Annotated in this window: 196 protein-coding genes and 2 tRNA genes (1 of these 198 only partly in view); 84 read left to right on the forward strand and 114 right to left on the reverse strand. The window is 46.2% G+C overall.

All coding sequences use genetic code 11. The features are described 5' to 3' along the window. The 3 genes from RGU72_RS00465 to RGU72_RS00475 form a co-directional block, all read right to left on the reverse strand. Positions 1-2,222 carry the 5' portion of a TonB-dependent receptor gene (locus RGU72_RS00465; protein WP_322117866.1) on the reverse strand. Its footprint begins 85 nt before the window's first position, so only the first 2,222 of its 2,307 coding nucleotides appear in the window; the start codon lies at positions 2,220-2,222; its stop codon lies beyond the left edge, outside the window. A 273-nt stretch (positions 2,223-2,495) separates the two neighbouring features. After that, positions 2,496-4,889, reverse strand: coding sequence for a TonB-dependent receptor (locus tag RGU72_RS00470; RefSeq protein ID WP_322117867.1), 2,394 nt, complete (start codon positions 4,887-4,889; stop codon positions 2,496-2,498). A gap of 223 nt (positions 4,890-5,112) precedes the next feature. Beyond that, a complete protein-coding gene (locus RGU72_RS00475; protein WP_322117868.1) occupies positions 5,113-5,511 on the reverse strand; it encodes a DUF2946 family protein in 399 nt (132 codons plus the stop codon). 362 nt (positions 5,512-5,873) lie between these two features. On the opposite strand from RGU72_RS00475, the gene RGU72_RS00480 reads away from it, so the two are divergent. From RGU72_RS00480 to RGU72_RS00495, 4 genes are all read left to right on the forward strand, one after another. Continuing rightward, positions 5,874-7,274, forward strand: coding sequence for a metal-dependent hydrolase family protein (locus RGU72_RS00480; protein WP_322117869.1), 1,401 nt, complete (start codon positions 5,874-5,876; stop codon positions 7,272-7,274). Positions 7,275-7,656: 382 nt separating this feature from the next. Beyond that, complete coding sequence (locus RGU72_RS00485; RefSeq protein WP_322117870.1) at positions 7,657-9,135, forward strand: APC family permease; 1,479 nt, start codon at positions 7,657-7,659, stop codon at positions 9,133-9,135. 204 nt (positions 9,136-9,339) lie between these two features. Next, positions 9,340-9,777 carry a CreA family protein gene (locus tag RGU72_RS00490; protein ID WP_322121517.1) on the forward strand — a complete coding sequence of 146 codons (438 nt, stop codon included), beginning with the start codon at positions 9,340-9,342 and terminating at the stop codon, positions 9,775-9,777. A gap of 119 nt (positions 9,778-9,896) precedes the next feature. Then, positions 9,897-10,760 carry an HDOD domain-containing protein gene (locus tag RGU72_RS00495; RefSeq protein WP_322117871.1) on the forward strand — a complete coding sequence of 288 codons (864 nt, stop codon included), beginning with the start codon at positions 9,897-9,899 and terminating at the stop codon, positions 10,758-10,760. Between the two features lie 48 nt (positions 10,761-10,808). Here RGU72_RS00495 and RGU72_RS00500 read toward each other — a convergent pair whose 3' ends face one another. From RGU72_RS00500 to RGU72_RS00515, 4 genes are all read right to left on the reverse strand, one after another. Beyond that, positions 10,809-11,003, reverse strand: a complete 195-nt coding sequence (locus RGU72_RS00500) for a hypothetical protein (RefSeq protein WP_322117872.1) — start codon at positions 11,001-11,003, stop codon at positions 10,809-10,811. Between the two features lie 429 nt (positions 11,004-11,432). Further along, complete coding sequence (locus tag RGU72_RS00505) at positions 11,433-11,714, reverse strand: DUF6968 family protein (RefSeq protein WP_322117873.1); 282 nt, start codon at positions 11,712-11,714, stop codon at positions 11,433-11,435. Positions 11,715-11,783: 69 nt separating this feature from the next. After that, entirely contained in the window at positions 11,784-12,152 is a 369-nt protein-coding gene (locus RGU72_RS00510; RefSeq protein WP_322117874.1) for a glyoxalase superfamily protein, read from the reverse strand. A gap of 288 nt (positions 12,153-12,440) precedes the next feature. Beyond that, a complete protein-coding gene (locus tag RGU72_RS00515; RefSeq protein WP_322117875.1) occupies positions 12,441-13,370 on the reverse strand; it encodes a LysR substrate-binding domain-containing protein in 930 nt (309 codons plus the stop codon). 107 nt (positions 13,371-13,477) lie between these two features. On the opposite strand from RGU72_RS00515, the gene RGU72_RS00520 reads away from it, so the two are divergent. Both RGU72_RS00520 and RGU72_RS00525 read left to right on the forward strand, forming a co-directional pair. Beyond that, positions 13,478-14,497 (forward strand): DUF1338 domain-containing protein, encoded by a 1,020-nt coding sequence (locus RGU72_RS00520; protein WP_322117876.1) that lies wholly within the window; start codon positions 13,478-13,480, stop codon positions 14,495-14,497. Then, on the forward strand, positions 14,490-15,944 hold the full coding sequence (locus RGU72_RS00525) for an FAD-binding oxidoreductase (RefSeq protein ID WP_322117877.1): 1,455 nt from the start codon (positions 14,490-14,492) through the stop codon (positions 15,942-15,944). The genes RGU72_RS00520 and RGU72_RS00525 overlap by 8 nt, the downstream gene beginning before the upstream one ends. Before the next feature lie 422 nt (positions 15,945-16,366). On the opposite strand, the gene RGU72_RS00530 is transcribed toward RGU72_RS00525, so the two are convergent. Next, positions 16,367-18,337 (reverse strand): protease pro-enzyme activation domain-containing protein, encoded by a 1,971-nt coding sequence (locus tag RGU72_RS00530; RefSeq protein ID WP_322117878.1) that lies wholly within the window; start codon positions 18,335-18,337, stop codon positions 16,367-16,369. A 303-nt stretch (positions 18,338-18,640) separates the two neighbouring features. Further along, positions 18,641-18,979: a hypothetical protein gene (locus RGU72_RS00535; RefSeq protein WP_322117879.1), complete on the reverse strand. Its 339-nt coding sequence runs from the start codon at positions 18,977-18,979 to the stop codon at positions 18,641-18,643. Between the two features lie 819 nt (positions 18,980-19,798). Here RGU72_RS00535 and RGU72_RS00540 point away from each other — a divergent pair. The 7 genes from RGU72_RS00540 (at position 19,799) to RGU72_RS00570 (ending at position 29,797) form a co-directional block, all read left to right on the forward strand. Next, positions 19,799-20,197: a hypothetical protein gene (locus RGU72_RS00540; protein ID WP_322117880.1), complete on the forward strand. Its 399-nt coding sequence runs from the start codon at positions 19,799-19,801 to the stop codon at positions 20,195-20,197. 149 nt (positions 20,198-20,346) lie between these two features. After that, positions 20,347-22,515, forward strand: a complete 2,169-nt coding sequence (locus RGU72_RS00545; RefSeq protein WP_322117881.1) for a TonB-dependent receptor — start codon at positions 20,347-20,349, stop codon at positions 22,513-22,515. Positions 22,516-22,800: 285 nt separating this feature from the next. Beyond that, positions 22,801-23,718, forward strand: coding sequence for a DMT family transporter (locus RGU72_RS00550; RefSeq protein ID WP_322117882.1), 918 nt, complete (start codon positions 22,801-22,803; stop codon positions 23,716-23,718). Between the two features lie 112 nt (positions 23,719-23,830). Then, positions 23,831-24,811: a quinone oxidoreductase gene (locus RGU72_RS00555; protein ID WP_322117883.1), complete on the forward strand. Its 981-nt coding sequence runs from the start codon at positions 23,831-23,833 to the stop codon at positions 24,809-24,811. A gap of 415 nt (positions 24,812-25,226) precedes the next feature. Beyond that, complete coding sequence (locus tag RGU72_RS00560; protein WP_322117884.1) at positions 25,227-27,062, forward strand: S41 family peptidase; 1,836 nt, start codon at positions 25,227-25,229, stop codon at positions 27,060-27,062. Between the two features lie 143 nt (positions 27,063-27,205). Next, the gene (locus tag RGU72_RS00565; protein WP_322117885.1) at positions 27,206-27,349 is read left to right on the forward strand and encodes a hypothetical protein; all 144 of its coding nucleotides are present in this window, start codon (positions 27,206-27,208) and stop codon (positions 27,347-27,349) included. A 183-nt stretch (positions 27,350-27,532) separates the two neighbouring features. Continuing rightward, entirely contained in the window at positions 27,533-29,797 is a 2,265-nt protein-coding gene (locus RGU72_RS00570) for a DUF1631 family protein (protein ID WP_322117886.1), read from the forward strand. Positions 29,798-29,943: 146 nt separating this feature from the next. Here RGU72_RS00570 and RGU72_RS00575 read toward each other — a convergent pair whose 3' ends face one another. After that, the gene (locus tag RGU72_RS00575; protein WP_322117887.1) at positions 29,944-30,618 is read right to left on the reverse strand and encodes a DUF4136 domain-containing protein; all 675 of its coding nucleotides are present in this window, start codon (positions 30,616-30,618) and stop codon (positions 29,944-29,946) included. 356 nt (positions 30,619-30,974) lie between these two features. On the opposite strand from RGU72_RS00575, the gene pepN reads away from it, so the two are divergent. From pepN to ribA, 3 genes are all read left to right on the forward strand, one after another. Further along, the gene (gene pepN, locus RGU72_RS00580) at positions 30,975-33,659 is read left to right on the forward strand and encodes an aminopeptidase N (protein WP_322117888.1); all 2,685 of its coding nucleotides are present in this window, start codon (positions 30,975-30,977) and stop codon (positions 33,657-33,659) included. A gap of 158 nt (positions 33,660-33,817) precedes the next feature. Next, complete coding sequence (locus RGU72_RS00585) at positions 33,818-34,819, forward strand: class 1 fructose-bisphosphatase (protein ID WP_322117889.1); 1,002 nt, start codon at positions 33,818-33,820, stop codon at positions 34,817-34,819. Between the two features lie 535 nt (positions 34,820-35,354). Further along, positions 35,355-36,041, forward strand: a complete 687-nt coding sequence (gene ribA, locus RGU72_RS00590) for a GTP cyclohydrolase II (protein ID WP_322117890.1) — start codon at positions 35,355-35,357, stop codon at positions 36,039-36,041. A gap of 142 nt (positions 36,042-36,183) precedes the next feature. On the opposite strand, the gene RGU72_RS00595 is transcribed toward ribA, so the two are convergent. The 3 genes from RGU72_RS00595 to RGU72_RS00605 all read right to left on the reverse strand — a co-directional run bounded on the left by RGU72_RS00595 (position 36,184) and on the right by RGU72_RS00605 (position 39,783). Continuing rightward, positions 36,184-37,287, reverse strand: a complete 1,104-nt coding sequence (locus RGU72_RS00595; RefSeq protein ID WP_323491783.1) for a branched-chain amino acid aminotransferase — start codon at positions 37,285-37,287, stop codon at positions 36,184-36,186. A gap of 437 nt (positions 37,288-37,724) precedes the next feature. Then, positions 37,725-39,125: a sensor histidine kinase gene (locus tag RGU72_RS00600; protein WP_322117892.1), complete on the reverse strand. Its 1,401-nt coding sequence runs from the start codon at positions 39,123-39,125 to the stop codon at positions 37,725-37,727. Continuing rightward, entirely contained in the window at positions 39,109-39,783 is a 675-nt protein-coding gene (locus RGU72_RS00605; RefSeq protein WP_322117893.1) for a response regulator, read from the reverse strand. The genes RGU72_RS00600 and RGU72_RS00605 overlap by 17 nt, the downstream gene beginning before the upstream one ends. 299 nt (positions 39,784-40,082) lie before the next feature. Between RGU72_RS00605 and RGU72_RS00610 the strand changes: the two genes are divergently transcribed. Genes RGU72_RS00610 through RGU72_RS00620 form a run of 3 tightly spaced genes read left to right on the forward strand, consistent with a single transcriptional unit; the run spans position 40,083 to position 42,820 of the window. After that, the gene (locus RGU72_RS00610) at positions 40,083-41,090 is read left to right on the forward strand and encodes an ABC transporter substrate-binding protein (protein ID WP_322117894.1); all 1,008 of its coding nucleotides are present in this window, start codon (positions 40,083-40,085) and stop codon (positions 41,088-41,090) included. A gap of 41 nt (positions 41,091-41,131) precedes the next feature. Continuing rightward, positions 41,132-41,935 (forward strand): ABC transporter ATP-binding protein, encoded by an 804-nt coding sequence (locus RGU72_RS00615; RefSeq protein ID WP_322117895.1) that lies wholly within the window; start codon positions 41,132-41,134, stop codon positions 41,933-41,935. Between the two features lie 15 nt (positions 41,936-41,950). Further along, on the forward strand, positions 41,951-42,820 hold the full coding sequence (locus RGU72_RS00620) for an ABC transporter permease (protein WP_322117896.1): 870 nt from the start codon (positions 41,951-41,953) through the stop codon (positions 42,818-42,820). Between the two features lie 464 nt (positions 42,821-43,284). On the opposite strand, the gene RGU72_RS00625 is transcribed toward RGU72_RS00620, so the two are convergent. The 6 genes from RGU72_RS00625 to RGU72_RS00650 all read right to left on the reverse strand — a co-directional run bounded on the left by RGU72_RS00625 (position 43,285) and on the right by RGU72_RS00650 (position 48,281). Beyond that, positions 43,285-43,956 (reverse strand): SAM-dependent methyltransferase, encoded by a 672-nt coding sequence (locus tag RGU72_RS00625; protein ID WP_322117897.1) that lies wholly within the window; start codon positions 43,954-43,956, stop codon positions 43,285-43,287. Between the two features lie 82 nt (positions 43,957-44,038). Next, positions 44,039-44,890 (reverse strand): PA4780 family RIO1-like protein kinase, encoded by an 852-nt coding sequence (locus tag RGU72_RS00630; protein WP_322117898.1) that lies wholly within the window; start codon positions 44,888-44,890, stop codon positions 44,039-44,041. An 885-nt stretch (positions 44,891-45,775) separates the two neighbouring features. Continuing rightward, positions 45,776-46,234, reverse strand: coding sequence for a DoxX family protein (locus tag RGU72_RS00635; RefSeq protein ID WP_322117899.1), 459 nt, complete (start codon positions 46,232-46,234; stop codon positions 45,776-45,778). 50 nt (positions 46,235-46,284) lie between these two features. After that, complete coding sequence (locus RGU72_RS00640) at positions 46,285-47,091, reverse strand: DNA-binding domain-containing protein (protein ID WP_322117900.1); 807 nt, start codon at positions 47,089-47,091, stop codon at positions 46,285-46,287. Then, a complete protein-coding gene (locus tag RGU72_RS00645) occupies positions 47,084-48,007 on the reverse strand; it encodes a DUF692 domain-containing protein (protein ID WP_322117901.1) in 924 nt (307 codons plus the stop codon). The genes RGU72_RS00640 and RGU72_RS00645 overlap by 8 nt, the downstream gene beginning before the upstream one ends. A gap of 22 nt (positions 48,008-48,029) precedes the next feature. Next, positions 48,030-48,281, reverse strand: coding sequence for a DUF2282 domain-containing protein (locus RGU72_RS00650; protein ID WP_322117902.1), 252 nt, complete (start codon positions 48,279-48,281; stop codon positions 48,030-48,032). Positions 48,282-48,812: 531 nt separating this feature from the next. On the opposite strand from RGU72_RS00650, the gene RGU72_RS00655 reads away from it, so the two are divergent. Further along, positions 48,813-49,031 (forward strand): RNA-binding S4 domain-containing protein, encoded by a 219-nt coding sequence (locus RGU72_RS00655; protein ID WP_322117903.1) that lies wholly within the window; start codon positions 48,813-48,815, stop codon positions 49,029-49,031. A 35-nt stretch (positions 49,032-49,066) separates the two neighbouring features. Here RGU72_RS00655 and RGU72_RS00660 read toward each other — a convergent pair whose 3' ends face one another. From RGU72_RS00660 to edd, 7 genes are all read right to left on the reverse strand, one after another. Continuing rightward, positions 49,067-49,522 (reverse strand): hemerythrin domain-containing protein, encoded by a 456-nt coding sequence (locus tag RGU72_RS00660; protein ID WP_322117904.1) that lies wholly within the window; start codon positions 49,520-49,522, stop codon positions 49,067-49,069. A 313-nt stretch (positions 49,523-49,835) separates the two neighbouring features. Then, the gene (locus tag RGU72_RS00665; protein ID WP_322117905.1) at positions 49,836-50,036 is read right to left on the reverse strand and encodes a YjfB family protein; all 201 of its coding nucleotides are present in this window, start codon (positions 50,034-50,036) and stop codon (positions 49,836-49,838) included. 53 nt (positions 50,037-50,089) lie between these two features. Further along, a complete protein-coding gene (gene mobB, locus RGU72_RS00670; RefSeq protein ID WP_322117906.1) occupies positions 50,090-50,620 on the reverse strand; it encodes a molybdopterin-guanine dinucleotide biosynthesis protein B in 531 nt (176 codons plus the stop codon). An 81-nt stretch (positions 50,621-50,701) separates the two neighbouring features. After that, a complete protein-coding gene (gene ppc / locus RGU72_RS00675; RefSeq protein WP_322117907.1) occupies positions 50,702-53,452 on the reverse strand; it encodes a phosphoenolpyruvate carboxylase in 2,751 nt (916 codons plus the stop codon). Positions 53,453-53,785: 333 nt separating this feature from the next. Then, positions 53,786-55,405, reverse strand: a complete 1,620-nt coding sequence (gene pgi, locus RGU72_RS00680) for a glucose-6-phosphate isomerase (RefSeq protein ID WP_322117908.1) — start codon at positions 55,403-55,405, stop codon at positions 53,786-53,788. 197 nt (positions 55,406-55,602) lie between these two features. After that, positions 55,603-56,253 carry a bifunctional 4-hydroxy-2-oxoglutarate aldolase/2-dehydro-3-deoxy-phosphogluconate aldolase gene (gene eda / locus RGU72_RS00685; RefSeq protein WP_322117909.1) on the reverse strand — a complete coding sequence of 217 codons (651 nt, stop codon included), beginning with the start codon at positions 56,251-56,253 and terminating at the stop codon, positions 55,603-55,605. Between the two features lie 73 nt (positions 56,254-56,326). Beyond that, positions 56,327-58,195 (reverse strand): phosphogluconate dehydratase, encoded by a 1,869-nt coding sequence (gene edd, locus RGU72_RS00690; RefSeq protein ID WP_322117910.1) that lies wholly within the window; start codon positions 58,193-58,195, stop codon positions 56,327-56,329. 388 nt (positions 58,196-58,583) lie between these two features. Between edd and zwf the strand changes: the two genes are divergently transcribed. The 5 genes from zwf to RGU72_RS00715 all read left to right on the forward strand — a co-directional run bounded on the left by zwf (position 58,584) and on the right by RGU72_RS00715 (position 63,889). Then, positions 58,584-60,053: a glucose-6-phosphate dehydrogenase gene (zwf, locus tag RGU72_RS00695; RefSeq protein ID WP_322117911.1), complete on the forward strand. Its 1,470-nt coding sequence runs from the start codon at positions 58,584-58,586 to the stop codon at positions 60,051-60,053. Next, complete coding sequence (gene pgl, locus RGU72_RS00700) at positions 60,040-60,741, forward strand: 6-phosphogluconolactonase (protein WP_322117912.1); 702 nt, start codon at positions 60,040-60,042, stop codon at positions 60,739-60,741. Before zwf ends, pgl begins: the two co-directional genes overlap by 14 nt. 33 nt (positions 60,742-60,774) lie before the next feature. Then, positions 60,775-61,674 (forward strand): SIS domain-containing protein, encoded by a 900-nt coding sequence (locus RGU72_RS00705; protein WP_322117913.1) that lies wholly within the window; start codon positions 60,775-60,777, stop codon positions 61,672-61,674. Positions 61,675-61,831: 157 nt separating this feature from the next. Then, complete coding sequence (locus tag RGU72_RS00710; RefSeq protein WP_322117914.1) at positions 61,832-62,674, forward strand: HDOD domain-containing protein; 843 nt, start codon at positions 61,832-61,834, stop codon at positions 62,672-62,674. 273 nt (positions 62,675-62,947) lie between these two features. Continuing rightward, positions 62,948-63,889 (forward strand): DedA family protein/thiosulfate sulfurtransferase GlpE, encoded by a 942-nt coding sequence (locus tag RGU72_RS00715; RefSeq protein ID WP_322117915.1) that lies wholly within the window; start codon positions 62,948-62,950, stop codon positions 63,887-63,889. Between the two features lie 76 nt (positions 63,890-63,965). Here the strand turns inward: RGU72_RS00715 and RGU72_RS00720 are convergent, their stop codons facing one another. The 6 genes from RGU72_RS00720 to RGU72_RS00745 form a co-directional block, all read right to left on the reverse strand. Continuing rightward, complete coding sequence (locus RGU72_RS00720; protein ID WP_322117916.1) at positions 63,966-64,871, reverse strand: neutral zinc metallopeptidase; 906 nt, start codon at positions 64,869-64,871, stop codon at positions 63,966-63,968. Positions 64,872-64,940: 69 nt separating this feature from the next. Next, complete coding sequence (locus tag RGU72_RS00725) at positions 64,941-65,294, reverse strand: single-stranded DNA-binding protein (RefSeq protein ID WP_322117917.1); 354 nt, start codon at positions 65,292-65,294, stop codon at positions 64,941-64,943. 95 nt (positions 65,295-65,389) lie between these two features. After that, a complete protein-coding gene (locus RGU72_RS00730; protein WP_322117918.1) occupies positions 65,390-65,761 on the reverse strand; it encodes a hypothetical protein in 372 nt (123 codons plus the stop codon). 96 nt (positions 65,762-65,857) lie between these two features. Continuing rightward, positions 65,858-66,589, reverse strand: a complete 732-nt coding sequence (locus tag RGU72_RS00735) for a flagellar brake protein (protein WP_322117919.1) — start codon at positions 66,587-66,589, stop codon at positions 65,858-65,860. Positions 66,590-66,709: 120 nt separating this feature from the next. Then, positions 66,710-68,026 (reverse strand): sensor histidine kinase, encoded by a 1,317-nt coding sequence (locus RGU72_RS00740; protein ID WP_322117920.1) that lies wholly within the window; start codon positions 68,024-68,026, stop codon positions 66,710-66,712. A 1-nt stretch (position 68,027) separates the two neighbouring features. Next, the gene (locus RGU72_RS00745) at positions 68,028-69,446 is read right to left on the reverse strand and encodes a sigma-54 dependent transcriptional regulator (RefSeq protein ID WP_322117921.1); all 1,419 of its coding nucleotides are present in this window, start codon (positions 69,444-69,446) and stop codon (positions 68,028-68,030) included. A 349-nt stretch (positions 69,447-69,795) separates the two neighbouring features. Between RGU72_RS00745 and RGU72_RS00750 the strand changes: the two genes are divergently transcribed. From RGU72_RS00750 to RGU72_RS00770, 5 genes are all read left to right on the forward strand, one after another. Further along, complete coding sequence (locus RGU72_RS00750; RefSeq protein ID WP_322117922.1) at positions 69,796-71,082, forward strand: efflux RND transporter periplasmic adaptor subunit; 1,287 nt, start codon at positions 69,796-69,798, stop codon at positions 71,080-71,082. A 360-nt stretch (positions 71,083-71,442) separates the two neighbouring features. Further along, complete coding sequence (locus RGU72_RS00755) at positions 71,443-73,959, forward strand: ABC transporter permease (protein WP_322117923.1); 2,517 nt, start codon at positions 71,443-71,445, stop codon at positions 73,957-73,959. Between the two features lie 86 nt (positions 73,960-74,045). Beyond that, positions 74,046-74,726, forward strand: coding sequence for an ABC transporter ATP-binding protein (locus RGU72_RS00760; RefSeq protein ID WP_322117924.1), 681 nt, complete (start codon positions 74,046-74,048; stop codon positions 74,724-74,726). Positions 74,727-74,840: 114 nt separating this feature from the next. Then, positions 74,841-77,249, forward strand: coding sequence for an ABC transporter permease (locus tag RGU72_RS00765; RefSeq protein ID WP_322117925.1), 2,409 nt, complete (start codon positions 74,841-74,843; stop codon positions 77,247-77,249). A 117-nt stretch (positions 77,250-77,366) separates the two neighbouring features. Further along, positions 77,367-77,894, forward strand: coding sequence for a GNAT family protein (locus tag RGU72_RS00770; RefSeq protein WP_322117926.1), 528 nt, complete (start codon positions 77,367-77,369; stop codon positions 77,892-77,894). Positions 77,895-78,039: 145 nt separating this feature from the next. Here the strand turns inward: RGU72_RS00770 and RGU72_RS00775 are convergent, their stop codons facing one another. After that, entirely contained in the window at positions 78,040-78,474 is a 435-nt protein-coding gene (locus RGU72_RS00775) for a hypothetical protein (protein ID WP_322117927.1), read from the reverse strand. 114 nt (positions 78,475-78,588) lie between these two features. Continuing rightward, positions 78,589-78,975: a glutathione S-transferase N-terminal domain-containing protein gene (locus RGU72_RS00780; RefSeq protein ID WP_322117928.1), complete on the reverse strand. Its 387-nt coding sequence runs from the start codon at positions 78,973-78,975 to the stop codon at positions 78,589-78,591. Between RGU72_RS00780 and RGU72_RS00785 the strand changes: the two genes are divergently transcribed. Then, positions 78,974-79,099 (forward strand): hypothetical protein, encoded by a 126-nt coding sequence (locus RGU72_RS00785; protein WP_322117929.1) that lies wholly within the window; start codon positions 78,974-78,976, stop codon positions 79,097-79,099. The genes RGU72_RS00780 and RGU72_RS00785 overlap by 2 nt on opposite strands. Positions 79,100-79,153: 54 nt before the next feature. Here the strand turns inward: RGU72_RS00785 and RGU72_RS00790 are convergent, their stop codons facing one another. From RGU72_RS00790 to RGU72_RS00805, 4 genes are all read right to left on the reverse strand, one after another. Next, complete coding sequence (locus RGU72_RS00790) at positions 79,154-80,557, reverse strand: tetratricopeptide repeat-containing glycosyltransferase family protein (RefSeq protein ID WP_322117930.1); 1,404 nt, start codon at positions 80,555-80,557, stop codon at positions 79,154-79,156. 219 nt (positions 80,558-80,776) lie between these two features. Continuing rightward, positions 80,777-81,610, reverse strand: coding sequence for an alpha/beta hydrolase (locus RGU72_RS00795; RefSeq protein ID WP_322117931.1), 834 nt, complete (start codon positions 81,608-81,610; stop codon positions 80,777-80,779). A 190-nt stretch (positions 81,611-81,800) separates the two neighbouring features. Next, positions 81,801-82,469 carry a maleylacetoacetate isomerase gene (gene maiA, locus RGU72_RS00800; protein ID WP_322117932.1) on the reverse strand — a complete coding sequence of 223 codons (669 nt, stop codon included), beginning with the start codon at positions 82,467-82,469 and terminating at the stop codon, positions 81,801-81,803. A gap of 535 nt (positions 82,470-83,004) precedes the next feature. Continuing rightward, entirely contained in the window at positions 83,005-83,469 is a 465-nt protein-coding gene (locus RGU72_RS00805) for a hypothetical protein (RefSeq protein ID WP_322117933.1), read from the reverse strand. A gap of 200 nt (positions 83,470-83,669) precedes the next feature. Here RGU72_RS00805 and RGU72_RS00810 point away from each other — a divergent pair, with 200 nt between their 5' ends. Beyond that, entirely contained in the window at positions 83,670-83,939 is a 270-nt protein-coding gene (locus tag RGU72_RS00810; protein WP_322117934.1) for an N-6 DNA methylase, read from the forward strand. 67 nt (positions 83,940-84,006) lie between these two features. On the opposite strand, the gene RGU72_RS00815 is transcribed toward RGU72_RS00810, so the two are convergent. The 4 genes from RGU72_RS00815 to RGU72_RS00830 all read right to left on the reverse strand — a co-directional run bounded on the left by RGU72_RS00815 (position 84,007) and on the right by RGU72_RS00830 (position 86,900). Then, positions 84,007-84,441, reverse strand: a complete 435-nt coding sequence (locus RGU72_RS00815) for an Imm50 family immunity protein (protein WP_322117935.1) — start codon at positions 84,439-84,441, stop codon at positions 84,007-84,009. 335 nt (positions 84,442-84,776) lie between these two features. Next, positions 84,777-85,268 (reverse strand): DUF6538 domain-containing protein, encoded by a 492-nt coding sequence (locus RGU72_RS00820; protein ID WP_322117936.1) that lies wholly within the window; start codon positions 85,266-85,268, stop codon positions 84,777-84,779. A gap of 94 nt (positions 85,269-85,362) precedes the next feature. Beyond that, positions 85,363-85,447: transfer RNA gene (locus tag RGU72_RS00825), tRNA-Leu, on the reverse strand. 133 nt (positions 85,448-85,580) lie between these two features. Beyond that, a complete protein-coding gene (locus RGU72_RS00830; protein ID WP_322117937.1) occupies positions 85,581-86,900 on the reverse strand; it encodes an aspartate aminotransferase family protein in 1,320 nt (439 codons plus the stop codon). A 284-nt stretch (positions 86,901-87,184) separates the two neighbouring features. Between RGU72_RS00830 and RGU72_RS00835 the strand changes: the two genes are divergently transcribed. Next, positions 87,185-87,583 carry a hypothetical protein gene (locus RGU72_RS00835; RefSeq protein ID WP_322117938.1) on the forward strand — a complete coding sequence of 133 codons (399 nt, stop codon included), beginning with the start codon at positions 87,185-87,187 and terminating at the stop codon, positions 87,581-87,583. Between the two features lie 271 nt (positions 87,584-87,854). Here RGU72_RS00835 and RGU72_RS00840 read toward each other — a convergent pair whose 3' ends face one another. The 10 genes from RGU72_RS00840 to RGU72_RS00885 form a co-directional block, all read right to left on the reverse strand. After that, positions 87,855-89,087 carry an AI-2E family transporter gene (locus tag RGU72_RS00840; RefSeq protein WP_322117939.1) on the reverse strand — a complete coding sequence of 411 codons (1,233 nt, stop codon included), beginning with the start codon at positions 89,085-89,087 and terminating at the stop codon, positions 87,855-87,857. A 243-nt stretch (positions 89,088-89,330) separates the two neighbouring features. Beyond that, entirely contained in the window at positions 89,331-89,642 is a 312-nt protein-coding gene (locus tag RGU72_RS00845; RefSeq protein ID WP_322117940.1) for a BON domain-containing protein, read from the reverse strand. A gap of 150 nt (positions 89,643-89,792) precedes the next feature. Beyond that, positions 89,793-90,341 carry a hypothetical protein gene (locus tag RGU72_RS00850; protein ID WP_322117941.1) on the reverse strand — a complete coding sequence of 183 codons (549 nt, stop codon included), beginning with the start codon at positions 90,339-90,341 and terminating at the stop codon, positions 89,793-89,795. A 78-nt stretch (positions 90,342-90,419) separates the two neighbouring features. Continuing rightward, positions 90,420-90,635, reverse strand: a complete 216-nt coding sequence (locus RGU72_RS00855; RefSeq protein ID WP_322117942.1) for a CsbD family protein — start codon at positions 90,633-90,635, stop codon at positions 90,420-90,422. A gap of 118 nt (positions 90,636-90,753) precedes the next feature. Further along, a complete protein-coding gene (locus RGU72_RS00860; RefSeq protein ID WP_154668220.1) occupies positions 90,754-90,900 on the reverse strand; it encodes a lmo0937 family membrane protein in 147 nt (48 codons plus the stop codon). 215 nt (positions 90,901-91,115) lie between these two features. Continuing rightward, a complete protein-coding gene (locus tag RGU72_RS00865; protein WP_322117943.1) occupies positions 91,116-91,769 on the reverse strand; it encodes a glycine zipper 2TM domain-containing protein in 654 nt (217 codons plus the stop codon). 93 nt (positions 91,770-91,862) lie between these two features. Further along, positions 91,863-92,081 (reverse strand): glycine zipper 2TM domain-containing protein, encoded by a 219-nt coding sequence (locus RGU72_RS00870; RefSeq protein WP_322117944.1) that lies wholly within the window; start codon positions 92,079-92,081, stop codon positions 91,863-91,865. Positions 92,082-92,174: 93 nt separating this feature from the next. Beyond that, positions 92,175-92,486 (reverse strand): BON domain-containing protein, encoded by a 312-nt coding sequence (locus tag RGU72_RS00875; protein ID WP_322117945.1) that lies wholly within the window; start codon positions 92,484-92,486, stop codon positions 92,175-92,177. A gap of 559 nt (positions 92,487-93,045) precedes the next feature. Further along, positions 93,046-95,814, reverse strand: a complete 2,769-nt coding sequence (locus RGU72_RS00880) for an EAL domain-containing protein (protein WP_322117946.1) — start codon at positions 95,812-95,814, stop codon at positions 93,046-93,048. 9 nt (positions 95,815-95,823) lie between these two features. Continuing rightward, positions 95,824-96,045, reverse strand: a complete 222-nt coding sequence (locus tag RGU72_RS00885; RefSeq protein ID WP_322117947.1) for a hypothetical protein — start codon at positions 96,043-96,045, stop codon at positions 95,824-95,826. Positions 96,046-96,738: 693 nt separating this feature from the next. Between RGU72_RS00885 and RGU72_RS00890 the strand changes: the two genes are divergently transcribed. From RGU72_RS00890 to RGU72_RS00905, 3 genes are all read left to right on the forward strand, one after another. Beyond that, on the forward strand, positions 96,739-97,458 hold the full coding sequence (locus tag RGU72_RS00890) for a Crp/Fnr family transcriptional regulator (RefSeq protein WP_322117948.1): 720 nt from the start codon (positions 96,739-96,741) through the stop codon (positions 97,456-97,458). Positions 97,459-97,616: 158 nt separating this feature from the next. After that, positions 97,617-100,331: a PAS domain S-box protein gene (locus tag RGU72_RS00900; protein WP_416200090.1), complete on the forward strand. Its 2,715-nt coding sequence runs from the start codon at positions 97,617-97,619 to the stop codon at positions 100,329-100,331. Between the two features lie 115 nt (positions 100,332-100,446). After that, on the forward strand, positions 100,447-101,280 hold the full coding sequence (locus RGU72_RS00905) for a response regulator (protein ID WP_322117949.1): 834 nt from the start codon (positions 100,447-100,449) through the stop codon (positions 101,278-101,280). Between the two features lie 298 nt (positions 101,281-101,578). Here the strand turns inward: RGU72_RS00905 and RGU72_RS00910 are convergent, their stop codons facing one another. The 5 genes from RGU72_RS00910 to RGU72_RS00930 form a co-directional block, all read right to left on the reverse strand. Next, positions 101,579-103,735 carry an AsmA family protein gene (locus tag RGU72_RS00910; protein WP_322117950.1) on the reverse strand — a complete coding sequence of 719 codons (2,157 nt, stop codon included), beginning with the start codon at positions 103,733-103,735 and terminating at the stop codon, positions 101,579-101,581. Between the two features lie 9 nt (positions 103,736-103,744). Continuing rightward, complete coding sequence (locus RGU72_RS00915; RefSeq protein ID WP_322117951.1) at positions 103,745-103,894, reverse strand: DUF3096 domain-containing protein; 150 nt, start codon at positions 103,892-103,894, stop codon at positions 103,745-103,747. Between the two features lie 460 nt (positions 103,895-104,354). Then, the gene (locus tag RGU72_RS00920; RefSeq protein WP_322117952.1) at positions 104,355-104,609 is read right to left on the reverse strand and encodes a heavy-metal-associated domain-containing protein; all 255 of its coding nucleotides are present in this window, start codon (positions 104,607-104,609) and stop codon (positions 104,355-104,357) included. 92 nt (positions 104,610-104,701) lie between these two features. Beyond that, a complete protein-coding gene (locus RGU72_RS00925; protein ID WP_322117953.1) occupies positions 104,702-104,980 on the reverse strand; it encodes a hypothetical protein in 279 nt (92 codons plus the stop codon). A gap of 203 nt (positions 104,981-105,183) precedes the next feature. Then, the gene (locus RGU72_RS00930; RefSeq protein ID WP_322117954.1) at positions 105,184-106,035 is read right to left on the reverse strand and encodes a hypothetical protein; all 852 of its coding nucleotides are present in this window, start codon (positions 106,033-106,035) and stop codon (positions 105,184-105,186) included. Positions 106,036-106,399: 364 nt separating this feature from the next. Between RGU72_RS00930 and RGU72_RS00935 the strand changes: the two genes are divergently transcribed. Continuing rightward, entirely contained in the window at positions 106,400-106,816 is a 417-nt protein-coding gene (locus tag RGU72_RS00935; RefSeq protein ID WP_322117955.1) for a PRC-barrel domain-containing protein, read from the forward strand. After that, positions 106,813-107,253: a CHRD domain-containing protein gene (locus RGU72_RS00940; RefSeq protein ID WP_322117956.1), complete on the forward strand. Its 441-nt coding sequence runs from the start codon at positions 106,813-106,815 to the stop codon at positions 107,251-107,253. The genes RGU72_RS00935 and RGU72_RS00940 overlap by 4 nt, the downstream gene beginning before the upstream one ends. Before the next feature lie 390 nt (positions 107,254-107,643). Here the strand turns inward: RGU72_RS00940 and RGU72_RS00945 are convergent, their stop codons facing one another. Next, a complete protein-coding gene (locus RGU72_RS00945; protein WP_322117957.1) occupies positions 107,644-108,333 on the reverse strand; it encodes a type 1 glutamine amidotransferase domain-containing protein in 690 nt (229 codons plus the stop codon). Positions 108,334-108,434: 101 nt separating this feature from the next. Further along, positions 108,435-110,540, reverse strand: a complete 2,106-nt coding sequence (locus RGU72_RS00950; protein WP_322117958.1) for a catalase — start codon at positions 110,538-110,540, stop codon at positions 108,435-108,437. A 219-nt stretch (positions 110,541-110,759) separates the two neighbouring features. Between RGU72_RS00950 and RGU72_RS00955 the strand changes: the two genes are divergently transcribed. From RGU72_RS00955 to RGU72_RS00985, 7 genes are all read left to right on the forward strand, one after another. Next, positions 110,760-111,047: a hypothetical protein gene (locus RGU72_RS00955; RefSeq protein WP_322117959.1), complete on the forward strand. Its 288-nt coding sequence runs from the start codon at positions 110,760-110,762 to the stop codon at positions 111,045-111,047. Between the two features lie 271 nt (positions 111,048-111,318). Next, positions 111,319-111,738 (forward strand): DUF4398 domain-containing protein, encoded by a 420-nt coding sequence (locus RGU72_RS00960; protein ID WP_322117960.1) that lies wholly within the window; start codon positions 111,319-111,321, stop codon positions 111,736-111,738. Between the two features lie 85 nt (positions 111,739-111,823). Continuing rightward, positions 111,824-112,738, forward strand: a complete 915-nt coding sequence (locus RGU72_RS00965; RefSeq protein ID WP_322117961.1) for an OmpA family protein — start codon at positions 111,824-111,826, stop codon at positions 112,736-112,738. 80 nt (positions 112,739-112,818) lie between these two features. After that, positions 112,819-113,358, forward strand: a complete 540-nt coding sequence (locus RGU72_RS00970; protein WP_322117962.1) for a ferritin-like domain-containing protein — start codon at positions 112,819-112,821, stop codon at positions 113,356-113,358. A gap of 128 nt (positions 113,359-113,486) precedes the next feature. After that, positions 113,487-113,789: a DUF883 family protein gene (locus RGU72_RS00975; RefSeq protein WP_322117963.1), complete on the forward strand. Its 303-nt coding sequence runs from the start codon at positions 113,487-113,489 to the stop codon at positions 113,787-113,789. A 204-nt stretch (positions 113,790-113,993) separates the two neighbouring features. Further along, positions 113,994-114,380: a phage holin family protein gene (locus RGU72_RS00980; RefSeq protein WP_322117964.1), complete on the forward strand. Its 387-nt coding sequence runs from the start codon at positions 113,994-113,996 to the stop codon at positions 114,378-114,380. An 86-nt stretch (positions 114,381-114,466) separates the two neighbouring features. Continuing rightward, positions 114,467-114,859, forward strand: coding sequence for a hypothetical protein (locus tag RGU72_RS00985; RefSeq protein WP_322117965.1), 393 nt, complete (start codon positions 114,467-114,469; stop codon positions 114,857-114,859). Positions 114,860-115,031: 172 nt separating this feature from the next. Here RGU72_RS00985 and RGU72_RS00990 read toward each other — a convergent pair whose 3' ends face one another. The 7 genes from RGU72_RS00990 to RGU72_RS01020 all read right to left on the reverse strand — a co-directional run bounded on the left by RGU72_RS00990 (position 115,032) and on the right by RGU72_RS01020 (position 120,683). After that, on the reverse strand, positions 115,032-115,979 hold the full coding sequence (locus RGU72_RS00990) for a hypothetical protein (RefSeq protein ID WP_322117966.1): 948 nt from the start codon (positions 115,977-115,979) through the stop codon (positions 115,032-115,034). A 319-nt stretch (positions 115,980-116,298) separates the two neighbouring features. After that, positions 116,299-117,696 carry a cardiolipin synthase gene (cls, locus tag RGU72_RS00995; protein WP_322117967.1) on the reverse strand — a complete coding sequence of 466 codons (1,398 nt, stop codon included), beginning with the start codon at positions 117,694-117,696 and terminating at the stop codon, positions 116,299-116,301. Positions 117,697-117,812: 116 nt separating this feature from the next. Continuing rightward, a complete protein-coding gene (locus RGU72_RS01000) occupies positions 117,813-118,916 on the reverse strand; it encodes a glycine zipper 2TM domain-containing protein (RefSeq protein ID WP_322117968.1) in 1,104 nt (367 codons plus the stop codon). 125 nt (positions 118,917-119,041) lie between these two features. Then, positions 119,042-119,398, reverse strand: a complete 357-nt coding sequence (locus tag RGU72_RS01005) for a hypothetical protein (RefSeq protein WP_322117969.1) — start codon at positions 119,396-119,398, stop codon at positions 119,042-119,044. 63 nt (positions 119,399-119,461) lie between these two features. Further along, positions 119,462-119,614 carry a DUF3309 domain-containing protein gene (locus RGU72_RS01010; protein WP_322117970.1) on the reverse strand — a complete coding sequence of 51 codons (153 nt, stop codon included), beginning with the start codon at positions 119,612-119,614 and terminating at the stop codon, positions 119,462-119,464. A 202-nt stretch (positions 119,615-119,816) separates the two neighbouring features. Then, entirely contained in the window at positions 119,817-120,110 is a 294-nt protein-coding gene (locus RGU72_RS01015) for a hypothetical protein (protein ID WP_322117971.1), read from the reverse strand. An 84-nt stretch (positions 120,111-120,194) separates the two neighbouring features. Beyond that, positions 120,195-120,683 carry a glycine zipper 2TM domain-containing protein gene (locus tag RGU72_RS01020; RefSeq protein ID WP_322117972.1) on the reverse strand — a complete coding sequence of 163 codons (489 nt, stop codon included), beginning with the start codon at positions 120,681-120,683 and terminating at the stop codon, positions 120,195-120,197. 191 nt (positions 120,684-120,874) lie between these two features. Here RGU72_RS01020 and dusA point away from each other — a divergent pair, with 191 nt between their 5' ends. From dusA to RGU72_RS01035, 3 genes are all read left to right on the forward strand, one after another. After that, entirely contained in the window at positions 120,875-121,906 is a 1,032-nt protein-coding gene (gene dusA / locus RGU72_RS01025; RefSeq protein ID WP_322117973.1) for a tRNA dihydrouridine(20/20a) synthase DusA, read from the forward strand. Positions 121,907-121,959: 53 nt separating this feature from the next. After that, on the forward strand, positions 121,960-122,415 hold the full coding sequence (locus tag RGU72_RS01030; protein ID WP_322117974.1) for a copper chaperone PCu(A)C: 456 nt from the start codon (positions 121,960-121,962) through the stop codon (positions 122,413-122,415). A gap of 307 nt (positions 122,416-122,722) precedes the next feature. Beyond that, positions 122,723-122,798: transfer RNA gene (locus tag RGU72_RS01035), tRNA-His, on the forward strand. A gap of 113 nt (positions 122,799-122,911) precedes the next feature. On the opposite strand, the gene RGU72_RS01040 is transcribed toward RGU72_RS01035, so the two are convergent. Continuing rightward, on the reverse strand, positions 122,912-124,117 hold the full coding sequence (locus RGU72_RS01040) for an IS256 family transposase (protein WP_322121519.1): 1,206 nt from the start codon (positions 124,115-124,117) through the stop codon (positions 122,912-122,914). A 406-nt stretch (positions 124,118-124,523) separates the two neighbouring features. On the opposite strand from RGU72_RS01040, the gene RGU72_RS01045 reads away from it, so the two are divergent. Continuing rightward, positions 124,524-125,381: a hypothetical protein gene (locus RGU72_RS01045; protein ID WP_322117975.1), complete on the forward strand. Its 858-nt coding sequence runs from the start codon at positions 124,524-124,526 to the stop codon at positions 125,379-125,381. A gap of 319 nt (positions 125,382-125,700) precedes the next feature. Here RGU72_RS01045 and RGU72_RS01050 read toward each other — a convergent pair whose 3' ends face one another. After that, positions 125,701-126,825, reverse strand: a complete 1,125-nt coding sequence (locus tag RGU72_RS01050) for a VirK/YbjX family protein (RefSeq protein WP_322117976.1) — start codon at positions 126,823-126,825, stop codon at positions 125,701-125,703. A gap of 174 nt (positions 126,826-126,999) precedes the next feature. On the opposite strand from RGU72_RS01050, the gene RGU72_RS01055 reads away from it, so the two are divergent. Together RGU72_RS01055 and RGU72_RS01060 are read left to right on the forward strand one after the other, a co-directional pair. Further along, on the forward strand, positions 127,000-128,274 hold the full coding sequence (locus RGU72_RS01055) for a divalent metal cation transporter (RefSeq protein ID WP_322117977.1): 1,275 nt from the start codon (positions 127,000-127,002) through the stop codon (positions 128,272-128,274). Between the two features lie 215 nt (positions 128,275-128,489). Then, on the forward strand, positions 128,490-129,905 hold the full coding sequence (locus RGU72_RS01060; protein WP_322117978.1) for a mannose-1-phosphate guanylyltransferase/mannose-6-phosphate isomerase: 1,416 nt from the start codon (positions 128,490-128,492) through the stop codon (positions 129,903-129,905). A 165-nt stretch (positions 129,906-130,070) separates the two neighbouring features. Here the strand turns inward: RGU72_RS01060 and RGU72_RS01065 are convergent, their stop codons facing one another. Beyond that, positions 130,071-130,685, reverse strand: a complete 615-nt coding sequence (locus RGU72_RS01065; RefSeq protein ID WP_322117979.1) for a DUF2726 domain-containing protein — start codon at positions 130,683-130,685, stop codon at positions 130,071-130,073. 107 nt (positions 130,686-130,792) lie between these two features. Between RGU72_RS01065 and RGU72_RS01070 the strand changes: the two genes are divergently transcribed. Next, positions 130,793-131,074 carry a hypothetical protein gene (locus RGU72_RS01070; RefSeq protein WP_322117980.1) on the forward strand — a complete coding sequence of 94 codons (282 nt, stop codon included), beginning with the start codon at positions 130,793-130,795 and terminating at the stop codon, positions 131,072-131,074. A gap of 134 nt (positions 131,075-131,208) precedes the next feature. Here RGU72_RS01070 and RGU72_RS01075 read toward each other — a convergent pair whose 3' ends face one another. Together RGU72_RS01075 and RGU72_RS01080 are read right to left on the reverse strand one after the other, a co-directional pair. Beyond that, positions 131,209-132,342 (reverse strand): ABC transporter substrate-binding protein, encoded by a 1,134-nt coding sequence (locus RGU72_RS01075; RefSeq protein WP_322117981.1) that lies wholly within the window; start codon positions 132,340-132,342, stop codon positions 131,209-131,211. A gap of 380 nt (positions 132,343-132,722) precedes the next feature. Next, a complete protein-coding gene (locus tag RGU72_RS01080) occupies positions 132,723-133,955 on the reverse strand; it encodes an MFS transporter (protein WP_322117982.1) in 1,233 nt (410 codons plus the stop codon). 134 nt (positions 133,956-134,089) lie between these two features. Between RGU72_RS01080 and RGU72_RS01085 the strand changes: the two genes are divergently transcribed. Then, entirely contained in the window at positions 134,090-134,521 is a 432-nt protein-coding gene (locus RGU72_RS01085) for a hypothetical protein (protein WP_322117983.1), read from the forward strand. 5 nt (positions 134,522-134,526) lie between these two features. On the opposite strand, the gene RGU72_RS01090 is transcribed toward RGU72_RS01085, so the two are convergent. The 5 genes from RGU72_RS01090 to RGU72_RS01110 all read right to left on the reverse strand — a co-directional run bounded on the left by RGU72_RS01090 (position 134,527) and on the right by RGU72_RS01110 (position 139,963). Next, entirely contained in the window at positions 134,527-135,318 is a 792-nt protein-coding gene (locus tag RGU72_RS01090; protein WP_322117984.1) for a LytTR family DNA-binding domain-containing protein, read from the reverse strand. A gap of 6 nt (positions 135,319-135,324) precedes the next feature. Then, on the reverse strand, positions 135,325-136,380 hold the full coding sequence (locus tag RGU72_RS01095) for a sensor histidine kinase (protein ID WP_322117985.1): 1,056 nt from the start codon (positions 136,378-136,380) through the stop codon (positions 135,325-135,327). Positions 136,381-136,382: 2 nt separating this feature from the next. Further along, the gene (locus RGU72_RS01100; protein ID WP_322117986.1) at positions 136,383-137,033 is read right to left on the reverse strand and encodes a hypothetical protein; all 651 of its coding nucleotides are present in this window, start codon (positions 137,031-137,033) and stop codon (positions 136,383-136,385) included. Positions 137,034-137,120: 87 nt separating this feature from the next. Further along, the gene (locus tag RGU72_RS01105) at positions 137,121-138,302 is read right to left on the reverse strand and encodes an acyltransferase (protein WP_322117987.1); all 1,182 of its coding nucleotides are present in this window, start codon (positions 138,300-138,302) and stop codon (positions 137,121-137,123) included. Between the two features lie 560 nt (positions 138,303-138,862). Beyond that, complete coding sequence (locus RGU72_RS01110) at positions 138,863-139,963, reverse strand: threonine aldolase family protein (protein WP_322117988.1); 1,101 nt, start codon at positions 139,961-139,963, stop codon at positions 138,863-138,865. A gap of 205 nt (positions 139,964-140,168) precedes the next feature. On the opposite strand from RGU72_RS01110, the gene RGU72_RS01115 reads away from it, so the two are divergent. From RGU72_RS01115 to RGU72_RS01125, 3 genes are all read left to right on the forward strand, one after another. After that, positions 140,169-141,860 carry a M14 family zinc carboxypeptidase gene (locus RGU72_RS01115; protein ID WP_322117989.1) on the forward strand — a complete coding sequence of 564 codons (1,692 nt, stop codon included), beginning with the start codon at positions 140,169-140,171 and terminating at the stop codon, positions 141,858-141,860. 442 nt (positions 141,861-142,302) lie between these two features. Next, positions 142,303-143,442 carry a hypothetical protein gene (locus tag RGU72_RS01120; RefSeq protein WP_322117990.1) on the forward strand — a complete coding sequence of 380 codons (1,140 nt, stop codon included), beginning with the start codon at positions 142,303-142,305 and terminating at the stop codon, positions 143,440-143,442. A 191-nt stretch (positions 143,443-143,633) separates the two neighbouring features. Next, positions 143,634-144,035: a hypothetical protein gene (locus RGU72_RS01125; RefSeq protein WP_322117991.1), complete on the forward strand. Its 402-nt coding sequence runs from the start codon at positions 143,634-143,636 to the stop codon at positions 144,033-144,035. A 99-nt stretch (positions 144,036-144,134) separates the two neighbouring features. Here the strand turns inward: RGU72_RS01125 and RGU72_RS01130 are convergent, their stop codons facing one another. After that, positions 144,135-144,827, reverse strand: coding sequence for a DUF2242 domain-containing protein (locus tag RGU72_RS01130; RefSeq protein ID WP_322117992.1), 693 nt, complete (start codon positions 144,825-144,827; stop codon positions 144,135-144,137). A 52-nt stretch (positions 144,828-144,879) separates the two neighbouring features. Continuing rightward, complete coding sequence (hutC, locus tag RGU72_RS01135) at positions 144,880-145,590, reverse strand: histidine utilization repressor (protein ID WP_322117993.1); 711 nt, start codon at positions 145,588-145,590, stop codon at positions 144,880-144,882. Positions 145,591-145,837: 247 nt separating this feature from the next. On the opposite strand from hutC, the gene hutU reads away from it, so the two are divergent. From hutU to RGU72_RS01175, 8 genes are all read left to right on the forward strand, one after another. Continuing rightward, positions 145,838-147,538, forward strand: a complete 1,701-nt coding sequence (gene hutU / locus RGU72_RS01140; protein ID WP_322117994.1) for a urocanate hydratase — start codon at positions 145,838-145,840, stop codon at positions 147,536-147,538. Between the two features lie 344 nt (positions 147,539-147,882). Further along, positions 147,883-149,424 (forward strand): histidine ammonia-lyase, encoded by a 1,542-nt coding sequence (gene hutH / locus RGU72_RS01145; RefSeq protein WP_322117995.1) that lies wholly within the window; start codon positions 147,883-147,885, stop codon positions 149,422-149,424. A 52-nt stretch (positions 149,425-149,476) separates the two neighbouring features. Further along, positions 149,477-150,088, forward strand: coding sequence for a HutD family protein (locus RGU72_RS01150; RefSeq protein ID WP_322117996.1), 612 nt, complete (start codon positions 149,477-149,479; stop codon positions 150,086-150,088). A 3-nt stretch (positions 150,089-150,091) separates the two neighbouring features. Continuing rightward, positions 150,092-151,321 carry an imidazolonepropionase gene (gene hutI / locus RGU72_RS01155; RefSeq protein WP_322117997.1) on the forward strand — a complete coding sequence of 410 codons (1,230 nt, stop codon included), beginning with the start codon at positions 150,092-150,094 and terminating at the stop codon, positions 151,319-151,321. A 34-nt stretch (positions 151,322-151,355) separates the two neighbouring features. After that, complete coding sequence (locus tag RGU72_RS01160) at positions 151,356-155,315, forward strand: DUF748 domain-containing protein (RefSeq protein ID WP_322117998.1); 3,960 nt, start codon at positions 151,356-151,358, stop codon at positions 155,313-155,315. 298 nt (positions 155,316-155,613) lie between these two features. After that, a complete protein-coding gene (locus tag RGU72_RS01165) occupies positions 155,614-158,175 on the forward strand; it encodes a PAS domain-containing protein (RefSeq protein WP_322117999.1) in 2,562 nt (853 codons plus the stop codon). Between the two features lie 248 nt (positions 158,176-158,423). Further along, positions 158,424-158,834 (forward strand): response regulator, encoded by a 411-nt coding sequence (locus RGU72_RS01170; RefSeq protein WP_322118000.1) that lies wholly within the window; start codon positions 158,424-158,426, stop codon positions 158,832-158,834. Continuing rightward, positions 158,835-160,487 carry a diguanylate cyclase gene (locus tag RGU72_RS01175; RefSeq protein WP_322118001.1) on the forward strand — a complete coding sequence of 551 codons (1,653 nt, stop codon included), beginning with the start codon at positions 158,835-158,837 and terminating at the stop codon, positions 160,485-160,487. 205 nt (positions 160,488-160,692) lie between these two features. On the opposite strand, the gene RGU72_RS01180 is transcribed toward RGU72_RS01175, so the two are convergent. The 3 genes from RGU72_RS01180 to RGU72_RS01190 form a co-directional block, all read right to left on the reverse strand. Further along, positions 160,693-160,986, reverse strand: coding sequence for a hypothetical protein (locus tag RGU72_RS01180; RefSeq protein ID WP_322118002.1), 294 nt, complete (start codon positions 160,984-160,986; stop codon positions 160,693-160,695). Between the two features lie 206 nt (positions 160,987-161,192). Further along, entirely contained in the window at positions 161,193-163,535 is a 2,343-nt protein-coding gene (gene parC / locus RGU72_RS01185; protein WP_322118003.1) for a DNA topoisomerase IV subunit A, read from the reverse strand. A 131-nt stretch (positions 163,536-163,666) separates the two neighbouring features. After that, positions 163,667-165,658: a DNA topoisomerase IV subunit B gene (locus tag RGU72_RS01190; protein ID WP_322118004.1), complete on the reverse strand. Its 1,992-nt coding sequence runs from the start codon at positions 165,656-165,658 to the stop codon at positions 163,667-163,669. A gap of 348 nt (positions 165,659-166,006) precedes the next feature. Here RGU72_RS01190 and RGU72_RS01195 point away from each other — a divergent pair, with 348 nt between their 5' ends. Further along, positions 166,007-166,834 carry a response regulator gene (locus RGU72_RS01195; protein WP_322118005.1) on the forward strand — a complete coding sequence of 276 codons (828 nt, stop codon included), beginning with the start codon at positions 166,007-166,009 and terminating at the stop codon, positions 166,832-166,834. 112 nt (positions 166,835-166,946) lie between these two features. On the opposite strand, the gene RGU72_RS01200 is transcribed toward RGU72_RS01195, so the two are convergent. Next, positions 166,947-168,116: a VWA domain-containing protein gene (locus RGU72_RS01200; protein ID WP_322118006.1), complete on the reverse strand. Its 1,170-nt coding sequence runs from the start codon at positions 168,114-168,116 to the stop codon at positions 166,947-166,949. A 59-nt stretch (positions 168,117-168,175) separates the two neighbouring features. Then, positions 168,176-168,775: a GNAT family protein gene (locus RGU72_RS01205; protein WP_322118007.1), complete on the reverse strand. Its 600-nt coding sequence runs from the start codon at positions 168,773-168,775 to the stop codon at positions 168,176-168,178. Between the two features lie 290 nt (positions 168,776-169,065). On the opposite strand from RGU72_RS01205, the gene rpsT reads away from it, so the two are divergent. Beyond that, complete coding sequence (gene rpsT, locus RGU72_RS01210; protein ID WP_322118008.1) at positions 169,066-169,332, forward strand: 30S ribosomal protein S20; 267 nt, start codon at positions 169,066-169,068, stop codon at positions 169,330-169,332. 128 nt (positions 169,333-169,460) lie between these two features. Here the strand turns inward: rpsT and RGU72_RS01215 are convergent, their stop codons facing one another. Then, entirely contained in the window at positions 169,461-170,051 is a 591-nt protein-coding gene (locus RGU72_RS01215; protein ID WP_322118009.1) for a pseudouridine synthase, read from the reverse strand. A gap of 249 nt (positions 170,052-170,300) precedes the next feature. Between RGU72_RS01215 and icd the strand changes: the two genes are divergently transcribed. Then, the gene (gene icd / locus RGU72_RS01220; protein WP_322118010.1) at positions 170,301-171,554 is read left to right on the forward strand and encodes an NADP-dependent isocitrate dehydrogenase; all 1,254 of its coding nucleotides are present in this window, start codon (positions 170,301-170,303) and stop codon (positions 171,552-171,554) included. 559 nt (positions 171,555-172,113) lie between these two features. Here the strand turns inward: icd and RGU72_RS01225 are convergent. Both RGU72_RS01225 and RGU72_RS01230 read right to left on the reverse strand, forming a co-directional pair. Then, on the reverse strand, positions 172,114-174,333 hold the full coding sequence (locus tag RGU72_RS01225; RefSeq protein WP_322118011.1) for a TonB-dependent receptor: 2,220 nt from the start codon (positions 174,331-174,333) through the stop codon (positions 172,114-172,116). Between the two features lie 467 nt (positions 174,334-174,800). Then, a complete protein-coding gene (locus RGU72_RS01230) occupies positions 174,801-175,526 on the reverse strand; it encodes a GntR family transcriptional regulator (protein WP_322118012.1) in 726 nt (241 codons plus the stop codon). Positions 175,527-175,742: 216 nt separating this feature from the next. On the opposite strand from RGU72_RS01230, the gene RGU72_RS01235 reads away from it, so the two are divergent. Beyond that, positions 175,743-176,345 (forward strand): hypothetical protein, encoded by a 603-nt coding sequence (locus RGU72_RS01235; protein WP_322118013.1) that lies wholly within the window; start codon positions 175,743-175,745, stop codon positions 176,343-176,345. 163 nt (positions 176,346-176,508) lie between these two features. On the opposite strand, the gene RGU72_RS01240 is transcribed toward RGU72_RS01235, so the two are convergent. The 4 genes from RGU72_RS01240 to RGU72_RS01255 all read right to left on the reverse strand — a co-directional run bounded on the left by RGU72_RS01240 (position 176,509) and on the right by RGU72_RS01255 (position 183,345). Beyond that, a complete protein-coding gene (locus RGU72_RS01240) occupies positions 176,509-177,246 on the reverse strand; it encodes a ribonuclease T2 family protein (protein WP_322118014.1) in 738 nt (245 codons plus the stop codon). Positions 177,247-177,588: 342 nt separating this feature from the next. Next, complete coding sequence (locus RGU72_RS01245) at positions 177,589-180,339, reverse strand: CHASE domain-containing protein (RefSeq protein ID WP_322118015.1); 2,751 nt, start codon at positions 180,337-180,339, stop codon at positions 177,589-177,591. A gap of 376 nt (positions 180,340-180,715) precedes the next feature. Next, a complete protein-coding gene (locus RGU72_RS01250; protein WP_322118016.1) occupies positions 180,716-182,497 on the reverse strand; it encodes a GspE/PulE family protein in 1,782 nt (593 codons plus the stop codon). Positions 182,498-182,520: 23 nt separating this feature from the next. After that, positions 182,521-183,345 (reverse strand): methyltransferase domain-containing protein, encoded by an 825-nt coding sequence (locus RGU72_RS01255; protein ID WP_322118017.1) that lies wholly within the window; start codon positions 183,343-183,345, stop codon positions 182,521-182,523. 262 nt (positions 183,346-183,607) lie between these two features. Between RGU72_RS01255 and RGU72_RS01260 the strand changes: the two genes are divergently transcribed. After that, positions 183,608-185,680: a M13 family metallopeptidase gene (locus tag RGU72_RS01260; protein ID WP_322118018.1), complete on the forward strand. Its 2,073-nt coding sequence runs from the start codon at positions 183,608-183,610 to the stop codon at positions 185,678-185,680. Positions 185,681-185,990: 310 nt separating this feature from the next. Here RGU72_RS01260 and RGU72_RS01265 read toward each other — a convergent pair whose 3' ends face one another. Continuing rightward, positions 185,991-186,482 (reverse strand): DNA-deoxyinosine glycosylase, encoded by a 492-nt coding sequence (locus RGU72_RS01265; protein WP_322118019.1) that lies wholly within the window; start codon positions 186,480-186,482, stop codon positions 185,991-185,993. 108 nt (positions 186,483-186,590) lie between these two features. Between RGU72_RS01265 and RGU72_RS01270 the strand changes: the two genes are divergently transcribed. After that, positions 186,591-187,064, forward strand: coding sequence for a DUF962 domain-containing protein (locus RGU72_RS01270; RefSeq protein ID WP_322118020.1), 474 nt, complete (start codon positions 186,591-186,593; stop codon positions 187,062-187,064). A gap of 150 nt (positions 187,065-187,214) precedes the next feature. Beyond that, positions 187,215-187,664: a hypothetical protein gene (locus tag RGU72_RS01275; protein WP_322118021.1), complete on the forward strand. Its 450-nt coding sequence runs from the start codon at positions 187,215-187,217 to the stop codon at positions 187,662-187,664. 138 nt (positions 187,665-187,802) lie between these two features. Here the strand turns inward: RGU72_RS01275 and RGU72_RS01280 are convergent, their stop codons facing one another. Both RGU72_RS01280 and RGU72_RS01285 read right to left on the reverse strand, forming a co-directional pair. After that, positions 187,803-188,639, reverse strand: coding sequence for a class II glutamine amidotransferase (locus tag RGU72_RS01280; protein ID WP_322118022.1), 837 nt, complete (start codon positions 188,637-188,639; stop codon positions 187,803-187,805). Between the two features lie 129 nt (positions 188,640-188,768). Next, a complete protein-coding gene (locus RGU72_RS01285; RefSeq protein WP_322118023.1) occupies positions 188,769-190,397 on the reverse strand; it encodes an ABC transporter substrate-binding protein in 1,629 nt (542 codons plus the stop codon). 527 nt (positions 190,398-190,924) lie between these two features. Here RGU72_RS01285 and RGU72_RS01290 point away from each other — a divergent pair. Beyond that, positions 190,925-191,473 (forward strand): hypothetical protein, encoded by a 549-nt coding sequence (locus tag RGU72_RS01290; RefSeq protein WP_322118024.1) that lies wholly within the window; start codon positions 190,925-190,927, stop codon positions 191,471-191,473. 342 nt (positions 191,474-191,815) lie between these two features. Here the strand turns inward: RGU72_RS01290 and RGU72_RS01295 are convergent, their stop codons facing one another. The 3 genes from RGU72_RS01295 to gloB all read right to left on the reverse strand — a co-directional run bounded on the left by RGU72_RS01295 (position 191,816) and on the right by gloB (position 194,719). Then, positions 191,816-192,391 carry an elongation factor P gene (locus tag RGU72_RS01295; RefSeq protein ID WP_322118025.1) on the reverse strand — a complete coding sequence of 192 codons (576 nt, stop codon included), beginning with the start codon at positions 192,389-192,391 and terminating at the stop codon, positions 191,816-191,818. Positions 192,392-192,575: 184 nt separating this feature from the next. Beyond that, the gene (gene earP, locus RGU72_RS01300) at positions 192,576-193,817 is read right to left on the reverse strand and encodes an elongation factor P maturation arginine rhamnosyltransferase EarP (RefSeq protein WP_322118026.1); all 1,242 of its coding nucleotides are present in this window, start codon (positions 193,815-193,817) and stop codon (positions 192,576-192,578) included. Between the two features lie 95 nt (positions 193,818-193,912). Continuing rightward, entirely contained in the window at positions 193,913-194,719 is an 807-nt protein-coding gene (gloB, locus tag RGU72_RS01305; protein ID WP_322118027.1) for a hydroxyacylglutathione hydrolase, read from the reverse strand. A gap of 43 nt (positions 194,720-194,762) precedes the next feature. Between gloB and RGU72_RS01310 the strand changes: the two genes are divergently transcribed. The 3 genes from RGU72_RS01310 to RGU72_RS01320 all read left to right on the forward strand — a co-directional run bounded on the left by RGU72_RS01310 (position 194,763) and on the right by RGU72_RS01320 (position 196,747). Beyond that, a complete protein-coding gene (locus tag RGU72_RS01310) occupies positions 194,763-195,572 on the forward strand; it encodes a class I SAM-dependent methyltransferase (protein ID WP_322118028.1) in 810 nt (269 codons plus the stop codon). Then, a complete protein-coding gene (gene rnhA, locus RGU72_RS01315; protein ID WP_322118029.1) occupies positions 195,565-195,999 on the forward strand; it encodes a ribonuclease HI in 435 nt (144 codons plus the stop codon). The genes RGU72_RS01310 and rnhA overlap by 8 nt, the downstream gene beginning before the upstream one ends. A 151-nt stretch (positions 196,000-196,150) precedes the next feature. Beyond that, a complete protein-coding gene (locus RGU72_RS01320) occupies positions 196,151-196,747 on the forward strand; it encodes a HupE/UreJ family protein (protein WP_322118030.1) in 597 nt (198 codons plus the stop codon). 306 nt (positions 196,748-197,053) lie between these two features. Here RGU72_RS01320 and RGU72_RS01325 read toward each other — a convergent pair whose 3' ends face one another. The 13 genes from RGU72_RS01325 to RGU72_RS01385 all read right to left on the reverse strand — a co-directional run bounded on the left by RGU72_RS01325 (position 197,054) and on the right by RGU72_RS01385 (position 214,875). Continuing rightward, positions 197,054-197,689, reverse strand: coding sequence for a chloramphenicol acetyltransferase (locus RGU72_RS01325; protein WP_322118031.1), 636 nt, complete (start codon positions 197,687-197,689; stop codon positions 197,054-197,056). 117 nt (positions 197,690-197,806) lie between these two features. Further along, the gene (gene tal / locus RGU72_RS01330; RefSeq protein ID WP_322121520.1) at positions 197,807-198,742 is read right to left on the reverse strand and encodes a transaldolase; all 936 of its coding nucleotides are present in this window, start codon (positions 198,740-198,742) and stop codon (positions 197,807-197,809) included. A 164-nt stretch (positions 198,743-198,906) separates the two neighbouring features. Further along, positions 198,907-199,989 carry a selenide, water dikinase SelD gene (selD, locus tag RGU72_RS01335; RefSeq protein WP_322118032.1) on the reverse strand — a complete coding sequence of 361 codons (1,083 nt, stop codon included), beginning with the start codon at positions 199,987-199,989 and terminating at the stop codon, positions 198,907-198,909. Between the two features lie 583 nt (positions 199,990-200,572). After that, positions 200,573-202,081, reverse strand: coding sequence for a DEAD/DEAH box helicase (locus RGU72_RS01340; RefSeq protein WP_322118033.1), 1,509 nt, complete (start codon positions 202,079-202,081; stop codon positions 200,573-200,575). Between the two features lie 356 nt (positions 202,082-202,437). Continuing rightward, the gene (bcsZ, locus tag RGU72_RS01345) at positions 202,438-203,700 is read right to left on the reverse strand and encodes a cellulose synthase complex periplasmic endoglucanase BcsZ (protein ID WP_322118034.1); all 1,263 of its coding nucleotides are present in this window, start codon (positions 203,698-203,700) and stop codon (positions 202,438-202,440) included. A gap of 384 nt (positions 203,701-204,084) precedes the next feature. Then, positions 204,085-204,267, reverse strand: a complete 183-nt coding sequence (locus tag RGU72_RS01350) for a hypothetical protein (RefSeq protein ID WP_322118035.1) — start codon at positions 204,265-204,267, stop codon at positions 204,085-204,087. A gap of 128 nt (positions 204,268-204,395) precedes the next feature. Beyond that, complete coding sequence (fabI, locus tag RGU72_RS01355; protein ID WP_322118036.1) at positions 204,396-205,178, reverse strand: enoyl-ACP reductase FabI; 783 nt, start codon at positions 205,176-205,178, stop codon at positions 204,396-204,398. 585 nt (positions 205,179-205,763) lie between these two features. Next, complete coding sequence (locus tag RGU72_RS01360; RefSeq protein WP_322118037.1) at positions 205,764-207,464, reverse strand: ABC transporter ATP-binding protein; 1,701 nt, start codon at positions 207,462-207,464, stop codon at positions 205,764-205,766. A 9-nt stretch (positions 207,465-207,473) separates the two neighbouring features. Then, the gene (locus tag RGU72_RS01365) at positions 207,474-208,583 is read right to left on the reverse strand and encodes an ABC transporter permease (protein ID WP_322118038.1); all 1,110 of its coding nucleotides are present in this window, start codon (positions 208,581-208,583) and stop codon (positions 207,474-207,476) included. A 39-nt stretch (positions 208,584-208,622) separates the two neighbouring features. Next, positions 208,623-209,561: an ABC transporter permease gene (locus tag RGU72_RS01370; protein ID WP_322118039.1), complete on the reverse strand. Its 939-nt coding sequence runs from the start codon at positions 209,559-209,561 to the stop codon at positions 208,623-208,625. Between the two features lie 32 nt (positions 209,562-209,593). Then, entirely contained in the window at positions 209,594-211,435 is a 1,842-nt protein-coding gene (locus tag RGU72_RS01375) for an ABC transporter substrate-binding protein (protein ID WP_322118040.1), read from the reverse strand. A 165-nt stretch (positions 211,436-211,600) separates the two neighbouring features. Further along, the gene (locus RGU72_RS01380; RefSeq protein WP_322118041.1) at positions 211,601-213,343 is read right to left on the reverse strand and encodes an ABC transporter substrate-binding protein; all 1,743 of its coding nucleotides are present in this window, start codon (positions 213,341-213,343) and stop codon (positions 211,601-211,603) included. Positions 213,344-214,476: 1,133 nt separating this feature from the next. Further along, positions 214,477-214,875 (reverse strand): hypothetical protein, encoded by a 399-nt coding sequence (locus RGU72_RS01385; RefSeq protein WP_322118042.1) that lies wholly within the window; start codon positions 214,873-214,875, stop codon positions 214,477-214,479. A gap of 4 nt (positions 214,876-214,879) precedes the next feature. Here RGU72_RS01385 and RGU72_RS01390 point away from each other — a divergent pair, with 4 nt between their 5' ends. Beyond that, entirely contained in the window at positions 214,880-215,074 is a 195-nt protein-coding gene (locus tag RGU72_RS01390) for a TonB family protein (protein ID WP_322118043.1), read from the forward strand. A 70-nt stretch (positions 215,075-215,144) separates the two neighbouring features. Here RGU72_RS01390 and RGU72_RS01395 read toward each other — a convergent pair whose 3' ends face one another. Further along, positions 215,145-215,321 (reverse strand): hypothetical protein, encoded by a 177-nt coding sequence (locus RGU72_RS01395; RefSeq protein ID WP_322118044.1) that lies wholly within the window; start codon positions 215,319-215,321, stop codon positions 215,145-215,147. Between the two features lie 25 nt (positions 215,322-215,346). Here RGU72_RS01395 and RGU72_RS01400 point away from each other — a divergent pair, with 25 nt between their 5' ends. The 4 genes from RGU72_RS01400 to RGU72_RS01415 all read left to right on the forward strand — a co-directional run bounded on the left by RGU72_RS01400 (position 215,347) and on the right by RGU72_RS01415 (position 218,736). Then, positions 215,347-216,219: a MotA/TolQ/ExbB proton channel family protein gene (locus RGU72_RS01400; RefSeq protein ID WP_322118045.1), complete on the forward strand. Its 873-nt coding sequence runs from the start codon at positions 215,347-215,349 to the stop codon at positions 216,217-216,219. 163 nt (positions 216,220-216,382) lie between these two features. Beyond that, positions 216,383-216,811, forward strand: coding sequence for a biopolymer transporter ExbD (locus RGU72_RS01405; protein ID WP_322118046.1), 429 nt, complete (start codon positions 216,383-216,385; stop codon positions 216,809-216,811). A gap of 83 nt (positions 216,812-216,894) precedes the next feature. Continuing rightward, on the forward strand, positions 216,895-217,323 hold the full coding sequence (locus RGU72_RS01410) for an ExbD/TolR family protein (RefSeq protein ID WP_322118047.1): 429 nt from the start codon (positions 216,895-216,897) through the stop codon (positions 217,321-217,323). Between the two features lie 159 nt (positions 217,324-217,482). Next, entirely contained in the window at positions 217,483-218,736 is a 1,254-nt protein-coding gene (locus RGU72_RS01415; protein ID WP_322118048.1) for a hypothetical protein, read from the forward strand. Positions 218,737-218,887: 151 nt separating this feature from the next. On the opposite strand, the gene RGU72_RS01420 is transcribed toward RGU72_RS01415, so the two are convergent. From RGU72_RS01420 to RGU72_RS01430, 3 genes are all read right to left on the reverse strand, one after another. Beyond that, entirely contained in the window at positions 218,888-220,468 is a 1,581-nt protein-coding gene (locus RGU72_RS01420) for a transglycosylase SLT domain-containing protein (protein WP_322118049.1), read from the reverse strand. A gap of 246 nt (positions 220,469-220,714) precedes the next feature. Then, entirely contained in the window at positions 220,715-222,508 is a 1,794-nt protein-coding gene (locus RGU72_RS01425; RefSeq protein ID WP_322118050.1) for an ABC transporter transmembrane domain-containing protein, read from the reverse strand. Positions 222,509-222,702: 194 nt separating this feature from the next. Next, positions 222,703-222,969, reverse strand: a complete 267-nt coding sequence (locus RGU72_RS01430; protein WP_262835590.1) for a type B 50S ribosomal protein L31 — start codon at positions 222,967-222,969, stop codon at positions 222,703-222,705. Positions 222,970-223,180: 211 nt separating this feature from the next. On the opposite strand from RGU72_RS01430, the gene RGU72_RS01435 reads away from it, so the two are divergent. Further along, positions 223,181-223,789, forward strand: coding sequence for a trimeric intracellular cation channel family protein (locus RGU72_RS01435; protein ID WP_322121521.1), 609 nt, complete (start codon positions 223,181-223,183; stop codon positions 223,787-223,789). A gap of 45 nt (positions 223,790-223,834) precedes the next feature. Here the strand turns inward: RGU72_RS01435 and RGU72_RS01440 are convergent, their stop codons facing one another. Further along, the gene (locus RGU72_RS01440) at positions 223,835-224,464 is read right to left on the reverse strand and encodes a TetR family transcriptional regulator (RefSeq protein WP_322118051.1); all 630 of its coding nucleotides are present in this window, start codon (positions 224,462-224,464) and stop codon (positions 223,835-223,837) included. A 149-nt stretch (positions 224,465-224,613) separates the two neighbouring features. Here RGU72_RS01440 and RGU72_RS01445 point away from each other — a divergent pair, with 149 nt between their 5' ends. Genes RGU72_RS01445 through RGU72_RS01455 form a run of 3 tightly spaced genes read left to right on the forward strand, consistent with a single transcriptional unit; the run spans position 224,614 to position 230,673 of the window. Further along, positions 224,614-225,966, forward strand: coding sequence for an efflux RND transporter periplasmic adaptor subunit (locus RGU72_RS01445; RefSeq protein WP_322118052.1), 1,353 nt, complete (start codon positions 224,614-224,616; stop codon positions 225,964-225,966). A 33-nt stretch (positions 225,967-225,999) separates the two neighbouring features. Then, complete coding sequence (locus RGU72_RS01450) at positions 226,000-229,155, forward strand: multidrug efflux RND transporter permease subunit (protein ID WP_322118053.1); 3,156 nt, start codon at positions 226,000-226,002, stop codon at positions 229,153-229,155. Positions 229,156-229,167: 12 nt separating this feature from the next. Further along, positions 229,168-230,673, forward strand: coding sequence for an efflux transporter outer membrane subunit (locus RGU72_RS01455; protein WP_322118054.1), 1,506 nt, complete (start codon positions 229,168-229,170; stop codon positions 230,671-230,673). Positions 230,674-230,686: the final 13 nt, after the last annotated feature.

Below are 230,686 nucleotides of genomic sequence, written 5' to 3' on the forward strand. Positions count from 1 at the left end.
ATACCTGCTGCTAGTTCCAGACCTTTTGCTGGCTTAAATAACACCCGCAAATCTAGTTGTTTAACCCGTGATAAACCGCCATAGGTATCTGGATTGATATCGATATTCGTCATCTCGTTGTATTGACGACCGGAGTAGCGATAAGTCCCGGCGACACTCCATTTGTTGCTCGTCGCATAGCTTAGTGTGACGGCACTGCGCACACGTGGAATACGTACCCAGGTTTTTCCGACGGAGGCGATAAAATTATCATTCTCGATAATTTTACTGTCGTTAAAAGCCAGATTGCCATCCAGATTAAGGCCATTGATAAAGAGGTTGTCCATCTCTGCTGCCAACTCTATCCCTCGGGTGCGGACTCGTCCCACATTTTGTACATTGGTGATGTTAGGAAAAACAGCCGTATTGGTCTGGCTCCAGATAGTGTTGCGTATGTCATCCTGGAAAAGCGAAACCCGCAGGCTGGCATTGCGGTAGCGCTTTTCTAACATCAGCTCTACTGCATCGGATTGTTCTGGTTTAAGATTAGGATCATTCACGACGATGGCGCTACCTGATTGCGATCCCTGGAATAGTTCTGCCACGGTAGCAAAGCGGGTACCGCGACCTGCAGATAAACGCAGAGTCATATCGTCGGTGGCTTCCCATGCAAGTGATACTTTAGGTGAGGCGGCTGAGATAGATCGCTCGGTATAATTCTGGGTTGCGCCAGGGATAAACCGTTGCACGCCATTAAAGGCTTTCCAAGATTCTAGCCGCAAACCAAATGTGGCTCTCCAGTCGCTTGCAAAGCGCCATGCATCCTGCGCGTATAGCGCAAACAAACGAGTGTCGCCGCCAACAAATTGATTCTCTGCGCCTGCGCCAGTACGCCAGTCGTTGTTCAGGGTTTGAGTGCTTTGTTGTAAATGGTAATCGTTGGCGTGAATGCCAAAAGTCAATGCGTGTTTGCCATCGCCAAAATCACCCGCCACTGGTGTGTAGGCAGACTGGACTTCAAACGTACGAAAGCCTGTGCCATCTCGCAATACTGCGTTACCGGCACCGCCATTGGCCGCGATTGGGTCAGCAAAGTTAGCATTGCGTTGCAGGTCTTTAAGTATTCGATATTGACTGGCGACGACTGACATATTCCAGCCCGTCTGATAATGGGATTTGACGGTCAGACCCGCTTGCAAATGGGTTTCTGCACGGTTGTAAGGGGCAAAACTATTCGCCGGAATATCGAAGACGTTGCCGTTGTTGCTGACGCGCCCCGACCATATCCGATTGCCGTTTGCGTCGCGTAAAAAGCTGTTGTTGCGAGTGACGGTGTCATTCGTCCACCAGGCAAGCATTGCCTCGGCACTGATCGCTGACGTGATGTCGTAGCCGGCGACCGCTTTTGCAGTGGTTTGTACGGTGTGGTCAATTGCGCCAGCGTTGGCACCAAACACAGCGCGGGTTTGTCCGGTTGGTGCAGCATCGTATTGCACGCCAGTGACTGGCGTCGTTGGCTTGCTACCAGTAGGCGGGACAAAAATGCCAGCAGCATTGGCGTTGACTGTGTAGTACTGCATAGGGTGGCCGGTAGAATCCTGACGATTCAGCATCAATCGATAGGACCAGCCGGACGCCAGTTTGTCGCCCAATAAAACGGAGGCTTGGGTGTTCGTAAAAGTTTCGCTCTGACCATACGCATCGAAGCTTTCTGACTGTACCGCAAAGCGGGCTGAGCCTTCAAACGTCTTCGGTTTTTTCGTCGTCATTACCACTGTTGTGCCGATAGAGTTACCAGGATAAATAGCAGAGAAGGGGCCGTATAAAACATCGACGCGTTCGATTTCCTCAGGTGCGATCATGTTCCAGCGTGGCGCGTCAAAGCGTCCGAGGAAATTAGAAATCAAATAGCCATCCATAAATACCAGACCACGCGGTGCTTGTGTGGTACCAAAGCTACGACCACCTATGAGTGCGTTGCGGTCGCCGCTATAACGTTTGCGGATTGTGGTGTTGGGGAGATTGCGCAGGACATCCTCTGGATTAAAAACATTTTGCTGCTCGCGTAACTCTTGGGCAGTCATGCTGGCAGTGGTCATCGGCAGATTGGGTGCGAGCGGCAAGCGGTTGCCATCAATTGCCACCGACTGCAATTGCTGATCGCTGGCGACGCCTTGCGCGAGACTGCCCCCTGAGAAGGTGGTAGCGATGAGTAAAACTAAAGGTTTAAGGGATGATTTCATAGAGTTGAGTTAAATTTTTAAATGAGCTGTAAATGAGCTGTAAATGAGCTGTAAATCAGCTGTAAATAAGTTGTATGTGCGTTTGAAATAAGCTTGAACTGAGTGCTCAATAAGTCGGACATAACTTGGAAATAAGTTTGTTTTGCAAAAGTGGCCAACTGAAAAAGTCAAAATTGATCGTCCAATCATTCCGCGGCTTCTGGCACAAAAATGGCCTGGATGCCGCAGAATCATTGGACAATGCTTTTTAACTTTTAATAATCAGATTAAATTTTAAAAATCAAACTTCAGCTCACCCACCACAGTGCGCTGTGTGTAAGGATGAAAAGCCCAGTATTTGGCGTTGTTAAGATTGTCGATGCCGACTGATGCAGTCCATTGCTTGGCGACTTGGTATTGCACGCGCAAGTCCACCACAAAAAAGCGAGAAAATCCTGTGTACGTTTTGCCATTAGGATCGCTGTTGTCTAAGGTGCCGTATTGCTTGCCGCTATAACGTGCGCCGAAGGTGGTGGCGAGTTTGTCGTTGACTTTGTAGCTGCTGACAAAGTTGGCGCGCCAGTTAGGTACACGTGGTTGCCACATGCCGACGCTGGTGGGGAATTTATCGTTTTTTACGATTTTTGAATCGGTATATGTCAGGCTGGCAGTCAGGTCTAAGCCGCGGGTAATGACGTCATTTGCCATGTACGCCAATTCCAATCCGGTAGTGTGGATGTCATCAATGTTTTGGATATTGGTGATGTTAGGTGTAACGCTGACATTGGTTTGCGAATACAGCGCATCCTGCGTACGCTCATGGAATAGCGTAGCGCGCACCATGCCAGTTTCTAAGCTTCTCTCTACGCTCCATTCTGAGGTCCAGGATTTTTCTGGCTTTAAGTTCGGATCGTTATTGACGATGGTATTGACGCTGACCGACCCCTGATATAACTCGGACACAGTCGGCATACGTATAGCCCGACCGACGGATGCTTTGATCGTCCAGTCGTTATCGGCTTTGTAGGCCAGGGCGGCTTTGGGCGAGAAGGCGGTTTCTTTCCGTGGAATAAATGGCAAGCTGCTGGTGGCGGTACAGATGACACCATTATTGGCAGCCCACTGTTCTATGCGGCCGCCGAGTATGGTTTTCCATTGCGGATTGATGCGCCACGCGTCTTGCGTATATATGCTTTGTAATTCGGTATTGCCCTGGAAGCCGGAGAATACCGTGCTGGCTGCACCGTTAATCCAATCGCTGGTATTGGAAACTAGGGTGCGTAGTTTGTAAGCTTCGCGCTGGTAGCCGAATTCAACCGTATGATCTTTGGCCGCTTCTGGACGCCAGATGCCTTTGAGTGCCAGCGTGTTCCAGCCGGTACCGCTCATATCGGTGATGCGACCTGCGCCGCCGCTGTTGGCTTGCGGGATTGCAACGGTAGGTGCGCGTGCGATATCTTTGCTGTAATCGTAAAGGCTGGCGGCGATTTCCCAGTCCCATACGCCTTTGGTATTGCTCTTCAGGTTGAGCCCGTGGGTGACATGCTCCAGGCTATTGGTGCTGTTGGAAAAATCGGTCGGAACCAGGGTATATTTTTTGCCGTTGACATTGATGTCGCCGTTAAGCACCGGATTGCCAGCAGCATCGCGCAGATAGCTTTCTACGGTGCTGGTCATATTATTGCGCCAGTAGCCCAAGGTATAGCTGGCACGTAGCGTGGGTGTGATGTCGTAAGCGACTTTGAATTTGGCGTGGTCTTGCACCGTATTGTATTGACCCGTTGCACCAAGGATGAGCCAATCTTGATTTTTCGGATTTTTATCCAAGATCGCGCCGCTCACTGGCGTACCCAAATTGCTGCTCACGCCTGCGGATAATAATTTATTCACGAAGACAATAGGGTGGCCATCACTATCGAGCCGGTTGACATTCGCCCACCATGACCAGTCACCTTGTTTGTCACCTAACGAGGCGCTGAGCTGATGGCCGCTATAACTTTTATCGGTACCATATTGCTGAAAATTCTCACTAAAGGCCATGACTTTTGCATGGGCTTCAAATTGGCTGGGCATCCTTGTGATGTAGTCCACCACCGCACCGACCGAGTTGCCAGAATATGCTGCTGAAAACGGACCGTAGAGGACGTCGACACGTTCGATCTCTTCGGGCGTCACCAGTCCCCAGCGTGGCGTATAACTTGCGCCATTACCTAGTAAGTTCGACAGTAATATGCCGTCGGCATACACCAGCGAGCGGGCGCTATTGCCTGTGCCAGATGCGCGCGTTGCGAGCACGGCATGGTTGTAGTCACCAATGTAGCGCTTGCGCACTAGCAAGCTGGGCAGATATTTGAGCGCGTCTTCTGCATCCGTCGCATTGATGGTTTGTGCCAGCGTTTTAGCATTGATACCTTCGATCGTAGTTGGGATTTCGGTCGGCAATGAAGACGGACGACCAGCAGTAATCAAGACACGATCGGCCACATCATTGCTGCCAACGACGATATCGCTAGCGGCGTCATTATTACCATTAGCCGCCAGTACGCTGGCAGACAATAAAGGCAATGCGGCGGCGATGCCGACGCTGAGTGTGTGCCGGATAAAACGGTCGCTGCGCTGAGACGACGGATTTTGGGACGAGTTTTTTGGCGGATTTTTGTATAGCGTGAGGGTGATAAAAGGATTCATGATGTGAGCAAACTTTAAAAAAACAGGACTTACGCAAAATTGTCCCAGCAAGGCGCAGCGACGACGACAATACCTCTGTACGGCTAGTCGCTGTAACGCAGCTGGGGCGGTTTTGCGCAAGTTCTGAAAAAAACAAACGCACGCAGCACCGCATTCGCAGGTGAGCGCAGGACAAAATCTGATCAAATGAGTAGATGATCAGACGTTGAGCAAACAGATTGTTTTAATTTAAAGCAGGTGGCCCACGCGCCGGTAAAGGCGCAGAAACCATAGAGGCCAGCCGTGCCGCTGGAATAGCGCGCAGGGCATAAGACAAAGTATGTGGTGGTTCTACGATGTCTTGTTGAGGAAACGCATTAGTGATGCCGGTTGCCAGGCAGAACGAGCAATCCAGCAAATGCGACATAGATTGGCCAGTTTTGCTAGTTTTTCCATCAGCGGATAAGTCATTGCCAGCGAAATCGCCGCTAGTCTGGCTGATCAGCTTGATACCCGTGCTGGTACAAATCACATTCATTGCCTGCGGATTGAACACCGGAGATGCAATTGCCACGCCCAATGCCGTAACGTACAAAAAAAGTACGAGGGCAACCAGTTGGCGGGAGAGGCGGGGCATGTTCATGGAAGCGGATTATAACAGCGCTGTAACAACTGGATACAAATTGGCTTCTGTCGTGGCGAATATCTGATCAGGTTTGTTTGGCGTAGTGATATCCAGCGACATGCCCAGCGACATGTCCAATGATATCGGCCGCGATAGCCGTAAAGCTGCATCTGGCAATAGCTAAAAAAGCGGCATGACGCGCCGGATAGGAGTAAAAATCATCTAAATTGTTCTACAAAATACAACGGACTTCTTTTTGCAACACAGATAGAATGTTCGACACTGTAGGCGAGCCATCAGAACCTTGATTGTCTTGCTCTGCTATTGGCCTTTCCGTTATTTTTTTGGTTCTTTTATTGATCTTGCTCTCAGAGGATTACATGCAAAAGCGTCGCCCTGTTTTGTCACTCGCTATGTCCCGCGTTTTACCTCGTATTTTGTCCCCGCTGGCTGCCAGCTTGTTAATGGTCAATTGCATTGCGGTTGCTAATCTTGCGCATGCTGCGGATGCTGCTACCTCGGTTGCTACTCCAGTGACCCAGTCTACAAATAAACCAGCGCCTGTGCTTGCAATCAAGGCAGGTAAATTGATTGATGTAGAGGCCGGTAAGGTATTGCTGGATCAAATTATTTTGGTACAAAACCAGCATATTCTCTCCGTCGGTTCTAGCAAAACCATGGCGATCCCGGCAGGTGCGCAAATTCTCGATTTGTCCAAATCCACGGTATTGCCCGGCTTGATTGACTCTCACACGCATCTGACTGGGAATGCACATCAGCATGGCTATTCCAGTATTGGTACTTCTAATATCCGTGCTGCTTTGTATGGTGTTCGCGCTGCCCGCGACACTTTGCAGGCCGGTTTTACGACAGTGCGTAATGTCGGTGCAGATGGTTTTGGCGATGTCGCCTTGCGGGACGCGATCAATGACGGCGATGTACCTGGCCCGCGCATGCTGGTTTCTGGCTATGCGCTGGGGATTACCGGCGGTCATTGCGATAATAATTTATTGCCGGCTGAATATAACGATATCGGTAAAGGTGTGGCCGACGGACCTTGGGCGGCCCGCGCTAAGGTGCGCGAGATGGCGAAGTATGGCGCCGACTTGATTAAAATTTGTGCGACCGGCGGTGTGTTATCCAAAGGCGATGCTGCTGGTGCGCAGCAATATACGCTGGAAGAAATGCAAGCTATTGTGTCTGAAGCCCACAAACTCGGTCGCAAAGTCGCAGCGCATGCGCACGGCACCAGCGGTATCAATGATGCTATCCGCGCCGGTGTCGATTCGGTAGAGCATGCCAGTTTGATTGATGCAGAAGGCATGCGCATGGCGAAAGAAAAAGGTACTTATCTGGTCATGGATATTTATGATGATGACTACATTTTGAGTGAAGGCGAGAAGGCAGGATTTTTACCAGAGTCCCTCGCCAAGGAAAAAGAGATCGGTCAGCTGCAACGCGATAACTTCCGCAAAGCATTTGAGTTCGGCGACAAAATGGCATTCGGTACTGATGCCGGCGTCTATCCGCATGGCGACAACGCTAAGCAATTTTTCTACATGGTCAAATACGGCATGACGCCGATGCAGGCAATCCAGGCAGCGACCATTAGCGCGGCTGATTTACTCGGCTGGAAAAATAAAGTAGGTAGCATTAAGGCTGGAAAATTCGCCGACATTATCGCCGTAACAGGTGACCCTATGAATGATGTGACGGTACTGACCAAGGTTGATTTTGTGATGAAAGATGGCGAAGTTGTGAAGTCGTCTGTAGCGCAATAAGGATTGTTTGCTCGATATTTCCCCTTGGTAAATTTTATAAAAGAGGGGGAGTATGTTGGTAAATATGCCTTAATGTCCAGTTATTGTATGGACGTTAAAATATACATAGGTGGAGTATATTTTGCGGGGTACGAGGTGTAGCGTGCTTAAAGAACGAATAAGCCGGAGTGCTTCAACCTCGGGATTCTAGTCTTTTGGTATGGCGAGCTTTTGGAAACTTGAACTTCCCCCTCATCCTGCCTTCTCCCGCTAGCGGGAGAAGGAGCTACAGCAGATGCTAAAGTCGCTGCTACAGCCGAAGCCAAAGCCAACGTAGACAATAATTATTTAATACAGCATTACAATTAAATCCTGATTCAAAAATTTAAAAAAAGGAATTCTTTTGGGACAGCAAACATTTGGGCAGCAACTGATACGTACCAAGCCAGTTGATGCCAGCGGTAGTGAGGTTGAGGCAGGTAGCAGCAATGGTTTACATCGCTCGCTAGGCTTGTTTTCTTTAACCATGATTGGCGTTGGTGCCACGATTGGGACCGGTATCTTTTTTACCATGGTGGAGGCCGTGCCCAAGGCAGGGCCTTCGGTGATTTTGTCCTTTATTCTGGCGGCAGTGACGGCGGGTCTGACGGCACTATGCTATGCCGAATTGTCATCCCGCATCCCAGCGTCAGGCTCTTCATATTCATATGCTTACGCTACCGTCGGCGAGTTTCCTGCGTATATCGTCGCTGCTTGTTTACTATTGGAATATGGGTTGGCTGCCAGCGCTACGGCGGTGGGTTGGTCAGCTTATTTAAATAATTTTCTTGCGAATGCCATTGGATGGCAAATCCCAGAAATGCTGCGCTCATCCATGATAGTGGCAGGGGCAAATGGGGTTGAATTCCACCCCGGGCAAATTAATTTACCGCCAATTATTCTGGTGATCGTTTGTGGTTTTTTATTGTTACGCGGAACCAAAGAATCTGCCACCGTCAACGCGGTGATGGTACTGACTAAATTAGTTATCTTGACTTTTTTTGCAGTAGTGGCGTTCTCTGGTTTTAATGCAGAACACTTCACACCATTTTTCAACCCAGACAACAGCAAAGGTCTGGGCGGCATGGCTGGCGTGACCGCTGCTGCCGGTACCGTGTTTTTTTCTTTTATCGGTCTGGATACCGTCGCTACCGCAGGTGAAGAAGTTAAAAATCCAAAACGCAATGTGCCACTGGCGATCTTGGCCGCATTGGTAATTGTGACGGTATTTTATTTATTGGTTGCTGTTGCGGCCGTCGGCGCTCAGCCTGCCAGCATGTTTGCAGGGCAAGAAGCTGGTTTGTCCGTGATTTTGCAAAACGTAACTGGCAAAGCCTGGCCTGCTTTGATCTTATCTGCCGGTGCAGTGATCTCGGTATTTAGCGTGACGCTGGTGACGATCTACGGTCAGACCCGGATTTTGTTTGCGATCAGCAAAGATGGCTTGATCTCACCCTCTTTCCAGCGCTTGCATGCACGTACTCAGACCCCGACTAGCAATACAATTATCGTTTGTGTCGTGGTCAGTATTGTTGCCGGTTTAGTCGATGCGACCTTCTTGTGGGACATGGTTAGTATGGGCACGCTGGTGGCATTTATCGTAGTCTCAACGGCTGTGCCAGTGATGCGTGCTAAAGGTATTGGTGCTGGCAGTGGTGGTTTCCGGGTTCCGTTTGGGCCATATTTTTTACCCGGACTAAGTATCTTGGCTTGTTTATATATCGTTAAAGATTTACCACCGACGACTTACAAGGTATTTTTTATCTGGATGGCAGTAGCGATCGGTGTATATTTTTTATATGGAATGAGACATTCACGTTTGCGCCAAAATGACGAAAAATAAATATTGGTATAAGCGCAATGGCATTGCAAAGCCATTGCGCCATAGACCAGATTTTTTCATGATAGCTTTATGATGTGTCAGATGGACATACGGTTAACGATTGATCGTGCTAATTATTTTTCAAATTGGTGATATATGAAATTGAAACTGAAAAAAATCTGCAATGGCGTAGTCGCTGCAAGTAGCCTGGCTGTCCTCGCTTTGATGACGCCGGTATGCAGCGCAAACGCTGAAGTCATTGGCAGCGTAGATACCGCTTTCATTTTGATTGGACCCGACCATAAAATTATCGTTGAGGCCTATGACGATCCTAAAGTGGATGGCATAACTTGTTACATTTCTCGTGCAAAAACGGGTGGTATCAAAGGTGCGATCGGCTTGGCAGAGGACAAGGCAGAAGCTTCTATCGCATGCCGCCAGGTTGGCCCTATTAGTTTTAAAAAACCTTTGGTGCAGCAAGAAGAAGTATTTAATGAGCGCTTATCTATTTTGTTTAAAAAACTCAGAATAGTCCGTGTCGTTGATACCAAACGCAATGCGCTGGTATATCTGACGTATTCTGATCGCCTGATTAATGGTTCACCGCAAAATAGTGTGACCGCAGTGCCGGTAGATAAAGCTATGCCGATTCCGCTAAAGTAAATTATCTGAAAGATTTAGTGATAAATACGAGAAATAAATGCAGCAAAGCAACGATTGCGCTTTAAAATCTGGGATTACACGAAAAAATGTGCTGGCAATATTTGTCCTAAATCAAATCAATGAAAACCTCTGCTGCCCCAGCCAGAACCACTGAGCAATCAGTTGATGCTCTGCTTAAAACGATCAGAATTCCGCCGCGCCCTAGTTTGTTAGCAGAGGTTCAGCAAGAACTGTCGTCTAAAGAGCCCGATCCGCGTCGCCTCGCAAAAATTATCGCTAATGATGTCGGCCTGGCAGGTTCTTTGATGAAGTTGACCAACTCCTCTTTTTTTGGATTACGTTTAAAGGCGAGTTCTGTCGATCATGCGGTTGATCTATTAGGCATGGCGCAGTGCGGCACATTAATGACGGGCATCATTGCCCGTCAGTCGGTTGTAGTGCAAGGGCAATCACTGGTGAAGTTTTGGGATTTTTCTACCAAGCGGGCGCAGGCGATGATTTATCTGGCGCGTAATATGCATATTTATCCCTCAGATATTGCGCATACGTTTGGCTTGTTTTGCGATATCGGCATTCCAATTATGCTGGAGCGTTTTCCTCACTATGCAGCAACGCTGACTAAAGCTAATCAGGAATTTACTAAAAAATTTACCGAGATCGAAGATGAGGCGCATCAGTGCAATCACGCCGCAGTCGGGTCTTTGATGGCGCGTACCTGGGGTTTGCCCGAAGATGTTTTTACCGCGATTTTATTGCACCATGACTACGCGGTTTTAGAAGATAGCGCTACGCCAGAAATGGTTCGTGCACTAGTAGCAATGGCCTTGATGTCGGAATACGCCATACAAAAATATCATGGGCAAGATGTTTCCGCCGAATGGGAAAAAGGCGGAGTGCAGGCTTGCCATTTTCTGGGTTTATCCACAGATGAAGCTGCCGATAAATTTGATGAATTACATGAAATGTTTAATAGTATGGAGTGATCACGGTATTTTTCTTGCAACGACTCCTACCGTGAACATCACCAAACTTCAAGCTTTCCCCCGCAGTAAACGTGCTGGCAACAAAACGATTGCACGCAATAATTCAAACACGCCTTCTACGGCAATCCCCATCAGTCTGAATGGCAAGCAGATCAGCCATACCAGCGGATAAAGCACCAGTGCGAACAAGGCCAGCGGCCAGCACATTACTAACAGCACAATCCACAAAATAAACGTCAGCATTGAGTTTCCTAGACTTGAGGTTTCAGACAAAAAGTTGGTGTATCACACTGCTGATAATCAGGATGGCGATGCTCAGGATAACAACGCCATCCATGTCTGCTTTGAGGTCCATACAATATCCTTTCAAATTCTTGGGTTGGTTTTTGTTAGCTTATAAAAATCCGTATCCCTGGTGCGGCTAGCTTGCCAGACTAGCATGCTGGATCAAGCAGAATATGCGCTTAAGTATTGATCCAAATACGCATCACAGTCTTAGTTTTTTTAGAAGCTAACTCCAATATAGTCAGTGTCGCTCAATCCCGCTAGGACGGTCTGACGAACTGTAATTTGGCAGGCTTGATCGATCTGAATTGGAGGATCAATGGTGTAGGGGAGATTTAAAAAACTCCACATTTGAGCACATAGCGTTATGGTTGTTGTTCAGTTTGATCAGGTGGATTTACTTAATCCTGAAGTAATCAGATCGTGTAGCGTTGCCGGATTGCCGTCTTTGTCCCAATAAAATAACCAGCCAGTTTCAGAAAAATGCCTAACTCTCAGTGCAATGAATGACATTGCCATTTGTACAGCATGCCAGCTATCGCACCCATAAATCCTTGATGGGTGCGAGTCGAGTATCCCCAGCGATACGGCGCAACCCCAGTCAATATGATCCTTGATCGGGGCAGCAATACTTAAGTTCAGGTCTGCGCCGACACCGTCTGGTGACACGGCATATCAGCGTCGTTCTATCAAAAAATCGTTCATGACCGAGCCTCTTTCTTTGAAATGGATTTCTGTTTAGCTTGTGGTTTTTACTTCATTGAACAGAATCTTGTTGGAAAAAGGGTCTGTCAGGCTCAAGATTCTGTCGCCCCATACGGCGATTTCAATGCCAGGTTTATTGTATTTGTAGGTCTTCTGAGATAACTCTTGGTACAACGCATCGATGTCTGATGTGTTTACAAATACCTTGCTTCCCGGTGTGCAGTCACCGGAATGTTCGCTCAGGTGAAAAACTAGATTGTCTTTCGATACTTGCATATAGATAGGAAAATCGTCCTTAAACCGATGTTCCCAATCGATACTCATGCCGAGAAACTCAACATAAAACTGTTTCGCTTTTTCTTCATCAAAGATGCGTAAGACGGGAATGCTCTGGAAGTCCATCATTGCTCCTTATTCCTATGCCAGTTGCGACAGTGTGTTGAGTGAATGGTAATCAAGATAATAATTTATATTTAGGACTGACGTAAAAATGCCCCAGCCACGTTGTAGCTCCTAGCCGTACTAAAGTACTGTCATCGTCGCTACGCCTTGCTGGGACAGTTTTGCGTCAGTCCTAATATTCTCAACTTAAATATACTGCCTATTAGTATATTTAAGTTGTCCAGGTAATATTTGGAGGATAAGCGGTATTTTATAAAAATAATGGGGAGTATATAAAAATTTCTAGGTTTAACCCGCCTGTTTGGCACTATCTAACAACCAGTTCTTAAACGCCAGCAAAGGTCCCAGACTCGCGTTTTGTTCCGGATACACCAGATAATAGGCGGCCGAGCGGGGTAGGCTTAATTGCAGTGGAATGCTTAGCGTGCCAGCATCCAATTCTGCCTGCACCATAAAACGCGGAATCAGCGCCACACCTAAACCGGCGGCGGCGGCACTGATCAGCATGGTGAACAATTCATAGCGAGCACCTTTGACAGCGGATACATCATTGCGGCAATCATGTAAATCAAACCAGCGTCGCCAATCGTCTAAACGGCTGGTCAGGTGCAGCAAAGGCATTTTGCTGATATCTGTGATGCCTATGATGTTCTCGTTGGCTTTGGTCGCATCCGTAGTTTGATATTTTGCCAATAAGGCAGGGCTGCAAACTGGTGTCGTGTCATCTTCACCGATTAAAAAATCCCCAATGGTGCCGGGCCAAGGCGCTTGTCCTGAATGAATCGCCGCATGGAAATGCGATTCAGAAAAAATAAACGCATCGGTTCTGGTACTGAGATTAATCGTAATGTCGGGGCGCAGTGCGTGGAATTGTGCCAGACGCGGGATCAGCCATTGGGTCGCAAAAGTCGGTACGACTGCCAATTCCAGCACGCCGGAACCCTCCTGGCTCGCCATTAACTCCAGGGTGTCGCGCTCTATTCGGCCCAGATGCAGACGTATACGTCCGGCATACTCTTGCCCGGCAGGCGTTAATACGACGCGTTGTTTGATGCGGGCAAATAGCGGTACACCCAACCAGCTCTCTAACCCCGCAATTTGTTTGCAGACCGCGCCTTGGGTCAGCGCCAGTTCATCCGCGGTACGGGTAAAACTTTGCAGGCGTGCTGCAGCCTCAAAGATCATGAGCGCATTTAAGCTAGGGATTTTTTTTCTCATTGATATAGATTATTCTTTTTATTCACTAACTTGTGATTTTATATCGTTTGTCCCGATTGTCCAGTTAAGTGAGAATGCTGCACTAGCTAACAATTAAACCATCTACTATGAATCCACATATTCAAACCCTGCTTGTTGCCAGTATAGGCGAGCAGCAAACAAGCAACTTAGTGAATTTATTGCATGTATCTCCTAAATTTGACCACGTACAACCGGGGCAGGTAACACGTGCCGAGATCGCGCAGGCCTTGAATATGTTGCTGTTTTACGGAATTTTGCAGCGGGTTCCCAGCGGGAAGACTTACACCGATGAGCTCGTTGCCCGTGGCGGCAAAGTCATGCTGGATCATGGTGCTTTGCGCACGGTACGCTGGTTTGGCATCGGTGCTTTGCCACCGGGCGAAGCCGCTGTGACGCGGATTCTCAAGCCACTAGGGTATCGCCTGAATGGCAAATATCCGCTGGATCGTTTAAACATGACCGGGCGTTCTTATGCACAGATCGATGATCCTGAAAATATCTCGCAGTTTTTTGTCAGCGAACTACATCCAGAACGTTTTAGTCCGGCTTTTCAGCAAGCGGTGAGCCGGGTTTTGGGCGACTCCAAAGATCCTTTGACGCCAGCGGCGTTTAGTCTGCTCAATGAACTGGAGCGCGACGGCAGTCTGAGCGTGCAGCAGTCGCTGGAATTATTGCCCGTGCTGGTTGCCTGTTTTGATCGTCAACATGGCACTCCGCAATTAAGCGACTATGAGTTGCTAATCAAAGAATCCGCCGAAATGGCATGGATCGCCACTGAGGGAAATGTGTTTAACCACGCAACGGACCGCGTAGCGGATGTGTTCCAGACTGCGGAGGAGCAAAAAGCCTTGGGGCGCCCCATCAAAGCGCAGGTCGAAGTCTCTGGCTCTGGCCGCGTAAGGCAGACCGCGTTTAAGGCCGACAATGTTGTGCGGGAATTTTATGATGCAGAGGCGGCGCTGGTGATGCGCGAAGTGCCGGGATCATTTTATGAATTTATCTCACGCGACACGATGCTTGATCCCGTCACCGGATTGTCAAAACTCGATCTGCAGTTTGACACAGGCAATGCGCAAGGTATTTTTAAGATGACTGCCAATGCTTGAGCCTGTCAACCGCTTAGCTGTGCTGGAGTCACTGCAAGATTTATTGGGTAATGCCGGCTTGCTGACCACGCCAGAGGACTGCGCTCGTTACGTAACCGGAGCGCGTTATGGCGTCGGGCAGGCAATGGCGGTCGCGCGTCCCAATAGCACCGCGCAATTGTCGCAACTGGTCAGTCTGTGTGCAGCGCATCACTTGAAGCTGGTGGTGCAGGGTGCCAATACGGGCTTGGTCGCAGCCAGCACACCAGATCAGAGCGGACAGTATTTGGTGTTAAGCACGGAACGTCTTAGTCGTTGCATAGAGATTGATACGGTCAACCGCTCAGTCACCGTCGATTCTGGTGTGACCTTGCACGATCTGAATGAGGCGCTGAAAGAACACGATTTATGCTTCCCGATTGACCTCGGTGCCAACCCGACCATCGGCGGTATGATCGCCGCCAATACTGGGGGTGCACGATTGATTAAATATGGCGACGTGCGGCAAAATTTGTTGGGGCTGGAAGTCGTATTGCTGAATCCGGCAGGCAGGGTGCTGGATCTGCAATCGGCGCTTCGCAAAAATAATACCGGCCCCGATCTAAAGCAATTGTTTATCGGCACCAGCGGCGCCTACGGGATTATCAGCAAAGCCGTTTTACAAGTGCATCGCCTGCCAAAACAAAGCGCTACTGCATTAGTTGTGCCGCGTGATCAGGCGGCGGTTTTAGAATTGTTGCAAAGGCTGGAGCGTGATTGCGGCGAATTTTTGAGTGCCTTTGAGGGGATTTCTGGACAAGCATTGACGTCGGTATTGCGACATGTCCCCGCGATCAGCAATCCCTTTGGCGGTCTGGCTGATATCCCCGATTATTGCGTCCTGATTGAGCTGGATACCAGCATCACTCAGCAGCATTCAGGCTTGTGTCTGGAGGATTTATTAAGCAATTCGCTGGCTGCCTTGTTGACTGGAAGCGATGACGACATCATCACCAATGCAGTGATTGGTCGCGGTAAAGATTTATGGCGTATCCGGCATGCAATCAGTGAGTCTTTGCGTAGCGAAGGTAAGATCATTGCGTTTGACATTTCTATGCCGCGTTCATCTTTGGTTGATTTTCGGCAGCAGGCGATTGGCTTGATCGAAACCGATTATCCATTTTTACAGATCATGGATTTTGGTCATTGGGCGGATGGCGGTTGCCACTTCAATCTGGTGTGGCCGCATGTGGCGACGATCGCTTACGATGCGGCAACGGTCAGCGCAGTGCGTGATGCGATCTACGATATGGTGGTGAATGAGTATCAAGGCAGCTTTAGTGCCGAACACGGAGTCGGCCCCTATAATCAAACCTACTACCATCGGTTTACGTCGCAAGCAGCGCAGCAACTGGCGGGAAAAATGCAAACACTGCTCGACCCTGATCGCTTATTTGGCCTGACCTGGTTCGGTGAGCTGGCTGAATAAAGCAATGCGCTCATTGCTACGTTTGAGAGTGACTTTTGAGCGACCGCTGAATGACGAGGCAGGGAAAATAAGTGGGCGAAACCTCATTGAGAATGTCTAAATCGATTCGTCGTTAAATATATACTCATAGTAGGTATATTTTAGTAGTCCATATATTTAATGGTCAATAAGCCAGTTTTTATAAAAATAAACGGGAGTATGTTGATTGTTGTGGAATCCAATTGCCTCCACGCTACCTTGTTAAGCTAATCAAGCAGTGTCTTTTACCAATGCTTAGTCGCACCAGATCAACATCAGCGCTGAAACGATTTCGCCCTCATTCTCGTCAGAATGAGGGCGAAATTCTTTATAGCTTATTTGACTGACCGCAAACTTGTGGCAGCCAGCCAAACTCACTAGCGACTAATCGCTAACAATACCTATTAGTCAGAAGCCACCAAGCTCACGCCGCTGAAGCTAGCGTAAGAGTTGAGCAACAGGTAGTAAGTACCTGCGGCTGGTGAGCTAATAGTGATCGTTTCAGTCGTGGTAGAACCATCAGATTTTTTCAAATAAGATGATGTTGTCGGTGCAGAACCTAGTTTGACGTAGATATCTGCATCGCCAGTTCCGCCCGATGTTTTAAAGGTCAATGTAGTGCGACCTGATGGAACCACAAAAGTGTATACCGTGGAGTTGCCAGTCGTCAGAGCGAGGCCAGTTTTTGCTACGCCATTGCTCAATACATTGGATGGTGGAGGTGTTGTACCGCCGCCTGATCCCATGACAGTCGCAAAATTAGCAACGTTCAAACTGCCGTAGCCACTCGCATAATCCCAACCAGTTTTTGCAGTATAACCACCGTTGCTGCCAGAAGTTACGTCATGGAACATTGTTGGATTAGCCGCTGCTTTTTGATAAATGGCAGAAGCTGGGAAGGCCAGTGTATTGTTGTTCATGGACTGAACGCGAGCCCAGAAACCAGTGAACAACGGTGCTGCCAGACTAGTACCACCGATTTGCGAGCTAGTACCGTTGACGATTACCAATGCGCCGCTATTAGGTGATGCATCAAATGCGACGTCAGGTGCGCCACGTTTGGTTGAGCTGCCTAATACGCCGGCGGCAGTTTGCCAGCTTGGTGCTGCTTCTGTCAGGCTTGGTCCGCCGCCTGCGCCACCACTGGAACTTTGCTGGCAATTAGCAGAGCTGGTGCAAGCCCATACTGTTTCAGATGTCCATGTGGTACCTGACGTGTTCAGCAAAGTGCCGCCAACAGAGATGACATAAGGGGATACTGATGGATAGCTTTGAGCAGTGCTGGTGCCGCCGCATTCATATGCGCCTGAATCGCCGGAAGAGACCGAGAAAGTCTGCCCTTGTGCTACCGCAGTCTGGAAGATCTGATCATTACTTGCGATGATGCCGGAGCTTTGCGCATCAGTTTCGCATTCGCCTAAAGACACGTTGATGGTTTTGGCCAAGTTATCACTGACAGCTTTGTTATAGGTATTTGTCAGGTCAGCATCGCTCAAGGTATTGGCTGTATACAAAATCATCTGTTTGATCGTACCACCTGCTGCTGCCAGTGCATCTTGTGTATCCATATTCCATTCATCTACACCAGACGTATCTGTGCTGGCAGAGCCGACAGTAACAGTAGTGACATTGGTTTTTGGATAACCAGCGTTGGTGGTGAATGTGTTCAGATCTTTGATCGTTTGCGTCATGCTACCTTGGGTAATAATACCGATAGTGGCATTGGTCGCACTTGGCAAGCTCGATGCATTATAGATCAGAGGAAAATCAGTTGGATTGTGACCAGCTGTCGTCAGTGTTTTTGCATCAGGACGTATTGCCATTGTGTGATGCAGATGAACAGTTTGCAGACCATGGACTGCCAATACGATATCACCCAGCGATTGGGGTACAGAGACATCACTTACGTTGGCATGCGCAGTGCGGCCATTGATGTTGTATGTTTGCAGGTCGGTGTTGAAGGCAGTTTTGATGGAGGATGCAGTACCGTCAGCACTCACCAGCATACGATTGTCAGCAACGACGATGTTGACGAAACCGCTTTTTGTCAAATGATCGACTACGGATTTTACTTGTTCTGCGGTTGGTGCGTAGTGACTCAAGAACTCTGCGCTAGTGATGGGCTTTGCGCCGCCGCCAGTGATGAGGTTGGCCGTCAATGCATCAAGATCTGCTTTATTGCGTACTTTTAAAGAGATCACAACATGGGTAGGTGTACCCGCTTGCATCAATGCAATGGGTGTCGCTGCGCTAAGTAAACGAGGTGCTTTAGTCGCGGTAGATGCACGTAGTTCTGCTGCATGTGCTGCGCCACCAATTGTGGCTAAAACCATTGCTGCCACTGGCAGCATTTTAAATTTACAACTGAGTTTCATTACTTATCTCCAAATGGTAATACGAAGAAAGTGACCAGTCCAAAGGATTTTGAAGCGATCGGTTCAGTCACAGCAACCTGAGAGAAAATCTTGTTTTCTACAGGCTTGGCAAATTCAATTTCCCGTTTTTAAGAGGCGGTCTAGAAAAAATGCCTATTACAGGGCCGACTTACGTTGGATAGTAAGTTGGTCGACCTTGAAATATTCTTGGTAAAGCAGTGATGCGTAAATCTAAAAACGAGGCTTTGAAGCTAGATTTTTAAAATCAGACTTTTGAAATAATATTTTTACAGCTCGGAATTGTTAACTGAGGCAAAAATAATTAGGTTTGAAACGCTTAGTCTCAAAGTCATACTGGCTAATTTGACTGTTGACGCTGTTGTTTGATGTTGGAGCTAATGTTGTAACTGATGCTGGAACGAGAGGATTGAAGTGATGCAGCTGAGGTGTATCAAGCTCAGAAGCAATTACCGTAAAGAGGGACATTTTTTCTTCTGTTATCGATAATCTCAGATCAATAGAACCGGGAGACGTTGGGTGGCGCATGGCGATCAGGTCGCCATCATTAAAGAGACTTTTTTTGTCTATACAATCTGCATTCCAATTAACTCTTTCAGCAATCTGTTGATAATGCTGGATCATCTTTAATGCACTCCAATGAATGGGTGACACAAACAATTACAACCAATTTTAAGCAACTTTATACTGATGCATCGCCAGTTTTTCGCAGCGCCAATCAGCTTCTTTTTTTGGATCTTGCTAGTTTATTAATTTAGTTCCCGGCTCGCAGTTTTACGCTCAAATCTGAATTTAATTTAGCGTTTAAATCTGTTGAATCTGAGATAAATAATTGACTGAAAGAAAACTTATGCTAGCAGAAGAAATATTCTGGAAAGTTAAGGAACACCGATTAATGTGTAACTATCAGTAACAATCTGCTGAAATGGATATTGAAAAATAAGTCATTTTTATGTTTTTTTTACATTCCTAAAAATCACCAAATTTATCTGCAAAGATGCAGCTTTTTTTCTCATCGATTTTGGAGATTTAATTTGTGTAAAGAAATCAGCTTAGAATTTTTATACTAATACTGTTGTATTTTCTGCCGTTGTTTTCAAGCGTCAAAATTCATAATCAAAAAACTTTCTTCAAGAAAAAATATTCAACGGCTTTTTTGCTGGATAAAAAATTTTGATGAAAATCTCGTCAGCTTGGGAAGTGCAATGATCAGATATTCGACAGATATTCTCCAAGCGACATCCTCGCCGCTGCGCCTTGCTGCGACAAATTGGCGTAAATCTTGTTGACGACTTAGTGAAGACTTAGTGATGATTGAGTGGCTGGCTAATGCTGGGTCAAATGCTGAGCCAAATGTTAAGGATGCAATCCGATGATGTCAGAATGTTTTTTTCTTGTTATGATCTCGCATCCTTAATGCAACTCAAGTGCAAAAACAAAAGAATGGTTCAGCGTAAGTCTACCGATCAACATCCGCTTGCTAAGCAAGGCACTGCCGCCATGTCGGAGATGCCTGCAAAGTTGGCTACAGCTACATTCGCTCGTGCATTTGCAGCGCGTGATGTATGGCGCTTGCTGATTATTTTGTTTGGTGCTTTTGCCTTGGTCTTAGCTTTGACAACGGCTGCGACACATCAACACAAGACCGCGCTGGACACCAAAGAATGCGCCATCTGCAGCGATGTAATCGATAAGGTAGTCGGTCTGCCGTTGTTACCTGCGATTGTTCAGCACGTTTATGTTATGCCTTACCGGGTTCTCGCTGTCTCGGTCAAGATCGCCAACTATTGCTCGCCTGAGCTTTTTCCACCAAGCTGCGGTCCCCCGCACGCCTCTGCGTAATTCATCAAAAACAGTTCAATTTAAAAATTGAGCTGAACTCCGGTTTTAATTTAAATTTTCGAACTTCAGTTTGAAAATTATATTTTTAAGCGAGCTTGCCTTCATTCGACAAGGCTGGGTTTCGCGTATTTTATTCAGAGGTTATTAACATGCAACGTACTCTTAAACTGAGTAAGCTTTCACTCGCCCTGGCTGGTCTGTTTGCCATTTCATCCACTCATGCTGCAGGTGATTCTGTGGCGGACACGCCGGACGCATCAGGCAAATCTGACACGCCAGTACAAAGCGTAGAAGTGACCGCGGCGCATCTTAAAAGTGCGCGGATTGAATTGTCACCCAAGATCGGTACCACCGTTTATAGCATTGATACCCACATGATAGACATGCTGGGACAAGGCGATAACACACCGTTTAATGAGGTTTTGCTGCGTTTGCCTGGCGTCGCTCAAGACTCTAAGGCGTCTGGCGGTTTGCACGTACGTGATGATCACGCTAACGTGCAATATCGGATTAACGGTGTCCAGCTGCCAGAAAGTATTACTGGTTTTGGGCAGTCGATTGACACGCGTTTGGTCGATCAGACTGATTTTATGACAGGGGCATTGCCAGCACAGTTTGGTTTGCGTACTGCGGGTATTGTTGATATCCAAACCAAGGAAGGCGGCGTAACGCCAGGTGGCCGGATTGGTATCCAGATGGGTAGCCATAGCTATGTTGAACCTAGCGCGGAATTTTTTGGTAGCAAAGGCGCGTTCAATTATTATTTGTCCGGTAGCTTCTTATCCAACTCTCTGGGGATTGAGAATCCGGTACCAAGTTCTAGCGCATTGCATGACAAAACCCGGCAATCTAAAACCTTTGGTAATTTGTCTTATTTTTTAGATGACAACACGCGTCTGGGTTTGATGTTTGGTACCTATAACGGTCGTTTCCAGATTCCAAACAATCCTAACCAGGCGCCCGGTTTTGCGCTCACAGGTTTTAGTGACGGTACCACTAGCAGTTTGCCCTCATCCAACCTGAATGAGAACCAACGTGAGGTGAACCGCTTCGCCGTGGTTTCGCTGCAAAAAAGTTTAGGGAACGTCAATTTTCAGCTATCCGCTTTCAATCAATATTCTGAATTGCATTTTACGCCGGATGCGAATGGCGATTTAATTTATAACGGCGTCGCTTCAGATTCGCTGCGTTCTAACCGTGCCAACGGCGTGCAATTTGATATCAGTTATAAACTGCATCAAGATCACACTTTGCGGGCGGGCGGTGCTTATACCCGTCAAGTCACGGCCAGCAATAATGCTGTGTCCTTATTTACGACGGATGATTCCGGCGCACAAAATTCTTCAGACGCCATCACGATTCAAGACAATGGTGGCAAAACCGGTACGCTATCTAGTTTGTATTTGCAGGATGAATGGCATATCGCCCAACCACTGACATTGAACTACGGCGTGCGCTTTGACAAAGTGTCGGCCTACACCTCTGAACAGCAATGGAGTCCCCGTTTAAACCTGGCGTATAAATTGAGTGATACCACCGCTTTACACGCAGGTTATTCACGCTACTTCACGCCGCCACCGCAAGAATTGGCCGCGCAATCGAGTATTAATTTGTATGCCGGTACCACCAACGCACCACAAATTCCGACCTCCGACAACGTCAAGGCGGAGCGCACGCATTACTACGATCTGGGGATTAGCCATCACGTCAATCAAGACCTGGTATTGACCGCTGATGCTTACTATAAAAAAATTACCAATATGCTGGACGAAGGCCAATTTGGCCAGGCCTTGATACTCACGCCATTTAACTATGCGCAGGGTTACGCCAAAGGCTTGGAGTTGTCTGCAATTTACAGCCAAAAAAATTGGGGAGCGTATCTGAATCTGGCTTTTCAAAAAGCTCAAGGTAAAAATATTAATTCCGGCCAGGCTTTGTTTGGCGTAGATGAAGTTGCTTATATCGCCAATCATTACATCTATGTGGATCATGATCAGACCATGACGTTGTCGGGCGGTACTCACTACCATTTCGGCGATTCTCAACTCAGTGCCGACTTCTTATACGGTAGTGGTTTACGTGATACGCCAGATGGTGCAGCACCAAATTCAGGTACTTTGCCAAGCTATACAACGATCAATACGGCGTTCACCCATACCTGGAAAAATACCCCCGCCGGTAAGATAGAAGGACGAATTGCCTTGATCAATTTGTTTGATAAATCCTACTTACTACGTGACGGTTCTGGCGTCGGCGTCGGGGCTCCACAATATGGCCCGCGTCGTACTTTGTATGTGGGATTGTCCACCAGTTTTTAAGAGAATGTTTATTTAAATTTGTTAATGTGAAATGAATAGCCGATACTATAAAAAGATCGGCTATTTTTATATACTCCCCATAAATTTTATTATAAATGCCTTATTGTCCAATTAAGATATGGACGATCAATTTATACTTAAGGTGAGTATATGTTTTACAAGCGAGATTTATATCGGTATCTTGACAATAAAAAATGAATGTTAATACGTACAAATAAGTATCTGCAATTGAAACATCAGCATCCAAAATAACCTCAAACTGAATATGCTCGTACAATATTCCAAATGAGCACACCCACCTCGAACCCTCAATCCGCTTACGAGCGCCGTCAATATTTAATTGGTCTGGTGATCGCCATTACTGGGGCGATTTTATTTTCGACCAAGGCAATTGTCGCCAAACTGATTTACCGTTATCACGTTGATGCGGTCACTCTGATTATGTTTCGCATGCTATTTTCTTTGCCAATTTTTGCTGCAATTGCTATTTGGCAAGCACATAAAGGTGGCGCCTTGTCAGTAGCTGATCGTTGGCGTTTAGTGGTCTTGGGTTTGATCGGTTATTACCTCTCCAGTTTTTTAGATTTTTTGGGTTTGCAATACATCACCGCAGCACTGGAACGCCTGATTTTATTTTTGACACCTTCATTTGTGCTGCTGATTTCAGCAACATTTTTAAAACGTAAAATCAGCAAAATAGAATGCGCCGCTTTAGCAGTTTCTTACCTTGGAATAGTGCTGGTATTTGTGCATGATTTACAGTTTGGTGGCGCAGATGTTTTGCTAGGCGGGTTGCTGGTTTTAGGTGCCGCCACATCGTATGCTCTGTACTTAATACAGTCTGGTCAATTGGTGATGCGCCTTGGTAGCCTGCGCCTAGTTTCTTATGCGATGTGTGTATCTAGTGTGGCATGTATCGGGCAATTTTTTGCGCTGCGCCCTGTCAGCATGATGATCCAGCCCGCACCTGTATACTGGTTGTCTTTAATTAACGCAATATTGTGTACTGTGTTGCCGGTATTCCTGACCATGATTGCGGTGCAACGTATTGGCGCGCCCATCGCCTCGCAAGCAGGCATGATAGGGCCGGTTTCTACTTTATTTTTAGGGGCGTTTTTTTTAAGTGAACCGATCACCGCCTGGCAGCTTGCAGGCACTGTTTTAGTCGTTGGCGGCATGTATTTATTGTCGATGAAAAAATGATTATTTTTTTAATCTGAGTTCACATTTCAATTCAGCTCAATTCACATTAAGAGCTAAATTAAAACTTTAATTCAAATTTGAATTACAGCTAATTAACCAAGAGAGCGAGACCATGACAACCACAAAAGCCATCATAATCCAGCAAACCGGCGGTCCAGAAGTGATGGAATACGTCGATGTCACACTGGGCCAGCCAGGCCCCGGCGAAGCGCTGGTCCGCCATGCCGCCTGCGGGCTGAATTATATCGATGTGTACTTTCGTACCGGCCTATATCCGCAAGTCTTGCCAGCGGGTTTAGGGATGGAAGCCGCAGGCGTAGTGGAGGCTGTTGGTGCTGATGTGACTTATGTCAAGGTAGGTGATCGTGTTGCTTATGCCGGTCGCCCCAACGGTGCGTATGCCGAGGCTAGGATTATGCCAGCCGATAATCTGGTGCGTCTGCCAGACAATATCTCGTTTGAAACCGCCGCAGCAATGATGTTGCAAGGCTTGACTGTGGAATATTTGTTTAACCGCACCTTTCCGCTCAAAGGTGGAGAAACTATTTTGTTCCATGCCGCAGCAGGTGGCGTCGGTTTGATTGCTTGTCAGTGGGCGCGGGCGATTGGCGTGACGATGATAGGTACCGTCGGTTCGGACGAAAAAGCCGAGCTCGCCAAAGCGCACGGTTGTACTCATGTGATCAATTACAACAAAGAGAATTTTGTTGAACGGGTGAAAGAAATTACCGGCGGCAAAGGCGTGCCAGTCGTGTATGACTCCATCGGTAAAGATACCTTCATCGGTTCGCTCAATTGTTTGTCGCCATTGGGCATGATGGTTAGCTTTGGCAGCGCTTCCGGTCCCGTACCAGAATTTGGTTTGAACGAACTCGCATCGCGCGGATCTTTGTTTATCACCCGTCCTAGCCTGATGAGTTATGCCGCTAAGCGCGAGGATCTGGAACAGATGGCAGCGCATTTATTTGCCATGGTGGAGGGCGGCAAAATCAAAATCGACGTGCATCAGCGCTATGCTTTAAGTGAAGTAGCCCAAGCACATCACGATCTGGAAGCCCGAAAAACAACGGGTTCTACCATTTTGATTCCTTAGTATTGATTCCCTAAGATCGGCGCTGTCAGACACTCGGGACTTACGGAAAAACTAAAACCCCTCATTGCAGGGTCGTGGAGGCGCGGAGTCGCAACAAGAGCAGAGAAAAGCATTGATTTGCTGTTTCCCAGATTTCTCTGCGTTTGTTCATCTTCTCTTCCTCTGCGGTGTGCGGGGTTTTTTGTAGATTTGAATCCAAGCATACAGTTAGAAACGACAATAAAGCAACAGCACAATTAACAGCAGTGCATGTGGTAATCCTCATCAAATTTTTGTGCATGCAAATTTATTTGGTATTTTCAAAATAGATCATCCGCAGGCTTAACTTTTTATCTGTTTTTTTGGTTGTTTTTTATTTGCGTCGTTTTATACTTCAGTCAAGTATGTTGGGTGTATTTATTCTTTTTATCTCGATATGAATCCAAAAATAATCTATTCAACCGTGATAGCAGCAATGTTTTTTTACTTTGATTTGACTTCGATTGCCTGTGCAGAGACTCCATTGAATCATTTGGTTCAAGCAGACATCGAGTTGGGTAAAGCTAAGACAGCGTTTGAACTTCTGCGCAAGCAAGCTGACAGTTTGATCTCAATAAATGATGCCACCAAGATTCAACAACTTGCCCAAGAGCTGGCAGAAGCAGAGGTGGTGTTAAGTGGCAAGAGCCTTAGTAAGATTGACGGAGACTACTCTCGCTTAGGTGGGCTGTTGTACGATATACGCTCTGACCTTGCCAGAGCGTATATGAGGTTAGGCAATACAGAGCGCGCACTATTGGTATTGGAATCAATGAGTGGCCAAGTAATTGGACCATTTCTTCGTCCCCTAATTGAAAAGGATGAGATATATAAACCAGTTATAACAGATTCTCGATTTCAAAAGTTTCTTGCTACTCAAGATATACCCAAGTCAATTGGCAGCAACTCGCCGATTGGAAGTGGTTTTCAGACCACACTTTCAGTCGAACAACGTATCGCTGGTTTATCACTCTTTTGGGCTAATGCGAGACGTGATTTTGTCTACATAAATCGACTGCCTGAACTGAGCTGGGACAAGATTTATATGGAATTTCTTCCTCAGGTCATCGCTGCAGAATCAACCAAGGATTATTATCAGGTCATGATGCGTCTGGCTCCGCTGTTGAACGATAGTCACACCAATATTTATCCACCAGACGAATTATCAGAAGTTTTCTTCTCGCGCCCTCCAATGATGACTAGCAAGATTGGCGATCAGGTCATCATCCTTGAAATAAGAAGCAATACATTACGCCACCATTTATCCGTCGGCGAGGAAATACTGAAAGTTAATGGGCAAGAGGTGCATCAATATGTAGCCTCGCGTGTGGCGCCTTATGTGAGTAGTTCAACGCCACAGGATCGTGCTGTTCGTGAGTACTATTACCAATTTTTGGCAGGAGATGCTGATACTCCAGTCAAATTTACCATTCGTGGGATTGACGGAAAAATACGTGAGGAAATTGTTGCCCGAACTGGTTATACGGATATTGAGGAGAGGAAGATTTTTAGTTTTGCAGTATTGTCGGACAATATCGCGTACTTAGCCCTTGAGCAATTTGAAAATAATGACGGTGTCCAGGCGTTCATAAAAGCCCTTCCCATTATTTTAAAATCGAATGGATTGATCTTGGATGTCCGGAGAAATGGTGGGGGCTCTACTAATGAGGGGCTAAAAATTTTAAGCTACCTCACCAAAGAATCAATCCCATATCCTACAAGTATAAAGAGATCGGAAACTGGGCTTGATCGCGCACGTGGTGACATCATATCCTGGACTCCAATACCTTTAAGTGGAAATTTTGTACTTCGACATACGCAGATTTATTCTGGACCTGTTGTCGTTCTCGCTGGGCCACAAACGTTTTCTGCTGCAGAGGATTTTTTAGTGGCTTTTGACGTCATGAAGCGCGGAAAAATTATTGGAGAAACGTCTGCCGGTAGTACTGGTCAGCCATATTTTTTTAAGCTGCCAGGTGGCGGTAATGCGCGAATTTGCGTAAAACGCGACACATACCCAGATAGCAAACAGTTTGTCGGTGTAGGAATAAAACCAAATATTGAGATCATTCCAACTGTGAATGACATTCGCTCAGGCCGCGATATTGTTTTGGATACGGCAGTGTTACAGTTAAAATCGTACTCAGAACAGACTGCTAACAAGGTAGAAGCTAGTGATAGCGCAGGTTTTCATTTTTTCTCTAAAAAATCAACATCCAGTGCGATAAACTAATTTTCAATATGTTTGATTAATAAGCAAAATAATTCATTTCCTGAGTCTGCGCTAGGGAGTGGTATTGGTCTCTGTTACCATTCATGACTTGAGACAATTTCAAAATTAAGACAAAATCAAGACAAAACCGAGACGAAATTAATATGAGCAAGCAAGAGCAAAAAGAACCAGTCGCCTCAAATAATGTAGATGGCGTACCAAAGTTTGGGCGGTTATTGATCGTACTATTTTTGGCTGTTGCCTTAATTGTATTTATTACGTTTGCGACAGAAGCTTATTACTCATAAAGCATAACGCTGGCGCAAATCATTTTTTGATTAAGTTAGGACTTACGCAAAACCGCGCCTAACTACGTTGTATCTCCTAGCTGTGTAAAGTAGTATCTTCGTCGCTACGTGTTACCGGACAATTTTTCGTAAGTCCTATAAGCTTAATTGATGGTGTGATTCATAAAATAAGTTAAATAAACAATGGACACTATCCCACTCGGACTTGGCAACACCACCAAAAAGAGCGAATTTTCTAGCTCGAGCAGACTATTGATTTTACAAAGTCTGGTACCGGTTGCGACTAATCGAGTCTCTTCTCAATTAGAGGCATTTTGTGCCCGGTTAACGGAGGCTTTGTTTAAGATTTCTGATCAAACGGTCAGGCCGGAAGAGGCGACTACTAGTTTTCATGCCTATCAGCTTTTAAAAAGAAACAGCACAACCTTTTATCGTTTGGTCGGTGGGCAAATTAATGCAGCGCTTGCCAAAGAAGTTAGCACTGTTAATACCCGCAAAAAGTCCAAAAAAGAAGATGAAAAACAAGACTTCTCGCTGGTCACCTTTGAGGAGATGGAAAGTAAAGTCTTGATCCGAAACTTGTGCCAATCTTTAGAAGTCAGCAATGCAGAGCAGTTAGTGGCATTGAATATCCGTATTGGACATGTCTTAAGGCGGACACCAATCAACGTGTCGCAGAATCCATTCCGGCCGGAGCTGTTTGTACGTGCGGTATATCAAGCCTGGATGGAATTCGACACCACACCAGAATCACACCATCTGGTATTACGGCTGTTGCAGCCTAATTTGTTTTTGCAGCTCGCACCGATATTGCAAGAGGTGAACGAGGCCTTAATCGCGCGTGGAATTTTGCCTGATATCAGCGAATCATTTAGGAAGAATCAGCGTAAAAGTGAGTTTAGCCGCTCTGATGATATTGCCGACCGTGATCCTTATTTAGAAAATAAACTCAGGAATATTTTTTCTGCACAATCAAATAATCAAGCTGTGTTCAGTTCATCCGGGCAGAGTGGTCAAACTCATCAAGCTGGCCAAACTCCTCAAACCGGCCAAGCTGGTCAATCTAATCAAACTGGTCAATCTGAGCATGCAGGAAAAGAACATTCTCTCGAGTGGACTGGTAGAGAAACACATACCGCAGGCAATGTTAATCATGCCGAGAAAATCACCATAGACCGTAACTTTTTTGACTACCTGACCAGCATACAAAGAAATAATAATTTGGCGTCTGCTACCGGCAATCCAGATGCGTCGGCTTTGCGCCAATTGTCGCAGCAAGCGACAAGCGATAGTAAGCTGACGCACATTGATCAAAATACGATAGAACTATTGGCACGTATTTTTGATTTTGTTTTTAATGATCCGAATATTCCAGGTGACATTAAAGGATTGATTGGGCAGTTGCAGATACCGACGCTCAAGGTTGCGTTGATGGATAAAGATTTTTTTTTCAAAGAAACGCATCCAGCGCGAGTTTTGATCGACACTCTCGCCAAGTCCAGTATTTTGTTGAATGCAGAGAGTAATAGCGAGGATCCCTTATATCAAATGATAGAAGGCATCGTCGAACGCGTGCAGCAAGAGTTTGATCAGCAAATCGATTTGTTTTCTGATGTGGTTTCTGATCTGGAAACCTTCCTCAAAGATGAAGAACAGAAGATAGAAGATGCGATAGTGCAGCCCGTTGCTAACGCGCTCAAGCAAGAAAAAATGCGCCTGGCGCGCGAATTTGCAGAGCATGACGTGTCTTTGCGGGTAGAGACAGGTGAAGTTGCCGGCTTCTTAGAAACCTTTTTACTAGAGCAATGGATACGTATTCTGACCATTGCGCACAGCGTAAAAGAGCAAAAGCCGCACGCTCTGGAAAACGCCTTAAAAACGATGGACGACCTGATCTGGAGCTTAAAGCCTAAGAACAGTGCCGAAGAACGTAAGAGCCTGGTCAGCAAATTACCATCGATGCTGACCTTGCTCAATGCCTGGTTAAATGCGATTAAATGGGATGAGCCAGATCGGGTGATTTTCTTTTCTAAGTTGGCCGAGCGGCACGCTGCCATTGCCCGCGCCCCGCTGGAGTTTTCACCGCGTCGTCAATTAGAAATCGCGGTGAACATTGCTCAGCGTGCGAGTGAGCGCCGCCTCAATCGTCATGTGCAAGACCAGATTGATCAAACGGATGATGAATGGGTATTATTGCTGGAGAGTTTGGAGAGAGGCATCTGGATCGACTTTACCCGCAGCAATGGCTCTATTGCGAGATTCAAACTAGCATGGGTTAGCCCAAAACGTACCCGCTATATTTTTACTAATCGTCAAGGGCATGACGCTTTTTCTATCGCCAGTGAAGAGCTGGCAAATAAATTCCGCAATGGAGAAGCGCTATTAATTTCAGCAGATTCTGTGGTTGACAGAGCGCTGGTCGAAGCGTTGCGCGATCCTCCAAATTAAACTTGAGCTGTTTAGTTGGTGCCAACAGGATTGCAATTCTGCTAGTCAGCAATAATATACTCCCCATTATTTTTATTGAAAATGCCTTATTGTCCAGTAAGCGCCTGGACAATCTAAAAATACGGGAGGGGAGTATATTTTCTGATTTACTTCATAATTGGTAATTCTATCTCCATCGTACTGCCAGTTTTGGCGGGGAAATCAATAAAAGCGCTATCAATCAAATACGGCATTTGCAGATTAATTTCTGGGCTCAATTGCTCGGTACTGGCTTTGATTTCATACAGCTTTTTGCCGCTGACTTTGTCGGCAATGCCAATTTCTAATTGATGCAAATAGTAACGTCGCACGCTCAGATCTGACATCAGCATGCTATCGGTGCGCCCAAAATAGTATGGCGAATAAGAATAAGGGTAGCGATAGTAATAGGCTCTCGGGATAAGGCCTCTTCTGAAATGGCTACCCCAGAATGGGTCATACAAAGCTAAATCCCAAGGTGCGGAGAATTGGATTTCACTTAAGCCAGTGCCGTATTGCATGCTGATTTTAAGCGCCGCATTCGCCTCGCTGCCAGCTTCTGCAAAGCCTAATGTCTGTAATTTGTTACGCAATAATTGCTCATAGCTGTTGTACTCAGGACTATTTTGTTGCGGCTCTGTGCGCTCGATGACATAGCTTTTATCTTTAATATCGGCTGGCCATTCCTGAAAAACACTGACTCTGCTCGTTACGCTGGTTGCGCAGCCCGCTAACAACAAGCTAGTCGTCGCCAGTAATAACAAAAGAGATTTTCTGATGGGGGAGGTTCTTCCTGTTTTCATGATCGTGCTCCTGTTTTGCTTTTACATTGTTGCTGTGTTGCTTCGATTTGTATCTCTGTTGGTGTCTGTACATATTAGTCGATAGAATTTTAAGTTGGTTCTGTTTGCGATCTATTATCTGTTTCTCTTTGTAACTACGTTACCTCTTAACGATGATTTACTCGACTTAAACGACGATTCGCTTAACCATATCCCTAAAAATCCACACACTTACCCAAATTTTCTGCGGTAATCATCAAAGCTTGCATGCCTTCCGGCGCAGCTTGGTAAAATGGTAGCCTTTGCTGTGTCTTTAAACTAGTTGCAAAATAGATTAAAGACACAGCACCTATTCTTTTTAGAAGGCTCACCATCACATGCGCACAGACAACAACGATACCGCAGTTACCCCAGTGACGATTTATCGCAAAGATTACATCGCTCCAGGATATTGGGTAGATACGGTCGAAATGGGTTTCGACCTCGACCCTGACGCTACCCATGTTGCCACCAGAATGGTGATGCGACGTAATCACGATAGCAGCGAAAAAGATATCGTGCTGTTTGGTGAGTCACTCAAATTGCTGCAACTGCGCATGAACGGTGTCAACCTCAAAAAGTCGGCGTACAAAATCGAAGGCGAAACACTACGTATCGCCAATGCGCCGGACGAAGTCACGCTAGAAATTGAAACGCTGATCAAGCCAGTCAAAAATACCTCCTTGTCCGGCTTGTACACCTCCAATCAAAACTTCATCACGCAATGTGAGGCAGAAGGTTTCCGCAAAATTACCTGGTTTCCGGATCGTCCTGATGTGATGGCGAAATACACCGTCATGCTGCGCGCCGATAAAAAGAAATTTCCGGTCTTGCTCTCCAACGGCAATCTGATTGAAGAAGGTGATCTGGGTGACGGCCGTCATTACGCCAAGTGGGAAGATCCGTTTAAAAAACCTTCTTATTTATTCGCGCTGGTTGCAGGTAAATTAGTGTGTCAGGAAGAAAAATACAAACTTAAATCTGGCCGTAAAGTCTTGTTGCAAGTGTGGGTAGAAAACGGCAATCTCGACAAAACCCAACATGCTATGGATTCGCTGAAAAACAGTATCCGTTGGGATGAGGAACGTTTCGGCCTGGAGTTGGATTTAGATCGTTTTATGATCGTTGCCACTGGTGACTTTAATATGGGTGCGATGGAAAACAAGGGTCTAAATATTTTCAACACCAAGTATGTACTAGCGAATCCACGTGTTGCAACGGACGTGGATTATGCCGGTATTGAATCGGTCGTCGGACACGAATATTTTCATAACTGGACCGGTAATCGCGTTACTTGCCGCGACTGGTTTCAGTTGTCGCTAAAAGAAGGCCTGACAGTATTCCGTGACCAGGAATTCTCTGCTGATCTGGTCGGTACTGCCACTGGCCGCGCCGTAAAACGGATAGAAGATGTGCGCTTGTTACGCCAAGTCCAGTTCTCTGAGGATGCAGGTCCGATGGCGCATCCTGTGCGTCCAGATTCTTTTGTTGAGATTAATAATTTTTATACTGTCACGATTTACGAAAAAGGGTCGGAAGTCGTACGTATGTATTACACCTTGCTCGGTCATGAAGGATTCCGTAAGGGCATGGATTTATACTTCCAGCGCCATGATGGGCAAGCAGTCGAGTGTGATGATTTCCGTGCGGCGATGGCGGATTCTTCCGGTCGCAATCTGAAGCAATTTGAACGCTGGTACAGCCAGTCTGGCACGCCTCGCGTCAAGGTCGTGACGAGCTTTGACGCCGATACAAAAACTTATGAAATTAAGCTGAGCCAGTCTTGCCCGGCGACGCCAGGTCAGCCAAAAAAACAGGCTTTCCATATTCCTGTTGCAGTCGGTTTGCTGGACGCGGCTGGTAAAGATTTACCATTAAACGTAGAGGGGCAGCCAGCCACGGATAAAACTACTTTAGTGCTGGAACTGACGCAAGCCAGCCAGAGCTTTAAGTTCACTGGCATTGCGCAAGAACCTACGCCATCAATTTTGCGTAATTTCTCTGCACCGGTCATGTTAGAGATTGATTACACCGATGAGCAACTCGGTCATTTGCTGGCACATGACAGTGATCCGTTTAATCGTTGGGAAGCCGGCCAACGTCTGGCAATACGTCGCTTAGTGAAGCTGACAAACGCAGTACAAAATGCGGAAGTCTTAGAACTGGACAGCATGTTTATCGAAGCGCTGCGGTCCACTTTAAATGACAAAACATTAGATCCGGCTTTCCGTGAACTGGTCTTGACCTTGCCATCCGAGGCAATGATCGCAGAAGAGTTTAAGGTGGTCGATCCGCAAGCGATCCATATCGCCAGAAAATTCGTCCGTAGCACTCTGACACAACATCTCAAAGCCGATCTATTGACGACCTATGAAGAGAATTTGACGCCAGGAAAATACAGTCCAGATGCAGTGTCTGCCGCTAAACGGGCGCTAAAAAATCTGGCATTGTCCTATCTGCTGGAGTGGGCGGATGACAGTACATTTGATCTGGCAAAAACCCAGTTTGATGAAGCCGAAAATATGACAGACAGAATTGCAGCGTTGACTGCCTTGACGAATTTTTCTGGCTCTGCCAAAAATACTAAAGCTGCTGCCCAGGCATTGAATAAGTTCTTCAGAGACTTCAAAAAAGAAGCTTTGGTCATCGATAAGTGGTTTATGTTGCAAGGCACGGCACGCACCACGGATGTGGCAAAGGTGCGCGAGTTAATGAAGTATCCAGCCTTTACTCTGAGTAACCCAAATCGTGCACGTAGTTTGGTGTTTAGTTTTTGTAATGCTAATCCGTCCCGCTTCCATGCGGCAGATGGCAGCGGTTATGCTTTATGGGCAGAATTAGTCATCACTTTAAACAAGATGAACCCACAAGTTGCTGCACGTTTAGCGCGCAGTATGGATCGTTGGAAAAAATATCCTAAGAATTTGCAAGTGCATATGAAGGCCGCTTTGCAAAGTGTTGCCGATACTAAAAAATTATCTAGCGATGTGTTGGAAGTGGTGACAAAAGCACTTGCTTCTTAAGTTTCTGTTGAATTGCTGCTGAGCTGTAGTTGAGTTGCAGCTCAGTTGCAGCTCAGTTACAGTTAGCCGCTCTAATTTTGAATTGTTATGTTGAATCACTGCCTGTGCGTTGTAATACGTTTTAATAGTAAGCAACGCAGAGCATAAAAAGGAAGCTCATGAAACGTGTCAGTCTGACCCAATATCTGGTCGAAGAACAACGCCTGAATAATTCGATTCCAGCAGAATTGCGCTTGTTGATCGAAGTCGTCGCACGCGCTTGCAAAACCATTAGTCATGCCGTCGGCAAAGGTGCCTTGGGCGAAGTCTTAGGTACCGCAGGTAGCGAAAATATTCAGGGCGAAGTGCAAAAGAAATTAGATATTTTGTCTAATGAAATTCTGCTGGAAGCCAATGAATGGGGCGGCCATCTGGCAGCGATGGCATCCGAGGAAATGGAAAGTATCCACCCAATTCCCAACCGGTATCCTAAAGGCGAATACATGTTGCTATTCGACCCGCTCGACGGCTCCAGCAATATTGATGTCAATGTTTCCATCGGTACGATTTTCTCCGTGCTCAAGGCACCAGAAGGTATGGCAGAGCCGACTGAGCAAGATTTTATGCAGGCCGGTAATAAGCAAGTTGCAGCGGGCTATGCGGTATATGGTCCGCAAACTGTGCTGGTGCTCACCACTGGCAATGGTGTAAATTGCTTTACCTTGGATAGGGAAATGGGTTCTTGGGTACTGACTCAACAAAACATGCAAATTCCCGTCGATACCAAAGAATATGCGATAAATGCCTCTAATGCGCGCCATTGGTTGCCGCCAGTGACTCGCTATGTTAATGAGTTACAGGCTGGCGTCACTGGTCCACGCGGTAAAGATTTTAATATGCGCTGGATTGCTTCTATGGTGGCTGACGTGCATCGTATTCTTAACCGTGGTGGTGTCTTCATGTACCCGGCTGATGCGCGTGAACCAGACAAGCCAGGCAAGCTACGTTTGATGTATGAAGCGAATCCTATGTCCTTCATCGTAGAACAAGCGGGTGGCGCATCCACCGATGGCAAGCAGCGTATGCTGGATATTCAGCCAGAGAAATTGCATCAACGCGTACCCGTTTTTCTGGGGTCGAAAAACGAAGTTGAGTTAGTGACTCGGTATCATCAGGAATAGTTTGATAACAGGTAGTTACTGCGAGCCAACGCTGCTGAGGACGTAGCTGATCTGTTGATAGAAAAAGCCCACTTCATTGTGGGCTTTTGCTTTTATCGCCGAATCCGGCTCTGTGACTTGGAATTACACTTTTTGGCCTTATATCGGTATAGGACGTCATCAAAAGTATCACCAATAGCATCACCTAGCAAAGCAGTTGCAAAGCTAGATAAGCAGAATTTTTTACGAAGAACTATTGTTTTTATGTAAATTAATTGCGATTTAAATAAATACAACCAAGCACAACCAAGCACAATCAAGCGTAACCAAGCCAGAAATAGCCTGTAAATCCCGCCAAGATGCTTGGTTCGCCTCTAAATTGGTACCGTCGTTTATACTCTGCTCTTCACGTTGTCACTGTAAGTTGTTGTGGTGATAACAGCTAGATAAGCTTTATACATGTTTATATTTGTTTAAACCCGTTTTAGACATGGTTTACAGATAAGAAGTAACGAGTCATCAAGACTCCTAAAAAGAATCAATCGCGAGAACCTTTATGTCCAGCCACCCATCGCCTGCAAGTACGCTCGCAGGTAATCCAAAATCTAACGACAGCAATACCAGCAACCCGAGCAGTAGCTCAGGTCAGGATTTGGATTATGTTACCTCCTGCATTTTGCCAACGACTTGGGCAACTTTTCAGATGCATGCTTTTTTTGAGCCAGCCACCGGCAAAGAGCATATTGCGCTGACCTTGGGTGATGTCGCCAACGGTGAACCTGTATTAGCCCGCATTCACTCAGAATGTCTGACCGGCGACGCCTTATTTAGCCAGCGCTGCGATTGCGGTCCGCAGCTGGAACTAGCATTACAAAAAATCGCCCAGGAAGGCCGCGGGGCTTTGCTGTATCTGCGCCAGGAAGGACGCGGTATTGGCTTGCTAAACAAAGTACGTGCGTATCATTTGCAAGACTTGGGTGCCGACACGGTAGAAGCCAATCAACAACTTGGGTTTGCTGCAGATTTACGTAACTACAGCCTGTGCGATCCTATGCTCAAGCATCTGGGCATTAGCTCGCTAAAACTGATGACCAATAATCCACGCAAAATCGCCGCGATGGAAGGATTAAACGTCAAGGTCACAGAGCATATCCCGCTAGTGATCAAACGCAATCCCCACAATGATCGCTATTTGAGTACCAAGGTTACCAAGCTGGGACATTTGATACAGCCGGAGTTGTAATTATTTCGCTATGTAGTTAAAAATAAATCGTTCAAAAACGAACCTCCAATACTATTGCGGCTTCTGGCATGAAAACATGCCAGAAGCCGCAATAGTATTGGACATCTAAAAGTAAGTTTTAGATGTCTGCAATAAATTCACATTAGCAAACGCTATGCATCCAGCCATGCGTATCTTCCGCGGTACCGTGCTGTAGCGCCAGCAGAGCTTCACGCAATGCCATAGTGACTTTGCCGTTTTCACCTTGGTTGATTTGCATCTCAAAATTCTTTGCTTTGACATGGCCGACTGGTGTGATGACGGCGGCTGTACCGCAGGCGAATACTTCTGTCATCCGCCCTGATGCGATGTCGTCGCGCCATTGTTGTACTGTGAGCTTGCGTTCTTCTGTTTCGTAACCCAAGTCTTTGGCCATTTCCAGCAAACTACGACGGGTGATGCCGGATAGCAGCGTGCCGGTGAGTTCTGGCGTAATGATGCGAGTTTTCCCTGCTTCTTCGTAGACAAAGAATAGGTTCATCCCACCCATTTCTTCTATGTATTCGCGCTTTACTGCATCCAGCCACACCACCTGGTCGCAGCCTTTTTCCAGCGCTTGCGCTTGCGCTACCAAGCTGGCGGCATAATTGCCTGCGCACTTCGCCTCTCCAGTGCCGCCGGGTGCTGCACGGACAAAATCTTCGCTGATCCACACCGTCACCGGTTTAACGCCTTGAGGAAAGTAGGCGCCGGCGGGGGAGGCAAATAAGACGAACAGATATTCGCTGGCAGGGCGCACACCCAAAAACGGATCAGTGGCAAACATCAGTGGTCGCAGGTACAGACTTTCTCCCACATTTTTGGGTACCCAGGCCTTATCCATGGTGATTAAAGCGTCTGCTGCTTGCATGAATATATCACCGGGCAAATCCGGCATTGCCAGCCGCTGTGCGCTGCGGTTGAAGCGCGCGCTGTTAGCATCTGGTCGGAAGGTTTTGACACTACCATCCGGCTGGCTGAAGGCTTTAAAGCCTTCAAAAATAGCCTGGCCGTAATGTAGTGCAGATGCCGCAGGGTCCAGGCTTAAAGGGCCGTAGGCTTTTAATTCGCCTTGTTGCCAAGCGCCGTTACGATAAGGAATGACCACCATATGATCCGTAAAAATTCGGCCAAAACTCGGGTTCGTCATGCGTTCGGCACGTTGTGCATCGCTCAGCGGGTGATCAGAGGGTGTTACTAACAGAGTCGGTGTGGAGGTGATCATCATTATCTTAGAAGTCAATGTAGGGAAAACAATCAAAATATTGCGTAAGTCCTGATGAATTAATTTTAGCCTTATTTTGCGATCAAGATAAGTTTTGCGCTAAAGATGTTGATCGCGGACTTGTCAGGGGCGACTAAGCGCAAGTACGCGGAGACTTGGTGGAGACCGTCACAGATGGCAATCGTAATCCCAAAATGATAATTTGGGACTGATGCGAACCGTCCTAGCTGTGTTGCCTTCGTCGTTAGGTCTTGCCGGAACAATTTTCAGGAAGCTCCCCAAGTATGAATATTCATATACTCCCCTGTTAATTTACCAAATATGCTACTTTATCCAATGATTATATGGACACCTAATATATACAGGGTGAGAGTATTTAAATTAACCTGGCTAAGCTGATTGACGGTGGATTGGTATAACCTCGCTTTGTTCCAACAACATCAAACTGAAGATACGCTTTTAGGAAACCGCACATCCACTTGCAAACCAATCCCATTGTCCGGCGTCTTTAAATCAATAGTCGCGTTTAAAGAATCACCAATCTCTTTCACAATCGCCAGCCCTAGACCAGAGCTATTGGGTTTACTGTCATCCAGACGGTAAAAGCGGTCAAAGACTTTTTGCTGTTCTGTTAGCGGGATACCGACACCGTTATCGATCACACTAAGTAAAACTTCGTTTGCTACCTGGCTGAGTGATACCGTAATCGTCCCTTCAGTTTTCATATGCTGTATGGCATTGTCGATTAAGTTGGAAACCAGTTCGCGCAGCAGATAGGGCGGTGCATCGACGATCGCAATGTCATCAAGCACGTCAATCCCAAGCTCGATATTTTTTTGTTGCGCTAGCGGTGCCAATTCTTCCATCACGTTTTTAATCAGGTCGGCAAGTTGTGTCGATTTGCGAGTGATGTTTGCATGTCGATTCTGTTCTACTGCCGCCAGAACGAGTAATTGATTGATGACTTTTGTGCCTTGCAAGATCGTTTTTTGGATGGCGTTCAATACTTCTTTTTGGGTCTGATCAAGATGACTATTTCGATGACCATAGTTGATCTGCGATGTGATGATGGCAAATGAGGTTCTTAACTGGTGTGCCGTATTTGCGACAAATTGCTCGTACGATGCCAGTGTCTTGTCTAGTCGCGCCACATAGTCGTTCATGGCAAAAATCACGGGTCTGATTTCAGCGGGAGCGGTTTTTTCATCCAGCTTTTCTAACGAGCCTGGCTGACGTAATAATAATTTTTCACCGAACTCAATGAGCGGACGGAGTGTCCAGCGAAACGCAATCATCATCCCGATAAGCACAATCGATAACAGGATTAAATGCTCCCGCATTGTTAAGTAAAATAAATTAGATTTGAATGCATCATGACCTCGTAGTGTCTGCGCTACTTGGGTAATCACGTAGTCCTTAGAGCCGCTGCTTGGCAACTGATGGGAGTAGGCAATTACCCTGACTGGTTCGCCACGGATGGTGCTAAGAAAGTAAGCAGCTTGCTCTGTCGTGAGTGTTGCTTTATAGACGCTTAGCTCCGGGTTACCTGCGATCAGTACCCCGGTGTTATTCCGTACCGAATATAAGACACGGTCTTGATATTTACTGGCGAACAGCTCTACCGCAGCAGGCGGCACACTGATTTCATACACGCCATCGACCTTCGAGATCTGTTCTGAAATAATTTTTGCAGCACCTTTAAGCAATTGTTCTTGCACCAAGGTAGCAACCTGATCTGTATTGATATAGGTCACAAGCAAATCGATTGCCGAGATCAGCACCGTTGGCAAAAATACCCAAAGAGCTAGCCGGCTTTTAAGACTTTTAAGTCGAGGCAACATAGGTCAACATATATCCCAGTCCACGCAAGGTAATAATCTGCGCACCCGAGCCTTCAATTTTTTTACGTAGGCGAAGAATATAAATTTCTAGTGCCTTTGGTGACACGGTATCGTCCAGAGTGAACAAGCCATCGGCTAATTCTTTCTTAGAAACGGTTTTCCCGGATTGTCGTATCAGCGCTTCTAAAACCGCATATTCTCTTGGCGTCAGGTTGATGTCCTCACCGTGACTACTAAATTTTTTTGAGTTACTGTCATAGCTTAGTGCTCCACATGCCACGACAGGATTCGTCTTGCCACTGGCGCGACGCAGTAAGGACCGCAGACGTGCCTCTAATTCTTGGATGTCAAACGGTTTGGCGAGATAATCGTCGGCACCTAAATTTAAATTTTCAATAATGTCGCTCAAGGTATCAAGCGCACTGATGATGAGCACCGGGACTTGATTATCTTTGCTGCGTAATTGCTTTAAGACCGCTTGCCCTTTTACTCCGGGTAGTGTCAGATCTAACAGGATGGCATCATAACTTTGCGTAAGCAGCAGGTGTAACGCATCCTCGCCTGAGAAGGCTTGCTCAACGGCATAACCCGACTGCGCTAATAGCCGTGTGAGCCAAGACGACAGCTCCCGGTTATCTTCTACTAAAAGTAATTTCATGGGCATAAGGCTAAACCATCTTGGCGATAACCGGGCAAGTGAGTTTCTTTTTTTCCACAAACAGATAGATTGAAGGCTGACTGAAGGTTTAAATCATCTACATTTGCCAACGTAGAATGAATCTATCAAAGCAGACTCGATAATTTTTTTGGCTTTTGGCTTGAGCGATAACAAAGTTAGAGTAAAACCTTATTTGCGATGAGGCCAAAGCGCAGGTCTGGCAATAGATCAATAAAAAACGATTCAAAGAAATCGAGAGTCATCTTGTAATACAACTCAAAAAAATAACGGAGACAATCATGAAAGCAGTATTAAAACTCGCATTAAAACCGATAGCAGCCATGCTGATGCTGGTATCCAGCATGCAAGTCCATGCGGCTGACAAAATCACGATTATGGTCGGTGGGATAGAGAAGCAAATCTACTTGCCGGCTAAATTGGCAGAGCAGTTAGGGTATTTAAAAGAAACCGGTCTGGAGATTGAATTACTGAGCGAGCCAGCCGGGGTCAATGCAGAGACAGAAATGTTATCTGGTGCAGCGCAAGGTGTAGTAGGTTTTTATGATCACACCATCGATTTGCAAGCGCGTGGAAAATTAGTGCAATCGGTAGTCCAGTTTAGCCAGGCACCGGGCGAAGTAATTTTAGTGTCCAAGGCGGCTGCCAAAGAGATCAAATCCCCCGCAGACTTTAAAGGTAAGACATTAGGCGTCACAGGTCTTGGCTCTTCCACCAATTTTTTGACGCAATATCTGGCGGCTAAAGCAGGCGTGAAGAATAGCGAATTTACGACCTTGCCAGTGGGCGCAGGCTCAACTTTTATTGCAGCAATGGCACAAAATAAAATTGATGCGGGCATGACCACAGAGCCAACAATTTCGCGTCTGGTATCCACCGGTGCGGCTACCATTTTGATCGATTTGCGCACGGTGAAAGAAACTGAAGCTGCGCTCGGTGGTACTTATCCGGCAGCTTGTCTGTATATGCCCACTGCCTGGGTGAATACGCACAAAGATCAGGTACAAAAGCTAGCAAACGCGTTTGTAAAGACCTTGAAATACATTAAAACTCATAGCGCAAAAGAGATCGCAGACAAAATGCCAGCGGATTATTACGCATCCAATAAGCAGATGTACATCGATGCGCTGGAAGCCAGCAAGCAGATGTTTACCGCTGATGGTGTGATGCCGGAAAACGGCCCCGCGACCGTACTCAAGGTATTGAATGGTTTTGATAAAGCGGTACAAGGCAAGACGATCAATCTGGCGAATACCTTCACCAGCGAGTTTGTGAAAGCGGCGAAATAATGGAACATTCGGTGATTGAGGTGATGACTACGGCAACCAGTATGGCAACGAGCCTAACTAAGAATGTGGCGACGAATGTAGCCATCGAGTTGACCAATGTCAGCAGAAAATTTATCAGTCCGGCTGGCAAAGTAACCCTTGCATTAAAAGATTTTAGTTTGACGGTCAATGAAGGTGATTTCTGCGCGATTGTTGGTCCTACCGGCTGCGGCAAATCAACTACTCTAGGCATGATCACGGGTTTAAATCCGCCGTCTTCAGGTAGCGTTAAAGTATTTGGTAAGCCGGTGACGGGGATTGATCCCGACATTGGTTTTGTGTTTCAGGCAGATGCAGTTTTCCCCTGGAAAAACGTGATCGATAATATTGCGATTGGTCCGATATTTCGCGGTAAGGATAAAAAAACGGCGAAAGAGATGGCGGGCGAGTGGGTGCGCAGAGTCGGTCTGGCGGGCTTTGAATACCATTATCCGCATCAGTTATCGGGCGGTATGCGTAAGCGTGTTGCACTGGCGCAGACGTTTATTAACGAGCCAAAAATCTTGTTGATGGACGAGCCATTCTCCGCATTAGACGTGCAGACCCGTGCACTGATGCAGGACGAATTACTGGGCTTGTGGTCAGAGAAAAAAGCCTCCGTCGTGTTTGTGACCCATGATATTGAGGAGGCGATTGCATTAGCAGATCGTGTGGTGGTGTTGTCTAAAGGTCCCGGCTCTGTCAAGAGCTGCTACGAGATTCCTTTAGCACGTCCGCGGGAAGTTTCTACGGCACGCTACTCAGAAGAATTTATCCATCTGTCAAAGCAAATCTGGACGGATTTAAAAGATGAAGTCCAAATTTAAAGCGGGATTAAAAATATGAATACTACTGTCCTAAATACGTCGCTCAATCTGCCTGAAATCGGTGAGGAAGAGCGCAAGGCGATTGCCAAAGGGGTTAATCATCACCGTCTGGTTATTTTTTTACGAATCGCACTGGCCGTGGTGACTTTAGGTGCGTGGGAATTATCGGTTAAAGCGGGTTTAATTGATCCTTTCTTTTTCTCGCAACCGACGGCTATTTATGAGCAACTGATGACATGGATCACAGAAGGTACGGCGCAAGGTCCGCTCTGGCGTGAATTGCTGGTAACGATGGAAGAAACGGTACTGGGGTTTTTGATTGGTAGTTTTCTGGGTATTTTTTTCGGGATTGCTCTGGGCCGCAATAAATTGGCAGCGGATGTGTTGAGTATCTATATCAAAGTCGCTAATGCTATTCCGCGTGTGGTGTTGGGGTCGATTTTTATCATCATGTTTGGTTTGGGCATGGGGTCTAAGATTGCATTAGCGGTTGTGATGGTATTTTTTGTCGTGTTTGGTAATGCGTTCCAAGGCGTGCGTGAGGCGGATAAAAATCTGATTGCCAACGCATATATTTTGGGGGCGAGTAAACGTCAGGTGACTTTCTCGGTCGTGTTTCCGTCGGCACTGACTTGGATTTTAGCCAGCTTGCATGTCAGCTTTGGTTTTGCATTAGTCGGTGCCGTGGTCGGTGAGTTTTTGGGTGCGCGACACGGTATCGGTTTGCTGATCGCCACAGCGCAAGGGACGTTTAATGCAGCCGGTGTATTTGCAGCAATGATCGTGTTGGCGGTGGTCGCCTTGGCGGCCGAGTATCTGCTGACTGCGATTGAAAACAGATTATTGAAATGGCGTCCGGTGCAGTTTGTTGAGCAGGGTATGTGATTGTTAGGCAGGTTTTATGTACTCCAATTGGCCCGCTGACGCGGGCTTTTTTTTCGTTATATTGCGTGATGTCGGCGATATCTGTGTCTGGCTTAGCTCGTTTTCTACAAGTGGAATACGGTATAAATCAATATACTCCCCATTATTTTTATTGAAAATAGTTAATTGTCCAATGAATCATTGGACAATTAAAATATACTATATAGGAGTATTTAATTTAACTGTGGTGAGAATGCAAATGCATTTCCATGCAGGCAGCGCTAAGGATTGTGCTTTGCTCGCTTTGCCTGTTTGCACTGACTTGATATTCGATTCCGGGCTATGCTGGAATATGGGATAGGCGGAGCCTTATCAGCGTGAGGCGTTGGAACGGGGTGAGAGAACTGTCGTGCTAATTTTCATCAGCACGATTGCTGCAGGAATGCTTAACTATTGCGCTTAACTACTGCGCTTAACTACTGCGCTTAACTACTTTGATTTCTTTGTCCCGTTTTGATATCGACTGAAATACGTACGCCTTTTTCCATCAGCCAGATTTCATCCGGTGGTTCGTCTCCTGCCAGTGCGCCAAATACGACGGGCAAACCTTCCCCTTTGCGCATTAACTCGTCTGCCCGTTCGTACACGTTAGGGCAGCCAGTTTCTGCCATCAGTGCCTGGACAATGGCGACTTTCCAGGCATCGACGCCAGCGGCATTAAATTGGCAGATCAGATAATCGTTCACTGCTTTGCTGTCGTCATTGGTACTACCATCTTTAATCCAATCAACCACCAGACCAGATAAACCATCTTCTTCACCGGATACTAGAGAAATAGACTGACTTACGTTTTTGCTGGCGCTGTTTACATTCGCTTTACGCTTGAGAACAGCCGTCTGAACACGTCGTTTAATCATGGCGTGATCGACGGATTCGTTTTGGTCAAAGGTCCAGACGCGGGCACTGATTTGTGATTTTGCGTTGTAGGCAGCACGTGCCAGAAATTGACCGGAAGACGATTGAACCAGGACTGTCGCGCCTAATTTATTTCGTTCTCCGGGTTTGCCATCGACCCGCGCCACGGCAGATAGATAAACCCAAGGCTGTCGTTCTAGCAGGCTTTTTTCTTTGCCTTGTTTAATAGTGAGTGTCAGCATGAGTCAACTTAAAATCTGTTTAAAAATAGTTAGAAATGAATAGTGTTGCTTTAGATGCCGAGGTTTTTACCGCTCGACCGACCTAATTATCGTATTGCGATAAACGCCGCTCTTCGTCCGCTTGTTCAATCCGCGCGATTTCAATCTCACGCATCACCGCGCCAACATCGGCCGGACGTTTATCCACTGCAACGCGACCAGTCAAGACGGTTTCTGGTGTGAGCAAACCTGCCTGATATAGCAGCCAGATTTCTTTGCCGTATTTGGTTCCTGCCAGTTGTGGCGCAAAGGGACTGAAGAAGTTCATCAAATTATCGACATCGCGCTCCAGCATGGCGCCTGCACTGGTATTGCCTGCAGCATCAATCGCTTGCGGCAAGTCAATGATGACAGGACCCTTGTCATCCACCAGAATATTGTATTCAGACAGATCGCCGTGGATGACGCCGGCACATAACATCAGGACGACCTGATGCAGCAATTGAGCGTGATAGTCCAGTGCCAGCGCTTCGGTCAGTTCAACATCATTTAAACGCGGTGCGGCGTTGCCAGTGGCATCTGTCACTAGATCCATCAGCAGTACGCCTTCAAAGCAGATATACGGCGTCGGGACGCGCACACCGGCAGCGGCCAGACGGTATAAGGCATCGACCTCGGCGCTTTGCCAGACTTCTTCCTGCATCTTACGGCCGTAGCGGGTGCCTTTTTCCATCGCCCGCGCCTGGCGGCTATTTTTGACGGTACGACCTTCCTGGTAGGCGACGGCTTTTTTAAAACTACGCTGATTCGCTTCTTTATATACTTTGGCGCAACGGATATCCTCACCGCAACGCACGACATACACCGTGGCCTCTTTGCCGCTCATGAGCTGGCGCAAGACATCATCGATTAACCCTTCATCAACAAGTGGCTGTATTCTTTTTGGTATTTTCATAAGTAATTAGTATAAATAATTCGGCTGAGTGCTTCCAATTTCCAGACACTGTAGCCAAACCGGGCGAAAAAATCAGATAAGCACCAAATTTAGCTATGACAAACAGTATGTAAAAACGGAATAGATAACGGATAGTACCAATTTGTGCGTCCCAGTCATACCATTGCGCACCATTCGACCTATAATCCAGTTTATCGCAGTACTGTTGTACTGTTTCACCAAGGAGCACATCATGAGCAAAGCACAAGACAGTAAAAAAGCAGTCAAAAAAGAACCAGCAAAAACCATGAAGGAAAAAAAAGCGGATAAGAAAGTGAAGAAGGAGGCAATGAAGCGTCAGTGATGCTGGATGTTGTCTACACCACTATCCAATATCATGTTTCCTTAAGATTATTGATTTTGGATATCTAAAGATAATGCGGCTTCTGGCATGTTTCTATGTTAGAAGCCGCATTATCATTGGACTTTGTACTTTTTGAATTTCCAAAAAATTACAAATGATGACCAGAGCTGATGACTCTAGTTCTGCATGGCTTTAGCAGGTATCCAAAGGGCGTTATTGAATTAACGCACGTCTCTGGACTCCCGCCTGCACAGGAGTAACAAGAAAAATAGTTTTTAGAAATTCTCTTAGCACTTATGCAAAAATCAAAACCCCTCATCACAGAGGCATGCAGACACGCGGAAACAGAGGAACAACAAAGGAAGAGAAAGACAGGTTTTCGCTGTTCTCATGGCTTTCTCTGTGGCCCTGTGCCTCTATGTTGAGAGGTCTTAATTTTTTATGTACAGCCATCTAGTTCCATGGGAATGGTAGTAAATAGCTTTACGTTTTTGCATCAGTCCTATTAATATCTCTATTTTAGAAAAGTATCCGCTTCTAATTTAATATCGAGATTTGATCCAGTCATCTATCGCAATTTTTCCAGGTCCAAATACTGCTAATACAGCCAGCAGCAAACCCCAATACAGATGATCATTGATGGCCGCCGGACACTCAAATGACCAAAGCTGCGGATACGATACGACTGCCATTGCATTGACTGCAAATAATCCTAAAGCGGCAGGGCGGGAGAATAAGCCTGTAATTAACAAAATCGGGAAAAACAATTCTCCACCAGCGCCGGTAATCGCGGCTAGCTCCGGCGGCAAGACGGGAACATGATATTCCTCGCGGAATAGGGATAAAGTTGCCTCCCAGTCCTGAATCTTTACCATCCCAGATTTTAGAAATTGCCAGCCTACAAAAATCCGCAAACCAAGATTAAGCAATGCGCCGCCCCATTCTTGTATTAGTTGATCGATGCTGGTGCTGAGTTGATGCAGCCGCAAAAATTGGTTCATTTTATTCTCCCTGTTAGTTATGCAAGTCAGTCGGAGGAGTGCGGTTTTCCTTACATGCGTTCATCGCTGGAAGACAGTTTACTCTCTACAAAAATGCCCCAGTTAAACCATTGCTGTAGTTGATCCGCAATCTGAAAATCGGGATCGTGTTCCATCGCTTGCTCCAATGCCCATCCGATACTTTCTCCTTGCGATAAGGCTAGCAATCCAACATACGACGCTATGCCTAATGCATGTACTTCGACTAACCAATGTTGGCGGTTGACTAAGCAATAGTTTTTTACCTCTAATTGCTCTGGATAAGCGACATCGATTTTTGGTTGGTGTGCTTGCCAAATGCTTGCACAAGCCCACTCCGATGTTATTAATCGGCAAGCTGGGTGTAGGCGCAAACGGGTTTGTCCAAAATGTTCTCCTGTTTTTTCAATCACTTCGGCCAGGCCCAACGGCGCTGTATTGGTTGCGTAATAGGCCGTATGCACATGCCACTCTAAGTTGGCGACATCTGGAAAATAGGGATAGTCATTGATGATACCGATACCAGTTGCTGGATCAGCTAAAAAAATGGATAGCTGCGATCCAAATTCGTTTAAATCGCCTGAAGTAGACGGATGGGCGCGTCCGTAGGCTTTGGCCATTTGCTCAAAAAATTCTGCGCCGACCAATTGATATAAAACAGGATAGGTATTTTGTAAGGCTTGAGTCCAGATGGCGGACACATTCCCCCTATAAATCCCCAAGCGTTCTTGTGCTTGTTCCGGCGAGGATTTGAACAATGGACTGGTACTTTGGTCGGGAAACAATAAAGCATCTGCAAACTGCTGTTGTATCGCAGAGAGGCTGCGAGGGTCAGCCATGATGTGCCGCTGATATTGAGTTACTGACACTACTTGCGTTGATGATGTTGGCACGAGACGCATCCCTGTAATACGTCGCCTTAGCCGCTTCGGCCAGCAGAACCGGTAGCGCCGGAATATCGGTATCCCATTCAATCAACACAGGAATTTCTGTGCCCAGTAGCGAGCACGTTGTTTGGTATAAATCCCATACCTCCGGCGCTAGTTCACAACCATGGTGATCGATCAGGCAGTCATCAGTACGCAAATGTCCTGCCAGATGAATCTCACCAATCACACCTTGTGGCAGATCAGAGAAATGACGCAGCGCTGCTAAGGCATCTTCGCCGTGATTATGCTGATTGACGTAGAGGTTATTGACGTCTAATAAAATGCCGCAGCCTGTACGCTTTGCCAGTTGTACCAGAAATTCTGCCTCGGACATGTCATCTTGGGCGAAGCGTAAATAGGTCGAGACGTTTTCGATCAGCACGCTTCTTTGCAATAGATTTTGTACTTGATCAACCCGCTCGCATATCAACTCTAAAGCATCTTGACGCAATGGTAGCGGGAGTAAATCGTTTAAATGACGACCAGTCACAGCACCCCAACACAAATGTTCGGATACCAGAGCAGGTTGTATGCGTTGAACCAGGTGGTGTAATTTTTGCAGATGGGCGTCGTTGTAGGCGTTGTAACCAACGGCAGAGCCGAGAGCTAAACCGACACCATGCAGGCTGATGGGATAATCTTGACGTAGTTGCTGCAAAACATGCAAATCGTAACCGCCATCGCCAAAATAATTTTCTGAATGCACCTCTAACCAGTCGATTGCTACTGGCGCATTCAGAAAATCACGGTAATGCTGACTGCGCAAACCAACGCCAACCCCTAAGTTGACGGTCGGTTTGCGCATCGTCTCGAACGCGGAGTTCAAGCTGTATTAAATTTAGCTAAAATCAGGCTGCTTTGTCTACTTTGCCGCCCATTTTTTCACAGGTGCCTGCCGGGACTTTTTTCCATTCACTAGGGTCCATATCTTTTTTGCCTTGGCCAGCGCAAGAATGGGAGCCAGTTTTAGTAGCGCAATCATTTTGACCTGCTTTGGCGACGCCAAAACATTTTTCTGTTTTTGCTGGTTCAGCGGCGGCTGCCATAGCGGAACCAAGCAAACCTGCTAATGCAACTGCGATCATGGCTTTGTTGTTCATGTTGATCTCCAATAAATTAAAAAGGGCTTACATTAAGTTGAATCGATAATTGAATCAATACACATCACTTACAACGAATAGTCGATCAAAGCAGAGATACCTTACACATCTTTTTAAAAAATGTCCTGCTTTTGTGTGAATCTTGTATTCATTATTAATTTTTACGAAACAAATTTCAAATTAGATTCAACCCAGATTTTCCATTGGAACAGCGACAAGTGTGCCTTTGGCGGACTGACTGGCTAGACGCGACGACGACGCAAGCTGCATCTTGCTAGGAGGAGCAACAACGCCAGGCAGTTCGCCAACGGTGCAATTGTCGCTGTAGCGTTTCCACTCGAATCGCGGTGGTGCTATCCCTCTGAAGACCGCACGCCGTCTGCGTTTTTTGCGAAGTGGTAGCGGTCTAATGGAAAATCTGGGTTCAATCTTGATTGGATACTAATTTTTAGCGGCAGTTTGGGTTATTCAGCGGATAGGTTATTCTTCGCCTTGTAGCTAACAAGAAGCTTAATGTTGATCAGGAATTTTATGCAAGAACTTACTTTTAGCCTGGATGGCGAATTCGTTGAATTGAATCAATTATTAAAACTGGTCGGACTATGCGACAGCGGTGGTGCAGGCAAAGTGATTGTCGCCAGTGGTGCCGTTGCCGTTGACGGCAAGCAGGAGTTGCGTAAAACAGCCAAAATCCGGCAAGGACAAAAAGTAGTCTTGGGCGATGTTCGCATCAAGGTGATTGCGGCTTAATTCACCCTAATACGTTTTGCTTATTTGTTGAATAATCAAACGGCTGCTGTGCCGGCGCTGACTGGCTCTTCAGACAATGTTGCAAGTTGATTTTGCTGCATTTGCTCATTACTCATAAAGCGCGCCAGCATATTGTCCATGGTATCAACATGATGTTCAAACCAGTGCGGCAATTCTTCTGCCAGGCGTGCGCCTAAATCGGTTTCTCCTAATTCTATCCGGCGTCGCACTTCGTGCATGACTTGCAGTATGGCGTTGTGCTCTGTGATATGACAGCCGCCTGGTGGAAATTGGGTTTCAGTCATCCATTGATTTTCTTGATCGAAGTGTTCGACTGAATGTGCGATCAAGGCATCTAAACGCTCGATGTAGGTTGCCGGATTGTCTTCTGCCAGCGCAGCGCAGAGCGTGACAAATTCTTGATGTGTTTCATCCATGGGCGCATAGCTCAAACTTAGCCGATCCGACCATCCCCATTGTGTATCAGTCATTATTTTTCCTAGTCGCGCCAGGCTCACTGGCGATTTCATTGCCAATTAATACTGCTCAATATTCTCGACAGGATTATCACTGATTGTAGATTTTTTTGCTGCGGGATTTTTTGGTGGTGTGAGCGTAATTTGTTAGTTCATCAAGGTGCGCTTTAATTTTTGGCTGACACGCTTGAATTACAACAAATCGTTGGTGAAGTGAGGAGGCGTGAGAAAAACTTAAGAAACAGTTCAAATGTAATTCATGAGTATGAATTACCGTAAAAATAAAGTCACCCGACGCACAACCTTGTACGTCGGCAACAAAATAACACTAAGCAGTGGTATTGATATTTCTGCCAAGATTTGGCGGTAAATTCGATACCGTTGGAGCGCTTGGAATCGCTTCGATCAAAGCGGTTGCGCTGTCCTTGCTAATGTCTTGCGCTTTTTTAAGCACAGCAATACTAACCGCTTGGCTAGTACCTACATCGGCCAAAGTTGTGGCAACGCTGGCAATACCTGTAACGTCCATTATATTCTCCCATTAATACGTGTCTTCCTTAACGGCTGGAACTGGGTGCGACTTTATAGCGAGACCGAAAATAACTTTTCCGCCAGCGCAAGTTGTAGCCATTTTAGTATCTGCTCCGGTTGATTCAGATCGAGCCAGACTATGCCGGCACTCAGATCTGCTGGCGCTGGCGTATCTGCCGCAACTGCCACCACTCGCAGATCGCTTGAATACAAATCAGGTTTGCCGAGGCCGGGGCGATGGATTTCTAGTTTTGGAATGGGCTCCCACTTATAACCTTCTACTAAAGTCAGGTCGGCGGCTGCCAGACGGCGGAGCAAGTCAGACAACGAGGGTTCTGGCTTTTGCCGTAACTCTGTGATTAATGAAACACGATAAGGCGAGGCCAGCAGCACTTCATTTGCGCCTGCCATACGTAATCTTGCGCTATCTTTGTGCGGCGGCTCTAAAACAATATCATGATGACTATGTTTGATCACATTCACACTTGTACCTTGAGCAACTAGTTGTGTGATGAGATATTCCAACAACGTGGTTTTTCCACTACCAGACCAGCCGATGACGCCGAGTAATTGAGTTGACATGTAATAATTGATTTTTTGGTAACTTAATAATTTCCTTGTCCGTATGGTACTCCAATAGAGAACAAGACTAGTGATCCAGAATCAACCACTATTCCGCAAACCAGCAGCAATCCCATTGATCGATAAGTGTATGCCCCGCCTTACCCGCTCATCCGGGTCGCCATTGCGATAGCGCTCCAGTAACTCAACCTGCACATGGTTTAGCGGCGATAAATATGGGAAGCGATTGCTGATTGAGCGTTTTAGCAAAGGGTTCGCAGACAATAATTCTGACTGCCCAGAGATCGACGTTAAAGCGGCAATAGTCGCTTCATGTTCGGCTTTTAAACGCGGGAAGATACGATTACGTAAAGCCTCGTCCTTGACCAGTTGCGCATAGCGGCTGGCGATACCGATATCGCTTTTGGATAACACCATCTCCATATTCGATAAGACCGTAGAAAAGAACGACCAGTCTTTAAACATCGCTTGCAGAGTTTGCAACCCATAGTCTGGATGTGCTTGCAAGTAGCTTGTGACGGCTGAGCCAAAACCAAACCAGCCCGGCAACATCAGGCGACATTGTGACCAGCTAAATACCCATGGAATCGCTCGTAAATCCTCTATCGCCGTAGATTTTTTACGCGATGCCGGACGGCTGCCGATATTCAGTCCTGCGATTTCTGAGATCACTGTGGATTCCCAAAAATACTGCTCAAAACCCTCGGTCTCATAGACCATATTCCGGTAAGCGCGGAAAGCGTGATCGGATAACTCTTCCATCACTTTTAAAAATGCGGGTGGTGGCGCGGGCTCTTTATCCGACAGCAGGCTGGCTTCCAGAGTCGCTGCTGCCAACACTTCCAGATTGCGACGGCCAACTTCAGGATTGCCATATTTAGCGGTGATCACTTCGCCTTGTTCAGTCAACCGGATTTGCCCCTGCACTGCGCCAGCTGGTTGCGCCAGAATCGCCTGATAACTTGGGCCACCACCACGGCCGACCGAGCCGCCACGGCCATGGAACAAGCGCAAGCGTACTTGATGTTTAGCGAATATTGTTACCAGATCTAACTCAGCTTTATACAGTTCCCAACCGGATGTCAGGAAGCCGCCGTCTTTGTTGCTGTCGGAGTAGCCCAGCATGACCTCTTGCGCATGATTGCGACTTGCCAGTAAGCGTGCGTAAGCGGGTAAAGCGAGCAATCTATCCATCGACGGTGCGCTGTTTTGTAAATCACCAATGGTTTCAAACAGCGGAATAATATTCACATCCAGACTGCCTTCTAGCGGATGTAGTAAGCCTGCTTCTTTTAGCAATAAAGCCAGTTCCAGCATGTCCGATACGCCATCGGTTTTGGAGATAATACAGTTGGGCACAGCTCCTTTGCCGTAGCGCAATTGCGCCGTTCGGGCGCCACGATAAATCGCCAGCTCAGATTGAGTCTCTTCCGAGTAAGTAATATAAGGCGAGGCAAGTGGGCGCGAGGATTCGATTTCAGCCGCCAACAAATGGATGCGTTGCTCTTCGTCTAATTGCAGGTAGTTGCTGCCGGGTTTGGCGGCTTCTAATAATTCAGCTACGACCCGCTCGTGCACGTCGGAGTTTTGACGCAGATCGACCGGCGCTAAATAGAATCCGAACACACGTACTGCTCGGCGCAGGTGTCGCAAACGACCCCGTGTAATCGCAGCCGAGCCGTTGTCCAGTAGGGATTGATGGACGATATCGAGGTCGGCTGATAATTCTTCCGCCGTGGCATAGGGCGTCGCATCGCCGGATGCATGAATGACCGGGTCTGCGCCCAGCAATTGTTTGTAGGTGCCAGCCAGCCGCGCATAAATGCCGCTGACGGCAAGGCGATAGGGTTCATCTGCTCGATGCGGTGAGTGATCGGGCGAACGTTCCGCCAGATCCAGCAAGTCTGCCGACACATTGACCAGTAAAGTGGCCATCGACAATTGCGAACCCAGCGTATGCAATTCATCCAGATAAAATTTGAGTGCGCGGGTTGCTTGCATTGCCAGAGTCTGTTCCAGCACGCTAGCAGTCACAAAAGGATTACCGTCGCGGTCACCGCCAATCCAGCTTCCCATCTTCATAAAACTAGGCAAATCAATTGGCTTATGGCTGTCCTCTTTGCTGCTCAGCAAATCCTCTAAACCTGCATACAAACTCGGTAGCTCGCGTAAGAAAGTGGCATCGTAAAAACTCAGACCGTTTTCCACTTCATCCAGCACCGATAATTTAGAGGTGCGCAGCATGCGGGTTTGCCATAAAGTCAGCACGGCACGATTGAGCGCCTCATCATTGGCGTCCGATTCTTCCGGCGTCAATTGCATACGATCACGCTCATCCAAGAGGCGAGTGATCACGGTCTGGCAATTCAAAATACTTTTGCGCTGCACCTCGGTCGGATGCGCTGTCAGCACAGGACTGACTTCTGCGGTCTGAAAAAAATCCAGTAACTGTTGGGTACTGTGACCGCTGCTGTACAAGGACTCTATTGTGTGCGCCAGACTGCCTGCGCGTGGTGTTGACCCAGCGATCAAATGCTTACGGGTGCGGCGAATATGATGCTGATCTTCTGCCAAATTTACCAGATGAGAAAAATAACTAAAAGCGCGGATGACTTGCGTCGTCTGATCGTTGGTGAGCGTATCCAGCGTCGATTCCAGTTCTTCCCGCGCAGCCTCATCGGCATCGCGCCGGAAGCGGATCGAGTTTTGCCTTACCGTCTCAATCAAATCAAACACAATGTCGCCATGCTGATTGCGTACGGTGTCGCCGAGTATCCGTCCGAGACGACGAATGTCTTCGCGCAGGCTTTGGTCTTTGTCGTCTTCAGTCATGTCGATTATTTGAGAAGAGTGAGTATTCATCAGGTGAGCATTCATCGGGCAAACTTATCGTTAATCGGAATTACTTAAATAAATATACTCTGGTTAAGTATATTTAAAGTGTCCATATAATCATTGGACAATAAGGCATATTTTTATAAAAAAATTGGGAGTATATAAAATGAGGCTGTTGTAACGATCTTTTGGGCAGGATTTTCCAGCGACCTACTGTCTTTCTCAATACCCCATAAAAACGGTCAATTCGCGTCAAACTCGGCACAAAGAAGCACCAAGCAGGCATCAAATTCAGCGATGCCCCCGCATTTCTGGACGCCTCAGTTCGCTTTATTGATATCGTTTACTAATCGCCTTCAGCAATCCGCGGGTAGAACTGTCGTAGTCTTCTTTTACCGCAGATGGGTCCAAGCTAATCAATTGCTGTGCCAGCGATTTACCGAGCTCTACACCCCATTGATCAAACGCATTAATATCCCAGATCACTGATTGTACAAATACTTTGTGCTCGTACAGTGCAATCAATGCACCTAATGAGCGCGGTGTGAGGGAATCTAGCAACAATGTTGATGTCGGACGATTTCCTTCAAAAACCCTAGGCGCTAATATCTGGTCTGACAAATCTCCAAGTTCAGCGCGAACCTCGTTAATATCTTTACCCCATGCCATAGCTTTTGATTGTGCAAAGCAGTTGGCCAGTAGTGCTTTATTGTGTCCTGGCATGCCAGCATCATCTTCTGCCACCACAATAAAATCAGTCGGGATAATCGTCGCGCCTTGATGCAATAACTGAAAGTAGGCATGCTGACCATTGGTACCCGCCTCACCAAATAAAATTGGTGAGGTGGCGTAATCTACCCGCTGACCTTCTCGCGTGACAGACTTGCCGTTGCTCTCCATTTCTAACTGTTGCAGATAAGCAGGCAGGCGTGTCATGCGCTGATGGTAAGGTGCAATCGATAGCGCCTGTAATCCAAGGAAGTTGATATTCCAGACACCGATCAAGGCCATTAATACCGGCAAGTTTTGCTCAAGCGGTGCTTGCGCGAAATGTAAATCCATCTCGTGCGCACCCGCCAGCATTTCTTCAAAGCGGTCTGCGCCGACATACAACGCAATCGACAAACCAATCGCACTCCACATCGAATAACGACCACCAGCCCAGTTCCAGAACGGGAACACATTTTCTGGCGCAATCCCAAAATCTGCCGCCGCTTTTACATTCGTACTGAGTGCCACAAAATGCTGACGGATTTGTTCTGCCGGACATCCGTGCGCCAGCATCCACTCGCGTGCAGTGCGGGCATTGGTTAAAGTTTCCATTGTGGTAAAGGTTTTGGATGCGACAACGAACAAGGTCGTTTCAGGATTCGCATTTTTCAACGCATCGGCGACGTGGCGACCGTCCACATTGGAGACAAAGTGCAGGGATAAATTATTCTTCGACCACGGTGCTAGGGCGATGCACGCCATCTGCGGTCCCAGATCCGATCCACCGATGCCAATATTGATGACGGTACTAATCGGTTTGCCGGTATAGCCTAGCCAGCGACCTTCGCGTACGGCATCGCTGAAGCTACGCATTTGTGCCAACACCTGATGCACGTCGGCAGCGATATTCTCGCCATTCAGATAAAACGATTCGCCTTTGGGTAGCCGCAACACGGTATGCAGTACGGCACGGTTTTCGGTATTGTTAATCGCTTCGCCGCGTAACATGGCATCACGATGAGACTCGACCTCTTGTTGTCGCGCCAGCGCCAGCAAATTGAGCTTGGCGGTCGTGTCGATTCTCTGTTTGGAGTAGTCCAGCAAGATACCGCAAGCCGATGCAGAAAAATGCGTAAATCGCTGCGGATCGGCGCGGAATAGTTCTTTCAGGCTGGGCAGATTAGTCGCCCGCTGCTGCAGCAAACACCAAAGGGAAGTACGAGAAACAGAGGTCGTCATGATCAGGATTGATTCTATGAACAAAAAGTCGATTTAAGGGGGAGTATCTTGATTAAAACTCTAATTGTCCAATAAATCATTGGACAATTAGGGTAAAAAGCACAATACATATATGAGTATATGTTTTTTTAGAGGGAGTTTTATGGATTGCTTCTTACCCGCTTGATGCGTTTTCCACATGGAAATTATGTGGAAAATCAAGCCAACTGAGGGCGTCCCGCAATCATCGCTTGCGTCGCCAGTGTGCCGATTGCTTCCCAATCGCCAGCATTGATCAGGGAGGCAGGGCACATCCAGGAGCCGCCGACGCACAAGATATTGTTTTGACGTAATAAGCCCGGCGTTGCTTCCACCGTTACGCCGCCCGTCAGGCAAAAACGTACGTCGGGGAAAGGACCACCCAAGGCTTTTGCCATCTTGATGCCACCGACGATGTCAGACGGGAAGAGTTTGACGACATCAAAGCCATGTTCCAGCGCCAACATCAAATCACTCGCACCGCCAACGCCTGGGAAGTAAGGCAAGCCAGATTCTGCCGCTGCTCTGGCCAGGCTCGGTGTGATACCTGGGCTGATGCCGAATGCGGCACCAGCATATTTCACTGCATCTAGCTGCGCTGACGTCAGCACCGTGCCTGCGCCAACAACGACATTCGGGCAAGCTTTGATCACTTCGCGCAAGACAGTCATCGCGTTTGGTGTACGCAAGGTAATCTCAACCGCAGGCAAGCCGTTTTCTGCGAGCGTCGTCACGCAACGAATCGCCTGATCCACATCGTCCGTCACCAGAATCGGCAAAACACGGAGTTGTTCTAATTGCGCAATGATGCTTTGTTTTGTGTGGATCATGATGGTCTCAATTCTTTAGTGATGGTTCTTTTTTAACAGATAAATAGCGGCACATCCTATTTGCTTGGCGGCCTCAATCAATAAACAAGGTCGATGCACCGTGTTCTGGCGCAGTGACCACGCGTCGCTGTGCTGCAAATAATTCGCGACCGTAATCAAATGTTGCTTCGGTCGATGGCACGCGAACCGCGCGTTGTTCCCACTCTTCCGCATCGACTAAGGCAAGCAGTTCACCGGTATGGACGTTTAATTCAATGAGGTCGCCATCACGTACTTTACCTAGCGGTCCGCCTTGTGCCACTTCTGGGCTAACATGCAATGCAGCAGGCACTTTGCCGCTGGCACCGGACATGCGGCCATCGGTGACCAGGGCGACTTTATAGCCAGCCGACATCAGACTACCTAACACTGGTGTGAAGTGATGCAGCTCTGGCATACCGTTGGCTTGTGGGCCCTGAAATATCACGACTGCGACAAAATCTTTATTCAGTTCGCCTGCTTTGTAAGCGCCGACTAGTGCGTCTTGCGACTCAAATACAATCGCTGGCGCACGTACGATCCAGGCGTCTTCTGGTACCGCAGAGGCTTTCACAATCGCCCGACCGACATTGCCCTGTAACAAGCGCAAACCGCCAGTCGGTGCGAACGGATCATTCACATTGCGCACGACATCGTGGTTGGTCGAGATAGCGGGTAGCGCTTGCCATTGGACTTTATTGCCCTCTGGATGCTCTACCAGTACCGGGCGGCTGGTGTGTCCTAACAAACCTTGATTACCGTAGACAGTTTTGACATCGGCATGCATCAAACCTGCCGACAATAATTCACGGATCACAAACGTTGGACCGCCCGCATCTTCAAAGGCATTTACGTCGGCTGTGCCGTTGGGATAGACGCGTGTCAGCAAGGGGATAACCGAGGACAATTCATCAAAATCTTGCCAGTCGATCAGGATGCCCGCCGCACGCGCTACCGCAATCCAGTGAATCGTATGATTGGTCGAGCCGCCAGTGGCCAGCAAGGCGATGACTGCATTGACGATGACTTTTTCATCGACCAGTTGACCAATCGGCGTGAACTGATCGCCATGTTCAGTCAGCTGCAAAACGCGCTCAACCGCAGCATCTGTCAGCACATGGCGCAAAGGATCGCCTGGATGAATAAAAGCCGCGCCGGGCAAATGCAAGCCCATGGCTTCCAGCAACATCTGATTGCTGTTGGCCGTGCCGTAAAAAGTGCATGTGCCAGCGCTGTGATATGCGGCGCTCTCCGCTGCTAGCAATTCTTCCTTGGTCGCCTTGCCTTGGGCATAGCGCTCACGTACTGCGGCTTTTTCTTTATTCGATAATCCCGAGCCCATAGGGCCGGCGGGAATAAAAATCGTCGGCAAATGACCAAACGCCAAAGCGCCGATCAATAGGCCCGGCACAATTTTGTCGCAAATACCCAGACACAAGGTCGCATCAAAGGCATCATGCGATAAAGCCACTGCAGTCGCCTGCGCAATCACATCACGTGAGAACAACGATAGCTCCATACCTGGGCGACCTTGCGTGACGCCATCGCACATGGCTGGCACGGCGCCTGCGACTTGTGCAGTGCCACCAAAACGTAATGCTGCCTGACGGATTTGTTGCGGATAAGATTCATAGGGCTGATGCGCCGACAGCATGTCGTTGTAGGCGGTGATGATGCCGATATTCGGTTTTTGTGCCTGATTCAACCAGATTTTGGTGCCGCTATCCATCGCTGCGTTGGCATGTGCCTGATTGGCGCAAGACAAGCTGGCACGACGTGGACCGCGTCCCCGCATTTTTTCCAAGCGTGCTAGATAGGCAGTGCGCAAGGTTTTGCTACGTTCAATAATGCGTTCTGTCACGCGGGCAACAGTTGGGTTGATTGGGTTGATGTTGGCGGGTGTATTTGATGCAGATGTACTCATGAGGAGGCTCGCTTCAGACTTTTTTGGATAATTTTTTGGATGGAATGAAGATAGCATAAATCCAGCAAAACTGTAACAAACTTTCATTTACGAGTATTTAACTCGATTAAAACAGTAAAAATGACAAATTTATCGTAATGAAACTACATTTTTGATTGAAATCAGGCATAATCAAGAAAATAAAATCACATAATCAAACATGAAATCAGTGTAGTAAAAATATCGGTATAACCTAGTTTATTTTCGTTTCATCAGGACTTACGCAAAATTGTCCCAGCAAGGCGTAGCGACGACGACAGTACTTTATTACGGCTAGGAGCTGCAACGCAGCTGGGGCGGTTTTGCGTAAGTCCATTCATCTCAAATTTAGAATAACTCTGGAGTCAGCATGACCACATTCGTATTATTTGGCGGCACTGGCGATCTCGCCAAACGCAAGATCATTCCCGCGCTGTATAGCGCATTTGTGAACGGTCGTTTAGATGCTGACTTTAAATTTATCGGTGCCGCACGCGAGGTGCTGACGGACGAAGAGTTTCGCGCCCGCGTTGCGGCAAGTATCGAGTCGCACGGTACCAAAGCGATTGATAAAGACGCAGGTCATAGCGAGAAGACGGCCGCCTTTTTGGCGCTGACGCATTACTCCAAAATTGATGCCCGCGAAGCTGGCGATTTTGACGCCTTAAAAAGTCAGCTCAATACCAGCGACACTAATCCGACTTTGTTTTATCTGGCGACTGCCCCCGATATTTTTGTACCAGTAGTAGAGCAATTGTCCAAGCATGGTCTGGTGGAAGGCAATGCCCGGGTTGTATTAGAAAAACCTCTGGGACGTGATGCGCAATCGGCAAAAGAAATCAATGCATCGTTGCGTACGCATCTGCGCGAAAATCAGATTTATCGTATCGATCACTATCTTGGCAAAGAGATGGTGCAAAACTTGTTGGCGCTACGTTTTGCTAATGCATTTTTAGAGCCGCTCTGGAACCGTAAGTCGATTCAAGATGTGCAGATCTCTATTTCTGAACAGGTCGGCGTCGAGTCCCGTGGAGATTTTTATGATCACACCGGCGCTTTGCGTGACATGGTGCAAAACCATTTATTGCAGCTGGTATCGATCGTCGCGATGGAGCCACCAGTAAACGCCAATCCCGATGCGATTCGCGATGAAAAAGTCAAAGTCCTGCGCGCATTGCGCAAGTTCACGCCAGACGATATTGCGAAGAAAACCGTGCGCGGCCAATATCGTGCTGGTGCGGTAGACGGCAAGCCTGTGATTTCGTATCAGTCGGAACCCGGCGTGCCGCCTGCATCGCGTACCGAAACCTTTGTGGCGATTAAAGCAGAAATTGATAACTGGCGTTGGGCTGGCGTACCGTTTTATCTGCGCACAGGCAAACGTATGGCGAGTCGCAGTGCTGAGATTACGATTAATTTCAAACCGATTCCGTATTCTATTTTTGGTAGTTCGCAAAGTAATTTGCGCTCTAATCGCCTGGTCATTTCTTTGCAGCCGGAAGAAAGCGTACAACTGTTTTTAAAAGCCAAAGAGCCGGGCGAGGGTATTCGTTTATCTGACGTCGCTTTAAATCTGGACTTTGCTGAAGCCTCTAGTTTGCGTCGAGTGGAATCCTATGAACGTCTGTTGCTCGATGCGATGCATGGCGACCTGACTTTGTTTGTGCGTGATGATGAACTGGGTGCCGCATGGGCATGGATTGATCCTATCATGACCGCTTGGCAGAACGACAGCGAGGGTTTGAAGTCATACATTGCCGGTAGTTGGGGGCCATCTGCTTCTAGCTATTTGCTGGCGCAAAACGGTGCGGCATGGGGCGAAGAATATGTTGAAAACTAATAGTATGGTGCTGCATAGTTTTAATAATTTTGCCGAACTCACTGACGCTTTAGTCGCACAATGGATAGATATTATCGATAGTGCAGCAGCTGAGCGACTCCCGGCTTATTTTGCTCTTGCTGGTGGCTCAACACCTGCACCGATCTATCGCCAGCTTGATCAGCTATTGTCGCAGCGCGATGTGAATAATGTGAACCTCGTTGCGACTGATGAGCGCTGGGTTGAGGACGCCGATGTACAAAGTAATGAAGGTCTTTTCAAAAAAAGTATGGCCTCATCGTATCGTCGTCAGTGGAATTTAATTTCATTAAAAAACGATGCAAGTACGCCGGAAGTAGCGACCGAGGCCATTAGTCACCGGTTAGCGCAACAAATCCCACAGCCATTTAATGCCGTGTTATTAGGGATGGGCGCGGATGGTCATGTTGCTTCATTATTTCCGCAAGCGCCTACCCAGCATGATGATCTGGCTTGTCTGGCCGCGTTACATCCGCAGACGCATCAAAGCCGCATGTCTTTATCGCTGCCACGTTTACTTGATACCGACAGAATTTGGTTAGTCATTACCGGCGCAGAAAAACGTCAGGTTTTAGAGGGCGCATTAGACACTGCTGCGGGTAGCGCTTTACCGATTTCTGTATTACTGCAAGAAGCTAGCTGTGATGTCGATGTATTTTGGTGTCCTTGATTACCACTAATAGTTCTCTAATTAAAGAGCAACATGCCTAATTCTGCCACCGTACTACAAGACCCAAAACCAATTCCTTCTGAAAAAGGTTTATTGGCACGCATCCGCACGGCCAGCACGGCGCTGAGTCGTGCTGAGCGGCAAGTAGCAGAATTTTTACTGCTCAAACCGCACGATGCATTAGAAATGTCGATACGAGTTTTAGCCCAGGCTTGTGATGTCAGTGAGCCTACGGTCGCACGTTTTTCGCAATCCTTGGGCTTTGACGGATTTAAAAGTTTTAAGCTGGCATTTGCAAAAAGTCTGGCAACTGGCATTCCCTATTTGCATCTGGATGTGAACCAGGCAGATCATGTGCGTGATGTGTTGCCCAAGGTATTTGATCGCACCATCGCCGCCTTGATGGAGGCGCGTAATTCTGCCAATACGGCGACCTTTGAGGCGGCAGTCAATCTGCTGTCGCGCGCGCGCCGTATTGAGTGCTATGGATTGGGATATTCCGGTGCCTTGGCGATTGATGCGCAACTCAAGTTTTTCCGTTTCGGGATTCCGACGACGGTATTTTGTGATGCGCATTTGCAGGCACAATCGGCATCTTTATTAAATAGCGATTGCGTGGTTGTCGCCTTCTCTCGCACAGGCCGTACCCGTGACATGATACGTAGTGTAGAACTGGCAAAAGGTGCTGGCGCCAAGGTGCTGGTGCTATGCGCTAGTGGTGGTCCATTGGCAGAATTGGCGGATGTCCACTTGAGTGTGGATGTAGAGGAAGATCCGGATATCTACACGCCCATGACCTCGCGTCTGGCACATCTGACGTATATCGATGCATTGGCAGTCGCCGTCACTTTACAGCGCGGTCCTGCTGCGATTGATATGTTAGAAAGAGCCAAAGCTAGCATTAGTGAAAAACGGCTGGACAGTAAAATTTAAGGCCGATTTTTTCTGTGGTGAAGGGTTTGGGTTTTTGCGTCAATCCACCGTATAAAATCTACAACAAGTTAATTTAAATCTGTAATGCTATTCGCTATCCTTTGGCGATTCCCCTGTTTTGGGTAATACTGGGAAAAAACCAGTCTAGGAATTGTCTATGTCAGCCATTGCGATTGAGCAGATTATTCAAGAAGTCAAAGACTTACCCACCTTGCCCGGCGTGGTGATGGAACTTCTCAATACCATTGATCAGGACGACGTGAATATCAATGAGCTGGCACAAAAAGTCAGCCGTGATATCGCGCTCACTGCCAAGACCTTGCGTTACGCTAATTCGGTGTATTACGCCACCATGGTGAAGGTCGCGACAATTCCACAGGCGATCACACTGCTGGGATTAGACACCTTCAAGCAAATGGTGATGATCGCTGCCTTATCTGGCTGCTTTCCAGAAAACAAGTGCAAGGGATTTAGTCACAAACGATTTTGGTACCACTCCAACGCGGTCGCTATCGCGGCAAAGATTTTAGCCCGGCGACTCAACTTTAATCTCGACCTTGCCTTCACCGCGGGTTTGTTGCACGACATCGGTTCGCTAGTCTTAGTGACACATTATTTGTCTGAATACGAGGCAACGATCGCATTCCGTTTAGAACATCAAGTCACGCAATTTGAGGCAGAGCGCCAGGTCTTGGGCATTGATCATGCGGTAGTGGGCGAGGCGCTGGCAAACCAGTGGCAGTTTTCTGAACTGATGGCCAAGGCCATTGGCGGTCATCACCAGCCCGACAAACCAGGCCTCGGCTTTTTGGCAACCATCGTGCATGTCGCTGATGGTATTGCGCATGCACTCAACATCAGCACAACACCCGATCACACGCCACCAGAGATTAGCGGCCAGGCATGGGAGAGTCTGGGACTAGATCAAGCATCGCTAGAAGAAGTCCTGGCCGAGGCGCAACTCCAGTTCGATAAACTGAATGCTGAAATGGATGTTTGATTGTTTAGGGTGAATTTGATACTGGTAGTAAGTATATTTAATCGTCCATATAATCATTGGTCTATAAGCTGATTTTAGTAAAATAAAGGGGGAGTATATTGGTTGCTCCTCACTGAAAAGAGATTTTTAGTCTTCGCCAACTCTCTCTACTTAGTCACCGCAATATCTTAAAAGCTAGCCCGGCATACAATACGTCTTTGCGTCCATCCTGCAATTTGTTCTCCACTATTTAGCTTCATTTTGATTTAATTCTGCAACTGGGTTCCCCACATCATGATGCAATCCCTGATCCACCTGGCACAACAATACGGCTTGATTATTGTCTTCGGCAATGTCTTGCTGATGCAATTAGGCCTGCCTTTGCCGACAGTTCCTACCTTAATTATTTCTGGCACATTGGCTGCCGATGGTCAGGTATCGCTGGCAGCCTTACTTGCGGTCACGCTGCTGGCCAGTTTGATTGGCGATACCGTCTGGTATCTGATCGGTCAGCGCCATGGTGTGCGGGTGATGCGCCTGTTATGTCGCTTATCTTTATCCCCAGACTCCTGCGTCAGACAAACCGAAACCCGGTTTGAGCGCTGGGGTTTGAGTACGTTGCTGATCGCCAAATTTGTGCCGGGTTTATCGCTGATCGTCGCGCCAATGGCAGGAGCTTTGCGTTTGCCATTGCTAGCTTTTTTATGTTTTGATGCAGTCGGTATTTTATTGTGGGGCGGGATTGCCATCGGTGCTGGCTGGTTGTTTCACCCCGATATTGAGATGATCAGCCGGCATCTGCTGGAGATGGGCAATGGCGCTTTGGCGCTAGTGGGCATTGCGCTCATTTTGTACGTCAGTTACAAATGGTGGCAACGCTGGCGTTTTCAAAAAATCCTCAACATTACCAGGATCAGCGTCAATGAGTTAGTCGATCTGATGGCAGCAGGGAAAACACCTGTGATCGTCGATATCCGCTCTTCATCCGTACGCAATCTGGATACCCGTCACATCCCTGGTGCCAGAATGATCGCCTTAAACGAATGGCAAACCTTAATACCGCATGTGCAGCAAGACAGCGATATCGTCGTCTACTGCAATTGCCCTAACGAAGCCTCCGCTGCTCAAATGGTGAAATTGCTGATGGGACGTGGCTACACTAGAGCAAGGCCGTTGCTAGGTGGATTAGACGCGTGGGAAAAAGCGGGGCAGGCGATACATACTCTGGATGCTTGAAAACCTCATCGTATCTCCACCACGCCTCCTAATCCCGAAAAAAATACTCTGATGGGATCAAAGCTACTCGATCACATCAAAGCTGCTTCGCCTGGAAAGTATTGCACTGATCGACTTTACCACTCTCCAATCCGCGGCTAAACCAGCGTACCCGTTGTTCTGATGTGCCATGCGTGAACGAGTCTGGCACGACCTGACCTTGTGCCTGACGTTGTAATGCATCGTCACCAATCGCGGTTGCTGCACTCAAGGCGGTTTGTACATCGCCGCTTTCTAATATGCTGCGTGACTGGTTGGCGTGGAACGCCCAAACGCCCGCAAAACAGTCCGCCTGCAATTCCATCCTGACCGACAAAGCATTGCCCATCACTTGTGATGCGCGTGATCTCGCCTCATGTACTTTGTCGGAAATGCCCATCAGATTCTGTACATGATGTCCGACCTCATGCGCGATCACATAGGCTTGCGCAAACTCACCGCTGACATGAAAACGATCACGCATTAGACGATAAAAGCTCAGATCGATATAGACTTTTTGATCCACCGGACAATAAAAAGGCCCGGTCGCGGTCTCGCCTTTACCGCAAGCAGTAGAGGTACTGTTATTAAAAATGACTAAAACAGGTTTGACATATTGCTTACCGCTGGCGCGGAACATTTCAGTCCACACGTCTTCCGTATCACCCAGTACGGTTTTTACAAATTTAGTTTCTCTGTCATTAGCAGGTGGGCGATGTGCTTGCGGCTGCTGGCTTTGCTGTGACGATGTGACCGGTGCTGATCCGCCGCTTAACAGGCTTAACACCGTCATTGGATTAATACCAAAAAAATACGAGGCCACCAAAGCGATCACTACCGAACCGATACCAATATGACGCCCGCCGAAACCACCTCCGCCGCCACCGCCAGTATTGCCGCCATCATCACTATCACCACGACGATCTTCTACGTTATCGCTCTCGCGATTGCCTTCCCATTTCATATTATTCCTCTAGCTTGATCGTTACGGATAGATTTCATCACGCTGTTTTTTGCGTTGTTCGTTTTCAGCTCAGTCGTTGTTATTGCGGTCTTCATCATCCATCAGCATCGCATCCCGCTTTTGTCTAACGTGATATGCCGTCAATACAGCATGCGCTACCAAATCTACGGCTGGTCTGGTGTTGCCTTGTTTATCTTCCCAGACTTTAGGTGTTAAGGCGCCCGATAACGCGACAGCATCGCCATCACCCAGCGCTAATAACTGATCTTGCAGATCGTCGTTAAAAGCGATGACGTTACAGAAAATAAAGTCACCATCCGGTGTCGGGAGTCGTAGTTTGCAAGTGACATAACTACTGCCGCCTTGTCCTTTACCTTCTTGTGCTTGGCCATACAATCTGCCGGAAATTAATGCATCTATCACTTGAGCCCTATTATGTGAAGGTTGAAACTAAGTATTGAAACTAAGTATTGAAAAAAATACTGAAGAAACAAATACTGAAATCCAGAGGTGAATTTTTATTTCAGTAGTTGAAAAAAATGTTCCGATTTACGGACTATTTTTTTTGATTCCATACCGAATAAGTCATGCGTTTCTTGCAGCACGAATTCATTGACTTCTTTGAGGTGGAAAATCAGACCACGGAAGTTGGTTCCCAAATAATCAAACGGTGCCAATTTGGTTTTTACCGGCACATCGGTTGCCAGTAAAGTACGCAGCTTACGTTCCAGATCATATAAACTTTTCTCATCAAAACTGACAATCGATCCCTTGGGAGTGGGGAAGCTGGTTGAGAATGAAGAGTTTTGTCCCATCGGGTTTTTCAGGGTAATTTTGATGCCTAGTCGCAAAAACTTCGCTATCGCAAAAAAATCATTATCGTCGTACATAGGTTCTCCGGGTGTTTTCTGTTTTTATACTGCCTGCCAATATAGGCTGACTTGTGATTGATCAATCTGCAAACTAAACATGAAAAAGACCAGCGATCAAAGCATCAGTAGCTTACGTCTTTCATATTCGGTCTTGATGATAAAGCGTTGAATCGCAACTTCCATCACATGCGGTAATTTTAAAAATTTGACGCCTATGCGATAACGGCCATTACCATCACGACTAATCAAGGTGACATGCCGAATTTGTCCGGGACAGATCAGGACATTTTTATCGGATAACTGGATTTCTAACTGCGCGATTTTATCGTCTGGTCGCAACGGCGTTTCGCCATACACGGTGGCGGCAAAACCACCTACGCTCAAATCATGTAATGCCAGATCATATAGTTGGCTATCTTCTTCCATGAGTAATTTCACTCTTAGAGGATTGACCACCGGCAGAGCATTGCGATAACTCTCGCGCCTTTGCAGGCGGACAATCCGTTCTGGTAAAGGGACCCAAAACGCATCTTTATCACCCCATAAAAACCGATTCGGTTCTATCCCGGAAAATTGCACGCGTATCCCATCCGGCAGTGCTAAAAACGTGCAACTAGCTGCTTTTTCTAACAGTTTGTTCGCTCTTTCATCGCCACCCAGATCAAAAATCAATGCCTCTGCTCTGGCCTCTAACAGCAAGCTCAATATAAATTCATTACCGCCATTAAAATAAACGGTCACAGGTTCCCGGCGATGGATCAGATCATTCAGTATGTTCAGGATCTCCATTCGCCCAAGCAAAAAAAAGCGATCCTCAATTTCGTCATTACTTAAGGACGCTGACATGGGTTTGTCTCCATCAAACGTTGGTGAGTATGACCATACCCTTTGCTGTTAGGGAGGTCAATACTCTTCAATCCAGATGTTGGATGCAGCTATGTCGATTAGGTACTATGAGGTCGATTATTAAACAGTCAAAATGAAGCGCGCACCGCCTTGTACCACGTGGGCATAGCGGATAGTGCCGCCGTTACCCTGGATCAGTTGCTGCACCATTGCCAGGCCGATTCCGCTGCCTTTTTCTTTGGTCGAGAAAAAAGGCGTAAAAATATGAGGAACAAATTCTTCCGGTACACCAGGCCCGTTGTCGGTGACTTCTACCCGCAAACGCCCGCCACGACTCAGTTTGGCGCGTATGACCACTTCGGGCGAGGCTTTTTTGGATGTCGCTTCTTCCGCATTTTTGATGAGGTTAATCAAGGCTTGTTCAAATTGGGCAGGGTCTATCATCAATTCTAGCGATGCCGGTTCTGTTATAAATTCGGCACGTCCGCCACGTTGTGCCCACGCTGGAGAGATTAAGGTGGATAAGCGCGTAAAAAGTGTCGCCAGATGGATACGTTCTGGATGTGCAGCCGGGACATTCGACAAGCTCCGGTAGCTACCGACAAACTCCGCTAAACCATGCGCGCGGCGACTGATAGCGTCTAAAGCCATGGTCAAGTCCTTGATGCTGTCGGTAGGTAAGCTTGGTTTTAGGTCCTCTAACAAATCATGCGCGGTGCGGGATAAAGATGCCACTGGCGTCAAAGAATTCATAATTTCATGGGTCAGCACATGCACTAATTTTTGCCATGCCTGTTGCGCCTCGGATTGCAGTTCGCTTTCTACCGGCATTAAGGCAATCATCAATCGCGTGTTGCCATGCGTGGTCAAACTGCTGGTTGCAAGTAATGCGCGCTCTAGTCCTTGCTCTGTTTCAAACAAAATCATGCTGCGCTTGCCCACTACTTGCGTTCTCAGCAGATCAAATAATTGCTCAGGCTGGACCGCACGACCTGGGGCGATCAGCCGACGTGCGTTGCCATTCATTGCTTGCACGGGATAAGGCGTGGATGTGGTGTCAATCGAAAACAGGGCAATCGGTGCGTGTTCCAGACTATTTTCTAGTGTGCTTAGATTTTCTTGCAGCGTTGATGAGGTATGCGGTAATGCGGGTGCCACATCGGCTAGGACATAGATTTGGCGCGGTAATAAACCTGCCAGACCAAAACCAAATAGCCAACTACCGATCAGCGCTAGTAATCCAGACAATGCCAATAATCGTGCTGTCTGTGTAAGCTGTGTTGCAGTCAAAATATAGGCCGTAGCGCCCGCGGCAAGCATCAAAATCAATACGCCAGAAATACAGAACAGTTTGCGATATCGATAGCGCGGGTCCGGCGTTGGTGATGCCGGTGACACTGGTGACGTTGGCGATGTTTGCAATGTTTCAGTGGGCATTTCAGATGTCATGCTTTTCTAATTTCCGGTACAAAGCCGCACGACTTAAGCCCAGCAATTTAGCCGCCTGACTAATATTGCCACTAGCTTGCGTCATGGCGCTGGCAATTGTGTCGCGTTCTAGTTTGGTCAGCTTAAATGTATGAACGGTATTCTGAGTATTGTTATCTGGCGCAATCCCCACTACTTCCGCCATCGCTACCAAAGTCGTGTTTGCAAAGCGTAAGCCAAAATCCTGAAGCTGATAATCTGCCTGCGTTCCTAAGATCACGGCTCTCTCGCATGAGTGCCTTAAAGAGCGAACATTGCCCGGCCAATCGTACTCGCACAGCGCGTTCAAAGCGGTATCGCTGAGCTGGCGTACAGGGCGCTGATATAGATTTTGATATAGCGCCAGATAATGGCTGAGCAAATCAGGGATATCTTCCCGCCGCTCGCGTAAAGGTGCTACGCGCAGGACGATGGTATTTAAGCGGAATAAAAGGTCCGAGCGAAAAATAGAGGGATCAAATAACTTGACCTCGCTTAAATTAGTCGCGCTGACGATACGCACATCAATTTTTTCTGCCTTGTCCATACCGACCGGTGTGACTTCACGCCGTTCTAGCGCGGTCAGTAATTTCGCTTGTGCACCCAAAGGTAGATTGCCAATTTCATCTAAAAATAAGACGCCACCGCGCGCCGTCTGAAAGCGTCCTGCACGGTCGCTACGCGCATCGGTAAAAGCGCCTTTGCGATGACCAAACATATCGCTCTCAAATGTGGTCTCGGGTATCGCTCCCATATCGACCGCTAAAAAATGAGCTGCTTTACGTGGTGACGCTAAATGGATGGCGCGTGCGACCAGTTCTTTACCCACGCCGTTCTCTCCCAATACCATGACATTGGCCTCGGTCGGAGCGACGTTGGCGATCATGGATTTGAGTTCACGCATGCTGGCAGAATTACCCATCAGGTTTGCAAATGCGATGGACGTATCATTATTACTGACCGCATCAGATGTACCTGATTTGTTAGATACGTGAGTAGTAGATTTTCTGGCGAGAGCCGTTTCTACCGCTGCCAGTAGTCTGGCATTGTCCCAAGGCTTGGTGATGAAATCGCAAGCACCGCGTTTTAATGCCTCCACCGCCAAAGGTACGTCGGCATACGCCGTTATGGCGATGACCGCAGGAGCGGGATGTTGTGCCCGCAACAAATCTAGCATCGCCAAACCCTCGCCTCCATCAGTGCGGCCAGCGGTAAAATTGAAATCCAGCAAGACGACATCCGGGTGTTCACGTGCTAACAAAGTTTTGACTTGTGCCGGTTCGGTCACAACCTTGACTTGCGCATATTTACGACGCAGTAAAAGTTGCGCTGCACAAGCTACATCTGGGTCGTCATCAATGATCAGCAGATGAGGTGCGCTATTAGACATGATTGTGCATAGTTGAAAATAAAGCTGGCTGGGATTTCTGTAGGTACTGGTAGGATTTTAATTTACACGGGTCAATGCACAGTCTAGCTTTGATAAAGGACACTAGCAATGATTCGCCAATGCTAACAAGCGTAAAAATAGGAAGTATCCGTGAAGTGTTCAATATCGGACAGTTTTTAAAATCTGTCTGAATCAGATTGTCCGATACCGATCAATGCCGATCGATAATCCCCAATTTTTAGTCCTTTTCAATCCAAATCAGCATGGCACAGAGATTGCGATAGTAGACATGAGTTTCAGAATGAGTAAAACATTCTCAAACAAAACCTCCTACCATTTTGATTGAACCATGAAATTATCTACGCCTCATCTTGCTGTGACCGGTGCCGCGATGGATGTCATCGTGCCGCAGAATCACAATAAGAAAATTCTGATTAGCGTGGTGTCAGTATGTTTAATCGGATTGGCGATTGCTGGTTTATGGAATCTGATGCCGCGTGGTTTGCAGGTATCTGCTGCCGATGTGCGTATCGCCAACGTCGAGAGCGGGATTTTTTTGGATGACATTATCGTCCGCTCTAAAGCCGAGGCGCTGCATTCGGTGATACTGGATTCCGTCGAATCCGGCAGGGTAGAAGAAGTGTTTGCGCATGATGGCGCGTTGGTGAAAAAAGGCGATATTCTTTTTAGGATTTCTAACCCTCAACGCAATTTAGAACTATTGCAACGTCAGTCAGAACATACTCAGCAGATTTCTAATCTGGCCAATTTGAGAGTGAATTTTGAGGCAGCAAATTCTGATCATCAGCGCCGCTTATCTGACCTTGAATTTAATCTGATGCAAGCGAAAAAAAAGCATGCCCGGAACGTCAAATTGGCTCAGCAAGGTTTTATTTCGTCGGTCGCTCTGGATGAGTCTGCTGACACCTTAGAGCAGCAGCAACGCGCTTTTAATGAAGAGAAAAATCATAGCGCGAGTGAGACCGAAGTCAAGCGTGACGCTGTTGCCCAGATGGAGTATGCGATTAAGACGATAGAAACGGGTTTGACACTGGTCAACGCTACGGTCGATGCGTTGGTGGTGCGGGCTCCAGTTGCCGGTCGCCTGACAGATTTCCGTTTGCAGATCGGTGAGACCGTGAAGACAGATCAGCATATAGGGCGTATCGATGATCCCGACCAATTTAAGCTCACAGCACAAGTCGATGAGTATTATCTGAACCGTATTGCGATAGGGCGACAAGGTGTGTTTAAGCAAGACGCCAAAGAGTATCGTGTCGAAGTTAGTCAGGTCTATCCACAAATCAAAGATGGTCGCTTTTCGATTGAATTAGTGTTTAAAAATGCACAACCTGCCAGCCTCAACCCCGGTCAAAGCCTGGATGCGCAAATTACCCTAGGTGAACCGAAAGATGCTTTGTTATTACCCAATGCGGCATTCATCACCGATAGCGGCGGCGCTTGGGTCTTTGTGGTCGCAGCCAATGGCGTTGATGCCGAGAAGCGCATGATTAAAACTGGGCGTCGCAATAACCGTCAGATAGAAGTCTTATCAGGCCTCAGTGCAGGAGAAAAAATAGTCGTGTCGAGTTACGCTACATTTGGTAATGCGACGCGCTTGCAATTGAAAAAATAGCTTCAAAAAAATAGCATCCTCGGCGCGTCAACTTAGGAAGGCGACAGCATCAACGCGATAGTTTTTTCTTTGCTGTATCAGAATGATAATTTATATACTCATAGATAGTATATTTAATTGTCCATATAAAGTCTGGACAATAGGCCAATTTTTATAAAAATGATGGGGAGTATATGGTTTTCATCAAAATTTTAAGATGCTTAACCTCATCATAAGCGCCGTACAGAACAGAGGAAATTTATTAGGGATTGTTGAGTATCTTAGATGTAATGAGAAAGCAAGCAGAGACGGTTGATGCAACTAAGTTTTTAATCAGTAAATCGGTAGTAAATCGGCAAAAAAAAAGAAAGCGATAAGACAATGAACTTTAAAGATTTTCGGATGGGGTGGCGCCTGTTGCAACAGCAGCCTGTGTATTCCGCCATTATGATTGTCAGCCTGACGATAGGATTTACTTTTTGCTTTTTGGTACTGGCATTCACCCGCTACGAATTTGGATTTGATACCAATGTTCCAGAGGTACAGAATGTGTATGTCGTCAAGGCACGTCCTAATTGGGGATTTGGTTTTTGGAGCGAGAATGTCCCTTTGTCGATGAAAGACTCGCTGGAAAAAAGCGATGCTCATTTATTGGTCACAGCAGTGTTGCCGTATTCCGCCGCAATGCGGGTGAACGACGGCGGCAATGATGTCGTGACCAAAGTAGAGCTGACTCTGGTGGATCCGGCTTTTTCTACAGTATTTGGTATCAAGCCAATGGAAGGTGATTTGCAAGCGGCACTCAGCCGCCCAGATGCACTGGCACTGTCAGTAGCGACAGCGCAAAAACTCTTTGGCGATCGTCACGTTGTTGGCAAAAATTTACAGATCAGAGGCGCTTCTTACCGTATCGCGGCGGTATTGCCTGATCAGCCGGCCACCAGCTCGATTCAGTTTTCCGCGCTAGCTGGTCTTAACTCTGCCGCATGGCCAGAGGCAGAGCGCCAGCGCGCAAGAGATAACTGGAATTACTATTCCTATGACGATAAAAATTTTCTGAATAACAAAGTCTATTTCCGCTTATTGCCCAATACGTTATTACCAAGTACGCAGTCGAATGCTACATCAGGCATTAAAACGGATACCAAGTCTGGCGGTTTATTGAGTGAGCTTGCCAGCGCAATCAACACCGACATCAGTCGCTCGGCATTGGCCGGACATCTGAATGCAAAAGATACGCAAGAGCTTGGCAACAAGCCTTTATTGAAGATCGCATTTGGTGCATTAGCAGACTCCCATCTGGATAGCGAGGCTCGCAGTAATAGCGGCTCTAAGGGTGACCCTATCGCTACGTTGGCGATGAATGCCGTCGCGTTTTTAATCCTCCTGCTAACCGCAGGCAATTACGTTAATCTCGCCACCATCCGCACCATAGCGCGTCAGCGCGAGATGGCGATCCGCAAAGTGCTGGGTGTGACAGCAGGGCGGTTGCTGATGCAGATGATGGCAGAATCGATCTTGGTATCTTTGATCGCCGCAATTGCTGGTGCCTTCTTAGCATGGTTATTACTACCAGCCTGGTCGGAGTTAACTGAGTTAGATATGGTGAGCGTTTTAACGCGTCAGGACTGGATGGCATTTGTCGCCATTGTCATCGTGATGGGTATATTGGTCGGTATCTGCGCTGCACTATATCCAGGTTGGATTGCACTCAAGATGCGCCCTGCCAGTGCTCTGGGTGGGCGTGGGAATAGTGAGACAGCAGGCGGTTTGTGGCTACGCCGCGTGTTAACCGTGATGCAATTCGCTATCGCCATGTTCGTGACCGGGGTGGTGATGACGATAGGGACGCAAATCCAATATCTGAAGCACATCGACTATGGCTACCAATTAGACTCACTGCTGATCATCAACTTGCCTGCAGAATTGAGCCAGACTGAGGTTCGTAGTTTTCAGGATGCTCTGGCACGTCGGCCAGAGATCAACGGTGTTGCAAATACAACGCCATGGCCTGCTAAGGTGGAATTTAAGACGACCAAGGCAGAGACTATTAGTCTAAGCACCTTGAGAGTAGGTCCAGAATATTTCCATACCATTGGTTTGGGGGCAGCAGTAGGGCGCGTGTTTGACCCCAACATCGATTCTGGTGACAGCAGTAATGGTTTGGTGATGAATGAGTTAGCCGCAACCCGGCTGGGCTATGCCAATGGCAATGCGGCGCTGGGGCAGATTGTTAGTATGGAAGGCAAAGCGATGCAGATTGTCGGCATCAGCAACAATGTCAGCAGCGGCTTTATGCATGGATCACCACGTCCGATTGTGTATCAGATTGCGACCTCAGAAAAATCGTCGCTAGCGCCGCTCTTGCCGCAATTAACCGTCAATGGACGCAATGATCTGACCGCAGCAAAAACAGCCATTACTGAGGTCTGGCATCAGCATTTCCCAGATATGTATTTAAATCTTAGTCATCTACGACAAAATTTGGAAGTCAACGCAGGCGGTCCTCAAGCTATTTTTGATTCTTGCGTGATTGTCGCTGCCATCATGATTCCATTGGCTATTTTCAGTATCTACATACTCTCTGCCTATGCTGTTCAGCGACGCGCTAAAGAGATCGTTATGCGTAAATTATTTGGTGCTGACAAACTCGATATCGCCAAGCTACTGCTCAAAGAATTTACGATTTTGCTCAGCATTGCCGCCATCGTCGGCTTGCCCTTGTCGTATGTTGCGGGTAGAGGTTTTGTCGAGCAATTTGCAGACCAGGCACCGATGGGATTATGGCCAATTGTCCTGGCATTGCTGGGTGCTGTCGTAGTGACTTTGCTGGCGACTACCAGACACACCTTAATCGCCGCAAGAATGTCCCCGGCAGTCGCCTTACGCGCTGCCTGAGTAAATTAGTTGTAGCAGAATTAAAAGTAAGCTGAATTAACAAGTAAATCTATTCCAGCCTTTAACAAAACATATAAGGAAGCATCATGCTAAAACTAGTCAACGTCAGCAAACTCTATGTCGCAGGCGAAGTACAGACCGCCGCACTGAACGGGGTAAATATCGAAATCGATGCTGGAGAATACGTCGCCATCACAGGCCCTTCTGGTTGCGGCAAATCGACTTTACTTAGTCTGTTGGGTTTGCTGGATATTCCTAATTCTGGTGAGTACTGGTTTGAGGGGCAAAACGTCGCAGGCTGGAGTGAGTCGCAATTAAATCAACTACGCCGCGGCAGAGTTGGCTTCATCTTCCAAAGTTTTAACCTGATAGAAGAACTCAGCGTATATGAAAACGTCGAACTGGCCTTGGAATATTCTGAAGTACCAGTCAAAGAGCGCCGCATTAAAGTCACCGCAATGTTAGAGAAGTTAGGCATAGGGCATAGGGCAAAACATAGGCCATCCCAATTGTCTGGTGGCCAGCAACAACGTGTCGCTATTGCACGTGCCTTAGTCGCTGGCCCCGCTATTTTATTAGCCGATGAACCGACAGGTAATCTCGATACTGCACATGGCGATGAAGTCATGCGCATCTTACGCACCATTAACGCCGAGGGCACGACCGTCGTAATGGTTACGCACTCGCCATCGCACGCAGCACAAGCATCACGGACATTGCATCTGCTGGACGGGCATGTGGTAGTGGATGCTTTGCGTGCCGCTTGATTGTTTGCTTTCTGACGAACTTGCCTGCTGATTTTGCATGGTGAGTTCACCATGTGGCGACCTGAACTCCCTGTCAGTAATAGCTGACGCCCCCATTACATAAGATAGACATTGATGAAATTCAGAGATTTCCGCATAGGCTGGCGCCTGCTGATACAAGAACCTGCGCATTCGCTGGTAGCGATCATAGGATTAGCCATAGGATTTATGGTGTTCTTTCTTGGCCTTAGCTATATTTATTATGCTTTGCATTTTGATCGTCATGTACCTGACAATCAGCATATCTTTATCGTCAAGAGTTTGCCAAATTGGGAGGATCAGCGCTGGCATGAAAATATTCCGACTTTAGTAAAAGATGGCCTGGAGCGCAGCGGCTTGCCATTGCATGCAACACGCTTGGTGGTGCTTGATACCGAGATGCGCGGTGACGGTGCAGTGCAAAACGTCAAACTCACCACGGCTGATGCTAGTTTGATAGAGGTATTTGGTATCAAGCCGGTTGAAGGCGATCTGTTAGTTGCCCTAAGTCGTCCGAATGCTCTGGCACTCACCGTATCGACTGCACGACGACTTTTTGGCGATACCCATGCCTTGGGAAAATACGTGCATATCAAAAACGATACTTTCCTCGTATCAGCAATTATCAGCGATACACCGGACAACTCTACAGTTCCGTTTTCTGCTGTTACCGGTATCAATACCTTGGCGTGGAAAGCGGATGAGCGTAAAGCCATATTAGACAGCTGGTCCGATTTGTCAGCTCGTCTTTACATCAAGTTAGGTGCAAATATCTCCGCAGATCAAATTGCGCGGCGTATTGCAGAGGATGCCGACAGGTCGCCTTTACGTGCGCAACTCAAAGCGGAGCAACTTGCACAATTAGGTCACGATCCGTTATATGAAGTGAAGTTAGGACCACTGACCGAGTCTTTCCTTGACCCTGTAGTCGGTGGTGGTAACGGATCAAGAAAAGGCAATCGAACGATCACTATTTCAGTTGCGTGCATCGCCTTATTCGTTTTGTTGTTAGCGATTGCAAATTACGTCAATCTGGCTACGGTCAGGATCATAGCGCGACAGCGCGAGATCGCTATTCGTAAAGTGCTTGGTGCTCCGCATTGGCGTGTCATCATGCAGATATTGACAGAGACGATACTGGTCTCTCTGATCGCGGCAGGTGTCGGGATGCTGTTGGCATGGCTAGTCTTGCCAGGATTTTCTGCTTTATCCGGTTTTGTATTGGAGTCACTGCTGACCGCTACCAATTGTTTATTGGGTATATTGGCTGTGCTAGGTTTCAGCATCGTTATAGGATTGCTGGCAGGTTTTTATCCGGCATTGATGACAGCCCAAATACGTCCCTCCGCAATCCTCGCTGGACGCGGCAGTTCGGTGAGTACTCATGGGATGTGGTTGCGCCGCAGCCTGACAGTATTTCAATTTGCAGTCGGGATGTTTTTTATTAGCATGGCATTGACAATGTCAGGGCAGCTTCAACACATCAGCCGTTTAAATTTTGGATTTGATCCAGACAAATTTCTCTCGATTGAGATGCCTTACGGATTAGAGCAGGTAAATTCTAAAAGCTTCAGTGACGCAGTAAGGCGCCTGCCTGGCGTCGTCAAAACAACGGCTTCTACCGTGGCAATCGGCCAGGCTGATTTTTGGAATGTCGATATCACCATGCCCGATGCTCGTGTCATCAAACTCGATAAAACGCTGGTCAGCCCCGACTACTTTAATGTCTATGAGATCGCCCCATTAGCAGGTCGCTTATTTGATGCAAAGATAGATAACGTTGACAATCCCAGTGTCGTAGTGATTGACGCTTTGGCTGTTACGCGCTTGGGCTTTAGCTCGCCTACCGCTGCCGTTGGACAATTCATTAAAGTCAAAGACAAGCCCTTACAAATCATCGGAGTCAATCAACCTGTCAGGACGCAGAGCCTGCTGATGGATGCTGCACCACGCGTGTTTATGCTGTCGCTAGAAACGCCATCGCTGTCCGTCAAATTTGAGGGTGATCCAGCTATTGTTAGCGCCGCTATCGCCCATCTTTGGGCGCAACATTTTCCTCAGAATATATTGCAGATTAAGCCGGTAAGGAATTTGCTGGAAAGAGGGCCAAGACAAATTGAACCTATGTTAATCATTTTTTCGATTGTGATGTGTATTGTGATTTCTCTGGCGTTTGTTGGCATGTATATTTTGTCCGCCTATAGTCTGCAACGGCGGTCAAAAGAGATCGTTTTGCGCAAGCTATACGGAGCCATGGGACGAGATATCGCTCAGTTACTTAGCTATGAGTTTATTGCGCTGATCGGCGTCGCGGCGCTACTTGGTTTGCCTGTGGCCTACGTCATGGGGGAATCTCTTTTAGATGAGTTTGCTGAACGTGCGGCGATCGGACCATGGGCGGTATTGGCCGCGCTGGTCAGTGCTTCGATCGTAGCAATGATCTCGACCATACGGCATACCAGAGTGGCAATGCATATGTCTCCTGCATCGGCTTTGCGAGGATAAAACTCTTTGTCATGTATTGAAAACGAGTGACTGGCTGGTACACTGGAAGGATAGAACCTTGTTCATTTTCATTAAAAATTCTTTCAGTATTACCACTCGATACAGGAGACCATCCATATGATCAAAGGCAGTTGCTTTCATCTTCGGCATGTGCAAAAAGATGATATCCCTGAGCTGATCAGATTACTCAACGCGCCAGAATCTAAAGGTGATTTTCTCTCTTTAGAGATGATGTTGCCAGGTGCATTGGAGAAGAAATTTGAAGCAGAATCCTTGAGTAAAGAACTCAATGAAACGTTTTTAATCGTTGATCACGACGGGACGATTTTAGGTCGCGTGTTTCATTTTAAAACTATCTCTTACTTTAACTCACGTGAGATCGGCTACGGACTATTTGCTAGCGACAAGCGTGGCAAAGGCATCATGACGGAGGCCGTGCAACTGCTGACCGATTATCTGTTTAAGACCTTACTGATCAATCGCTTAGAAATCCACATGCATGTCGATAATATCGCCTCAGAAAAAGTGGCGATCAATTGCGGCTATCTAAAAGAGGGCATCGCCCGTGGCGCCTCTTTTAGCCGGGGTAGACATGTTGATATGGCCATGTATGCACTGTTGCGGCATGAGTGGGAAGTACTTTGAGTAAGTCTGAGTTAGTTGATGTAGGTTTAATTACTGGATCAATCTAAAATTTCGATTTAGAGCGTCCAATCATTCTGCGGCTTCTGGCGTGATTTCCTTCCAAGAGCCGCAGAATGATTGGACATCCGTTTTTAGAGTTGACTTGTTAATCTGCTTTACGTGTTCTGGCGATGAACTCTGCATGCGGATAATCTGCTACCGTAAAATCAAATCCGCGTGAGGTCAGCCAGGTACAAGCTTCTTCTATCGTCGAGAAATAGTGGACTAAGTTTTCTGGCAAGTTGCCAGTTTGGCGGCGGTGGATTTCTTTGCGCATATTGTCTGGCACAACTACAGCGAGACAGACGCAAGAATTCTGGAATGCCCATTCACGCATTTTAGGGAATGCTTGTAGCGAATCTACATTCGACATCTCCCAATGAGCGGCATTGGTCAGACCCGCCCAAGACTGGTTGACCGGTGCCTTTTTTTTCGTATCGAGAAAGCAAGCCCAAGTGCCTTCTTCATTAAAACTACCCGCTGTAGTGCGTACGAGGACGTTGCGTACTACGGTAATTTCCCATTGACCATGTATTTTCATCAGATTGATTTTAGATGATGGAATTCGTATTTTACTAGTGTCTTATTAATGTCGGATCGATGTCTGATCAATGCGTTATTTGTGCATGCTAACAATTAAACGCCTTGCTAAATCCTATGTTGATACTACCGCAAATTCCTGCTGCAAATAGTGCACGATATCCTTGGATTCATATAACCACTTCACGCTGCCGTCGTCGTTGCTGATCTTCAGGCAGGGGACTTTAGGGCTGCCGCCTTGGGCTAATAAAGTTTGGCGATGTTCTGTCATATGTTGCGTATTACGTAGTTCTATAGTCAGCGACAGGCGCGCCATTTCTTTCCGCACCTTGATGCAAAAAGGGCACGTTGCAAACTGATATAAGGCCAGCTTTTGGCATGCTGCATCGACCTTAGTCTGATCAGCGACGGGGCGCACGACACCTTTTGGCCGTGTCAGGCTTTCTTTCAACAGCATGAAAGGGCCGAGGACGATGCGCAGCAGTCTAAAAAAGTATTTCATGAGTTCTACCAGGTTTAAAAATGATGACGCTGTTATCGAGATTGCCGATGTTATGGACGATGTTGTGGACGACGGTATCGACGATGGTATTGATAACGATTCAGCGCAGAAGGGCGCATTGTAAGCGACAAGTGCATGATTTCGGCAGATTGTATTGATGCGTGATCCACGCATCTCCCTAAGAAAATGTCTTACCGTCTTTGACCCAAATTGCCAGAGCCACAGCAAGCTCGTCCATCACAGTATTCCAACTTCCTGCTGAGTCCTGCCTGAACAGACGCATTTGATGCGGGTACCATGGGCTGTCCTGACGATGCGCCAGCCAGCGCCAGTCTGGTTTATAGTCCGGCACTAACAGCCAGCAGGGCACACCCAAAGCACCAGCCAGATGTGCGACAGCGGTGTCGACACTGATGACTAAATCCAGTTGTTTGATGATGGCCGCAGTGTCTGCAAAATCTGTGACGCAGTCACCCAGCATTAACACTGAAAATGACTCAGGGATAGATTCTCCCGCCAACTCTTTTTGCAGGCTGACAAATTGAACGCCAGGCACTTTTAATACCGGCGTCAAATAGGTCACCGACGGCAGCGAGCGGTGCGCATCATTTTCAAAACGAGAGTTGCCTTTCCAGACCAGACCTACGCGTTTCTGATTGGCAGACGACAGCTGTGAATATTGGGCTGGCCATTTTTCTGACCACTGTTGCAGCACATCTGCATCGGCATGCAGATAAGGAATAGTCGCAGGGATAGTATCTAAGCGGGTCTCAAAATGAAAAGGCAAGCTCATTGGTAAGGTCCAAAAATCCCATTCCCGGTTCGATAAATTATCATCCAGAGATAAAATTTCATCCACATCCGCCAGACCGCCGAACAATCTTTTTAAACCTGGATGACAAATCAACGTGACTTTAGTCGCGCCTTTTTCTCTCAGAAAAACAGCATAGCGACAGAATTGGATCATGTCGCCGTGACCTGCCTCAAAACCGATCACGATCGATTTGCCGGACAGGTCGCCACCTTGCCAGCGCTGACAAGTAAACACAGCCGATATACGTGTAATCCAATCACGCGCTTCCATGCAAGGCCAGCCTTCGGCATAGCGCCCTTGCCGCAACAAAATATAGGCTAAATTAAAACGTGCTGTCGCATAATCGTGGCTCAGATTGAGCGCAGTACGGTAGCAATCCTCAGCTTCTTCCTCTCGTTTCGTACAGGCTAGCAAGACACCCAAATTGGACCACAATGCGGGTGAGTCGGAGGTAAATAATAAACACTGCCGGTATACGTTCTCCGCCTCATCAAAGCGATCGCGTGCCATCAGCATCGCGCCTAAGTTCAGATAAGTTTGTACCACGTCGGGTCGTACCGTGATCGCTTGCTGATACCAAAACTCAGCACTCCTCCATGCGCCAACTTGCTCTTGCAGATAAGCCAGGTTAATCATCACCTCGGAAAAGTCGGGAGCGATTTCCAGCGCTTGCATAAAACAGGCAAGCGCTTTGTCATTTTCAGCAACTGCCATCAACTGATTACCGGTAGCGAAAAGTGTGAGAGCTGATTCGGGATAATCTGACATCGGATTCGCTTATGGGAAAAATCTGGTTTCTGTCCTGCGGGATTATATTTGCGTAAGTACTAATTTTTTAAAACAATGTGTTACAACGATGTATGTAGTTTGAGACTGTTCGCTGTATAACTGATGATTTTGGACGCCTCGATGCTATACACTATGACGGCCATTTAACTACTCAATTATTTGAATAGCTAAATAGCGCGTTGTTCTTCGGGAACCGGTTTAAGACGCTAAAAAATCAATCAAGCCTTTGTTAAATTCTGCTGCATGAGACAGATTAAATCCATGCGGGCCGCCCTCGATGACGCATAACTGGCTATCCTTAATTGCTTTGTGAGTTCTTGCGCCACTTACCTCCAGAGGCACGATACCATCAGCATCCCCGTGGATCACCAAAGTTGGTATGGTGCATTTAGTCAGGTCGCTACGGAAGTCCGTGTAAGAAAACGCGCCAATACAATCTAATGTCCCTTTGGGTGACGCGAAAGATGCAATCTCACGCGCATATACGCGCTGTGCTTCACTGACTAGCAACTTACCGTTCACGCTGAAAAAGTTAGTCGTGAACGTATCCAGAAAACTGATGCGGTCGCTGATGACGGCTTCCTGAAATTGCTTGATCGTCGCATCATCTAATCCTCCTTCAGGATTGTCGGCCGACTTGTAGAGATACGGAGGTACAGCGCCGGCAAATACCGCTTTGCCGACACGCTCGGTGCCGTATGTACTGATATAACGAGCGACTTCACCACCACCCATAGAAAAGCCGACAAGTGTGGCGTTTTTTAGATTGAGATGGGTTATCAGTTGATGCAAGTCAGCAGAAAAATGATCATAGTCGTAACCGGACCAGGGTTGTGACGACCCGCCAAAACCACGACGATCATAGGTTATTACACGATAGCCAGCTGCTACCAGAGCGGGTACTTGTGCCTCCCAAGATCGGCCACTTAATGGCCAGCCATGGATAAGGACAATCGGCAATCCGCTGCCATGATCCTCATAATACAAGTCAATCGGGGCTTGTTGAGGACTTTCAATTTTCAATATAGGCATTTAAAAACTCCTTGAGGTGATGTTGATACAAGCTTGCCGCGAGTTTTAAATTATTGATCGCGACCATTTTTCCGTTATCAATTACGGCAAAGCAAAATACATTATTGTTTTATGGATAAATTAACTGATCACTCATCACAGGCTAGAAGATAAAGCGCTATAAGCTCAAATTAGGCAACTCTGCATAAAATTAATTTGCTGAGGGCGCACCGACTTGTCGTTGCGGCGCCGCTTTGGCAAAAGCATCCAGTGCTTCACAGCTAGCCATAATCCTGTCAACAGTCGGTATATCGTTAACAGTGATTTTAAAAATGCGCATCACGGCAATAATACTGGCGAGGCAAATATCCGCGATGGTCGGTTTATCGCCATGACAAAATATTCCTGTATCTGGCTCCGACGCCAGCCGTTGTTCCAGCGCTTGCAGGCCAGTGGTGAACCAGTTAATTTGCCAGGCTCGCCAAGCTGCGTCATCAAAATGGCTAGTGCCAACTAAATATTTTTTTACTCGCGGGGTGATTAAAGGATGCATGTCGGCAACCAGTATTGATGCCAGAGAGCGCACTCGGGCACGAGCGTGCAGATCTTTTGGCAGTAATGCTGGGGACGGTTGAGATTCCTCTAAAAATTCCAGAATCGCTAGAGATTGCGTAATTGGCGGATGTCCTGCCTCAATCAGTGCAGGGATTGCCCCCATAGGATTGATCTTAAGGAAAGCCTCACTGCGTTGCTCGCCAGCATCGATGTTGACGATCTTCTCGTGCGCGACCAGACCTTTCAGATTCAAGGCAACGCGCACACGGTAAGTTGCTGACGTGCGCCAGAACGCAAATAACTCAAACTCAGGTTGTTTCAACATAAGACCTCCTAAAGAACAAAATTGAATGATTTGGCTAACAGAGCGTTGACTAATAGGGAAATCAATTTAGATGGTTAAAACTCTCTTTATTTCGTCAATTTTCAATGAAAAAAAATCTCTATTTTGATCGTACCACCTCGGTATTTCGCATTGGGTAATACGTTGCAGAATATGGAGGCTATCTTTCTGGGAAAAAGGTATGAGGTCAGATCAAACATTGATTTATTTACTGATTTTACTACAGTCACTAAAGTAAGTTTTTTCAGGCTGCGCGCATACTTTTTTAGGGTATCGATTGATGTTTTTGGTAGTTAAACGCTATTCAGGTAGCATCATTTTATCTCTGAGTTTAACTGCCAGTCAGAGCATTTATTTGCCTAAGATTGATATGGTAAGTATTGCAGGAAATGATGGTAAATAATGACGGTTGGAGCTACCGGATTTTTTATGAATTGTGTAAGCGTTTTAAAGTTCTGCGATTCGGAGTTTACTTGGGCTAAATAAATCCGTATTACTCCTATGGTGATTTTTATAATCACTGATTATTTCTTTCCAGAGTTTTCAGCAGGTATACTTTTGGAAAAATAGGTATTACACCAATAGTTAAATTGAAGATGCTGATGCCAAGCACATCCAGTTCTGAAATTAATTCTGGGGAATAAATTTCAGCAATTACCTCAGAATTTACGCTGTAAACACCACCTTTACTCAACGTAAAGTTGTAAACAATATTTAAGGTATTTTCAGCAGATTCCCACAAGCTATTTATATGTGCTAGGAACAGAGGACTATTTTTAATGTTTTGATAGGTCGAGGGATGATTCACTCTTGCCGCTTTTAGATAGGATAAGGTGTACAGCATAAAGTCGCTCATGCCGCTTATATTTCCAGCGTAAGATTGGAGTCCACTAGTTTTTAATTTTTCATAAACGCTAGTAGACGTTAAGTCTAGTTCCAGCCTAGCGGTAAGCGTGTAGGCGTTGAATTCATCCACCCCCATTGATATATCGTTACCTATGAATTTTTTGCTGTTAACAATGTAAGTGTTAAAGTTTGAATTTGACGGTAAAACTACTTTGAATTTGTCTGGTATTACTTCCTCGACGATGGAAAAGTTAGTGCTATCACCCGGACGTCGCTCGGTTAAACAAAACAACCGAAGCGATTGAAGAACACAACACCAGCTTGGAAGGCGCCTTGGTGTCGATTGACTTCAACGTCAAAAACAAACTCTCCGACAAAAAACTGGCAGACCTGCTATCGCACTTTTCTAAACATCGTCTCCGCAACCAAGATTTCGAATCGACCGATTTGTTAGGCACTGCCTACGAATACCTGATCAAAATGTTTGCCGACTCAGCGGGTAAAAAAGGCGGTGAGTTCTATACGCCTAGCGAAGTCGTGCAATTGCTGGTGGCTTTATTGCAGCCGCATGAATTATCGCACTTGGCTTTCAGCTCGCGACGATAGCCTTTAATTCTATAAATGTTGAGTTTGACTGACCGCAATAAAGAGCCTCGAACGGCAGCAGAGTGGGTTAGGCTTCAATGGGTATTAAGCGGGATACACTCGCTACCTTTGCGCTGTTGCAGAACAATGTTGCACCAAAGCCGTAGATTGACTCGACTTCAACTCGCATTCGTTCCCTGACCCCTTGGGTCACCGGGTAGATGACGAGCGAGTTGATGACATTTTGAAAATTGAAATCCTCGACCTGGACTTCTTCGACTCCGACGAAGGCGAATCGGATGACTACTTCCTTGATAAGAACAACTTTGTATTCTGCTGTTCCCACGTTTCTCGGCTCGTACTCTCGTACTTGTACTTCAAGCTCGGCGTCGGACGTCTTGGTGTCTGGCGATGCACCGCGGGCAAGCGAGAAGCGAATGACCTCTGCATCATGGAACGACGGCCACCACCCCAACGCAGACAGCACTTCTTCTGCACCTTGGATGGGAGGAATGTTCGCCATATGAGACCTAACGTTAAATTGACCGGCGCGAAGCGTCCGTGTCGGATGTTGAGTTAAACGGACTTGTTGTCTGCCAATGGAACATATTATTGAAGTCATCAAAACATTCGTTGCAGATCTAACGATCACGATCATCTGCCGTAAATCCCTCACGCAATGCGTCTACGGATTCGTTAGACATAAATTTAGCAAAACAAAACTCGCAATAGTCGTGATCATTTTCGGAACTCTTTGGTGCGGAACTACACCAATGAAGTGCGACACTTTTTAAGTATCGTTCCTGATTCGTTAGCCGCCAATCGCCCGTTGCTTTCATGTAGTTTGTGCGTTTAACTTCAAATAGAGTTAAATAACACGCATAACCTAGAGGTCTGTCCGCCTATTCTGGCGAAGCAGTTGCTTCCTAGCTGTGCGCGTTTCAGTTCTACCTCGTGTCTTTGCCTGGCGTTTGCTTGCTCCAAGCCCAGATTGGCGATCAATTGCTCTCGTTGCGCTAATTCCTCCTCTTGCTCTTGTGAAGTGGCTTGTAATCCAGCCAGCCTGATGCGCTCGCGCAGATCGGGCAATTGAATGAAATCGTTGAGTGCGTCTGCCGTTGTTTTTGTTGGTTTGCTCATCGATTGGCTCCGTAGTTCTCTAAACAAATGCTTAAATTTGAGAGCCATCGTTTGTGCAGCGCCAGAAGCGAGCCTGATACTGGAAGTGAGTAAGCTGCGGTAGATTACTTTGGTCTCAAAGAAGCCGTGTAGGTCTTCGGGGATATTGAGACGAAAGTACAAAACACCATGTCTATTGCGGTGTAAATTGGAAGGTAATTTGATGCCCATTTTGTGTGAGTTGTGACACTCATATGTGACACTAGACAAAAACAGAGCATAAAAACAAAAAAACCCTTGAAAAATCAAGAGCTTAGTGTCTTCTTGGTGCCGAGAGCCGGAATCGAACCGGCACGCCTTGCAGCGCGGGATTTTGAGTCCCGTGCGTCTACCTATTCCGCCATCTCGGCAACGCAAGCCAAGATTATGACAGAGCGGCAAAAATATTGCAAGAGCGCGCTAGCATTCTTGCTTTGCTGGCGCTGATTCTCCTTATTTTCTCGCTAGATTATTGCAATATCGTTGTTTGGATGTGGTTTTTTGCTATTGCGCTTTTAGGATACTGGCGATTGCTCCGAACAATTCATCCATCTGTGTTGGATCAATGATCAGTGGTGGTGACAGCGCAATGATGTCGCCAGTGGTGCGGATTAAGACGCCTTTTTCCCAGAAACATTTGAGGAACACGTCAAAGGCGCGTGCGCCGGGTTTGCCTGGAATACTTTCTAATTCGATGCCGCAAACCAGACCCAGATTGCGGATATCTTTGACGTAGGGCAGACCTTGCAAGCTGTGAGCTGCCTGTTCAAAATAGTTGGCGTTTGTGGCGGCGCGGTCAAACAGTTTTTCTTCTTTGTACACATCAATCGTCGCAATCGCCGCGGCGCATGCCAGTGGGTGTGCGCTGTAGGTGTATCCGTGGAAAAATTCGATAGTGTTTTCTGGCGCTGCATCCATAAATGCATCATGCACTGCTTGTTTGACGATGACTGCGCCCATCGGCACTGCCGCGTTGGTCAGGCCTTTGGCACATACAATCATGTCCGGAATAACGCCAAAATAATCAGCCGCAAACGGTGTGCCGAGGCGACCGAATCCAGTAATAACCTCATCAAAAATCAGCAGAATGCCGTACTTGTCACAAATTGCTCTTATTTTTTGTAAGTAGCCTTTGGGCGGCAAGATGACGCCGGTTGACCCTTGTAATGGTTCAACAATCACCGCAGCGACAGTGGATGGATCATGCAGGGCGAGCAAGCGTTGTTCTAACTCATCTGCCATCTCTGCACCGTGTTCTGGCAGGCCGCGGCTGAAAGCATTTTTTGTGATATTTAAAGGATGGCGCAGATGATCGACTGCGGGCAGAGCCGGACCAAAATGTTTGCGGTTGCCAGCGATACCACCCACAGAAATGCCGCCAAAGCCAACACCGTGATATCCACGCTCGCGTCCGATCAGGCGATGTCGCATGCCGTCTCCGCGTACCCGATGATAAGCCAGCGCCATTTTTAAAGCTGTATCAACGCCTTCAGACCCGTCATTACAAAAGAACACGCGGTTCAATCCCTCTGGTGCAATCGAGACTAATTTGCTGGCAGCCTCAAATGCCAGCGGATGTCCCATCTGGAAGGTGGGCGCAAAATCCATACGCGCTGCCTGTGTTTGAATCGCCTTCACGATGTGCGGGTGTCCATGCCCTGCATTCACGCACCATAAACCTGCGGTTCCATCCAAAATTTGTCGTCCGTCGTCCGTGGTGTAATGCATGCCCGCGGCGGCGACCATCAGACGCGGTTTGGTTTTGTATTGACGATTGGCGGAAAATGGCATCCAGAAATGTTCTGTGTTCAGAGTAGAGCTCATGGTCTTAAGTCCTGATGGAGTAAAATTTTTTGCGGGCTGCTTTGATTGTGACACTCCTGATTAGCTTACTCAAGAGCTTGTTTGATTAAACTGAGGACTTACGCAAAACTGCCCTAGCTGCACTAAAGTACCATCGTCGTCGCCAGGCCTTGCTGTGACAGTTTTGCGCAAGTCCTAAAAATATAAAGATCTGGACTTCAGTTGGGGTACGTTAGCGAACAGACAGGATTAAGCGATCAGTTCATTCTGATCTCTGTAAAAACTTTCAGTTAAAAGGCGACGTAATGCAAATCCTTACCTGTGTAGATAAAGCCTACGAAAATATGAACTTCCACGAGCTTGCCAATGCGCCGGTCGATGCCTTGCTAGGCGTTAGTGCCAAGGATGCTGAGTTACTAAAAAAGGCATTTAACGTCACTACTATCCGCGAACTTGGACATCTTAAATTCGTTAAATGGGCGATAGCCATAACGACTTTGGCAGATGAGATAGAAACGAAAGAAGATAAAGCCAGAGAGTGTTTGCTAGACGATGCGCTGGAAATGTCGTTTCCCTCCAGCGATCCAATTTCCGTTAATTCTGGCATCACCAGGATTGAAGTCGCGCCCGACATGGTGGATGCCAGCACCGACCATCAAAATAGCTTATCGATCGAGCCGCCAAATAAAACTAGCCATAATTAATGTTGGTTAGTGATTTAAGGGGAGTATTGCTAGATTAGTCTAAATCGTCCAAGTAATCAGTGGACGATTTTGCATTGAATATACATACACTATCCTAGTATATGTAAAACTCTTTAATACTTACGCAAAACCCCCAACTGCTTTGCAGCGATTAGCCGTAGTGAAGTGCTGTCCTAGTCGCTACGCTTTGCTGGCACAATTTTGCGTAAGTCCTGTTATTAAAGCCTAGCGAAAAAATCACTTTTACTGCATCAGCTTTTCTCGCTATTTTCTATTCACTCAGCAATTCAGCCACCGACTGCATCCCGTCGATATGCTCAGACACGACGCGTACCATCACGATAATCGGCACGCCTAGTAACAAGCCCCAGATTCCCCATAGCCAGCCCCAAAATAGTAAGCCGATGAAGAGCGCCGCCACATTCATTTTGGCGATTCTGCCGGTCATCCAGGTAGTAATGAAAGTACCGACCAAGACCGTCACCACTAGCGTCGCTCCGGTCACTAACAAGGTTTGCGACAAAGATCCAAACTGCATAAAGGATGTTGCTCCTAGCGCCAATGTGATGATGACCGGACCAAAATACGGAATGATATGCAAGCAGCCCGCAGCGACTGCCCAAGCACCGGCATTTTCTAATCCTAACCAGCGAAAAACTACCCACAGCAATAAGGCTAAAAGCAGATTAGTGACTAATAGCATAAACATATAGTTCTGGATTGACTTATTAATGTCATCAAGAATATGCACAGTCACTTTTTTGGATGACAGCGATGGTCCGGTGATTTTGACGAGTTTTCGCTTGAAGCTATTGCCGGACAAGAGGAGGAAAAAGATCAGAAAAATCAAGACAGTGATTTGACCAACGACACTAGCCGCACTCACTGATCCTGCTAACAGCCAGTCCTGTATTTTGAACGGGGGAGTCGCAACGATCACGGTGGTAGGTGTTTGCCGCGAACTTGGGCGCACGCTACTGGATTGATTTGCGGCCTTCTCAATCTCGTTTGCGATTGCCTGCATTTGTTGCATCGTGCTTGGCTGATTGTCTTGTGTTTTGGTGATCGCTTGCGATATTTGCCGCGCTGCGTCGGGCAAACTGACCAGGATAGAATTAAATTCGGTACGCAGAGAATTACCAACTACTCCTGCGCCACACAGAATAGTGATTAGCACAAGGCTGGTACCAAAAACACGTGGAATTTTAATGCGTTCCAGCCAGACCACAACCGGATTCAGTGTGTAAGAAATGATGATGCCAAAGACCAGCGGGATAAAAAATCGCTGCGCTGTTTGTAATGCAAAAACAAAAGCAACGGTGGCTAATATAGTCAGCGCCAAACCGCGGGCATTGACTGGAATGTGGATGGTAGGTGGTGCAGAGGATCTATTGATGGACAACAAATCACTATCGCTGATTTGTATGGTCGGCGGGCGATCATCTGGTGCATGGATATTCGGCATACTGTCAGCGTCGACATCTTTATGTTGAGGGGCACTCATTTTTTACCCTATTGACGTTAAACGGCTAACTAGCAGCAATTCTCCATCGACTATCAGCATGGTGAATCATTCGTACTCTCAATGCAAAGCGGGCAATGCATTTGACTTGATATTGATTTATATGACCATTGATCTGGCTGTATAAATCAGTATTGTCTTAACAGTACCCGCTTGCATATTAGATGCGAGTTGATTTTTAATCAGCTCGCATCTAGGTCGAAACACACTATATATCACGCAATATTATTTGACGTGCATATCGTTTTTAACCGATTTCACACCTTTAACACCACTGGTAACTTCTACGGCTTTGTTGATGTCAGCCTGTGATGATACGAAGCCGCTCAACTGAACAATACCTTTGAATGATTCAACATTGATCTCACGGGATTTCAACATTGGTTCGTTCAAGATTGCCGCTTTTACTTTGGTTGTGATAACGGTGTCATCAACGTACTCGCCTGTACCTTCAGATTTTTGTGTGGATGCGCAACCAGCTACAGCGATAAGAGCGAAAGAAAGCAAAGCTGTTGCAAAACGTTTAGATATATTCATGATAATGATCCTTCAAAAGTGATTAGAATTAGCTTGGTGATCGAACTTCGACAATCAAGATTTTTACTGCAATAGAGCTAAACTACCGGTCAAACTTAAAACCTAAATTTCAAGTAATAAACTTTAAGTGTTGAACTTTAAGTACGAAACTTATTTACCAAACTGTGATTTAGCACCAGCGACACAACTATCTTTTGATGGGCCTGCTAAAGCGTCACATTTTTCCAGAGCGACTTTGTAGTTGGCTTCTACTTTGTCATCTCTTGCATCAACACGTGCCTCAACTACTTTTTTGTCTGCTTTGGCATCTGCTTTGGCTGCAACCATAACGGCCTTCGCTTCTTTTACACAGACATCTTTCTCATTGCCGGTTTTGCTATCGCACTTTGTTTTTGCAACGTCATAATCTGCATTTGCCATTGCGTTGCGCGCGTCGGTGCGGGCACTGACAGTATTTTTGTATTTTGCTTCTGCATCTGCTTTAACGTGTTTGCGTGCGGATTCAGCTTCTGCTACGCAAACATCTTTTGGATTTCCAGCCAGTGCATTGCATTTTTCACGTGATACTTTGTAATCGGTATCTGCGGTTTCTTTTGCTGCTTTAAAGCTTGCTTTGGCCTCTGCCGTCGCTGCAACGGCCATGTTGGTAAAACCCAGAGTAGCTGCGCTGATTAGGATAATTGAGAGTGCTTTTTTCATGTAGTGCTCCTTGATATTATTAAAATCGCTTACGGAAAAATGCCGCATGCGGTTTGCTACTTTCGACTAAATGTCTGGCTAAGAAGTACGAATTTCTTTAAGAAATTTCTGAAAAGCCTTCACTTGCTTATCAGCCTCGTCCTTGTCTATGCCATATGCTTCCTGAATCTGGCCCAGCAACTGGTCACGTTTGCCTGCGATGACGTCAATATGATCATTTGTCAATTTGCCCCATTGCGCTTTTACTTGACCTTTGTATTGCAGCCAGTTTCCTTCGATTACATCCCAGTTCATTATTTTCTCTACATAGTTTTGAAGTGAGTGATGACAACGACATTAGTTGCTGGCATCACATAAATTTATTTGCGTTACTTTTGCTGCGATTTTGCCTTTGTCCAAAATTCGACGTTAGCTAAATCCCTCGTCCGCTAATCAGGCGCAGCAAGATCATGATGACGGCCACCACTAATAAAATATGGATGAAGCCACCAATGGTGTAAGAAGTGACCAAGCCAAGTAGCCACAAGATAATTAGAACAACAGCGATGGTATAAAGCATGATTTCTCCTCAAGAATTTTATTCAATGGTGTCGATGAAACTAGTTGTAATCCGCTATTTTTTCAGTACATCAAATTAAGAAAATCAGCGCTTACAACATTCAACATCGTGGGACTAAGTATGCAAGCTGCTTGCATCAGGTTCTGTTCGCTGGCGTACACAACATGTAAATAGTTAATTAAATTCGTATTGTTTTAGATAAATTTGGATAAACATTAACCGTTAGACTGTAAATTGCCATCAACAATCTTTACCCGGTCACCAGAGCGCCATTGCGGTGGATTGGTTTGATGTACGGTGCGGCTTGATCCATCTTCCATGCGGATAGAAATATCGTAGCTATTGCTGGCATTGACCCGACCTTCGATTTGATTACCAGCGACTGCGCCGCCAATTGCGCCTAACACTGTGGCAGCTTCTTTGCCATGGCCGCCGCCCACCTGATTGCCTAACAAGCCACCGACTACCGCACCACCAATTGCGCCGACGCCACTACCTTGTGCACGGGTGTTGATCTCGCGTATTGATTCCACGATCCCGCAGTTGTAGCAAGGGAGTTTGTTGGACGGCCGATAGTCATCATTAGCCGCAGCATAAGTTTGTTTGTGATGTACAGGCGCAGGTGTAGTTGCACGCGGCGTCGTGTTTGGATTATTTAAATTATTTGGATTTGTCGTATTGCCGTTAGCTTGCGTCGCCGCTTGATCAGCTTGCGTTAATGCGCCGTTATTATTGCTACCGATCGAGGTTGGAATCCATCCCATGATGGCAGCAATACCAGCAGCACAGAATAAAGTTACAGCAAGACCTGCGATGATAATCATCGGGTGTAGTCTGGATTTGGGGAAACCATTGGTAGGGGTAGTCATGATGAATTCTTCCTTGAATATTTTGTTGTGAGTTATTTTTTATTTGGCTCGCTAAGCTAGTTTGGTAGCTAGGCGAGCCAGATTGATGGCAGATTATTTAGGTTTGACCTGGTTGCCGATCACACCGCCAACTGCTGCGCCACCGACCGTGCCGACCGCGCTACCACCAGTCAGTACCGCGCCAACCACAGCACCAGCACCTGCGCCGACGGCGGTATTTTTATCCTGGTTAGACATACCAGCACACGCTGTCAAGCCGAACATCAGAGTGATAGTTGCAGCGTAGCCGCTTAATTTTTTGATCGTATTCATGATTAAACCTCTTTGAAAAGAAATTAAAAAAGTGGATGGTGACGAGTCGTTACAGTCTTTACAGCCGTTACGATAGCGTCACCGATATCCTGATTATTTCAAACGCATATCGTTTTTAACTGCAGTCACGCCATTGACGCCACGTGCCACTTTGATTGCAGTATCAATATTCTCTTGCGAGCGGACAAAACCACTTAACTGGACTGCGCCTTTAAACGTCTCTACATTAATTTCGCTGACCTTCAATGTAGGCTCGTTCAGGATTGCTGCTTTGACTGATGTGGTGATGACGGAATCATCGACATACTGACCAGTGCTCTCTTGTTTTGGTGTGGCGGCACAGCCGACGATAGTCGTGAGCATGAGTGCGGCGATCAGGCTAGATACAATTTTGAAGTTTTTCATTTTTATTCCTTGATGTAGTTTGTTTGGTTTGCGTAATCTGCGTAATTTCTTTAACGCTGCTACAGCAAGTAGCTATGCGATGAGGCTAGATTGAGGCTTGGCTCGATTTACTTCTGTACGTTAGCGCACGTAGTATTTAATTTTTTTATTTAGCTTTTAAAGTGCTGTTACGAATACTTTTGGGTATCGTATTTTCTGGAGGGCGGCGGGCGCTAGCAAGGTACTGACTGTATGCCTGCATTCAGCGAGATTTGATGTGGAAACTAGACGACAAGCTAGCTGTTACGCTGACAAAAAATGAACTGAAAACCGACTCAGTATTTAAACTGAACGTCAGTTGATATAAATATACTCCCCATTAAATTTATAGAAATTAGTCTATCGTCCAAGGATTATATGGACAACTTAAATATACCCATTGGGAGTATATTTAGTTACTCTTAAAAAATGTGGTCGATCGTACTTCAGTCTGCTACGCGTAATCAGCTAATAATTAGGCTAGGCATCTACTTAGATCATCGGCCACGCAGGCCAGCATAATCCATCAATAATCCATCATTTACTCAGTCGTCTGCAACAAACTTCGCTCGGATTCCAGCAGTTTTTCAAACGCATCGGCGGCAACGGCGCGGCTGAATAAATAGCCTTGCACCTGGTCGCATCCATGTGCCCGCAAGTAGTCTAATTGTTCGGTAGTTTCGACCCCCTCTGCAATTACTTTTAAACGCAGGCTATGGGCAAGTGAGATGATTGATGCAACGATGGCAGCGTCATCGGCATCCACCGTAATATCATTAACGAAGGACTGATCAATTTTTAGTACATCAATCGGAAAGCGTCGTAAATACGACAGGCTAGAGTAGCCGGTACCAAAATCGTCGATAGAGATATGGATGCCTAAGCTCTTCAGATTGCGCAAAATCGCAATCGCGCTTTCAACATCGCTCATCACCATACTCTCTGTCAGTTCTAGCTCTAAGGATGAGGCATCTAATCCAGTCGCATCCAAAATATCGGAGATTGATTGCACCAGCATTTTTTGTGTGAACTGACGGGCAGATAAATTGACCGCCACTCGCAAATGCGCAAAGCCAGCGTTGTGCCACGCTTTGGTATGCAGACATGCCGTGCGGATAACCCAAGCACCAATCGGTATGATTAAGCCCATCTCTTCTGCCAAACCGATAAAGCGTGCTGGTGCAATCATACCGTGTACCGGATGATTCCAGCGCAGTAGTGCCTCCATCCCGACGATGCGTCCATTGCTTAAATTGATCTGTGGTTGGTAGTGGATCACCAACTCATTGCGCTCTAATGCGTGACGTAAATCGGCTTCGATACTTAGCCGGTCCAGCGTGCGCTCGTTCATTGCCGGCGTATAAAACTGGAAGCTATTACGGCCCATTTCTTTGGCGCGGTACATGGCGATATCGGCGTGTTTGATCAGACCTTCTGCCGTTACGCCATCCAAAGGATAGGTCGCTATGCCGATGCTACAAGTTAAGAAAAATTCATAGTCACTTAGCATCAACGGTTGAGCGATGGCATCCATGATCTGCTGTAATACAGCGAGGCCATTGGTATTAGTATTACCATCGTCAGTTTGCTCTGGCAGCACCAGGACAAACTCATCGCCGCCAAGTCGCGCTACCGTATCGGCCTCGCGCACTGCAGATTGTAAGCGTCCAGCCAAAGTTTTTAATAGTTCATCGCCGGCCTCATGGCCAAGGGTGTCATTCACAAAATTAAAACGGTCAATATCAACAAACACGACCCAGATAGAATTGTTATTGGCGTTGCTATTGCCGTCCCCGGTGCTATTTTTATTCCGGTTGGCGTTGCTAATCGCCTGGGTCAGGCGTTCGCGCAGGAGATTGCGGTTGGCAAGGCCAGTCAGGCTGTCATGTTTGGCCTGGAACTCCAGCTCGGCCTCAAACCGCATTACCGCCGAGATGTCATATTGCGCGACGACAAAATGGCTGATGATGCCGCTATCATCTTTTACTGGTGCGATAAAAAGGTCGCTCCAATAACCACTACCATCTTTGCGGTGATTACGCAGCAGTGCATGCCCCTCGCGCTGCTCACGCAGGGCAGTACGTATCTCTTCTATATTTTGCTGATCCTGACCGCTGCCTTGCAAAGATTCCAGGCTGCGGCCGACGACATCAGCTGCGGTATAGCCACTGATATTCTCAAAAGCCGGATTAACATATTCAATCGCGTAATGTGGTGCGTCGGCACTGCAAATGATGATGGCATTGGACGATACTTCAATCACCTTTTCCCGCAAGCGTAAAGATTTTTCTGTGCGTTTGCGCAGTGCCAAATCTTCGCATAAACGTAGGTTGGCAAATTGTAAGGCTGCGGTACGCTCACCCGCCACCCGTTCTATGATGGCCTTGCGTGAGACTAATGAATAAACATACGCGGCTGCTAACAGACTAAATAAGATGCCACCTAACAGCACATATAAAGAGCCATTATTATTGGCCGTAAACAGCACGGGTGTTTTTGCAATCTCAATGTGCCAGGGATTACCGCCTAATGTGAAATTATCGTTGAGCGTGACAGCGCGATCATAAAATAGCCAGCGTGGTAGCAAAGAGAAATTATTGTCGGTGTTTGGCTGTGCTCTAGCTTTAGTTCCCGCTGTAGTTCCATCTATACTTCCAGCGCCAGCGCTATCAGCCACAGCGGTCGGGTTATTAGGTAATAGATCAGAGGCAGCATCGTGCTGGAATGCCAGATATTGTGGATCATTCCCCGGCCCTGCATAAATGCTGATCGCCAAGCCCGGCATGGCTAAAAAACCTCGGCTGCCGAGTATGCTGTCGATCAAATGATCTACCCGCAAGATTGCTGCGGTTTCTCCAATCACCGCGCGATTGCGTGATGCGGCGGTATCTAGCGGCGCACCTTGCAAATACACCGGCACCATCAGCATAAAACCTGTGTGCCAGGTTTTATGCTGTATGACCGGTATCAGGCTGGTCGCGGTTGCCAGACCCGTGGAGCGTGAACGCAGTCTGGCCTGTGTCTGATCCGCCGTAATGGCGGTATCAACGCCCAGCAGCTGCTCGTTGGTCGCGCTCGGTTCTATGTACTCAATGACGTTGTAACTATCACGCAGGCCAGCAGGTTTTTGCTCATCATCGACCACTTCGGTCAGCTTAAAATTGGGCAGGCGCTGACGCATCCTTGCTTCGTAGATCTGGCGATCGCTTTGCATGACAAGACGCTGAAAACTCAGTGCCTGAATTTGCGGATAGCGTTGTAGCAGCGGCGCGGTGAAGCTTCTAAATTGCTCGCGACTTACCACACCCACGCTACGGAATCATTGATTTAGCACCATCAATTGCTCAGCTGCATCATGCAGACCCTCTGATACCGCCACCGAGCATAATTTGGCATTCTGCTCGAACTGGTTGCTCTGTCGCTCAGATTCCACCCGTCGTATCGATGCAAACAATAAGGCCGTCAGACTCAGACCGATCACTAAAGTAATCAGGGCCGAGACCGAGACCGAGAAGCGAATACGGCGAAATAGTTTATCCACGATGGTCTTTCAGCAATATCTTTTAACGCAAGACTGCGCGGCTTTTAATGAGTACATGCTATGGCAATGCTATAGAGCAAGCCGATAAAACAACGTATTGACATGAGGGCAGACTTGGCCACGACCTTCATTGGACGCAGCTATCAATCAAAGAAGACTTTAATGAGATCGGCTCGTCGTGTATGTGCGATCGCGAACATACGAATGGAAGTTTTAGCTTAACTAACTTAAGTTTAAGCTTGTTAACTAAAAATCATTTTTAATGGTGACATTCTCAAAGCACGTCTTTTAACATACGAAAGAGCCGTTATTTAAGGCAAAATAGATAGCGATACTTTTCTATTTATCGCTTATTCCAGTCTCAACTGTATGCAGTTATTGAATATACTCCCCTTCTTTTTTTTAAAAAATACCTTATTGTCCAATCATTATATGGACGATATAAATATACTTATCATGAGTATATGCATTTGATATCAAGCACTTAGGTTTTGTAATCAAGTGGAATCACGCCCGCATATAGGGTAAACTACTTAGCTATGCGTTTTCACTTTTATGTTCGGTAGCGCACAGACGGTATTGTGCAAGGTAGAATATAGTCAAAGACCTCACGTAATTGTGTTACCTTCCGTTGTCAAAAATTTTCCTGCGCGACGTCCCCTCACTCTCATGACTGGAAACAGAAAATCTTCTATGGCCAGTGCACATCACCCGAGTCAGAATCATTTATTAGCCGCTTTACTCGATGCGGAATATGACCGACTGTCCCCTCATTTAGAACTAGTACCCATGTTACTCGGCGATGTGCTGTATGAGTCCGGTGGCAAGCTGGCGCATGTGTATTTTCCAACGACCTCTATTATTTCTTTGCACTATTTGCTAGAAGACGGCGGTTCTTCGGAGATCGCAGGTGTTGGTAACGAGGGCGTTATTGGAGTTTCTCTTTTTATGGGTGGTAATAGCACGCCTAGTCGTGCGATAGTGCAAACGGGTGGTCATGCTTATCGCCTTAAGGCCGACATCTTGATGGCTGAGTTTAATCGTGCCGGGCCAGTGCTGCGTTTGCTGTTGCGCTATACCCAGGCTTTGCTGACCCAAATGTCACAAACGTCGGTCTGTAACCGGCATCACTCGGTAGAGCAACAACTCTGTCGCTGGCTGTTGCTGACTCTGGATCGCGTACCGTCTAACGAGCTGACGATTACGCAAGAACTGATTGCCAACACCTTAGGTGTACGACGTGAAGGTATTACCGAAGCGGCAGGCAAGTTACAGCAAGAGCACTATATTAGTTACCGCCGCGGGCACATCACCGTCGTCAATAGAAACGGTCTTGAAGACAAAGTTTGTGAATGCTATGGCGTAGTAAAAAAAGAATTTGCCCGCTTGTTATCGGACGTGCGTCAACGTTGATTAGTTTTTGATTCGCTTTTAAATCTCTACTGCCTTATTTCTACTTTATCTCCGTTTTATTATTTTTTTGACGGCTTCGCCGTTACCTTGTTTGAGCCGAGGTTAGCGCTCTGGTTTGTGCTCTACAAAAAGTATCAAGGTCAGAATTTATGCTCGTAATGAAGAAATCATCGATTGAAAGATTGATGTTAGTTGGTTTTGGTATGACACTCGTCGTGCTGTTACTAGTGGGCGGCATGGCCTGGAATATTGCCGTACCTGCAGCATCTTTTACCTCGGTAGAGCATACCCGCGAGGTAATTGCCAAACTGGATGCCCTAGGCTCTCAGATTGATAGGGCAGAGAATGGGCAATGGGCCTATTTTCTGACTAAAGAAAAACATTTTCTTGATGAACGTGATTCAGCGTTGGAAGAACTAAGAATCGTTTTCCGGCAAATATCTGAATTGACCAGAGATAACCCAGCGCAGCAAGAACGTATCCGTAAGCTCCAAATCGTATTAGACAAACGTGCCCATATGTTTGTAGATAGCCAGGCCGTTTTCGACACGCAAGGTTTTGAGGGAGCACGCCCTCTATTAAATGATGGCCGCGATACGGCCATCCAAATACGTCAATTTACTGACGAAGCGACTCAAGAAGAACAACGCCTGTTAGCCGAGCGTAAAAGTAGCGAGTTAATGCGTTTAAAAATCATTGTAGTCAGTACCGTCTTATTACTCGCTATCTTGGTATTTTTAGCCTTGCGCGTCCGATTGGCAATGCGCGGACGCTCAGAACTTCAGCAAGCTATAGACGACGGCCGACAACCTGTGCTCAAAGCTGAGGCACTGCAAAATGCGATTTTCAATAGCGCTAACTTCTCCGTCATTGCGACTGACGCACAAGGTGTAATCCAGATTTTTAATGTCGGGGCAGAGCACATGCTCGGCTATAAAGCGATTGATGTAGTAAATAAAATCACACCATCCAGTATCTCGGATGAGGGCGAAGTGATCGCCCGCGCTGCTGCCTTAAGTGCCGCATTAGAGACACCGATCTCGCCTGGATTTGATGCCTTAGTTTTTAAAGCTTCTCGCGGCATAGAGGATATTTATGAGCTAACTTATATCCGCAATGACGGCAGCCGTTTTCCTGCGATTGTTTCGGTAAGTGCTTTACGCGATGAACAAAATAAAGTCATCGGTTACCTCTTGATTGGGACTGATAATACCGCCCGTAAAAAAGTCGAGGCAGAGCAAGCCTTGCTCGATCAGCGACTACGCGACCAACAGTTTTATACCCGCTCATTGATTGAATCAAATGTTGATGCGCTAATGGCGACCGATCTTAAAGGCATCATCAGTGACGTTAATCAGCAGATGGAAGCATTAACCGGTTGTACCCGCGATGAATTGATTGGCGTTCCGTTCAAAAATTATTTTACAGACCCAGATCGTGCCGAGGCAGCTATTACTCGTGCATTAAAAGAAGGCAAAGTCACCAATTACGAGCTGACCGCGCATGCCAAAGACGGCAAAGAGACCGTAGTATCCTATAACGCAACCACCTTCCATGACCGTGACCGTAATTTGCAAGGTGTATTTGCTGCGGCTCGTGATGTCACCGAACGCAAGCAATTTGAGCATACCCTGCAAGAGAATAATGTGGAGTTAGAAAGCGCCAAGGCGGCAGCTGAAAAAGCCAACTTAGCAAAGTCAGAATTTTTATCCAGCATGAGTCATGAACTGCGTACGCCGCTCAACGCAGTACTAGGTTTTGCACAATTGATGGAGTCAGAAACACCATCACCGACACCGGCACAAAAATTATCCATAGACCAGATATTGCAGGCCGGTTGGTATCTGCTGCGTTTGATTAATGAGATTCTCGATCTGGCCATGATTGAGTCTGGCAAAATCACCATGTCGCATGAGTCCATGTCGCTCACCGATGTATTGCAAGATTGTCGCATGATGATGGAGCCGCAAGCGCAAAAGCGCGGCATACAAATGACATTCCCAAGTGTAGAGAATCTGTTTTATGTACATGCAGACCGTACGCGGGTCAAACAGGTTTTAGTCAATTTATTGTCGAATGCGATTAAATATAATCGGGATAACGGCGCAGTGATTATCCAATGCCAAATGAATGGCGAAAACCGAATACGGGTCAGTGTGCGTGATACCGGCAAAGGTTTAGAGCCAGATCAGTTGACGCAATTATTCCAGCCGTTTAATCGCCTTGGAAAAGAATCTGGCGGCGAAGAAGGTACTGGTATTGGTCTGGTCGTCACCAAGCAATTAGTCGAGTTGATGGGCGGTACGATAGGTGTAGAAAGTACCGTCGATGTTGGATGTACCTTCTGGTTTGAATTGTCCGCGTCTAGCGCACCTAAGTTAATATTCGGAGAAATGGGCGAAGACATAAGTACAGAGCACGGCGCTGTAGTAAAAACGTCGAATGGGATCAATACCTCAGCCTATCAACGTACTTTGTTATATGTTGAGGATAATCCTGCCAACATGGCATTGATCAAGCAATTGATTGAACGCCGTAGCGACCTTAAATTATTGACTGCGGTAGATGCACATCTCGGGATTCAGCTGGCGCGCACTTACCAGCCCGATGTGATTTTGATGGATATTAATTTGCCAGGTTTAAGTGGTTATGGTGCCCTAAAGATTTTGCATGATGATGCCACGACAGCGCATATCCCGGTGATGGCCTTGTCTGCCAATGCAATTCCACGTGATATAGAAAACGGACTCAAGGCAGGCTTTTTCCGCTATCTGACCAAGCCGATTAAAGTGAATGAATTTATGGATGCGCTGGATGTCGCATTGCGTTACGCGTCCGAGCATGGACTTGGTGGTAAAGAGCGCGATTTGTAAGATTTTTGGCCTTCATGACGTTACTGATATTTGTCTTAGGTTTATATTAGATGACGGGTAAGTGATCATTGCAATAAAGAGCAATAGAAAATAATCGAATTTTTGGAAGAAACTCATGTTAGAAGCAGCCGAGATCCTCAACGCCAGTATCCTCATCGTCGATGACCAAAAAGCCAATGTCATGCTGCTGGAGCAAATGCTGAGCAGCCGCGGCTATACCAATGTCACGTCCACTATGGACCCGCGCACGGTATGCGATCAACATGCAGCGAGCAAATTTGATTTGATCTTGCTGGATTTGCAAATGCCCGAGATGGACGGTTTTGAAGTGATGGAAGAGTTAAAAAAAATCGACACCAGCGGTTATTTACCCGTGCTGGTCATCACCGCACAGCCAGGTCACAAGCTACGTGCACTGCAAGCCGGTGCCAAGGATTTTGTCAGCAAACCGTTTGACTTGGTAGAAGTACAAACTCGTATTCACAATATGCTGGAAGTACGTTTGCTTTACAAAAGACTGGATAACTACAACAAGGTCCTAGAGCAAACCGTGCTGGAACGCACCGCAGAATTACGCGAGAGCGAAGCCCGCTTCAAGAGTTTTACCGAACTGTCGTCCGATTGGTATTGGGAGCAAGACCCGCAAGGCAACTTCACTAGCATCTCTGGCCCCGTGTTTGAAATGTTAGGGATTGATGCTGACGATATGTTAGGGGCGAGCCCCAAAGCCTTGGCAGGCTGGAATGCCGCCGAACGAGCGCAGCTAGATTCCAATATCGCCAGCCGCCGGCCTTTTTTAGATTTTGTCTATAGCCGCACCAATGCCGACGGAACGATCCAATATCTGCAAGTCAGTGGTGAGCCTATGTTCGACACTTCCGCAAGGTTTACCGGCTACCGTGGAATAGGCATGGATGTCACACACCGCATGCGACCTGAGCAGAAATAGCACCCGCTTTTTATCTGCTTATTCGCTGTTTTCGGGTGATTTTTTGCCGTTAATAAATCGCAGATGCGTAATATACCTCTATTAGTATATATAGAGTGTCCAAGTAATCATTGGACACTAAGGCATATTTACTAAAAATAATGGGGAGTATATGTTTTTTGCATATCGTAGGGTGCGCCATGCGCACCAAGCAAACTAAGCTAGTATTTGGTCAAAGTAGGGGCGTTAAGCTGCCTAAGAAAACACTAGGCGAACACTGCCGAAACAGCCAGCGCATTAGCTAGCAATTACGCAACCCTCACTTAGCAGCAGCCTTAGCACGATAAGTTTTACCCGGCGCTGGTGCCACCGGCGTGACTCTGGCCTCTGCCAGTAATTTGGCGCAGCCGCTATCGGCTTCAGGGCCTGTATTAATCAGAGGAAGCAAGGCAGCAACGGGTGCGGCCACCGCCAGCGCAATCGCGCCACCGGCTCTTAAGGCCAGCACACCTTTGTCTACGCTGACTTTGGGATCTTTAAAACTACCCTGAACATACAGCGGCGCTCTGAGTGAAAAAACCCGCAGCCCTTTGCTATTCGGCTTGATCGTCAAATCTAATTGTTCTTGCGCCATATTGACATTGCCACTGACATCTAAAACGGCATCATCGGTATCAACAATAAAAGTACGGGTTTGCATCACGCCATTAGTCACGGCAAAATCGGTTGCCATGCAATTAAGTTTGACTTGCTTGTCCCCTGACAGATAAGTTAGCGCGACATTGCCGATATTTAACCCCATCTGCTCTAACAAACGTTTGCTGATACTGCCCTGATTGATCAGGGTTTTAACCTCACCATTGGATGCTGCTAGCAAACTGGCGATGGAGTTGCCGGTTGCTGACAAAGATGCATCGCCGTTGATTTCACCCACGCTGGCTTGCAGTGCATCTAGTGTCGGGAATAATTGTTTAAGCTTTAAATGACGGGCACTGACTTTCATCGTTGCCTTTAATGCTTTTGCGGTTGGCTGCTTTTCTTCCGTTGGATTTGCTGCTATTTGATCTCCTGCGGCATCTGTTTTGCCGCTGCCATCCAGATGGATATCGGAGCTGAGCGTGCCACCTGCCATATCAAAAGTTAAAGGGGATAAATTAAGTACGCCGTCCTTCAGATGTAAGTTGGTGGTGAGTTTATTGATGGGTAGTGCTTTTTCACGGATAATTTTTTCTGCACTAAATTGAATGTCCGCATCTATGCTGGTCCAGCGCTCTGTTTTAAAGGTCTCAACCGGTAACACTTTATCGCCAGGTTGCACTGCCGCTGCACCGCGCTCTGTTTTATTCGCGTTAGAGTCCGCGCCTATCAACGCCCCTAAGTCGGAGAATTGCAGTACTTGCGATACGATCACACCTGATAATAAAGGCCGGTCAGGCGCAGGCCGGGTTTTAAAATCAAGACTACCGCCAATGTCGCTAGAGCCTACTTTGCCGCTAAATTTTTCATAGATCCAATGGCTATTATTTTTACCAAGCGTACCAATCAAATGGCCTTCGGTAGAAAACGGTGGCGTCTCTGGCAGCACAACGCCACTGAGCGCATACAGCCGTGCCATACTTGGTGCGGAGAGTTTTAAACGCATATCCAGCGCGGCTAAATCGGTCGGTTTGGTAATCGAGCCTTCAATATTCACCATAATTTTGCCGACGTTTATATTTGCTACGATAGGGTAGGGTGCAGTCTGCTGTTGCAGCGATAAAATGGCGCCAGCTTTACCACTGCCACTAACGGTATCGCCATTAAACTTGCCATGTAATTTCCAAGTCACACCATAGGCGGGGTCGGTATTGATTGTATCTATATCGGCCGTCATATCTGCGTGTTTGATTGCATCCATCAGATGCACTCTGCCTTTACTAAATACCACACGTTTTAATTCTAATTGCCAAGCCGAGGCTTGAGCACCGCTGGGCAAAGTCCAGTTATTTTTACCATCAGCAGTGCGTAATAAATTGACGACGGTGCCATCAAAACGTAGTACAGGAACGACAATCTTTTTGCCCAGCAAGGCCAAAGGATCTAGCGAAAAAGCAAATTGCTGAATGCTTGCCATTTCTTCCGGGACAACGGTCAAGGTTGATGCTGAAGTTGTCTTGGTCGTCAAAGTTGCAGGATTTTTTGGTTCTGACGCTGGTGTCATCATCGTCGCCGGATTTGCGATATGCACATCTTTTGCAATCAGATGTGGCCAAGGGATAATCCCACGCCAACCGCGATCCAGCTCTGGTCCTACGGCTTGTTTATCCCACGTCAGTGTCAGATCACCTTTGATAACAAAAGATCGGCCCAAGGCTTCGCTGGTACGTTCGTTCAACCAAGGCTTAGCACGGTTCCAATCGAAATTCGTAATCACGATAAACGCTACTGCAGGTACGGCGATCAGGATAGTGATGAGGGCAATAGTTGTACGACGCATTTTTCTTCTTTATAAAAAATTAGTAATACCCATGAAGTGAACTAAATTAATCGTCACCGTATTGATACTTACGACCGTGGTTAACAGGCGAGGTGTGATTAATGCCGTAACACTGTCAATCAGCGACAAGACGGGGAAAAAACTTAAGACGGTAATCATATTGTAAGACTTTCGATAATAAGCACTAGCTGCAAGTTTGCAATTGGATATTTTTGTGGCATTACTTGTAATGCCATCTATTGCAAAATCTGGTTCGATGCAGCCAGACTACGTGAAAGCAGCGTCCCGTTATGTACGTTGACGCACCTAGAATAAAAAATTTCGCCACATACTTAAGTGCATATAAGCGAGATCTTTGTATAGTGATCTCAACTTTTAAACAAGTGGTTGCGCGTATTTTTAGAAATACTTTGCTGATCCGTTCAGTTAAACGGCGGTTTTGGTATTTTTCGAATGGATATAGTAAGCATGACAGAAATTACTCATGCAGCGAGTAGACAATGCTGCTGTTAAAGCACATTTGCGCCTACTCATCACCGAGTCTGCCACTGCAGTAATTTCCGCCCGAGTAACTGAAGAAAAACACCGATTGTGGAGCAAACAGCGACCTTAATTGTATCTAGCTGGAAGAACCATTTTTGAGTGTCAAGCCAGCGGTAATATTGGTGGGATCGACATCATAGCCAGCGTCTTGAACAGCAGCTTTTAATTGATCTACTGAACTCTTCTCCTCGTCATACTGTACGTTAGCATCACTATCTACAAGCGAGACTGTGACATCGTTAACGCCAGGAACGGCTTGCAGCGCTTGTAGCACTTTTTGGGCACAGCCCTCACAACTCATTCCTCGTATTTTTATATTCTCTATTTGCATGGCAATACCTCTTTATTTAAGTTCTTTCAATTCCACTAAAACATCGTCTTACCCCGTGTCACGTATGGTACGAAAAGGCAGGGGCGATTAATTTATAACGTTGCAGAGGAAAAAAACGTGTCACGCGTATCCCCCATCAACGCTCGTAAATCTTTGATACTGATATTGCTGATTTCATGCATGCTGATCATCAGCGAGGCACCAACAGATAACTTATGATGCCGGATTTTGCTAATGACAGGCGGTGCTACCTCTAGCATTTTTGATAGTTCAGCATCATTTTTTAAATGTAATTGGTCAATCAACTTGTTCAATAAATTATTTGGATCGTACTGAACATGATCAGAGTTTAAATTTAAAATATTGGGCATCTTGTTTCCTCATTCAGATTCGTTTCAAAAATTCGCCAGGCCGGGGATTTATATACTGAGCAATCTAATGAACAAATAAAGCGATCAGAATGACGATAGGGATAGGAATGCCAAGTAGTAAAAGTAAAATTGAGCGCATATTAGCCTCCAAAAATTAGATGATTATTTAAAATTGAGAAATGTTTTTTGTCTAAGACAAATAGTTACTCGGATACATGAGCTTTATCTCTTTGACGACCGCCAATTGTAGCCGCCAGGCTAGCAACAAACGCACCGATCAACAACGCTACAAACATCCATAGAGCAGAGTTGGCCGCAGATTTACGCGCTTTATCGGCAGCTTCTTTTATCGCGTTCTTGGCATCTGACATGGATTTTCTCAATTGGTCATAAACTAAGTCAACACGTTTTTCAGCATCAATTTGACTGAGCCCCGCGCGCTTCACAACTATCTTAGATAAGTAATCGCGATCTGAAGCACTCAGGGCGCCATTAACAATATCTGCGGCCAGAATTTTTGACACTTCTATGCGCGCTCCAGAATTTACATCAATAGAACTACCATCTGAACGTAACAACATATCTGAAAAATAATCCACTGGCGTGCTCTTGATCCTGTTTGCCACATTGGCTGTTGCGGTGACCGCACCGGCACCAATATTTGATGCTCCACTGAGAATATTCTGAGCGGCACTTGCGAGTAAGCCGACCGTCATTAATGAGGCAACCGCCCACGCAAGAAAACCATGCGCGGTATCTCTAAAATACACTTCGTGATCGTGCAAATTACTCCATTTGATCCTCAGCCTACCCGCCAAATAGCCTCCCACACCAGATGCCGCAAGCTGCATAAATGTAAGCCATGCAATTGCTGAAGCACCCATCACTGATGCGTTGTAAGACCAAGGGGATATGCTAGACAGACCTAAGCCAGCACCTAACATGAGCAGTATTAATGAGAGCGCTGCCGCCGCCGCCGCCCCTGCCAATACGGCACTCCAAGACACGCCTGAAATTCCTGTATAGGACGAATTAGCTTTATGTTGTTCTAGCATAGTTGCTCCTTAGAGTGGTTATGGATGTTGTGCCGATTTATTTTATGATTAGATTTATTACTGAAAGCTGTTACCTGTGTCGTCGATAGCATTCGACTTCAATGCATTTAAAACTCACAATTGCAATCGGGGAAAATATAAAGAGAAGGAATATAAAAATTAAGAATGTTTAAAGCATATTTATTACTCCTCAGTCTGTATGTACGCTGTCTCACACTTGATAGATATTTTTTGAATAAAAATAGCCAATCATTTTCTTAAGAAATGCGCTAGAGAATTGAGCCTATTTGTTTTTTTGTGTGCTATCGAACGGACAGGTTTTTTTAAACAGATCAATCTATGAGCTCATTCAAGGAGAATTATGATGAGTTACCAAGACAACGATATTTATGGAATGTATGCACTCGGTGAATCCGGTCATCACAAAGGACCTGGTCCCGAGCTAATGGGTGCCAATACATTGATCGGCGACAATGTACACAATCCTGAAGACGAGCATTTAGGTGAAATAAAAGAAATCATGCTGGACATGCGGACCGGTAAAATTGCGTACGCAGTTCTCGCGCATGGCGGCCTGTTTACCATTGGTGAAAAACTGTTTGCAGTTCCGTGGAGTGCGCTGAAATTAGATACGCTGAATAAACGGTTTTTGTTGAATGTAAAAAAAGATCGTTTTGAAAATGCTCCGGGATTTAATTCAGATCAATGGCCAGACATGGCGGATAGTACTTGGGTTGATGTAGTAAATAATTTCTATGACACTCCGAGGAACTCATTATGAAAAACCAATTCCCCAAGAAGAGTCGCTCTAAAATGATTACCGTAATCTTAGCGGGTTTTGCAACCATGTTCGTAGGGGGTACCATTTATGCGGCTGAGACCAAAGTCAATTTGGTCGGTGCAGAAGAGACGCCAGCAGTTAAAACAGCCGCAAAAGGCTCAGGTATGATTACCGTTAATAACGATAAGTCTGTCAGCGGTATGGTCACCACTACAGGATTGAACGGGACAGTGGCACACATACATTTGGGTGCCGAAGGAAAGAAAGGTCCACCGATTATTAACTTAGTAAAATCCGGCGAAGGTAGTTGGTCTGTACCGTCAGGATCAGTTCTGACCGACGATCAGTATGCAAGTTATAAAGCAGGTAATCTTTACGTCAACGTTCATACTGCAGAAAATAAAGACGGAGAGATCAGAGGGCAATTGAAACCGTAATAAATGATCTTAGTAACAGAGAACTACCCAAGAAGATACAAGTAGCGGAAACAAATTTGTATCTTCTTGATTGCTATAAGAAAAAACTTTTCTTTGTAGTGGCGGTATAGATGAGTTTTTCTATGAGATGTAAGTAAGACGTTAGTTGCGTGCCGAGGGTATTTTTTCAATTATTTTGCCGCAAGGTTTCTCTCATGGCTTACCATCTATTTTTTAAAAAATAACGTACAACCACTCGACATCAGCGCTGCATCGAAAATTGCATCGGTAGGCAACTAAAATCATGATAGAGCAACCGGTTTAACCGCAGGTCAAAACTCTGTGATCGAAGACAGATTTTTTCAACATCAGAAATTTCAGTTAATAGGGTTTGAACGGATACGCCAGTAATTAACCCGGCGTCGTTACGGTGAGTAACAACACTTTGGCAGCCTCTTCAGATGAGGCTGGATTTTGTCCTGAAATTAATAATCCGTCTTTTTGAACGTACGATTGCCAGTCGTCTGCTTTCGAGTAAATGCCCCCATTTTTCTTCAACATATCTTCCACCAGAAAAGGTACAACCTCGGTGAGCCCGGCGGCATGCTCTTCGGTATTACTAAAGCCAGTGACGGATTTTCCGCTCACTAGCGGCTTACCTTCCGCAGTCTTGACATGACTTAGTACTCCGGGTGCGTGGCATACAACGGCTACTGGTTTGCCTTGTGCAAACATTGTTTCAATCAAGTGGATAGAAGACTTGTCCTCTGCCAAATCCCACAGTGGTCCATGTCCACCAGGATAAAATACAGCGTCGAAATCATTTGCCGAAATATTTGACAGCTGTAGCGTACTAGCTAACGCCTGTTGTGCAATTGGGTCAGTTTTAAAACGGCGAGTGAATTCAGTTTGCGAAGCATCATCATCACTTTTAGGATCGAGCGGCGGTTGTCCACCTAATGGAGACGCCAGCGTCACCTTTGCGCCGCCATCAATAAAAACATAATAGGGAGCCACAAATTCTTCTAACCAAAAACCAGTTTTTTTGCCGGTGTTACCCAACTTGTCATGTGATGTCAGTACCATCAATATTTTTTTCATTTTGAATCTTTTCTTTAAAGTAAGTAGTAAAAGTAACGAGATCAATGAGGGCGAGACAAACCAAGGATTTAGTAAAATTAAACCTGTTTCAGAGGCTCACTCTAATTACTTGGCCGTACTAATTTCTCACGACTCCATTGTCTGGTTTTTGCGGCTTCTAAAAACTCTTTCATTTGATCGGTAGACATCATTCCAGAGTCTTCTTTTATTCCTGCCATATCTAACAAGGATTTACTTCCAGTATCAAAGGCAATCGCTTTTAAGTGGCTATAGGCATCTTTGATAAACTCGATTGCCGCCATATTCCCCGCCATTTTTTGCGCAGCCTGTTTGGATAGAATCACGACAATCGCGTCAAACATGACAGATGGGGTACCCGCCAATTGACCATTTATTGTCGCTTTAGTAGCGTCAGATAAAGATATTTCACTAATTTTAGACGCTACCACTTTATATGTCGCACCCGATTTAATGACAGCATCTTTGGCTTTCCTAAAAGTGTCTGCATCTGACCCTTCAGCGATAAGAATACCGACAACACGACCTGTTAATGTGTCTTTCATCTTATCGATTAAGCCTAATGCGGGAGATTTCGGAAAATTCTGAATAGGCACTGGACTAGCTGTAAGCGGCTGCAAATTTTTTATTCCTAACTCACTGGCAATACCATCTCCGAGATCTGTATCAATAAGCCTTAGATGACACACCATCGCTTCTCTGATGTGTGGATGTTCAACTTTTGATAGTTCAAAAACGAGTGCCGAAGCAATATGCGATTGTTCATATTTATTTTGGCTTATATAAAATTGACGCGCCTGACTGTAATGATCCGCAAAGCTCTCTGGCCGAATCCTGCCTTTACTTCCATCGACCTGTTCAGCCATACTTTTAAATCCAGTCGCTGGTTGCTCACGCGGTGATGTCGCCGATAAGGAATTGGGCTCGTAAGATACCCTGCCAGTTGGTTGCGTCATTTGCATATGACCATCTCTTTGATGATTTGCAAATGGACATTTAGGCGCATTCACCGGGATTTGATGGAAATTAGGTGAGCCTAATCTTGATAGCTGTGTATCCAGATAAGAGAATAAACGTCCCTGCAACAAAGGATCGTTAGAGAAATCGATACCCGGGACAACATGTGATGGACAAAACGCTACTTGCTCGGTCTCTGCAAAGAAGTTATCTGGCCACTTGTTGAGTATCATTCGTCCAATCACCAGCAATGGGATCATCTCTTCAGGGATGAGCTTAGTCGCATCAAGATGATCAAAGGGGAATTTATCGGCCTCTTCCTGGCTGAATAGTTGTACCGATAATTCCCATTCTGGAAAATTACCTGCGTTGATGGAATTGAACATATCACGACGATGGAAATCAGGGTCAGCGCCAGCAATTTTAATAGTCTCATCCCAGATCGTAGATTGAAGCCCTAACTTAGGTCGCCAGTGGAATTTTACAAACGTCGAATTGCCGTCTTGATTAATTAAACGGAAAGAATGGACACCAAAACCTTCCATCATGCTTAATGATCGCGGTAATGTGCGATCCGACATAATCCACATCACCATGTGCATTGCTTCTGGTGTCAGCGAAATGAAATCCCAAAACGTATCGTGCGCTGTGGCTGCTTGCGGGAAGCCCCGATCAGGCTCCATTTTTACCGCATGGATTAAGTCAGGGAATTTAATTGCATCTTGAATAAAGAATACTGGAATATTATTTCCAACCAAATCCCAATTACCTTCGGATGTATAAAACTTGACCGAAAATCCTCGTACATCTCTTGGAGTATCTGCTGAGCCGGAACCACCTGCTACTGTCGAAAATCGCGCAAATAGAGGCGTTTTTATACTGTCTTCAGTAAGAATTTTTGCAGTAGTGTATTTTTGTAGAGAGTGCGTTAATTCAAAATATCCATGGGCTCCGGTTCCCCTTGCATGCACGATACGTTCTGGTATCCGTTCATGATCGAAATGAGTAATTTTTTCTCTTAATATAAAGTCTTCTAGTAGCGTCGGACCTTTTACGTTAGCGTTGAGAGAATTTTGATTATCTGCAACGACAAGACCTTGATTTGTCGTTAATGGCGCTTGATTTTCTTCTGCAATCTGATGTAACTCACCTCCGTTACCAATCGAGGTAGTGCTTAGTTTTTTATTTACATCGGTTATTACTGTAGACAGCGTTATCTTAGTTTTGGTCATGGTCGGCAATCTGCAAAAAGATTCGATTTGAATGAGAGTAAAACTAAGCATCGGTAACACTGAAACCTAATTTTATTGTCTCAACCATAGACCGTATTTTTTAATCGGTATGTGCGGAACCACACTCTACAAGCATTAAATTTTTCTAATTAGGATTAAACCCAGATTTTCCATCAGACCACTATCACTTCGTAGAAACTCAGATGACATGTGGTGTCTATGGTAACAATAGCACCGCGATGTGAGTGCAAACGCTACAGCGACAATTGCCCCTTTGGCGAACTGCTTGGCGTTGTTACTCCTCCTAGCAAGATGCAGCTTGCGTTCTTATCGCGTCTAGTCAGTCAGTCCGCCAACGGCACAATTCTCGCTGTTCCAATGGAAAATCTGGGTAAAAAGCGTTTATCCACTAGAGAATTTATTAACCCTCCAGTAAAGTTGAAATTAGTATCTTGCGAGCGCTATGCTATCGGCGATATCCCTTTTTACCCTAGCCGTTATCGATAATAAATCTAATACTGATGATGACGATTTTGAAGTCAGACTTAAAAGATTTATTGGTTATGATTGATGGTTAAGGGAATCTATCTTCTTTGCAATTAATAAAAATTACTCAGATATTCCTCATCTTCATCCCGTCGGAATAAATAAAATTAATGTGCGCTAGCGTACTGATCTTGTAAAAATTTCAGCCTATGATTTATCACATCGAGTTCAGCGTTAGATCCGGTTAAACGGATTCCCGGGTTCTGCGATCACTAATTCAACGGAGAAAAAAATGATCATTACTACGACACCATCAATAAAAAAAACGACCGCCACATTGTTTACAACGGGATTAACGCTCTTATGCGGCGCAGCTCTGATTTTGACTGTTGGTTGTAGCAGCATGAAGACACCAGCGACTGCAAGTGTGGCCGTATCTAGCGCTGCCGTGGATAATGCCTCTGGCGCTGGCGCTGCAGAGTTTGCACCAGTAGAAATGGCATTCGCACGCGACAAAATGGCGCGCGCTAATAAAGCGATGGCAGCCAAAGATTATAAGCTTGCAAATGATCTCGCAACGCAAGCCCAAGCCGATGCCAAGCTAGCACAAGGTAAGGCTGATTCAGCTAAAGCGCAAGCGGCATCTAGCGCATTGCAAGACGATATTCGTGTCTTGCGTGAGGAGCTAGATCGCAACAGCGCTGCAAAATAAGCAGGCATATTTTCTGATTCATTCTCTCGCTTATGTTATCTAAGCGACCTTTACAAAATAAACCAATAAATTCAAAGGTATCATCATGAAAAAAACTTACTTCACACCAGTTTTGTTAGCCATGGCAGTCTTTGTTTCTGCTTGTAGTTCTATGCCAAAAACGACCAGTTTGTTAGATCAAACTCGCAGCGATTATGCGATGGCGCAAAGTAATCCAAAAATCGCCAGCTACGCATCCTTAGAAATGAAGCAAGCCAGCGATGCTTTAGACCAAGCCAACGCTGCCGCAAAAAATAATGACAATGCGGACAAGATCGATAAATTAGCTTATGTCGCTAAACAAAAAATCGCCTTGACACAAGAAGTCGCCAAGCAAAAATCTGCTGAGGCTGATATTGCCAATGCAGCTAAAGAGCGCGATCAAATCCGTTTAGATCAACGTACTAATGAAGCCGATAAGGCAAAAGCCAACGCGGCGCAAGCATTGGCCAGCGCGGAGCAAGCCAAGTTGGCAGCGCAGACAGCACAAAATCAGGCGCTGGACGCGCAACGTCAGACCCAAGAAGCACAAGCCCGTGCTGCACAGTTAGAAGCACAGTTAGCTGACCTTGCTGCTAAGAAAACAGACCGCGGCATGGTCATTACTTTAGGTGATGTGTTGTTTGGTACCGATATGGCGCGTCTCAATCCAGAAGGCTTACGCACGGCTAAAAAATTAGCAGATGTATTGCAACAAAATCCGCAACGCACCGTATTAGTAGAGGGTTTTACTGACAGCACAGGTACTGCCGCACATAACCAGGAATTATCAGAGCGTCGTGCGACTTCTGTCCGTACCGCATTGCAAGAGATGGGTATCGCGCCTGAGCGCATAGCTGTGCGTGGTTATGGTCAAGCGTACCCAGTTGCGAGCAACACGACCGCACAAGATCGTCAGTTAAATCGCCGTGTAGAAATCGTATTGTCTGATGCCACTGGTAAAGTGCCACAGCGTCAGTAAGAACATTGTTTGAAACTAGATACTTAGTAATCAAATACTCAATTTCATCATTCGAAATTTTTAATTTTTGGAGAAGCATCATGCATGACGCAAACAAAATGAATCATAAGGGTATCGATACCGCAGCAATCCGTGATGCTGCCAAAAATATGGATGACGGTGCCGTCACTGTTGGTTACCAGGCTGATCGTAAAGAAGTGATTGCTATGTTAAATGGCGCATTAGCGACAGAACTAGTTTGCGTATTGCGCTACAAGCGCCATTACTACACGGCGAGCGGCTTACAAAATGGTCCGATCAAAGCGGAGTTTTTACAGCATGCGATTGAAGAACAAGGTCATGCCGATTTGTTGGCAGAGCGAATTGTACAGTTGAGCGGTAGCCCAGATTTTAATCCGGCAACGCTGATTGACCGTAGCCATGCAGAGTACGATGATTCAGAAAGTATCCAGTCTATGATCAAAGCGAATTTGATTGCTGAGCGTGTCGCTATTGAAGCGTATCGTCAAATGATTGAGCAAATCGGCGATACCGACCCGACCACCAAACACATGCTAATTGGCATCATGGCGATGGAAGAGGAACATGCGGATGATATGCGGGATTTGTTGGTCAAGTAGCGTCAGACATTAATACGTAGCACTAAGTAGGTCTAAACGGTGTTAATTGAGGTAATCGTTCAAGGAAATTAAATTCAATTTCGCCTGAACAATAGTAGTGATATTTTTTATCTTTTTAGGAGCTCATTATGTTGGAATCAAATTTAAAAGCAGTCAACAAAGACGTCAAATTATTGATCAAAGATTCTCAAGCGTTGTTCGTTGCTGCTGCCGCGTTGACTGGCGAAAAAGCAGATGAAGCTCGTGAAAAAGCCATGAAGTTGTTAGATGCGGCTTTGGTTAAAGCACAAGAAGCGCAAGCCAGCGCCATTGTCGCCGGTAAAGAAATGGCCGCATCTGCCGATGTTTATGTCAAAGAAAATCCGTGGCGCGCGATTGCAGCGGCAGCCGGTGTTGGCTTGCTGTTGGGTGTAATCATTAACCGTAAGTAAAGACAACTGCGCGCAAATAAGTGCGAGTAAATTAAGCCGAGTAAGTAAAAACGACATAGAAATATGTCTTGATGGGTTAATGCCAGATCAGTTCCGGCATTAACCCACTATCGTATTCAACGGTATTCAACGTCGCATTCAAAATCGCATTTACAGTTTGAGTGCCACAGATTTACCCTACTAAAAATTTTCAGGACAAATCAAATGACGGATAACTCTAATTCAGCGCCTGCTGTCGGTTTAATGGCTGGCTTAGCGGGCGTTGCCAAAAATGGATTTGGATTGCTTTTGTCCAGGCTAGAACTAGCCGCGCTGGAATTGTCAGAACTGCGGAATCATGCGCTAAAAATCGCACTGGTATTCGCATTGGCGATTTTGGCCATCTGGTTTGCATTAGCCTATGGCACGGCGCTGGTTGTGTACTTAAGCTGGGACGCGCTAGGCTGGAAAATTCTATTCATAATGAGCATAGTGTTTGTCGCAATCGCTGTTGGATTGTTGCTCTATCTGTTGTCAATGGTAAAGCATGGCAAGTTATCTTTGCCAGTGACTATGGCTGAACTGAAGTCAGACCGGGACATGCTGCTCTAGGTTTTACCGGACTAGTCGGCTTTTATAGTTTTTCTCAACATCACATCAACATCAAAGCAACACCGCACTGGCTAATGGAGAACAATATGAGAAGTGACGCAGCAAAAGAAAACACTCTCGCTCATCGCAAAGCACAATTATTGCTGGATGGCGCGGTCTATCGCATAGGCATAGTCCAGGCCAAAACCACTGTGTTGCAGAGCTTGCATGCCGAAACTTTGGTGCGTAGTGTAGGCCAGCATTTGCTCGGCGTGATCGGTATGCGGCTCAACAATTTGTTTACGCCCAACGTAAGAAAAGTCGGCGGACAGTTTCAGACATTAATGCCGCTTGCTGTGACTGCGTTCACATTTTTGTCTAGTAAGAAATTACTCAAGCCGGTGATCGGTGGCGGCTTGCTACTGACTGCTGTGGGTGCGGTAGTTGCGCTAGCTTTGCGCCATAAACGACCGGAGATTGATGTTTCTTATGATTTATAAATTCTTATAAACTGCTTTATATGTCGGGCTACAACTTTACTAGCCCGACAGTCAATAGTGCTGTTCTCAAGTCTGCCTGTCCAATTTCGTTTCTGAGGTAGTTACTAACTTAGTCGCTAACTTAGCAACTAACTCAGTCACTAAATTCGCCTCTAAACCAGTTTCTAAAATCTTATTTTACATTCTGCTGCCTAGTGTACTCAGCACGCTTCATCTCCATATAATCATTTTGATCCAGCTCATGTAATTGTTTTGGATATTTTTCTGTCGCTGTAAACCAGTTTAATAAACGTTTTTCTAATTGCGCGTCTGGCGCTGCATTTGTCGCACCTAAATAGCTATCAATCGCGAGGTAATAGCGCATTGTGTTGCGCTCCATCAGACCGCGTACGCCGCCGATGTAGTCGGGCTGGCCGTCTGGCGTTTTGCCGTTGATGGTAAATCCTACTTTTCCGTGACCTACCGTTGCAAGATAAGTTTGCATCGCTATACGTCCAGACAAACCGGTGGAGTAGGAATAAGTCAGATGTAGAAACGTTTTTACTTTTGACAGGCTGACGGCTTCTAAAATGATACGATAATCATTAGTGCCGAGTGGTCCTTGGTCCGCATTAAGCATGATCTGCATATACTCGGGTGTCGTTGCAACTTCAGTGTAATTAAAATCAACACGGCTTGCATCACTTAATTCTTCCGGCGTTTTTTTACCAATATAGACTTTAAGTGCTGCGCTTGATTTGTTATCTGATGTATTGGCTGCAGTTTTCGTAGCGTGACAATATTTGGTGTTCAGATGTAAGTGCATGATGTCGCACCAATGATCCGGGCTTTTGAGTCCTGTAGCGACGGTGGTGAGAGGGTAATCAACCACGGCATAAATGTCACCTTTTAGGCGATGGTCGGCTTCAACAGACTCTAGTACTAAAGGTCGGTTGAATTGATTTTGTTCTAGCTGTTGCTCGATGGCGCTGTACTTGGCGTGCATAGTTTTTGCTGCTTCGGACGGATTGATCTCCGTATCTGCCATGGCGTAATGACTGATACTCATAGCAATTATCATGGCGGCGATGAGTAGCTGGGGTATTGGGTGGCGTAACTGTGTAGGATTAAAGTTTTGCATGTAGTCTCCATTTTGTGATTTAACAGATGTTGGCTTTGCGCGATGTGACTGAAATATTCCGCTAAATTAAGCTCAGTAGCGCTAGTTTTATTGGTATTTTGATTGAGCTGAGTTCAGGCTTATGTTGATACTTGTTGTTCGCCTGATTTATCAGTTTAATTCTTAGATATTTAATATACTCCCCATCATTTTTAATAAATATGGCTTATTGTCCAATGATTATATGGACATTTAAATATACATAGTGGGAGTATATTTAAACAACGAATCGAGTATTTAGTAATCCGGCACACTTTTCATCTCTAAAATCTACTAACGATCAAAGCCAATATTCTAGTCGCCGCGCAGTCCATTCTTTAAACTTGTCGCTAAAGGGACGTTGCTCCCAGACTTCTTTGGTAATTTCTTTGGAGTTGCGCAGGTCTTCTACAAATGTCGCTTCCATCGCTTTACCAAACTCTTCTCCAAAGACGACGACGTTGATTTCATTGTTGTGTAAGAAGCTGCGGGTATCAATATTAGTTGATCCCACGGTCGCCCAGACCTGGTCGATCACGGCAGTTTTTGCGTGGAGCACTGCAATTTGTAGCTGATAAATTTTGATGCCGTTTGTCAGCATTTCATCATAAAACGATTGCGCTGCATGGAATACCAAGCCGCTGTCTGTGACGCCGGGTAAAATAATTTTGACATCAACACCACGCTTGCTGGCGTCACTTAAGGCTTGCAAGATTTGTGCGTCCGGTACGAAATAGGCGCTGGTGATATGGATCGTTTTTTTAGCTTCTTGTATCGCAAGAATATAGGCTTTATAAATCTCATGGTTGCCACCTGGCTCACTGGCTAACACGCGCACCAGTTTGTCGCCAGCTTCTTTCAATGGTGGGAAGAAGTTACTGTCGGATAGATCTGGTGATTTTTGACTGGCCCAGTTATCTAAAAATACCCATTGCATTGCGGCGACTGCAGGGCCTTCGATTTTGATGTGCGTATCGCGCCAGCCGACTTTGTCATCCCGTTTTGTTTTTGAGCGAAATAAAGAGCTATTGGCATAAGCCGCGCTGATATTCACGCCGCCGGTAAAAGCGACTGTACCGTCAACGATTAAGATTTTCCGGTGATCACGATTATTGGGTTCCCACGGGCCAATTAGCTTTAATGGATTAACCGGATTAAACGCTAGTAAGTGAATTCCTGCGTCACGCATTTTGTCAAAAAAAGTCTGTGGCGTACCGATGGTGCCGACGCTGTCATAAATAATATTGACCTGAACGCCTGCCCGTTGTTTTGCGATTAGCAGATCTGCAAAGCGGATACCTAGTTCGTCCTGATCGAAGATGTACGTTTCTAAATTGATGTTATCGGTGGCGGCGGTAATCGCCTCCATCATGGCAGTCATCGTTTGTGGGCCATCAAACAAGAGCGTTACTTTATTGCCGGCGATAAGCGGGCTGCCAGTTGCGGCTTCTTCTAACGCGGCTAGTGCGGCGATGTCGATATGAGAATTACGCCAGCGTTTAATTAATAGCGAATTAGTTTTCTTGGCGCTGAGTGTACCTTGTGCAGTGGTAACAGTCGGGCTTGCCGGGGCAGATAATGAGGTATTTAAATAGCGTACTTCAGGCAAGGCCGCGCAGCCAGTGGCGAGTATGACTGTACTAATCGTTGCGATGAGATTGAAGATATGAATAAATTTAAGACGAGTATTGCCACGCATGTTTCCCCCAACTGACTCGATTGACTTCATATCGTTAATCTGGGGTGCTCAATGAGCACCCCAGAACTAGATTTTTCTTAAGAAGAAACGGTGACTATTTTAGTCATCGTTTAGTATTAATTTCTTACGATAGTACCGTTATTGACTTGTACTTTATCACCAACACGGTAGCCAGGTTCGCTGGCAAATGGAATCATCTGCGTTGCGCCATTTTGTAAGCGGACGATGACTTCGTAGTGATTGGTTTTCCGGGCATTGCCTTCTATATTCCGACCTGCATAGGCACCACCTAGAGCGCCTGCAATTTCTGCTGCAGTACGGCCATTGCCACCACCGACCTGACTACCGAGCAGTGCGCCAACAACGCCCCCACCGATAGTGCCCAGGTAGCTGCCTTCGCCTTTAACTTCGACGATATTGACAGCTTCTACAGTGCCGCAGTTGTAGCATATACGGGCGGCTGGCGCTGGTGCAGTTTGTACTTGTGCTACTTGCAGGTTTCTGCCTAAGGTCGCACTGGTGACACGTTCTACGCCGCGATCAACGACGCGTAAATTAGCGGTGACGGTGCTATTGGGTGCGATACGATCACGGCTTCTGATTGTGTAGGAGTTGACGTATTCGCCACTGGCGACTTCAGGTAAAAATATTTTACCTTTGACGCCGTTAATGGTGAGGTCAACCTTGCCGCCTGGTGTGCCAAATACGGTAAAGCGTAAATCGCTACCACCATTTAAGTCTACTGCCGGGTCAACATTAAATCGTTCAATCTTCGGTTGCGCGCCGGACATTATTTGATTGGTGTGATTTCCAACGCCGATTTGCAGAGATTCATTTAAAACCGAGCTGGCTACTTGATTACCAACGCGCAGATTGGCTGTGACCGCACTACGCGCCGCAATTTTGTCGCGGCTGTTGATGGTGTAAGTACCTTCGTACTGACCAGCTTCTACTTCAATCAAAGTTAGGTTACGCGTGGCACCGGCGATGCGCAAAGTAGCCAGACCGCCAGGTGTGCCATAGATGCCAAAATTGAGTTCTACGCCAGGGGCTAGTCGGCGTACTTCATCGACATTAAAACCATCAATCCGTGGCGTCATTTGTGATGTGTTGTACTGCTGCGCTTGTACCTCGCCGGATAGCATCAGCAATGGTGCCAGCAATGGCATAAACGCCGATATGGCCAGCGTGCTGGCGATGATTTTCTTTGTAATTTTCATTTTGTTCCCCTGACTTTTCTTAATATTCTTGTTATCTTGAATTCGATTAAATCCAAGTTTTTTAGTGTCACATTTTTACTTCTAGTTTTAAGTAATGTTAACGCAGCTGGCAAGTCATTTGTAGCTTACCGGGCAGAGGTTTTCATCATGTCTTTTGCACGCTGCAAATCTTGGCTATAGGTCATCCGTGCTTGTTTCATACAAGTAGCACTTGTAGCCCCTTTCATTTGCTTACAGGCATATGACGATTCTTGAAGAACTGCACCAGCTTCTTTTTTCAAAGTTTGGTATTGCTCTTCTGGCGTTGCATCACCTTGGAACCAACGCGGCGGATCAATCAATGGTGCACCTACTTGCGGCATGCTGGTCGGTGATGAGGTTACCGGTGCTTGTGCCCAGCTTGCATTGATCAATAATACTGATGCGGCAATACCGACCATCATATGAATAGTGCGGTGAAAATCTAGTTTACTTTTATTCATTTCAACTCCTTGATAGTTACATTGATAGATGGTCGATTAGCGGTTTGTAGCAATCGGTAGCGGTTAAATTCGTCCGGTTAATAGCAAAACAATCAGGACAACAACGATCAGCCCAGTGACGCCGCTCGGACCATAGCCCCAGTTACGGCTATGTGGCCAACTTGGAAAAGCGCCGACTAGCGCAAGAATTAAAATAATTAGTAAGATGGTGCCCATGACTTTGTCCTGATGTTTTTGATGCTACTGAACTTAGCTTTTTGAGTTAGTTGCCTAACCTAGTTGTGTGACTTAGTTACGTTCTTCAGTAGCATTGTTAAGTTGCGTTATTTAGTTAGCTTATTTAGGTATCGTATTTAGGTATCTTATCTAAGCAAAATCAGAGCGCATTCATTGGTAATACGCTCTGAAGCTAAAATTTTTATAGCTTGGATTTGAAATCGTGGAAGGTTTTGATAAACGCATCACGTACTTTTTCTGTGCCGACTACTAGGTCTTTCCAAGATTCTTCGCCAGCCGCTTTTAGCTCATTCAATTTTTCATTGGCCAAGTGTGATTGCTCGCGCAGTTTAGTCATTTCTTCGTTGTATTTATCGTGCGCATCTTCTCTGGCCTCCTTTGCTTTTACTTCCAGCTCTTGCATGGTTACATTCAATTCGTCGAGTTGTTGTTTCATTTTTTCTATGTAAGCGTCTCTGGTGTCTTTATCAAACATGATGATTCCTTTGAATAAAATAAAAAATTGGAGTTAAATTTTGATCAGAAATAAAGAATCTGAGTTTTCAGTTCTATAAAAATATTAATAATGATCGACGCGACCATCCATCAAGCGAACACGGTTACCAACGCGGAAATCATAAATATTGTCTTGCATGACGCTGGTAGTACTACCGTTATCTAAACGGATCTGGATTTGGTATTTGTCGGATGCTTGGGCATTTTTGTTTTGCTCAACATTGTTACCGACCAGCGCACCACCGATTGCACCTGCTACTGTGGCGGCAGTTCTGCCGTTACCATTACCAACCTGATTACCCAAGAGACCGCCAACCAAGCCACCAACTATTGCGCCGCCGCCACTGGTATTGTTATTAGGGCGAACGACCTGAATAGACTCGATATAGCCATAGTTACTGGCGTTGTTTTGATAATTTTGGTTATTTTGATTATTGGGGTAGGGCGTCGAATAACTGCCTTGTTGTGACGTGTTCTGTGGGGCATTATTGGCACAGCCAGCAAGGGCGGCTGTTGCTAACACCACTGCGCTGATGACAAGTTGAGATTTCATGTTGTTCTCCTGAATAAGTGTGGGATCAGAATAAGACTGATAAGACACATGGTCTGTACGCTGCCGCACCTAACTCAAGATATGCCCAGACAGTGGAAGTTGGATGATGCCCTGCTATGTCAGCTATAATTCGGCCAACCTGAAAGTTCTTCAAAACGATCCAGTTTGATCAAGAAATAGTAATTAAATCAATGAGTTATAAATCAAGAAAAATATCTGTTGCCCCCATGATGGATTGGACTGACCGTCATTGCCGTCAATTTCACAGGCAAATTACGCGTCATAGCTGGCTGTATACCGAGATGGTAACGACTGGTGCTTTGTTGTACGGCGATGTGCCACGCCACCTTCAATTTAATGACGAAGAACATCCGGTCGCTTTGCAATTGGGTGGTAGTGAACCCGCAGATTTGGCGAAGAGTGCCAAGTTAGGCGAGCAATGGGGTTACGACGAGATTAATTTAAATTGCGGCTGCCCATCCGAACGCGTACAAAAAGGCGCATTTGGTGCATGCCTGATGTCAGAACCAAGTCTGGTTGCTGATTGTGTTAAAGCGATGAGGGACGTCGTTAGTATCGATGTCACTGTTAAACATCGTATTGGTATTGATGATATTCAATCTTATGAATTTGTACGTGATTTTGTGGGACAAATTGCTGATGCAGGCTGTAATACATTTATTGTTCACGCACGTAATGCGATCTTAAAAGGTTTAAGTCCCAAAGAAAATCGTGAGATTCCACCGTTAAAATATGAGTATGCCTATCAGCTTAAAAAAGATTTTCCTCAACTAGAAATTTTGATCAATGGTGGTATTAAAACCATAGAGGAAATTGACCTCCATTTACAACACATAGATGGCGTGATGTTGGGGCGTGAGGCTTATCACAATCCCTACTTAATGGCGAGCTTTGATCAGCGCTATTACGATGATCATGCACCAATTAAATCAAGAGCAGAATTGATCCAATTAATGCTGCCGTATATCAGTGAACAATTGGCGCAACATGCGGCAAATAAAGAAGTGAAGGGCAGCGGTCTTAAATTGAATGGCATTACCCGCCATATGCTAGGCCTGATGACGGGTTTGCCGGGTGCCCGAGTTTTTCGCCAGACTTTATCGGATAGCAAAAAATTAGCATCAGGCGATCCGGCTTTACTATTGGAAGCTTTAAAGCGCATGCAGGGTATGGCTGATTATGTCGAGCACAAACATGTTTAAGTGTCTGCGGCTGCCTTCAGATCTTAAAATAAACATCAACAGAGAAACCGAAAATGAAATCTACGCTTAAATCAATCTGTCTTATCGCTGCCTTATTCTCAGTCGTGATGAGCGCCCAAGCCGAAGTGACGATCAAAGATGCATGGATCAGGGCAACTGTGCCACAACAAAAAGCGACTGGCGCTTTCATGCAAATACAATCTAGTAACGATGTGCATATCGTGGAGATACAAACTACTGCCGCAGGTATTGCAGAAATTCATGAAATGAAAACAGAAAATAATGTCATGAAAATGCGCGCAGTAACGCAGCTTGATCTGCTTGCCGGCAAACTGGTGGAACTTAAACCAGGTGGCTTTCACGTGATGTTGATGGATTTGAAAGCACAGATCAAAGAGGGCGATATCATCCCATTGACGATCATCGTAGAAGGCAAAGATAAAAAACGCGAAGTGATTGAAGTTAAAGCAAAAGCACGAGCATTGAATGCTGCGCAAAGCAAGATGTAGTCGTGATCGTAGATCTTCTCCTTAACTACTCATGTATCCGTCAAATACAATTGGTAATAATTTGTAATAAGCCATTTCTCTGAAAATTGCTAAGGATATATTAGAGGAACTGTGTTGCAATGCAATGCGCCTTACTTCCCCTCACTGCTAAAGTGAGTTTCGCCTGCGCTAATTTAGCGCAGGCTTTTTTATGCGTGCTTGTGATTATCTTATTATTAAACAGAGAAAAGAGTTTGCCATATCGTTAAAAACATCTTATAATCTTGCTCTTACTTACTTGGGGTAAAGCTCCTTGAAAGTCTCAGTGGTGGTCGTAGCTCAGTTGGTAGAGTCCAGGATTGTGATTCCTGTTGTCGTGGGTTCGAGCCCCATCGATCACCCCAAAATTCTGTTTTAATTAAATGGTTACACGCTTCGGCATGTAACCATTTTTTTGTTTTTTTTTGCTTTAAATAAGAAGCCTGTAAGAAATTCTGTGTAAATGCCACGGAACAACTTAGTGGTCGTATTGTTGAATACGGTCACCAAACTCAATCATAAATCGATTCAGCGCCATACGCCAATTCTGAATGGGCATCGTCCATTTTTTTGATGCCTGTGCAATCGCAAGGTAGACGACTTTGGGTGCTGAGTCGTCACTTGGAAATAGCTTGCGACGTTTTGTAGCCGAGCGGATGACGCTATTCAATGATTCGATGGCATTCGTCGTATAGATTGCTTTGCGTATCTCTGGCGGATATTCAAACAGTATGCGCAGGTTGACCCAGTGTGTTGTCCAAGACTTGGCAATTTGCGGATATTGTTCACCCCATTGCTGGCTAAAACGATCTAACTCTGCCAAAGCTTGATCTTCCGTGGTGGCTTGATAAATACGTTTCAGATCAGCAGTGACTGCCTTGTAATCCTTCCAAGAGACATACTTCAAGCTGTTGCGCACCATGTGGACGATGCAGAGCTGAATACGGGTTTCAGGATATTGCGCTGCAATCGCTTCTGGAAATCCTTTGAGACCATCAACACAGGCGATCAGGATGTCTTGTACGCCACGATTTTTTAGCTCGGTGAGCACTGACAGCCAGAATTTAGCCCCTTCATTGTCTGACATCCAGAGACCAAGCAAATCCTTCTTGCCTTCCATAATCACACCCAAGGCAAGGTAAATGGCTTTGTTGATGACGCGCATATTGTCACGGATTTTAATGACGATACAGTCTAGATAAACGATGGGATAAATAGGATCGAGTGGACGGGATTGCCATTGAGTGATCTGCTCAAGAACGCGATCAGTAACCTTGGAAATGAGCGTAGGCGATACGTCAGCATCGTACATTTCTTTGAAGGTGTCGACGATTTCACGGGTAGTCAATCCTTTGGCGTAGAGCGTGAGGATTTGGTCATCCATAGTGGTGAGGCGGGTTTGATTTTTCCGCACCAGCTGCGGTTCGAAACTGCCGTCACGGTCGCGTGGCGTGAAAATCTCGACTTCACCATGCGTGCCTTTGAGTCGCTTTGCTGTGTTGCCATTGCGAGCATTACCGCGACCAGGCTTGCTATTGGCATGCTTCTCATCACCAAGGTGTTCGGTTAATTCGGCGCTTAGTGCAGTTTCAACAGTGAGCTTGAGTAGCTTCCTCGACAGCATTTTGAGGTCAGCTTCGCTCTTGATGTCTTTCGCTAGTGCTTTTAGTTTTTCTCTATCCATTACAATGTCCATCGGTCAATTCCTCGGGTGAGGTTAATAGGCCGTGGACATTCACACAAATTTATTTACAGGCTCGAAAAATCGTTGAATACGGCCTTTTGTCCTGGACATTCCTGCGCCTGAGTTTGATGGTGATACGTCTCTAAAGTCAAAATATTCTTGTGTCTTAAAATCTTTTTTTACGCCTATCTAACCGTTCTTATTCAAATCCACTTCTTATAGTTTTAATGTGCAGTTTTTCTATAAAAATTATGAAAAACAGCTATCAAAGAGCTCCCGTTTGGTACACTTGTTGAAAGTTCTAGCATAGAAATAAACAGGCTAAATTTTCATCAAATTTAGAATAAAAATAATGATCAATTAAGTGACTCGAACAGAGCAACATAAAACTTTAAAGAAAATAGTCATGGACATAACAGGTCGACTTTTGCAAGTCAAGAATATCAGTCGTCTTGCGCTGTCTGTTATGTTGATCTCATCTGTATCTCGCGCATGGGGCGCTGACGTTGCAGCTGAGTTGGCCGAGTTAGCTCAGGGAGAGCCAATTATTATTGATGTCGGCGCTACTTATACCGCGGGTAGTTTTTCCGAAAGTGTAGCAAGTAAAACCATCGAGAAAATAGTTAGCTTGCAATGGTCCGCATATGACATTGATTTCCTTTTCACGACGTCTTACTTAAATCGAACCGCACCCGCTGGTTCGATCAGAACCAGGGTTAACAAACGCGTCACTATTACTCCCAAATTAGTCTCTTCATCTGGATCGGGAGATGTTTTTGTCAGTGCTAATAAAGAAGTTTTTACAGATGCGGCGACAGCAATTGCCATCAATGCTGTGCTAGGTGCGAAGATTGCCGCTGCTGATAGTGCGAAAGGATTAGGAACTGGTAAGAACGATTATTCTTTAGCGTTGACGGCAAGTTATCCATTTGAGAAAGCATTGTTAAGTGGCGGTACCAAATACACTAAATTAGGTAGTCCTGGATTAATCCAGATCAATGGATTATCAGAAAATATTCAACTTAAAAATGTATGGTCTGGCTACTTGTCCTTATCTACGGAATTTTCTGAAAAAAGCACAACAGCGATCACCTTTACTGTTGAACAACCTTCAGTGAATGGAACATCGTATTACCAGGTGACAGAAATTTCTAGCTCGTATCGCATCAATGAGCTGGGTGGTGTGCGTGTTTATGTAACGAAGGGCGCTAATCAAAGTAGTCCCGATTGGAGTGCTGGGGTTGGGTTATTCAGTAGTTTTTAATCTTAACTTAGGCGATTCCGCCTCGGGTCAGTATCCTAGAAACGGCAGTTGACCGCTCATCAGTGTAATAAGTATTTGATTCAATTGACTTATGTCAGTGTTTTTACCGTCACCGTTCTGGTGAGAGCGCTACGAACTGATTGCCCACTTTTTCGGCTCCCAAGCCGCGTTGCTCCTCGTTGCAACGTGAAGGTTGCGCCTCGTCTCGCCTTGCTGGAAACCGAAAAAATGCACACTCAGACTCGTCCAACTGCCGTTTCTAGGATTATCCGTCAAATTGATGGTTCAATTAGTCAATGTAATAAGAAGTCAAAAAAGGTCAGTGGACTTTAGCCATAATTTCGACAGGATTCAAATAAGACTCACTGTCATTGCTCGCATTAGCGACGCTGGTCATGTACGAAAGGTTTTGATTTTGTGCTGTCCATAATATCGTAGAACTAACTAACCTAGGGCTAACATCAGCTCTGATTATTTCTTGATGGATTTGCTGACGCATTAAGTCGAGCAAAGTCGCGCGACGACGATATTCTGCACGCTTTTTTGATGGTCTTTCATCAATCGATTTTTCTTCGATGACACTAGGAATATCGAAATTTCCGTCCGGATTTTCTTTTCCGCCAGCTAGTAGCCATAGCTGATTATATTCAGCATTGATCGTTTTTTTAAATCGATATCTCCAAGATCTGTGGATATGATTTTCTTTGCTGATGCACTCAATGTTTGTGCAATTAATTTTGATAGCAATTGCTCTTAACGCTTCTATCAATAATAGTCTAGGTTGGATACCATGCAAAGCATGCGTCGCATCTCTTGTGGCGTCACGGCAATGGAGTCCTTTAGATTGAATTCCGCCTACTTTGATCAAGATTTCACGTCCCAATGTTTCTAACGTGAAAGTCAAACAAAGTAGCGGGATATTATTCATGGATAACTCCAGGGTTACGCCACCTTCTCGTTTGTAGGCGTCTTCACGAACGAGATTGATGACAAAATTCTCTCCACTTTTACCTTCCATTTTACAAAGAGAAACGCGATCACCAATCATTACATTCAAGGCTTGATGCGGGCCAAAGATAGACTGAAATTCTTCAAAATGACTTTTTAGCAGCCGTACTCGCTTGGTTGACGTGATGTTTCTGTCAAAGAATGGACGGTGTACTGCTTCGAGCAGACTTGGCTCTTTGCTCGCGATATCGCGAAGATAGCTTTCTTTTACATATCTGAACCAACACGCACTGGGTTGTAAGTTGAATATCGTGCGCAATAAAAATCGGCTTTGACGTTCATAATTTACATGATTAGTAGGAAACACCGTACGATACGCCCAACAAAAGTCCGACGCAAAACGACCAACGCTTGATGACAATGCTTTGGCACGACTAAATACGCCAAGTTGACTGAGATACTCAATCGAAGCTAATTTTTGTTTTGCAATGTACATAGAGCCGCCAATGTATGTAACGAATGTAACGAAGTATTTCAGATTGTATCCCATTGTTCTTAATAGTTATCAGAAGTAAGTTGTAAATTATTGCAATTTAGTGCAATGCGTCTCTTTTAATCCCATCCAATCGCCTGGGTCATTGTCGGAATATAAATTCATAAAACGAGTATTGTGAATAAAAAAATAACTACTAACGACAGCGAAAAATCTTGGCTTAAAAAACTTGGTCCCGGATTGATTACTGGCGCAGCAGATGATGATCCGAGTGGGATCGCTACCTATTCTCAGGCGGGTGCGCAGTTCGGATTTAATATGCTGTGGACGGTGTTATTTACTTACCCGTTGATGGTCGGTATTCAGGTTGTAAGTGCAAGGATAGGTCGTGTAAGTGGGCATGGACTGGCGACTAATCTTCGCCGGCATTACCCGGCATGGCTGTTGTATAGCGTTGTAGGACTGTTATTAGTTGCCAACACGATTAATATTGCTGCCGATGTCTCTGCAATGGGGGATGCCTTAAAACTCATCGTTGGGGGACCGGCGCAGTTATACGCCGTTGCGTTTGGTGTGCTGTCGTTGCTGTTGGAAGTATTTATTGCGTATCGACGCTATGTCCGTATATTGAAATGGCTGACACTTGCCTTATTGGCTTATGTCGCCACGGTATTTGTCGTTCATATTCCCTGGGCAATTGTCCTGGCAAAGATGTTGGCGCCGCACCTGAGCTTTAATGCCGAATACATTACTACCGTTGTTGCCGTATTTGGCACAACCATCAGCCCGTATCTGTTTTTTTGGCAAGCCTCACAAGAAGTAGAGGAGCAAATTGCAGACCCAAAAGCACGACCTTTGATCGAAGCGCCTGAGCAGGCAGCGAGCAATTTACGGCGTATTAAGATAGATACTTATATTGGGATGGGATTCTCAAATTTGGTTGCCTTTTTCATTATCCTGACGACTGCCGTTACATTGAATTTGCATGGTATTACCGATATTCAGACCTCATCGCAAGCAGCGACTGCGCTGCGCCCGATTGCAGGTGAATTTGCTTTTATGTTGTTTAGTGCCGGCATCATCGGGACGGGATTGCTGGCAATCCCTGTATTGGCCGGATCCTCCGCTTATGCGATGGCAGGAGCATTTCAGTGGAAAAATAGTCTGGAGTTAGCGCCGCAGAACGCCAAAGGATTTTATGCCATCATCGTTATATCAACCTTGATTGGTATCTTGATTGGCTTCACACCAGTTGATCCAATCAAGGCTTTGTATTGGAGTGCGGTCATCAACGGCGTAATTTCTGTGCCGATTATGATTGTCATGATGTTGATGGCAGGAAGACCAGAGATAATGGGGCAGTTTACTATTACAACAAGTCTTAAAGTGATCGGGTGGTTAGCGACCTTCACAATGGCGCTTGCTGTGTTCGGCATGTTGATGACTTTGTAAAGCCTCGAAATCCCCGTTTTCCTGCTTACCAGTAGCTATTTTTAAAGCTTAAACGTTTTAATCTCAAAAAAATTGAAGTTATTTGCACTAATATTGGTAGTTGATGTCAGATTGCTTTGCTATCAGGCGTTTTGGTAATCTATAGGATTTTGGTGATGTTCAAAACCTTGTAAGCGTAATCAATTTTAAAAAATTAAATACTAATAGAGAATCCCATGCAAATTTTCCCTACAATTTTATGTGGTGGTACAGGTTCACGTTTATGGCCAGTGTCTAGAGAGTTGCATCCCAAGCCATTTATTCGCTTAACTGATGGTCAAAGTCTTTTGCAAAAAGCTTTTTTACGCGGTGCTGACTTGCCTGATGTGAGGGAAATTATCACGGTCACTAACCGGGATTTATTTTTTAAAACTCAAGATGACTATCTTGAAATCAATGAGAAGGGTGTTGATACAACATTCATCTTAGAGCCGTTTGGTCGCAATACTTCTGCAGCGATCGCTTCTGCAGCGCTTTACTTATCTGACGTTTATGGTCCAGATGCGATGATGTTGATCTTAGCCGCTGATCATCTGATCTCTGATCAGGCAGCATTTGTTAGCGCAGTTAAGAGTGCGGTCGTGATGGCCGAGCAAGGTAGTCTTGTTACCTTCGGTATTCAGCCAGGCTCACCTGAAACTGGTTATGGTTATATTGAAGCCGATGGAAATACAGTATTACGATTTGTCGAAAAACCTTCAATGGAAAAAGCCAGAGAATATCTTGCCTCAGGCAAGTATTTATGGAATTCCGGTATGTTCTGCTTTAAGGCATCAGCTATTTTGAAAGAAATGGAGACGTATTGTCCTGAGATACTGTCAGCGACAAAAAAATGTCTGTCCCAATCGCGCACCTTAAAGGGAACTGGCTATATTCAAGTTGATCTTGAGCAAAAAACATTTGGTCTGATTCCCGATAATTCTATCGATTACGCAGTCATGGAGCAGTCACAACAGGTATCAGTGGTACCTTGTGATTTAGGCTGGAGTGATGTCGGATCATGGGTTGCGCTTGGCGATTTGACGGCTGCTGATGTTGATGGCAATCGTATTGAGGGCGAGGCCCTGTTATATGACGTTTCTAATTGCTATGTCCAGAGCAATAAACGCGTGATTGGCGCCGTCGGTGTAGACAATTTAATTATTGTTGATACCTCAGACGCTTTGTTAGTCGCTGATAAATCAAGAGCACAAGATGTGAAGCATCTATTTGCTGCACTCAAAAAAAGTGGTAACGACGCTTACAAATTACACCAGACAGCGCATCGTCCGTGGGGTACTTACACGGTACTTGAAGAGGACGCAAAATATAAAATCAAACGTATAGAAGTGAAGCCAGGCGCATCGTTATCTTTGCAAATGCACCATCATCGCAGTGAGCACTGGATAGTCGTCAGCGGTATGGCTAAAGTGGTCAATGGAGATCGTGAATTATTCATTAGCACCAACGAATCCACTTTTATCCCTGCTGGTCACAAACATCGATTAGAGAATCCTGGTATTTTGAATCTAGTCATGATCGAAGTACAAAGTGGTCAATATCTAGGTGAAGATGACATCGTCAGATTTGAGGATAAGTACGGACGCTCTTGATAAACCGGACAAATGAACATACTTAAGCAAAAATGTTCTAGCTGCGTTGCAGCGACTCGCCATACTAAAATACTGTTTTCGTCGCTATGTCTTGCCGGCACAACTTTGTATGGCTCTTAAGATACAAAAGAATTTATAGCAAGCATCATCGAACGCCTCATCTGCTCAATTCTGAATTCTATTCGACTGGTTTTCTGGCGAAGGTGAATTGTGTCTTTTGTGCAGCGATTGATAACTTGGTTTCGTGGGCGCCTTTGGTTTGCGCGTTAAGGGCAAAATTGGATTGTTCTGCATATGCGGTAACTGGTTAACTGTTTGAAAAATCTCCAGTTCAGACGGTTTTGCTTTGGATTGCCAGCGCAATGTTGCGACATTGGCACTTTTTGTCAGTTGATCTCGCTCTCTGTCTTTTTCTGGATTATGCATACGGTCATCTAGTTCGACGATGCAAATCAGATCCATGTTGCGGCTATAAATCGCGTAATCAACGCGCTTTTCATTGATTTTCCAATAGGCGTATCGATTTTCTTGAAAACTGTCGACGGGCGTAATTAAGGCCGCCATAGCGACTTGAGGGAATACATGCGCTCCGGGCAAGGAGCGACAAAGCCGGCCGAAAAATTCAATTTCATTCGGTGTCATCAGCGGTACTTGTTTGTAATTGGAGCGCCGTTTTTTAGGCTTGCTTTTCGATGTTTTTAAAAAGACTAAAATGATCAAAAATGCAGAAAAAAACAGGGTGATATAAAGAATTGGCTGGGTAAAAAAGAAATTGGTCATGAGATAAAAATATTGTGTTATTTATATGCATAGTCAAATGCTAACATGTTCTTAGAGATAAACGCTGATAAAGTCGTTATCATTCGCTTACGATCACAGGAGCCAACTTGAAAACTGCATTAATCCCAGGCAAAGCTGTTGCCAAAATTGATAAACAAATCATCGGTAATATTTTGCTGACGCAAGTCAGCGTGGATATTGTCAAAGAAGAAAAAATGATCATCGGCATTCGCAACGAGGCAGGTGATATTTATCGCCTCATCGGCGCTACTCGCGTCAATAGCTATATGAATGCGATTGAAGAATTATTTGATCTGGAAATGAACGATGAACTTGATGGTGTTGAGGAGACCAGGGAAGGGTGCGACGCTATTTTTAGCATGCCATAACCTAAGTCAAGGGACGGTCGATTTGAAAACATGTCCGTCCCGCCAAGTTTGCTGGCTTGCTAATTCACGATCAGCGAGAAAAAATAGTGGCAGCAGGAAGCTGCTGCCAGTTACTACAGAGTTCAAAACTAGAATTACTTCATAAATTTTCCGTCTTTTCCAATGACGGTTAATTCGACAAAATGAGATGCGTTATGGTTAGTCGGACTGAATTTCACTGAAAAGCCACCTGCATCATAAGCTCCCATCGATTCCATTGCTTTGATAAAGCTATCGCGAGTCAGGCTGCTGCCAGCACGTTTTAAACCCTCTACAAAGACTTTGGCCGCGATAAATCCTTCCAGACTAACGTAACCCGGCTCTCTGCCAGGCTTGTTGGCGTACAGAGTTTTATACTCTTTAATCAATGGATTGATTTCTTCCCAAGGTGCTGGAACTACTTGCGAGATCATAACGCCGCGTCCTTCGCTGCCTAATTCTTTTGATAGGGCTTGACTGCCGACAAAGGAAATATTCCAGAAAATAGGCGCGCCAACTGGATCTTTCACCATTTCTTTGATAAACGCGGCACAGGATTTATAGGCAGAGATCATAATTACTGCCTGCGGTTTTGCTTGTTTTATTTTGGCAACCGCTGGTGCCACATCAACACTATTTCTCTCAACGGTAGCAATGCCGATGACCTCGATATGACGTTTATTTAATGCTTTTGTAACGCCTTCTAGGCCGGCTTTGCCGTAAGCATCGTTTTGATAAAACACAGCAATTCTGCTCATCGACAATGTCGTTATATGTTGGACGATCTTTTCGGTTTCTTCAAAATAGCTAGCGCGGATATTAAAGACGTTGCGATTAAACGGCTCACGCAAAGACTCAGCACCAGTAAATGGAGCAAAGAAAGGAATCCCTTCTTTGGCAACCAAGGGCAAAGCTGCATTGGAAGTCGGCGTGCCTACATAACCAAACAAGGAGAAAACGTCATGTTTATCGATTAGCTCTTTTGTGTTTGCGCTTGCTCTGTCGGCCTCATAACCATCATCCAGTGTTTTTAACACGATCTGCCTGCCTGCAACGCCGCCTTGTGCGTTGACATGATCGAAGTAGGCTAGCGCGCCGTCGCGCATCTCTGTCCCTAGCTGTTGCGCTGGACCGGATAAAGCCGCAGATTGACCGACCAGAATTGCCTTGCTGGTTACGCCTGTCTCTGCGTAGGAATGGATGCAAAAGAGCAAGGACAATGTACCGAGAAGGAGATTTTTTGTTTTCATAATGCTGTATTGATATGCTGATGTGGACGGGAGCCTAGTGAATAGCTGCTTCATACTAGGCGTAAAAATTCTTTTGGGCAACTATTTGATCTGTTTTCAATTACTCTGGCTTAGCCATAGTGATCAGGTTAGCGGTTTAATCAGGCGTATTAGCTCGATGTGTAATTCGGTTGAAATAAATACTGGAGGTAGGTATATTTAGATCGTCCAGAAGATCGCTGGGCAATCGGCATTATTTTTTAAAAATATTGGGGAGTATATTAAAATTATGCCGTTTGACCTATCTGAAGAGAGAAAAGTTCTTTTTGTTTTCTGTGAGCAGCCCAGTTTTTTCTTGGGCGTTTGTTAATTGACCGGTGGCAGCTCTAAGAATCACAGCTTTAAGAGCGACGATACAGATCAGGAATTTTTTTACGGCTTAAGATCATCATCCCCAAACTACCTATGCCAAGTAATAACCAGTTAAGTATAGGTATATGCATGGTTTGAGCAAGATCAAACAGCACACCGCCAGCGAGGCTACCGATCATTGTCCCTGTGCTTTGATAAAAAATCTGTTGCGACATCAATTTGCCGGTGTCTTCCGACGATCTTGTCGAATGTCGTGCAATAAGGACATCAAATGAGGGGCCGTAAAATACTTGTGCAAATGAAAGCAAAATTGCAGAAATGATGACGGCACTGCTGTGGCCACCAGCGAACACCATCAGAGCAAAACTAGCAAACAGGCAACTGTAGCCAATCTGCAAGAAGCGGAAATGATCGCGTATCCGCACGGCTCGTTTAGACACCGGTATCTGGAAGAAGATGATGACCAGTGCCGCCAGCCAAAATGGGGTGGAGACAGGAATACCTGGAGTGAACTTAGGAATGTGCAGGCTAAAGCCAATCATAGGCTGGACCGCAAAGCACCAGAATACGGCATTTGACACCATAAACAGCCGTGGCAGTGTTTTTGATGGCGTGACTGATAGCGCTGAATCTGCTTGATTATTTGCAGTGACCGATGCAGCTTGTTTGACTGCCAGCACGGCAAGATAGTCCGTCTCATGCGCAGCAATCGCGCGCATGGCATACAACATAAATATGGCATAAGCGATAAACGTGATCAGCACAATCAAGAACACGATTTTAAGGCTATGCACCGGCACCCAACCCGCCATCAGATATCCCAGCACCAAGCCCATTCGTATGGCAAAGGCTAGACGACTAAATAAAGACGACTGATCTAATTCTTTTAACTTCAGTAAATAATTTTTCAGCCCAGGAAAAGACAATCCGCTTCCCAATCCAGCCAGTACCGCAAACAAGGCCAAAGCCCAGGCCTGATGTAAATACGCCATGCAATACAGGGCAAGCCCCTCCAGCAAGATATTGCCTGTGACAGAAAATGGATGATTCGCCAGCTTGGGATAGCGGCTACCCAAATGCGAGCCGATGACACGACCAAAATTCAAGCCAAACAGAATCGATGCGGCCCAAGTGCCAGAAAAGGATTTACCTGTTTCCGACACAATCAATGGCGTGTACAACGCCACCCCAGCAGAGGCCAGCGCAACGCCGACATAAATTAGATAGGAATTAAAAACAGAATTAAACGGCTTGGTTTGCATGAGCTTCAATAAAGTCGTTTATGCGTCTGGTGTGATGCAGTTCACATAAAGCAGAGTTTGACAGACGAGGCCAGATAGATTATCTGTTGGCTGTGACGAAATAAAACAAAACAAAAAACCCAACCGGAGACAACATGATCCAGCGCTATATCAAAATCATCCTCTACATCGCTGGTGGCATTATGCTGCTGGCAGGCCTACAGTTTATCGTACCCTTACCCCTATTGCAGGCACAACAATTGGTTGTAAGCGATAGCGCAGGCATATTATTCGCCCGCCATTGGAGTTTATTGGTCGCTTGTCTGGGTGGCTTATTGATTTATTCCGCCAGGCACCCTGAATGTCGCATTCCCATTATTGTCGCCGTCACGGTAGAAAAAATCGGTTTGGTCGGCGTACTGCTGATGAGCCTGAACGACGCTGCCTTGAAGCCAATGCTGCCTGTGATTGTATTGGACGGTGGTTTTGTGATTTTGTTTTTGATTTATTTATTCGGGCGGAATGGTAGCAGCGAGGTTGATAAGGACAACGATGACAAGATTCGCGTTAAATCATCTGTGCCATAGCAAAATTACATTTGCCTGAACCGATGCTGAAAAGCTTGCGATACGGTTTGCCATTCGGCCTCATTCATTAGTTTCAGCACAAGGCCATTATCTTGTCTTTGCAATGTATCAATGGCCGCGACGCTGACGATGGCACTACGCGATATTTGCCAGAATTTTTCTGGGTCTAGTTGCAGCATCAGGTCCTTGATCGTGGTACGGATCAACGCTTCAAATTTGTTGGTGACGACCTTGGTATATTTGGCATCTGCCCGAAAGCATTGCACGTCATTTATATTGATAATACGCAACTGTGTGCCGCTAGACGCCTGTATCCATTTCAACGGAATAGGATTTGGCTCGCCCTTTTTTTGTTCTTGCTGTTGTTCTGATATAGCAAAACTTGCGAGTGGGGTGGCTAGCTTTTCTTGCAATCGTTGTACCGTCACCGCCAGTCGGGTCAAATCAAGAGGCTTGAGGAGATAGTCAACCGCACCTTGATCAAACGCCTGTATTGCATACTCATTGTATGCCGTCAAAAAGACAATATGACAACGTTGCGCCGCAAGGCGTGCCACGTCAACGCCAGATAAACCTGGCATGCGTACATCTAAAAAAGCGATGTCAGGTTGATGCTCCTGAAGTAACCTCATCGCATTAATACCATCTGCTGCTTCTGCAACAATCTCTAATTCTGGCCATAACAAAGTTAAGGCTTTGCGTAACTCGGTTCGCAATAAACTCTCGTCCTCCGCCAAGAGGGCGCGCCGCGCTTTAGCGTTGGCTTGGAGGATGGTAGTGGTTTGTGTCAAACGCATACCGCGCTATACCTTCAGTTCGTTTTGGATGGGAAGCCTAATCGTCGCAATCACACCAGATGGTAGTCGTGCCGCTAAGCTCAATTCAGCACTTGTTTCGGTACTTTCATCATCGCCTTGGCCGTACAGCGTTTGCAAACGCTCTTGCAGATTGATCAGACCAACGCCGTTACCCAACTCTGCTTGGAAGCCCGCACCATCATCGCTGACTGTGATCGTCAATATGCTGGCGTCCACAACTGCGTTTATCTGCAAATGTCCACCTCTCAGTTGTGGCTCTATCCCATGTTCAATCGCGTTTTCTACCAAGGTCATCACACACAAGGGCGGGATAGCGCAAGCACGTGCAGCCTCTGATGCGTCTATCGTAAATTGCAATCGTTCACCCAGGCGAATTTTCATAATATCGAGGTAGGCTTTAGCGCGTTCCAACTCTTGCCCCAGCGTCGTCGTATTTGCGCGCAAATCGGGCATTGCCGCGCGCAGGTAGACGTTTAGATGATTTAACATCGCCTCCGCTGCGACTGCATCGTCACGTATCAATACGCGTGCATTTGCCAAAGTATTATATAAAAAATGCGGTTCTATCTGACCTTGCAATGCAGCTAAACGCGCCTCCAGCAATTGACGCTCCACAGCGTGTGTTGCTTGGGCTTTGGCGAGTGTGGCGTGCTCTTTGTACGAGATTTCGGCAGAGATTGCTGCGGGTAAAATAGTTGCTGTTAATAACACTAGTAGCAAGCTTGGCATAATCCAGTCCGCATGTCTGATTCGTAACATAGGCCATAACGTTTTTTCTATCAACAATCCGCTGGCGATCGCCACCGTCATTAAAAAGCACAACCCCATCCAATACAAAGTTGGACTACATTGTCTGCGTTTGCTTAACAGGATAATCAAGAAAACTTTTGCAATACTAAACGTCAGTAATAGTGCAACCAAATCCGCCAGCCACGCAGCACGGTGGCTGAGTACCATGCCGATCAGTATCAATATAGTTGATGCCAAGACGGGCAAGAATGGCCAGTCTTGGTGTGCGGATGGACGTAACAAAGTCGGCATTGTTATTCAGTAAAGTTCAGATTACGTGGCGGCTCAAGTCTCAGACCTGATCGGTATGTTGGTATCGGGAATTTATCAGGTGTCGGTGAAAGCGCATGCTTTTCTAACTTTAAGTCTCGTACCCAAATTTTCCCCTGGGAGGCGAGCGCAATACCGATCTCAAATTGATTACGGTATGCATCAGTGCTCTGGGGTAAATAGGATTTGAGAATGATTTTCTCCCATCCTCGTCCATCTGGAATCACTTGCACCTTCATTTCCAAATCGCCGCCTGAGCGCATGTGGCGTAACCAGATTTTATTTTTCGCAGCGCCAGTTGCGCGAGCCATCAAGCTAAATTCAATGACTTGTCCCTGATAATCAGTGCCATCGATCGTTTGGGTAATTGCTGCAACCTCGTCGCTTGGCTGACCTCTGCTGGTGATATATAAAGCTGGATGCTCCTTGCTGCCTTCGTCAGTATCAATACCGATCTCATATTTATCATTGTCGGTTGGTCCCCACACAGTCCAACCCGCAGGATTACCGATCCTGATCGGGTCTGCAAATGAGGTGTTGAGCGCAACCGCTACGATGGTCGCTACTAGAATAATTTTCAGATGTTTCATCGCCGCTTCTCCTTGTTGTTTAATGACCGAAACAAGTTTATGCATTTGCTAGTTACCTCACATTTTGTTTGCGATAAAGACATCGGATTACGCGATAAGAGCAGGGCTTTAACCGATAAACGTTTATCTGAATTAAGTTGAGCGGGAATTCTTGATCAGTATTGAATTTAGCACTTTAGTATTCCCTGACTCTGTACGCTTTACAAAATTAGTCGGGAAAAATCGATTACGCAATTTCATAAATGGAGTTTCTACCAGAGTAAATAGCAGCCATCCGCCGATCAGACTGGCGACAAACATCACACCAATTCCACTAGCGCTAGTTACGCTTATCCCTATGCTGTTTAAGGGGTTGATTAGTACATTCATCAATGGCTTATGTACCAGATATAAGGCGTAAGACCAGATTGCTAACTTAGCTGCGCCAGGAATACGAAGCCGATACAGCCAAGAGACGGGACTAAGTGCCGCTACCGTTAATAAAGCAAAACTGATCGCCAGCAGGCTATAACCAAAAGCGGTGGTGAACCATAAAAATCCCTGACCATCGACGTAGTTGTAATTGGTAAATAAGTAGAGGCTAAAAAAACACAACCCAATACCACCGAGTAAAGTTGTTCGCCCACATGCTTGCGTTCGCTGCCATGCGGCAGGATGGAAGTTCTTTAGCATCGCTATTGCAACACCGGGTAACAACTCATCAAACCGACATAAGCTGGAATAATAAATATTGACGTAATACAGACCGCCATCGCTGCCAACATCGCGCCACATCCAACTTCGTATTAACACTGCAATAGTCATCAAACCGATCAATAATATCCAACCGGCTTTGAGCGATTTTCGCAGGCGATGTACTAGTAAGGCGATGGCTGGCAACAACAGATAAAACTGCTCTTCGACGCATAGGGACCAGGCATGAGAAAACGCCGAACCAGGACGCAAGTTAAAATTTTGCGTAAAGCTTAAAAATTTCCACAAAGGTGTAACAGGATTCCCACCGACGGCAAGAGGAAACAATAAATACACTGCCAATATCACGTAAAAGTTGGGCAACGTTCGCAAGGCTCTGCGGATATAAAACATCTTTAGCGAAAACGAATGACCCGATTGCATTGCTGAAAAAATCTGATTGCCGATCAGATAGCCGCTCAGCACAAAAAATAAATCGACGCCGGCCCAGCCAATTTGACTCAAGCTACCGAAGCTCGCCTCATGACTGACAAAGACCATGTAGTGATACATAAATACCAGCAAAATTGCAATCGCACGTAAGGTATCCAGTCCATTGATGCGGCTGGAAGAAGAGGTCATTGTCATGGAAAAGTAAAATGAAAAAGTTCAGAGCAGGCTACTTAAATCAACACGAAAATATGTCTGTATCTCAGTAAATAAACCAGGAAGAAACAACATCAGCAGCGTATCAGTAAGCGAATGCTTTATGGTGATTTTGGCTAACTATTTTTACAGCAAAATTCTTATTTCTGGGACGAATTGGATAAGCGTTTTTCAGGGATGCTTTAAGTTTCAACATGCCTGCATATTGAGTGATTCCAAGGCTGCATTATGTCGACCAGTTGTCGCAGTAATGATAAAAACCTGAGTAAAAATGAACTTCGATCTCATTTTTTAGAAATTTCGCTAAGATCATCCATATAAAATAAGGCTTACAAGCCATTTTTGCTCTGTAAGCCTTATTTATATTGGACATCTAAATCAGAAATTTTTTTAAAATCTTTTATTCATAACGAAGGCCATTAGTAACAATGCAAATTCTAAGCATGTCATTCCCGCGTGTCTCAAGCAGGATTGGTAAGAAAAATAGCTTTATGCGCAATGTTGTAGGTCGACTCAAGAGTTTTTATAAATTCCCATCAAAGCTTTTCCAAAATTTTCTCTACAAATAACGTAAGCGCGTTCTTCACATCAACGTCCTTCATCGCTAACAGTTGATCGCCGATATACCATTCAAACATGCATTGTTCTGGCAGTGCCGTGTGCACGGCATTGCCGAATAACCAGATGCCATGTTCGTGCGCGATCTGGTTGCGGATGTCGGTTGCACGTTCTTTATTGACGGGTAAATACAGGTGCAACATATTGGATTGAGGCTGCACTGGATTGGCTTTTAATTGTGGAAAATCTGCCAGCAGTTGATACAGCCATTGTGTACGCTGGAATAGGGCCGGCATGTCGTCCAGACGCTGATCAAATTGCATCGCTGCTGCCACGACGTAGGGCGAGCGGCGGAATACATTGCCGCCTTGCCTTTGCATCCAGACCCGTGCCTGATCGATCAGAGATTTACCGCCTAGTAGCATCGCGCCGCCGAGACCGCCTATGCCTTTATAAAACGAGACATACACAGAATCAAAACCTTCCGCGATCTCGCGCAAAGGCTGAGCAAATCCGCTTTGTGCTTCCCACAAGCGGGCGCCGTCCATGTGTAGATGAATATTCTCTTGCTGGCAGTAGGACTTGATGTCCTGAAGTTGTTGCCAGCTAGGGAGTTGCCCGCCGATTTCTCGCATGGGTAATTCGTATTGAACGGCACCGATTTTTTCCGGTATCGCCTTGAGATCGTCTACTGTCCAGGGGCGATATGGATTGCCGATTCTGAGGGCATTAAAGTGGCGAAGCAATTCATGATTGCTGTTTTCATGGATAAAAATATGTGAACTTGGATGTAAGCCCACCAAATTGTTGCCACGTTCGGCACAAGCGAGTCGCAAGGTGGTGACTTGTGTCATGGTGCCGGTGATGCAAAATAAGGCGGCTTCTTTACCTAATAGCTGAGCGATTTTTTGTTCAAAGTGTTGGACTAATTCACCCTCACCATAAGTGTCATGCAAGACATGGTTGGCTTCGCACCATTGCGCCATGGCGGCAAACTGTTCCGCTGGCGGTAGTTGACGGTGACCGGGGAGGATGGTGTGACAGCTCAGGCGTAAAGCGGCGATTTCGGCGTTGGTCAAGATGAGGCTCCTGGGGCGTTGTGGGTTGATGTATTTTACGTGATTCGTGACTGTGCGAGATTTGCCTGTATACCAAGATAATATCGCTCGCTACCAGTCTAATTCAGGCAAAATCACGGTAGTTATTTTTCCTAACGTATCTAATTGATCATCACGGGATGCGTGCTGCATACCTTGGATACCTTCTTCACCTTGGACGCTCACTATGTCAACAGACCTGCAAATACCTTACGAACTCGGTAATCAAAACCAAACGACGACCTGGGATCAGTGTATTGGCTTTTATCAAAAGCTGGCATCCACTTTTCCTCATGTCTTGCACTTCAGTCAGATTGGCATCTCGGATGCCGGTGTGCCTATTCATGCTGGTGTAGTGACTGCGGATGGCGTATTTGATCGTGAGCAGATCAAGCATGAACAGCGTCCGGTATTTTTTAATAATAACGGTATTCACCCCGGTGAGCCCGAAGGTATTGATGCCTGTATGGCGCTGGTGCGCGACTGGTGTGTGATGCCAGAGCGGTTGGCGCAACTAGGTCGTACCGCGTTTATTTTTATTCCGATTTATAACGTGGATGGTTGCCACAATCGTCAAAACACATCGCGGGTGAATCAAGACGGTCCCGAGTTGTTTGGATTCCGCGGGAATAGTCTGCATCTGGATTTGAACCGTGATTTCATTAAGTGCGACAGCTTGAATGCGCAAGTGTTTAACCAATTTTTTACCGCTTGGGACCCAGATGTGATGGTGGATACACACACCTCCAACGGGGCAGATTATCCTTACACGATGACCTTGATCCATACCCAAACAGATAAACTCGGCGGCGATCTGGGGCAGTTTTTGCGTGAGCAGATGCTGCCAGTGATGTTTGCAGATATGGCGCAACGCGGCTGGCCGACTTGTCCTTATGTGAATCCTGTCAAAGAGAGTCCTGATCAAGGGATAGAAGAGTTTTTAGAAACTGCGCGATTCTCTACGGGCTACGCCGCTTTGCATCACACCATCGGTTTTATGCCAGAAACGCATATGCTAAAACCCTTCGCCGATCGCTACGCATCCATGCGCGCTCTAGTCGAAGTCGCGTTGGAGTTCACCATCAAGCACGCAGAACAAATCCAGCAATTGCGTGACGCCGCCAAACAACAAGGAAAAAAACGCAGTCATTGGCCGGTGAAATGGCGCCGGGATGACGAGCATGTCTCGACGGTTCGTTTTAAAGGCTATGAGGCTTGCCACAAGCCCAGTGCATTAGGCGACTACAGTCGTTTGTACTACGACAAACATCAAGCATGGGAAAAGGATATTCCTTACTTCAATCATTTCAAGCCAGAAGTCGTAGTCCCTGCGCCGATTGCCTATGTCGTACCCCAGCAATGGCGCGCTGCGATTGAGCGCTTGCAGTGGAATGGCGTCAAGATCGAGCGAATTGCCAGTGACCGCATTGTGCAGGCGCAGACCTACCAAATTCGTTCAGTTACATCGCGCCCACATGCCTATGAAGGTCATTTATTTCATGACGACATGGAGCTGAGCACGCAGACTGGCACCCATCAGATCAAGGCGGGTGATATCTGGATTACGCTGGATCAGGACCAAGCGCGGTATGCGGTCGAAACCTTGGAGCCACAGGCACATGACAGCTTTTTCCGTTGGGGATTTTTTAATAGCGTATTAGAGAAGAAAGAAGCTTTCTCCGATTATGTATTTGAAGATCTGGCAGAAGAATTACTCCGTGAGGAGCCAGTATTGGCTACGCAATTCGCTACATGGAAAGCAGATCATCCCCAGCTATTGAACGACCAGAATGCCGTGCTGAGTTTTATTTTTGCGCATTGCCAGCGGTATGCAGAGCCAGAGTGGCGCCGTTACCCGGTGCTGGCGATATTTGCTTAAGCCCCTCTTTTTCTATAGATGGTTTATGCATACTCCTTGTTAGTATATTTAATCGACCAAGTAATTATTGGTATATAAGGCGATTTTTGAAAAAATTATGGGGAGTATACGAAATTATCTCTATTTTTGACTAGATGGAATTTCTGCTAAAAAGAAAAAATAATCATAGAAACGTATCGAGTGCAAAGTAAGCGAGATTGCCTTTTGCGCTTTGTGCATTTTCGCTGAGCGTGTTTTTACGGCGCTCAGTTTTTCACTTAGCTATTCAACTTAGCTACTCAACTTAGTTAGTCAACCAAGTGAGCCTAATTGCTTAGCCAAAACACGTACTGAATCAGTGCACGATCAAGCTGTTGTTTAGCAACACGTTTGAACCTGCCGCTGTGACAGCAAAACGCAATTTCTGTTTAATCCTTCATCGTTGTTGTGGTATTTTGTTGCGATGAATTCAAGCACAAATCCTCCCACTTCCACTCAACTTCCTCAATATCAACGCTGCATGGTCATGGCTGGCGGCGGCTTTCGTTTTGGGATTTATCTTGGTATGTATGCCGCAGCGCGTGATGCCGGGAAAACGCCTGATCTGTTATTAGCCAGTTGCGGCGCGGCGATTGCGGCGACGCTGATTCAGGCTTTACCGGATGATGGGCAGTGCAAGGCGTGGCTGAGTTCGCATGAGATGTATCAGTTCTGGGCGAGTCTGCAATCGACATCGCAAGCGGCGATTCATCGCTCTTTGATTCAGGCGATTAAGCGTAAGTTGTCCTCAAAAAATACGCCCAAGATACCGGATGTATTTCAAGATTATATGTTTGAGATACCGCCTAATTTGCCATTGCCAACTGCCAGTCCAAGTCAAACTGCTGGGGCACCAGCGGTTGCGATTATCGGCGGCAAGCTGTTATACCAACCAGAAGAAGTAGGGCAGCCGCGTGGTCATCGTAAATTATTTGAAGAAACCGTTTTTTGCGATCAGCGAACAGCCGCACTATTGCAAGGTATTCAATCGCCATTCAGCGCCCCGATATGGGGGAATCATGCGATTGCTCCACAACTGTTGATCGATGTCGATATGCCTTTGGCAGAAGCGGTGCGGATTTCGGTATCTGACATGTTTTATTTTCGTTGTCACAGCTATCGTCGTCCGTCTACCGGGCAGATGGAACACTATATCGGTGGCGTACTCGATCTATTTCCTATCGAGATAGCCAGGCGGCTGGCGCATGAGGTCACGATGGAATTTAAAGAGTCGTTTGATCAGACTTTTGCGATCCCTGCTTTGCGTGCGGTGTTGGGCATTAACGGCAATCAGCGCTTACGTTATGTTCACCATCAATTTGCGGATACCTGGATTGATAGCTCAGATATCAGCATTGCACTGGCACGCGAACAGGTGCAAAAGAAGCTGGCTTTCAGGCGTAACCGGGTTAGCCTGATCATGCCGGACAGCTATGACACTTATGTGCAGTATATTGAAGCGCAGTGGCAATACGGTTATCAACGTGCAAAAGAGGCATTCGCGAAAACCACCGCCAATTCCAAAGAGCCAATCCGCAACGCTAATCGTTACAATAGCCCGTAAGGGGTTTGAAATCAGGTGTAAAACCTCTAAAAGTTGTCGATTGATGCACAGTTTGTTTTATAAATTGAACAAACTGTTGTTAATCAAAGAGTTAATTGCCGCATGGATACAACTCTATCCTTTTAATTTGATCTAAACTTAATTAGAATCAAAACAGCCTCGCCAGGCTTTCAATCATTACAGGAGTCGCCATGAAAAAATTTGTCTCAAAGGCAGTTGTTGGTATGTTGTTGGTTTCAGGTGTTGTTTCGGTTGCGTCAGCAGCTAATGCCGCAGTCGATACCTCTGTTGATGGTATCTTTACTGCGCTGACAAGCACGAAAGATTTGCAAGCTACAGTTGATACCTTGGTAGCAAACGGCGCTGGTGCTGGTTCAGTTGTCGCTGTCGCCGCGGCTGCTGGTATTTCTTTGGATACAGTCAAAGATCTGACGATTTGCACTAACGATATCTCTGCAGATTCCAAAGTACTGAGCGCGACTTGCATGAAGCCACGTACTATCGCAACGGCGTATATCGTCGGTATGAACGATCCTTTGAAATACCTGCCTGCAACAGCAGCTGGTGTTCGTAAAGATAAAACTACGAAGTAATTTGTTCGTATAGTTTGTATTGGGTTTGTATTAGTAAAAAAGCGATGCAGAAAAATCTGCATCGCTTTTTTTATTGCTGCTCGCCAGAAAAAAATTGGTTTATTGATTTGGCGTAGTCAATTTCTTATTGTCAGAAGAGGCTGGAGATTCTTTTTTATCCTCATCCTTATCGGTTTCAACCGAAGAGTCATCCATATAGCGTTCTGCTAATTTAAAAAATTTATCGTAAAAATCACCGGTTGGTATCGTTTCGCTGGCGACTTTGACTAGAGAATCGTCACTGGCACCGAACGGCAACGATACCGAGCCCAGTGCGCCGACGCCGATGCTGGCGGAGTTGCTGCTCTTTTTGAGCGAGTAACGGTCGCGTACCGCATTGGCAAAAACGGTGGTGCTATTACTGCCTTTGCTGTCGGCGGCGCAGACTACCGTAAATTCAATCTCGGCGTGAATATCACTATCGTGTTGGAATTTTCTGCGGCCTCTGACGAAGGCGGTTTTGGATTCGCTGATGACATAACCCTGGCTGAGCAAAGCACGGCGGGCGGCTTCGCAAGCCGTTTTTTCCGATCCGGGAAAGCTATGGGTAAAGACATCGGCAGAGCCAAATTCTTCTTCTTTGAGAGCGACTTTGCTATTGCCGAGATTGCTCCCAAAACTGCCGCAGCCTGCGAGTGTCGTGACGAGTAACAATGCTGCCAGCCGAGTGATGTTGACTTGCTTATTCAGCGAGTTAGCAGAGGAGGCAAAATGGGAAAAGGAGAAAAAGCGCATCGGTTCTATATTGTTCAATTAGTTTGTTTAGTCTGGTTTGTTTGCTGAGTTTAGTCAGCAAAGGATTACGTTAAAAACTACCCGCAAACTGATAACGTTGGCCCGGATGCCACATCGTGACTATCGTGGCGATTTTGGTCTTTGATATTGTTTGACGGTGTAATAGCAAACATGGTTCCTTGCTGGTGATATTTAACATCGTCGCGATTTGTTTAGACGGTAACAACGCTTCAATACGGTAGCTGACACTTTCTAAGGGCGCTACCACCATCAGATATTCATTCGGTGTCATGGTCATAAAATTTTGTTCCAGATAGTCAGGCGCAATATCCGAATTGACCCAGCGGTCTTCTACCTGAATCGCAATATCATTCTCAAAATGTACGATGACCGAATGGAAAAGCGGATGTCCTATTTTTACCTTAAATTGTTGCGCCAGTATGTCACTCGCGGCCACCGCGACTAGCGCATGCAATTGGCTGCGATGCATGTGACCGCGCGCTCTGACTTCTTCCGCGATACTTTTAATCTCGACTAAGGTTGCCTGATATTTATGCTGCGCGACATAGGTGCCCGAACCTTGAATACGCGTCAGGATTTGTTCGCTGGTCAACTCTCGTACAGCCCGGTTGACCGTCATGCGGGATACGCTGAACTGCTCTGCTAGCGCAGTTTCGGACGGAATCGCATCGCCTTCTTTCCATGTGCCGGACTGAATTTCTTTTAGTAAATAATCCTTGATACGCTGGAACACGGGTGCGTTTTCTTGTTGGTTTGACACAGGATTCCTTGTAACTAAGGTGGTGGCATTAAAAAAACATAAAAATATAATCTTGCACATTGTCTCATACAAAAATCCAGTTGCAAAAGTTGTATATACAACTTAAACTTATTTCAAAGACTGGTCATCATCTGGTTTTTAGAAGCGCATTGAACGTATATATTGAGTTAGCTTGAGTTAGTTTAGTTAATTTGACTGAGTTTGACTTTGCGCCAGCCAACACTATCGAAATAGGACGGAATACATCATGAACAACGATCCACGCTGGGACGAAAGCCGCGAAATCCGTGCACCACGCGGTGCTGAAAAAACCTGTAAAACTTGGGTAGCCGAAGCCGCTTATCGCATGCTTCAGAACAATCTGGACCCCGAGGTTGCCGAGAATCCTAAGCATTTGGTCGTGTATGGCGGGATTGGTCGTGCTGCCCGTAATTGGGCGTGTTTTGATCAGATTCTGGCCTCGCTAAAAGAGTTGGGCGAGGACGAAACCTTATTGATTCAATCTGGTAAGCCGGTCGGCGTGTTCAAAACCAATGAGGATGCGCCCAGAGTGTTGATCGCCAATTCTAATCTGGTGCCCAAGTGGGCTAACTGGGAACATTTCAATGAACTCGACCGCAAAGGTCTGTTCATGTACGGTCAGATGACAGCAGGTAGCTGGATTTATATCGGCACTCAAGGCATCGTGCAAGGCACCTATGAAACCTTTGCCGAAGCAGGGCGTCAGCATTTTGGCGGTGACTGGGGTGGGCGCTGGATTTTGACCGCAGGTTTGGGCGGCATGGGCGGTGCGCAACCACTGGCGGCTAGCTTTGCTGGCGCTGTTTCTTTAAATATTGAGTGTCAGCAATCTAGTATCGACTTCCGCTTGCGTACCCGCTACGTCGACAAGCAAGCCAAAGATTTGGACGATGCCTTGGCACTGATCAAACATCATTGCGACCGCAAAGAGGCGGTATCAATCGCCTTGCTCGGCAATGCAGCAGAAGTCTTGCCAGAACTAGTTAGACGCGCCAAAGCTGGCGGCATGAAGCCTGATCTGGTCACCGATCAAACATCAGCGCATGATCTGATCAATGGATATTTGCCGATAGGCTGGACGGTTGAGCAATGGAAGGCAGCACAACCAGATGCAAGCCAGCACGCAAAACTGACTGCCGATGCCGCACAGGCTTGCGCGGTGCATGTGCAGGCCATGCTGGATTTCCATGCGATGGGTATTGCGACGGTGGATTACGGCAATAACATCCGTCAGGTCGCGTTTGATACCGGCGTGAAGAATGCTTTCGATTTCCCCGGCTTTGTACCTGCCTATATCCGTCCTCTGTTCTGCGATGGCAAAGGGCCATTCCGCTGGGTCGCTTTATCGGGCGATCCGGAAGATATCCGCAAAACCGATGCCAAGATTAAAGAACTCTTCCCAGAGAATAAAGGCGTGCATAAATGGCTGGATATGGCGGGTGAGCGAATTGCCTTCCAGGGTTTGCCAGCACGTATCTGCTGGCTAGGTCTGGGTGAGCGCCATATCGCTGGTCTGGCGTTTAACGAGATGGTTAAAAATGGCGAGTTAAAAGCACCCATCGTCATTGGACGTGACCATCTCGATACCGGTTCTGTTGCTAGCCCTAATCGCGAGACGGAATCGATGATGGACGGTACCGATGCTGTCTCCGACTGGCCTCTACTTAATGCCTTGTTAAATACCGCAGGTGGTGCGAGCTGGGTGTCCTTGCATCACGGCGGTGGCGTTGGTATGGGTTACTCACAACATTCCGGCATGGTGATTGTGGCGGATGGCACGGATGCAGCAGCAAAACGTCTGGCGCGCGTCTTGGTCAACGATTGTGGTTCCGGCGTGATGCGTCATGCGGATGCTGGTTATCCGCAAGCGGTTGCCTGCGCTGAGCGTAATGGCTTGAATTTACCCATGATTAATAACTCAAAGTAATGAGTTGAGAGAGTGAGTTGGGGCAATAAATTGACGCAGCCAACCGAGACCGTAAGTTGATAACAATGAGCAGATCAAAACTCCCTCTTTCGCTTGTGGGAGAGGGGATGATTGCCGTAGATTTGATCGTATTAATAATACTGGTGGTAAGTATATTTTAGGTGTCCAGAGAGTAATTGGACATTAAGGCATATTTGCTAGTGATTGGTGGGGAGTATATTGAAATTGACTCAAAATTGAATGCTTCCGCCTCCAACGAATCAATGTTTTATCCCAGCACAATACCAAACTGCACATTTCATCACATTTCAAAACTGCCAAGAATAATTTAAATAAGGACAAACATGAATACCAATACTTTCATCATTCGCCCAGGCCAAATGAGTCTGTCCGACTTACGCGCGATCTGGCGCACGGCTTTGCCGCTGGAGTTGGATGCCAGTGCCTATGAGGCGATCAACGCGTCCTCCGCAACGATCCAGAGTATCGTCAAAAAGGGCGACGCGGCGTATGGTATCAATACCGGATTTGGCAAACTCGCCAAGACCCGCATCCCCGATGAGCAATTAGAATTACTGCAAAAAAATCTGATACTGTCGCATTCAGTCGGCTCCGGTGAATTGATCGCTGATGAGGTTGTGCGCTTGATTTTATTGATGAAGATCGCCAGCCTCGCGCGAGGATTTTCTGGTATCCGTGCCAGCGTCATCGATACCATGATCGCGCTCTACAATGCTGGCATCATGCCCGCAATTCCGGTCAAAGGATCGGTCGGCGCGTCAGGTGACCTGGCGCCTTTATCGCATATGACGCTGGCCTTAATGGGCGAGGGCGAAGTGCGTGTGAAGGGACAATTAGTCTCGGCAAAACTGGCGTTAGAAAACGCCGGAATCACAGCAGTCGTGCTGGCTGCCAAAGAAGGTCTGGCGCTGATTAACGGCACCCAAGTTTCTACTGCATTGGCGCTCAATGGTTTGTTTCTCGCTGAGCGCTTGCTGGAAGCCGCAACGATTACCGGAGCATTGTCGGTCGACGCCGCCAAAGGCAGTGACGCGCCGTTTGATCCACGTATTCATGCAGTGCGCGGTCAACCTGGCCAGATCGCTACCGCAAAAATTTATCGTGAATTGCTAGAGGGGAGCGAAATCCGCCGCTCGCATCTGGTCAACGACGAGCGTGTACAAGATCCGTATTGCCTGCGTTGCCAGCCACAAGTGATGGGCGCCTGCCTGGACATTATCAATAACGCAGCCCGTACTTTATTAATTGAAGCGAATGCCGTAACCGACAACCCGCTGGTATTTTTGGATACAGGCGAGGTCATCTCCGGCGGTAACTTCCATGCAGAGCCAGTGGCGTTCGCAGCAGATACGCTGGCTCTGGCAATTGCGGAAATCGGTTCTATTTCTGAGCGCCGCATTGCCTTGCTGATTGATGCAAGTTTGTCAGGTTTGCCGCCATTTCTGGTGCCAAATTCCGGGCTCAATTCTGGCTTTATGATCGCGCATGTAACGGCTGCGGCGTTGGCTTCAGAGAATAAATCCCACGCCCATCCAGCCAGCGTCGATACGATCCCGACTTCAGCCAATCAGGAAGATCATGTCAGTATGGCGACCTTCGCTGGCCGACGTCTGCATGAGATGGCACACAATACTGCCACCATTGTCGGTATAGAGTTACTAGCTGCAGCGCAGGGCGTCGATTTTCATCAGCCGCTGGAGACCTCAGCGAGTCTGGCGACAGTACATCATGCGCTACGCCGCAAGGTTGCGTTTTATGACAAGGATCGCTTCTTTGCACCAGATATTGCAGCAGCAAAACAGATGGTGCTGGATGGCGAATTGAGCGCACAATGTCAGCACTTGTACACTCATCTATATGCGTAAAGCAGCCCGTTATCCTTAAATACATAACGCCAACACATAACGCCAACACATCATGCGTAAATGGAGCCAGCAAGACTACAAAACTATGCCCTGGAAAAACGGTGGAGGCAGCACGACTGAGCTGGCAGTTTTTCCTGAAGGCGCAAGCCTAGATCATTTTGTGTGGCGCATCAGCACCGCGCTGGTCAGCAGTAGTGGCCCGTTTTCACACTTTCCAAGGATTGACCGTACATTGGCAATTTTGTCAGGAGAGGGCTTGACCTTGCATGCCGATGAGGAGGGTACGGATACGCCCTCCAGCATCACGCTTAACCGCAGCAGCATGCCACATCAATTTTCTGGCGAGACATCGATCCGTGCCGATTTACTTGATGGTCCAGTTTGGGATCTTAATCTGATGACACGGCGGGGTGTTTGCACCCATTTTATGCAGCGTCTGGAAGCGGGTGAACATTTTGTCGCCGCACAAAATGCGCAACAAGTATTGATTTATTGCGCAAAAGGACAGGCAGTCTTGAATAAAGTGATGGACGTCAGCGAAGCAGATTTAATTTTGCTGGAAGAAGATCATGAACACGCCGGTGTTAGATTGATCGTGCAGGCACATGAGAGTAGCGTGTTATATCTGATGCGTATTAGTTTTTTAAATCATGCTGGGATCTAAACCATGCTGACTCTCTGGACCAATGTTCATCTGGCGACAATGCAGGATGGTTATGGCGAAATCCGCGACGCTGCAATTGTGGCGAAGGATGGCAAGATTGTCTGGCTAGGTAAACGTATCGATTTATCTGCTGATTTGCTTGCTGATTTTCAAGCGAATTCCCAAGCGAGCATGTCACACGATGGACAAGGCTGCTGGCTGACACCTGGTCTGATTGATTGTCATACCCACATCGTCTATGCAGGCAATCGCAGCGATGAATTTGAGGCGCGTTTAAACGGCGTCGCCTATGAAGATATCGCCAGACAAGGTGGCGGTATTCTTTCCACGGTGCGCGCGACCCGTGCCGCCAGTCCAGAGCAGCTAATGCAAGCCAGTTTGCCCAGAGTACGCAATTTATTAAAAGAAGGCGTCACTACACTGGAGATCAAATCGGGCTACGGTCTGGATGTTGAAACAGAGGCCAAGATGTTGCGGGTTGCCAGACAATTCGCACAAGATTTTCCGGTACGGATCAAAACGACTTTTCTCGGAGCGCATGCTTTGCCTCCGGAATATGCAGGTCGCGCCGACGATTATCTGGATCTGGTTTGCAATCAGATGCTACCAGCGCTAGTGGCAGAAGGTCTGGTCGATGCAGTTGATGCGTTTTGTGAAAAAATTGGCTTCTCGCCAGCGCAGACTGAAAAAGTATTTCAAGCGGCACAGCGCCATGGATTGCCAGTCAAATTGCATGCCGAGCAGCTCTCAGATCAGGGCGGTACAGCACTTACGGCACGCTATCAAGGCTTGTCTGCCGATCATCTGGAATATTTATCGCAAGAGGGCATCAACGCGATGGCGCAGCATGGCACAGTCGCAGTGCTATTACCCGGTGCTTACTACTTTTTGCGAGAAACCAAATTACCTCCGGTCGCTGGTTTGCGCGAGGCGCAGGTACCCATTGCCATTTCTACCGACTGCAATCCGGGTACCTCACCAATGACCTCTTTGTTGCTAGCAATGAATATGGCCTGCACCTTATTCCGCTTAACGCCTTTGGAGGCATTGGCAGGCGTCACCAAACATGCCGCCCGCGCTTTGGGTTTGCAAGATCAGATCGGCACCTTAGAAATTGGTAAGGCAGCAGACTTCGCATTGTGGGCGATAGACCGGCCAGGTGATCTGGCCTATGCGATCGGTGGCAATCCTTGTGTGGGGATTGTGTTTGCTGGAGAGCAGATCGTTAGTTAAACTATGGCATTAGATTCAATTTAAAGGAACGACCGTGACCTTATCAGCCAAAGTGACATTGCAGGCGCATCTCAAAAAAACTTGGCAAGGGCGTATCGGTAAAATCATCATCAGTCTGGTGGGCTTGCTAGCACTGATCATCTTGTTGAGTTGGCTGCTGCTACCGGTTTATGCAAAGCGAGTCGCGGTCGAGCAAGTTCAGCAGCAGTTAGGTCGCAAGCTAGCGATTGGCGAGATTCGTTTCTCCCCCTTTACTCTCGCGCTCACGGCTAACGATATCAGCTTGTACGAGCCAGATCAGCGCAGCCCGGCACTGTCTTTAAAAACTCTGGTACTTAATCTCTCATTGAGTTCTGCCTGGCATCGGGCTTTGGTGATCGATGAGGTCAGACTAACCGCACCGCAAGTCCATGTAGTACGCACCAGCGCGGATGCTTATGGTCGCTATAATTTTTCTGACATCCTCGATAAACTGGCGGCGCAACCCAAAAGCGATGCGCCTTTTCGTTTTTCTCTGGCGAACTTGCAATTGCAAAATGGCAGTATTGTTTTTGACGATAAAGTACTGGGGAAGCACATAAAAATAGACGAGCTGCAAATTGCAGTACCGTTTTTATCCAACTTCCCAAAAGAAGTAAATAGCTTCATACAGCCGATGTTGTCCGCCAAAATCAATGGCACACCATTCGATTTAAAGGCGCGTAGTAAGCCGTTTGTGGATAGCTTGGACACGACTTTAGCGATTGATATTGATCGCCTGAATGTACCTGCCTATGTTGCTTATATTCCAGTCCCTTTGCCATTAAAAATACAAAGCGCGCAATTATCTACCAAGCTGGATCTGACTTTTAGCCGTAAGAAAAACCAAGCAGAGTTGCTGTTATCTGGTCAGCTGCAATTGCATAAAATAGACCTCAGAGATAATGCCGATACCCCGTTGTTGCTGACCGATGTGATTACGGCGCAGATCAAACAAATTAATCTGATTAGCGGTGCAGCGAGCTTAGATCAGTTAAGCATAGAGGCACCAGAAGTTTGGCTGGATCTAGACAAAAAAGGCCAGCTCAACTGGGCCAAACTGAGTAGTCCCGCTCTTACTCCAACCCCCGCTACGGATCAGGCAAAGTCTACGCTGGCAAGTGATCCGATAAAAAATTCTGCTCCAGTTGTTAATGCCGTTAACTCCGCTAACGCTGCTAATACGATTACCGCGGTCACATCAGATTCCAAGAGTAAAGCAATCATTGCCTTAAATTCTATTGTGCTCAGCAAAGGGCAAATCCATTTTAGTGACGCCTTGCATTCGTCACCAGTTACACCAATTAATTTAAAAGATATCGCCCTCAATATTAAACAATTGAGTACCGATGTTGCGGCCAAGCCAGCCAGCGTTTTAATCAGTATCGCTACCGAGCAAGATGCACAAAGTAAATTTGAAGGGCAATTCAGCGTCGCCAGCGGGATGGTGGATGGCAATGTGAGTCTGAACGGTTTGTCACTGGCTACTTATCAGCCATTGTTTAATCCTGTATTAGCTGCCACGCTGGCAGGCAAGTTAGCGGCGCAGTCGCATATCCATAGCCAGGACGGGCAAGTAAAAATAGCAGATTTAAATTTGCAATTAGCAGATTTTTCCATCCAGTCAAAAGCGAAAACTGAGGGCGGTATTGCAATCAAATCTTTAGCACTGAGCAAGCTAGAACTTGATACTGCGACCAAGGTAGTTAACGCGAGTAGTTTAGAAATGACAGGTCTGCAAGCCGATGTCCAAAAAGATCAGACCGCAACATTAAATCTGCAAAAATTTTTGATAGCGCGGAATGGACAAAGTGAGCAGAGTGCAAAACATCAAGCTACTCAAGATAAAGTTAGTATCAATGTAGAAGCAGTAAAGTTGGCTGGTGCTGCCAAGTTTAACAACGCTAGCGCCAGCAATCCCGCCACTGTTCCAGAATCGAATGCATGGCGCGTCAATCTGCACAATTTTTCTGTCAACGATAGTAGTGTGCGCTTTGATGATCAGTCGCTTTATCCTAGTGTGAACGTGACGCTGGATGGCATCAGTCTGGTCGCTAGTAATCTCAGCAGTAATCTATTGGACGGTTCAGTCGTGGACAACGCCTTCCAGACGGCGAGCTTTAAATTAAAAACGACGATTAATCGCAAAGGTAAATTAAGCCTGAGCGCCGATGCCAGTGCTGGCTTAAAAAATATCACGGCATTAATTGATGCCCAGACCTTGCCAGTTGCTGCTCTATACCCTTACTTTGCGCGCGAGTTAAATGTCACTTTAAGTCGTGGTGACGCCAGCGCTAAAGGCAAGCTAGTGATCCTGAGTGACAAAGGACAAGCACCAAAAATAAGTTATGACGGTAATTTAAAATTCAGTGATTTCCATATGCTGGAAAGTGGTGCCAGCGACGATTTTTTAGAATGGAAATCAATCGACCTGGACGGTATTAACGCAAAATTAGGTGGTAATAAACCTACGATATTGTTGAGGAAATTGAGCTTGACGGATTTTTATGCCAGGGTAGTTTTGTCTGATAAAGGCAAACTGAATCTGCAAAATATTACCGTCAACAAATCTGCTGACGGCACAACGGATGCGAACAAGATTGTCGAAATCAAGAAGGCAGATGTCAATTCAACTGACACGGCAAATTCAGTCAACTCTGCTGACGCTGCCACCACCTCCGCTACCTCCGGTACCGTATCTATCGTACCTGCCGCGTCAGTCTCGGCGACCACGCCAGTCATCGTTTCTACACCGATAGCACCGCCAGTCAAGCAAACTAATCCGCTAGTGATCCGGATTAGTCAAACCGTCCTGCGCGGCGGCAATGTCAACTTCACAGATAATTTTGTCCGTCCCAATTACAGCGCTAATTTAACTGGCGTTAGTGGCACGATAGGTGCGATTGCGTCTGACAGCACGCAGCCCGCCACAATTGAGTTGAATGGCAAGATTGATAATGATGCGCCGTTAGTGATTTCTGGCACGCTCAATCCTTTATCCTCACCGATTTTTTTGGATATTAAAGGCAGCGCCAACGGGATGGAGCTGACGCGCCTGACACCCTATGCTGCAAAATATGCAGGTTACGCAATTGATAAAGGCAAGTTGTCGGTGCAGGTGTCGTATCGGGTAGAGAATCAGCAATTGCAAGCGCAAAACGACGTGCGTTTAGATCAGCTCACTTTTGGCGAAAGAATTGATAGTCCCAATGCCACGCGCTTGCCGGTACAACTGGCACTGGCCTTGTTGCGTGATAACGATGGAAAAATTGCGATCAATTTACCAATCTCTGGCTCTTTATCTGATCCGCAATTTTCAGTCGGCGGGATTATTTGGAAAGTCTTCGTCAACTTAATTACCAAGGCAGTGACATCTCCGTTTGCCTTGTTGGGGCAGGCGTTTGGTGGCGGAGAGGAATTATCCTATGCCGAGTTTACGCCGGGGCTGGCGATCTTGACACCGGACACCAGCGCTAAGTTGGACAACCTAGCCAAAGCGCTCAGCAACCGCACCAGTTTGCGTATGGATATTCTTGGTAGAGCCGATACGCAAACCGATACAGAGGGCTTGCGCCGCGCCAGTCTGGAGAAAAAAATCAAGCAAGCAAAACTCGCTAGCTTGCAAAAGAAAAATCCTCAATTGAGTCTGGAGCAAATCAGTTTGGATGAAGGTGATAAAAAAACTTATATCGAAGACGTTTATAAAGCTGAAAAATTTAGCAAGCCGCGTAATGTGATCGGCATTGCCAAAACTTTGCCACCAGAAGAGGCCGAGCGTTTGATCCTTGCTAACACGCCGGTCACACCTGAAAATCTGCGTCAGTTAGCCCAACGCAGAGCCGATGTGGTAAGGGATTATTTGGAGCAAACAGGCGGTATTGCCAAAGAGCGACTGTTTTTGATTGCGCCAAAATTGACGGCAGATGGGATTAAAGATAAAGGTCTGCCAAATCGGGTAGATTTTTCTGTTAAATAGCAGTACCTTCTTCTTATTGCGGATAAGTGAGAGTAAGACGGTGAACTGAATACGGCGTTTAAACAGTACGGCTTTTGTACGGCAAATAGTTTATGTGGTCGCCAATATAATAACTTATACTCCCACTGGGTATATTTTATTGTCCATATAATTGTTGCTCAATAAGGCGATTTTATTAAAAATCAGGGGGAGTATATGAATTTAATCTTAATCGCTGATTGTTAATCGTAATGCCCTGATCGCACCAAACCCATTGTGACCAAGCGCAGTGCTGGATCTTTAATCAGAACGGAGCACTATGTTAGAAGCTACGCTAGCAGCGGATGAAGAGCAGCGCCTTGCGGATCTACACTCGTTAGAAGTATTAGACACGCCTGCAGAAGAGCGGTTTGATCGTATTACCCGAATAACTCAGTGTCATTTTGATGCGCCGATTGTGCTGATTTCTCTGGTCGATTATCAGCGGCAATGGTTTAAGTCGTCGCAAGGACTGGACGCTACAGAGACCCCGCGCAATATCTCTTTTTGCGGGCATGCTATTTTGCAAGAGTCAGTTTTTGTGGTCGAAAACGCCTTGCTAGATCCGCGCTTTGCCGATAATCCTTTAGTCACTGGCGAGCCGCATATCCGTTTTTATGCGGGGATGCCAATTAAAGGGCCGGGTGGACATAAGATTGGGACACTCTGTGTGATTGATCGCCAGGCACGTCAACTTGGTACTAGCGATAAGCAGATGTTGAAAGACTTAGCCGCGATGGTCGAGTCGGAGATGAACGCGCTGGATCTAGCCCAGCTAAAACGACAACAAGATCATGAGTTCAGCTTATTGCAGTCGGTGATGGACAGCATGAGTTCTACCTTGTCGGTGCGTGATAATCATGGGCGCTATTTATTCGTCAATAAAGAGTATGAACTGGTTCATCAACGTTTAGGCAAAGATTTAATCGGCAAGACTGTGTTTGATTTATTCCCGACTGATGCGGCCAAGATTAGCCACAACGCAGATCGTAAAGTGATCGAATCGGGTAGCGTTCTGGAGTCGCAATCCGTCGTCGCGCAAGAAGATGGCGAGCATATTTATCAGATAATTCGCACCCCTTTGTACCGCAGCAGCGGTGAGATTTATGGCGTCTGCGTGATTGGCATTGATATCAGTCAACGTCTGGCGTCCGAGCAAAAAATGAGGGTAGGTGAAGACCTTTTATTATCAGTGATGAATAGCACCAGTTCTCTGATTGCGGTACGTGATCTGAACAGTCGTTACTTGTTTGTGAACCGGAAATACGAAGAGCTGATCAAAATGTCTGGCATCGATATTTTGGGAAAAACGATGGAAGATATTTATCCTTCTGAGTTCGCCAAAAAAGCGCGGGAAGAGGATTTGTTGGTGTTCCAGAGTGCAGAGTCGCTGGCGATAGATAGTATTTTTCCTTCATCCGATGGAGATGTCCATTTCCATTCAGTACGCTCACCTTTGCTTGATCGTGACGGCAAAATATATGGTTTGTGCATAGTCGCGTCCGACATTACTCAAGCCCGGCGCAATGAGCAAGCATTAATAGAAAATCAAAGCTTATTAGAGTCACTGAATCTGCGTTTAAGCAATGCCAGCGCCTTGCATAATGCGATTTTGGATGTGGCTAACTTCTCGATTATTGCCACCGACACGGAAGGCACTATTCAGATGTTTAGTGCCGGTGCGGAGAAAATATTAGGCTATTCCGCAGAGGAGGTGGTTGGCATTCATAGTCCGGCAATCTTCCATGATATGAATGAGATCATCGCCAAAGCGGCGCAGTCTAGCCTGGAATTAAATCAAACCATCGCCCCAGGCTTTGAGGCATTTGCAGCGAAGGTCAGACAAGGTGGTTACGATCATCAGGAGTGGACGTATATCCGCAAAGATGGGTCACGTTTGCCCGTCATGTTATCGCTTGCAGCACTTTTTGGCGACCAAAATAGTGACGCTAACATCAACCCAAACATTACCTCAAACGTCAACTCATACCAAAACCTGAGCCTAAGTGAGCATCAAAATAAGCATCAAAATAAACAAGATACGATCGTTGGTTTTTTAGGGATTGCCTACGATCTGTCTGAGCAAAAACGGATGGATAAAATGAAGAACGAATTCATTTCCACCGTATCGCATGAGTTGCGGACACCGCTGACTTCTATTCGTGGGTCGCTTGGCTTGCTGTCTTCTGGCAAATTGATGGAAATATCGCCCCGCGCACATGACTTGTTTGAGATTGCTAAAAATAATTGTGAGCGATTGGTAAGGCTGATCAACGATATTCTCGACATTGCTAAAATGGAATCTGGGAATATGACATTTGATCTGCGTCCGCATGTCATGCAAGAACTGGTCGCCAACGCCATTGCAGCAACCCAGGCCTATGCCGAGTTGTATCAGGTAAAGTTAGAGTTGCAGTCTGAGCAGACGCCCATGACAGTGCTGGTTGATGCCGACAGACTATTGCAAGTGATGATCAATTTGTTATCTAATGCCTGTAAATTCTCTCCTAAAGGTGGCGTCGTAACGATACGCTTGCAGGCGTTATTGGCGGATTCTGTCGACCCAACTATCCCAGCCAATCCAGCGAGCCTGAGGTTATCGGTAATAGATAACGGTAAAGGCGTGCCAGAGGCATTTAAGGGACATATTTTTGAAAAGTTTGCCCAAGCAGATTCTTCAAATACCAGGCAAAAAGGCGGTACAGGTTTGGGCTTAAGTATTTGTAAAACGATTATCGAAGCTCATCAGGGACGGATTGATTTTTATAGCAAGCCGAATGAGCCAACTGAGTTTTTCTTTGAATTACCTGTTATTCAATCAATTGCATTAAGCCTTACTTAGGCTTGGCCAGTTGCATTCAGTTGCAATAAGTTGTATTAAGTTGCCTTGAGTTACATTCAGGCGTTTCGGCAACGCAACTCTTGAGCAATTTTTATAATACTTCTGGTAAGCTTGGATTAAATAGAATTGCTATTTTTAGCCTTGCGCCGCTATGGATGAAAAGCGACATACGCAGTAGGATTTTTAGTCAGAACTTTAATTTCATGGTGGTAACGATTTTTTCGCTATAAAAAGCAAAAGGAATTGCGATGAGTGAAAAACCTCTGAATAAAATACTGTACGTCGAGGACGACCAGGACATCCAAACGGTAGCCCAAATCGCGCTGGAAGTTGTCGGTAGCTTTAGCCTGATTACTTGCAGCTCCGGCAGCGCAGCGTTGCAGGCAATAGAGACGGGCGCTATACCAGACTTGCTGTTGCTTGACGTAATGATGCCAAGTATGGATGGACCAACCACATTGGCCGAATTACGTAAGCTTGCTTCTACCTCCCAGACACCGGTTATTTTTATGACGGCCAAAGTGCAAACGGTTGAGCTTGATTACTATAAATCTTTAGGCGCTATCGGCGTCATTGCCAAACCTTTTGATCCTATGGAATTATCGGAGCAAGTGCGCGCTCTGTGGAATAATTCAAACAGTGGTGGCAAAGGAAATTAAATGGCAGAAAAAAATGATAGTCTCCAGGAAAAACTGCGAGCACTAGAAAATCTGTTTTTAGAAAAATTGCCTTTGAAGATGCAAGAGATGGAGGAAGCACTCGCCCATTTTTTAGCAACGCCAGAAGATAAAGAGGTGCTGACGGTATTGCACCGGCTGCTGCACACCATGGCAGGGTCGGCCGGTACCTTCGGCTTTGCCGAAATGGGTTTGCAAGCACGTGAATTTGAAATGCGACTTAAGCCGCTGTTTGCAGAGGGTGTCTGGTCACAGGAAGATTTAGATACCTATGCCTCTGAACTAAGAGAGTATTTTGTTACTGCTCTGCTTAATGCCAAAAGTAAAGGCGCTACGGTACAAGTTGTTGATTATTTGGAAAAAAATAGCGACAAAGATGGCTCTCGTCTGATTTATCTGGTCGATGATGACAATGAAATTACCCAATCTATTTTGGTTCAGCTAGAACAATTTGGGTACGAGGTGGTACTCATAGACCAGCTAAAATCGCTGGCGGTATCCATCGCCACCAGGCGACCCGACATCGTGGTCATCGAACTTGGCTCTGAAGATGGAAAAACCGCCGGTGCAGAAGAAATCGTCCGCATCAAACGTCTTGGCCGTTTAAGTATTCCTACCATCTTTGTATCTCAATCCAGTAGTTTTGAAAACCGCCTGCAAGCCGTGCGCGCCGGCGGTGATGGTTACTTCACTAAGCCCGTCGATATCGTCGCCCTGAGCGAAAGAATCGATGCTTTGGTCGGACGCGAAGAGCCCAAAGGCTACCGCGTACTGATTATTGATGATGATGTTGTTACTGCCGAGTATTACAGTGCAGTTTTGCGCAATGCCGGGATGAGCGTGCGCTTGCTTAACGACCCTAGCCAGATTTTGGGCGTGATGACGGATTTCAGACCAGAGCTATTATTGCTGGATGTATACATGCCACTTTGCAGCGGTGTGGAATTATCCAAAATGATACGGCAAGATAATTCTTATTTGGATATTCCCATCGTTTTTCTGTCCAGCGAAAACGACATGGGTAAACAATTAGATGCGGTACAGGCAGGTGCGGATGATTTCCTCACTAAGCCGATTACGCCAGAATTTTTAGTCTCCGCTTTATCTAGCCGGGCAGAGCGGTATCGCCTGTTACGCGCTCTGATTATGCGTGACGGCTTGACGGGTTTGTACAACCATACTGCCATCAAAGAAGAGCTGGGTGCAGAGATTTCCATCGCCAGCCGTAACCGCGCGCCACTGGCTTTGGCAATGATCGATCTGGATAATTTTAAACACGTCAACGACACCTACGGCCATCCGGTAGGCGATCAGGTGCTGCGTACTTTGTCGCGCCTGTTGCGGCAGCGCTTGCGTCGTAGCGATATTGTCGGGCGTTATGGTGGGGAGGAGTTCGTCATCATTTTCCCGGGCACCAGCGCAATCGTCGCCCGCCGGGTATTGGATCAAATTAGGATTGCTTTTGGCAAAATTGACCAGCATGCAGAGCAAGGTGATTTCGCAGTTACGTTCTCAGCGGGTGTGGCTGATCTGGAATTAACCACGGATGCTGATGAGTTGTTTGATGTGGCTGATGCGGCGTTGTATCGGGCTAAGCAGGGTGGGCGGAATCAGATTGAGTTGGCGAAAATTTAATTTTTTGACGTAGTCTGAGAGTATCTGGTATTAGGCAGTCATGCCTACACCGTTCATTTGAGATTGCAGGCCGGTGGTAGACCGGCGGCTACTCACTTTTCTTGCTTCGCCAAGAAAAGTAAGCAAAAGAAGGCGACCTCGAAGTCGCTGCCCCTTCGGGGTTCCCGTTTGTAGAAGACAAAAATGGGAAAAGTTCGAAACTCGCTTAGCTCAGACAACGAACCTTTCTTATCCATTTTTGCCTTCTACAAACGGCAGCGCCAAAGCGGAACTTCAAGCCAAAATCAATAGCAAATTCAAATTCAAATTCAAATTCAAATTCAAATTCAAATTCAAATTCAAATTCAAATTCAAATTCAAATTCAAATTCAAATTCAAATTCAAATTCAAATTCAAATTCAAATTCAAATTCAAATTCCCTCGTTGTCCCCAATCTAAAGCCTTTCAAGCGTCCCTCTCCTGCATGCGGGAGAGGGATCGAGGGTGAGGGTGATCGCAATGCCGCGCTCCGCGATAACTACTTAAAATGTAATCCTCTGTTTAAGTCATTTTATAAATTTCTTTAGATTTCCCTTCAGAAGTTCCTTTTAGTATTGTCCAATAAAAATGCGGCTTACCAAGCATTTTCCTTTGGTAAGCCGCATTTTTATTGGACGATGTAATTTAATATTTTTAAAATATCAGATACAACTATTCTTTACTCTCTCAACCTACACTAAAAATCCCACTTGGTTTGAGCTTGGATTCCAGCGCCTTACCTTTGCGAGCACGTTTGTTGATGTGGATACTCAAGGCCGACGCGCTTAAGACCACTTCTTGCGGTTTGGCTGCGCGCCCTATGCCGGCAACGCGAACACCTCTTTGGCTGATGGCCTGTGCTGCCAATAGTTTTTCTTTGGGTTCTAACTCCATTAAAATCACGCCTCTGCCGCCGCTGGTGAGTTGCTTGATCTCTGCCAGGCCGAATACCAGCAAACGACCTTTTTCTGATAAACAGGCAATCGCGCTGGCTTCTTCTGCGACTAGCGTCGGCTTCAATGGTTCGTCGCCATCGTCAAGCGTCATAAAGGCTTTGCCGGCCTTCATACGGCCAAACATGTCAGTGGCTTTGGCGGTGAATCCATAACCGGCGCTGGAGGCCAGTAACAGGGTTGAATCGGCTGTGCCTGCAAAGTAGTGCAAGATTTTCGTACCGCTCGCAAGATCAATCAATGTAGTGATCGGCACACCATCACCGCGTGCGCCGGGCAGCGCTGCAACTGGGACGGAATAAACCCGTCCATTGGAGCCAAACACTAGCAACTGATCGATCGTCCGGCACTCAAACGTATTGTAAAGACTGTCACTCGCTTTAAACGTGAACTGGGCATTGTCATGACCATGGCCTGTGCGTGCGCGCACCCAGCCTTTTTCGGAGATGACGACGGTGACAGGTTCGTCGATGACTTTCTGTTCTGCGGATGCCCGAGCGGCTTCTTCGATCAGAGTGCGGCGCGTATCACCATATTGTTTGGTATCGGCTTCGATTTCTTTGATGATACATTTTTTCATCGAGGATGGATTGTCTAGCAAATCTTGCAAGCCGGTTTTTTCCAGGCGCAATTCTTCCAGTTGTTGCTGAATCTTGATCGCCTCTAAACGAGCCAGCTGGCGCAGGCGTATTTCCAGGATATCCTCCGCTTGGATATCGGATAGCCTGAAGGCATCCATCAACGCCGGTTTAGGTTCATCCGATTCGCGGATGATCTTAATGACCTTGTCTATATTTAACAGAACGGCTTCCCGTCCTTCCAGAATATGGATGCGGTCATCGACCTTTTTCAGTTTGAACTGAGTGCGGCGGGTGACTGTAGCAAAGCGGAAAGTAATCCACTCCTTGAGAATATCGAGCAAGCCTTTTTGACGCGGACGACCATCGCCGCCGATCATTACCAGATTGATGGAGGTCGATGTTTCGAGCGAGGTATGCGCCAGCAACATCTGCATAAACTCCGCCTGATCCTGATTTTTGGATTTTGGCTCCAGCACCAGACGTACCGAAGCCTCCCGGCCGGATTCGTCGCGCACGGCATCGAGCATAGACAATACGACTTGCTTGAGCGAAGCCTGCTCCGGCGTCAGCGTTTTTTTGCCTAACTTGATTTTCGGATTGGTGATTTCTTCGATTTCTTCCAGAATTTTTTGGGAAGAAACACCGTGCGGCAATTCGGTAATCACGGCTTGCCATTGACCACGAGCCAGTTCTTCAATCTTCCAGCAAGCGCGTACTTTCATGCTACCGCGACCGGCTGCATAGATATCGGCAATTGCGGCAGCTGGAGTAATGATTTGACCGCCACTAGGAAAATCCGGACCCGGAATCATGCTCATTAGCTCAGCATGTTGCATGTTCGGATTGCGTATCAGCGCGACTGCGGCTTTGGCGACTTCGGTCAGGTTATGTGAAGGAATCTCCGTCGCCATGCCAACGGCGATACCGGATGCACCATTTAACAAGACGAACGGAAGGCGACCTGGCAACAAACTCGGTTCTTCAAATGAACCATCATAGTTAGGTTGAAAATCCACGGTTCCGAGATCGATCTCATCGAGCAATAAACGCGAGATTGGTGTTAGACGTGCCTCGGTATACCGCATCGCCGCAGCACCATCACCATCGCGTGAGCCGAAGTTACCTTGTCCATCGATCAAGGGATAGCGTAGCGAAAAATCCTGTGCCATACGCACCATCGCGTCATATACGGATTGGTCGCCGTGTGGATGTAACTTACCTAAAACATCACCTACTACCGTTGCCGACTTACGCGGTTTGGCAGTGGAGCTCAGCCCCAGTTCGTTCATCGAAAACAAAATCCGCCGCTGTACGGGTTTTTGACCATCACACACATCTGGCAAGGCGCGACCTTTAACGACAGAGATCGCATAGTCAAGGTAGGCGCGTTCGGCGAAGCTGGCCAGCGTCAGAGTTTCTCCGCCATCGCCTCCGCCATCGCCTCCGCCTTTGTCGTCATCAGGTGCCTGATCAAATAAATTCGCTTGTTCGCTCATTGTGCTTAATTTTGTCGATTAAATTATAAAAATAGGGGAGTATCTGCCAATTTCACGCCTAATGTCCATTAATTATATGGACATAAAAATATACTTATGGGTAGTATATTTTCCGCCTGTAAGGCGGAAATCTAAATGTCTGCTTCTACTTCGTTACCATGTTCTTCCAACCAGGCGCGACGAGCGGCGGCTTCGCCTTTGCCCATCAGCATATTGAAACGAGCTTCGGAGAAGGCTTGATCGAACTCACCCAAAGCCACTGGCAACAGGCGACGCGTATCCGGGTTCATCGTGGTTTCCCACAATTGTTCGGCATTCATCTCACCCAGACCTTTGAAGCGTGAAATCGCCCAGGCACCGTCTTTAACGCCGTCTTTGCGCAGCTTGTCTTCAATCGCGATCAGTTCACCTGCATCCAGTGCATACATTTTTTGAATCGGCTTTTTACCACGTGCTGGTGCATCCACCCGGAACAGCGGCGGGCGTGCAATGCAGACGTGACCTTGTGCAATCAATTTTGGGAAGTGTTTGAAAAATAGGGTCAGTAACAACACCTGAATGTGCGAACCATCAACGTCCGCATCCGACAGAATACAAATCTTGCCGTAACGCAGATTAGTTAAATCGGGATTGTCGTTGACGCCATGCGGATCAACACCGATTGCGACGGCGATGTCGTGGATCTCATTGTTCGCAAACAAACGATCACGTTCGGATTCCCATGAATTAAGAACTTTACCGCGCAGAGGTAAAATCGCCTGGAATTCTTTATCACGCCCCATTTTTGCAGAGCCACCAGCCGAGTCACCTTCAACCAAAAACAGTTCGTTACGGGCGATGTCACTCGATTCGCAGTCGGTCAGTTTGCCTGGCAAGACTGCAACGCCTGAGGATTTTTTCTTCTCCACTTTTTGAGCTGAGCGCAAGCGTGACTGGGCTTGTTTGATCACCAGTTCGGCGAGTTTTTTGCCGTAATCAACGTGTGAGTTCAGCCACAATTCTAGTGGTGGTTTGGTGAAGGAGGACACCAGCCGAACCGCATCACGGGAGTTCAGGCGTTCTTTAATCTGACCTTGGAATTGCGGATCAAGCACTTTAGTGGACAACACAAATGAGACGCGTGCAAACACGTCTTCTGGCAATAATTTAACGCCTTTGGGTAGCAGAGAATGCATTTCGGCAAAGCTCTTGACTGCGCCAAACAAACCTTCACGCAAACCGGATTCATGCGTACCGCCTGCTGGCGTAGGGATCAGATTGACGTAAGACTCGCGCACGACTGCGCCTTCTTCTGTCCATGCGACCACCCATGCCGCGCCTTCACCTTCTGCAAAGCCATCGCTCTCGCCAATGGCGTATTGTTCGCCTTCAAACAGCGGTATTAATGGCTCGCCATGGGATGATTGCGCCAAGGCCTCGGTTAAATAGCCACGCAAACCTTGATCGTATTGCCAGGTTTGAGTGTCGCCAGTTTTGGCATTGATCAACGTCACTTTGACGCCGGGCAACAAGACTGCTTTAGATCGCAACAGTCTGGTTAATTCAGTCGCAGAAATCGTCGGCGAATCAAAATACTTTACGTCTGGCCAGATTGACACTCTGGTGCCGTTTTTCTTCTCACCACGTGCCAGTGCTTGCGACGTCAAAGGTTCAATCACATCGCCGTTGGCAAAGGTTAGCTTATGCACACCTGCTTCACGCCAGACCGTGATTTCCAGTCGTGTCGATAATGCATTGGTGACTGATACACCAACCCCATGCAGACCACCAGAAAACGCATACGCACCGCCCGAGCCTTTATCGAATTTGCCGCCAGCGTGTAAGCGCGTAAAGACGATTTCTACGGTAGGAACGTGTTCTTCCGGATGCATACCAACTGGAATGCCACGCCCATCGTCTTCCACCGTTACGCTGTTATCTGCATTGAGGGTGACAACAATATTTTTACAGTGACCGCCCAAGGCTTCATCCGAGGCATTGTCGATCACCTCTTGAATAATATGCAGTGGATTTTCAGTGCGGGTGTACATGCCCGGTCTTTGTTTGACCGGTTCCAGCCCTTTAAGGACACGGATGGATGATTCGCTGTAGTCGGATGGTGTGGTATTTTTTTTAGTGGCCATGCAATAAATACGTGTTGGTTGTCGCTGATGTTGGAAATTAGGTACTAATTAGGTACCATGTAGACAAATTATTCCACAAAATTTTTGTTTGCTGGCAAGGTTTGCCTGTATTCTGGCAATCATTTTAAATAGGCTTGGTAGAAAGTCATCAGAGCCAATCATCAGAGCAATAAGATCGCTATCCAATAGTAACGGGTAATGAATGATGCGATCATAGCTGAGGATAGCTTAACTTAGCTCAGGGACTTTTTTGCTGCGATCTTATTTTCAGTTTTTTTGCAATTTTTTTACAATTTCTTTGCAAGTAATTTGCGACCATTGTAGCTGTTATGTGTTGATGGATAAACGATGTCAGAAAAAAACCCAACAATCGCAATCCGACTGATTGGATTTACTCCTAAAGAAAACGACACGTTTTCTACCGTTCTTGCGGTGATGCGCGAGAAGGGCTATAGCTATCTGTGCTTAAGAGATGGCAGCCTGCAAGACCCCGATCTTTTTATTGTTAATGCCGAAGATATGAAAGCATTGGCAACACTGTCTGATATCAACCCCGGCCACGCGCAACCCGTTTTGTTAATTGGTAAAACTAAGGTGAGCTTGCCTTACGCAGTCATGCCACGTCCGATTCGCTGGCGTAAATTATTTGATGTGCTCGATGAATTAGTGGATGAGCGCCAGTTGTTGTTGACAACTTTAAGTGCCTATGGCGACGTGGCGATACCCGAACGTCGTCGTCGTGAACGATTAGATTTTGATTTGACCGATGCGTCGGTATATCAAAAAATGCGCAACTCCGCGACCCCACGGGGCGGCATTTTGATTATTGATAAGGACATGCGTTTCAGAGATTATGTTGCGGCAATTATGGAGCGATATAACATTCCTGTGGGTATGAGTAATGATGCGGAGACAGCTTTAAGCTTGGATGCGCAATATCAATATGGATTGACCATGATTAATACATCGACGCCGGATATTGATCCGTATGGTTTATGTCGGTCACTCAAAAGTCAAAATGAACACCGAAAAACGAATGTGATGTTTTTGATCGATAAGACGTTTGTGTATAACCAGGAGTTTGCGCAAAGCGTGAGTTGCGATGGGTTTTTAAATAAGCCTTTGTCGCGCAAACTGGTTTTATCAACGATACAGAAATTTTTGCAGCTCACTTAAGCTGACCAATAATGGTTGACCTACTAGGTTCGGTGAGCTTCGGCGATTTCGCCTATCGTTTCGGAAGTTTCGTCCTTCCCAGCTCGTGCTAATTCGTTATTGATTCACTTATTTATTTACTCAATAAGCGCATGCCGCGTTCCAGTCCCTCGATGGTGACTGGGAACATGCGGTTGTTCATAATTTGCTTAATGATGGACACCGATTGACGGTATTGCCATAATCCCTCTGGTTCTGGATTGAGCCAGATGAACTTCGGAAAAGCCGAAGTAAACCGTTGTAGCCACGCTGCTCCCGCTTCTTCATTGTTATATTCGACGGAACCACCAGCCTGTAAAATTTCATACGGGCTCATGGTGGCGTCGCCAACAAAAATCACTTTCGTATCTGGCGTATATTTACGTAAGACATCCCATGTAGGAAATTTTTCTGCATGACGACGGCGATTGTTTTTCCATAAATGATCGTAGACGCAGTTATGGAAATAAAAGAATTCCATATTTTTAAATTCTGTTTTTGCGGCTGAAAATAACTCTTCGGTCCTTGCAATGTGGTCGTCCATCGTGCCACCGACATCCAGCAACATCAAAACCTTGATATTGTTTTTTCGCTCCGGTTGCATTTTTATATCTAGGTAGCCGGCATTGTTGGCAGTTGCTTTGATTGTCGCGTCCAGTGCTAACTCATCTTCTGCTCCGTGACGGGCAAATTTGCGCAAACGACGCAGGGCGATTTTGATATTACGTGTGCCGAGTTCGCGCTCATCATCGTAATCGCGGAAGGCGCGCGCTTCCCATACTTTGACGGCAGTGCGGTTGCCGCCTTTGCCGCCGATGCGTATGCCTTCTGGATTTTGTCCGCCATTACCAAACGGTGATGTGCCGCCAGTACCTATCCATTTATTGCCGCCTTCGTGGCGTTCTTTTTGTTCTTTGAGTAATTCTTGCAAGCGATCCATCAGCTTGTCGTAGCCAAATTTTTCTAGCGCTGCTTTTTGCTCATCCGTTAGTTCGCGCTCCATGCGCTTGGCTAACCATTCCAGAGGAATTTCAGGATTCTTTTCAAAAATCGTTTCTATTCCTTTAAAGTAAAGACCGAAGGCTTTGTCGAACTTGTCGTAATACGCTTCGTCTTTAACCATAATCGTGCGGGACAGAAAATAAAAATCATCCATCGACATGCTAATCAATCCTTTGTCCAGCGCTTCGAGCAGCGTCAGAAATTCCTTGATCGAAACAGGAATTTTTGCATCTTTAAGAGTGTAAAAAAAATCAATCAGCACGGCTGGCTCCTGCAAATCTTGGTTTAGGTTTACTGCAATCGGCGTATTAATTAAATTAGTTAACTACCGCCCTGATATTTTTCATGCATGTACTGCAAATTCTGTTTTACGCCAGCCCATTCGTTTTGCAGGATGCTATACACCACCGTGTCGCGAATCCGTCCATCTGGCAAAATCGTGTGGTTACGTAATACGCCGTCTCGTTTCGCCCCTAGACGCTCAATTGCTGCTTGCGAGCGACGGTTAAACCAGTCCGTGCGAAACTCAACGGCGATACACTCAAGCATGTCAAACGCATGTGACAGCAATAGCAACTTGCACTCGGTATTGATCGCGCTTCTTTGCACTCGCTTGGCGTACCAGGTGTAACCGATTTCTAAGCGTTTATTATTATGATCGATATTGCAGTAACGTGTAGAACCGACGATCTGGCCAGTCTGTTTTTCCCTGATCACAAAAGGAATTGCCTTTTTTTGATCTTGCATTTCTAACGCAAGATCAAGCCAGTTTTGCGTGTTTTCTGGGCTAGGTACCGAGGTGAAAAATAGCTTCCATAATTCACCGTCAGCCGCTGCCGCCTGAATCTCAGCAAAATGTTCTTGATGCAATGGTTCTAAGCTAACATGGCGACCTTGAAGTGTGATGGGCGTGCATTGCATAAGAAGTCCTTCAAATAAATAAGTGAGCTTAGGTGCTTAGTGTGTCAATATTTTGTGATGATTCCCAGATACAGAACGACACTTTGGGGATGAATACAACAATTCTTTCATTGTTTGTTATTGTTTCTATTAACTATCAGCAAAAATGCAGGGAATTCAGGTCAATCCAGTGAGATGCTTGCCAACTTTTGAAAAAACAGTTACACTGCAAAGCTGTACAGAATTATGCGGCGTGGAAATTTGTGAGTTCACTTTGAACCCGTCGCTCTCGACCACGTTTAGGAAATCTCATGGCAAATACCGCACAAGCACGCAAGCGCGCTCGTCAAGCAGTAAAACAAAACGCACACAACTCCAGCCTGCGCTCGACGCTGCGCACAGCAATCAAAGCTGTTCGTAAAGCGATTGAAGCAGGTGATAAAGCTGTTGCAACTACAATCTTCCAAACTTCCGTTTCGACGATTGATCGCATCGCAGATAAAAAAATCATTCACAAAAACAAAGCAGCTCGTCATAAAAGCCGTTTGGCTTCCGCTTTGAAGGCTTTGTCTGCTTAATATTTAAGCGATAATTGGTTTTTTGGTATTGTCTTTGATAATATTAACGAGTTAATTATAAAGTCAGTAATGAATAAAAAACCGCAATAAATTATTGCGGTTTTTTTGCGTCCTTAAAATCTCATTCTTTAGCTACGATTTCCAAGATTTCCTGATTTTATGCGCGCCAGCCATTCTGCACTGACTTCTTGCCATGAGCCTGGCATTAGTGCGTGACTTTCTAGTGTGAAATTGGCAATTCCACTGCGTATTAATCTTAAAGTTGGCAGACCAACTGCGGCTGTCATGCGTCGCACTTGCCGATTTTTCCCCTCCGTTAAGCTTATGCTGAGCCAGCTCGTAGGCTTATCCTCCCTATATCGTATTGGCGGGGTGCGATCCCATAGCCAGTCTGGTTCATAAATATGCTTAACTTGACATGGCTTGGTGACAAAATCGCCTAAATCCAGGGGATTTCTTAACTTCGTCAATGATTCTGGTGACGGCTGACCTTCGACCTGGACCAAGTAAGTTTTAGCCTGTTTTAAATCTGGATGGCTAATCGAATGTTGTAACTTCCCGTTATCGGTAAGCAATACAAGCCCCTCGCTATCTGCGTCAAGGCGTCCAGCAGGGTAGACATTCGGTACATCGACATAGTCGGCTAATGTCTGGCGCGTTGGATGCGCCGAGAACTGGCACATCACGTCGTAAGGTTTATTGAGTAATATCAGTTTCATGGCGCTATGATAATCTGCGTATGCCTAGTATTGCAAAGTGATGGCATCTAGTAAAATACTAGTGCATAATACGAAATGGTAGTCTTGTGTCTTATATAAGAGTACATTCAGAGTACATTCGGAGTAAATTTAGAATAAATTTATTTGCATTTTTATATTTGTATTTACTTGAATATGTATATTCGGCCAACAAGGCTTGTTACGAGCGAAGCGCGATCCGCTTAATCGCCCCAATCTACGGAGAAAAAGATGTATCAACATATTAAAGTTCCTGCCGAAGGTAAGCAAATTACCGTCAATGCTGATTTCTCGTTAAACGTTCCAGATAATCCAATTATTCCGTTCATTGAAGGTGATGGCACTGGTGTAGATATCAGCCCTGTCATGATCAAAGTGGTGGATGCTGCTGTAGCTAAAGCTTACGGCGGCAAGCGTAAGATTAGCTGGATGGAAATCTACGCTGGTGAAAAATCGACAAAAGTATACGGTCCTGATGTCTGGTTGCCAGAAGAAACCCTAAAAGTCTTGAAAGACTATGTCGTTTCTATCAAAGGCCCATTGACTACACCAGTTGGCGGCGGTATCCGTTCCCTGAACGTGGCGCTGCGTCAAGAGTTAGATTTATATGTCTGCTTGCGCCCGGTTCGCTACTTCAAAGGCGTGCCATCCCCAGTGCGTGAGCCAGAAAAAACTGACATGGTGATCTTCCGCGAAAACTCGGAAGATATCTATGCGGGTATTGAATTCCAAGAAGGCTCTGATCAAGTTAAAAAACTGATCAAGTTTTTGCAAGACGAAATGGGCGTTAAAAAAATCCGTTTCCCAGATACCTCAGGTATTGGCGTTAAACCAGTATCCCGTCAAGGTACTGAGCGTTTGGTACGTAAAGCGATCCAGTACGCGATCGACAACGACAAGCCATCCGTAACGATCGTCCACAAAGGCAACATCATGAAGTACACCGAAGGTGGCTTCCGTGATTGGGCTTATGCTTTGGCACAAAAAGAATTCGGCGCAGAATTGATCGATGGCGGTCCATGGTGTAAGTTCAAGAATCCAAAAACGGGTAAAGATATTATCGTCAAGGATTCCATCGCTGATGCGTTCTTGCAGCAAATCTTGTTGCGTCCGGCGGAGTACAGTGTGATCGCAACATTGAATCTGAACGGCGATTACATCTCTGATGCATTAGCTGCACAAGTTGGTGGTATCGGTATTGCTCCAGGCGCTAATTTATCTGACTCTATCGCGATGTTTGAGGCCACTCACGGTACAGCGCCTAAGTATGCCGGTAAAGATTATGTGAACCCAGGTTCATTGATCTTGTCCGCAGAAATGATGTTGCGTCACATGGGTTGGGCTGAAGCGGCGGATCTGTTGATCAGCGCTACAGAAAAAGCGATCACTGTGAAGAAAGTTACTTACGATTTCGCACGTTTGATGGAAGGCGCAACACAAGTATCTTGCTCCGGCTTTGGCGATGTAATGATCGAAAATATGTAAAACTCATCCAGTGCTTTGTTGCACTAGATCGTTCTATGTAGCAAGCCCTTGATTTTCCTCGTGAGAATCAAGGGCTTTTATTTTGTACTGTCGATGATCTTAAAATTCTATTTATGGGCAAGATAGCTGATATTTATCTCATTAAAGCTAGACCATTAATCACGACAGTTATAGATACCCCTAATTAGTATATTTATTTGTCCATAGAATCATTGGACAATAAGCGATATTACGTAAAAATAGGAGGGAGTATATTAAATCGATATTTTTTCAATTACCAAAAGAATAGTCCACCTTGCCGGTGCGCCAATCATGTGTTGAGGCTCGAATAAATATCAGAAGTCAGACCAGATATGGTGCGTTGGTAGCTACGTGTACCAAAAATATCGTTGTTTGATGCAGGGAGTTGAAGTGCTTGAGAGGGCAGTGCTTACTAGCTCAGAGTAATGCTGGGAGCGTTACCGCTTCTCCCAACATAATCAAAAATAAAATATCAGTTTTCTATTGAAAAAGATGCGCCATACATGCAATCAGTTATGCAGTATGACGCAATTTTCTATTAGAAATTACCCTTGAACTGGACACCAAAGATGCGTGGTTCGTTGATAAAGCCAGTCAGGTTATTGAAGTCAATACCGCCGGTTACACGTACTGTGTTGGTGATATTGCGGGAATAAGCGGCTACTTCATATTTGCCGTCTTTCCAGCTATATCCAACGCGTAAGCCGCCTTCGACCAATGGTTTGCCAGTGAATTCTTTGGCTTCATAAAGGAAGAAGTTGATTTTGCTGCGATAAGACCAGTCGGTATAGAAAAACAACTCACTATCGTCACTCATCGGGATGCCATAGCGCAGTGTTGCATTAGCAATCCATTTTGGTGCTTGTGGCAAAGGATTTCCGTTAATCAAGACACGATTAGCTGAATTGATTGGATCGGTAATCGTACACGCAGCACATTTAGCGACGGCCAGATTTGGATCTTGAATTTCTGTAAAGTTGTAGCTACCCCCCAGAGTTGCACGCAATCTATCTGTCAGCAAGGCTTCAAAATCAACTTCCACACCATGCCCCACTGTTTTGGCTGCGTTCAGCAACATGGTGGTATTTGATTGCCCACCGACTGCAGTCAACTGTTGATTTTTGATATCAAAATCATAGATACTGGCATTAACACGCGCGCGGCGGTTAAACAGATCTGCCTTGATACCAACTTCGGCAGATAAGATGGTTTCTGCGTTGGCAACGGTGATTGGTACTGTCGTCGACGGTGCTGCAATACTCGGTGCTCTAAAGCCAGTGGCGATACGGGTATATAGATTGATATCTTTATTCAATGCATAGGCTGCACTTGCATCCCAGCTTACTTTGGAAGCAGATTCTTGCACTGCACTAGGTCCTATTGAACCTACTACATTGGCATTGAAATATTTTTTATCTTCGGTGTAGCGTAAGCCGCCACGTAATTTGATCTGGTCTGTCAAATCGTAATTGAGTGAGCCAAACATCGCCCATGCATCATTTTCCTGGCGGCTATTAACGGCGCTAGTTTGAGCACCAGTCGTACTGTTATAGCCGTTACTGAAACCGGTTGTACCTTCATTAAAGTAGTACAAACCTGCTTGCCAGTTCAGAGGGCCGACATTCTTAGATTCTGCGCGGAACTCCTGCGTGAGTTGGCGATGATTGCGGATGCCGCCACCAGTCTCTGATTGGAAAGGAATGAAACCAGGTCCAGTTGGATTACCACCGTCAATGTCGCCACGGCTGAAATAGCTGCCAATAGCTTCATAACCCGTGATGGAGAACAGTTTGATGCCGTCCAGATTCCAGGTTAAACGTGCACTCGCGCCGTTGGTGCGCAAAGTTTGGTAGTTTTTGCCGTTAGTAGCAATCTTGTCTGGGTCAAAACCATCGACCAGATCGTTGCTACCTTTTTTGATGATATTGGCGCGGAATAAGCGGGCACTGCCATCAGTATCGCGGGCATGAATATTGAACAGTGCATTGAAGGTCGTGTTAGGGGCATACAAAAACTGAAGACGTTCTGCGTTCTCGTTATAACCTTCCAGAGATTTCTTTTGACCAGTGAATGTGTTATCCACAAAATTGTCACGATGTTGACCTAACATCGAAAAACGCATTGCCCATTCTTTGTTGATTGGCGCATTGACGGCGCCTTCAACGTTGACCGTGTTGTAGGTAGCTTCAGATACGCTGTAGTAGCCTTCAGTGCGGTTCAGGATTGGTTTGGCTGAGTCAAACTTAACTACACCGGCTGGTGTGTTACGTCCAAACAAAGTACCTTGTGGCCCGCGCAAAACTTCAACGCCGGCCAGATCAAAAATCGGGAAGCCTTTTAAGTCAGCATTTTCTTGCACGATGTCGTCGTAAATCAAAGAAACTGGCTGGGAAGCGAATGTACTGAAATCGGTATTACCATAACCACGGATATAAAAACGTGGGAAAGTGCGGCCATTAGATGACTCAATATTCAAACTTGGCACTTTAGCTGCCAACAAGCGAATATCGCCGCCACCAGATGTCAGAACGTCCAATTTTTCTCCACGCAATTGCGAGATGGAGCTTGGAACATCTTTCATATTTTCTTGGCGACGCTCGGCAGTTACGGTAACAATTTCTAATTGTCCTGGTGCCTTCACTGGGTCTGCTGGCACCGCTGTTTGTGCCATTGCACAACCAAACGGCAATGCGACTAGTGTCAACATCATTCCGCGCGTTCGGTTTAACCGACGCAAAGTTTTCGATTTCTTGCTCATTTCCCAACCCTCACTTTTTTATAAGTAAAAAAACTTTTTTACTCGTTTCGCGCTTTTTATTGTGCAACCACAAGTTAATTTTATATAGGCAAATAGCATGCCAGAATTGGGGAGGAAAATAAATGAAAACTAAAAAATGTATACAAGTTAGTTGTATTTTTATTCGCCAAACTACATTTGGCTTGCTAAATTTTCTTCACTTAAATCTAAAATTTTATCGATTCAGGCATTCAGATAATTAGAGTCCGCATCAATTTAGACCAAGTAAGGCTTACTTATTGTTTGATTTTGGTGCAAAGAGAAAATATTCTTGAAGAAGAATGATTTTATGGAAAAAACAATTGTATACAATTGTTCAAAGATCTCTCTGGATGCAGATAAGTGTTCGATCAGGACTAAATAAATATAAGACACAACAGAAAGTGATCTAAGTGGTTTCAATTTTTAAGTGATCATTTAGCGAACCATCAGCTGATTTCCAATATTTCGGCTAAGTTAATTTCTGGCTCCTCATCTTTGAGTTGTAGAGCATTCTCTATATCTAACAAATGCTGATCCATTAACTGGCATGCCAGCGTCACGTCACCTGCGGCAATCGCATCAATCAAACGACTATGCTCATCGTTAGGGCAGGTATTCGTCTCTGGCGATTGGTATAACGCAATAATTAGCGAACAGCGAGAAACCAGTTCTTGCAAAAAACGGATTAGCACAGTGTTACCGGCGACTTCCGCTAGCAAGACGTGAAAATCGCCTCCAAGACGTATCCACTTTGGGTAGTCTTGTGTGTGATAAGCATGATGTTCGTCGATAATTAATTGTCTTAATCTGGCTATTTGCAAAGGTGTCGCACGGTTAATCGCCAGGGGCACAATCGCTGCCTCTATTGCTCTGCGAGCGGCGAAGATGTCGCGAGTTTCCTGATGAGTTGGCTGCGCCACGATGGCGCCCCGGTTGGGTCGCATCTCAAGAATATGGTCATGCGCTAGTCGTTGTAGCGCTTTTCTTACCACCGTTCTGCTGACAGAAAAAAGTTCACAAAGACTGGTTTCAGTCATCTTTGTACCCGGCGGCAAGCGCTGACTCATGACGGCTTTTAGTACAGAGTTATAGATTTTTTCGTCAGTTGGTATAGCACCGCGCTTTACCGTTACTTTTACCGGGCGCAGCAGTTCAGTTGATTTCAGGCTCATACGTTTCTTCTTGATGAACAGCGATCGAACGCAGACTGTACTTTATTCTTTTGCGATTGTGAACCTTTGCTAAGCAATCTACGCAACTTGAACATACGCATTTCTTGTTTCAGTTTGTTGCACTTCTTACAGTGTTCAAACCGGATCGGGTCAACGATCCCATGCCAGCCCGCGTTTTTATGAGCACTACCCACTCAACATGAAAAGAGAAAAATCATGAAAAAAAATCGCCTCGCTACATCCACACTGTTCACAGCAATCCTCACTGTTGGCATGCTTGGTTTATATAGCAGCCCAAGTTTTGCAGATACTGCAACCAACGTACAGCGCGATAAAAAAGCCGAACATCATGATCGCGCTGATGTACATCGCGACAAGACTGATTTAACGCATGATCGCCATGATGTTGCCCGCGACAAAAAAGATCTTAATGCAGCGGAAGCCAATGGTAATCAAGCGGCAATCCAACGTGATCAAACTGCATTGAAATTAGACAGCAGACAAGTCGGTCGTGAAAAAGCGCATCTGAATGCCGACCGCAGCAATCTGTCAAAAGACAAACAAGACGCTGCTAACGGTGTCTATAACTCGGCACGCCAGGCTGGCCATGCAGAGAAAGATATCAACCGTGATCAAACTGCCGTCGTACATGATCGCCATGATTTAAATCGTGATCGTAAGGATTTAGTGGCGGATCAAGCTGCCGGAAATACGGCTGGTGTTGCACGTGATCAGCAAGCTGTGAAATATGATGGAAAAACATTGAACCGTGATAAGTCCGAGCGTAAACATGATGAGAATGCGCTGAATCAAAACTAAGCTGCATGCCGAATTAGTGTGACGGTCAATGTTCTAAAAAAATATGTCCCGCTTTAAACAGAGCGGGACATATTCATTTATAAGAACGTATTTGGAATGAACCGGAGCATCTGTTTCATTCCAACATAAAACGATGTCGTAACTCTAATTACGACAAAATAAATTATGGCTTCACAATATAGATATTCGATTTAGGACAAGTGCTGGCAACATTTCCATCCAGGACTAAAGACGAGCCGCTAGGGAATTGTGCCAACTGGTCTTTATTGATCGAAATCCACGCTTCAGTAAAATAATTTTTACCGCCACTTGTGACGCATTTCAATGACACTGCCGTGTGTGTATTGCTACCGAAAGCATTATCAAACGCGGTTAACATTTGTGCACGAGTGACATATTGACCCAAATGCGTTTGTATAAAACTGTTAAAGCTTGTGCTGTTTAGACCTTGTACTAATTGCTCTGCCGCACCCCAAAATGCATCTGGTGTCGCCATGCCAGAGCAAGATCCATGTTTGTAATACTCATGCTTATCCAGACATTCTGCAACGCCCGGCATATACGGCGTCAGTTTTTTAAAGCCTGCTGCGGTGACACCATAAGCATCCATTTGGCACCATGTACTGGACTTATCTAAATTAATTTCTTTCTGCGATACTCCACAATAAAACGGTTGCGTTCCGGTGTAGTCATTAGGCCATAAACCGTGCAGAGAGAAGTTACTTGCCGCATAGCTGCCTTTTAAATTGGCACATTCAGAATTGCCGCTACTAGTTGCGCAAAATCCTGGTTCCCACTGTGCTGCCAACAAAAAATAGTCGTACGTCTGCGCTTGCGCCGCTGTATTGATGGCAACGACAGCAATCAAGCTCACTACAGTTTTAATGAAAAGCTTCAACATGTGATTCTCCTAAAACGAATGTTAGGGGGGAGGGGAAACTTATTCTTAAGAAATGAGCTTAAGAATAAGCGCTAGCAAAAATATCACAGTATTGACAAAAAAATACTGCGAAGGCAGCAAATATAAAGTGCTGCTATGACAGCGCGATGACATTACTGTAACCATATTTTGATCAAAATATAAAGTCGAGCGGCTTAGCAAATTTCTGGAGTAGGTGCTTGAAATGGGTATTGAAGGAGATGTAGAAAAGAGAAATTTTGAAGCGAATACTTCACGTAAGAGCTGCGAAAAAATTATCTTTAACCGGATAGTCTGATGCAGAGAATAGTGCATTCAAAGGCACTACGACGCCAACGGTAATTCAACGTAAAAAGTGGAGCCATGACCCTCCACACTATAGAAGCCAATTTTGCCAGACATCTTTTCTATCATTGACTTAGACAAGCTCAGTCCCAAGCCAGTGCCCGCATATTTACGGGTTGCTTTAGCGTCTTCCTGACTAAATTTTTGGAAAATGTTTTTTTGGAAGTCCGCAGAAATTCCAATCCCAAAGTCCACAACTTCTAGTCTGACCCAATCTGCAATCTGACGGATATGAATTTCTACTACGCCATTTTGTTGGGAAAATTTGATCGCGTTTGAAAGTAAATTGGACAATACTTGCATTAATCTCTGGGTATCAACACTGACCATCGACGCTGGTGAGGCTTCGTAGAAAAACTGCATTTTGATGGAGAAGTTTTGAGCATATCCCTGGTTCGCTTCAATGCTTTGTTTGACTAGGTCACGCAAGATAATTTTTTCTATATTGAATTGGATACCGCCATATTCTAATTTTTCAAAATCCAGCAAATCATTAATCAACAAGGTCAGGCGAGAAGCATTGTTGTTTGCCATCGTGACTAAAGTTTTTGCCTGATCTGACAATCCTCCGCCAACACCACCCGCCAACAAGCCAAGTGCACCACGGATGGAGGTGAGTGGTGTACGTAACTCGTGCGATACAGAGGAGACAAATTCGCTTTTAAGTTTTTCTATGCGTTTTCGTTCAGACAAATCATGCAAAATTAAAACCACTAAATTTTGTGTTCCTAACGCTACTTTAGCCATCGCTAGTTCTAGCGGAATTTCTTCATGAGTTCTTTTTTTAGCGACCACTTCTTTACGTGCCGCTGTGGCGGTGCTGATGGTGTTGTCGCCTGTCATGTCAGATTCTATATGGTCATTCAGATAGGCTGCTAAAAAAGTGGCTGATTCTACTTCTGGGAAAAGCTCCAGAATATTACGTCCAAATAATGCACCTGTTGAATAATCGAGCAATATCTCTGCGGATTGATTGGCGGATGTGATTAGTCCGTGCGCATCTGTTGTGATGATCCCCTCTGCGGCATTGGCTAAGATGGCACGCAAGCGGGCTTCACTTTCATGCAGTTGACTGGTGCGTTGCGCGACTAATTTTTCTACATTAAAAGTATGTGCGGTCGCTACCAGTACATAAACAGCTAATAAGGCGGAAAACAGTAAGCTGCCAAATTTGGTGAACCAGGTGATCCATGATGTATGAGCCGCCCAATAGGTCGCTGATGGTTGCGCCAGAAACGCATATTGTCGACTACCAAAATCAATCGTGGATTGGAAAACATGAGCGGCGTCGATGACTTTGATTGAGTCATAAAAAACACCATTACTTCCAGGGTAAGACAGGTCATAAAATTCAAGTAAGAGATTGGCTTTTTTTTCTTCATTCAATAAATCACCGACCAGATTTTTTATTCTTACAACGCTGACTGCGGTACCCCGAAATGCGTCACGTCTTTCTTGTATATTGGTCACGGACTTGCCCCGTGCATAAATAGGTGCGTATAACAAGACGGAAAAATACTTGTCGTCCCCCGACAGAAGTACCAGGGGATCGGTGACGGCAAGTTTGCCGCTATCTCGCGCTTCTTCTATCGCATTGCGCCTGATGGCGGTGCTGCCCATGTCAAAACCAAATACTCTTTTACCGTTTTCAAATGGCTCTATGTAGGTGATAGGGAAGTAATCCTCACGGTCTTCTGCGGGGACAGTTTTTCCGTTACTATTTTTTTCAGTAATTTGGAAGCTGATAAAGCCTTCACGTAATACGGATTCTTCAAACTTCGTTTTATCCGCGCGTAGCACTCTAGGCACCCAAAGCAGATCAGTAATTTCTTTTAGTGTGGTGAGCGGATGTTCAGTAAAAATATGGAATTCAGTGCGGGATACTTTTTCTGATGCTGAATACAGGCGTTCTAAATCTTTGACCGCATCTGCATGCGCATTAAGGTTATTTTGTAGTTTCTGGCTAATTCTCTCTGCTTCCAAACGGAACTCAAGTCGCTGTTTTTGGTCTTCTCTGTTACGGATAAAAACGAAGGCGATGATGACAGTAATCAGACAAATAACCAAAGGGAGCATGACTCCGTAGCGTCTGAATTGCCAAATTTCTCTTGGTCTGGCAAACAAAATCAGGATGAGTGGCGTGGTAATCAAAACTCCCAAAGTATCGCCTATCCACCATGTCAGCCAATGACTGCTGATATCGGATAAGGATATGATCCCAAATCCATAGAGAGCGATTACACCCCAGCTAGCGCTAACCAGACAACCTAAAACTGCACCCATGATAAAAAAGGTAAAAATATCCTGATCGGTATCTAATGCAAGTTCATTGCTGAACTGTATTGGTTTCTTTGTATGTTTCTGTAATTGCTTATTTAATTGTTTTTGAACTAGATAGCTACTGAGGAAAGCCTGCATACAAGCGCCGCTGGCTAGTACTGTGGCAAGCAGCAAATTGTTGCTTGTAATCTTGTGAGCTGGTTCCCAAGCGATGAGCAAGTTCACAATCAGTGAACCCAGTGCAACGCCAGGTAGCAGACGATATCCTCGGGTCAGAATTATGCCGAGCGCAATACCTGCTGGTGGGTAGATCGCAACGGCATAACCAGGAGGAATCGCTAGAAGCAGAGACAAGCGTCCCAATATGGCATACACCAAAGTCAAACATAAAATTTGGAGCAATAAGCTGGATCTTAGACCGTCAGACATGCGTTTTACAGCAACCTGCATTGGGATTCCTTGGCGGTGATGTTGCTATGAACTTCTATTTATTTTTGCTTATTCTTTTAGCGTATTTGTTATCAGTATTTTCCGCGGTCGAGAGCTGAGAAATATTCAAAACTTCGAGCACCCAGAGCGATATTTGTGTCACATATTTTATAGAGAATAAATATACTCCCCATTATTTTTTTTAAATATGCCGTTCTGACCATTAAATATATAGACGATCAATATATACCTACGTGGAGTATATATTGCTCTATTGCTGAGTTTATCAATAATTTGTCTGATAATTATATTAGCCAAGCAGTATTTAAAACTCACGCAAGATTGTTCCGGATAGAGCTTGCAACCCAGCTTGGATAGTTTTGCGTCAGTTCGCTATTTAAATCAATGATGAAGTTACTTTTAATACCTCATCTGCGGTGGTGAGTCCCTCGATAATCTTATAAGCACCTGCGATACGCAAAGGTTTCATCTGATCTGCAATGCTCTGCTTTCTCAGTGCATGAATATCTGACTCTTCTTTGATGAGTTTGCTGAATGGCAGCGTTACAGTCAACAATTCATATAAGCCGGTACGACCTTTGTAGCCTGTCAAGCGACACTCAGGGCATCCTACTGGTCGATAAATTGTTGTCGGTTTTGGTAGGTTCCATTCTTCGGTCAGACTTTTCCAGACAGCATCAGCTATTTCACCATCACCTGATTTGCAATGCGAGCATAGCGTTCGCACCAGTCGTTGCGCCAGAATCCCGATGATGGTTGCCTCCAGTAGATAATAGGGAACGCCTAATTCCAGCAGACGCATAATGGCGGATGGCGCGTCATTGGTATGTAAGGTTGATAGCACCAGATGCCCGGTCAATGCTGCCTGGATGGCCATTTCAGCCGTTTGTAAATCACGGATCTCACCCACCATAATGATATCGGGATCTTGCCGCATTAGAGCGCGCACGCCATCGGCAAAGTTCAGGTCAATCGATGGTTGTATCTGCATTTGGTTGAAAGAAGGCTCTACCATTTCGATCGGGTCTTCTACCGTACAGACATTCACATCTGAAGTGGCGAGGGCTTTTAAGGTGGTGTAGAGCGTTGTGGTTTTGCCAGAGCCGGTTGGACCAGTGACCAAAATAATTCCATGCGGTTTACTCGTGAGCTGATCCCAGCGACCAGCGTCCAGTGGTGGGAAACCCAGTTCTGGTAAGGTCTTTACCACCACTTCCGGATCAAAAATACGCATTACCACTTTTTCACCAAACGCCGTTGGTAATGTGGATAAACGGAGCTCGACCTCTTGTCCGTCAGCGGTAAGGGTTTTGATACGACCATCCTGTGGCCGGCGTTTTTCAATCACATCCATACGTCCCAGCAATTTGATCCTCGCAGTCATCGCAATCATAACCGCTGCAGGGACTTGGTACACCTGATGCAGTACACCATCGATCCGAAAACGGATTAAGGCCATTTCACGCTTGGGTTCGAGGTGGATATCGGAGGCGCGTTGATCAAATGCAAATTGCCAGAGCCAGTCAACAATATTGATGATGTGCTGATCGTTGGCGTCGACTTGCTTATTAGCCTTACCTAGCTCGACTAGTTGTTCAAAATTACTTCTGAGTGAAAGGTCATTTTTGCTGGCTTTTTTAGCGTCTTTAATTGATTTCGCTAATGAGAAAAATTGCGCAATATACTGAGAAATATCGAGCGGGTTGGCGAGCACTAAACGGATTTCTTTACGCGTGATTTTGGCAATTTCTGGCTGCCACTCGGTATTAAAAGGATCTGTAGTCGCAATCGTGACGCTGTCCAGAGTGGATTCTACGGGCAAAATATTGAAGCGAGTCGCGTAGTTGGACGACATCACATCAGATACTTTGGTGAAGTCAATTTTTAGAGGATCAATCCGATAAAAAGGTAACTGAACCTTGTGCGCAGTCCACTCTGTTAGCCAATCCAAAGTTAATTGCTGGTTTGGTTTTTTAACCGAGTGCAGCTTGGCCTGCGCGATTGCTGTTAGCGTGTGCATCGCTGCAGGACCATTTCTCAGAATCGCTTGGGCGCTATTGAATTCTGCCTTTGCATTTTCCTTGAGGATAATACCGTCTGCCATCAACCATGTGAAAATTTGCTGCATGTTCAGAGATTGCTGTGGCGACTTAGTCATTTTTTACTCGATCTAGACAATGTTCAGGCGGACTTTGTGGTTTCTTTTAATCCATCCACCCAAGATTTTGCGGGGAGTTTACTGATTTCTTTGATGATTGCTGCACGCTCATACAGTACCGGAAAATCGAGTTTGATGGCAGATTTGAAGGCAATAGCGACGACGTTACCATCGTGTACTTCTGGCAAACAAAGTACGCGATCAAAAACAAATCGTAGTGCTTTTAAATTTTTAGCATAGCTTGGATGGTCGCCAAATAAATTCACCGTTAAGAGTCCGTTTGGTGTCAGGCAAGCAGCGCAGGCTTCATAAAATTCTGCGGTATCTAATACCGGACCTTTAGCCGTCGCGTCATATAAATCGACTTGCATGATATCGATTTGTCCTTCATTGGACGGATCATTGACAAAATCTAAGGCGTCCATTTCAACAACATGAAGACGTTCATCATTGGCCGGCAACTTAAACATGCTTTCGCAAATGGCGATGACAGCCGGGTTCAGATCAACTGCGGTAATCCGCGCCATGGGAAACTGGCGATAACAGAATTTGGTCAATGCACCCGTGCCCAGACCTAATTGCACAATGTACTTAGGGTCGGTGGCGAACAACATCCAGGCCATCATTTGTTGCGCGTATTCCAGCTCCAGCCAGTCGGGTTTGCGCAAGCGCATCGCACCTTGTACCCACTCCGTACCAAAATGCAGATAGCGCACGCCATCCAGTTCAGACAAAGTGATTGGGGCAAATTTGGCTTTACGTGCTGGTTTTTGTGCTGTACTACCAGCAGCTCTGGGGCCGGAGCGATAGTTGGCTTCGGCTTCTATGGATTTTCGTTTGATTAGCATGTAAGTATTTTACCTAGTCCAGAGAATAAAAAAATATTTCATCTCTACTCTTTACAAAAAACTACATAGAAATATCAGCGGATTTTTTACAGACCAGAGTAAGGTCTTAGTTGCCAAGCTCTGTCGTGGCAATGTTGCGTAAGTCCTTGCCAAGACCAATTTTGGACAGAGAGATAGTTACTTGAACTGTGAGAAAGTTATTCCCATGCTATATTTTTGTAATGGCTATTTGCCATTTTTCTTTTTTGACAGGGATTAATTCGTGAAAAAACACCTTCTGCGTAGTTTTGCTTTAAGTAGCGTTACATTAAGTGTATTGGCTCTATGTTCCAACCTTGTAATCGCTGATGAACCAGCTAAACCCGTTGGCTCTGCAACCAGCTCTGGTATTGATATTCAGTATATTGATCCTTCTGTCAGGGTACAGGACGATTTTTTTAGTTACTTGAATGGTAAATGGCTTAAAACTACAGAAATTCCTGCCGACAAATCGAGTTGGGGCGCATTTGCTAAATTGCGCGACGACACGCAACCACAACTGCGTGACTTGATCGAAGCGGCACAAAAAGATACGCATAAAAAGATCGGTTCTGAAGAGCAAAAAATGGGTGATTTTTACGCCAGTTATATGGATGAAAAAAAACTAGAGGCACTTAGCTATCAGCCATTGGCAGCAGAATTACAGCACATTCGCGTCATCAAAAATAAAAAAGCTATCCCTGCATTGATTGCCCATCTGAACCAGATCGGCGTAGCTGCACCGTACTCAATTTATGTCGGACAAGATGCCAGTGCTTCTACTAAATATGCGGCTCATATTAGCCAAGGCGGACTAGGTTTGCCCGATCGTGATTATTATCTTAAGAAAGATGATACCAAGCTGGCTGATGTGCGAGCCAAGTACGAACGTCATATAGAAAAAATTCTAAGTTTAGCCGGTGAAAAAAATGCGGCAGCTAACGCTAAGGCTATTATTGGACTAGAGACAGCCCTCGCTGAAGTGCAGTGGACGAAGGTGGAAAATCGTGATCCAGTCAAGCGCTATAACCGGATAGAAATAAAAAATTTAGATACGATTACTCCAGGCTATGACTGGCAAATGGCACTAGGTGCTGCAGGTATCGCAAGTAAGGTGGATTATGTCATCGTCGGTCAGCCTAGCTACTTTACGGGTCTGAATCAATTGATACAGACAACTGATTTGGCAACATGGAAATCTTATTTTGAATGGCAATTATTGCGCAGCTATTCTGAGTATTTATCCAAGAATTTTGTAGACGCTAATTTTGATTTCTACGGTACCACGATCACGGGTGTGACAGAAATGCGCCCACGTTGGAAACGCGGGGTTACCGTTGTCGAATCTGCTTTGGGTGAAGCGGTTGGGAAGAAATACGTTGCCCGGTACTTTCCTGCTGAGCGCAAAATACGCATGGAAGAATTGGTTAAAAATCTGTTGGTCGCTTACAAACAAAGTATTGATACGTTGGACTGGATGAGTCCAGAAACTAAGAGAGAAGCACAAGCCAAACTTGCTAAATTTACGCCTAAGATCGCGTATCCAAATAAGTGGCGTGACTACTCTGCGCTGAGCATAAAAAATGGCGACCTGGTCGGCAATGTGATGCGTGCCAATACCTTTTCATATCAGCGTCGTGTCGATAAATTAGGTAAGCCAATTGATCGGGAAGAATGGGGCATGACACCACAAACCGTCAATGCTTACTATAATTCGAGTATGAATGAGATTGTATTTCCGGCCTCTATTTTGCAGCCACCATTTTTTGATATGGGTGCTGATGATGCGGTTAATTATGGTGCAATCGGTGCAGTAATTGGCCACGAGATCAGTCACGGTTTTGATGATAAAGGTAGTCTATTTGATGGTGACGGTAATTTGCGTGATTGGTGGACGAAAGAAGATCGTAAAAATTTCTCCACCAAGACTGACATGCTAGTTGCGCAATACAACAGCTATAGTCCGTTACCTGGTTATAACGTCAACGGTGAATTGACCTTAGGCGAAAACATCGCAGATAACTCGGGCATTGCGATTGCGTTTAAGGCGTATAAATTATCGCTCAATGGTAAGCCTGCACCCGTGATTGATGGTCTTACGGGTGACCAGCGTTTTTACATGGGTTTTGGTCAAGTATGGCGTAGCAAAATGCGCGATCAGCAACAGATTGTGCAAGTGAAAACTGACCCTCATTCTCCTGGACAATTTCGTGCTAATGGAACGATGGTAAATCAGCCAGGCTTTTACGAAGCGTTTGATGTCAAACAGGGTGACAAGATGTATTTGCCGCCGGAAAAGCGCGTCATTCTTTGGTAAGTTAAACCCAGATTTTCCATTGGACCGCTACCACTTCGCAAAAAACGCAGACGGCGTGCGGTCTTCAGAGGGATAGCACCACCGCGATTTGAGTGGAAACGCTACAGCGACAATTGCCCCTTTGGCGAACTGCCTGGCGTTGTTGCTCCTCCTAGCAAGATGCAGCTTGCGTCGTCGTCGCGTCTAGCCAGTCAGTTCGCCAAAGGCACACTTGTCGCTGTTCCAATGGAAAATCTGGGTTAAATTCGATTGATGAAAAACTCGGGCGGCTAGTCCGAGTTTTATTTTTAATCAACTATCATTTTTGTTTTTACTCAGACGAGCGAGATAACTGCTTCCAGTCAACCAACTTTTGTTCAAAAGTACGGATAGCATACGCTGGTGAAGAAGAAGGTAATACGATTGTATTAAACCCTGCCGCTAAGAATTGAGACTCAAACTTAGCGGAAGTCTTGCCATTAAATCCGATCAGTTTTAAAGCAGGATATCGGTCTCGTAAAAAAGAAAAATCGTTGCTTCTGGCATGTCGGATATTCGAATCCAGACTGCCCACTCGATCGCAAGCATCAATCACATCCCATAAACCAAAACCATGCGCTAGCAAACGTGGCAGGCGATCTTCATAATGTAATACGCTCAGATTCTCATGCAGTACGGACGATATTAAACGCCAGAACTGGTTATGTTTATAGCCATAATATTGTTGTATTTCAAGTGATTTTGCACCCGGAAAACTACCCAATATTAACGTATGCGTTTGATGATCAATTACTGGCGGAAATCCTGATAATAGGATGGTCATAGGTCTTAGACTAAATAATTTTTCTTGGTAAAAATTAAGATTAAAATGATCATAGATAAGGCATAAAGACCTTAGGAATTCATCATCATAATATCCAGGAGAACCGTTGTGAACGAACTAAATACGCCTTTTCAGTCTTTATCTAAGAGCAATACCAGAACAGTTGAACAACTGTTAGCGCGATATGCGGAAAGTCATCAAAATCCTACCAACGAAATCATTCATTTTGTTTGCGTCCCAGTGATTGTCTGGACGATATTGGGACTGCTATGGGCAATTCATCCATTAGCTGCGGTAGGCGTCGCATGGCTTTCTATTATTTATTATGCATCATTATCCATTCCATTTGCCATTGGTATGGTTTTTATGGCAAGTAGCATGTTAGGCACTATATATTTTTTGCCACCTTCCTGGGTATTGCCATCTGCATTGTGTATTTTTGTACTGGCGTGGATAGGTCAATTTATCGGACATAAAATTGAAGGTAAAAAGCCGTCATTTTTTGACGATATTCGTTTCTTGCTGATTGGTCCTTTGTTTGTCCTCGGATTTCTATATCGTCGTTTTAACATACGGTATTAATTTGTCACAAATCCTAAATCGAATTTAAGGCAAAATCTCTCAGAAATTGGAACCACTGTCCTTGGTGCTTGTCAAAAAAATGCTGATTAAAGTTTTAGGCAAATCAAAATTTATATGCATTCCTATTTGTGACCCTATTTGGAGATTGTCGTGAAAAAATTACTCGTTCTAAGTACTGTCCTCGCTCTCAGCGCTTGTGCTGTGCCTCCAACGTCCAATAGCGTATACCGTCCCGGACAAACACAAAATGAACAATCAGTGCGAATGGGCGTGGTCGAATCCGTTCGTGAGGTGACGATAGACAAAGGCCAAAGCGGTGTTGGAACTGCCGCTGGTGCGGCGCTGGGTGGGATTGCTGCTGGTTCTAGTATAGGAGGTGGTAACGGTGCTATCGCAGCAGGTATCGTTGGTGCGATTGCAGGCGGATTAATCGGTCAAAAAGTTGAAGGCAATATGAATAAATCCATGGGACTGGAGATTACCGTCAGACTCGATAATGGTGAGATGAAGGCAATTACTCAGGATGCTGATGAACTGTTCCGGTCTGGTGATCGTATCCGCTTGTTGTCTAACGGCAGAACAACGCGCGTCACTCACTAACACTCATCTTGGATTTTAAAGACCTAACGAAATACTACGACTTACGCAAAATTGTCCCGGCAAGGCGCAGCAACGAAGACATTAGTTTACGGCTAGCAGATTCAACGCAGCTGGACTGGTTTTGCGTAAGTCCTAATGCTAATCAAGTGCTTCAGCGACTTCATACAGCTCTGCGGAGATCAAGATGTCTTTGGTTGGATGTCCCTCTAAAAACATTTTTAATTCACCCGGATGAAAGGCAGACCAGGATTCGTCCGATGTCAGCGGTTTGGTGGCGATGACAGCGATTTTGTCGTCGGGTTTATTAAACTTGCTGAAGTCGATGCTCTTGTCGCAGTCGATCAGTGCGGCAGTAGAAAATGGATACTCGCGCACGACGTAATGCAAATTGGTGGAGCAGTGGGCAAACAAAGCATCGCCATTAGATAACATAAAGTTAAATATGCCGTGCGAGGCTATGTACTTGGTCAGTTCGGTAATCGCATTGAACAAAGCTTCTGTCGGCGGCAGATCATCCGCATTGGCAGAAGGGAAGCGCTGCTGCAGACCTTCCATTAAATAACAAAACGCACGCTCACTATCCGTCTCACCAACCGGGTGATATATACCATTGAGGCCATTAAGCGTTGGATGGAAGTTTTTCAGATCGCCATTGTGAGCAAAAATCCAAGATTTTCCCCACAGCTCGCGCATAAACGGGTGATTATTTTCAAGGATGATATTGCCCTGTGTCGCTTTGCGTATGTGGGCGATGACGTTGCAGGATTTGATCGGATTGCGTTTGATCATTTCTGCCAGCGGTGAGCTGATCGATGATAAATGGTCGGTGAACAGGCGGCAGCCAGTGTCGTTATAAAAAGCGATGCCCCAGCCGTCTTTATGTTCATCGGTAAGGCCGCCCCGCGCTGAGAAACCTTCAAATGAGAAAGTGATCTCGGCGGGATTATTGCAATTCATTCCAAGTAGCTGGCACATCGATTACGATCCTGAATCTTGTAGTCTTGCTTGCAGTAAAAAACTGGTACACCTCCTAAAATACTCTTGCTGCTTAGAAACGGGTAAATTATTTACATAAATTTTCCTTATTTGGGGAAAAAATGATAATTACTCGGGTTTGAACTCCTGCGCAAAGGTAAATTCATCTGTTCTGGCTGCATATTTGAGGCCTTTTCGCAACGCCCATGTAGCATATTGATGATGGAGCGGGATAACCGCATAATCGCGCAAAGCCACGCCCATGGCCTTTTTAGCAAAATCACGGCGCTTGGTGTCGTCCACTGATGCTAAGGAGCTACGGATTAATTCATCCAGTGCCGGATTACTGTATTTGCCCCAGTTCCAGCTGCCCCAGCCTGTTTCTGGATTTGCTGTTCCGAGCAAAGTCCGCAAAGCAAAATCACCTGCCACGCTGCCCCAGCCTAACAAGGCAATACTGAATTCGCCCTTGGAGGCTTTGGGGAAATATACCGCCAGCGGCATCGTTTCTACTTTGGCTTGTATGCCGATTTTGCTTAAAAATTGCGCCACGGTTTGTACTATTTGTTCGTCATTGATATAGCGATTATTCGGGCCATGCAGAGTGATATTAAAACCATTGGGATAACCAGCCTCTGTCAGTAATTTTTTTGCTCCTTCGGGGTCGTAAGCTTCGACCTTAACGGTATCGTCATACCCCAAAATGCCTGGCGCTACGATGTTAGAAGCAGGTACTGCCAAACCTTCTAAAACGCGGTCACTTAAGGCCTGGCGATTAATCGCTTTAGAAATTGCTTTGCGCACGCGGATATCGTGTAGTGGATTGGTGGTTAAAGGCTTGCCTGCTTTATCCGTGATATGAGGAGACACATGGGCTTGTTGATCGAGCGCCCAAAAAATCGTACGCCAAGAAATTTTTTGTTCTAATTTAACTTTGACGTTCGTTTTTAATTTAGGTAAATCGGCGGGTGGCACACTTTCAATTGCATCTACATCGCCCGCCAGCAGGGCTGCTACACGGGGTGCGCCGCTGGTCAGTATGCGCAAAGTCACTTTGTCCCAATGAGGTTTTTCGCCCCAATAATTGTCATTGCGTACCAGTTCAATACGATCACCACGCTTGGCGCTAACGAATTTAAATGGCCCGGTACCGATCAGCGCTTTGCCTGTATTAAAGTCGTCTGTACTGGCATTTTGTGCGACTTTTTTTGACACGATAAAAATCGAATTAACATCTAAAGGCAAGGGGCCGTATGGGGTCGCAGTCTTCAAGCGTACCGTGTAAGCATCAACCGCTTGTTTGCTGATAATTTGTTTGGTGTAACTGGTAAATGAGCCGGGGCTATTGAGGATAGTGGCGGGGCGATCAAGTGAGAAAATGACGTCTTCTGCAGTCATCTCTGTGCCGTTGTGGAACTTGACTCCATGGCGCAATTTGAATTCCCATGTCAGTGGGTCAATCGCTTTCCATGAGGTTGCCAAGCCGGGAACCAGTTGGCCATTGCTATCCAGATTGACCAAAGCATCAAAAATATGGAAAGCGAATGCGTTATTCGGGCCGCTATTTAAATAATGCGGATCGAAGGACGTTACGTCCGCAGCCAGACCTACACGTAAATGTAAATCTGCGGCGATACCTGGGGTGCTCCAGCCCAGCGTTAAGGCCAACAAACTGGCCGTACAAATAGCTAAGTACGTTTTTTGTTTGAGCTGGATGGCTCGGGCTAATGCAGAGGTGATTCGTTTAAAAATACGCATAGGGTTCTCTATCTTTTTAAGACTATGCCCGCTGGTGCCAGAATGTTGATTGGCCGTTGCTGAGCATTGAGGTTTTTATCGTTATCAGGACTTACTTAAACTGCCTCAGCGAGCCTGTGCTTCTTCGTCATATGCGTGCACATGCAGGTTCATGCAGGCGTATTTTTGATGATGCACGTGGGCGCTACTGCTGCAGGCTTTTTTCGTAACTCCTAGTGAGACTATTTCTTTTGAAAATAATCTTAATTTGTCGCCAGCATAAAGTAAAAGACCAAATATGTTTTGCGATAACCATTTTTCGACTATGGGTTGACGTATGTGTTTGCGCCTGTTGATGTTTAGACAAACCTAGTCATGTTGAATTTGCAATGAGTTTGGCTTGTGGTAGTGTGGTGGCTTATTCATGCTTTACTTTGGTTTTGCTCCAGTTTCGCTACAGAATTTCTTCTTTGTGTACGCCGATCATTTTTGTAATACGCCGCTATTTTTTAGCATTGATTAATACAGCCGACATCTAGGAATATGAAATGCCTCTTCAAATAGTATCTCGCTTAAAAACTCGCTCACAAACTAATGTGCAAGGTTTAGTTACCAGTGTTGCTATGGCTGGTTTGCTCTTATCCACAATTTCTTGCAGCGCTACTCCTGCTACTGACATGAACGATAAAAAAGCTGCTTCAGTTGCCCCCCCCGCCGCCACCGCCACTTCTGCCTTGTCTGACGTTGCGCCAACGACGATCATACTGAGCTATCGCCAAGCAACCAAGCTTGCCAAACAGGGCATGACGATAGAGGTGACCGAGGTTACTGATAGTCGTTGCCCGCCAAATACGCGTTGTGTTTGGGCAGGGCAGGCAACAGTGAGTTTTAAAGTCAGCCAGCCCGGCACGCCGGAAGCATTGCTGGTGATTGGCACCCCCGCACCAGCGGCAATGAATTTGCCGGCAGACGCTAATTACGGCGGATATCGATTTTCTTTAGTGAATCTGGAGCCGAAGAAAGTCGCCGGAGAGAATGTAGCGCCCGAGGCGTATAAGGCTGAAATCATGATGAGTAAAGCGGACGCTGCGAGGTAAAACGCTTGCGGTTTTGATTCAGATTTTCAGTACGGATTTTTTATGAAGCTGTAAAGTGATAATGAATATACTCTCATCTAGTATATTTTATTGTCCAATCAAAGTCTGGACAATCGACTATATTTATGAAAATCGAGGGGGAGTATCTATTATTTAGCTGTTTTTATTGATGTTTTTTTACGATTTTTTCACTAATTAGCGATCAATTTTTTTCTGGTAAAAAAAGACGAAAAAAATGCCACCGGTCTAGCTATTACGACCGGTGGCATTTTTTATTTGCGGCGAAATGAATCGCCTTTTTGCTATATCTTGATTGTAGCTTCAGTAAAGCTTAATCACGTCTTAGTTACGAATTACGCGCTTGTATTCGTTAGTCCGGGTATCGATTTCAATCATATCGTCCTGGCTGACAAACAACGGTACTTGAACGCTGTGGCTATGCGCTTCAATCGCATTTTCAATCTTGGCTTCTTTCAATACGTTGCCTGATGTATTGCCTTTCACTGCTGGCTCTGAATAGACAACTTGGCGAACGATCGTTGTTGGCAATTCGACCGAAATCGCTTTGCCATCATAAAAAATTGCTTCGCATTCCATGCCATCTTTGAGGTAATGCAGGGCATCGCCCAAATTTTCTTCTTCGATCTCAAACTGCTCGTAGTCAGCGTCCATAAATACATACAAAGGATCAGCGAAGTAAGAATATGTGACAGGCTTTTTATCCAGTACAACAACGTCAAATTTGTCGTCGCCGCGGAATACGTTTTCCTGAGGGCTGTTGGTCAGCAGATTCTTCATCTTCCACTTGTAGGTGAAGCCCGTGCGGCTGGAGCCATTGACATCAGAACGCAGAACGATCATCGGCTTGCTGTCGACCATAATAATGTTGCCAACACGAATTTCTTTTGCAGGTTTCATAGTGAATATACGTAAAAAGGTGGTTGCATAAAAATCATCTGTCACTTGCTGGTGTCACTTACTGTCGTCACTTAGTGGCTACGATAGATAATGAGCCTTGCAAGCCTACATCTGACTGAATTAGATAAGTCGTTTTAAAATACGTCGAAAATTAACCGCGTATTTTAACCTATTTTAGCCGCAGCTAAACTGCCGCTTGCTGAATCGCCTTAGCAAACCTGAGCAAATTGGTGCTTAAATCCCCATTTTCTAATAATTGCTGTCGCCAATGATTAGATATTTCAGCAATTTTGGGCATGTCAGCCTGGAATCGTGGCCAGAGATTTTCCCAGCTATTGGCGGGTAAATGACTATTTTCCGTTTTTGCAGCGCCATTCCAGGCTAGGAAGAACTCAATCAAACTTTTTGCTGTAGTTTCTGCATTAGTTTCTGCACCTGCTTCTGCTGCTGTGCCTACATAGCGTTGCAAAAACGCTTTCAATTTAACGTGATGTAAGTTTTCGTCTTGTGGATAGATATGCCAGATAAAAGGTTTGCCCGCCCATTGTGCACGGACGAAAGAGTCTTCTCCCCGGACAAAATTCAGATCACATGCCCACAGTAATTTATCGTAATCAGCTTGAGGGATAAATGGCAACACACGCACCGTTAATGCGCCTCGCGTTGAGGATGCGCCAGCCTTTGGCTCTTGTCCTATAAATGCAGCAATCGCATCGGCAGCAACACCATCTGGTACCAGACAAGTCATTGCCACGTCACTTTGTTGCCAGGTATTAAGCAATGCTGACACTGGCGCTTGCGGATAGCAAAACAGCGATACTTTCAGCGAGCTCATCTCGCTCTCTGTAACGCCAAATTGCCCAAGAAAAGCTGCCATGCCAGTTTGATCAGATTGAAATTCTTGACGTTGTTGCTCCAAGTTTGATTCCAGTAGCAAACCGCCAGTTTTGTTCGTAAATCCCGGGAAGAAAAAATATTTGGTCAGCGGCAGTCTTGGATGCGGGGACGGCAGAATATGGCAACCTTCCACCCATTCTTCAGCGGTAAGACCCTCCAGATTGAGCCATACCGGACGCGGATTGCATTCTGCCATCGCCGCAATATACGCAGGCGGTATGTCACAGGCAAAAAATTCAATCACAATATCTGATATCTCATCGGCGACAAATACACCATCTTGATCGCGCCAATGTTGTACTGTCACGTTCGCAATTTTTTGTCGGTCTAGGTCAATGGCAACCTCAGGGCAAATCCGCTGAAAACTCCGTAGATCGTCGACCCATAAAGTGACTTGGATGCCATGCTCTTGTTCTAATTGTTTGGCAAAGCGCCAGCAAATCCCGATGTCTCCATAGTTATCTACGACTTTGCAAAACAATGCGAGAGTTGTCGCCGGATGTTTTTTTGAGGGGATTTCTGAAGACATTTTTGATGGTTGGATTTTTGATGCTTAAATTGATTACTTTGCCGATCTCTCAAGCGCTATTTGAAATACTGTTTTGAATACCATTTCAAATACTCTCATCGGTAATGATTTTTCCATTCACGTAAAGCACCAAAATTGCTAGCATTGCCTTGACCGGCAGTAATTTTTCCAGCGGCGATCAGGCGCGCTTGAATAGATGCCTCTCGGACACGCATAAAAGGGTTAGTTTGTTTTTCTAATCCGATCTGACTAGGGACGGTCGGAATGCCATGATCGCGCTTATCTTGCTCGCGCTGGATGCGTTCAAGTAGAGCGAGATTCTCAGGCTCGACTTCTTTGGCGAAACGTAGATTAGACATCGTGTATTCGTGTGCGCAATACACAGCAGTGTCATCTGGTAATGATGCTAATTGATCGAGTGACGCCAACATTTGTGCTGGCGTACCTTCAAATAAACGGCCGCAGCCGCCGGCAAACAAAGTATCACCACAAAACAGCCAGTGCTGCTCTTTGGCGAAGTAAGCAATATGACCCAAAGTATGTCCGGGCACTTCTAACACTTGTAGCTTTAAATTGATGCCGGGCAGCGTAATTTCGTCACCTTGATTTAAGTGCTGAGTTACCGCTTGTATATTGTCGTTTGCGGGGCCGAATACGGGTACAGATAAATGTCTGAGCAAGGCCGGGACGCCGCCGATATGATCTTGGTGATGATGGGTTAGCACAATTGCTGACAAGCGTAAATTGTGTTCATCCAATGCGGCCAAAATTGGCGTTGCATCACCAGGATCAACTGCTACTGCATAGGTGCCATTGTGTATTAGCCATAGATAGTTGTCGTCAAATGCCGGGACAGTCAATATACTAAGGGCTCGGTTTTTTGTAAGCTCGCTGGCGGACATAATTGCACCATTTGTACTAGTTGCACTAAGCATAAATTCCACAATGAATACAGATAAAAATTCCATTATAGACCTAGGCACCTGGCTAGCACAGCCGTCCGGTGCTTACATCATGCAATGGGAGCAAGCTTTGCTGGATCGTTTAACGGTGGATATTTTTGGCTTCAATGCTTTGCAGATTGGTTTGCCACAAATCGATGCCTTAAGCGCCAGCCGGATGCCGAATAAATGGCGCACCAATAACGTCTTAGTTCCACTCCAAGAGAATACTATTGTCATCACAGGCAATACTCAAACGGAAGAGAAAAATAGCCGCTCGCCTATTGTTGTGACACATGATTTTTGCGAATTACCATTTCATTCGCAAAGCATCGATTTAGTGGTGTTACCTCATGTACTGGAATTTGTGGCCGAGCCTCATCAGGTATTGCGCGAAGTAGAGCGGATTTTAATACCAGAAGGGCGCGTCATTATTTGTGGCTTTAATCGCGCAAGTTTATGGGGCGCAAGGCAGGCAGCCGGACGCATCGGTAAAAGTTATTTTTTACCGGAAGAAGGCGATTTTATTAGTGTGCCGCGTATGAAGGATTGGCTAAAATTATTAAATATGGAAGTCAATCATGCGGATTTCGGATGTTATGCGCCTCCATTTCGCACAGAAAAATGGCTCAACCGTGCCAGATTGATAGAGAATGCTGGCCAGCGCTGGTGGCCGTATTTCGGCGCGGTATACGCAATACAAGCAATTAAACGAATTAAAGGAATGCATTTGATTGGCCCTGCATGGAAGCACAAACGAGCAGCCTTAGGCAATGCCGTGCCGGTGGCCAATCGCAGCAAAAAAAATGGATAAGATAGAAATTTTTACAGATGGTGCCTGCAAAGGTAATCCTGGTCTTGGTGGTTGGGGGGCGTTACTAATCGCCGGCGAAAAAGAGAAGGAATTATTTGGCGGTGAGCGAGATACCACCAATAATCGGATGGAGCTGATGGCTGTGATCCAAGCTTTGGCTGTGCTGAAAAGACCATGCCAGATTGTGCTGCATTCAGATAGTCAGTACGTGTTAAAAGGCATTACGGAATGGATACAAGGCTGGAAGGCGAAAGGTTGGAAAACCGCTTCTAAGGCACCTGTAAAAAATGTCGATTTATGGCAGCAACTGGATGCCGCCCGCAGTGTTCATCAGATCGAATGGAAATGGGTCAAAGGACATGCCGGGCATCCGGGTAATGAGCGTGCGGATCAACTGGCGAACCGTGGTGTAGAAACTGTGAGATGAAGGGCGCAATGCGCAATCAGCGAGAAGCTAGCGAGAGGCCAGCGAAAAATTTGTAAGAAATCAGCGGCACGTTTTTTGCGTAAGTTAATTGCATTCTGCAAAATCACATTCGTTTGCGCCGACCCGGTGCATTTTTATTGAGGAGATCTAAGTGAGTAAGACACAAACTAGTTCAGTCCGAGGGATCGTTGTCGGCCTATTGTGCCTGATTAGCGTCTCTGCATTTGCGCATGATGGTGTGCATCATGACACCATGGGTTTTGTGGAAGGGTTTATGCATCCCTTTTCTGGTCTTGATCATTTGCTGGCAATGGTAGCGGTTGGCTTATGGGCTGCACAAAACCGGCAATCGGCGCTTTGGGTTTTACCATTGAGTTTTCCGTTAATGATGATCGCAGGTGCACTGCTCGGGCGATCCGGTGTCGCTTTACCGATGGTAGAAACGGGGATCGCGAGTTCACTTGCCATACTAGGTTTGCTGATTGCATTTGCAGTCAAGATGCCGGTCTGGCTGGCTGCAACGATGGTGTCTGTGTTTGGCGCATTACACGGCTATGCACATGGTGCTGAAATGTCGCCCAATGCTTCGATTGCGATGGCTGGTGCAGGTTTTGTACTAGCGACTTTGTTGCTGCATATTACTGGATTGAGTATCGGTTTATTTGCCAAGAGCGTACGGATGAAGTCACTGATCCAGCTTGGTGGCCGCGGTATTGCATTGACGGGAGCTTATCTGCTGGCGGTTTAATTCGCCGGGGATGATTGACTGTCGGTTCATATCGGTAAAAAGGACTATGAAAATTCATAGTCCTTTTTCATTTTGTCGTCACTGGTATTTAACCGAGATTTCCCATTAGGCGTACCAAAGGTGCTATTTGAGTGCTGACGGCGCATTTTCGGTCATTTTCGATGCTCTTCGTTACTGCTCATGGCTAGCCATGAGCGTCTTATTTACAATAAACTCAGATCAAAACTGCCTCGAAAAATACATCCGTCATCAACTCAAATCCTAATGGAAAATCTCGGTTTATTTCAAACTTAGCGCAAATTCGGTTTAATACTCAGTATTAAACAAATGCTCCAGCCCTTGTAAAAACTGATGCACATGATAGCCATCGACCAGGCCATGATGCACAAAAGTCGCAACAGGCATCATGAGTTTGCCATCTTGCTGAAAGCACTTTCCAACTGAAATTTTGGGGACGCTGTCCTTACCATCCAGATGTCGGGCATGTGTCAACCCTGTAAAACTGATCCACGGCATGGCTGAAAAATGGATCACGTCGTTACGGTTGGTATCTTCATTCAAACACAAGCCACTCGTCTCTTTAATTTTTTGCATAGACTCTTTTGCCCTAAGCGTAAACTTGATGAAGTCGGTATCAAAATTGATCTGACAAAAACCAAAAGTGTGATCAGCACGATTAATCGTCGCATTGGCGTGGATGGCCGCATAATCAATCACCTTGCCCGACTCAATCCGGTAGCGCATTGCCTCGGTTTGGTTAACTGCTTGTAATATGCTGTGCAGGTAGAAAAGAAAAAAAGATTGCTGTTGCTCTTTGCAATGTTGATAGGCGAGAGAACAATCGATATTGGCTACCAACCCATGAAAAGGCTCATCTAGTTTTGAAAAAAACTTAAAGTGTTCTCGCCTGTTCCAGGTGGATAATTCTATGATTTTATTCATGTATTCTTCCGTCCACTACATTTAATTTAGTCAAAAGATAGTTAAAAACTGAGACGAAAAAATGGGGCAGTGTTTGCCCCATTTACTTTAAACAGTCATATTTTTAAGCTATTGTTTTCAAGCCATTTCAGCAATGATCTGTTCCAGCTTCACTGTATCTGCACAAAATGCACGTATCCCTTCGGATAATTTTTCGGTTGCCATCGCATCTTCATTTAACTGGAAGCGGAAAGTTTTTTCATTAAGACTAATTTTTTGCAGATCAGATGCTAGTGCCGCTTCTTTGTTTAATTTTGCGCTGATCGTATTGGTCGTATCGGCTAATTTTTGCAGCAAATCTGGACTGATCGTCAGTAAATCGCAACCGGCTAACTCCAGTATTTGTGATGTATTACGGAAACTCGCGCCCATGATTTCTGTGTCATAGCCAAACTTGCGATAGTAGGTATAAATCTTTTTTACCGACAGAACGCCAGGATCATCGGCACCGAAAATTTCTTGTCCTGTTTGCTTTTTATACCAGTCGTAGATGCGGCCTACAAACGGGGAGATCAATTGCGCACCAGCTTCGGCACATGCAACTGCTTGCGGCAAGCAGAATAGTAAAGTCATGTTGCAGCGTATACCTTCTTTTTCCAGAATCTCTGCTGCGCGTATGCCTTCCCAGGTAGAGGCAATTTTGATCAGAATACGTTCGCGGGTAATGCCTGCTGCTTCGTATAAAGCAATGAGTTTGCGCCCTTTCGCAACCGTGGCTTCTGTATCAAAAGATAGACGTGCATCGGTTTCAGTGGAGACCCGGCCCGGGACGATGTTCAAAATTTCTAAACCGAAAGCGACGAGCAAATGATCGATGATGTCATCGCTTGCTTTGCCAGCATGCGCGCTGACAATTTTTTCTAACAAGGGACGATATTCTGCTTTCTGGACGGCTTTTAGTATCAACGACGGATTGGTCGTCGCGTCTTGCGGCGCATAGGCTTTCATGGACTGAAAATCGCCTGTGTCGGCAACTACAGTTGTGTACTTTTTAAGTTGTTCTAGCTGATTCATCATGATTTATTTTAAAGCTCTGAAAAATTAAGATTTAGGACTTATGCAAAATTGTCCCAGCAAGGCGTAGCGACGAAGATAGTACTTTGGTGCAGCTAGGAGCTATAACGCAGCTGGGGCGGTTTTGCGTGAGTCCTAAGATTAATAAAAAACCGAGATACTTCCTATAAGCCAACAAAGACATTTGCTGCATCACCAGATTTTGCAACGATATCACCGATGACGGCAGCATCAAAAAAATTGTCTGCTTTAAATAAAGCCAATACATCCTCCACCGCATCGGCCGAGCAGGAAACTAATAAGCCTCCCGAGGTTTGCGGATCGCTGAGCAGCGCCTGTTGAACTGGGCTGATACCCTCCGCCAACACAACATCATGTCCGTAAGCATCCCAGTTGCGAGCGGAGGCACCCGTGATAAATCCGGCCTCTGCCAATTGCTGCACATCCGGTAAAAGCGGTATGTGCGACATCGTCAATTGGGCGGACACATTCGCGCCACGACAGACTTCTAACAGGTGTCCAAGCAAACCAAAGCCTGTGACATCGGTGACTGCGTGTACTGCACTCATATTGGATAATGCCATGCCGGGCCGGTTGAGCTTGGTGGTATTGGCAATCATGCTGGCATAACCTGCCTCGTCTAGTGCTTGCTTTTTGAGCGCTGCTGACAAAATGCCCACACCCAGCGGTTTGCCGAGGACGAGTTTGTCGCCGACTTTGGCATCGGCATTACGTTTGACTTTGGATGGATGCACTAAACCGAGTACGACTAAACCATAAATTGGTTCGACTGAATCAATCGTGTGACCGCCCGCAATCGGGATACCTGCTTCAGCACAAATGGATTCTCCACCCGCAATGATTTTACCGATGACCTCAATTGGCAATTGATTGATAGGCATGCCAACCAGTGCCAGCGCCATAATCGGAGTGCCGCCCATCGCATAGACGTCGGAGATAGCATTGGTGGCAGCGATTCGACCAAAGTCATATGGATCGTCCACGATCGGCATGAAAAAATCCGTAGTGGCGATCAGTGCTTGCTCGTCATTGAGTTTATACACGGCAGCGTCATCGGCGGTTTCTATGCCAACCATCAGGGCAGTCGGCACGGGGAAGCCAGTCGATTTTTTTAAAATCTCAGACAAGACGCCTGGCGCGATTTTGCAGCCGCAACCGCCACCGTGTGAAAAAGAGGTAAGCCGTATCGGGGATGCTGGTGCCTCGGATAATACTGTTGATGTCATATAAATTGAGTAAAGAGAATCGCGTTGGTTTTATCAGTGATGACAAAGTTGAATTACAGGCACCATACTAAACGAGATGCACAGCCTCTGTCCAAAGCTGCACAGTGATACTCACTATAAGTGCTTGCAGAGCATAGTTGAAGCACCTGGCAAGGTAGGACTACGCAAAAACGCCCTAGCTGTGTTGCGGCACCTAGCTATACATTAAACTACTGCCTTCGTCGCTGCGCCTTTGCCGGGATAACTTTGCGTAAATCTTATAGTGTATTGATGTTATCAAGCTTGTAGTAGGAGCAGTTTATGAGTTTTTTTTGATGAGGTGTGCGTCAGTCGATATGCCGCAATTATTTTTGGTATTAAATATACTATGGGTATGTATATTTTAATCGTCCATATAATAATTGGACAGTAGGCAGTGTTTATGTATTTTGGTAGGGGAGTATATTAGTTTTGAGTCTTGGCGGATACTCTGAGACGGGCGAGATTACTTTTTTACGTTTACTTTTGATGTCCATAAAAAAAGCGACCACAAGGGTCGCTTTTGTTCGCTGCCGACAAATATTTGCCGATGCATTTACCAGTATTAACGATCGCCAAATGAGCGACGTGCATTGCCAGTATCGCCAGTACGATTACCTTTGTAACCACCTTCGCTACGTGGCGCGCCGCTCGTGCTGCCAGCTGGTTTGCTGAATGTGCGTTGTGCTGGTTTGTTCGCGCCATAACCACTACCTTCGCTACGATTGCCGTTCGCGCTGCTGCTGTTGCCAGAGCCAGCGTTATTGCCGCGATAGCCACCACCACTGCTGTTACCACGGCTGTCGCCTGGACGCCAGCCGCTTGGCTTGCGTGCAGCACTATGCGATGTAGATGCTGTTTTCTTCGGCTCAAAGCCTTCGATAATTTCGACAGGAATCAATTGCTTAGTGAAACGTTCGATACGCTTAACGTTGATACCTTCAGCATGATTTACCAGAGAAATTGCAACGCCATTGCGACCAGCGCGGCCAGTACGGCCAATACGATGGACGTAATCTTCCGGGAACTTAGGCAAGTCGTAGTTGAATACGTGTGTAATCGCTGGAACGTCAATACCGCGAGCAGCGACGTCAGTTGCCACCAATACGCGGACTTGTCCACGGCGCAGAGAATCTAATGTGCGGTTACGTGCACCTTGATGCATGTCGCCATGCAAAGCGGCAGCAGCAAAACCGGCGATGTTTAAACGATCAGCAATGGTATCTGCATCACGTTTAGTCGCAGTAAAGATAACAGCCTGATCAACCGTTTCGTCACGTAACAAGTGGTCTAGCAAACGATTTTTGTGAGACATGTCATCGACAAAGTGAACTTTTTGCTTGATGTTTTCATGCTTACTTGCAGAGCCAGCGATCTGAATGACCATAGGATCTTTAGTGATGCGACGTGCCATGTTACCGACTACGCCATCCAATGTTGCAGAGAACAACATGGTTTGACGTGTTGCTGGTGTTGCTGCAACGATTTTTTCGATGTCATCGATAAAGCCCATATCCAACATGCGATCAGCTTCGTCTAATACCAAAATTTCTAATTCGGAGAAATCAATTTTGCCGGATTCCATATGGTCGATCAAACGACCTGGAGTAGCGACCAGAATTTCTGGGTTGCGGGACAATAATTGCATCTGCTTTGGATAAGGCATACCACCCAAAATCGACACTGCTTTAACGCGCTTCATATAGGCGCAGTATTTATCAGTTGCTGTCGTTACTTGCAGAGCCAATTCACGTGTCGGTGTCAGTACCAACATTTTTGGTTTCGCGGCAACAAAGCGTGGGCGATCACCGCGTGCACGTGCTGATTGTTGTGCTTGATTTGGCGTTTTGCCGGCTGTTTCTAAGTCGGTTTCTGCTGCACTTGCGAACTTGTGCAAGGCTGGCAACATGAAGGCGGCAGTTTTGCCTGAACCAGTTTGTGAAGATACCAACAAATCACGACCACTAATCGCAGCAGGAACAGCTTGTTCCTGAACGCTTGTAGGTTTTGTATAACCAGCGTCAGTCAGGGCGCGGATAACGGACGTGTGTAGGCCTAATGCTTCAAAAGTCATTCTAATCTTTCGTTAAAAATCAGCGCAGTGCAAATACAATGCGCATAAAAAAGCAACGCTAACCAAACGAAATGAACAAAGAATACCAAGAAGGAAACGATGAAATTTCGGCACAAAAAGCTTTGCGCCGGGATGATGTCCAAAAGGTCGTACTGGACATGCAGGGCGGGAGGGCTTTTACATCGCATCATTTGTGATGTCACAAATGTGCAGGGTTTGCGGTGCTGCAAATTAATACTTAGTACACTGAAACTTGTGCTGCAGTGCAAGGACGCTATAATACAGTATTTCTGTAGAAAAAGCACGGATTTGTGATTGAAGGCAATGAATAAATCCAATTTGTCAGATTAACAGTTTTATTTTCCGCAACTGGATTTCCATTGAGGCATTAAATTGCCATTTGCGTGAAATTGATAACGCTGTTCTTGCCAGCCAAGTGCATACATCGCAAGCACTTGATCGTAATAGGCGTCTGGTTTAATGAGCAAGGCAGAAATTCTCAGATTTTGTTCTTCCCATGCTTTTTTATAACCGGTAGTTTTTAAAAACGGTAGCATCGCAGCCGAGAATCCGGTGGAGCCGGGTTTGTTGATTTCTCCAGTGCTCACGTTAATAAATTCTGGCGGAAACGCTTTGTTCTCCACCAGACTTGCCATCGGTTTGAGCGCTGTAAGAAGCGCTTTTTTATACGGTTCCTTCTCTGGCAACATTCCTGCCCATAAATAGACACGGATCGCATTGTAGCCGCCGTTACCTTTTTCCTGACCTTGGCTATCGATAACATATCCTTTCGCGCTGTCATAAAGAATCCAGTCCGGGCTATAACCTTTGGGTGACGCACCGATAATGATTTGCGCCGAGGAATGTAATAACTTTTCCCAACGCTCATCCTGACCATTGTTGGCAAACCAGCGCATGACTTGGATTGGTGTGTAGCTAGGATTGAGCTTCCAGCTAGTTGTTGTCGGCGTAAACCCCGATGGTGCTGGCAATAGACTCAGTCCTAGCTTTGGCAGGTCTGCGGTTTCTTCCCGCAGAATACGTTTACCGATCAATGTTGATAATGCCGTGTATCGTTTGTCGTTCCAGAGAGTGCCTGCTTGACCCAAGGTATAGGCGAGCCAGAGATCGGCATCTGATGCAGAATTCTGATCAATTACCCCCCAGCTACCATCGTCTTTTTTACCCCAATACCAGGCCGGTAAACGCGCGGTAAGATCGCCGCCGGCCAAGTTTGCTTCTGTCCATTTTAATAAGAAATCAAAGCTCTTCTTATCATTAGCGACCAGGGAAAAAAATAGTCCATAAGCTTGCCCTTCGGAGGAACTATGAAATCGCGGTGTGCTGGCATCAACGACCCGTCCGCCTTCATTAATAAAATTCTTTTTGAACGCATCCCAAGCTGGCCAGTTTTTTTCACAATTACCGGCTGCGATCGCTGTCTGTGGCAAGAATGAAATGAATAAAACCAATAAACTAAAACTCTTCATAGCGAATAGTAATCGTCGTAAGCGAGCAAAAAATTTTCCATATGCGTAGTGCAGCACGAGCAATGCTTGTTTGAGCTTGGCGCTCTTCATGTTCTTCGTACCAAATCGAGGGGCTGGTGCAGCAGTCATTATCTTGTTTCAGGAAATTGCTTGGTCTGGTCGCATGCAAAGGCATTTGTTGGCATTTAGCGTCTAGTCGAACTTACGCAAAACGGCATACGCAAAGGGGTTTGCGGAAAAACGACTGAAGAAAAAGCATTCAACTGCGTTGCAGCGTTTAGTCGTACTAAAGACCGTCTTCGCCGCTACACTTTGCCGGGATAAATTTTCGTAAGTTTGACCTAGTTTATATTGAAAGAGTCTGAAAATAAAATCTTCCCTAGCTTTTTTAAGGTGATATTTTTTGCCCTCGCCAGCCCGGTGGCGCAGGTCGCTGCCGCTGATACGATTTCGGTCGCAGTTGCGGCTAATGTGCAATCTGCATTTGATGATTTGAAATTTGATTTCGAAAGTTTAGCCCACCCAACGTATTTGGTCACTGGCTGGAAATCGCGCTAGGTGGACACTGATATTTAGTTTTGTTGGCTTGGTCGCTGGTCCGGTGATTTTTAGCTTGCCGTTGATGGTGCATCCTTTGCAGTCTGGCTTACAGAATTTACCGGTGTCAGTGATCGAGGCATCGTGTACTTTAGGCAAGTCTGATCTGAACAGTCTGTTTCGTGTTTTATTGCCGTTTTTAGGTTGAACGCAAACGTTAGGTCAAATAAAAAAGGGAGCGGGCGAATTTACTTTGCCTTTGCTCCCTTGTTTTTTAGCTGGACTGCTTATTCGGTGATGATACCCATTACATGCGAAAAGCCACCGTCAACATACGTAATTTCGCCAGTAATGCCAGCTGACAGATCGGATAGCAAGAAGGCTGCGGTATTGCCCACGTCGTCGATGGTCACATTGCGGCGCAGGGGTGAATGTTCCGCCACAAATCCTAATAATTTACTGAAATCTTTAATACCGCTGGCGGCTAAAGTTTTGATCGGACCGGCAGAGATACCATTCACGCGGACGCCGCGCTTGCCCATTGATTCCGCCAGATAACGTACCGATGCTTCCAGCGATGCTTTAGCTAAACCCATTGTGTTGTAGTTAGGAATCGCTTTGATCGCACCAAGGTAAGACAAGGTCAGCAGAGCAGCATCTTTACGCAGCATCGGTAATGCGGCTTTGGCCAGTGCAGGAAAACTGTAGGCGGAAATATCGTGGGCGATTTTGAATGACTCACGTGACAAGCCATCTAAAAAATCACCTGCAATTGCTTCGCGCGGGGCAAAGCCAATTGCGTGCACCAGACCATCCAGACCATCCCAGGATTTGCTTAAATCTGAAAATACTGCATTGATTTGCTCGTCGCTACCAACGTCGCAATCAAATACCAGCGCGCTATCAAACTCTTTCGCAAATTCGGTAATCCTGTCTTTGAAACGCTCACCTTGATAAGTAAAAGCCAGCTCCGCGCCTTCACGATGACAGGCTTTGGCGATGCCATAAGCAATAGAGCGGTTTGAGAGCAAACCAGTGATCAGGATTTTTTTGCCTTGCAGAAATGCCATATTAACTCCATGGGGTAGTCCATTGTTTCTGCGGCTTACAGGCCAAAATGGCTTGTGGAGGCGCATATTGATTGGACTAAGGTTATGGGAACTTCTAAAATCCATATCGAGTATCAGTTAGTAATCGATCTCGATCAATAGGTTTTAAAAAAACTCCTTGGGTATTCAGCGTTGAGATTGCCTTCGTTTTACTCGCATGCAACTGTGAACAAATTAGAGTAACTCCTCAACAGGACGGAATTGTAGATGGTAGTCGTCTAGTCGGCAAATTTTTTCACTCTTGTATCTGCCCAAAATTGGCGTTAGCTACTACAGCAGTGAATCTGAGGTGGTATTCATCAGCTTATATACAGGTAAATATTGATACTCCCTATTAGTATATTTAATTGTCCACAGAATTATTGGACAATAGGGCGTATTTTATAAAAAATAGGGGGAGTATCCTTAATTTCTTCAATAGAACTTGTGCAAAAAAATGAGGTGCTAAAGGAGATTGTCCGTTTTACGCAAGTTCCTACTTCCCCCTAAGTCCGATGCCAGCGGATTGCCGAAGTGCTCAGTTTAGTTTACACACAAGTCTGCAAACTAAGCGTGTAAGCCGCGGGGGATCGCATTCAGCAAGGTCTTGGTATAAGCCTGCGTAGGATTGCGATAAAGCTCATCTGAATTTGCCAGCTCCACGACTTTGCCCTTATTCATCACCATTACCTGATCTGCAATGTACTTCACGACGGCCAGATCGTGCGAGATAAAGATATACGACAGGCCAAATTCTTCCTGTAAATCTTGCAGCAGGTTCAGTACTTGTGCCTGCACTGAGACGTCTAAAGCGGATACCGATTCGTCGCAGATGAGTATTTCTGGCTTCATCGTCAGGCAGCGAGCGATGGCAATACGCTGGCGTTGTCCGCCAGAAAACTCGTGTGGATAGCGATGGAAGGCGATTGCTGGCAGACCGACTTTTTCCAGCAAGGTATAGGCCATTTTTGCGCGTTCACTATCATTGGCACCGATGCTATGGATTTGCATTGGCTCCATCAAAATTTGTCCAACCGTGAAGCGTGGATTGAGCGACGCATAAGGGTTTTGGAAAATGATCTGGATGCGGCGCTTGTACTGCATAAAATCTTTGTTGGACATGGACAAAATATCCTTGCCTTCAAAGATCGCCTGACCGGCCGTTGCCTGGTGCAAGCGCATCAGCGTGAGGCCCACGGTTGTCTTGCCAGAACCGGATTCGCCGACGACACCCAGAGTTTTTCCGCGCGCCAGTTTGAAGGAAACATCTTCTACTGCCCGAAATTCTTTTTTGCCGAAGAAGCCTTCACGGGTGTAAAAACTTTTACCCAAACCGCGCACATCGAGCACGATATCTTCGTCGCCGTTTAATCCACGCGGCCGCTCTTTATGTTCGATAACGATGCTGCCGGTTTTCTCGATATGGCTCATAAAATCTGCAATTACCGGTAAGCGCCATGGACGCGAATATAAGGATGGACGGCAATGCAGCAGCGCCTGGGTATAGGTATCCTTTGGTGCCTGGAATATCTGTTTGACGTCGCCCGCTTCGCGGATTTCGCCGCTGCGCATGACGATCACTTTATCGGCAATCTCGCCAACCAAGGCCAGATCATGGGTAATAAACAGCACGGACATATTGTGCTTTACCCGTAATGCCTCGATCAGATCGATGATTTGTTTTTGTATCGTCACGTCGAGCGCGGTTGTCGGCTCGTCCGCGATCAGCAATTTAGGTTCGCAGGCAATTGCCATCGCAATCATTACGCGCTGTTGCTGCCCGCCGGACATCTGGCTAGGGTAGGCGTCAATTTTATTAGCAGGGTCGGGGATGCCGACTTCTTCCAATAAGGCGATGGATCTTGCGCGTGCTTGCTTGGCGTTCATCCCCATATGTAGTTGCAAGACTTCGCCGATCTGGAAGCCGACCGTAAACACCGGATTCAACGAAGTCATGGGCTCCTGAAAAATCATGGAGATGTCTTTGCCACATAATTGGCGACGTTCTGCGAGGCTTAAATCAAGCAGGCTGCGACCTTCAAATGTGATCTTGCTGTCTTTCGCAATACTGGAGGTATCGGGTGGTAGCAGACCCATAATCGCCAGCGAGCTGACGGATTTGCCGCTACCAGACTCACCGACCAGAGCGACGGTAGAGTTACGCGGAATATCGAAGGAAATCCCTTTGACAGTTTCTACGCTTTCTTTTTTATTGATACGGAAAGAGACGCGCAGATTTTCTACTTTTAATAATGATTCTTGGCTCATGGTCTGTCCTTATTTCAGCTTAGGGTCGAGCGCATCGCGCAAGGCATCGGTGAACAGCGAGAAGGCTGTTACCAGCACCGCCATGGCTGCGGTCGCAGCCACTAGCTGCCACCATTTACCCAAGATTAGTTCGTTTTGTGCTTCATTGAGCATACTGCCCCATGACACCACACCGACTGGGACACCAAAACCGAGGAAACTCAAAATCACTTCAGACTTAATAAATCCGACTACCAGAATAGATACTTGCACCAGGGCCACATGACTGACATTAGGGAAGATATGAATAAACATTTTACGGAAATGTGATGCACCAATCGCGTCGGCTGCCCAGACGTATTCACGATTTTTATGCTTCATGTATTCAGCCCGGATCAGACGGAAAGGTCCAGTCCAGCCGGTAAATGCCAGAATCAAAATGATGGTCGTCACACCTTTTTGTTGCAACACGGCGGCGACCGACAAGATCAATAGCAAGTAAGGGATAGAGGTAAAGATGCTATAGAACCAGTTAAACAGATCGTCCACACGACCACCAAAATAACCGGAGATAGCACCGAATAAGGTACCTAGCAAAGTCGCCAGAAAAGCCGCTACCAGACCGACCACAATCGAGGTTTCTGCTCCCTTAATCGTTTTCTTAATGATGTCATGACCCCATTTATCTGCACCAAAGGGGAGGGTTGGTACCCGTTCTGCGACGACCGCTTTGCCTTTTTTCGCCAGCTCGGTATAAATTTCTTTCATCTCTGTTGCCAGAGGATCGGGAACACCGTATTCATTGACGCTAGGTGGTTGTTGGTTGCCCGGCGTTTTACGCAGTTCGCGCAAAACATCCGCTAACGGATCAAGCGGATTTTCTGGTGGTGGTGCTTCGGCTTTTACTGCTTCAGTTTTCACGGCATCAGCACCGATAAAACCGGGCGGCGCATAGCTCACCGCAATTTCTTGCTCCCAGTCAGAGGCGATTAAGCCACTGGCGGATAGCACCAGCACGACTAAAAAAGCTGCCACAACGGACAGGGCAATCATGGCGATTTTGTCTGCTCGTAAGCGACGCCATGCTAAGGCCCACAAACCTGGAGAAACTGTTTGATCAGTTGAATTTTTTGAATTCATTGAATTTGTTGATATTGACGTCGACATTCTTTTTTGGCCTTATTTCAACTGAACTCGTGGATCAACCGCTTGATACAACAGATCGGCTAACAAATTAAATAACATCGCGGCTGCGGCGACGTACACCGTCACTGCTTTGATCAGCGGAAAATCGCTACTATCTACGGCAGCAATCACCTCGCGGCCGATGCCTGGGATGGAGAAAAAGCGCTCAATCAAAAATGAGCCAACAAGTAGGGCAGGCAAATTTGACATCACATGAGTAATGATAGGAATAGAGGCGTTGCGTAACACATGCACCCACTTAATCCGGCTCTCGGATACACCTTTGGCGCGTGCTGTGCGCACATAGTCCTGGTTAACTTCGTCCAGCACAAAAGTGCGGAATAGACGCAAGCTCGGCGCGACGCTGACTGCCAGTCCGATCAAGATCGGAAGGGCGGAATACTTGAAAAGATTTTCTGCAAAGCTATTGCCCCAACCCTGCACAGGAAACAATCCTAGCTTGTAAGCAAAAAAGTATTGGCCAACAATGATATAGACCAGAATACTGATCGACATGCCAACCGTACATGCCACCATCACACTACGGTCTGTCAGACTGCCGCGTTTGAATGCAATGCCTAGCGCCAGCGCAATCGCAAATAGCGTTTCGAGAATAGTTAATGGTACTAATACCGTCAGCGATGGTCCCAGGCGCGTAGTAATGATGGATGAGATGGCTTCACCGGTACTCCAACTGGTACCAAAATTAAAGGTCACAATTTGCTTAATGAAAATACCCAGTTGTACGTAGTAGGGCTGATCTATCCCAAGCTGAGTACGGATATTGGCGATCTGTGCGGCGTTCGACATTTTGCCTGCGAGGATGTAGGCGGGATCGCCGCCCACCCAATTGAATAAGAAGAACACCAGCAAAATTACCCCCAGCATAGTGGGAGCCATTTGCCATAAGCGACGCAGGATATAGGCTGTCATGGAATACTTTCTAACGATCTAAAGGAGCTTATTTATTTACTTTTTTCGACATCGAAAAACATCCATTCACCATAAATGATGGGATGCTTCTTGTAGCCGATAACGCGTGCTTGTGCCAGCATATTTCTATAGCGTGCGAAACCCATCATTTGTGCGGTATTGACTTCCATGATGCGTGCCATCTTGTGATAAAGCGCATCGCGTTCCTCTCCGGGAGGGAGTTTCTGAGATTCTTCATACAATTTATCGTATTCAGGCAGTTTGACGCAGCCATTATTAGTGCTACCAATATTCGGGCCGTAATACAGTTGCATGAAATTATCACCGTCGGGGTAGTCAGCAATCCATGGCGAGTTGCGAGTTTGAAGCTGACAGGTTTTTTCCGCTTTTAGCATCTCAGAGAACTGGACTAAGTCCTCTTTCATTTTGATGCCAATCGAGTCGTAGGTTTTTTTCCAGACCTCGGTTTGTAATTTGCCGACTGCTCCGGAGCGGGCTGTGTAGCGGATTTCTAGTGGCTTACCATCGGGCAGGGTACGAAATCCATCCGGGCCTTTTTTGTAGCCAAATTTATCTAGTAAAGCATTGGCTGCTGCGACGTTATATTGAATGCTATTTTTATAGTTGGCATCATATCCAACAACGCCAGGTGGAATCGGGTAATCAAGCTTGACCGCATTGCCGTTATAAACGATGTCGATTTCTTCCTGAATATTATGTGCAAGTGCTACCGAGCGGCGTAAGGCAATTTTTTCTTTACTTAATCCGCCCCAAACCGGGTCTTGCATATTCCAGTAATAAATACTGGTTTCCGGATCCGGGATGCGTGATAACTGGACTCCCTTTTTGACTAATGCAGGTTTTAATTTGCCGTTGTCTAGCGCCTGAGGTGCCAGCGGACCTTCGAGTTCAAAGATGTCGATTTCACCGCCTTGGAAAGCTAACCAGCGCGACTGATCTTCTATCATGACATTAATTTCTATGCGTCCAATCTGCGGCATGCGCTTGCCCTTCATCGCCGCCATGATTTTTTGATCCTCAGGACTAGCTCCGCCTTTGAAGTCCCAAACATCGCCCCGATAATCTGGATTGGCTAACAAAATGATTTTGGAGCCACGTACCCATTCATCCAATGCCACCATATAGGGGCCGGTGCCAACGGGGTGGCCCATAACTTGACCTTGTAAGTCCTGATATTTTTCTATTACTTCCCGCGCGACCGCCCCGGTCGGGTTGTGTGCCAAGATCAAACCAAGATTGAAGTCCGGGCGGGTGAGATGAATGCGTAGAGTGTATTTGTCTACCAGCTCCAGACCAGCGATTTTTGTATCGTAATTAAACTTGTTGGCCTTTTTGGCTTGCTCGGCCAATTCATCTAATCCAACAATTTTCCCCGACAATAACCAGGAGTGAGGTGAAGATAATTTGGGGTCCATCAATCGCTTTAGCGTGTAGATGTAATCCGCCATGGTCAATTCACGTCTTTTGCCATTGAAGGCATCATCAGGCGTAAAGTAAATCCCTTTTTTTAATTTGATGGTGTAGGTTTTTGCGTCGGCAGAAACCTCTGGCATGCTCTCCGCTGCGCGGGGGATCAGTTTGACCGGGCTTGCCAGGTAGTCATAGGAGTACAGAGTTTCAAAGATGACATAGTTGACACCGTTTGAGTACAAGTCTTTTGCCGCGCCGGGGTCGAAGCCAGTTTCAGCGACATTGAATACCCATTTCAACACTTTGTCAGGATCTGCAGGATTAGTAGCGGCGACAGCTAGTTGTGATGAGCCGATGGAAATGAGGCTAGCAGAGAGCGCTATTTTGCTGAGATGGCGTTGATACTTTTTAAAGAAAGTGTGCATAACTGACTGGGATTTCATTATTACTGGGTCTCCTGCTTAAGTGACCGATTAGGACATTTGATACAACAGTTTGCTGGCATAAATATAGGTGTCATATATAGGTTTCATATATGGGCGGCATACATATTTTCGCCTGCCAGCATATTAACTATGATTGTGTTTAACTTGATTAACAATTCGTACTTAATGTGGAGCAACGTCAAGGTACATCCAGTCTGAATGGACGATAGGATGTTTTTTAAATCCTTGTATCCAAGGTCTGATTAAATAGCTCCGCACCCTGATGGAATGCATAATCCACGGCGTATCAGCCTCCATTTGACGACTCATTTGTGAATACAATTTGTTGCGTTCTTCACTTGGCGGTAATGAGATCGCTTTCGTATATAGGGCATCGTAGGCTGGTGACTCATAGCAAGCGTGATTGCCTTGACCAGATTTTGGTCCGTACAGTAATTGAAGGAAGTTTTCGCCATCAGGATAGTCAGCGAGCCACGCGCCGCTCCACATCACGAGTTTACAAGCACTAGCTGCTTTTAAATTGTCTGCAAAATTGCTGACCGAAAAATCCATGTGAATGCCGAGTTGATCCATCCCACGTTTAAATATCTCGGCCTGTACTTTATAAATATTAGCTGGCTCCATCGTTTTTTTAATGACTAATGGTGAGCCATCGGGCATCGTGCGGAAGCCGTCAGCACCGCGTTTATAGCCGAAATAGTCTAATAGTTTATTTGCTAAGGGAATATCGTAAGCCAGGCTGCTGCGGTATTTGGGATCAAAGCCCACGACATCGGGTGGAATCAGGCTTTCAGCTTTGATCGCTTGTCCTAAACGCATTTGCGCAATCTCGTCTGTGTTGCTATATGCCATCGCAATCGCACGCCGAAGGGCAATTTTTTCTTTGGTATAACCACCAACGATGGGATCACGCATGTTGAAGAAACTGAATGTCGTGCCTGCATCTGCTACGCGCTCCATCTTCACGCCTTCTTCGATAAAAGACGCTTTTAATTTATCGCCATTCAGTACAACCGGTGCAGCGATTTGCGGCATTTTGTCGACATCGATTTGCTTATCCTGGAATGCTAGCCAGCGCGATTGTTCTTCTTCGATGATGCTGATTTCCACTTTGCCGACTTGCGGCATCTTCTTACCCTTCATGACTTTGACTATTTGATCGTCCCAGTCTGAACCAGAGGACTTGAAGTCCCAGACATAACCGCGGTATTCAGGGTTTGCGCTCAGAAATATTTTGCTACGCGGTAGATATTTTTCCAGCATATAAGGACCGGTACCGACTGGATGCATGCCAGTTTGATTACCATAACTTTCAATCACCTCCCTTGCCACCGCACCAAAGCCTGAGTAGGCGACTACATATAAGAAGTTATAGTCAGTTTTTTTCAGTTCAATGCGCAACGTGTATTTATCAATTGCCCTTAGTCCGGCAACTGGCATGTCGTAGTCAAATTTGTTAGTTTTCTTCGCTTTCGCCTGAACTTCATCCATGCCCACAATTTTGCCATCAATGAAACTGGCGTGAGGCGACCGGTTAGCGGGATCAAGTATGCGTTTAAAGCTGTAGACATAGTCTTGCGCAGTCAACTCATGCTTTTTACCTTTGAACGCCTCATCCGGTGAGAAGTAAATACCAGGAATGATTTTGAAGATAAATACCTTACCCTCATCACTTACCTCCGGCATTGCCTCAACCGTCTTCGGTACTAACTTAGCTGGACGTGCCAGATAGTCATAACCAAGTAGTGGTTCAAAAATCGCATCAACTACCCAACCAGAATAGTGATTTTGTGTTTTTGCCATATCAAAACCATCATCTGCACCCTCAAAAGCTTGCCGCACAATTTTATTGGGATCTGCTGGGTTGCTTGCTGATGCTGGTGTAATCCCGGTTGCGTAGCTCAAAGAAATTAATCCTATGAGGCTAAGTACATGCAGTTTTGATTTGAATTGATACAGCATCTTGCAACACCTCTTGATTAATTGGTTGTGGCTCTTTTACTGCAACGGGCATTTATTATGAACATGGCTCTAATATGCCGACTTTGATGCTGCGATCCTGATACTTCGTACGCTATTTTGAGGTGTTATGTAATAGACGTGATGGAGGAGCATCAATACTTAGAACCTAAAAAATCCGTAACCATAGCGTAAGTCACGGCGATGTGACACATGCTGTAAAAATATTTATCTTATTTTTCCGCACTAAAAAAGCGCGATTTAAACAGAAATATTAAAAACACATCACATTAGAGAGCCGTTGACTAAGTTTTGATGTTGTTCTGCACCAAAATGAATATTTGAGAGCGCGCAATATACAACTGATTATCGAGTGTTTTAGGCGAGAAAAAAAATTTTATTCTGATTGTTTGTGCACAGCAAAATAAAAACGACTTCTCTTAAAATTCTGCTATCTACGCACCAAATTTTTGCTGCACAGCACAAATTAAATGCGTCGCTAAAGTCGAGATTTAGCTATGAAAAGTGGCCTGTTGTTTTTTAGGGAAATCAAAAAAATCGAGTATTGACAGGCCAAGCTTAGAAGTGGTTCCATGCGCCATCAGAAATTTTTTGATTCTTTCATTTTCACTTTTTAGGCAAAAACACAGCTTTTTTTACATATTGATAAGCCGTAAATGCTTTCTTATGAATCAATAGCTGATCAGATTTGATATGGCGCGTATTTTGCTAAGCATTTAAATCTAAATAAAGGAAAAAGCGTAACAATTTCCTGGAGGTTTGTTTTGTTCTATTTGCTTAAAATAAGATGAAAGAAAGGGTACGCAAACGGTTGCTTAATCATATAATGCATTTTTTTAGTAAAAATATGCTGCATAAAATTAAGTAATATTGTTCTGTCAGGACTGCGTAAATTGTATTTTTTTATGGTTCTTTTAGATTGATGTTTATTCATCTACTTGGGTCGATTAGCAACAAATAATATGTTGTGGTATTCGGAGGATGTTAGGTATGGATTTTTCAAATCACCAGCAAGAGCCGGGCAAGAAGGTGTTCGGGATAGGGCTGGTAATCGCATTTCACATATTGCTCGTGTATGCCCTGATCAACGGACTCGGCGTCAAAGCAGTCGAATACATCATGAAGCCGATGGAAACCAAGCTGGTCGAAGAGATCAAGCCACCGCCACCGCCGCCAGATGTACCGCCACCGCCACCGCCCAAGCTGATGGCACCGCCGCCGCCGTTCATACCACCGCCAGAAGTCCAGGTGCAACAACAGGTCGTCACGCCCAACACCATCACCCAGGTATCCCAGGTCAAGCCGGACAGCAATGTCCTGCCTAAAACGGTCGCCCAACCTGTTGTCGAAAACAAACCCGCCGGTCCCTCCATGGTACCAGGGGTGATTGACTTCAACGCCGCCGGTTGCAAACCAGAATACCCAAGAGCCTCGTTACGCAACGAAGAAACCGGCACCGTCATGCTCTCCGTCGTCATCGGCGCTGACGGCAACGTCACCGACGTCAAGATCGACAAATCCAGCGGATTCAGAGGACTCGACAACGCCGTACGTGCCCAATTACTCTCCGGCACCTGCAAAAACAAACCCGGTACCGTGGACGGCAAGCCCCAAACGACCACCACCAAAGTGCAATACGTCTGGAAGCTCGACTAAGACTGCCTAAGACATATTGGAAATAAACACGAGAAATACCAGCAGTACCAAGAAACACACCAAACCTGGGTCAGCCAAGCCACACGCCAAGCCAGCCCGGGTCAGCACTACCGAACAAAGCAATACTAGTAACTCTTACAGTAAGTCTCGCAGTAACTCTAAGTAAGGCCAAGCAAACGCCAGCCAAGCCAGGCAAACGTAAGCCAACCCAAATAACAGCAACAGTAACAACAACAGCATTTGACATGCCAATTTACGAAGGAAGTACGCACATGAAATTCAGTCTGAAAGCCCTCCTGGCCGCCGCCGTGATTACCCTCACCACCAGCGTCGTCACTGCCCAAGCCCAAACACCAGAAGCCAGTGCTCCTGCCGCCTCCGCCAGCGCCGCCGCACCAGCTGCAGCCGCCCCGGCAGAAGCCCCAGCCGCCACTGACCTCACACCAGCCGCAGCCCCAATAGACAAAGACAAAGTCGTTGACAACCCATACGGCCTCGACGCCCTCTGGAAAGGCGGCGACTTCGTCACCAAAGGCACACTCTTCCTCCTGTTCATCATGTCCATGGGCAGCTGGTACATCCTCATCACCAAAATTATTGACCAATTCAAATTAGGTGGCCAAGCCAAAGAAGCGCAAACCAAGTTCTGGAAAGCCGCCTCCGTCAACGCTGGCGTCACCAGCCTCAAAGAAGGCAGCCCATTCCGCTTCATCGCCGAATCCGCCACCAAAGCCAGTGACCACCACGAAGGTGCTCTGTTAGAACAAATTGACCTCAACTCCTGGATCTCCATGTCCATCCAACGCGCCGTCGACAAAGTACAAAGCCGTCTGCAAGATGGTCTGGCTTTCCTCGCCACCGTTGGCTCCACCGCACCATTCGTCGGACTGTTCGGAACGGTATGGGGTATTTACCACGCGCTGACCGCCATTGGTGCAGCAGGACAAGCCTCCATTGACAAAGTCGCCGGCCCAGTTGGTGAAGCCTTGATCATGACCGCCATTGGTCTCGCTGTGGCGGTTCCAGCCGTACTCGGTTACAACTTCCTGGTACGTCGCAACAAAACTGCCATGGAAAACATCCGTGCCTTCAGCGCTGATCTGCACTCCGTCGTCTTGTCTGGCGTGATGTCCAAAAAAGCCTAAGTCCTTACTTGGCATAGGCAACAAGGCTGCAAAAGACCGCAGCCAAATTATTGCCAAAACGCGTACAACAGTAAGCAACACCAGAAGAGGTGGCAGTGCCACCTCCTCCTGAACGAAACACAAAGTACAGTCTCAGTATCTGTCATCTGAAAGAGAACACACTATGGCAATGGCAATCGGCAACGATGGTGACGGCGAAGACGAAGTCAACAGCACCATCAACACCACCCCATTGGTCGACGTCATGTTGGTCCTGCTGATCATCTTCCTGATCACCATCCCAGTCGTCACCCACACGGTTCCGGTCAAGCTCCCCGCGGAAATTAACCAACCGTACAAAACTAAACCAGAAAACATCACCATCGCCATTAACAAAGACGGTGACATGTTCTGGAACGAAGCCCCGGTCGCAGACACCAATGTTTTATTTGAAAAGCTCAAAGCGGTCACGAACCAGGTACCACAACCGGAACTCCATATCCGTGGTGATCAAAACACCCGCTACGAATTTGTCGGCAAAGTCATCCTCACCGCCCAGCGCGCCGGGATCGCCAAAGTCGCCTTTGTGACAGAACCACCGCCGAAGAACTAAGTAAGAGCGAAGCTAGAGCGACGCAAGAGCAACGCAACGACGGCAGTCACCAGCGGTAAGAGTGAAAGAACGAAAGGAATAGTATGGGTATGCAATTAGGCTCAGGCAACTCGAGCGAACCGGAAGTCATGATCGAAATGAACATGACCCCCCTGATCGACGTCATGTTGGTCTTGATTATCATGTTAATTATTACCATCCCAATTCAGAACCACGCGGTCAATCTGAATATGCCGGTGAATTCACAATCCAAACAGACTGAGCCACCAGTGGTGATCTCAATTGACGTCGACTTTGATGGCACGGTGCTGTGGGACGGTGTAGCGATTCAGAACAATGCCGAGTTGGAATCCAAACTGACGGCAGTGGCGGCCACGCCGAATCAACCGGAAGTGCACTTACGTCCGAACAAGCTGGTACCGTACAAAGCGGTGGCACATGTGATGGCCGAGGCGCAACGATTGGGTGTCAATAAGATCGGTATGGTTGGTAATGAGCAGTTCTTGAAGTGAGTTAGATCAGTGAAATTCAGTATTTACTCCGCTTCTCACTGCGTGAACCAGAAAATCTAAGGTATTATTCAAAATTGGCAGGGTTACTCCTGCCTTTTTTCATTTTGGTAAAGCTGCAATTTTAAAATTCATTAAATTTATTGATTGAGAGATCAAAACATGAAGCAACTTCGATTGTCACGCCTCGCTGTTTTACTTGCTGCGATTGGTTTTTGTGCTGTTCCAGAGCTGACTAATATTGCCGGTAACGTAGCCTATGCTCAAGAGGCCATGCGCCCTGAAATCGGCAAAGCAGTACAAGCTGCTGGTGATTTGTTTAAGGCCAAGAAATACAAAGAAGCACTCGCTAAACTTCACGATACGGATAGCGTAAGCGGTAAAACGATGAATGAAAGTTTTACGATTGAGCGTATGCGTGCTGCGATTGCAAGTGCTGCCGGTGATAATGACACCGTGATTCGCTCTTACGAAACAATTATCGCTGCGAATAAATTACCTGCTGGCGAACAAATTAAATACATACAAGGTCTCGCATCTGCTTATTACAAAGCAGGGAATTATGCTAAGACCGTGCAATGGGTTACTCGTTATTTTTCCGATGGTGGTAACGATCCGGCAATGCGTCCATTCCTGATCCAGTCTCTATACATGAGCGGTGATTATGCCCGCACTATGAAAGAGGTTAAGGCTGATCTTGCATCCGAAGAAAAATCAGGTCGTACTCCAAGTGAAACTAGTCTGCAACTTTATGCTAATGCTGCTTTGAAGCAGAACGACAAAGCCACTTATGTTGCTGCGATTGAAAAGTTATTGGTTTTCTACCCGAAGAAAGATTACTGGCTTGATTTGCTCGGCCGTATTCAAAGTAAGCCTGGTTATTCTGAGCGCTTATCCTTGGATTTAGATCGCTTGAAACTAGCTTTGGGACAAATTACTCGTACCAGTGATTTTATGGAAATGTCTCAATTATCTTTGCAAGCAGGTTATCCGGCAGAAGCGATCAAGATTATTGATCAGGGCTACAAGGCAGGCGCGCTTGGCACAGGTACTGATGCCGCACGTCATCAACGTCTGCGTGATCTGGCCAACAAAAATCTAGCAGAAAGCAAAGCAAATGCCGCAGCGAATGAAGCTGAAGCCAATCAAAGTAAGGATGGTAATGCATCGGTTACGCTTGGTTATGCATACGTCACTGCAGGCCAGTTTGATAAAGGCTTAAGCTTGATCGATCAGGGTATGACTAAAGGTAGTTTGAAGCGTCCTGATGACGCCAAACTCTTGCAAGGTATATCTCTACTGCAAGCTGGTAAAAAAGCGAATGCGATCAAGGTTTTGAAGACAGTGCAAGGTACTGACGGCACTGCTGATCTGGCGCGTTACTGGATTATCTATGCCAATCAATCTGGTAAGTAATTGATTGAACCGACCTGGTAAAATATTAAGGAATTTTCATCTAGTGATTTAGATTCCTTGGTATAAAAAAAGCCCCGAGTTAAACCGGGGTTTTTTTATTTTGAACGATGTATTTTGACTGAGGTATTTTGAGCAATATCGCCAGTGAAAATTAGCTATGCTTTTTACCTGACTTTGCATGCGCAAGTATCGTTTTGGCAGCGCGTGGAGCGACTGTCCTTGCGGTTCTGCTGTTGGTTTTAGTGTTGCGATTATTATGTGCTGATGCTACGTGGTTTGATTTTGTTCTCGCTTGCAGAACTGGCACTTGTATTTGTAGTGTCTGACCGGCACTGACGCTATCCCGCTTCAAATTGTTCCAGCTCTTGATGTCTGCCACACTAACTTTATAGCGCTTAGCAATTGAGTTCAGATTATCTGTTTTACCGACTTTAAAATGCATCTGCCTGGTCGACGGAGTCTTTTCAATGATCAACTGCGCCTTTTCAGCAATCTCCATAGAGATATCCTGATCCGGTGTTTTGCTTGATCTCGGAATGAGCAAAGTTGATCCTGCTTTGACTAACATTTTTGGTGGAATGAAATTAACTTCACGCAGTGTTTCAGCTTTCATCCCCAAACGATTAGCCAAAGATTCTACTCGTTCAGTTTTTCCTACAGTATGAGTAGCCCAGGTAGATAGCGGACCATTCCACTTACTTAAATTTTCTCTGAACAACATCGCATTGTCAGTCGGGAGCAGAATTTTAGTTTTGCTATCGCCAGTAATGACAGGGCGATTGAATTGCGGATTTAACGCTGTAAAATCAACTACAGACATCTCTGCTAATTGCGCGGCTACCCGTACATCAATATCACGAGTTTTTTCTACTGTAACGAAGTAGGGTTGATTTTCTAACTTGGGTAGTTCTATGCCAAATTGTTCTGGATGCCCGATGATATTTTTAACTGCCTGCAATTTTGGCAGATAGTTTTTTGTCTCATTCGGCATCAACGCAGACAAACTTTCAAAGTCAATTGGCAAGCCCATTGCCTGCTGTTTTTTGATCGCCCGTTGAACCGAACCTTCGCCCCAGTTATACGCGGCCAAGGCTAATTGCCAGTCACCAAACATACCGTATAAGCGTTCCAGATACGTTAGGGCAGCGTCAGTAGAATCCAGTACGCCGCGTCGGTCATCCTTAAACATGCTCTGTTTTAGATTGAAATCACGGCCAGTTGCCGCCATAAATTGCCACATACCAGATGCTTTGGCAGTAGAAATTGCCTGAGGATTAAAGGCGGATTCAATAAATGGAAGTAATGCTAGTTCAGTTGGCATACCGCGCTTTTCCAGCTCCTCTACAACGTGATACAAGTAGCGTGAACCGCGCTGCACGGTTCGCTGTATGTATTCAGTACGAGTGCTGTACCAATTAAGCTGATTACTAACTAATTGATTATCCAGATCCGGGATTGCATAACCATTGCGAATCCGATTCCATAAATTGGCTTCTGGCGCTGTCAGTTCAACAGGATTCTCTGCTGCAATTTTATCGGCACTATCTTCTATCGCAACATTAATTGTCGGTGCCACTTCATTGGTACGCAAGACGCCAATCGGCTGAGTGCTTGACTCAGGTACGCTAGTTAATGCGAGTAAATCATTTTCTGTGGCGGAGCTTGGGGACGTAAAGCAAAGCAAGATTGCTGAAGCGAGAATAGGAGAGATGCTGTGTCGGAAACGTTTCATAGGCGGTGTATTGTCTAATCGATCATGATCGACGATGTTGATGGGATCGGGAGAGTGTACGCAAGTGCCAATTCCGACGTCAAGAAAAATGTCACTCTTGTTACAAGATAATTCTGCGATAAAAGGCTTACTTTGTAGTCAGTTGCAGTTACTTAACGCAACTGATTTATGCAGTGACTAACGATAGCTTCTTGAGCCTTAACCAAGCTCATAAAAGCTATTTGAACTTAATAATAAAGCCAATATTTAAGTCGATGTATTGAATTGTAAAGACGCCAGATTGGCGTAAATGCCGCCTTGCGCTACCAAGCTATTATGGGTGCCAGTTTCAACAATATGTCCGTGCTCCATGACGATAATCCGATCAGCTCTTTGTACGGTTGCTAAGCGATGCGCGATGATCAGGGTCGTGCGACCTTGCATCGCTGCTTCCAATGCACCTTGAACCAGGCGCTCTGATTCTGCATCAAGCGCGCTAGTGGCCTCATCCAACAAGAGCAACGGTGGATTTTTAAGTAGCGCCCGTGCAATCGCGATGCGTTGACGTTGACCACCAGACAGGCGCACACCACGCTCACCAAGGAAGGAGTTATAGCCTTCTGGCAGACGTTCAATAAACTCATGCGCCGCCGCCATTTTAGCCGCAGCGATCACTTCTGCATCGCTGGCATCCGCTTTGCCATAGCGTATATTTTCTAATGCATTGGCAGAAAAAATCACCGTATCTTGTGGCACGATACCGATTGCATTGCGTAAATCATGTAAATCTAACTGCCGTATATCCACGCCATCTAATGTGATCTTGCCTTGTTGCGGGTCATAAAAACGCAGCAACAACTGAAATAAAGTAGTTTTGCCTGCGCCAGACGAGCCGACCACGGCGACTGTTTCACCCGGTTTGATATCTAAGGACATATGTCCTATCGACGCCATATTGGGCCGTGACGGATAATGAAACACGATGTCAGTCAACGATAAAGCAGCCCCATTGGCAGCGCGCGGAGGCAGCTTTAATGGATTCGGTGCAGATTGGATTGGTGATTGTGCTGCCATAAGCTCTAGCAAGCGTTCGGTAGCACCGGCGGCGCGTTGTGCTTCGCCCATTACTTCAGACAAAGCGCCGACTGCGCCAGCAACGATGGATGCATACAAGATAAATTGCCCTAGCATGCCACCACTCATTTCACCCCGCATTACGGAGTGCGCTCCCAGCCACAGGACAAATACGATGGCACCGAAGATCAATAAAATTGCGACCATCGTCAGTAACGAACGGGCACGTATTCGACGCATTGCTGTACTAAAAGCATCTTCTACCGAGCTGGAGAAACGCCGCGCCTCAATGGGTTCGTGTGTGAATGCTTGTACAGTCGGCATCGCATTTAAAATTTCACCCGCGACAGCAGAGGCATCCGCAATCCGATCTTGAGAATCGCGGGATAATTTGCGTACTCGCCGGCCAAACAGCACGATCGGGAGCACCGTCGCTGCCAGTGTGACGATGATAATGGATGACAGTTTTGGGCTAGTAATAAACAACATTACCAGACCACCCATAAACAATAATGCATTGCGCAATGCCATAGAAATACTGGTGCCAACAACTGCCTGAATCAATGTCGTGTCGGTCGTCAGGCGGGATAAAACTTCACCTGTCTGCGTTGTCTCAAAAAACTCGGGACTTTGCGTAACTACATGCGAATACACCGCATTGCGGATGTCAGCGGTAACCCGCTCCCCCAACCAGGACACCATATAAAATCGTGCTGCGGTAGCTACACCCAAGACGCAGGCGACCCCAAACAGCGCCAGAAAAGTCGCGTCCACATGTTGGATGCCACGCGTGCCAGTACCGCCAAATCCCAGATCGATCATTTGCCGGAAGGCATAAGGTATCGCCAACGTTGCACAAGCGGCAATGATTAAAGCAATACCCGCCAAAAAAAATTGACGACGATAAGGAGTTAAAAATGGCACTAAGCCTTTGAGTGTCGCAAGACTACTTTTGGATGCGGCGTCGGTATTGGAGGGGATGGTCATAAGAGTTTTATAGTAGCGAAGTGGTGGATTTCGTTAGCTTTCAAGCTTTACACGGGAATGCACCAAGATCAATACTTGTTATATGGAGCTGATAGACATAGATACAAGATTACTACGCTACACCAAATTATCATTAGACATGAAAAAAGGCAGCTTGAGCTGCCTTTTTTATCGATACAACGGATGCAAAAAAATTAGTTTGCAACCGAAGTTTTGGAGCCAACAGTACCGAATTTTTTACGGAATTTGTCAACTCGACCAGCTGTATCAACAATTTTGTGTTTGCCAGTGTAAAAAGGGTGGGATTCTGCAGAAACCTCGATCTTCACCAGTGGATATTCTTTGCCTTCGAATTCCATTTTGTCACGAGTCTGGATAGTAGAACGTGTGACGAATTTGAAATCGTTAGATACATCGTGAAACAAAACTTCACGATAATTTGGATGGATGCCGTCTTTCATGCTTGCCTCAAAAAGTTTTGGTAGCCAATCCCCACTTCGTCGGTCGCCTTGCTTCTTGACCCGATTGTTGATCACTTGCCTGATTTAAAAATACTGATGGCCTAATGCCAGCCCAAGATTATACAATAAAATCATATGTTTGCATCATTCTGTGCAGAGCTTGTATGCATAGATAACAGGAGATATTTTGGCAACATCCATCCATTTGGGCATGAGTACACTACTACATGCGGTAGAGGTCGCTGGCATTGTCGCTTTTGCCGCTTCTGGCTTTGTTGAAGCGAGAAAAAAGAAAATGGATCCGGTAGGAGTTTTCACGGTCGCGTTTATTACCGCTTTCGGCGGAGGAACCTTGCGTGATTTACTACTTGACCGACGTCCCTTGTTTTGGGTCGATCATCAGGAATACGTATTGTTGATTTTTGTGATGAGCTTGATCGCTTTGCCGTTCGGCAGGCATTTGCGACATGCCGTGACGGATAAAGTTATTTTGTATGCCGATGCATTTGGGCTTGGCTTGTTCAGCTTAGGTGGTGCGTCATTGGCGCTAGAAGCAAACATGCCCTTATTTATTTGCACCATGATGGGTGTAATTACCGGCATTTTTGGCGGTGTTCTGAGGGACATCATTTGTAATGAAATACCGATGGTATTCCGGCGCGGACAATTGTATGCCACCTGCGCATTTGCTGGCTGCTGGGTTTATCTACTTCTGACCAATTGGCAGGTCATAGAGACAGTGGCGGTGCTGTCAGGCATTCTGGTCACCTCAATGCTGCGCCTGCTGGCAGTTCGCTACGACTGGAAGTTGCCGAGCTAATTCAGTTTTTTGTGCAAACGGGCACTTAATAAATAATCGTTTAGCTCAGTTTTTTAGCGGTGGTTTAGCTAAGATGCCAGCCAGCATGACGTCAATCATATATTCTGCATGTTTTGCAAGATCATAGGCTTTGGTATCTACTAGCCATTCGTAAATTAATCCGATTGAATAAGAGTGAATCATTTGTACTGCGATCCAGGTGTCGGTTTCTGCCGGTAATTTTTTTTGTGCAATGGCGACTTTAAAAATATCTTCCATTTTGGAAATACATTCGTTACGCGGTTCCTTCTCATGCGCGTAAGAACTCATTTCTGTTCCTTTCTCGCAGCGATGAAATATGATGTTGAACACATTGGTCTGCCTTGGTGAGCTGGCAACCTCTTTTAGCATGTGAACATATAGCTGGCGCAGTGCAGCAAAAGGGTCTTCCGGCGGGGTGCTCGTGATTTCGTTGAGTAATGTTTCTATTGGCAAAAATGCACGATCACACATTGCTTCAAATAAAGCATTTTTATCTTTAAAATGCCAATAAATCGCACCGCGTGTCATACCTGCTTCTTTGGCAACCTCATTGAGCGTCGTATTCGTAACACCTTTTACGCAAAAAACTTGCTCAGCTGCATCGAGCAAAGCATTGCAGGTTTCTTGTGCTTCTTCTTTGGTTTTCCTAGCCATGATGCGTCTCCAGTAGTATTTCCAGGCCTTTAATTCAGCCTTTCCGATAATTTTTTATTACTCGCAGAAAATAATATTTAAAAATATATACAAACATTCGTGAATGTATATAATAGCACACCGCCTTTTCCGTTAATAGAGAAAAATTCATGAGCCCTCCAAATTTACACCTCCCCAAATTCAGTAACGAATTATTAGCAACGCCACCAGCCTGGTCTGGTCGTCTTACACCCTTGTTGCGCATTGCCGCAATTAGCGCACCTTTGTTGGTGTTGGCTGCTTGTGGCAAGACCGGTGGTGGTGGCGCCGGTGGTCCAGGTGGTTCCGGTGGTATGCCACCACCCGAGGTCAGTGTGGTTACAGTACAGCCGACAAATCTGCCGATGGATTTTGAATATGTCGGACAAACAGCAGGCTCGCGCGAAACTGAAGTACGTGCACGAATTTCTGGCATTTTAGAAAACCGTTTATACGAAGAAGGCTCACGCGTCAAAGCGGGCACGGTTCTGTTTCAAATTGATCCGGGTACTTATAAAACGCAACTCGCTTCTGCAGAAGCAGCGGCAGGCGTCAATGAAGCTAAATTGAATCAAGCCAAACGTGAATTTGCGCGCTTAACACCCTTGGCTGCTGAAAAAGCGATTAGTCAAAAAGAATTTGATGATGCGAAATCTTCATTAGAGACTGCCGAAGCCAGCTACAAGCAATCCATGGCGCAGGTGAACGAAGCCAAACTCAATCTGGGCTATACCCGGGTTGTTGCGCCAATTGATGGTGCTACCGGTATCGCCAGCAAATCCAACGGTAGTTTAGTTACGGCCTCCGACAGTTTGCTGACCACGATTGTCCAGACCAATCCGGTCTACGTTAATTTCAGCATCACTGAGGCCGACTACTTAAAACTGAGTCAGGAAGTCAGTGGCGGCAAAATTGCATTGCCTGGCAAACGCGCTACTAACGGTAGTCTGGCGTTTGACGTCAAGGTCAAATTGGCAGACGGATCGATTTTTCCGACGGTAGGCAAGATGAATTTCGCCAGCGAAAAAGTCAATCCAGCGACTGGTGGTTTTGATGCTCGTGCACAAATCCCTAATCCTGACGGTACTTTGCGTCCAGGCCAGTTTGTTCGCGTGATTTTGAACGGCGCCACTCGTACTGCGGCACTCTCAGTACCACAACGTGCGGTGATCGATAGCCCTATGGGCAAAATCGTTTTCACAGTAACGCCAGACAATAAGTTAGCACCACGTCCGGTTGAGCTAGATGGTTGGTCCAACGGTCAGTGGATAGTGACAAAAGGACTGAAGGGTGGCGATCGCGTGTTGGTCGATGGTTTTATCAAAGCCCATGAGCCTGGTATGACCGTTACACCGGTGCCGCTGGCTGCAAAACCCTCTGGAAGCGCAGGATCATCAGCGCCGACGTTAGCACCAACGTCAGCACCAGCCCAAGTTAATACCAAGCCCGCTGCAGAAACTGCCAGTGCTAAAGCTGCTCAATAAGTAGCACCACAAATTTAGGCGCAAGGATTACTCATGTTTTCAAAATTTTTTATTAACCGGCCAATTTTCGCGACGGTATTGTCGTTGATTATTGTGCTGGCTGGCCTGGCCGCGTTGCGGGTCTTGCCAATTTCTCGTTACCCGGAAATTTCTCCGCCGGTAGTCAACGTTACTGCCAATTATCCAGGTGCCTCTGCTGAAGTAGTAGAGCGCACCGTCGCTGCACCGATCGAAGAGCAAATCAACGGCGTAGAGCACATGTTGTACATGAGCTCTACCTCTTCCGCCGACGGTCGTGTTTCTATCGATGTGACTTTTGAAGTCGGTACGGATCTGGATATTGCCGCAGTTAACGTCAACAACCGGGTACGTCAAGCGGACGCTAAGTTGCCGCAAGAAGTACGTCGTCAAGGTGTCACCGTGTCTAAGAGCTCGTCTAACTTCTTAGTGGTTGCAGCTTTGTATTCACCAGACAACCGCTATGACTCTTTGTACTTGTCCAACTACGCAACACAAAACGTTTTAGATGCGTTGAAACGTGTTCCAGGTACCACTAATATTCAAATTTTTGGTGCCAAAGATTATGCGATGCGGATCTGGATGCGTCCTGATCGTATGGCGCAATTAGGCGTTACCGTCAGCGATATTTCTAATGCCGTTGGTGAGCAAAATGCCCAATATGCTGCGGGTAAAGTCGGCGCACCGCCAAACAATACTGAAGAACTGACCATGACAGTAACCGCTAAAGGGCGATTACTGGAGCCGGCTGAGTTTGCCAATATCATCGTTAAAACCGATAAAAGTGGTGCCTCTGTCCGCATCAAAGACGTAGCACGGGTTGAATTAGGCTCCAAAGATTACAACTTAAATGGTCGTGTGAATGGTCATCCATCAGCCAACATTGGTGTCTTTTTGCAGACTGGTGCAAACGCATTGGATACACGCAAAGCTATCGAAGCAACCCTGCAAGATTTGAAGTCTAAATTCCCAGAAGGTATGGAATATGCAACGCCGTATGACACCACACCGTTTGTGACCGAATCCATCGCTGAAGTGTTAAAAACTTTGGGCGAAGCCATGGTACTGGTCTTCATCGTGGTGTATTTGTTCTTGCAAAGCTGGCGTGCAACGATCATTCCAACTCTGGCAGTACCAGTGTCATTAATCGGTACGATGGCAGGTTTGCACTTGCTGGGTTACAGCATCAATACCCTGACTTTGTTCGGTATGGTGCTGGCGATCGGTATCGTTGTCGACGATGCGATTGTGGTGCTGGAGAATGTCGAACGTTTAATGAACGAAGAAGGCATGACACCAAAAGATGCAGCGATTGAAGCGATGCATGAAGTCACTGGTCCAGTTATTGCGATTGTTCTGGTATTGGTTGCAGCGTTTGGTCCGATTGCTTTCCTCGGTGGTTTAGCAGGCGAGTTGTATCGTCAGTTCTCCGTCACGATTTCCATCGCTGTGGTGTTGTCCGGTATTGTTGCCTTGACCTTGACGCCAGCACTCTGCGCGATCTTGTTGAAGCCAGGTGCGGAACAACATAATCGCTTTTTCACCTGGTTTAACGGCGCGTTTTTACGTCTGACTAAGCGCTATACCAACGGTGTTACTTTCTTCTTGCGTCGCTCGGTCTTAGGTGTGATGGTCTTCGGTGGCATGCTGGTTGTGACGGGCGTATTGTGGAAAACCGTACCCGGCGGATTGGTACCGGATGAAGATCAAGGTTACTTTATCGGTGCTGCCATCATGCCTGAAGGTACGTCTTTAGCTCGTACGGATGCCATGGTCAAGCAAGTAGAAGAAATCATGAAAACCAATAAGAACATCGATACCACCTTCGCTTTGGTTGGTCTGGATTTCTTAGGTGGTGGCGGTTTGAAATCTTCTGCGGCAACCATGTTCTTCCCGTTAAAACCTTGGGATGAACGTACTCAGTCGGCACAGCAAATGGTCGGTGAAAGTTTTATGAAAACAGGCCGTATCAAAGAAGGTTTACCACTGTTCTTCAGCCCGCCAGCGATTCAAGGTCTGGGACAAACTGGTGGTTTTGAGTTCTATATGCAAAACAAAGGTGAGGGCGGTGTAGAGCGTCTGGCCAAGCTGTTACCAGCGTTGCTGGCAGAAGCCAATAAGCAGCCTGAACTGGCTGGCGTACAAACTCTGTGGCAAGCTAATTCACCGCAGCTATATGTGGATGTGGATAACGATAAAGCACGCTCGATGGGAGTTGCTCTCTCAGATGTTTACAATACTTTAGCCGCGACCATGGGTAGTTACTATGTCAATGACTTCAACAAAAATGGTCGTACCTACACCGTTCAGTTGCAGGCAGAAGGCCAGTTCCGCGCCAAGCCAGATGATATCGGCAGTATGTATGTGCGCTCTGCTACCGGACAAATGATTCCTGTCCGCGCTTTTACGACCATACGTTTTACGACAGGACCCGATTCGGTACAGCGCTTTAACGCTTTACCATCGATCAAAATCTTGGGTGGTGCTAAGCCAGGCTATAGCTCAGGACAAGCGATTGCTGCGATGGAGCGTGCTGCTAAAACGGTGTTGCCAGTGGATGTTTCCTACGATTGGGGCGGCGCCTCCTTCCAAGAGAAGCGTACTAGCAATGCTGCTGGCATCGCGATTGGTGCCGGTGTCTTGATGATCTTCTTGATTCTGGCCGCGCAATACGAAAAATGGTCACTGCCTTTCTCCGTTTTATTGGCGATGCCGTTTGGTATCTTCGGTGCACTGTTAGCGGTTTATTTGCGTAATTTTAACAACGACGTGTACTTCCAGATTGGTCTGGTGACCTTGCTTGGCTTATCTGCGAAAAATGCGATTTTGATTGTTGAATTTGCAGTGATGAAAGTGCATGAGGGCTATGCCCCGGTTGCTGCGGTATTGGAATCGGCACGCTTACGTTTCCGTCCTATTTTGATGACATCGTTAGCGTTTATCTTGGGCGTGGTACCACTGGCGTTTTCCCACGGTGCTGGTGCGGCGGCGCGTATGTCGCTCGGCACGGGTGTATTGGGCGGCATGCTGGCAGCGACTTTCCTGGCGATCTTCTTTGTACCTTTATTCTTTAAACTGATTAACGATAAGCGGTTTAAAACGACAGAGGAAGATTTCGAGCATCCGGTTCATATTTTGCACAATGCGCCACCTGCTGAACTGAAGAATTAAGAGGAACATGTGATGACATCAACTGTATTTAGATCCACACTCCGATCATCAAGATCAACACCAGCGCCTGCTTTATTGTCTAGCTTACGGCTTTCCGTGATTGCAGCGAGTCTGCTGCTAGCAGGCTGCAGCGCGATCGGACCTGATTATCAGCGGCCAGCATTTGATACGCCAGCAAAGCTCACGAGCGGTGTTACAAGCACTGGAAAAACTAGTGCAACGACCGATTGGCTGAGCTGGTGGAAGTCTTTCCAAGACCCTGTTTTAAACAGTATGCTGGATGAGGCAACTGCCAATAACCAGGATATTTTGCTGGCAGCAGGGCGGGTGGAAGAAGCACGTGCGACCGCAGCCTCAGCCAACTCCAATCGTTATCCTACGGTGGACGCGAATTTATCCGGCACAAAAAGTCGTACCAGTGTCAACTCCGGCAAATTGGTGCCCGGTGCCAATCCGATTGGTACCGATTATCAGATCGGTTTAAGCGCGTCTTATGAGGTGGATTTCTGGGGTAAGCTCAGTCGCGCCGATGAGGCTGCACGTGCCCGTTTGTTATCGCAAGAAGCCAATCGCGGCATGGTGATTAACACCTTGTATTCCAACCTGGCGCAAAATTACTTTGCCTTGCGGGCTTACGATGCACAAGTAGAACTGGCCGAATCGACACTCAAAACTCGTCAGGAAAATCTACGTTTGCAACAAAAACGTTTTTCTTCCGGCTCGATCGGTGAGCTAGATTTACATCAGGCAGAATCTGATACCGCCGCGACAGAGATTAGCTTGCTGCAAGCGAAGCAATCGCTGGCAGTCACAGAGTCTGCCATTGCCGTCTTGTTAGGACGTTCGCCCTCTGCAATTGCCAATCCGGTGATTGCACGAGGCAGTAGCATTGATAGCCTGTATCAGCAAGCGACAGTGCCAGCCGACTTACCATCGGATCTGCTTAACCGCAGGCCAGACATCATCGCTGCTGAACAAACACTGGTTGCTGCCAACGCTGATATCGGTCAAGCCAAGGCGCAGTATTTCCCAAGCCTGAAGCTGACCACTGGCTATGGCGACGAGTCGCGTGGCTTTAAGGATTTATTTAATCCAGCTTCTTTGCTGTGGAATATTGGAGCGAATATTGCACAACCAATCTTCCGCGCCGGCGCGATTGGCGCGCTGGTGTTCGGTGCCGAAGCGCGCAAAACGCAAGTCTTGGCGCAATATGTACAAAGTGTGCAAGGGGCGTTCCGCGATGTGCATGATGCGTTGGTCAACACGGCTGCCAATGAGCAAATTTACGCAGCTGGCAATCGTCGCGTCACCGCTTTAAAAGATTCATTGCGTCTGGCCGACTTGCGCTACAAAAACGGTTACAGCAGCTATCTTGATGTGCTCAGTGCTCAACGCGATTTGTTGCAAGCGCAATCGACTTTGATCGACACCCAGCGGGCTCATCTGGCTGCTGTTGTCAGTATCTATAAAGCTGTCGGTGGTGGTTGGGATAAGTCAGAGAAAATCGCAGCTAAGTAAATACGTAATTGGT

Origin of the sequence: Undibacterium sp. 5I1 (assembly GCF_034314085.1) — a bacterium.
In the GTDB taxonomy this organism is placed as follows: Bacteria; Pseudomonadota; Gammaproteobacteria; order Burkholderiales; family Burkholderiaceae_D; genus Undibacterium.

Excerpts from the sequence above, each read along its gene's own strand:
- RGU72_RS00470 (WP_322117867.1), bottom strand. The coding sequence starts at position 4,889 with ATGAATCCTTTTATCACCCTCACGCTATACAAAAATCCGCCAAAAAAC.
- RGU72_RS00475 (WP_322117868.1), bottom strand. The coding sequence starts at position 5,511 with ATGAACATGCCCCGCCTCTCCCGCCAACTGGTTGCCCTCGTACTTTTT.
- RGU72_RS00480 (WP_322117869.1), top strand. The coding sequence starts at position 5,874 with ATGCAAAAGCGTCGCCCTGTTTTGTCACTCGCTATGTCCCGCGTTTTA.
- RGU72_RS00490 (WP_322121517.1), top strand. The coding sequence starts at position 9,340 with ATGACGCCGGTATGCAGCGCAAACGCTGAAGTCATTGGCAGCGTAGAT.
- RGU72_RS00495 (WP_322117871.1), top strand. The coding sequence starts at position 9,897 with ATGAAAACCTCTGCTGCCCCAGCCAGAACCACTGAGCAATCAGTTGAT.
- RGU72_RS00500 (WP_322117872.1), bottom strand. The coding sequence starts at position 11,003 with ATGCTGACGTTTATTTTGTGGATTGTGCTGTTAGTAATGTGCTGGCCG.
- RGU72_RS00510 (WP_322117874.1), bottom strand. The coding sequence starts at position 12,152 with ATGGACTTCCAGAGCATTCCCGTCTTACGCATCTTTGATGAAGAAAAA.
- RGU72_RS00515 (WP_322117875.1), bottom strand. The coding sequence starts at position 13,370 with ATGAGAAAAAAAATCCCTAGCTTAAATGCGCTCATGATCTTTGAGGCT.
- RGU72_RS00520 (WP_322117876.1), top strand. The coding sequence starts at position 13,478 with ATGAATCCACATATTCAAACCCTGCTTGTTGCCAGTATAGGCGAGCAG.
- RGU72_RS00525 (WP_322117877.1), top strand. The coding sequence starts at position 14,490 with ATGCTTGAGCCTGTCAACCGCTTAGCTGTGCTGGAGTCACTGCAAGAT.
- RGU72_RS00530 (WP_322117878.1), bottom strand. The coding sequence starts at position 18,337 with ATGAAACTCAGTTGTAAATTTAAAATGCTGCCAGTGGCAGCAATGGTT.
- RGU72_RS00535 (WP_322117879.1), bottom strand. The coding sequence starts at position 18,979 with ATGATCCAGCATTATCAACAGATTGCTGAAAGAGTTAATTGGAATGCA.
- RGU72_RS00540 (WP_322117880.1), top strand. The coding sequence starts at position 19,799 with ATGGTTCAGCGTAAGTCTACCGATCAACATCCGCTTGCTAAGCAAGGC.
- RGU72_RS00545 (WP_322117881.1), top strand. The coding sequence starts at position 20,347 with ATGCAACGTACTCTTAAACTGAGTAAGCTTTCACTCGCCCTGGCTGGT.
- RGU72_RS00550 (WP_322117882.1), top strand. The coding sequence starts at position 22,801 with ATGAGCACACCCACCTCGAACCCTCAATCCGCTTACGAGCGCCGTCAA.
- RGU72_RS00555 (WP_322117883.1), top strand. The coding sequence starts at position 23,831 with ATGACAACCACAAAAGCCATCATAATCCAGCAAACCGGCGGTCCAGAA.
- RGU72_RS00560 (WP_322117884.1), top strand. The coding sequence starts at position 25,227 with ATGAATCCAAAAATAATCTATTCAACCGTGATAGCAGCAATGTTTTTT.
- RGU72_RS00565 (WP_322117885.1), top strand. The coding sequence starts at position 27,206 with ATGAGCAAGCAAGAGCAAAAAGAACCAGTCGCCTCAAATAATGTAGAT.
- RGU72_RS00570 (WP_322117886.1), top strand. The coding sequence starts at position 27,533 with ATGGACACTATCCCACTCGGACTTGGCAACACCACCAAAAAGAGCGAA.
- RGU72_RS00575 (WP_322117887.1), bottom strand. The coding sequence starts at position 30,618 with ATGAAAACAGGAAGAACCTCCCCCATCAGAAAATCTCTTTTGTTATTA.
- pepN (WP_322117888.1), top strand. The coding sequence starts at position 30,975 with ATGCGCACAGACAACAACGATACCGCAGTTACCCCAGTGACGATTTAT.
- RGU72_RS00585 (WP_322117889.1), top strand. The coding sequence starts at position 33,818 with ATGAAACGTGTCAGTCTGACCCAATATCTGGTCGAAGAACAACGCCTG.
- ribA (WP_322117890.1), top strand. The coding sequence starts at position 35,355 with ATGTCCAGCCACCCATCGCCTGCAAGTACGCTCGCAGGTAATCCAAAA.
- RGU72_RS00595 (WP_323491783.1), bottom strand. The coding sequence starts at position 37,287 with ATGATGATCACCTCCACACCGACTCTGTTAGTAACACCCTCTGATCAC.
- RGU72_RS00600 (WP_322117892.1), bottom strand. The coding sequence starts at position 39,125 with ATGTTGCCTCGACTTAAAAGTCTTAAAAGCCGGCTAGCTCTTTGGGTA.
- RGU72_RS00605 (WP_322117893.1), bottom strand. The coding sequence starts at position 39,783 with ATGAAATTACTTTTAGTAGAAGATAACCGGGAGCTGTCGTCTTGGCTC.
- RGU72_RS00610 (WP_322117894.1), top strand. The coding sequence starts at position 40,083 with ATGAAAGCAGTATTAAAACTCGCATTAAAACCGATAGCAGCCATGCTG.
- RGU72_RS00615 (WP_322117895.1), top strand. The coding sequence starts at position 41,132 with ATGGCAACGAGCCTAACTAAGAATGTGGCGACGAATGTAGCCATCGAG.
- RGU72_RS00620 (WP_322117896.1), top strand. The coding sequence starts at position 41,951 with ATGAATACTACTGTCCTAAATACGTCGCTCAATCTGCCTGAAATCGGT.
- RGU72_RS00625 (WP_322117897.1), bottom strand. The coding sequence starts at position 43,956 with ATGCTGACACTCACTATTAAACAAGGCAAAGAAAAAAGCCTGCTAGAA.
- RGU72_RS00630 (WP_322117898.1), bottom strand. The coding sequence starts at position 44,890 with ATGAAAATACCAAAAAGAATACAGCCACTTGTTGATGAAGGGTTAATC.
- RGU72_RS00635 (WP_322117899.1), bottom strand. The coding sequence starts at position 46,234 with ATGAACCAATTTTTGCGGCTGCATCAACTCAGCACCAGCATCGATCAA.
- RGU72_RS00640 (WP_322117900.1), bottom strand. The coding sequence starts at position 47,091 with ATGGCTGACCCTCGCAGCCTCTCTGCGATACAACAGCAGTTTGCAGAT.
- RGU72_RS00650 (WP_322117902.1), bottom strand. The coding sequence starts at position 48,281 with ATGAACAACAAAGCCATGATCGCAGTTGCATTAGCAGGTTTGCTTGGT.
- RGU72_RS00655 (WP_322117903.1), top strand. The coding sequence starts at position 48,813 with ATGCAAGAACTTACTTTTAGCCTGGATGGCGAATTCGTTGAATTGAAT.
- RGU72_RS00660 (WP_322117904.1), bottom strand. The coding sequence starts at position 49,522 with ATGACTGATACACAATGGGGATGGTCGGATCGGCTAAGTTTGAGCTAT.
- RGU72_RS00665 (WP_322117905.1), bottom strand. The coding sequence starts at position 50,036 with ATGGACGTTACAGGTATTGCCAGCGTTGCCACAACTTTGGCCGATGTA.
- mobB (WP_322117906.1), bottom strand. The coding sequence starts at position 50,620 with ATGTCAACTCAATTACTCGGCGTCATCGGCTGGTCTGGTAGTGGAAAA.
- ppc (WP_322117907.1), bottom strand. The coding sequence starts at position 53,452 with ATGACTGAAGACGACAAAGACCAAAGCCTGCGCGAAGACATTCGTCGT.
- pgi (WP_322117908.1), bottom strand. The coding sequence starts at position 55,405 with ATGACGACCTCTGTTTCTCGTACTTCCCTTTGGTGTTTGCTGCAGCAG.
- eda (WP_322117909.1), bottom strand. The coding sequence starts at position 56,253 with ATGATCCACACAAAACAAAGCATCATTGCGCAATTAGAACAACTCCGT.
- edd (WP_322117910.1), bottom strand. The coding sequence starts at position 58,195 with ATGAGTACATCTGCATCAAATACACCCGCCAACATCAACCCAATCAAC.
- zwf (WP_322117911.1), top strand. The coding sequence starts at position 58,584 with ATGACCACATTCGTATTATTTGGCGGCACTGGCGATCTCGCCAAACGC.
- pgl (WP_322117912.1), top strand. The coding sequence starts at position 60,040 with ATGTTGAAAACTAATAGTATGGTGCTGCATAGTTTTAATAATTTTGCC.
- RGU72_RS00705 (WP_322117913.1), top strand. The coding sequence starts at position 60,775 with ATGCCTAATTCTGCCACCGTACTACAAGACCCAAAACCAATTCCTTCT.
- RGU72_RS00710 (WP_322117914.1), top strand. The coding sequence starts at position 61,832 with ATGTCAGCCATTGCGATTGAGCAGATTATTCAAGAAGTCAAAGACTTA.
- RGU72_RS00715 (WP_322117915.1), top strand. The coding sequence starts at position 62,948 with ATGATGCAATCCCTGATCCACCTGGCACAACAATACGGCTTGATTATT.
- RGU72_RS00720 (WP_322117916.1), bottom strand. The coding sequence starts at position 64,871 with ATGAAATGGGAAGGCAATCGCGAGAGCGATAACGTAGAAGATCGTCGT.
- RGU72_RS00730 (WP_322117918.1), bottom strand. The coding sequence starts at position 65,761 with ATGTACGACGATAATGATTTTTTTGCGATAGCGAAGTTTTTGCGACTA.
- RGU72_RS00735 (WP_322117919.1), bottom strand. The coding sequence starts at position 66,589 with ATGTCAGCGTCCTTAAGTAATGACGAAATTGAGGATCGCTTTTTTTTG.
- RGU72_RS00740 (WP_322117920.1), bottom strand. The coding sequence starts at position 68,026 with ATGCCCACTGAAACATTGCAAACATCGCCAACGTCACCAGTGTCACCG.
- RGU72_RS00745 (WP_322117921.1), bottom strand. The coding sequence starts at position 69,446 with ATGTCTAATAGCGCACCTCATCTGCTGATCATTGATGACGACCCAGAT.
- RGU72_RS00750 (WP_322117922.1), top strand. The coding sequence starts at position 69,796 with ATGAAATTATCTACGCCTCATCTTGCTGTGACCGGTGCCGCGATGGAT.
- RGU72_RS00755 (WP_322117923.1), top strand. The coding sequence starts at position 71,443 with ATGAACTTTAAAGATTTTCGGATGGGGTGGCGCCTGTTGCAACAGCAG.
- RGU72_RS00760 (WP_322117924.1), top strand. The coding sequence starts at position 74,046 with ATGCTAAAACTAGTCAACGTCAGCAAACTCTATGTCGCAGGCGAAGTA.
- RGU72_RS00765 (WP_322117925.1), top strand. The coding sequence starts at position 74,841 with ATGAAATTCAGAGATTTCCGCATAGGCTGGCGCCTGCTGATACAAGAA.
- RGU72_RS00770 (WP_322117926.1), top strand. The coding sequence starts at position 77,367 with ATGATCAAAGGCAGTTGCTTTCATCTTCGGCATGTGCAAAAAGATGAT.
- RGU72_RS00775 (WP_322117927.1), bottom strand. The coding sequence starts at position 78,474 with ATGAAAATACATGGTCAATGGGAAATTACCGTAGTACGCAACGTCCTC.
- RGU72_RS00785 (WP_322117929.1), top strand. The coding sequence starts at position 78,974 with ATGAGTTCTACCAGGTTTAAAAATGATGACGCTGTTATCGAGATTGCC.
- RGU72_RS00780 (WP_322117928.1), bottom strand. The coding sequence starts at position 78,975 with ATGAAATACTTTTTTAGACTGCTGCGCATCGTCCTCGGCCCTTTCATG.
- RGU72_RS00790 (WP_322117930.1), bottom strand. The coding sequence starts at position 80,557 with ATGTCAGATTATCCCGAATCAGCTCTCACACTTTTCGCTACCGGTAAT.
- RGU72_RS00795 (WP_322117931.1), bottom strand. The coding sequence starts at position 81,610 with ATGCCTATATTGAAAATTGAAAGTCCTCAACAAGCCCCGATTGACTTG.
- maiA (WP_322117932.1), bottom strand. The coding sequence starts at position 82,469 with ATGTTGAAACAACCTGAGTTTGAGTTATTTGCGTTCTGGCGCACGTCA.
- RGU72_RS00805 (WP_322117933.1), bottom strand. The coding sequence starts at position 83,469 with ATGGGGGTGGATGAATTCAACGCCTACACGCTTACCGCTAGGCTGGAA.
- RGU72_RS00815 (WP_322117935.1), bottom strand. The coding sequence starts at position 84,441 with ATGGCGAACATTCCTCCCATCCAAGGTGCAGAAGAAGTGCTGTCTGCG.
- RGU72_RS00820 (WP_322117936.1), bottom strand. The coding sequence starts at position 85,268 with ATGGGCATCAAATTACCTTCCAATTTACACCGCAATAGACATGGTGTT.
- RGU72_RS00830 (WP_322117937.1), bottom strand. The coding sequence starts at position 86,900 with ATGAGCTCTACTCTGAACACAGAACATTTCTGGATGCCATTTTCCGCC.
- RGU72_RS00835 (WP_322117938.1), top strand. The coding sequence starts at position 87,185 with ATGCAAATCCTTACCTGTGTAGATAAAGCCTACGAAAATATGAACTTC.
- RGU72_RS00840 (WP_322117939.1), bottom strand. The coding sequence starts at position 89,087 with ATGAGTGCCCCTCAACATAAAGATGTCGACGCTGACAGTATGCCGAAT.
- RGU72_RS00845 (WP_322117940.1), bottom strand. The coding sequence starts at position 89,642 with ATGAATATATCTAAACGTTTTGCAACAGCTTTGCTTTCTTTCGCTCTT.
- RGU72_RS00850 (WP_322117941.1), bottom strand. The coding sequence starts at position 90,341 with ATGAAAAAAGCACTCTCAATTATCCTAATCAGCGCAGCTACTCTGGGT.
- RGU72_RS00855 (WP_322117942.1), bottom strand. The coding sequence starts at position 90,635 with ATGAACTGGGATGTAATCGAAGGAAACTGGCTGCAATACAAAGGTCAA.
- RGU72_RS00860 (WP_154668220.1), bottom strand. The coding sequence starts at position 90,900 with ATGCTTTATACCATCGCTGTTGTTCTAATTATCTTGTGGCTACTTGGC.
- RGU72_RS00865 (WP_322117943.1), bottom strand. The coding sequence starts at position 91,769 with ATGACTACCCCTACCAATGGTTTCCCCAAATCCAGACTACACCCGATG.
- RGU72_RS00870 (WP_322117944.1), bottom strand. The coding sequence starts at position 92,081 with ATGAATACGATCAAAAAATTAAGCGGCTACGCTGCAACTATCACTCTG.
- RGU72_RS00875 (WP_322117945.1), bottom strand. The coding sequence starts at position 92,486 with ATGAAAAACTTCAAAATTGTATCTAGCCTGATCGCCGCACTCATGCTC.
- RGU72_RS00890 (WP_322117948.1), top strand. The coding sequence starts at position 96,739 with ATGGCCAGTGCACATCACCCGAGTCAGAATCATTTATTAGCCGCTTTA.
- RGU72_RS00900 (WP_416200090.1), top strand. The coding sequence starts at position 97,617 with ATGAAGAAATCATCGATTGAAAGATTGATGTTAGTTGGTTTTGGTATG.
- RGU72_RS00905 (WP_322117949.1), top strand. The coding sequence starts at position 100,447 with ATGTTAGAAGCAGCCGAGATCCTCAACGCCAGTATCCTCATCGTCGAT.
- RGU72_RS00910 (WP_322117950.1), bottom strand. The coding sequence starts at position 103,735 with ATGCGTCGTACAACTATTGCCCTCATCACTATCCTGATCGCCGTACCT.
- RGU72_RS00915 (WP_322117951.1), bottom strand. The coding sequence starts at position 103,894 with ATGATTACCGTCTTAAGTTTTTTCCCCGTCTTGTCGCTGATTGACAGT.
- RGU72_RS00920 (WP_322117952.1), bottom strand. The coding sequence starts at position 104,609 with ATGCAAATAGAGAATATAAAAATACGAGGAATGAGTTGTGAGGGCTGT.
- RGU72_RS00925 (WP_322117953.1), bottom strand. The coding sequence starts at position 104,980 with ATGCCCAATATTTTAAATTTAAACTCTGATCATGTTCAGTACGATCCA.
- RGU72_RS00930 (WP_322117954.1), bottom strand. The coding sequence starts at position 106,035 with ATGCTAGAACAACATAAAGCTAATTCGTCCTATACAGGAATTTCAGGC.
- RGU72_RS00935 (WP_322117955.1), top strand. The coding sequence starts at position 106,400 with ATGAGTTACCAAGACAACGATATTTATGGAATGTATGCACTCGGTGAA.
- RGU72_RS00940 (WP_322117956.1), top strand. The coding sequence starts at position 106,813 with ATGAAAAACCAATTCCCCAAGAAGAGTCGCTCTAAAATGATTACCGTA.
- RGU72_RS00945 (WP_322117957.1), bottom strand. The coding sequence starts at position 108,333 with ATGAAAAAAATATTGATGGTACTGACATCACATGACAAGTTGGGTAAC.
- RGU72_RS00950 (WP_322117958.1), bottom strand. The coding sequence starts at position 110,540 with ATGACCAAAACTAAGATAACGCTGTCTACAGTAATAACCGATGTAAAT.
- RGU72_RS00955 (WP_322117959.1), top strand. The coding sequence starts at position 110,760 with ATGGTAACAATAGCACCGCGATGTGAGTGCAAACGCTACAGCGACAAT.
- RGU72_RS00960 (WP_322117960.1), top strand. The coding sequence starts at position 111,319 with ATGATCATTACTACGACACCATCAATAAAAAAAACGACCGCCACATTG.
- RGU72_RS00965 (WP_322117961.1), top strand. The coding sequence starts at position 111,824 with ATGAAAAAAACTTACTTCACACCAGTTTTGTTAGCCATGGCAGTCTTT.
- RGU72_RS00970 (WP_322117962.1), top strand. The coding sequence starts at position 112,819 with ATGCATGACGCAAACAAAATGAATCATAAGGGTATCGATACCGCAGCA.
- RGU72_RS00975 (WP_322117963.1), top strand. The coding sequence starts at position 113,487 with ATGTTGGAATCAAATTTAAAAGCAGTCAACAAAGACGTCAAATTATTG.
- RGU72_RS00980 (WP_322117964.1), top strand. The coding sequence starts at position 113,994 with ATGACGGATAACTCTAATTCAGCGCCTGCTGTCGGTTTAATGGCTGGC.
- RGU72_RS00985 (WP_322117965.1), top strand. The coding sequence starts at position 114,467 with ATGAGAAGTGACGCAGCAAAAGAAAACACTCTCGCTCATCGCAAAGCA.
- RGU72_RS00990 (WP_322117966.1), bottom strand. The coding sequence starts at position 115,979 with ATGCAAAACTTTAATCCTACACAGTTACGCCACCCAATACCCCAGCTA.
- cls (WP_322117967.1), bottom strand. The coding sequence starts at position 117,696 with ATGCGTGGCAATACTCGTCTTAAATTTATTCATATCTTCAATCTCATC.
- RGU72_RS01000 (WP_322117968.1), bottom strand. The coding sequence starts at position 118,916 with ATGAAAATTACAAAGAAAATCATCGCCAGCACGCTGGCCATATCGGCG.
- RGU72_RS01005 (WP_322117969.1), bottom strand. The coding sequence starts at position 119,398 with ATGAATAAAAGTAAACTAGATTTTCACCGCACTATTCATATGATGGTC.
- RGU72_RS01010 (WP_322117970.1), bottom strand. The coding sequence starts at position 119,614 with ATGGGCACCATCTTACTAATTATTTTAATTCTTGCGCTAGTCGGCGCT.
- RGU72_RS01015 (WP_322117971.1), bottom strand. The coding sequence starts at position 120,110 with ATGTTTGATAAAGACACCAGAGACGCTTACATAGAAAAAATGAAACAA.
- RGU72_RS01020 (WP_322117972.1), bottom strand. The coding sequence starts at position 120,683 with ATGAAATCTCAACTTGTCATCAGCGCAGTGGTGTTAGCAACAGCCGCC.
- dusA (WP_322117973.1), top strand. The coding sequence starts at position 120,875 with ATGAGTTATAAATCAAGAAAAATATCTGTTGCCCCCATGATGGATTGG.
- RGU72_RS01030 (WP_322117974.1), top strand. The coding sequence starts at position 121,960 with ATGAAATCTACGCTTAAATCAATCTGTCTTATCGCTGCCTTATTCTCA.
- RGU72_RS01040 (WP_322121519.1), bottom strand. The coding sequence starts at position 124,117 with ATGGATAGAGAAAAACTAAAAGCACTAGCGAAAGACATCAAGAGCGAA.
- RGU72_RS01045 (WP_322117975.1), top strand. The coding sequence starts at position 124,524 with ATGGACATAACAGGTCGACTTTTGCAAGTCAAGAATATCAGTCGTCTT.
- RGU72_RS01050 (WP_322117976.1), bottom strand. The coding sequence starts at position 126,825 with ATGTACATTGCAAAACAAAAATTAGCTTCGATTGAGTATCTCAGTCAA.
- RGU72_RS01060 (WP_322117978.1), top strand. The coding sequence starts at position 128,490 with ATGCAAATTTTCCCTACAATTTTATGTGGTGGTACAGGTTCACGTTTA.
- RGU72_RS01065 (WP_322117979.1), bottom strand. The coding sequence starts at position 130,685 with ATGACCAATTTCTTTTTTACCCAGCCAATTCTTTATATCACCCTGTTT.
- RGU72_RS01075 (WP_322117981.1), bottom strand. The coding sequence starts at position 132,342 with ATGAAAACAAAAAATCTCCTTCTCGGTACATTGTCCTTGCTCTTTTGC.
- RGU72_RS01080 (WP_322117982.1), bottom strand. The coding sequence starts at position 133,955 with ATGCAAACCAAGCCGTTTAATTCTGTTTTTAATTCCTATCTAATTTAT.
- RGU72_RS01085 (WP_322117983.1), top strand. The coding sequence starts at position 134,090 with ATGATCCAGCGCTATATCAAAATCATCCTCTACATCGCTGGTGGCATT.
- RGU72_RS01090 (WP_322117984.1), bottom strand. The coding sequence starts at position 135,318 with ATGCGTTTGACACAAACCACTACCATCCTCCAAGCCAACGCTAAAGCG.
- RGU72_RS01095 (WP_322117985.1), bottom strand. The coding sequence starts at position 136,380 with ATGCCGACTTTGTTACGTCCATCCGCACACCAAGACTGGCCATTCTTG.
- RGU72_RS01100 (WP_322117986.1), bottom strand. The coding sequence starts at position 137,033 with ATGCATAAACTTGTTTCGGTCATTAAACAACAAGGAGAAGCGGCGATG.
- RGU72_RS01105 (WP_322117987.1), bottom strand. The coding sequence starts at position 138,302 with ATGACCTCTTCTTCCAGCCGCATCAATGGACTGGATACCTTACGTGCG.
- RGU72_RS01115 (WP_322117989.1), top strand. The coding sequence starts at position 140,169 with ATGTCAACAGACCTGCAAATACCTTACGAACTCGGTAATCAAAACCAA.
- RGU72_RS01120 (WP_322117990.1), top strand. The coding sequence starts at position 142,303 with ATGAATTCAAGCACAAATCCTCCCACTTCCACTCAACTTCCTCAATAT.
- RGU72_RS01125 (WP_322117991.1), top strand. The coding sequence starts at position 143,634 with ATGAAAAAATTTGTCTCAAAGGCAGTTGTTGGTATGTTGTTGGTTTCA.
- hutU (WP_322117994.1), top strand. The coding sequence starts at position 145,838 with ATGAACAACGATCCACGCTGGGACGAAAGCCGCGAAATCCGTGCACCA.
- hutH (WP_322117995.1), top strand. The coding sequence starts at position 147,883 with ATGAATACCAATACTTTCATCATTCGCCCAGGCCAAATGAGTCTGTCC.
- RGU72_RS01150 (WP_322117996.1), top strand. The coding sequence starts at position 149,477 with ATGCGTAAATGGAGCCAGCAAGACTACAAAACTATGCCCTGGAAAAAC.
- hutI (WP_322117997.1), top strand. The coding sequence starts at position 150,092 with ATGCTGACTCTCTGGACCAATGTTCATCTGGCGACAATGCAGGATGGT.
- RGU72_RS01165 (WP_322117999.1), top strand. The coding sequence starts at position 155,614 with ATGTTAGAAGCTACGCTAGCAGCGGATGAAGAGCAGCGCCTTGCGGAT.
- RGU72_RS01170 (WP_322118000.1), top strand. The coding sequence starts at position 158,424 with ATGAGTGAAAAACCTCTGAATAAAATACTGTACGTCGAGGACGACCAG.
- RGU72_RS01175 (WP_322118001.1), top strand. The coding sequence starts at position 158,835 with ATGGCAGAAAAAAATGATAGTCTCCAGGAAAAACTGCGAGCACTAGAA.
- parC (WP_322118003.1), bottom strand. The coding sequence starts at position 163,535 with ATGAGCGAACAAGCGAATTTATTTGATCAGGCACCTGATGACGACAAA.
- RGU72_RS01190 (WP_322118004.1), bottom strand. The coding sequence starts at position 165,658 with ATGGCCACTAAAAAAAATACCACACCATCCGACTACAGCGAATCATCC.
- RGU72_RS01195 (WP_322118005.1), top strand. The coding sequence starts at position 166,007 with ATGTCAGAAAAAAACCCAACAATCGCAATCCGACTGATTGGATTTACT.
- RGU72_RS01205 (WP_322118007.1), bottom strand. The coding sequence starts at position 168,775 with ATGCAATGCACGCCCATCACACTTCAAGGTCGCCATGTTAGCTTAGAA.
- rpsT (WP_322118008.1), top strand. The coding sequence starts at position 169,066 with ATGGCAAATACCGCACAAGCACGCAAGCGCGCTCGTCAAGCAGTAAAA.
- RGU72_RS01215 (WP_322118009.1), bottom strand. The coding sequence starts at position 170,051 with ATGAAACTGATATTACTCAATAAACCTTACGACGTGATGTGCCAGTTC.
- icd (WP_322118010.1), top strand. The coding sequence starts at position 170,301 with ATGTATCAACATATTAAAGTTCCTGCCGAAGGTAAGCAAATTACCGTC.
- RGU72_RS01225 (WP_322118011.1), bottom strand. The coding sequence starts at position 174,333 with ATGAGCAAGAAATCGAAAACTTTGCGTCGGTTAAACCGAACGCGCGGA.
- RGU72_RS01230 (WP_322118012.1), bottom strand. The coding sequence starts at position 175,526 with ATGAGCCTGAAATCAACTGAACTGCTGCGCCCGGTAAAAGTAACGGTA.
- RGU72_RS01235 (WP_322118013.1), top strand. The coding sequence starts at position 175,743 with ATGAAAAAAAATCGCCTCGCTACATCCACACTGTTCACAGCAATCCTC.
- RGU72_RS01240 (WP_322118014.1), bottom strand. The coding sequence starts at position 177,246 with ATGTTGAAGCTTTTCATTAAAACTGTAGTGAGCTTGATTGCTGTCGTT.
- RGU72_RS01245 (WP_322118015.1), bottom strand. The coding sequence starts at position 180,339 with ATGCAGGTTGCTGTAAAACGCATGTCTGACGGTCTAAGATCCAGCTTA.
- RGU72_RS01250 (WP_322118016.1), bottom strand. The coding sequence starts at position 182,497 with ATGACTAAGTCGCCACAGCAATCTCTGAACATGCAGCAAATTTTCACA.
- RGU72_RS01255 (WP_322118017.1), bottom strand. The coding sequence starts at position 183,345 with ATGCTAATCAAACGAAAATCCATAGAAGCCGAAGCCAACTATCGCTCC.
- RGU72_RS01265 (WP_322118019.1), bottom strand. The coding sequence starts at position 186,482 with ATGACCATCCTATTATCAGGATTTCCGCCAGTAATTGATCATCAAACG.
- RGU72_RS01280 (WP_322118022.1), bottom strand. The coding sequence starts at position 188,639 with ATGTGCCAGCTACTTGGAATGAATTGCAATAATCCCGCCGAGATCACT.
- RGU72_RS01285 (WP_322118023.1), bottom strand. The coding sequence starts at position 190,397 with ATGCGTATTTTTAAACGAATCACCTCTGCATTAGCCCGAGCCATCCAG.
- RGU72_RS01290 (WP_322118024.1), top strand. The coding sequence starts at position 190,925 with ATGCCTCTTCAAATAGTATCTCGCTTAAAAACTCGCTCACAAACTAAT.
- RGU72_RS01295 (WP_322118025.1), bottom strand. The coding sequence starts at position 192,391 with ATGAAACCTGCAAAAGAAATTCGTGTTGGCAACATTATTATGGTCGAC.
- earP (WP_322118026.1), bottom strand. The coding sequence starts at position 193,817 with ATGTCTTCAGAAATCCCCTCAAAAAAACATCCGGCGACAACTCTCGCA.
- gloB (WP_322118027.1), bottom strand. The coding sequence starts at position 194,719 with ATGTCCGCCAGCGAGCTTACAAAAAACCGAGCCCTTAGTATATTGACT.
- RGU72_RS01310 (WP_322118028.1), top strand. The coding sequence starts at position 194,763 with ATGAATACAGATAAAAATTCCATTATAGACCTAGGCACCTGGCTAGCA.
- rnhA (WP_322118029.1), top strand. The coding sequence starts at position 195,565 with ATGGATAAGATAGAAATTTTTACAGATGGTGCCTGCAAAGGTAATCCT.
- RGU72_RS01325 (WP_322118031.1), bottom strand. The coding sequence starts at position 197,689 with ATGAATAAAATCATAGAATTATCCACCTGGAACAGGCGAGAACACTTT.
- tal (WP_322121520.1), bottom strand. The coding sequence starts at position 198,742 with ATGAATCAGCTAGAACAACTTAAAAAGTACACAACTGTAGTTGCCGAC.
- selD (WP_322118032.1), bottom strand. The coding sequence starts at position 199,989 with ATGACATCAACAGTATTATCCGAGGCACCAGCATCCCCGATACGGCTT.
- RGU72_RS01340 (WP_322118033.1), bottom strand. The coding sequence starts at position 202,081 with ATGACTTTTGAAGCATTAGGCCTACACACGTCCGTTATCCGCGCCCTG.
- bcsZ (WP_322118034.1), bottom strand. The coding sequence starts at position 203,700 with ATGACTGCTGCACCAGCCCCTCGATTTGGTACGAAGAACATGAAGAGC.
- fabI (WP_322118036.1), bottom strand. The coding sequence starts at position 205,178 with ATGGCATTTCTGCAAGGCAAAAAAATCCTGATCACTGGTTTGCTCTCA.
- RGU72_RS01360 (WP_322118037.1), bottom strand. The coding sequence starts at position 207,464 with ATGAGCCAAGAATCATTATTAAAAGTAGAAAATCTGCGCGTCTCTTTC.
- RGU72_RS01365 (WP_322118038.1), bottom strand. The coding sequence starts at position 208,583 with ATGAATTCAAAAAATTCAACTGATCAAACAGTTTCTCCAGGTTTGTGG.
- RGU72_RS01370 (WP_322118039.1), bottom strand. The coding sequence starts at position 209,561 with ATGACAGCCTATATCCTGCGTCGCTTATGGCAAATGGCTCCCACTATG.
- RGU72_RS01375 (WP_322118040.1), bottom strand. The coding sequence starts at position 211,435 with ATGAAATCCCAGTCAGTTATGCACACTTTCTTTAAAAAGTATCAACGC.
- RGU72_RS01390 (WP_322118043.1), top strand. The coding sequence starts at position 214,880 with ATGCTCTCCGTCGTCATCGGCGCTGACGGCAACGTCACCGACGTCAAG.
- RGU72_RS01395 (WP_322118044.1), bottom strand. The coding sequence starts at position 215,321 with ATGTCAAATGCTGTTGTTGTTACTGTTGCTGTTATTTGGGTTGGCTTA.
- RGU72_RS01400 (WP_322118045.1), top strand. The coding sequence starts at position 215,347 with ATGAAATTCAGTCTGAAAGCCCTCCTGGCCGCCGCCGTGATTACCCTC.
- RGU72_RS01405 (WP_322118046.1), top strand. The coding sequence starts at position 216,383 with ATGGCAATGGCAATCGGCAACGATGGTGACGGCGAAGACGAAGTCAAC.
- RGU72_RS01410 (WP_322118047.1), top strand. The coding sequence starts at position 216,895 with ATGGGTATGCAATTAGGCTCAGGCAACTCGAGCGAACCGGAAGTCATG.
- RGU72_RS01415 (WP_322118048.1), top strand. The coding sequence starts at position 217,483 with ATGAAGCAACTTCGATTGTCACGCCTCGCTGTTTTACTTGCTGCGATT.
- RGU72_RS01420 (WP_322118049.1), bottom strand. The coding sequence starts at position 220,468 with ATGAAACGTTTCCGACACAGCATCTCTCCTATTCTCGCTTCAGCAATC.
- RGU72_RS01425 (WP_322118050.1), bottom strand. The coding sequence starts at position 222,508 with ATGACCATCCCCTCCAATACCGACGCCGCATCCAAAAGTAGTCTTGCG.
- RGU72_RS01430 (WP_262835590.1), bottom strand. The coding sequence starts at position 222,969 with ATGAAAGACGGCATCCATCCAAATTATCGTGAAGTTTTGTTTCACGAT.
- RGU72_RS01435 (WP_322121521.1), top strand. The coding sequence starts at position 223,181 with ATGAGTACACTACTACATGCGGTAGAGGTCGCTGGCATTGTCGCTTTT.
- RGU72_RS01440 (WP_322118051.1), bottom strand. The coding sequence starts at position 224,464 with ATGGCTAGGAAAACCAAAGAAGAAGCACAAGAAACCTGCAATGCTTTG.
- RGU72_RS01445 (WP_322118052.1), top strand. The coding sequence starts at position 224,614 with ATGAGCCCTCCAAATTTACACCTCCCCAAATTCAGTAACGAATTATTA.
- RGU72_RS01450 (WP_322118053.1), top strand. The coding sequence starts at position 226,000 with ATGTTTTCAAAATTTTTTATTAACCGGCCAATTTTCGCGACGGTATTG.
- RGU72_RS01455 (WP_322118054.1), top strand. The coding sequence starts at position 229,168 with ATGACATCAACTGTATTTAGATCCACACTCCGATCATCAAGATCAACA.